The organism is Burkholderia sp. MSMB1589WGS (assembly GCF_001636105.1).
Classification (GTDB): domain Bacteria; phylum Pseudomonadota; class Gammaproteobacteria; order Burkholderiales; family Burkholderiaceae; genus Burkholderia; species Burkholderia humptydooensis.
The window spans coordinates 1,187,284-1,414,280 of the sequence record NZ_LNJT01000007.1 but is presented as its reverse complement, the minus strand read 5'-3'; the positions used below and the strand labels follow the sequence as shown (position 1 = coordinate 1,414,280).

General features: G+C 68.1%; 200 protein-coding genes, 1 tRNA gene, 1 other RNA gene, 6 pseudogenes and 1 riboswitch (2 of these 209 only partly in view). Of the genes and pseudogenes, 114 read left to right on the top strand and 94 right to left on the bottom strand.

What is annotated here, in order from left to right; genetic code table 11:
- On the bottom strand, positions 1 to 920 hold the 5' portion of the coding sequence (thiL, locus tag WT16_RS14455) for a thiamine-phosphate kinase (RefSeq protein WP_041861580.1). Its footprint begins 82 nt before the window's first position; 920 of the gene's 1,002 nt are visible here — the first part of the coding sequence; the start codon lies at positions 918 to 920; the stop codon falls past the left edge of the window.
- Positions 921 to 1,120: 200 nt separating this feature from the next.
- On the opposite strand from thiL, the gene WT16_RS14450 reads away from it, so the two are divergent.
- The 3 genes from WT16_RS14450 to WT16_RS14440 all read left to right on the top strand — a co-directional run bounded on the left by WT16_RS14450 (position 1,121) and on the right by WT16_RS14440 (position 4,762).
- The gene (locus WT16_RS14450; protein ID WP_015602136.1) at positions 1,121 to 3,424 is read left to right on the top strand and encodes an NADP-dependent malic enzyme; all 2,304 of its coding nucleotides are present in this window, start codon (positions 1,121 to 1,123) and stop codon (positions 3,422 to 3,424) included.
- 326 nt (positions 3,425 to 3,750) lie between these two features.
- Positions 3,751 to 4,182, top strand: coding sequence for a ribonuclease (locus WT16_RS14445; protein ID WP_063533579.1), 432 nt, complete (start codon positions 3,751 to 3,753; stop codon positions 4,180 to 4,182).
- Positions 4,183 to 4,198: 16 nt separating this feature from the next.
- The gene (locus WT16_RS14440) at positions 4,199 to 4,762 is read left to right on the top strand and encodes a barstar family protein (RefSeq protein WP_009889020.1); all 564 of its coding nucleotides are present in this window, start codon (positions 4,199 to 4,201) and stop codon (positions 4,760 to 4,762) included.
- A 220-nt stretch (positions 4,763 to 4,982) separates the two neighbouring features.
- Here the strand turns inward: WT16_RS14440 and WT16_RS14435 are convergent, their stop codons facing one another.
- Genes WT16_RS14435 through speE form a run of 3 tightly spaced genes read right to left on the bottom strand, consistent with a single transcriptional unit; the run spans position 4,983 to position 7,060 of the window.
- Entirely contained in the window at positions 4,983 to 5,750 is a 768-nt protein-coding gene (locus WT16_RS14435) for a 16S rRNA (uracil(1498)-N(3))-methyltransferase (RefSeq protein ID WP_063533578.1), read from the bottom strand.
- Positions 5,747 to 6,163 carry a VOC family protein gene (locus tag WT16_RS14430; protein ID WP_015600515.1) on the bottom strand — a complete coding sequence of 139 codons (417 nt, stop codon included), beginning with the start codon at positions 6,161 to 6,163 and terminating at the stop codon, positions 5,747 to 5,749. Before WT16_RS14430 ends, WT16_RS14435 begins: the two co-directional genes overlap by 4 nt.
- Before the next feature lie 39 nt (positions 6,164 to 6,202).
- Positions 6,203 to 7,060, bottom strand: coding sequence for a polyamine aminopropyltransferase (speE, locus tag WT16_RS14425; RefSeq protein ID WP_015601937.1), 858 nt, complete (start codon positions 7,058 to 7,060; stop codon positions 6,203 to 6,205).
- A 219-nt stretch (positions 7,061 to 7,279) separates the two neighbouring features.
- Here speE and tkt point away from each other — a divergent pair, with 219 nt between their 5' ends.
- Both tkt and gap read left to right on the top strand, forming a co-directional pair.
- Complete coding sequence (gene tkt, locus WT16_RS14420) at positions 7,280 to 9,352, top strand: transketolase (protein WP_041861581.1); 2,073 nt, start codon at positions 7,280 to 7,282, stop codon at positions 9,350 to 9,352.
- A 90-nt stretch (positions 9,353 to 9,442) separates the two neighbouring features.
- The gene (gene gap, locus WT16_RS14415; protein WP_063533577.1) at positions 9,443 to 10,453 is read left to right on the top strand and encodes a type I glyceraldehyde-3-phosphate dehydrogenase; all 1,011 of its coding nucleotides are present in this window, start codon (positions 9,443 to 9,445) and stop codon (positions 10,451 to 10,453) included.
- 106 nt (positions 10,454 to 10,559) lie between these two features.
- Here gap and WT16_RS14410 read toward each other — a convergent pair whose 3' ends face one another.
- The 3 genes from WT16_RS14410 to WT16_RS14400 form a co-directional block, all read right to left on the bottom strand.
- On the bottom strand, positions 10,560 to 11,762 hold the full coding sequence (locus WT16_RS14410) for an MFS transporter (RefSeq protein ID WP_063533576.1): 1,203 nt from the start codon (positions 11,760 to 11,762) through the stop codon (positions 10,560 to 10,562).
- 168 nt (positions 11,763 to 11,930) lie between these two features.
- Positions 11,931 to 12,401 carry a cyanase gene (cynS, locus tag WT16_RS14405; protein WP_015601287.1) on the bottom strand — a complete coding sequence of 157 codons (471 nt, stop codon included), beginning with the start codon at positions 12,399 to 12,401 and terminating at the stop codon, positions 11,931 to 11,933.
- 78 nt (positions 12,402 to 12,479) lie between these two features.
- A complete protein-coding gene (locus WT16_RS14400) occupies positions 12,480 to 13,115 on the bottom strand; it encodes a carbonic anhydrase (RefSeq protein ID WP_059931146.1) in 636 nt (211 codons plus the stop codon).
- 116 nt (positions 13,116 to 13,231) lie between these two features.
- On the opposite strand from WT16_RS14400, the gene cynR reads away from it, so the two are divergent.
- Positions 13,232 to 14,173, top strand: coding sequence for a transcriptional regulator CynR (cynR, locus tag WT16_RS14395; RefSeq protein ID WP_015601230.1), 942 nt, complete (start codon positions 13,232 to 13,234; stop codon positions 14,171 to 14,173).
- Positions 14,174 to 14,242: 69 nt separating this feature from the next.
- Here cynR and WT16_RS14390 read toward each other — a convergent pair whose 3' ends face one another.
- Entirely contained in the window at positions 14,243 to 14,935 is a 693-nt protein-coding gene (locus tag WT16_RS14390; RefSeq protein WP_015601801.1) for an FCD domain-containing protein, read from the bottom strand.
- 244 nt (positions 14,936 to 15,179) lie between these two features.
- Here WT16_RS14390 and WT16_RS14385 point away from each other — a divergent pair, with 244 nt between their 5' ends.
- From WT16_RS14385 to WT16_RS14375, 3 genes are all read left to right on the top strand, one after another.
- Positions 15,180 to 16,502 (top strand): C4-dicarboxylate transporter DctA, encoded by a 1,323-nt coding sequence (locus tag WT16_RS14385; RefSeq protein WP_009913601.1) that lies wholly within the window; start codon positions 15,180 to 15,182, stop codon positions 16,500 to 16,502.
- 111 nt (positions 16,503 to 16,613) lie between these two features.
- On the top strand, positions 16,614 to 17,624 hold the full coding sequence (gene alc, locus WT16_RS14380) for an allantoicase (RefSeq protein ID WP_006025245.1): 1,011 nt from the start codon (positions 16,614 to 16,616) through the stop codon (positions 17,622 to 17,624).
- 12 nt (positions 17,625 to 17,636) lie between these two features.
- Positions 17,637 to 18,161, top strand: coding sequence for an ureidoglycolate lyase (locus tag WT16_RS14375; protein ID WP_063533575.1), 525 nt, complete (start codon positions 17,637 to 17,639; stop codon positions 18,159 to 18,161).
- A gap of 119 nt (positions 18,162 to 18,280) precedes the next feature.
- On the opposite strand, the gene fur is transcribed toward WT16_RS14375, so the two are convergent.
- On the bottom strand, positions 18,281 to 18,709 hold the full coding sequence (fur, locus tag WT16_RS14370; RefSeq protein WP_006025247.1) for a ferric iron uptake transcriptional regulator: 429 nt from the start codon (positions 18,707 to 18,709) through the stop codon (positions 18,281 to 18,283).
- 153 nt (positions 18,710 to 18,862) lie between these two features.
- Between fur and bamE the strand changes: the two genes are divergently transcribed.
- The 9 genes from bamE (at position 18,863) to WT16_RS14325 (ending at position 28,156) form a co-directional block, all read left to right on the top strand.
- A complete protein-coding gene (gene bamE, locus WT16_RS14365) occupies positions 18,863 to 19,660 on the top strand; it encodes an outer membrane protein assembly factor BamE (protein WP_015601067.1) in 798 nt (265 codons plus the stop codon).
- A gap of 74 nt (positions 19,661 to 19,734) precedes the next feature.
- Positions 19,735 to 20,532: a 4-hydroxy-tetrahydrodipicolinate reductase gene (gene dapB / locus WT16_RS14360; protein WP_009913595.1), complete on the top strand. Its 798-nt coding sequence runs from the start codon at positions 19,735 to 19,737 to the stop codon at positions 20,530 to 20,532.
- Positions 20,533 to 20,551: 19 nt separating this feature from the next.
- A complete protein-coding gene (locus WT16_RS14355) occupies positions 20,552 to 21,247 on the top strand; it encodes a MotA/TolQ/ExbB proton channel family protein (protein ID WP_015601715.1) in 696 nt (231 codons plus the stop codon).
- 40 nt (positions 21,248 to 21,287) lie between these two features.
- On the top strand, positions 21,288 to 21,803 hold the full coding sequence (locus WT16_RS14350; protein WP_063533574.1) for a biopolymer transporter ExbD: 516 nt from the start codon (positions 21,288 to 21,290) through the stop codon (positions 21,801 to 21,803).
- Between the two features lie 171 nt (positions 21,804 to 21,974).
- Positions 21,975 to 24,569 (top strand): leucine--tRNA ligase, encoded by a 2,595-nt coding sequence (gene leuS, locus WT16_RS14345; RefSeq protein WP_063533573.1) that lies wholly within the window; start codon positions 21,975 to 21,977, stop codon positions 24,567 to 24,569.
- A gap of 44 nt (positions 24,570 to 24,613) precedes the next feature.
- The gene (lptE, locus tag WT16_RS14340; RefSeq protein WP_015601197.1) at positions 24,614 to 25,165 is read left to right on the top strand and encodes an LPS assembly lipoprotein LptE; all 552 of its coding nucleotides are present in this window, start codon (positions 24,614 to 24,616) and stop codon (positions 25,163 to 25,165) included.
- A 42-nt stretch (positions 25,166 to 25,207) separates the two neighbouring features.
- Positions 25,208 to 26,296 carry a DNA polymerase III subunit delta gene (gene holA, locus WT16_RS14335; protein ID WP_063533572.1) on the top strand — a complete coding sequence of 363 codons (1,089 nt, stop codon included), beginning with the start codon at positions 25,208 to 25,210 and terminating at the stop codon, positions 26,294 to 26,296.
- 149 nt (positions 26,297 to 26,445) lie between these two features.
- Positions 26,446 to 27,717 (top strand): glutamate-5-semialdehyde dehydrogenase, encoded by a 1,272-nt coding sequence (locus tag WT16_RS14330; RefSeq protein ID WP_063533571.1) that lies wholly within the window; start codon positions 26,446 to 26,448, stop codon positions 27,715 to 27,717.
- Between the two features lie 16 nt (positions 27,718 to 27,733).
- Positions 27,734 to 28,156, top strand: a complete 423-nt coding sequence (locus WT16_RS14325) for a CopD family protein (RefSeq protein WP_009913587.1) — start codon at positions 27,734 to 27,736, stop codon at positions 28,154 to 28,156.
- 17 nt (positions 28,157 to 28,173) lie between these two features.
- Here the strand turns inward: WT16_RS14325 and WT16_RS14320 are convergent, their stop codons facing one another.
- From WT16_RS14320 to WT16_RS34905, 3 genes are all read right to left on the bottom strand, one after another.
- On the bottom strand, positions 28,174 to 28,560 hold the full coding sequence (locus WT16_RS14320) for an MAPEG family protein (protein ID WP_006025257.1): 387 nt from the start codon (positions 28,558 to 28,560) through the stop codon (positions 28,174 to 28,176).
- 90 nt (positions 28,561 to 28,650) lie between these two features.
- Positions 28,651 to 29,517 carry a MurR/RpiR family transcriptional regulator gene (locus WT16_RS14315; protein ID WP_006025258.1) on the bottom strand — a complete coding sequence of 289 codons (867 nt, stop codon included), beginning with the start codon at positions 29,515 to 29,517 and terminating at the stop codon, positions 28,651 to 28,653.
- Between the two features lie 122 nt (positions 29,518 to 29,639).
- Positions 29,640 to 29,831: a hypothetical protein gene (locus WT16_RS34905; protein WP_075644950.1), complete on the bottom strand. Its 192-nt coding sequence runs from the start codon at positions 29,829 to 29,831 to the stop codon at positions 29,640 to 29,642.
- Between WT16_RS34905 and edd the strand changes: the two genes are divergently transcribed.
- From edd to WT16_RS14295, 4 genes are all read left to right on the top strand, one after another.
- On the top strand, positions 29,817 to 31,670 hold the full coding sequence (gene edd, locus WT16_RS14310) for a phosphogluconate dehydratase (RefSeq protein ID WP_015600784.1): 1,854 nt from the start codon (positions 29,817 to 29,819) through the stop codon (positions 31,668 to 31,670). The genes WT16_RS34905 and edd overlap by 15 nt on opposite strands.
- Before the next feature lie 19 nt (positions 31,671 to 31,689).
- The gene (gene eda / locus WT16_RS14305) at positions 31,690 to 32,316 is read left to right on the top strand and encodes a bifunctional 4-hydroxy-2-oxoglutarate aldolase/2-dehydro-3-deoxy-phosphogluconate aldolase (protein WP_006025261.1); all 627 of its coding nucleotides are present in this window, start codon (positions 31,690 to 31,692) and stop codon (positions 32,314 to 32,316) included.
- Positions 32,317 to 32,539: 223 nt separating this feature from the next.
- Positions 32,540 to 33,901: a GntP family permease gene (locus WT16_RS14300; protein WP_015600646.1), complete on the top strand. Its 1,362-nt coding sequence runs from the start codon at positions 32,540 to 32,542 to the stop codon at positions 33,899 to 33,901.
- 13 nt (positions 33,902 to 33,914) lie between these two features.
- Entirely contained in the window at positions 33,915 to 34,439 is a 525-nt protein-coding gene (locus WT16_RS14295) for a gluconokinase (RefSeq protein WP_006025263.1), read from the top strand.
- Positions 34,440 to 34,551: 112 nt separating this feature from the next.
- On the opposite strand, the gene purB is transcribed toward WT16_RS14295, so the two are convergent.
- Complete coding sequence (purB, locus tag WT16_RS14290) at positions 34,552 to 35,940, bottom strand: adenylosuccinate lyase (RefSeq protein ID WP_063533570.1); 1,389 nt, start codon at positions 35,938 to 35,940, stop codon at positions 34,552 to 34,554.
- A 107-nt stretch (positions 35,941 to 36,047) separates the two neighbouring features.
- Complete coding sequence (locus tag WT16_RS14285) at positions 36,048 to 37,454, bottom strand: MFS transporter (protein WP_063533569.1); 1,407 nt, start codon at positions 37,452 to 37,454, stop codon at positions 36,048 to 36,050.
- Between the two features lie 484 nt (positions 37,455 to 37,938).
- Here WT16_RS14285 and WT16_RS14280 point away from each other — a divergent pair, with 484 nt between their 5' ends.
- From WT16_RS14280 to WT16_RS14255, 6 genes are all read left to right on the top strand, one after another.
- Positions 37,939 to 38,889, top strand: a complete 951-nt coding sequence (locus tag WT16_RS14280; RefSeq protein WP_015601750.1) for a LysR substrate-binding domain-containing protein — start codon at positions 37,939 to 37,941, stop codon at positions 38,887 to 38,889.
- A 247-nt stretch (positions 38,890 to 39,136) separates the two neighbouring features.
- Positions 39,137 to 40,441, top strand: a complete 1,305-nt coding sequence (locus WT16_RS14275; protein WP_015601436.1) for a Glu/Leu/Phe/Val dehydrogenase — start codon at positions 39,137 to 39,139, stop codon at positions 40,439 to 40,441.
- 219 nt (positions 40,442 to 40,660) lie between these two features.
- Positions 40,661 to 41,554, top strand: a complete 894-nt coding sequence (locus WT16_RS14270; protein WP_063533568.1) for a glutamate/aspartate ABC transporter substrate-binding protein — start codon at positions 40,661 to 40,663, stop codon at positions 41,552 to 41,554.
- A gap of 96 nt (positions 41,555 to 41,650) precedes the next feature.
- Positions 41,651 to 42,391, top strand: a complete 741-nt coding sequence (locus WT16_RS14265) for an amino acid ABC transporter permease (RefSeq protein ID WP_006025270.1) — start codon at positions 41,651 to 41,653, stop codon at positions 42,389 to 42,391.
- Positions 42,391 to 43,068 (top strand): glutamate/aspartate ABC transporter permease GltK, encoded by a 678-nt coding sequence (gene gltK / locus WT16_RS14260; protein WP_015601474.1) that lies wholly within the window; start codon positions 42,391 to 42,393, stop codon positions 43,066 to 43,068. Before WT16_RS14265 ends, gltK begins: the two co-directional genes overlap by 1 nt.
- Positions 43,065 to 43,790: an amino acid ABC transporter ATP-binding protein gene (locus WT16_RS14255; RefSeq protein WP_006025272.1), complete on the top strand. Its 726-nt coding sequence runs from the start codon at positions 43,065 to 43,067 to the stop codon at positions 43,788 to 43,790. Before gltK ends, WT16_RS14255 begins: the two co-directional genes overlap by 4 nt.
- Before the next feature lie 222 nt (positions 43,791 to 44,012).
- Here WT16_RS14255 and WT16_RS14250 read toward each other — a convergent pair whose 3' ends face one another.
- Positions 44,013 to 44,927, bottom strand: coding sequence for a class II glutamine amidotransferase (locus WT16_RS14250; RefSeq protein WP_009913578.1), 915 nt, complete (start codon positions 44,925 to 44,927; stop codon positions 44,013 to 44,015).
- Positions 44,928 to 45,136: 209 nt separating this feature from the next.
- Here WT16_RS14250 and pyrC point away from each other — a divergent pair, with 209 nt between their 5' ends.
- From pyrC to rnpB, 3 genes are all read left to right on the top strand, one after another.
- Positions 45,137 to 46,195: a dihydroorotase gene (gene pyrC, locus WT16_RS14245; protein ID WP_063533567.1), complete on the top strand. Its 1,059-nt coding sequence runs from the start codon at positions 45,137 to 45,139 to the stop codon at positions 46,193 to 46,195.
- 64 nt (positions 46,196 to 46,259) lie between these two features.
- Entirely contained in the window at positions 46,260 to 47,348 is a 1,089-nt protein-coding gene (locus WT16_RS14240; RefSeq protein WP_231892061.1) for a DUF3025 domain-containing protein, read from the top strand.
- A 169-nt stretch (positions 47,349 to 47,517) separates the two neighbouring features.
- Positions 47,518 to 47,929: RNase P RNA component class A (gene rnpB, locus WT16_RS14235), an RNA gene on the top strand.
- Between the two features lie 81 nt (positions 47,930 to 48,010).
- On the opposite strand, the gene WT16_RS14230 is transcribed toward rnpB, so the two are convergent.
- Together WT16_RS14230 and WT16_RS35390 are read right to left on the bottom strand one after the other, a co-directional pair.
- Positions 48,011 to 48,433 (bottom strand): OsmC family protein, encoded by a 423-nt coding sequence (locus tag WT16_RS14230; RefSeq protein WP_009913569.1) that lies wholly within the window; start codon positions 48,431 to 48,433, stop codon positions 48,011 to 48,013.
- A 538-nt stretch (positions 48,434 to 48,971) separates the two neighbouring features.
- Positions 48,972 to 49,103 carry a hypothetical protein gene (locus WT16_RS35390; RefSeq protein WP_257721673.1) on the bottom strand — a complete coding sequence of 44 codons (132 nt, stop codon included), beginning with the start codon at positions 49,101 to 49,103 and terminating at the stop codon, positions 48,972 to 48,974.
- Here WT16_RS35390 and rplM point away from each other — a divergent pair.
- The 3 genes from rplM (at position 49,102) to erpA (ending at position 50,509) form a co-directional block, all read left to right on the top strand.
- The gene (gene rplM / locus WT16_RS14225) at positions 49,102 to 49,530 is read left to right on the top strand and encodes a 50S ribosomal protein L13 (RefSeq protein WP_006025277.1); all 429 of its coding nucleotides are present in this window, start codon (positions 49,102 to 49,104) and stop codon (positions 49,528 to 49,530) included. The genes WT16_RS35390 and rplM overlap by 2 nt on opposite strands.
- A gap of 11 nt (positions 49,531 to 49,541) precedes the next feature.
- Positions 49,542 to 49,934 carry a 30S ribosomal protein S9 gene (gene rpsI, locus WT16_RS14220; RefSeq protein WP_006025278.1) on the top strand — a complete coding sequence of 131 codons (393 nt, stop codon included), beginning with the start codon at positions 49,542 to 49,544 and terminating at the stop codon, positions 49,932 to 49,934.
- 206 nt (positions 49,935 to 50,140) lie between these two features.
- Positions 50,141 to 50,509 (top strand): iron-sulfur cluster insertion protein ErpA, encoded by a 369-nt coding sequence (erpA, locus tag WT16_RS14215; protein ID WP_015600516.1) that lies wholly within the window; start codon positions 50,141 to 50,143, stop codon positions 50,507 to 50,509.
- Positions 50,510 to 50,630: 121 nt separating this feature from the next.
- Here erpA and WT16_RS14210 read toward each other — a convergent pair whose 3' ends face one another.
- Entirely contained in the window at positions 50,631 to 51,497 is an 867-nt protein-coding gene (locus WT16_RS14210) for an AraC family transcriptional regulator (protein WP_015602158.1), read from the bottom strand.
- Between the two features lie 107 nt (positions 51,498 to 51,604).
- On the opposite strand from WT16_RS14210, the gene WT16_RS14205 reads away from it, so the two are divergent.
- Positions 51,605 to 52,309 carry a glutathione S-transferase N-terminal domain-containing protein gene (locus WT16_RS14205; protein WP_063533566.1) on the top strand — a complete coding sequence of 235 codons (705 nt, stop codon included), beginning with the start codon at positions 51,605 to 51,607 and terminating at the stop codon, positions 52,307 to 52,309.
- A 4-nt stretch (positions 52,310 to 52,313) separates the two neighbouring features.
- Complete coding sequence (locus tag WT16_RS14200) at positions 52,314 to 53,012, top strand: glutathione S-transferase N-terminal domain-containing protein (RefSeq protein ID WP_063533565.1); 699 nt, start codon at positions 52,314 to 52,316, stop codon at positions 53,010 to 53,012.
- An 88-nt stretch (positions 53,013 to 53,100) separates the two neighbouring features.
- Here WT16_RS14200 and WT16_RS14195 read toward each other — a convergent pair whose 3' ends face one another.
- Positions 53,101 to 54,255: an anhydro-N-acetylmuramic acid kinase gene (locus WT16_RS14195; protein ID WP_015601450.1), complete on the bottom strand. Its 1,155-nt coding sequence runs from the start codon at positions 54,253 to 54,255 to the stop codon at positions 53,101 to 53,103.
- Here WT16_RS14195 and WT16_RS35625 point away from each other — a divergent pair.
- From WT16_RS35625 to WT16_RS14180, 4 genes are read left to right on the top strand one after another with little or no spacing between them, the layout of a single operon-like run.
- The gene (locus WT16_RS35625) at positions 54,241 to 54,471 is read left to right on the top strand and encodes a hypothetical protein (RefSeq protein WP_006025284.1); all 231 of its coding nucleotides are present in this window, start codon (positions 54,241 to 54,243) and stop codon (positions 54,469 to 54,471) included. The two genes, WT16_RS14195 and WT16_RS35625, sit on opposite strands and share 15 nt — an antisense overlap.
- Positions 54,425 to 55,666, top strand: coding sequence for a tyrosine--tRNA ligase (tyrS, locus tag WT16_RS14190; RefSeq protein WP_006025285.1), 1,242 nt, complete (start codon positions 54,425 to 54,427; stop codon positions 55,664 to 55,666). Before WT16_RS35625 ends, tyrS begins: the two co-directional genes overlap by 47 nt.
- The gene (gene dtd, locus WT16_RS14185; RefSeq protein ID WP_059931038.1) at positions 55,663 to 56,121 is read left to right on the top strand and encodes a D-aminoacyl-tRNA deacylase; all 459 of its coding nucleotides are present in this window, start codon (positions 55,663 to 55,665) and stop codon (positions 56,119 to 56,121) included. The genes tyrS and dtd overlap by 4 nt, the downstream gene beginning before the upstream one ends.
- Positions 56,122 to 56,155: 34 nt before the next feature.
- Entirely contained in the window at positions 56,156 to 56,818 is a 663-nt protein-coding gene (locus WT16_RS14180; protein ID WP_063533564.1) for a histidine phosphatase family protein, read from the top strand.
- Between the two features lie 88 nt (positions 56,819 to 56,906).
- Here the strand turns inward: WT16_RS14180 and WT16_RS14175 are convergent, their stop codons facing one another.
- The 10 genes from WT16_RS14175 to WT16_RS14130 form a co-directional block, all read right to left on the bottom strand.
- Positions 56,907 to 58,049, bottom strand: coding sequence for a ParB/Srx family N-terminal domain-containing protein (locus WT16_RS14175; protein WP_063533563.1), 1,143 nt, complete (start codon positions 58,047 to 58,049; stop codon positions 56,907 to 56,909).
- 118 nt (positions 58,050 to 58,167) lie between these two features.
- Positions 58,168 to 59,124, bottom strand: a complete 957-nt coding sequence (locus WT16_RS14170) for an oxygenase MpaB family protein (protein ID WP_063533562.1) — start codon at positions 59,122 to 59,124, stop codon at positions 58,168 to 58,170.
- A gap of 28 nt (positions 59,125 to 59,152) precedes the next feature.
- Positions 59,153 to 60,223: a Holliday junction branch migration DNA helicase RuvB gene (ruvB, locus tag WT16_RS14165; RefSeq protein ID WP_006025290.1), complete on the bottom strand. Its 1,071-nt coding sequence runs from the start codon at positions 60,221 to 60,223 to the stop codon at positions 59,153 to 59,155.
- 99 nt (positions 60,224 to 60,322) lie between these two features.
- Complete coding sequence (gene ruvA / locus WT16_RS14160; RefSeq protein WP_006025291.1) at positions 60,323 to 60,904, bottom strand: Holliday junction branch migration protein RuvA; 582 nt, start codon at positions 60,902 to 60,904, stop codon at positions 60,323 to 60,325.
- Positions 60,905 to 60,971: 67 nt separating this feature from the next.
- Positions 60,972 to 61,514 carry a crossover junction endodeoxyribonuclease RuvC gene (gene ruvC / locus WT16_RS14155; RefSeq protein ID WP_009913561.1) on the bottom strand — a complete coding sequence of 181 codons (543 nt, stop codon included), beginning with the start codon at positions 61,512 to 61,514 and terminating at the stop codon, positions 60,972 to 60,974.
- A gap of 210 nt (positions 61,515 to 61,724) precedes the next feature.
- A complete protein-coding gene (gene purH / locus WT16_RS14150; protein WP_063533561.1) occupies positions 61,725 to 63,290 on the bottom strand; it encodes a bifunctional phosphoribosylaminoimidazolecarboxamide formyltransferase/IMP cyclohydrolase in 1,566 nt (521 codons plus the stop codon).
- A 44-nt stretch (positions 63,291 to 63,334) separates the two neighbouring features.
- Positions 63,335 to 63,568 (bottom strand): Fis family transcriptional regulator, encoded by a 234-nt coding sequence (locus tag WT16_RS14145; RefSeq protein WP_006025294.1) that lies wholly within the window; start codon positions 63,566 to 63,568, stop codon positions 63,335 to 63,337.
- Positions 63,565 to 64,629: a tRNA dihydrouridine synthase DusB gene (dusB, locus tag WT16_RS14140; protein WP_015600087.1), complete on the bottom strand. Its 1,065-nt coding sequence runs from the start codon at positions 64,627 to 64,629 to the stop codon at positions 63,565 to 63,567. The genes WT16_RS14145 and dusB overlap by 4 nt, the downstream gene beginning before the upstream one ends.
- A 208-nt stretch (positions 64,630 to 64,837) precedes the next feature.
- The gene (locus WT16_RS14135; protein WP_059931030.1) at positions 64,838 to 66,031 is read right to left on the bottom strand and encodes a UbiH/UbiF/VisC/COQ6 family ubiquinone biosynthesis hydroxylase; all 1,194 of its coding nucleotides are present in this window, start codon (positions 66,029 to 66,031) and stop codon (positions 64,838 to 64,840) included.
- Positions 66,032 to 66,110: 79 nt separating this feature from the next.
- Entirely contained in the window at positions 66,111 to 67,520 is a 1,410-nt protein-coding gene (locus WT16_RS14130; protein ID WP_063533862.1) for an aminopeptidase P N-terminal domain-containing protein, read from the bottom strand.
- Between the two features lie 344 nt (positions 67,521 to 67,864).
- Here WT16_RS14130 and WT16_RS14125 point away from each other — a divergent pair, with 344 nt between their 5' ends.
- Complete coding sequence (locus WT16_RS14125) at positions 67,865 to 68,476, top strand: glutathione S-transferase C-terminal domain-containing protein (RefSeq protein ID WP_006025299.1); 612 nt, start codon at positions 67,865 to 67,867, stop codon at positions 68,474 to 68,476.
- Between the two features lie 160 nt (positions 68,477 to 68,636).
- On the opposite strand, the gene WT16_RS14120 is transcribed toward WT16_RS14125, so the two are convergent.
- The 3 genes from WT16_RS14120 to WT16_RS14110 form a co-directional block, all read right to left on the bottom strand.
- Positions 68,637 to 70,277, bottom strand: a complete 1,641-nt coding sequence (locus WT16_RS14120) for an FMN-binding glutamate synthase family protein (RefSeq protein WP_063533560.1) — start codon at positions 70,275 to 70,277, stop codon at positions 68,637 to 68,639.
- 121 nt (positions 70,278 to 70,398) lie between these two features.
- Complete coding sequence (gene mnmA / locus WT16_RS14115; protein WP_043282285.1) at positions 70,399 to 71,559, bottom strand: tRNA 2-thiouridine(34) synthase MnmA; 1,161 nt, start codon at positions 71,557 to 71,559, stop codon at positions 70,399 to 70,401.
- Positions 71,556 to 72,065: an NUDIX hydrolase gene (locus WT16_RS14110; RefSeq protein WP_006025302.1), complete on the bottom strand. Its 510-nt coding sequence runs from the start codon at positions 72,063 to 72,065 to the stop codon at positions 71,556 to 71,558. Before WT16_RS14110 ends, mnmA begins: the two co-directional genes overlap by 4 nt.
- Positions 72,066 to 72,307: 242 nt before the next feature.
- Between WT16_RS14110 and WT16_RS14105 the strand changes: the two genes are divergently transcribed.
- The 3 genes from WT16_RS14105 to WT16_RS14095 are packed head-to-tail and all read left to right on the top strand — an operon-like array spanning position 72,308 to position 75,237.
- Positions 72,308 to 73,447 carry a Re/Si-specific NAD(P)(+) transhydrogenase subunit alpha gene (locus WT16_RS14105; protein WP_009913554.1) on the top strand — a complete coding sequence of 380 codons (1,140 nt, stop codon included), beginning with the start codon at positions 72,308 to 72,310 and terminating at the stop codon, positions 73,445 to 73,447.
- Positions 73,448 to 73,459: 12 nt separating this feature from the next.
- Positions 73,460 to 73,789 (top strand): NAD(P) transhydrogenase subunit alpha, encoded by a 330-nt coding sequence (locus WT16_RS14100; protein ID WP_006025304.1) that lies wholly within the window; start codon positions 73,460 to 73,462, stop codon positions 73,787 to 73,789.
- Positions 73,786 to 75,237 (top strand): NAD(P)(+) transhydrogenase (Re/Si-specific) subunit beta, encoded by a 1,452-nt coding sequence (locus WT16_RS14095; protein WP_009913553.1) that lies wholly within the window; start codon positions 73,786 to 73,788, stop codon positions 75,235 to 75,237. Before WT16_RS14100 ends, WT16_RS14095 begins: the two co-directional genes overlap by 4 nt.
- Positions 75,238 to 75,368: 131 nt before the next feature.
- Here the strand turns inward: WT16_RS14095 and WT16_RS14090 are convergent, their stop codons facing one another.
- Both WT16_RS14090 and WT16_RS14080 read right to left on the bottom strand, forming a co-directional pair.
- Positions 75,369 to 76,055 (bottom strand): WYL domain-containing protein, encoded by a 687-nt coding sequence (locus tag WT16_RS14090; RefSeq protein WP_015602256.1) that lies wholly within the window; start codon positions 76,053 to 76,055, stop codon positions 75,369 to 75,371.
- A gap of 241 nt (positions 76,056 to 76,296) precedes the next feature.
- Positions 76,297 to 76,689 carry a VOC family protein gene (locus WT16_RS14080; protein WP_082874807.1) on the bottom strand — a complete coding sequence of 131 codons (393 nt, stop codon included), beginning with the start codon at positions 76,687 to 76,689 and terminating at the stop codon, positions 76,297 to 76,299.
- 254 nt (positions 76,690 to 76,943) lie between these two features.
- Between WT16_RS14080 and WT16_RS14075 the strand changes: the two genes are divergently transcribed.
- Positions 76,944 to 77,417, top strand: coding sequence for an SRPBCC family protein (locus WT16_RS14075; RefSeq protein WP_015601061.1), 474 nt, complete (start codon positions 76,944 to 76,946; stop codon positions 77,415 to 77,417).
- A 98-nt stretch (positions 77,418 to 77,515) separates the two neighbouring features.
- On the opposite strand, the gene WT16_RS14070 is transcribed toward WT16_RS14075, so the two are convergent.
- From WT16_RS14070 to WT16_RS35620, 7 genes and pseudogenes are all read right to left on the bottom strand, one after another.
- Complete coding sequence (locus WT16_RS14070; protein WP_006025310.1) at positions 77,516 to 78,811, bottom strand: class I SAM-dependent RNA methyltransferase; 1,296 nt, start codon at positions 78,809 to 78,811, stop codon at positions 77,516 to 77,518.
- Positions 78,812 to 78,956: 145 nt separating this feature from the next.
- A complete protein-coding gene (locus tag WT16_RS14065) occupies positions 78,957 to 81,071 on the bottom strand; it encodes a site-specific recombinase (protein ID WP_059931016.1) in 2,115 nt (704 codons plus the stop codon).
- Between the two features lie 605 nt (positions 81,072 to 81,676).
- The gene (locus WT16_RS14060) at positions 81,677 to 82,453 is read right to left on the bottom strand and encodes a PqiC family protein (protein WP_043282289.1); all 777 of its coding nucleotides are present in this window, start codon (positions 82,451 to 82,453) and stop codon (positions 81,677 to 81,679) included.
- Complete coding sequence (locus WT16_RS14055) at positions 82,450 to 84,105, bottom strand: MlaD family protein (protein WP_015600520.1); 1,656 nt, start codon at positions 84,103 to 84,105, stop codon at positions 82,450 to 82,452. The genes WT16_RS14060 and WT16_RS14055 overlap by 4 nt, the downstream gene beginning before the upstream one ends.
- Positions 84,098 to 84,760, bottom strand: coding sequence for a paraquat-inducible protein A (locus WT16_RS14050; RefSeq protein WP_006025314.1), 663 nt, complete (start codon positions 84,758 to 84,760; stop codon positions 84,098 to 84,100). Before WT16_RS14050 ends, WT16_RS14055 begins: the two co-directional genes overlap by 8 nt.
- Complete coding sequence (locus WT16_RS14045; RefSeq protein ID WP_063533558.1) at positions 84,757 to 85,413, bottom strand: paraquat-inducible protein A; 657 nt, start codon at positions 85,411 to 85,413, stop codon at positions 84,757 to 84,759. The genes WT16_RS14050 and WT16_RS14045 overlap by 4 nt, the downstream gene beginning before the upstream one ends.
- A gap of 65 nt (positions 85,414 to 85,478) precedes the next feature.
- Positions 85,479 to 85,680, bottom strand: a pseudogene (locus WT16_RS35620) (hypothetical protein).
- Between WT16_RS35620 and WT16_RS14040 the strand changes: the two are divergent.
- The 4 genes from WT16_RS14040 to WT16_RS14025 all read left to right on the top strand — a co-directional run bounded on the left by WT16_RS14040 (position 85,679) and on the right by WT16_RS14025 (position 88,981).
- Complete coding sequence (locus WT16_RS14040; protein ID WP_063533557.1) at positions 85,679 to 86,242, top strand: cytochrome b; 564 nt, start codon at positions 85,679 to 85,681, stop codon at positions 86,240 to 86,242. The pseudogene WT16_RS35620 and the gene WT16_RS14040 overlap by 2 nt on opposite strands.
- A gap of 11 nt (positions 86,243 to 86,253) precedes the next feature.
- The gene (locus tag WT16_RS14035) at positions 86,254 to 86,814 is read left to right on the top strand and encodes a YceI family protein (RefSeq protein ID WP_015601796.1); all 561 of its coding nucleotides are present in this window, start codon (positions 86,254 to 86,256) and stop codon (positions 86,812 to 86,814) included.
- A 66-nt stretch (positions 86,815 to 86,880) separates the two neighbouring features.
- A complete protein-coding gene (locus WT16_RS14030) occupies positions 86,881 to 87,459 on the top strand; it encodes a YceI family protein (protein ID WP_006025318.1) in 579 nt (192 codons plus the stop codon).
- A gap of 238 nt (positions 87,460 to 87,697) precedes the next feature.
- Positions 87,698 to 88,981 (top strand): MFS transporter, encoded by a 1,284-nt coding sequence (locus WT16_RS14025; RefSeq protein WP_063533556.1) that lies wholly within the window; start codon positions 87,698 to 87,700, stop codon positions 88,979 to 88,981.
- A gap of 129 nt (positions 88,982 to 89,110) precedes the next feature.
- Here WT16_RS14025 and secF read toward each other — a convergent pair whose 3' ends face one another.
- The 5 genes from secF to queA form a co-directional block, all read right to left on the bottom strand.
- Complete coding sequence (secF, locus tag WT16_RS14020; RefSeq protein WP_006025320.1) at positions 89,111 to 90,061, bottom strand: protein translocase subunit SecF; 951 nt, start codon at positions 90,059 to 90,061, stop codon at positions 89,111 to 89,113.
- 15 nt (positions 90,062 to 90,076) lie between these two features.
- Complete coding sequence (secD, locus tag WT16_RS14015; protein WP_006025321.1) at positions 90,077 to 92,101, bottom strand: protein translocase subunit SecD; 2,025 nt, start codon at positions 92,099 to 92,101, stop codon at positions 90,077 to 90,079.
- A 106-nt stretch (positions 92,102 to 92,207) separates the two neighbouring features.
- Positions 92,208 to 92,534: a preprotein translocase subunit YajC gene (gene yajC, locus WT16_RS14010; RefSeq protein ID WP_009913541.1), complete on the bottom strand. Its 327-nt coding sequence runs from the start codon at positions 92,532 to 92,534 to the stop codon at positions 92,208 to 92,210.
- A 195-nt stretch (positions 92,535 to 92,729) separates the two neighbouring features.
- Entirely contained in the window at positions 92,730 to 93,923 is a 1,194-nt protein-coding gene (tgt, locus tag WT16_RS14005; RefSeq protein WP_006025323.1) for a tRNA guanosine(34) transglycosylase Tgt, read from the bottom strand.
- A gap of 236 nt (positions 93,924 to 94,159) precedes the next feature.
- On the bottom strand, positions 94,160 to 95,233 hold the full coding sequence (queA, locus tag WT16_RS14000; RefSeq protein ID WP_063533555.1) for a tRNA preQ1(34) S-adenosylmethionine ribosyltransferase-isomerase QueA: 1,074 nt from the start codon (positions 95,231 to 95,233) through the stop codon (positions 94,160 to 94,162).
- 148 nt (positions 95,234 to 95,381) lie between these two features.
- On the opposite strand from queA, the gene recG reads away from it, so the two are divergent.
- From recG to ubiA, 7 genes are all read left to right on the top strand, one after another.
- A complete protein-coding gene (gene recG, locus WT16_RS13995; protein ID WP_063533554.1) occupies positions 95,382 to 97,550 on the top strand; it encodes an ATP-dependent DNA helicase RecG in 2,169 nt (722 codons plus the stop codon).
- Positions 97,551 to 97,652: 102 nt separating this feature from the next.
- A complete protein-coding gene (locus WT16_RS13990; protein WP_006025326.1) occupies positions 97,653 to 98,612 on the top strand; it encodes a hydrogen peroxide-inducible genes activator in 960 nt (319 codons plus the stop codon).
- A gap of 476 nt (positions 98,613 to 99,088) precedes the next feature.
- A complete protein-coding gene (gene katG, locus WT16_RS13985; protein WP_063533553.1) occupies positions 99,089 to 101,275 on the top strand; it encodes a catalase/peroxidase HPI in 2,187 nt (728 codons plus the stop codon).
- 111 nt (positions 101,276 to 101,386) lie between these two features.
- Complete coding sequence (locus tag WT16_RS13980; protein WP_015600096.1) at positions 101,387 to 101,551, top strand: hypothetical protein; 165 nt, start codon at positions 101,387 to 101,389, stop codon at positions 101,549 to 101,551.
- Between the two features lie 164 nt (positions 101,552 to 101,715).
- On the top strand, positions 101,716 to 102,204 hold the full coding sequence (gene dpsA / locus WT16_RS13975) for a non-specific DNA-binding protein DpsA (protein WP_006025329.1): 489 nt from the start codon (positions 101,716 to 101,718) through the stop codon (positions 102,202 to 102,204).
- Between the two features lie 7 nt (positions 102,205 to 102,211).
- On the top strand, positions 102,212 to 102,304 hold the full coding sequence (locus WT16_RS13970; RefSeq protein WP_009913533.1) for a hypothetical protein: 93 nt from the start codon (positions 102,212 to 102,214) through the stop codon (positions 102,302 to 102,304).
- 177 nt (positions 102,305 to 102,481) lie between these two features.
- The gene (ubiA, locus tag WT16_RS13965) at positions 102,482 to 103,345 is read left to right on the top strand and encodes a 4-hydroxybenzoate octaprenyltransferase (RefSeq protein ID WP_015600831.1); all 864 of its coding nucleotides are present in this window, start codon (positions 102,482 to 102,484) and stop codon (positions 103,343 to 103,345) included.
- A 22-nt stretch (positions 103,346 to 103,367) separates the two neighbouring features.
- On the opposite strand, the gene phnN is transcribed toward ubiA, so the two are convergent.
- From phnN to phnF, 3 genes are read right to left on the bottom strand one after another with little or no spacing between them, the layout of a single operon-like run.
- On the bottom strand, positions 103,368 to 103,922 hold the full coding sequence (gene phnN, locus WT16_RS13960) for a phosphonate metabolism protein/1,5-bisphosphokinase (PRPP-forming) PhnN (protein WP_015600757.1): 555 nt from the start codon (positions 103,920 to 103,922) through the stop codon (positions 103,368 to 103,370).
- On the bottom strand, positions 103,919 to 104,710 hold the full coding sequence (locus WT16_RS13955) for a DUF1045 domain-containing protein (protein WP_063533552.1): 792 nt from the start codon (positions 104,708 to 104,710) through the stop codon (positions 103,919 to 103,921). Before WT16_RS13955 ends, phnN begins: the two co-directional genes overlap by 4 nt.
- On the bottom strand, positions 104,700 to 105,476 hold the full coding sequence (phnF, locus tag WT16_RS13950) for a phosphonate metabolism transcriptional regulator PhnF (protein WP_009913527.1): 777 nt from the start codon (positions 105,474 to 105,476) through the stop codon (positions 104,700 to 104,702). The genes WT16_RS13955 and phnF overlap by 11 nt, the downstream gene beginning before the upstream one ends.
- 173 nt (positions 105,477 to 105,649) lie before the next feature.
- On the opposite strand from phnF, the gene phnG reads away from it, so the two are divergent.
- From phnG to phnE, 10 genes and pseudogenes are all read left to right on the top strand, one after another.
- Positions 105,650 to 106,153 carry a phosphonate C-P lyase system protein PhnG gene (phnG, locus tag WT16_RS13945; RefSeq protein WP_063533551.1) on the top strand — a complete coding sequence of 168 codons (504 nt, stop codon included), beginning with the start codon at positions 105,650 to 105,652 and terminating at the stop codon, positions 106,151 to 106,153.
- Positions 106,150 to 106,779, top strand: a complete 630-nt coding sequence (gene phnH / locus WT16_RS13940; RefSeq protein ID WP_167359288.1) for a phosphonate C-P lyase system protein PhnH — start codon at positions 106,150 to 106,152, stop codon at positions 106,777 to 106,779. Before phnG ends, phnH begins: the two co-directional genes overlap by 4 nt.
- On the top strand, positions 106,773 to 107,966 hold the full coding sequence (locus WT16_RS13935) for a carbon-phosphorus lyase complex subunit PhnI (RefSeq protein WP_063533550.1): 1,194 nt from the start codon (positions 106,773 to 106,775) through the stop codon (positions 107,964 to 107,966). Before phnH ends, WT16_RS13935 begins: the two co-directional genes overlap by 7 nt.
- Positions 107,963 to 108,892, top strand: a complete 930-nt coding sequence (locus WT16_RS13930; protein ID WP_006025337.1) for an alpha-D-ribose 1-methylphosphonate 5-phosphate C-P-lyase PhnJ — start codon at positions 107,963 to 107,965, stop codon at positions 108,890 to 108,892. Before WT16_RS13935 ends, WT16_RS13930 begins: the two co-directional genes overlap by 4 nt.
- On the top strand, positions 108,889 to 109,659 hold the full coding sequence (phnK, locus tag WT16_RS13925) for a phosphonate C-P lyase system protein PhnK (RefSeq protein WP_006025338.1): 771 nt from the start codon (positions 108,889 to 108,891) through the stop codon (positions 109,657 to 109,659). Before WT16_RS13930 ends, phnK begins: the two co-directional genes overlap by 4 nt.
- Positions 109,660 to 109,667: 8 nt before the next feature.
- Positions 109,668 to 110,472, top strand: a pseudogene (gene phnL / locus WT16_RS13920) (phosphonate C-P lyase system protein PhnL).
- An 11-nt stretch (positions 110,473 to 110,483) separates the two neighbouring features.
- Positions 110,484 to 111,617, top strand: coding sequence for an alpha-D-ribose 1-methylphosphonate 5-triphosphate diphosphatase (locus WT16_RS13915; RefSeq protein ID WP_063533548.1), 1,134 nt, complete (start codon positions 110,484 to 110,486; stop codon positions 111,615 to 111,617).
- A gap of 187 nt (positions 111,618 to 111,804) precedes the next feature.
- Entirely contained in the window at positions 111,805 to 112,704 is a 900-nt protein-coding gene (gene phnC, locus WT16_RS13910) for a phosphonate ABC transporter ATP-binding protein (RefSeq protein ID WP_063533547.1), read from the top strand.
- 76 nt (positions 112,705 to 112,780) lie between these two features.
- Positions 112,781 to 113,776 (top strand): phosphonate ABC transporter substrate-binding protein, encoded by a 996-nt coding sequence (gene phnD, locus WT16_RS13905; protein WP_063533546.1) that lies wholly within the window; start codon positions 112,781 to 112,783, stop codon positions 113,774 to 113,776.
- Positions 113,773 to 114,588: a phosphonate ABC transporter, permease protein PhnE gene (gene phnE / locus WT16_RS13900; protein WP_063533545.1), complete on the top strand. Its 816-nt coding sequence runs from the start codon at positions 113,773 to 113,775 to the stop codon at positions 114,586 to 114,588. The genes phnD and phnE overlap by 4 nt, the downstream gene beginning before the upstream one ends.
- Before the next feature lie 59 nt (positions 114,589 to 114,647).
- Here the strand turns inward: phnE and proC are convergent, their stop codons facing one another.
- From proC to WT16_RS13870, 6 genes are all read right to left on the bottom strand, one after another.
- Complete coding sequence (proC, locus tag WT16_RS13895; protein ID WP_006025344.1) at positions 114,648 to 115,460, bottom strand: pyrroline-5-carboxylate reductase; 813 nt, start codon at positions 115,458 to 115,460, stop codon at positions 114,648 to 114,650.
- 34 nt (positions 115,461 to 115,494) lie between these two features.
- Positions 115,495 to 116,193: a YggS family pyridoxal phosphate-dependent enzyme gene (locus tag WT16_RS13890; RefSeq protein ID WP_063533544.1), complete on the bottom strand. Its 699-nt coding sequence runs from the start codon at positions 116,191 to 116,193 to the stop codon at positions 115,495 to 115,497.
- 154 nt (positions 116,194 to 116,347) lie between these two features.
- Positions 116,348 to 117,574, bottom strand: coding sequence for a glycolate oxidase subunit GlcF (gene glcF, locus WT16_RS13885; protein ID WP_063533543.1), 1,227 nt, complete (start codon positions 117,572 to 117,574; stop codon positions 116,348 to 116,350).
- Between the two features lie 6 nt (positions 117,575 to 117,580).
- Positions 117,581 to 118,669 carry a glycolate oxidase subunit GlcE gene (glcE, locus tag WT16_RS13880; protein WP_063533542.1) on the bottom strand — a complete coding sequence of 363 codons (1,089 nt, stop codon included), beginning with the start codon at positions 118,667 to 118,669 and terminating at the stop codon, positions 117,581 to 117,583.
- 100 nt (positions 118,670 to 118,769) lie between these two features.
- Positions 118,770 to 120,263, bottom strand: coding sequence for an FAD-linked oxidase C-terminal domain-containing protein (locus WT16_RS13875; protein WP_059931139.1), 1,494 nt, complete (start codon positions 120,261 to 120,263; stop codon positions 118,770 to 118,772).
- A gap of 64 nt (positions 120,264 to 120,327) precedes the next feature.
- Positions 120,328 to 121,734, bottom strand: a complete 1,407-nt coding sequence (locus WT16_RS13870; protein ID WP_006025349.1) for an FAD-linked oxidase C-terminal domain-containing protein — start codon at positions 121,732 to 121,734, stop codon at positions 120,328 to 120,330.
- Between the two features lie 155 nt (positions 121,735 to 121,889).
- On the opposite strand from WT16_RS13870, the gene WT16_RS13865 reads away from it, so the two are divergent.
- Complete coding sequence (locus tag WT16_RS13865; RefSeq protein WP_006025351.1) at positions 121,890 to 122,441, top strand: cob(I)yrinic acid a,c-diamide adenosyltransferase; 552 nt, start codon at positions 121,890 to 121,892, stop codon at positions 122,439 to 122,441.
- 120 nt (positions 122,442 to 122,561) lie between these two features.
- Positions 122,562 to 123,770, top strand: a complete 1,209-nt coding sequence (gene hmpA / locus WT16_RS13860) for an NO-inducible flavohemoprotein (RefSeq protein ID WP_063533541.1) — start codon at positions 122,562 to 122,564, stop codon at positions 123,768 to 123,770.
- Positions 123,771 to 123,933: 163 nt separating this feature from the next.
- Here the strand turns inward: hmpA and aroG are convergent, their stop codons facing one another.
- A complete protein-coding gene (aroG, locus tag WT16_RS13855; RefSeq protein ID WP_006025353.1) occupies positions 123,934 to 125,007 on the bottom strand; it encodes a 3-deoxy-7-phosphoheptulonate synthase AroG in 1,074 nt (357 codons plus the stop codon).
- On the opposite strand from aroG, the gene WT16_RS34435 reads away from it, so the two are divergent.
- Positions 125,006 to 125,245, top strand: a complete 240-nt coding sequence (locus WT16_RS34435) for a hypothetical protein (protein ID WP_197486487.1) — start codon at positions 125,006 to 125,008, stop codon at positions 125,243 to 125,245. The genes aroG and WT16_RS34435 overlap by 2 nt on opposite strands.
- Here the strand turns inward: WT16_RS34435 and WT16_RS34430 are convergent.
- The 4 genes and pseudogenes from WT16_RS34430 to WT16_RS13840 all read right to left on the bottom strand — a co-directional run bounded on the left by WT16_RS34430 (position 125,200) and on the right by WT16_RS13840 (position 132,075).
- Positions 125,200 to 125,423 (bottom strand): annotated as a pseudogene (locus WT16_RS34430) (hypothetical protein). The gene WT16_RS34435 and the pseudogene WT16_RS34430 sit on opposite strands and share 46 nt — an antisense overlap.
- Positions 125,423 to 126,892, bottom strand: a complete 1,470-nt coding sequence (gene tldD / locus WT16_RS13850) for a metalloprotease TldD (RefSeq protein ID WP_015601895.1) — start codon at positions 126,890 to 126,892, stop codon at positions 125,423 to 125,425. Before tldD ends, WT16_RS34430 begins: the two are co-directional and overlap by 1 nt.
- 116 nt (positions 126,893 to 127,008) lie before the next feature.
- Positions 127,009 to 127,836: a carbon-nitrogen hydrolase family protein gene (locus WT16_RS13845; protein WP_063533540.1), complete on the bottom strand. Its 828-nt coding sequence runs from the start codon at positions 127,834 to 127,836 to the stop codon at positions 127,009 to 127,011.
- A gap of 45 nt (positions 127,837 to 127,881) precedes the next feature.
- Entirely contained in the window at positions 127,882 to 132,075 is a 4,194-nt protein-coding gene (locus tag WT16_RS13840; RefSeq protein WP_063533539.1) for an AsmA-like C-terminal region-containing protein, read from the bottom strand.
- 175 nt (positions 132,076 to 132,250) lie between these two features.
- On the opposite strand from WT16_RS13840, the gene glnE reads away from it, so the two are divergent.
- Positions 132,251 to 135,028, top strand: coding sequence for a bifunctional [glutamate--ammonia ligase]-adenylyl-L-tyrosine phosphorylase/[glutamate--ammonia-ligase] adenylyltransferase (gene glnE / locus WT16_RS13835; RefSeq protein ID WP_063533538.1), 2,778 nt, complete (start codon positions 132,251 to 132,253; stop codon positions 135,026 to 135,028).
- A gap of 83 nt (positions 135,029 to 135,111) precedes the next feature.
- Here the strand turns inward: glnE and recN are convergent, their stop codons facing one another.
- Together recN and WT16_RS13825 are read right to left on the bottom strand one after the other, a co-directional pair.
- Entirely contained in the window at positions 135,112 to 136,761 is a 1,650-nt protein-coding gene (gene recN / locus WT16_RS13830) for a DNA repair protein RecN (RefSeq protein ID WP_063533537.1), read from the bottom strand.
- 29 nt (positions 136,762 to 136,790) lie between these two features.
- The gene (locus WT16_RS13825) at positions 136,791 to 137,693 is read right to left on the bottom strand and encodes an NAD kinase (RefSeq protein ID WP_063533536.1); all 903 of its coding nucleotides are present in this window, start codon (positions 137,691 to 137,693) and stop codon (positions 136,791 to 136,793) included.
- A 132-nt stretch (positions 137,694 to 137,825) separates the two neighbouring features.
- Here WT16_RS13825 and hrcA point away from each other — a divergent pair, with 132 nt between their 5' ends.
- The 3 genes from hrcA to WT16_RS13810 all read left to right on the top strand — a co-directional run bounded on the left by hrcA (position 137,826) and on the right by WT16_RS13810 (position 140,538).
- Positions 137,826 to 138,848, top strand: coding sequence for a heat-inducible transcriptional repressor HrcA (hrcA, locus tag WT16_RS13820; protein WP_009913496.1), 1,023 nt, complete (start codon positions 137,826 to 137,828; stop codon positions 138,846 to 138,848).
- A gap of 209 nt (positions 138,849 to 139,057) precedes the next feature.
- The gene (gene hemH / locus WT16_RS13815; RefSeq protein WP_006025362.1) at positions 139,058 to 140,125 is read left to right on the top strand and encodes a ferrochelatase; all 1,068 of its coding nucleotides are present in this window, start codon (positions 139,058 to 139,060) and stop codon (positions 140,123 to 140,125) included.
- Positions 140,126 to 140,130: 5 nt separating this feature from the next.
- The gene (locus WT16_RS13810; protein ID WP_063533535.1) at positions 140,131 to 140,538 is read left to right on the top strand and encodes an RNA-binding S4 domain-containing protein; all 408 of its coding nucleotides are present in this window, start codon (positions 140,131 to 140,133) and stop codon (positions 140,536 to 140,538) included.
- On the opposite strand, the gene WT16_RS34425 is transcribed toward WT16_RS13810, so the two are convergent.
- A complete protein-coding gene (locus WT16_RS34425; RefSeq protein ID WP_009913495.1) occupies positions 140,510 to 140,671 on the bottom strand; it encodes a hypothetical protein in 162 nt (53 codons plus the stop codon). The two genes, WT16_RS13810 and WT16_RS34425, sit on opposite strands and share 29 nt — an antisense overlap.
- Before the next feature lie 366 nt (positions 140,672 to 141,037).
- Here WT16_RS34425 and grpE point away from each other — a divergent pair, with 366 nt between their 5' ends.
- The 5 genes and pseudogenes from grpE to WT16_RS13790 all read left to right on the top strand — a co-directional run bounded on the left by grpE (position 141,038) and on the right by WT16_RS13790 (position 147,202).
- Positions 141,038 to 141,574, top strand: coding sequence for a nucleotide exchange factor GrpE (gene grpE, locus WT16_RS13805; RefSeq protein ID WP_006025364.1), 537 nt, complete (start codon positions 141,038 to 141,040; stop codon positions 141,572 to 141,574).
- Positions 141,575 to 141,586: 12 nt separating this feature from the next.
- Positions 141,587 to 141,679, top strand: a pseudogene (locus WT16_RS31205) (thioredoxin); the annotation flags it as partial.
- Positions 141,680 to 141,862: 183 nt separating this feature from the next.
- Positions 141,863 to 143,812: a molecular chaperone DnaK gene (gene dnaK, locus WT16_RS13800; protein WP_009913494.1), complete on the top strand. Its 1,950-nt coding sequence runs from the start codon at positions 141,863 to 141,865 to the stop codon at positions 143,810 to 143,812.
- A gap of 263 nt (positions 143,813 to 144,075) precedes the next feature.
- Positions 144,076 to 145,209, top strand: a complete 1,134-nt coding sequence (dnaJ, locus tag WT16_RS13795; protein WP_063533534.1) for a molecular chaperone DnaJ — start codon at positions 144,076 to 144,078, stop codon at positions 145,207 to 145,209.
- A 31-nt stretch (positions 145,210 to 145,240) separates the two neighbouring features.
- A complete protein-coding gene (locus WT16_RS13790; protein WP_063533533.1) occupies positions 145,241 to 147,202 on the top strand; it encodes a bifunctional anthranilate synthase component I family protein/class IV aminotransferase in 1,962 nt (653 codons plus the stop codon).
- Positions 147,203 to 147,367: 165 nt separating this feature from the next.
- Here the strand turns inward: WT16_RS13790 and panB are convergent, their stop codons facing one another.
- From panB to hda, 6 genes are all read right to left on the bottom strand, one after another.
- Positions 147,368 to 148,183 carry a 3-methyl-2-oxobutanoate hydroxymethyltransferase gene (gene panB / locus WT16_RS13785; protein ID WP_006025369.1) on the bottom strand — a complete coding sequence of 272 codons (816 nt, stop codon included), beginning with the start codon at positions 148,181 to 148,183 and terminating at the stop codon, positions 147,368 to 147,370.
- Between the two features lie 64 nt (positions 148,184 to 148,247).
- Positions 148,248 to 148,931, bottom strand: coding sequence for a deoxynucleoside kinase (locus WT16_RS13780; RefSeq protein ID WP_015602420.1), 684 nt, complete (start codon positions 148,929 to 148,931; stop codon positions 148,248 to 148,250).
- Complete coding sequence (gene folK, locus WT16_RS13775; RefSeq protein WP_006025371.1) at positions 148,928 to 149,455, bottom strand: 2-amino-4-hydroxy-6-hydroxymethyldihydropteridine diphosphokinase; 528 nt, start codon at positions 149,453 to 149,455, stop codon at positions 148,928 to 148,930. Before folK ends, WT16_RS13780 begins: the two co-directional genes overlap by 4 nt.
- A gap of 37 nt (positions 149,456 to 149,492) precedes the next feature.
- The gene (gene pcnB / locus WT16_RS13770; protein ID WP_015602021.1) at positions 149,493 to 151,046 is read right to left on the bottom strand and encodes a polynucleotide adenylyltransferase PcnB; all 1,554 of its coding nucleotides are present in this window, start codon (positions 151,044 to 151,046) and stop codon (positions 149,493 to 149,495) included.
- Positions 151,043 to 151,729 carry an HAD family hydrolase gene (locus WT16_RS13765; protein WP_006025373.1) on the bottom strand — a complete coding sequence of 229 codons (687 nt, stop codon included), beginning with the start codon at positions 151,727 to 151,729 and terminating at the stop codon, positions 151,043 to 151,045. The genes pcnB and WT16_RS13765 overlap by 4 nt, the downstream gene beginning before the upstream one ends.
- A 21-nt stretch (positions 151,730 to 151,750) precedes the next feature.
- Complete coding sequence (gene hda, locus WT16_RS13760) at positions 151,751 to 152,476, bottom strand: DnaA regulatory inactivator Hda (protein WP_006025374.1); 726 nt, start codon at positions 152,474 to 152,476, stop codon at positions 151,751 to 151,753.
- 319 nt (positions 152,477 to 152,795) lie between these two features.
- Here hda and purM point away from each other — a divergent pair, with 319 nt between their 5' ends.
- Positions 152,796 to 153,851 carry a phosphoribosylformylglycinamidine cyclo-ligase gene (gene purM, locus WT16_RS13750; RefSeq protein WP_006025376.1) on the top strand — a complete coding sequence of 352 codons (1,056 nt, stop codon included), beginning with the start codon at positions 152,796 to 152,798 and terminating at the stop codon, positions 153,849 to 153,851.
- A gap of 243 nt (positions 153,852 to 154,094) precedes the next feature.
- Positions 154,095 to 154,286 (top strand): annotated as a pseudogene (locus tag WT16_RS13745) (DUF4440 domain-containing protein); the annotation flags it as partial.
- Between the two features lie 30 nt (positions 154,287 to 154,316).
- Here WT16_RS13745 and miaA read toward each other — a convergent pair.
- Positions 154,317 to 155,291, bottom strand: coding sequence for a tRNA (adenosine(37)-N6)-dimethylallyltransferase MiaA (gene miaA, locus WT16_RS13740; protein ID WP_063533531.1), 975 nt, complete (start codon positions 155,289 to 155,291; stop codon positions 154,317 to 154,319).
- Positions 155,288 to 157,333 (bottom strand): DNA mismatch repair endonuclease MutL, encoded by a 2,046-nt coding sequence (gene mutL, locus WT16_RS13735; RefSeq protein WP_063533530.1) that lies wholly within the window; start codon positions 157,331 to 157,333, stop codon positions 155,288 to 155,290. The genes miaA and mutL overlap by 4 nt, the downstream gene beginning before the upstream one ends.
- A gap of 184 nt (positions 157,334 to 157,517) precedes the next feature.
- Between mutL and WT16_RS13730 the strand changes: the two genes are divergently transcribed.
- Positions 157,518 to 158,198, top strand: a complete 681-nt coding sequence (locus WT16_RS13730) for a DedA family protein (protein ID WP_009913482.1) — start codon at positions 157,518 to 157,520, stop codon at positions 158,196 to 158,198.
- Between the two features lie 58 nt (positions 158,199 to 158,256).
- Here WT16_RS13730 and WT16_RS13725 read toward each other — a convergent pair whose 3' ends face one another.
- From WT16_RS13725 to WT16_RS13710, 5 genes and pseudogenes are all read right to left on the bottom strand, one after another.
- On the bottom strand, positions 158,257 to 159,084 hold the full coding sequence (locus WT16_RS13725; protein ID WP_006025381.1) for a mechanosensitive ion channel family protein: 828 nt from the start codon (positions 159,082 to 159,084) through the stop codon (positions 158,257 to 158,259).
- Between the two features lie 107 nt (positions 159,085 to 159,191).
- Positions 159,192 to 159,615 (bottom strand): annotated as a pseudogene (locus WT16_RS31195) (class II glutamine amidotransferase); the annotation flags it as partial.
- Between the two features lie 44 nt (positions 159,616 to 159,659).
- On the bottom strand, positions 159,660 to 161,090 hold the full coding sequence (locus tag WT16_RS13720) for a mannose-1-phosphate guanylyltransferase/mannose-6-phosphate isomerase (RefSeq protein ID WP_015600992.1): 1,431 nt from the start codon (positions 161,088 to 161,090) through the stop codon (positions 159,660 to 159,662).
- A gap of 101 nt (positions 161,091 to 161,191) precedes the next feature.
- Positions 161,192 to 163,222: a capsular biosynthesis protein gene (locus WT16_RS13715; protein WP_063533529.1), complete on the bottom strand. Its 2,031-nt coding sequence runs from the start codon at positions 163,220 to 163,222 to the stop codon at positions 161,192 to 161,194.
- Complete coding sequence (locus WT16_RS13710; RefSeq protein WP_063533528.1) at positions 163,223 to 164,374, bottom strand: glycosyltransferase family 1 protein; 1,152 nt, start codon at positions 164,372 to 164,374, stop codon at positions 163,223 to 163,225.
- 195 nt (positions 164,375 to 164,569) lie between these two features.
- On the opposite strand from WT16_RS13710, the gene WT16_RS13705 reads away from it, so the two are divergent.
- From WT16_RS13705 to WT16_RS13675, 7 genes are all read left to right on the top strand, one after another.
- On the top strand, positions 164,570 to 165,763 hold the full coding sequence (locus WT16_RS13705) for a polysaccharide biosynthesis/export family protein (protein ID WP_015601843.1): 1,194 nt from the start codon (positions 164,570 to 164,572) through the stop codon (positions 165,761 to 165,763).
- A gap of 154 nt (positions 165,764 to 165,917) precedes the next feature.
- Entirely contained in the window at positions 165,918 to 168,221 is a 2,304-nt protein-coding gene (locus tag WT16_RS13700) for an FkbM family methyltransferase (protein WP_063533527.1), read from the top strand.
- Positions 168,218 to 169,459: a glycosyltransferase gene (locus WT16_RS13695; protein ID WP_063533526.1), complete on the top strand. Its 1,242-nt coding sequence runs from the start codon at positions 168,218 to 168,220 to the stop codon at positions 169,457 to 169,459. Before WT16_RS13700 ends, WT16_RS13695 begins: the two co-directional genes overlap by 4 nt.
- Before the next feature lie 80 nt (positions 169,460 to 169,539).
- Positions 169,540 to 171,219, top strand: a complete 1,680-nt coding sequence (locus WT16_RS13690; RefSeq protein ID WP_059930944.1) for a glycosyltransferase family 1 protein — start codon at positions 169,540 to 169,542, stop codon at positions 171,217 to 171,219.
- Positions 171,220 to 171,298: 79 nt separating this feature from the next.
- A complete protein-coding gene (gene gmd / locus WT16_RS13685) occupies positions 171,299 to 172,336 on the top strand; it encodes a GDP-mannose 4,6-dehydratase (protein ID WP_006025390.1) in 1,038 nt (345 codons plus the stop codon).
- Between the two features lie 3 nt (positions 172,337 to 172,339).
- The gene (locus WT16_RS13680; RefSeq protein ID WP_063533525.1) at positions 172,340 to 173,233 is read left to right on the top strand and encodes a GDP-mannose 4,6-dehydratase; all 894 of its coding nucleotides are present in this window, start codon (positions 172,340 to 172,342) and stop codon (positions 173,231 to 173,233) included.
- Complete coding sequence (locus WT16_RS13675; protein ID WP_015600070.1) at positions 173,230 to 174,348, top strand: glycosyltransferase family 1 protein; 1,119 nt, start codon at positions 173,230 to 173,232, stop codon at positions 174,346 to 174,348. The genes WT16_RS13680 and WT16_RS13675 overlap by 4 nt, the downstream gene beginning before the upstream one ends.
- A 1-nt stretch (position 174,349) precedes the next feature.
- On the opposite strand, the gene WT16_RS13670 is transcribed toward WT16_RS13675, so the two are convergent.
- From WT16_RS13670 to WT16_RS13655, 4 genes are read right to left on the bottom strand one after another with little or no spacing between them, the layout of a single operon-like run.
- Positions 174,350 to 175,582, bottom strand: coding sequence for a glycosyltransferase family 1 protein (locus tag WT16_RS13670; RefSeq protein WP_082874803.1), 1,233 nt, complete (start codon positions 175,580 to 175,582; stop codon positions 174,350 to 174,352).
- A gap of 25 nt (positions 175,583 to 175,607) precedes the next feature.
- Positions 175,608 to 176,261 (bottom strand): ABC transporter ATP-binding protein, encoded by a 654-nt coding sequence (locus WT16_RS13665; RefSeq protein ID WP_006025394.1) that lies wholly within the window; start codon positions 176,259 to 176,261, stop codon positions 175,608 to 175,610.
- Entirely contained in the window at positions 176,258 to 177,052 is a 795-nt protein-coding gene (locus WT16_RS13660; protein ID WP_006025395.1) for an ABC transporter permease, read from the bottom strand. Before WT16_RS13660 ends, WT16_RS13665 begins: the two co-directional genes overlap by 4 nt.
- Positions 177,053 to 177,064: 12 nt before the next feature.
- Complete coding sequence (locus WT16_RS13655; protein WP_006025396.1) at positions 177,065 to 178,183, bottom strand: WcbD; 1,119 nt, start codon at positions 178,181 to 178,183, stop codon at positions 177,065 to 177,067.
- Positions 178,184 to 178,703: 520 nt separating this feature from the next.
- Here WT16_RS13655 and WT16_RS13650 point away from each other — a divergent pair.
- From WT16_RS13650 to WT16_RS13620, 7 genes are read left to right on the top strand one after another with little or no spacing between them, the layout of a single operon-like run.
- Positions 178,704 to 179,909 (top strand): capsular biosynthesis protein, encoded by a 1,206-nt coding sequence (locus tag WT16_RS13650; RefSeq protein WP_063533523.1) that lies wholly within the window; start codon positions 178,704 to 178,706, stop codon positions 179,907 to 179,909.
- Complete coding sequence (locus WT16_RS13645; RefSeq protein WP_063533522.1) at positions 179,902 to 180,687, top strand: SDR family NAD(P)-dependent oxidoreductase; 786 nt, start codon at positions 179,902 to 179,904, stop codon at positions 180,685 to 180,687. Before WT16_RS13650 ends, WT16_RS13645 begins: the two co-directional genes overlap by 8 nt.
- A gap of 1 nt (position 180,688) precedes the next feature.
- Positions 180,689 to 182,230, top strand: a complete 1,542-nt coding sequence (locus tag WT16_RS13640) for an LTA synthase family protein (RefSeq protein ID WP_063533521.1) — start codon at positions 180,689 to 180,691, stop codon at positions 182,228 to 182,230.
- The gene (locus WT16_RS13635; RefSeq protein WP_063533520.1) at positions 182,227 to 189,903 is read left to right on the top strand and encodes a type I polyketide synthase; all 7,677 of its coding nucleotides are present in this window, start codon (positions 182,227 to 182,229) and stop codon (positions 189,901 to 189,903) included. Before WT16_RS13640 ends, WT16_RS13635 begins: the two co-directional genes overlap by 4 nt.
- Complete coding sequence (locus tag WT16_RS13630; RefSeq protein WP_059930933.1) at positions 189,900 to 190,814, top strand: UDP-3-O-acyl N-acetylglycosamine deacetylase; 915 nt, start codon at positions 189,900 to 189,902, stop codon at positions 190,812 to 190,814. The genes WT16_RS13635 and WT16_RS13630 overlap by 4 nt, the downstream gene beginning before the upstream one ends.
- 39 nt (positions 190,815 to 190,853) lie before the next feature.
- Positions 190,854 to 192,176: an aminotransferase class I/II-fold pyridoxal phosphate-dependent enzyme gene (locus WT16_RS13625; RefSeq protein ID WP_063533519.1), complete on the top strand. Its 1,323-nt coding sequence runs from the start codon at positions 190,854 to 190,856 to the stop codon at positions 192,174 to 192,176.
- Positions 192,177 to 192,184: 8 nt separating this feature from the next.
- Positions 192,185 to 192,919: a GNAT family N-acetyltransferase gene (locus WT16_RS13620; protein ID WP_063533518.1), complete on the top strand. Its 735-nt coding sequence runs from the start codon at positions 192,185 to 192,187 to the stop codon at positions 192,917 to 192,919.
- A gap of 54 nt (positions 192,920 to 192,973) precedes the next feature.
- Here WT16_RS13620 and WT16_RS34900 read toward each other — a convergent pair whose 3' ends face one another.
- Positions 192,974 to 193,801 (bottom strand): hypothetical protein, encoded by an 828-nt coding sequence (locus tag WT16_RS34900; RefSeq protein ID WP_231892060.1) that lies wholly within the window; start codon positions 193,799 to 193,801, stop codon positions 192,974 to 192,976.
- A 162-nt stretch (positions 193,802 to 193,963) separates the two neighbouring features.
- On the opposite strand from WT16_RS34900, the gene WT16_RS34895 reads away from it, so the two are divergent.
- Positions 193,964 to 194,491: a hypothetical protein gene (locus WT16_RS34895; RefSeq protein WP_231892059.1), complete on the top strand. Its 528-nt coding sequence runs from the start codon at positions 193,964 to 193,966 to the stop codon at positions 194,489 to 194,491.
- Positions 194,492 to 194,926: 435 nt separating this feature from the next.
- Positions 194,927 to 196,969 (top strand): hypothetical protein, encoded by a 2,043-nt coding sequence (locus WT16_RS13610; protein WP_063533517.1) that lies wholly within the window; start codon positions 194,927 to 194,929, stop codon positions 196,967 to 196,969.
- A 15-nt stretch (positions 196,970 to 196,984) separates the two neighbouring features.
- Here WT16_RS13610 and WT16_RS13605 read toward each other — a convergent pair whose 3' ends face one another.
- From WT16_RS13605 to WT16_RS13595, 3 genes are all read right to left on the bottom strand, one after another.
- Positions 196,985 to 198,166 (bottom strand): sialidase family protein, encoded by a 1,182-nt coding sequence (locus WT16_RS13605; protein WP_043282309.1) that lies wholly within the window; start codon positions 198,164 to 198,166, stop codon positions 196,985 to 196,987.
- 45 nt (positions 198,167 to 198,211) lie between these two features.
- Positions 198,212 to 199,423, bottom strand: a complete 1,212-nt coding sequence (locus WT16_RS13600; RefSeq protein WP_063533516.1) for a hypothetical protein — start codon at positions 199,421 to 199,423, stop codon at positions 198,212 to 198,214.
- Positions 199,424 to 199,601: 178 nt separating this feature from the next.
- The gene (locus tag WT16_RS13595) at positions 199,602 to 200,174 is read right to left on the bottom strand and encodes a phosphatase PAP2 family protein (protein ID WP_063533515.1); all 573 of its coding nucleotides are present in this window, start codon (positions 200,172 to 200,174) and stop codon (positions 199,602 to 199,604) included.
- Between the two features lie 905 nt (positions 200,175 to 201,079).
- Between WT16_RS13595 and WT16_RS13585 the strand changes: the two genes are divergently transcribed.
- From WT16_RS13585 to WT16_RS13525, 13 genes are all read left to right on the top strand, one after another.
- A complete protein-coding gene (locus WT16_RS13585) occupies positions 201,080 to 202,012 on the top strand; it encodes a helix-turn-helix domain-containing protein (RefSeq protein ID WP_059930921.1) in 933 nt (310 codons plus the stop codon).
- 234 nt (positions 202,013 to 202,246) lie between these two features.
- A complete protein-coding gene (locus WT16_RS13580) occupies positions 202,247 to 203,314 on the top strand; it encodes a sugar transferase (RefSeq protein ID WP_009913452.1) in 1,068 nt (355 codons plus the stop codon).
- 64 nt (positions 203,315 to 203,378) lie between these two features.
- Positions 203,379 to 204,581: a polysaccharide biosynthesis/export family protein gene (locus WT16_RS13575; protein WP_009913450.1), complete on the top strand. Its 1,203-nt coding sequence runs from the start codon at positions 203,379 to 203,381 to the stop codon at positions 204,579 to 204,581.
- Complete coding sequence (locus WT16_RS13570) at positions 204,578 to 205,012, top strand: low molecular weight protein-tyrosine-phosphatase (RefSeq protein WP_006025412.1); 435 nt, start codon at positions 204,578 to 204,580, stop codon at positions 205,010 to 205,012. Before WT16_RS13575 ends, WT16_RS13570 begins: the two co-directional genes overlap by 4 nt.
- A 42-nt stretch (positions 205,013 to 205,054) precedes the next feature.
- Complete coding sequence (locus WT16_RS13565) at positions 205,055 to 207,295, top strand: polysaccharide biosynthesis tyrosine autokinase (protein ID WP_063533514.1); 2,241 nt, start codon at positions 205,055 to 205,057, stop codon at positions 207,293 to 207,295.
- 90 nt (positions 207,296 to 207,385) lie between these two features.
- Positions 207,386 to 208,630 carry an oligosaccharide flippase family protein gene (locus WT16_RS13560; RefSeq protein ID WP_063533513.1) on the top strand — a complete coding sequence of 415 codons (1,245 nt, stop codon included), beginning with the start codon at positions 207,386 to 207,388 and terminating at the stop codon, positions 208,628 to 208,630.
- 32 nt (positions 208,631 to 208,662) lie between these two features.
- On the top strand, positions 208,663 to 209,859 hold the full coding sequence (locus WT16_RS13555) for a capsular biosynthesis protein (RefSeq protein ID WP_063533512.1): 1,197 nt from the start codon (positions 208,663 to 208,665) through the stop codon (positions 209,857 to 209,859).
- 1 nt (position 209,860) lies between these two features.
- Positions 209,861 to 210,391 carry a serine acetyltransferase gene (locus WT16_RS13550; RefSeq protein WP_063533511.1) on the top strand — a complete coding sequence of 177 codons (531 nt, stop codon included), beginning with the start codon at positions 209,861 to 209,863 and terminating at the stop codon, positions 210,389 to 210,391.
- A complete protein-coding gene (locus WT16_RS13545) occupies positions 210,388 to 211,332 on the top strand; it encodes a glycosyltransferase (RefSeq protein ID WP_063533510.1) in 945 nt (314 codons plus the stop codon). The genes WT16_RS13550 and WT16_RS13545 overlap by 4 nt, the downstream gene beginning before the upstream one ends.
- Complete coding sequence (locus tag WT16_RS13540; RefSeq protein WP_063533509.1) at positions 211,329 to 212,516, top strand: glycosyltransferase; 1,188 nt, start codon at positions 211,329 to 211,331, stop codon at positions 212,514 to 212,516. Before WT16_RS13545 ends, WT16_RS13540 begins: the two co-directional genes overlap by 4 nt.
- 82 nt (positions 212,517 to 212,598) lie before the next feature.
- On the top strand, positions 212,599 to 213,444 hold the full coding sequence (kdsA, locus tag WT16_RS13535; RefSeq protein WP_015600890.1) for a 3-deoxy-8-phosphooctulonate synthase: 846 nt from the start codon (positions 212,599 to 212,601) through the stop codon (positions 213,442 to 213,444).
- On the top strand, positions 213,441 to 213,992 hold the full coding sequence (locus WT16_RS13530; RefSeq protein WP_006025420.1) for an HAD family hydrolase: 552 nt from the start codon (positions 213,441 to 213,443) through the stop codon (positions 213,990 to 213,992). Before kdsA ends, WT16_RS13530 begins: the two co-directional genes overlap by 4 nt.
- Before the next feature lie 38 nt (positions 213,993 to 214,030).
- A complete protein-coding gene (locus tag WT16_RS13525; RefSeq protein WP_063533508.1) occupies positions 214,031 to 214,966 on the top strand; it encodes a KpsF/GutQ family sugar-phosphate isomerase in 936 nt (311 codons plus the stop codon).
- A gap of 182 nt (positions 214,967 to 215,148) precedes the next feature.
- Here WT16_RS13525 and galU read toward each other — a convergent pair whose 3' ends face one another.
- Positions 215,149 to 216,033, bottom strand: coding sequence for a UTP--glucose-1-phosphate uridylyltransferase GalU (gene galU, locus WT16_RS13520; RefSeq protein WP_015600755.1), 885 nt, complete (start codon positions 216,031 to 216,033; stop codon positions 215,149 to 215,151).
- Between the two features lie 712 nt (positions 216,034 to 216,745).
- Here galU and WT16_RS13510 point away from each other — a divergent pair.
- Entirely contained in the window at positions 216,746 to 216,979 is a 234-nt protein-coding gene (locus WT16_RS13510; RefSeq protein ID WP_006025425.1) for a flagellar transcriptional regulator FlhD, read from the top strand.
- A 909-nt stretch (positions 216,980 to 217,888) separates the two neighbouring features.
- Here WT16_RS13510 and WT16_RS13505 read toward each other — a convergent pair.
- From WT16_RS13505 to WT16_RS13465, 9 genes are all read right to left on the bottom strand, one after another.
- Positions 217,889 to 217,964 (bottom strand) — tRNA-Lys (locus WT16_RS13505).
- Positions 217,965 to 218,033: 69 nt separating this feature from the next.
- Positions 218,034 to 218,783, bottom strand: a complete 750-nt coding sequence (gene ybgF / locus WT16_RS13500; protein ID WP_063533507.1) for a tol-pal system protein YbgF — start codon at positions 218,781 to 218,783, stop codon at positions 218,034 to 218,036.
- A 19-nt stretch (positions 218,784 to 218,802) separates the two neighbouring features.
- Positions 218,803 to 219,315: a peptidoglycan-associated lipoprotein Pal gene (pal, locus tag WT16_RS13495; protein ID WP_006025427.1), complete on the bottom strand. Its 513-nt coding sequence runs from the start codon at positions 219,313 to 219,315 to the stop codon at positions 218,803 to 218,805.
- Between the two features lie 17 nt (positions 219,316 to 219,332).
- Complete coding sequence (tolB, locus tag WT16_RS13490; protein WP_063533506.1) at positions 219,333 to 220,634, bottom strand: Tol-Pal system beta propeller repeat protein TolB; 1,302 nt, start codon at positions 220,632 to 220,634, stop codon at positions 219,333 to 219,335.
- Between the two features lie 96 nt (positions 220,635 to 220,730).
- Positions 220,731 to 221,705 (bottom strand): cell envelope integrity protein TolA, encoded by a 975-nt coding sequence (tolA, locus tag WT16_RS13485; protein ID WP_063533505.1) that lies wholly within the window; start codon positions 221,703 to 221,705, stop codon positions 220,731 to 220,733.
- Positions 221,702 to 222,151 carry a protein TolR gene (gene tolR / locus WT16_RS13480; protein ID WP_009913442.1) on the bottom strand — a complete coding sequence of 150 codons (450 nt, stop codon included), beginning with the start codon at positions 222,149 to 222,151 and terminating at the stop codon, positions 221,702 to 221,704. The genes tolA and tolR overlap by 4 nt, the downstream gene beginning before the upstream one ends.
- Positions 222,152 to 222,161: 10 nt before the next feature.
- On the bottom strand, positions 222,162 to 222,839 hold the full coding sequence (gene tolQ, locus WT16_RS13475) for a protein TolQ (RefSeq protein WP_006025431.1): 678 nt from the start codon (positions 222,837 to 222,839) through the stop codon (positions 222,162 to 222,164).
- Positions 222,840 to 223,016: 177 nt separating this feature from the next.
- Complete coding sequence (gene ybgC / locus WT16_RS13470) at positions 223,017 to 223,499, bottom strand: tol-pal system-associated acyl-CoA thioesterase (RefSeq protein WP_041861591.1); 483 nt, start codon at positions 223,497 to 223,499, stop codon at positions 223,017 to 223,019.
- Positions 223,500 to 223,595: 96 nt separating this feature from the next.
- The gene (locus WT16_RS13465) at positions 223,596 to 224,342 is read right to left on the bottom strand and encodes an SDR family NAD(P)-dependent oxidoreductase (RefSeq protein ID WP_006025433.1); all 747 of its coding nucleotides are present in this window, start codon (positions 224,340 to 224,342) and stop codon (positions 223,596 to 223,598) included.
- A gap of 207 nt (positions 224,343 to 224,549) precedes the next feature.
- A riboswitch (ZMP/ZTP riboswitch) is annotated at positions 224,550 to 224,650 on the top strand.
- Between the two features lie 145 nt (positions 224,651 to 224,795).
- On the opposite strand from WT16_RS13465, the gene glyA reads away from it, so the two are divergent.
- From glyA to WT16_RS13450, 3 genes are all read left to right on the top strand, one after another.
- The gene (gene glyA / locus WT16_RS13460; RefSeq protein WP_063533504.1) at positions 224,796 to 226,043 is read left to right on the top strand and encodes a serine hydroxymethyltransferase; all 1,248 of its coding nucleotides are present in this window, start codon (positions 224,796 to 224,798) and stop codon (positions 226,041 to 226,043) included.
- A 6-nt stretch (positions 226,044 to 226,049) separates the two neighbouring features.
- Positions 226,050 to 226,529, top strand: a complete 480-nt coding sequence (gene nrdR, locus WT16_RS13455) for a transcriptional regulator NrdR (protein ID WP_006025436.1) — start codon at positions 226,050 to 226,052, stop codon at positions 226,527 to 226,529.
- 184 nt (positions 226,530 to 226,713) lie between these two features.
- On the top strand, positions 226,714 to 226,997 hold the 5' portion of the coding sequence (locus WT16_RS13450) for a GspH/FimT family protein (RefSeq protein WP_063533503.1). Its footprint extends 277 nt past the window's final position; only the first 284 of its 561 coding nucleotides appear in the window; its start codon is at positions 226,714 to 226,716; its stop codon lies off the right edge, out of view.

The window sequence follows — 226,997 nt, the reverse complement described above, 5'->3', positions numbered from 1 at the left end:
GCGTCCGTCGGCGCGGACAAGCCGCGTATTGTACCGATCCGCGTGACGGCCACGCCCGTGCGCGCGCCGGCCGCCTCGATCGCGGTGCGCGCGGACGGCGCTGCCGTGAAGCACAGCTCGTAGTCGTCGCCGCCTTCGAGCATGCAGCGGCGCTGCACGTCGGCGGGCAGCGCCGCGAGCGCGGCCGAGCGCGGCACCGCGTCGACGTTCACGTCGGCGCGCACGTTCGAGCGCTCGAGGATGTGCGGCAGATCACCCGCGAGGCCGTCGGACACGTCGAGCGCCGCGTGCGCGATGCCCGCGAGCGCGACGCCGAGCGCGACGCGCGGCTCCGGCCACTCGAGCGCGGCCCGGAACGCGGCTGTCTCGCGCCCGCCCGCCCGCCATTCGCCGCGGATCACGCCGAGGCCGGCGCGCGCGTCGCCGAGCACGCCGGATATCCAGACGTCGTCGCCGTCGCGTGCGGCGTCGCGGCGCAGCGCGGCGTCGGCTGCGACGTCGCCGAACACGGTGACGCACAGGTTGAGCGGCCCGCTCGTCGTGTCGCCGCCGATCAGCTCGCAGCCGTGGCGGTCCGCGAGCGCGAAGAGGCCGTCGGAGAACGCCTCGAGCCAGTCGGCGTCGGCGCGCGGCAGCGCGCACGCGAGCGTGAACGCGCGCGGCACGGCGCCCATCGCGGCCAGGTCGGACAAATTGACGGCGAGCGTCTTGTGGCCGAGCGCGCGCGGATCGACGTCGGCGAGGAAGTGTCGGCCTTCGACCAGCATGTCCGTCGAAATCGCCAGCATCTTGCCCGGTTGCGGCGCAAGCAGCGCGCAGTCGTCACCGATGCCGAGCGCGGCGCGCGCATGTGGCCCTTTCGCGTGGCGCGCGAAGAAGCGATCGATCAACGAGAATTCCGAGAGGGGAGGATGGGCCACGGGCGCGGATGTTCGAGCGTTGGGATGACGCTCATTGTAAGGCGCTTCGGGCTGCGGCCAGACGGCGCGGCGGCCCGCGCGCGGCCGATTCGTGACGTTTCGGTCGCGGCTGTCAAACCCTAATCGACAATTTTACGTGTGGGATTGGCGCTACAATGCGCCGAACAGGTATTCTAATCCGCAGCCCCCCGTAGAGACACATGTCCACCTCGTCCTCCTCCTCGAAAGAAAAACTCCGCGAAGCCGCTCTCGATTACCACGAATTCCCGACACCGGGCAAAATCGCGATCGCATCGACCAAGCAGATGATCAACCAGCGCGATCTCGCGCTCGCCTATTCGCCGGGCGTCGCGTTCGCGTGCGAGGAGATCGTCGAGAACCCGCTGAACGCCGCGCGCTTCACCGCGCGCAGCAACCTCGTCGGCGTCGTGACGAACGGCACCGCGGTGCTCGGCCTCGGCAACATCGGTCCGCTCGCGTCGAAGCCGGTGATGGAGGGCAAGGCGGTCCTCTTCAAGAAGTTCGCCGGGATCGACGTGTTCGACATCGAGCTCAACGAGTCCGATCCGCACAAGCTCGTCGACGTGATCGCCGCGCTCGAACCGACGTTCGGCGGGATCAACCTCGAGGACATCAAGGCGCCGGACTGCTTCATCGTCGAGCGCGAAGCGCGCAAGCGGATGAAGATCCCGGTGTTCCACGACGACCAGCACGGCACCGCGATCGTCGTCGCGGCGGCGGTCACGAACGGGCTGAAGGTCGTCGGCAAGAGCATCAAGGAAGTGAAGCTCGTCGCGTCGGGCGCGGGCGCCGCGGCGCTCGCGTGCCTCGATTTGCTCGTCGACCTCGGCCTGCCGCTCGAGAACATCACGGTGACGGACCTGGCGGGCGTCGTCTACAAGGGCCGCACCGAGCTGATGGACCCGGACAAGGAGCGTTTCGCGCGCGAAACCGGTGCGCGCACGCTGTCCGAAGTGATCGGCGGCGCGGACATCTTCCTCGGCCTGTCGGCGGCCGGCGTGCTGAAGGCCGACATGGTGAAGACGATGGCCGAGCGCCCGCTGATTCTCGCGCTTGCGAATCCGACCCCGGAAATCCTGCCGGAAGTCGCGCTCGAGGCGCGCCCGGACGCCGTGCTCGCCACGGGCCGCACCGACTACCCGAACCAGGTCAACAACGTCCTGTGCTTTCCGTTCATCTTCCGCGGCGCGCTCGACGTCGGCGCGACGACGATCACCCGCGAGATGGAGATCGCCGCCGTCAATGCGATCGCCAAGCTCGCGCAGCAGGAGCAGAGCGACATCGTCGCGACCGCATACGGGATTCAGGATCTGTCGTTCGGTCCCGAATATCTGATTCCGAAGCCGTTCGATCCGCGCCTCATCGTGAAGATCGCGCCCGCGGTCGCGCAGGCGGCGATGGACGGCGGCGTCGCGACCCGTCCGATCGAGGACATGGAGGCGTACAAGGTCCACCTGCAGCAGTTCGTCTACCACAGCGGCACGACGATGAAGCCGGTGTTCCAGATCGCGCGCGGCGCGCCCGCCGAGAAGAAGCGGGTCGTGTTCGCGGAGGGCGAGGAGGAGCGGGTGCTGCGCGCGGTGCAGATCGTCGTCGACGAGAAGCTCGCGAAGCCGATCCTGATCGGCCGCCCGGGCGTGATCGAGCACCGGATCCAGCGCTACGGCCTGCGTCTCACGCCGGGCGTCGATTTCACGATCGTCAACACCGAGCACGACGAGCGCTACCGCGATTTCTGGCAGACCTACTTCAAGATGATGGCCCGCAAGGGAATCAGCGAGCAGCTCGCGCGCGTGGAGATGCGCCGCCGCACGACGCTGATCGGCTCGATGCTCGTCAAGAAGGGCGAAGCGGACGGAATGATCTGCGGCACGATCAGCACGACGCACCGCCACCTGCATTTCATCGATCAGGTGATCGGCAAGCGCGCCGGCTGCAGCGTGTACGGCGCGATGAATGCGCTCGTGCTGCCCGGCCGCCAGATCTTCCTCGTCGATACGCACGTGAACGTCGATCCGACCCCGGAGCAACTTGCCGAGATCACGATCATGGCGGCGGAGGAAGTGCGCCGCTTCGGCATCGAGCCGAAGGTCGCGCTGCTGTCGCACTCGAACTTCGGCACGAGCAACGCGCCTTCCGCGCAGAAGATGCGCGATACGCTTGCGATCCTGCACGAACGCGCGCCGGAACTGCACGTCGACGGCGAGATGCACGGCGACGTCGCGCTCGACGCGGCGCTGCGCAAGGAGATCCTGCCCGAATCGACGCTCGAGGGCGAAGCCAACCTGCTCGTGCTGCCGAACATCGACGCGGCGAACATCGCGTACAACCTGCTGAAGACGGCGGCCGGCAACAACATCGCGATCGGGCCGATCCTGCTCGGCGCCGCGCAGCCCGTGCACGTGCTGACCGAATCGGCAACCGTGCGCCGGATCGTCAACATGACGGCGCTGCTGGTTGCCGACGTGAACGCGGTGCGTTGAGCGAAATTGCCCGACGATAAAAAAAGGCGCGCCCATCGCGGGCGCGCCGTCGAGCATGGCGGAGAAAGCGCCTTCCCGAAGCCGACGACGCCACCCTTGGGCCGCAAGAGGCGGCGAGGAGGCAGATACCCGCCGCAGTTGACGTCGTCACGGCAATCTTAACCCATGTAAGCCATTTTTAGCTTAAAAAAGATAAAAATAGCGTCGATGGGCGCTGTTTTATCCTTTCATTTACCTAACGAGCATTGATTCCCGCGTGCATTAGCGCTACGCTTACGCCTTTCTTGGTCGTCAACTTATTGATTTAACAGCGGGAACCCTTGTTTATGGCACGCAAGTGGCTCCGCAACGGCGCGCTCGCGTCCGTCTTCGCGATCGTCGCGATAGGCAACATCGGCGCTTCGCCGGGCAGTCTGGTTTCCGCCGCATACGCACGGGAAGCCGCCGCGGCAAACGGGGCGGCGGCGCAGGTCGACACGCTCCCCGCATCCCGATTGCCGCGCGAGGCAGCGAGCACGCTGAGCCTGATCGCCGCGGGCGGCCCCTATCCGTACGAGAAAGACGGCGCGGTATTCGGCAACTACGAACGGATCTTGCCGAAGATGCGGCGCGGCTATTACCACGAGTACACGGTGCCGACGCCGAGGGCCCGCAACCGCGGCGCGCGGCGCATCGTCTGTGGCGGTCCCTTGAGGCGCGTCGACAATTGTTATTACACCGACGACCACTACAACAGTTTCAAACGTATCGTTGATTGACTTCGGGATGAGCGGCATGAGCGACAACACCTACGCGCGCGATACATCGGCTGCGGCGGATCTGTTCGCGGCCGGCGACGGCAACCTGTTCCAGCGCGTCATGCAGATGCGCATGACGGCGCACGCCGGCGGAGCGCCCGACGGCGCGGCCAGCCCCGGGCTTTCATCCATCGAGGAGCCTATGAGCCTTTTTGCGACCGTGCGACCGAATCTCGTGCAGTCGATCCGTGCATTCCGCGTGCAGGATCTTGCCGACGAAGCGAATCAGCTCGGCCAGCATTTCCTGTATGCGTACTGCGGGAATGCCCAATCGAAGCAGGAAGTGCTGGAGACGATCGCGACGTCGTTCCTGTTTCCCAAGCACTTCGGCAAGAACTACGACGCGCTGTACGATTGCCTGACGGATCTCGTCCACAAGGCGGGCGCCCAGCCCGGCTTCGTGATCGTGCTCGAGGCGCTCCCGATCGCGCACAAGTTCGACAAGGAAGGGCGCGAGACGCTGCTCGACGTGTTCCGCGAAGCGGCGGAATTCTGGGCCGAGCGCAAGGTCGCGTTCCGCGTCTTCTACTCGTTCGCGTAATTCCGGGCCGCTCGGCCCGTCGAAAGCCCGCCTTCGCGCGGGTTTTTTGCGTCTGCGGCCCGCCGCGGCAAGCGGGTGGCCGAAGCGCGCGTTCACCCGGCAACAGTCTTTCATCACGCGTTATTTTTCGGGAAAATCGCGGTTTGGGTTTGGCCCCGTCATCGCGGCCGTCGCGCCGCCGCCCGCGGCCGGCTGACGCGCGCCTGACGGTCGCGGCGCGTCACCATCCGCCCCAGCGCGCGGCAAGCGCGGCGAGCACGGCCGCACCCGCCGTCTCGGTGCGCAGCACGCGCGGGCCGAGCGACAGCGCGGCGAAGCCCCGCGCGCGCGCGGCCCGCTCCTCGTCGGGCGACAGCCCGCCTTCCGGGCCGATCAGCAACGTGACGTCGCCGGCGGGCGGCGCGTCGGGCAGCAATGCGAACGGCACGCTCGCGCGCGGCGACAGCAGCAGGCGCAGCTCGCCTTCGGCCGGCGCGGCGGGCAGCGCGTCGAGCCACGCGTCGAAGCCGCGCACCGGCGCGACATCCGGCACGCGATTGCGGCCACACTGCTCGCACGACGCGCGCACGACGCCTCGCCAGTGCGACACGCGCTTGTCCGCGCGCTCGCCCGACAGCTTGACGACGCCGCGCGCGGTCGACAGCGGCGCAACCGCCGCGACGCCGAGCTCGACCGCCTTTTCGATCACCCAGTCCATCTTGTCGCCGCCGGCGATGCCCTGCGCGAGCGTCACGCGGTACGGTGGCTCCGCTTCCACGGGTTCGAACGCGTCGATCCGGGCGAGCGCGCCGCGCCTGTCGATCTCGACGATCCGCGCGCGGTACTGGCCGCCCGTGCCGTCGAACAGCGCGAGCAAGTCGCCAGGCTGCAGCCGCAGCACCTGCGCGTGACGCGCGACGTCGACCGGCAGCGGGAGCGTGGCGTCGGTTCGCAACGCCGCGTCGACGAAAAAGCGCGGCACCGCCGCGGTCGTGGCGGCGCCGCTCATGCGGCGATGCGCCGCGCGAGCGCCCAGCGGTAGCCGTCGAGATCCTCGATCTGCGCGAAACGATCGCCCCAGAACTGGTCCTGCGGCGCGGTCAGCGATTTCGCGCCCGCGTCGAGCGCGCGGCGGTAGGTCGCATCGACGTCGTCGACGTACAGATAGAACGACTGCGGCGCGACGGCGCCCGCGCGCCGCGGCGTGCGCGCCGTCGAGCCGAACGCGCCCTCGGGCGCGAACATCACGATCAACTGGCCGCGGTACGACATCTCGACGTGCATGATCGCGCCGTCTTCGTCGATCAAATCGCGCTTCTCGAAGCCGAACGCGTCGCTAAAGAACTGAATCGACGCCTGCGCGCTGCGCACCGTCAGATAAGGGGTCAACCAGGGCACGTCGGCCGGCCGTGGGTCGGTCATGCGGGTTCTCCTGCGGGAAAGGCGGATGCTTCGCCGAACTTAGCGATGCACGCCGAGAGTATCGCGCAGCGCGTGCGGCAGCGTGAAGAGTGCGGGATGCAGCTTCGCGTCGTAGAAGCGCAAGCCTTCGATGCGCCGCTCGGCGAGCCGCGCCTCGACGTCGTGCGCGAACAGCGATGCCGCGTCGAGCGCGTCGCTCGCGATCGCCATCAACCACGGCGAGCCATACAGCGGCACGTGCGCGCAAAGCGGCGCGACCACCGCGAAGCTCGCGCGCAGCCCGGCGAGCAGCGCGGCGATGCGCGCTTCGTGAAAGAGCGGCGAGCCGAGATGCAGCGACACCGCGCCCTGCGGCGTCAGGATGCGCTTCAGGCGCGCGTAGAACTCGGGCGTGTAGAGGCCCGCCGCGGGCGAGTCGGGCGGCGTCAGATCGAATACGACGAGGTCGAAGTGCTCGCACGCGTGGCCGACGTAGCGCGCGGCGTCGCCGATCACGAGCTCGACGCGCGGATCGTCGAGCGCGCCCTGGTGGACGTCGGCGAGATAGCGGCGCGCCATGTCGACGACGGCGGCATCGAGCTCCGCGACGACGATCCGCTCGATGCATGGATGCCTGAGGAGCTGGCGCGCGGCGCCGCCGTCACCGCCGCCCAGGACGAGCGCCTTCCTCGGCGCCGGATGCGCGAGCGCGGCCGGATGCGTCATGCATTCGTGATAGACGAACTCGTCGCCGACCGACGTCATCGGCCGGCCGTCGAGCGTGAAGAGCCGCCCGAGCAGCGCCGTGTCCCAGACCTCGATCTGCTGATGCTCGGATTCGATGCGCGCGAGCCGCCGGGCGTTTGGGAAGCCGTAGGCGACGTCGGGGGTCGGGTGGAAGAGGAGGGTGGTGCTCAAGGCGGCGGGCGCGGGTTGGGCGGGGCGGTTCCGATAGTCCGAATTATAGAGGGTGGGAAGATGGCCGAGAAACCGCATGGACGGGCGGATTCCGACAAGGCTCGCGCGAAGGGCATCTGCTAAAATGACCCGCTTTGCAACCTCGTCCGTCTGCTCGTCCGCTTTGCGTCCTGCCGGCGCCGCACCGCGCGCCGGGAACGGTTGGCCCGCGAGCTTCGGATGCCGCCCGTGCCCCGTTTTCTCGACTCGTTCTCCGGACTCGACATGACGACTTCGTCTCCCGCCTCCACCACCCTGATGGCCAACGCGATCCGCGCGCTCGCGATGGACGCCGTCCAGCAAGCGAACTCCGGCCACCCCGGCATGCCGATGGGCATGGCCGAGATCGGCGTCGCGCTGTGGTCGCGCCACCTGAAGCACAATCCGGCGAACCCGCATTGGGCCGACCGCGACCGCTTCGTGCTGTCGAACGGCCACGGCTCGATGCTGCTGTACTCGCTGCTGCACCTGACGGGCTACGATCTGCCGATCGAAGAGCTGAAGAATTTCCGCCAACTGCATTCGAAAACGCCGGGCCACCCGGAATACGGGATCACGCCGGGCGTCGAGACGACGACGGGCCCGCTCGGCCAGGGCCTAGCGAACGCGGTCGGCATGGCGCTCGGCGAAGCGCTGATGGCCGCCGAGTTCAACCGCGACGGCGCGAAGATCGTCGATCACCACACGTACGTGTTCCTCGGCGACGGCTGCCTGATGGAAGGCATCTCGCACGAGGCCTGTTCGCTCGCCGGCACGCTGAAGCTGAACAAACTGATCGCACTGTATGACGACAACGGCATCTCGATCGACGGCGACGTCGTCAACTGGTTCCACGACGACACGCCGAAGCGCTTCGAGGCGTACGGCTGGAACGTGATTCCGAACGTGCACGGCCATGACGTCGACGCGATCGACGCGGCGATCGCGAAGGCGAAGGGCTCGGACAAGCCGACCCTCATCTGTTGCAAGACGCGCATCGGCAACGGCGCGGCGACCAAGGCGGGCGGCCACGACGTGCACGGCGCGCCGCTCGGCGCAGACGAGATCGCGAAGACGCGCGACGCGCTCGGCTGGAAGTGGGCGCCGTTCGTGATCCCGCAGGAAGTCTACGCGGCGTGGGATGCGAAGGAGGCGGGCAAGCGCAGCGAAGGCGACTGGAACGCGGCGTTCGCGCAATACCGCGCGAAGTATCCGGCCGAGGCGGCCGAGTTCGAGCGCCGGATGGCGGGCAAGCTGCCGGCCGACTGGGCCGCGAAGGCCGCGGCGATCGTCGCGGGCGCGAACGAGCGCGGCGAGACGGTCGCGACCCGCAAGGCGTCGCAGCAGACGATCGAAGGGCTCGCGGCGGTGCTGCCCGAACTGCTCGGCGGCTCGGCCGACCTGACGGGCTCGAACCTCACGAACTGGAAGGCGTCGAAGGCGGTGCGCGCGAATGCGGACGGCCCGGGCGTCCAGTGGGGCAACCATATCAACTACGGCGTGCGCGAATTCGGCATGAGCGCCGCGATCAACGGCCTCGTGCTGCACGGCGGCTACAAGCCGTTCGGCGGCACGTTCCTCACGTTCTCCGACTACAGCCGCAACGCGCTGCGCGTCGCCGCGCTGATGAAGGTGCCGTCGATCTTCGTGTTCACGCACGATTCGATCGGCCTCGGCGAAGACGGCCCGACGCACCAGTCGGTCGAGCATGTCGCGAGCCTGCGCCTGATCCCGAACCTCGATGTCTGGCGTCCGGCGGACACGGTCGAGACGGCCGTCGCGTGGACCCACGCGGTCGCGCACCAGAATCCGTCGTGCCTGATCTTCAGCCGCCAGAACCTCGCGTTCAACGCGCGCACCGACGCGCAGCTCGCGAACGTCGAGAAGGGCGGCTACGTGCTGCGCGACTGGGACGAAGAGATCGTCGCGCGCAAGATCATCCTGATCGCGACGGGCTCGGAGGTCGAGCTCGCGATGAAGGCGGTCGAGCCGCTCGCGCGGCAGGGGATCGCCGCGCGCGTCGTGTCGATGCCGTCCACCGACGTGTTCGACCGCCAGAGCGCCGAGTACCGCGAGCGCGTGCTGCCGCACGGCGTGCGCCGCGTCGCGATCGAAGCGGGCGTCACTGGTTTCTGGCGCAAGTACGTGGGCCTCGAAGGCGGCGTGGTCGGCATCGACACGTTCGGCGAGTCGGCCCCGGCTGGCGTGCTGTTCAAGCATTTCGGCTTCACCGTCGAGCACGTGGTCGAAACGGCGAAGGCGGTGCTCGCGTAACCCAATCGACGCCCGGGCGGCCGTGCCCCGCGCCGGCCGGGCGCGCGTGAAGCTGCACGAAGTATTTTTTCAGCCATCAGGAGATACACCATGACGATTCGCGTTGCAATCAACGGTTACGGCCGCATCGGCCGCAACACGCTGCGCGCTTTCTACGAAAACGGCAAGAAGCACGATCTCGAGATCGTTGCGATCAACGATCTGGGCGACGCGAAGACCAACGCGCACCTGACGCAGTACGACACCGCGCACGGCAAGTTCCCGGGTGAAGTGTCGGTCGACGGCGACTACCTCGTCGTGAACGGCGACAAGATCCGCGTGCTCGCGAACCGCAACCCGGCCGAGCTGCCGTGGGGCGAGCTGGGCGTCGACGTCGTGTTGGAATGCACGGGCTTCTTCACGTCGAAGGAAAAGGCGAGCGCGCACCTCAAGGGCGGCGCGAAGAAGGTGATCATCTCGGCGCCGGGCGGCAAGGACGTCGACGCGACGGTCGTCTACGGCGTGAACCACGACGTGCTGAAGGCCGAGCACACCGTGATCTCGAACGCATCGTGCACGACGAACTGCCTCGCGCCGCTCGTCAAGCCGCTGAACGACAAGATCGGCCTCGAAACCGGCCTGATGACGACGATCCACGCGTACACGAACGACCAGGTGCTGACGGACGTCTACCACGAAGACCTGCGCCGCGCGCGCTCGGCGACGCACAGCCAGATCCCGACGAAGACGGGGGCGGCGGCGGCCGTCGGCCTCGTGCTGCCGGAGCTGAACGGCAAGCTCGACGGCTACGCGATCCGCGTGCCGACCATCAACGTGTCGATCGTCGACCTGTCGTTCATCGCGAAGCGCGACACGACGGTGGCCGAAGTCAACGCGATCATGAAGGAAGCGTCGGAAGGTGCGCTGAAGGGCATCCTCGGCTACAACGACGCGCCGCTCGTGTCGGTCGACTTCAACCACAACCCGGCTTCGTCGACGTTCGACGCGACGCTCACGAAGGTGTCGGGCCGCCTCGTCAAGGTGTCGAGCTGGTACGACAACGAGTGGGGCTTCTCGAACCGCATGCTGGATACGGCGATCGCGCTCGCGAACGCGAAGTGATCCCGCACGCGCGGGCCGCCTCGCGGCGGCCCGCGTCGCGACCGAGCCCGGTCCGGCTGCCTGCCGGCCGGGCTTTTTTGTCGCCGCCCGCTTTTGTCGCCGCCGCTTATGGCGCGGCCTGTCGCCGCGCGCCGACGCGCTGCGACGCGCCCCACAGCGCGACGAGCCCGCCCGACAGGATCGCACCTGCGATGCAGACGCCGCGCCAGCCGTCAAGGCCGAACGCGGCGCCCGCCGCGCCCGAGCCGAGCGCGCCGCCGATGAAATAGCTCGTCAGATAGATCGTCGTGACGCGGCTGCGCGCGTCGCCGGCGAGCGCGTAGATCACGCTCTGGTTCGAGATGTGCAGGCCCTGCACGCCGACGTCGAGCAACAGGATGCCGACGATCAGCGCGGCGAGCGACTGCCCGCCCGCCGCGATCGGCGCGAACGACGCGAGCACCGCCGCGGCGAACAGGCCGGTCGCCGCGTTGCCGTGCCCGCGGTCGACGAGCCTTCCCGCCGAAGCCGCGGCGAGCGCGCCCACCGCGCCGACGATGCCGAACAGGCCGATCCGGCCTTCCGTATAGCCATACGGCGGCTGGCTGAGCAAAAACGTGAGGCCCGTCCACAGCAGGCTGAAACAGGCGAATACGAGCGCGCCATATGCGCAGCGCAGCGCGATCAGCGGCTGCGTGCGCACGAGCGCGGCGAGCGACTTCATCAGCGCCGCGTAGTCGATGCGCGCGTCGCGGCGATCCTTCGGCAGCTTCGCGGCGAGCACGCCCGCCAGCAACAGCACCATCAGCGACGCGATCGCGTAGACGGCGCGCCAGCCGAGCCAGTCGGCGATCGCGCCAGATGCGACGCGCGCGAGCAGAATGCCGAGCAGGAGGCCGCTCATCACGGTGCCGACCGCGCGGCCGCGCGCCGCGTCGCCGGCGAGCGACGCGGCGAACGGCACGAGCAACTGCGTCGAGCACGTGACGAAGCCGACGCACATGTTCGCCGCGATGAAGAAGCCGTAGCTCGTACTCGACGCGACCGCGACGAGCGCGACGATGTTGGCGATCAGCAGCCGCACGATCAGCGTGTGGCGATTGACGACGTCGCCGAGCGGCACGACGATGAGGAGGCTCGCCGCGTAGCCGAGCTGCGTCAGCGTGACGAGATAGCCGAGCTCGGCGGGTTTGCGCCCGAAGCTCGCGGCGATCGCCGCGAGGAGCGGCTGCGAATAGTAGAGGTTGCCGATGACGATGCCGCAGGCGCATGCGAACAGCAGCGTCATCCCGCGCGTCAGCGCGGGCGGGGTGGCGGTGACGGAATTCATGAGGCGCGTGGCGAAGAAGGACGGGGGTGGAAAGAGCGAAGCGACTGAAGCGGCTCGAGCGAACGAAGCGAGCGGCCGCGGGCGATGCGCGCGGCGGGCCGCGCGAAGCCGCCCGCCGGGTCGAGCCGCGTGTCGGGCCGCGTGTCGGGCCGCGTGTCGGTGCGGCGTTCAGAAAGGCTTCGTCGGCAGATATTTGCTGTCGAGCGTGATGACGGCGCGCGAGCCGCCCTCCGGATCGTCGACCTTCCTGATGTCGAGCCTGAAATTGATCGCGCTGACGATGCCGTCGCCGAATTGCTCGTGAATCAGCGCCTTCAGCGTCGAGCCGTACACCTGCACGATTTCGTAGAAGCGGTAGATCGTCGGATCGGTCGGGATGCCGCCGGGGATGCTGCCGCGCACGGGGATCGTCTGCAGCAGGCGCACCGCGTCGTCGTCGAGGTCGAGCTTCGCGGCGACGGCGCGCGCGGCGTCGGCGGGCAGCGGATGCTGGCCGAGCAGCGCGGCCGTCGTGAACGCGACGCTCAGGCCGGTGCCCTCGTTGATCTGCTCGAACGTAAGGTTCTTGCGCGTCTTCGCGTCGACGATGCGCTCGGCGAGCGCCTCGCGTGCGGACTGGCTATGTTGCGATTGGGTCATGCGGACTCCTTGCGGTGAGGGATCGGGGAAGCGAAGGGAAATGGCGGGCGCGATGCGTGACGCGCGAGGCTTCGTGCATCACGCCGCGCGCACGTGCGGATGCTCGGCGAGCGCGACGAAGCGGCCCGTTGTGCTGTCGAGCGCGTCGATCGAGCCGGTTTCGATGTCGTACACCCAGCCGTGCAGCGCGAGGCGCCCTTGCTCGAGCGCGAGCCGCACCGACGGATGCGTATTGAGGTTCGCGAGTTGCGCGACGACGTTTTCTCGCACCATCGAATCGACGCGCGCCTGCTCGCTTGCGTGTTCGCGCGCTTCGTTCACGCATTTCGCGGCGTCCGCGTAGCGCAGCCAGCCGCGCACGGCGGGCAGATGGTCGAGGCACGCGCACGACGCGATCGCGTGCATCGCGCCGCAGTCGGAGTGGCCGCACACGACGATGTCGGCCACTTCGAGCACCGCGACCGCATATTCGACGGACGCCGATACGCCGCCGGGCTGCGGGCCGAACGACGGCACGATGTTGCCCGCGTTGCGAATCACGAACAGGTCGCCGGGCTCGCGCTGCGTGACGAGTTCGGGCACGAGGCGGCTGTCCGAGCACGAGATGAAGAGGGCGCGCGGCTGCTGGCTCGTGGCGAGGCGCTTGAACAACGCCGTGCGCGGCGCAAACGCGTCGCGCTGGAACTTCAGAAACCCTTCGATGATGTCCTGCATCGTGTGCTCCGTGATCGGTGGCAAAAGCCGAGGACCGAAGAATGAGGCAAACGATTCATAGCGTCCAAGACCGGTTTATTATTGTTCGCATAGGCAAAACCAATATCCGGGACGCGATGCTGCTCCGACATATCCGCTATTTTCTCGCCGTCGCCGAACAGGGCAACTTCACGCGCGCGGCCGAGGCGCTGCACGTGTCGCAGCCGACGCTGTCGCAGCAGATCAGGCAGCTTGAGGACGCGCTCGGCGTGCAGTTGTTCGACCGCGCGGCTCGCGCCGTGCGGTTGACCGAATTCGGCGCCGCGTATGCGCGGCACGCGCGGGCCGCGCTGCAGCAGCTCGAGGCCGGGCGTCGCGCGGTGCACGACGTCGAGAATCTGCAGAGCGGCTCGCTGCGGCTCGCGATGACGCCGACCTTCTCCGCGTATCTGATCGGCTGGCTGATCGACGGCTTCAATGCGCGCTATCCGAACCTGAAGCTGACGATCCGCGAGCTGCCGCAGGAACAGATCGAGCCGCTCCTGGCCGACGACGAGCTCGACGTCGGCATCGCGTTCGACGCGACGCAGTCGCCGGAAATCGAAGCGACGCCGCTCTGGGTCGAGACGCTCGCGCTTGTCGTCGGCCGCGACCATCGGCATGCGCGCCGCCGCAAGCCGCTTTCGCCCGGCGAGGCCGCCGACGAGCCGCTGATCCTGTTGAGCCGCGCGTTCGCGACGCGCAGCAAGGTCGACGAGTACTTCCATCGCAACGGGCTCACGCCGCGCGTCGCGATCGAGGTGAACTCGATCAGCGCGATGCTGGAGATGGTGCGCGGCGGACGGATTGCGACGGTGCTGCCGTCGGTGATCGCCGAGCGTCGTGACGATTTGTGCGCGATCCGGCTCGAGCCGTCGCTGCCGCAACGCACGGCGGCGCTGTTGATGCGCAAGGGCGGGTATCGAAGCGCGGCGACGCGGGCGTTCGTCGATCATGTGCTGGCGAGGCGGCACGAAATCGGAAGCCGCGGCGGGGCGGGCGCGACGGCGCGCCGTCGGGCGGCGAGTAGTGGCGAGTAGTGGCGAGGCGCGGGACGGTTCGTGCGGTGCGCGATTTCCGTGCGCTGACGCGATGCCGAGCCCGACGCGTCAGTGCTTCGGCGTCGGAAAGAACACGCCCGCGCGTTGCGCGGCGTTCGAGATGTGCGCTTCGATCGCCGCGCCCGCGGCGGCGGGGTCCTTCGCGATCAGCGCGTCGAGAATCGCGCGATGCTCGCGATACGTCGACAGCACGAGCTCGCGCCGGTAGAACGGCATCCGCTGGCTTTCCTTCATGATGTCCGCGCTGCCGCGCAGGATCGACTCGATCGCCGCGTTGCCGGCGAGACTGACGATCCGTATGTGGAAATCGAAGTCGAGCTGCGACGCGCTGTCGAGCTCGTCGTTCGCGAGCGCCTCCTGCAGCGCGGCGATGTTCTCTTCGAACCACGCGAGATCCTGCTCGCTGACGGCGAGCGCGGCCATTCGCGCGGCGAAGCCTTCGAGCGCATAGCGCATCTGGTAGGTGTCGGGCAGCGACGATTGCTCGGCGAAGCGCCATGCGTGCGCGGCGCTTGCCTGCGCGCTCTCGACATACACGCCCTTGCCGGGACGGATGCGCAGCATGCCGAGCGCCTCGAGCGTCGACAGCGCCTCGCGCAGCGACGCGCGGCTGATCTCCAGTTCTTCGGACAATTGACGTTGCGCGGGCAACAGGCTGCCGACGGGATAGAAGCCGCGCTCGATCCGGTCTCGGATCGTGGCGATGGCGGCGTCGGTGACGGTATGCGGAACGTTCTTCATGCAGTGGATCGATTGCGCGGTCTGACCGGCATTCTAAACCGGCGGCGCCGCCACGCGCCCCGGCTCCGGGAAAGCGATGATCCGGCGCGCGCCACGGCTGCGCAATCGCAGCGGAAAAGCCGGGGTAATCCCTATTTTTGGCGTCCTTGACTCGACTATATCGGCTTTCTACTATCGTCCATAACAATACTGGTCGGACCAGTATGAACAGACGAATCCGCAACCGTTGTGACGGGAGAACGCCGTGTCGAAGTTTCTCAATTCGCTGTTTGGTCGGGTGGTCATCGCGCTGTTGATCGGCGTGGCGCTCGGCGCTTTCTTCCCGCACTTCGCGCAGTCGCTGCGGCCATTGGGTGACGGGTTCCTGAAGCTGATCAAGATGGTGATCGGGCCGATCGTGTTCTGCGTCGTCGTGAGCGGCATGGCGAACGCGGGCGATCTGAAGAAGGTCGGCCGCGTCGGCCTGAAGGCCGTCGTCTATTTCGAGGCGATGACAACGCTCGCGCTCGGCATCGGCCTCGTGCTCGCGTACCTGACGAAGCCGGGTGTCGGGATGAACGTCGATCTGCATACGCTTGACGCCGCGTCGCTCGCCGATTACGCGAAGAACGCGCAGAGCCTGAAGGACACGGCGGGCTATCTGCTGAAGATCATCCCCGAGACCGCATTCGATGCGTTCGCGAAAGGCGACATCCTGCAGATCCTCGTGTTCTCGGTGCTGTTCGGTTCCGCGCTGTCGCTGCTCGGCGACAAGGCGAAGCGCGTGAACACGCTGATCGACGAATTCGCGCAGGTGTTTTTCCGCGTGATGGGCTTCATCATCAAGCTCGCGCCGCTCGGCGTGCTCGGCGCGATCGCGTTCACGACCGGCAAGTACGGCGTCGCGTCGCTCAAGCAGCTCGGCCTGCTCGTGATCGTGTTCTACGCGAGCTGCGTCGTGTTCGTCGCGATCGTGCTCGGCGCGGTGATGAGGCTTGCGGGCTTCTCGGTGTTCAAGCTGATCCGCTATCTGCGCGAGGAGCTGCTGATCGTGCTCGGCACCGCGTCGTCGGACGCCGTGCTGCCGCAGGTGATGCGCAAGCTCGAATGGATGGGCGTGAAGGACTCGACGGTCGGCCTCGTGATCCCGACCGGCTACTCGTTCAACCTCGACGGCTTCTCGATCTACCTGACGCTCGCCGTGCTCTTCATCGCGCAGGCGACCAACACGCCGCTGTCGATGCACGACCTGATCGTCGTGCTGCTCGTGTCGCTCGTCACGTCGAAGGGCGCGCACGGGATTCCGGGCTCGGCGATCGTGATTCTCGCCGCGACGCTGTCGGCGATCCCCGCGCTGCCCGTGCTCGGCCTCGTGCTGATCCTGCCCGTCGACTGGTTCGTCGGCATCGCGCGCGCGCTCACGAACCTGCTCGGCAACTGCGTTGCGACGATCGTCGTCGCGGTGTGGGAGCACGACATCGACCGCGCCCGCGCGAAGCGCGTGCTGAACGAAGAGCTGCGCTACGTGCCGGCGGGCGAGGAAAGCCCGAACGGCGCGATCGCGGACGGCGGCGCGCACGCGCTCTGACGCGGCGCCGCCCGGCGTCGCGCGCCGGCGCGGCGGTTCGCGCCGGCGCTTCGTTTTTCAGGTTTTCGGTTTTTCCGCTTTTCGGACCTACATCCAACAACAGGAGACGACATGGCCGCCCCGATCATCGATCCGAACGCGCCCGCGTTCACGCGCCGCTACATGAATCTCGCCGATCCGCGCCTCGGCGCGAAGGCGCTCTTCGCGAGCGACGAATTCTTCGCGCCGAAGGAGCGGATGCTCGATCCGGAGCCCGCCGTGTTCATCCCCGGCAAGTACGACGACCACGGCAAATGGATGGACGGCTGGGAGACGCGCCGCAAGCGCACGACGGGGCACGACTTCTGCGTCGTGCGGCTCGCGCGGCCGGGCGTCGTGTACGGCGTCGATCTCGACACGAGCCACTTCACCGGCAATTTCCCGCCCGCCGCGTCGATCGACGCGTGCGTGTCGGACGCGGACACGCCGGCGGACGACGCCGTCTGGGAGACGCTCGTGCCCGCGACGACGCTCGCGGGCAACCAGCATCACTACATCGACGTGAGCAATCCTCGCGCCTATACGCACCTGCGCGTGAACCTGTATCCGGACGGCGGGCTCGCGCGGCTGCGCGTGTACGGCCAGCCGCAGCGCGACTGGAGCCGCGCGGCGCGCGGCGAGCTCGTCGATCTCGCCGCGATCGAGAACGGCGCGTATCTCGTCGCCGCGAACAACGAGCACTTCGGCCCCGCGTCGCGGATGCTGATGCCCGGGCGCGGCGCGAACATGGGTGACGGCTGGGAGACGCGCCGCCGCCGCGAGCCCGGCAACGACTGGGCGATCGTCGCGCTCGCGCGGCCCGGCGTGATTCGCAGGGTCGAAGTCGATACCGCGCACTTCAAGGGCAATTTCCCGGACCGCTGCTCGCTGCAGGCGGCGCGCGTCGCGGGCGGCACCGACGCGTCGCTCGTCACGCAGGCGATGTTCTGGCCGGTGCTGCTCGGCGAGCAGCCGCTCAGGATGGACAGCGTGCACACGTTCGAGACGGAGCTCGCCGCGCTCGGCCCCGTCACGCACGTGCGCCTGAACATTCATCCGGACGGCGGCGTGTCGCGGCTGCGCCTCTGGGGCGAGCTCGCGTAACGGGGGGCGCGCATGCAGACGCTGCATACCTTGCGCCTCGAGCGCCTGACGCGGGAAGCGTTCGCGCCGTTCGGCGACGTGATCGAACTCGCGGGTGCCCGCCGCTTCCTGATCAACGGCGGGACGACGGAGCGCTTCCACGATCTCGCGTCGATCGACGTCACGGAGGCGGGCGGGCTGCCGCTCGTGAGCCTTTTTCGCGCGCAGCCGCGCGCGTGGCCGATCGAGGTCGACATGATGGAGCGGCATCCGCTCGGCAGCCAGGCGTTCGTCCCGCTCGCGGCGGTCGCGCGCTACGCGATCGTCGTGGCTCCCGCGGGCGAATTCGATCCGACCCGGATGCGCGCGTTTCTCGCGCAGGGCTGGCAAGGCGTCAATTATGCGAAGGGTGTCTGGCACCATCCGCTCCTCGCGCTCGATGCGGTGAGCGATTTCGTCGTGATCGATCGCGGCGGCGCGCAGCCGAACTGCGACGAGATCGCGCTCGACGCGCACCGGCGGCTCGTCGCGGACGACGCGCACGCAAGCGCCGCCTGACGCGCGCCGGATTGGCGCTCGACGCGCACGCGAGGCGCGACGCAAAAAGGCCCAGCCTGGCTTGCGCCGGCTGGGCCTTGCGCATGCGCGGCGCTCGGGCCGCGCGCCGAGTGCTGGCCTCAGTGCTTGCGATAGGGGCAGTTTTCCGTCGTGCAGGTGCCGTACATCGCGAGCGAATGCTCCTGCAGCTTGAAGCCGCGTTCCTTCGCGATCGCCTGCTGGCGGGTTTCGATCTCGGCGTCGAAGAACTCTTCGACGCGGCCGCAATCGATACACACGAGATGATCGTGGTGCGAGCCTTCGTTCAGCTCGAACACGGCCTTGCCGGATTCGAAGTTGCTGCGCGAGAGCAGGCCCGCCTGCTCGAACTGGGTGAGCACGCGGTAGACGGTTGCGAGGCCGATGTCGAGCTCCTCGTGCAGCAGGTTGCGATAGACGTCTTCAGCCGTCAGGTGGCGTACCGGGCTTTGCTGGAAAATTTCGAGGATCTTGAGGCGCGGTAGGGTGGCCTTGAGCCCGATGTTTTTGAGATCGGTCGGATTGGTCATGGCTAGGCGTCCCTAGAGTACAATGCAGGGCTTCAATAGTACCGGCTTTTCGCCTTTTCAGTCATCTGTGACATTCTCGCGCGGCCTCGGACAAGGGCCAGCACGGTGAGGGACATGATTCCAAGATCGCTTTTGCAACTTCAGAGGAGCCGCGTGCGGAGCACCGTTATCGCAGCCGTCGCCGTGGTCGGACTGGCCGCCTGTTCGTCGTACGACAGCGTGACCCAACGGATCGCGCAGAGCATTACGCCGTATCGGATCACCGTCGTCCAGGGCAACTTCGTGTCGCAGGAAAAGGCGTCGCAACTGCAGGTCGGCATGTCGCGCGAGCAGGTGCGCGCGCTGCTCGGCACGCCGCTTCTGACCGACATGTTCCATGCGGATCGCTGGGACTACATCTTCTACTTCAAGCGCGGCTCGACGTCGGTCGTCCAGCAGCGCGATCTCGTGGTGAATTTCGCGGGCGACCGCCTCGCGGGCTGGACAGGCGCCGACAATCTGCCGTCCGAGCTCGATCTGCTCGCCGACATCGACGGCGATCGTCGCGGCAAGAAGGCGCGCAAGGCGGCTGCGGCCGCGAGCGCCGCGTCCGCGCCGGAGGTTGCGGCGGCGGCGCCCGAAGCCGCGCAGGCGGCGGACCAGAGCGACGCGAACGCGCAGGCGGCGCGCGCGGCGAACCGCGCGACCGCGCAGGTGTCCGGCCAGAGCGGCGCGGCGGCCCGCTTCTCGCCGTCCGCGCAGGCGGCGCCGAACGCTCCGACCCCTGGCGGCTTGCCGCCCGGCGCCGCGCCCGCGATCCAGCCGCAGTTCCAGTTCCATCGTCCGCCTCCGCCGGCCGCCACGCAGGGCGGCGCGAGCCAGCCGGTCGGCCCCCAGGGCGCCGACAGCCTGCCGAACCAGCCGCTCACGGCGCCCGCGCCCGCATCCGGCGCGCAGGGAACGGGCGGCTGATCCGGCAGTCCGAACCAATCCGGGGCGGCGCGCGCCGCCCGTCTTTCATTCGTAGCAGGTAGCGCATGTCGTCCATGAAGATTGCGATTGCTGGTGCGTCCGGCCGGATGGGCCGGATGCTGATCGAAGCGGTGCTCGCCGCGCCCGACGCGACGCTCGCCGGCGCGCTCGACCGCACGGGCTCGCCGCAGCTCGGCCAGGACGCGGGCGCGTTCCTCGGCAAACAGACCGGGGTCGCGCTCACCGACGATATCGAGCGCGTGTGCGCCGAAGCCGACTGCCTGATCGACTTCACGCGCCCCGAGGGCACGCTCGCGCATCTGGATGCGGCGCTGCGCCACGACGTGAAGCTCGTGATCGGCACGACGGGCTTCAGCGAGCCGCAGAAGGCGCAACTGCGCGCGGCGGGCGAGAGGATCGCGCTCGTGTTCTCGGCGAACATGAGCGTCGGCGTGAACGTCACGATGAAGCTGCTCGAATTCGCGGCGAAGCAGTTCGCGCAAGGCTACGACATCGAGATCATCGAGGCGCATCACCGGCACAAGGTCGATGCGCCGTCCGGCACCGCGCTGATGATGGGCGAGACGATCGCCGCCGCGACAGGCCGCTCGCTCGACGAATGCGCGGTCTACGGCCGCCACGGCGTGACGGGCGAGCGCGATCCGTCGACGATCGGCTTCTCGGCGATCCGCGGCGGCGACATCGTCGGCGATCACACGGTGCTCTTCGCCGGCATCGGCGAGCGCATCGAGATCACGCACAAATCGGCGAGCCGCGTGTCGTACGCGCAAGGGGCGCTGCGCGCGGCGCGCTTCCTCGCCGGCCGCGAGACCGGCTTCTTCGACATGCAGGACGTGCTCGGCCTGCGCTGAGCGCCACTTCCGGGCATCGATGGCGACCCCGACCGGCATCCTCCATTACCTCGAGAGCGGCGACGCCGTCACGCACGCGGTTGCTTACGTGCTGCTCGCGATGTCGATCGCGAGCTGGTGCTTCCTGATCGTGAAGGCGTGGGTGCTGGTGCGCGCGAAGCGCCAGGGGCCCGGAGCGCTCGCCGCGTTCTGGCGCGCGGCGACGCTCGACGACGGCGTCGCGGCACTGCGCGCAGCCGACAAGGAGCGCGTGTTCGCGCCGCTCGCCGAGGCCGCGCGCGATGCCGACGCCGCGTCGCGCGTCGAGCCGCATGCGCTCTTTGCGCGCGTCGAGCGCGGAGAGCGGGTGCTGCGCGCGCTGCGCCACGCGCTGCGCGCGTCGCAGCGGCGGCTCGAATTCGGCCAGGTGCTGCTCGCGTCGATCGGCAGCACCGCGCCGTTCGTCGGCCTGCTCGGCACCGTCTGGGGGATCTATCACGCGCTCGGCAGCATCGCGGCGAGCGGGCAGGCGCAGATCGAGAACGTCGCCGGCCCGGTCGGCGAGGCGCTCATCATGACCGCGTTCGGCCTGGTCGTCGCGATTCCGGCCGTGCTCGCGTACAACATCCTCGGGCGGCTCGTGCGCCAGCTCGTCGAGGAGCTCGACGGCTTCGCACGCGATCTGCACGTGTTCGTCTGCGGCGAGCCGGCCGCAACCCCGGCCGCCGCGCCCTGACGGGCGGCGTCGATCCGATACACCCAGCGAGGAGGGCGGCATGGCGTTCGGCGGACTCGATCATCAGCACACGTCGCAGCCGATGGCGGACATCAACATGACGCCGCTCATCGACGTGATGCTCGTGCTGCTCGTCATCTTCATCATTACCGCGCCGCTCTTGACGCACGCGATCCGGCTCGATTTGCCGAAGGTCGCGGCGGCGCCCGCGCGCGAGACGCCCGAGACGATCACGGTGTCGATCGACACGGCGGGCAAGCTGTACTGGAACGACGCGCCCGTCGCGCCCGATGCGCTCGCCGCGCGGCTGCGCGACGCGGCGGCGGGCGGCAAGGACCCGGAGCTGCACCTGCGCGCGGCGCGCGACACCCGCTACGACACGATCGCGCAGGTGATGGGCGCCGCGCAGCAGGCGGGCGTCGCGCGGATCGGCTTCGTCACCGACGCGCCCGCGCCGCCGCCGGCCCGGCAGTCGCCGCCGCGCGCCGCGCCGCAGCAGCCGCGGCCGCAATCGCGGCCGCAATCGCAGCCGCAATCGCCTGCCGCGCCGCGCTGATCGCGGCCCGCGCCCGCTCGGACGGCGTTGCTGGCCGGCGCGGACGGTATAATCGACGTTTTCCCTGCGCCGCGCCCCGGCCGCCGGGGAAGCGCGACTTTCGATCCACTCGAGCGCGCGTGCCCGGCGCTTCGCGCCGCGCGCCGCTCAACGCCCAGCCCGAACCACACCATGCACGAAAGATACGTACCCGCCGACGTCGAAGCCGCCGCCCAGAGCGACTGGCGCGCAGCCGATGCCTACCGCTCGACGGAAGACGCGAACCGCAAGAAGTTCTACTGCGTGTCGATGCTGCCTTACCCGTCCGGCAAGCTGCACATGGGCCACGTGCGCAACTACACGATCAACGACGTGATGTACCGCTATCTGCGGATGAACGGCTACAACACGCTGATGCCGATGGGCTGGGACGCGTTCGGGATGCCGGCCGAGAACGCCGCGATGGCCAACGGCGTGCCGCCCGCGCAGTGGACGTACGAGAACATCGCGTACATGAAGAAGCAGATGCAGTCGATGGGCCTCGCGATCGACTGGTCGCGCGAGGTCACGACCTGCAAGCCCGACTACTACAAGTGGAACCAGTGGCTGTTCCTGAAGATGCTCGAGAAGGGCATCGCGTACAAGAAGACGGGCATCGTGAACTGGGACCCGGTCGACCAGACCGTGCTCGCGAACGAGCAGGTGATCGACGGGCGCGGCTGGCGCTCGGGCGCGCTCGTCGAAAAGCGCGAGATCCCGATGTACTACATGCGGATCACGCAGTACGCGGACGAGCTGCTGAACGATCTCGACGGCCTCGGCTGGCCCGAGCGCGTGAAGATCATGCAGCAGAACTGGATCGGCAAGAGCTTCGGCGTGAACTTCGGCTTCCCGTACGCGCTCGACGGCGAGCAGAAGCTGCTGCGCGTGTTCACCACGCGCGCGGACACGATCATGGGCATCACGTTCTGCGCGATCGCGGCCGAGCATCCGCTCGCCGCGCGGCTTGCGCAGGACAAGCCCGAGCTGCAGGCGTTCATCGACGAATGCAGGCACGGCGGCGTCGCCGAGGCCGACATCGCGACGATGGAGAAGAAGGGCGTCGCGACGGGTTTTTCGGTGTCGCATCCGCTCACGGGCGCGCCCGTCGAGGTGTGGATCGGCAACTACGTGCTGATGAGCTACGGCGAGGGCGCGGTGATGGGCGTGCCCGCGCACGACGAGCGCGACTTCGCGTTCGCGAAGAAGTACGGCCTGCCGATCCAGCAGGTGATTTCCGCGGAAGGCGAGACGTACTCGACCGACGCGTGGCAGGAGTGGTACGCCGACAAGACGCGCGCCGTGTGCGTGAACAGCGGCAAGTACGACGGCCTCGCGTACGACGCGGCCGTCGACGCGATCGCGGCCGACCTGAAGGCGGGCGGCTTCGGCGACAGGCAGATCACGTACCGGCTGCGCGACTGGGGCATTTCGCGTCAGCGCTACTGGGGCACGCCGATTCCGATCATCCATTGCCCGTCCTGCGGCGACGTGCCGGTGCCGGAGCAGGACCTGCCCGTCGTGCTGCCGGAAGACCTCGTGCCGGACGGCACGGGCAACCCGCTCGCCAAATCCGACGCGTTCCTGAACTGCGCGTGCCCGAAGTGCGGCGCGGCCGCGAAGCGCGAAACGGACACGATGGACACGTTCGTCGATTCCGCGTGGTACTTCTCGCGCTACGCGGCGCCCGACGCCGAGACGATGGTCGATGCGCGCACCGACTACTGGATGCCGATGGATCAATACATCGGCGGCATCGAGCACGCGATCCTGCACCTGCTGTACTCGCGCTTCTGGGCGAAGGTGATGCGCGACCTCGGCCTCGTCGCGTTCGGCGAGCCGGCGAAGAACCTGCTCACGCAGGGGATGGTGCTCAACGAGACGTTCTTCCGCGAGGACGCGGCGGGCAAGAAGACCTGGTACAACCCGGCCGACGTCACCGTGTCGTTCGACGACAAGGGGCGCCCCGTCGGCGCGGTGCTGAAGGCGGACGGGCAGCCGGTCGAGCTGGGCGGCATCGAGAAGATGTCGAAGTCGAAGAACAACGGCGTCGATCCGCAGATGCTGATCGACCATTACGGCGCCGACACCGCGCGCCTTTTCACGATGTTCGCCGCGCCGCCCGAGCAGCAGCTCGAGTGGTCGGGCGCGGGCGTCGACGGCGCGAGCCGCTTCCTGCGCCGCGTGTGGGCGTTCGGCTTCGCGAACCGCGAGGCGCTCGCCGTGCGCGCGTCGTTCGACGCCGCGCAGCTCGCCGAAGCGGACAGGACGTTGCGCCGCGAGATCCACGGCGTGCTGAAGCAGGCCGATTTCGACTACCAGCGGCTGCAGTACAACACGGTCGTGTCGGCCGCGATGAAGATGCTGAACGCGATCGAAGGCGCGAAGGGCGCGACGCCCGCCGTGCAGCGCGAGACCTACGGCGTGCTGCTGCGCGTGCTGTATCCGGTCGTGCCGCACGTCACGTTCGAGCTGTGGAAGGCGCTCGGCTACGCGGACGAGTACGCGCCGCTCCTCGACGCGCCGTGGCCGAAGGTCGACGAGGCCGCGCTCGAGCAGGCCGAGATCGAGCTCGTGCTGCAGATCAACGGCAAGGTGCGCGGCGCGCTGAAGGTCGCGACGGATGCGAGCCGCGAGGCGATCGAGGCGGCGGCCGTCGCCGACGAGATGTTCGCGAAATTCGCCGAAGGCAAGCCGGCGAAGAAGATCATTGTCGTGCCGGGCCGTCTCGTGAACGTCGTCGTCTGACGGCGCGCGCGGGCGGGGCAGGCATGCATCAGCAAGGAGCGAAGGTGATCCGCAGATCGTTTTTGATGCTCGTGGGCAGCGCGATGCTGTTGTCCGCGTGCGGTTTCAAGCTGCGCGGGCAGCAGGACTACGCGTTCAAGCGCTTGTTCATCGCCGGCGCGCCGCCCGCCGCGGCGGCGCGGCTCACGCGCCTCGTCGAGGCCGGCAGCGACACGAAGATCGTCAAGACGCCCGACGAGGCGGACGCGGTGCTGAACCTCGCGGAATCGCGCGGCCAGGGCACGCTGACGCTCGACCGGTTCGGCACGGTGCAGGAATACCAGCTTAACTACTCGCTGAACTACACGCTTCTGGCCAAGGATGGCACCGCGCTGATTCCGCCTTCGCTGATCGCGCTCAACCGCGCGATGACGTACAGCGCGCAGTACACGAACGCGAAGGCGCAGGAAGCCGAGATCCTGTTCGCGGACATGCAGAACGACGCGATCGATCAACTGATGCGCCGCCTCGCGATCGTTCGCACGCTGCATCCGGAGCCGGGCAAGGGCGTGCCGGCCGTCGCGCCGCGCGCGCCGCTGCCGCCGCCGCCGCTGTGATCGCCGCGTTCCTTTCTTCCTCAACGATCGACGCTCGAACCGATGCAACTGCGACTTGACGCGCTGGAGCCGCATCTCTCGAAGGGGCTCGCCGGACTGTACGTCGTCTATGGCGACGAGCCGCTGCTCGCGCAGGAGGCGTGCGACAAGATCCGCGCCGCCGCGCGCGCGGCGGGCTTCACCGAGCGCTCGGTGCACACCGTCGAGCGCGGCTTCGACTGGAGCACGCTGATTGGCGCGAGCCAGGCGATGTCGCTGTTCGGCGAGCGGCAGCTCGTCGAGCTGCGGATTCCGTCCGGCAAGCCGGGCAAGGACGGCGCCGACGCGCTGAAGACGCTCGCCGGCGCGGACAACCCGGACGTGCTGATGCTCGTCACGCTGCCGCGGCTCGATTCGGCGACGCAGAAATCCGCGTGGTTCACGGCGCTCGCGAACGGCGGCGTCGCGCTGAAGATCGACCCCGTCGAGCGCGCGCAATTGCCGAACTGGATCGGCCAGCGGCTCGCGCTGCAGGGGCAGCGGGTCGCGCCGGGCGACGACGGGCGGCGCGCGCTCGCGTTCGTCGCCGAGCGGGTCGAAGGCAATCTGCTCGCCGCGCATCAGGAAATCCAGAAGCTCGGCCTGCTGTATCCGGCCGGTGCGCTGACGTTCGAGCAGATCCAAGACGCGGTGCTGAACGTCGCGCGCTACGACGTGTTCAAGCTCAACGAGGCGATGCTCGCGGGCGACGCCGCGCGGCTTGCGCGGATGATCGACGGCCTGAAGGGCGAGGGCGAGGCGCTCGTGCTCGTGCTGTGGGCGGTCGTCGAGGAATTGCGCACGCTGCTGCGGATCAAGCGCGGCGTCGCGGCCGGCAAGCCGCTTGCCGTGCTCGTGCGCGAGAACCGCGTGTGGGGGCCGCGCGAGCGGCTCGTCGGACCCGCGCTGTCGCGCGTATCGGAGGCGGCGCTCGAGCACGCGCTCGCGTTCGCCGCGCGGCTCGATCGGCAGGTCAAGGGGCTTTCCGCCGTGTCGCGCGGTGCGGCGCGCGGCGAGCCGCCGCCCGATCCGTGGGACGGCCTGTTCCAGCTCGCGATGACCGTCGCGCGCGCGTCCGGGCCAGGCGGCGACGCGCCGCGCCGGCCCGCCTGAGCGCGCTTTCGCGCCGGCGCTTACAATCAGGCGGCGTGAACCGGTCGGCGTGAACCGGCCGCGCGAGCGCCGACGCGGCGCCCGACGCCCCCCGTTTTCCGACAATCGTTTTTTCGCCGCTCGACGCGGCTTGCATTGCGAGTCTCACGATGGATATCGATCAGTACATGACGGACGTCGGCCGCCGCGCGCGGCGCGCCTCGCGCGAGATCGCGCGCGCGTCCACCGCGGCGAAGAACGCCGCGCTCGAAGCTGTCGCGCAGGCAATCGAGCGCGACGCCGACGCACTGAAGGCGGCCAACGCGCGCGACGTCGCGCGCGCGAAGGACAAGGGCCTCGACGCGGCGTTCGTCGATCGCCTGACGCTGTCGGACAAGGCGCTGAAGACGATGGTCGAGGGGTTGCGCCAGGTCGCGACGCTGCCGGACCCGATCGGCGAGATGAGCAACCTCAAGTACCGCCCGAGCGGAATCCAGGTCGGCCAGATGCGCGTGCCGCTCGGCGTGATCGGCATCATCTACGAATCGCGGCCGAACGTGACGGTCGACGCGGCCGCGCTGTGCCTGAAATCCGGCAACGCGACGATCCTGCGCGGCGGCTCGGAGGCGCTCGAGTCGAACACCGCGCTCGCGAGGCTGATCGGCGAAGGGCTCGCCGCGGCGGGGCTGCCGCAGGACGCGGTGCAGGTGGTCGAGACGGCCGATCGCGCGGCGGTCGGCAAGCTGATCACGATGACCGACTACGTCGACGTGATCGTGCCGCGCGGCGGCAAGAGCCTGATCGAGCGGCTGATCAACGAGGCGCGCGTGCCGATGATCAAGCATCTCGACGGCATCTGCCACGTGTACGTCGACGATCGCGCGAGCGTGACGAAGGCGCTCACCGTCTGCGACAACGCGAAGACGCACCGCTACGGCACCTGCAACACGATGGAGACGCTGCTCGTCGCGCGCGGGATCGCGCCCGCGGTGCTGTCGCCGCTCGGCCGGCTGTATCGCGAGAAGGGCGTCGAACTGCGCGTCGACGCCGATGCGCGCGCGGCGCTCGAGGCGGCGGGCGTCGGCCCGCTCGTCGACGCGACCGAGGAAGACTGGCGCACCGAATATCTCGCGCCGGTGCTCGCGATCAAGATCGTCGACGGCATCGACGCCGCGATCGAGCACATCAACGAGTACGGCTCGCATCACACCGACGCGATCGTCACCGAGGATCACGACCGCGCGATGCGCTTCCTGCGCGAAGTCGATTCGGCGAGCGTGATGGTGAACGCGTCGACACGCTTTGCCGACGGCTTCGAGTTCGGCCTCGGCGCGGAGATCGGCATCTCGAACGACAAGCTGCACGCACGCGGCCCGGTCGGGCTCGAAGGGCTCACGTCGCTGAAGTACGTGGTGCTCGGGCACGGCGAAGGGCGTCAGTGACGAAGGAGAACGATCGATGACGATGCTCTGGGTCAAGACCTTTCATATCGTGCTGATCGCGTCGTGGTTCGCGGGGCTCTTTTATTTGCCGCGCATCTACGTGAACCTCGCGATGGAAACCGATCCCGCCGCGGTCCGGCGGCTGCTCGCGATGGCGCGCAAGCTGTTGCGCTTCATGACGATCATCGCGGTGCCCGCGCTCGCGTGCGGGCTGTGGCTGTGGCTCGTGATCGGCATCGGGCAGGGGCAGGGCTGGGTGCACGCGAAGCTCGCGGTCGTGCTGTTGCTCGTCGTCTATCACGCGTACTGCGGGCATCTGCTGAAGGTGTTCGAGCGCGGAGAGAACCGCCGGTCGGACAAGTGGTATCGCGTGTTCAACGAGCTGCCGGTGCTCGGGATGCTCGCCGCCGTCGCGCTCGCGGTGATCAAGCCGTTCTGACGCGGGCGCGCGTCATTTCAACGCAACAGCGTCGCGCATAGCGCCAGTCCGGCCAGGTAGGTTCCGAGCGCGCCGACGAACCGGGCCGGATTGGGCTTCGCCATCGTCGGCCATGCGATCAGCCCGACGACGAGGAGGCAGCGGCACACGGTGGCCGCGACGATCAGCGACACGGTCGCCGCCGAAGGCGATCGCGCGCCGAGATAGAGAAACAGCGCCGCGAGGAATGGCGCATATTCGGCCGTATTGGCATGCGCACGGACGAGCTTGTGCAGCCGGTTCGCCGGGTCCGGCTGATGGCCCGAGCCGGTGCGCTCGCGAAAACGCATCATCGACACGGACAAGCCGAGGCCGAACAGCAGGCATCCCAGAACGGCGACGCATACGAGTGCAACGTTGTTCATCTTGATGTGCCTCTCTGACAGGAAATCGACGAACGCCGGTTGGGCGCACGCGCGCGCACGTCGGTCTTCCGGTGCGCGCCGCGCTTCGTTTTACACCTTTGCTTTTTCCTTTGCCACGCCCGCGTCGCCGATCCGCCGCCGCGTGATCGCCTCCTTCGCGCGGCCGAGCCGGTCGACGAGCTCGGGCCCGCGCCGCAGCGCGACGCCGACCGCGAGAATGTCGCCGATCGCGAGATGCGACATGCGCGACGTCATTGGCGAGAACACGTCGGTTTCCTCGGCGACGTTCGACGCGAGGCTCACCGTCGACAACTGCGCGAGCGGCGAATGGCTGTGCGTGATCGAGATCACCTTCGCGCCGCACGCGAGCGCCGCGCGCGCGGCGTCGACGATGTCGCGCGTGCGCCCCGTGTTCGAGATCGCGACGACGACGTCGTTCGCGCCGAGGAGCGCCGCCGACATCGAGAACGTGTGCGGGTCCGAATACGCGACGCTCGGCACGCCGAGCCGGAAGAACTTGTGCTGGATGTCCTGCGCGGCGATGCCCGAGCCGCCGGCGCCGTAGAACTCGATGCGCGACGCGCGCGTGAGCAGCTCGATCGCGTCGGCGACGCTCGTCGCCGACAGGCTGTTGCGCACCTCGATCAGCGCGCCGATCGTGCGGTCGAACACCTTGCCGATGATGCCGGGCGCGCGCTCGTCGGGCTCGACGTCGCGATACACCGACGCGACGCCCGGCGCGACGCTCTGCGCGAGCCGGATCTTGAACTCGCGAAAGCCGCTGCAGCCGAGCGCCTGGCAAAAGCGCGCGATCGTCGGCTGGCTCGCGCCCGCGCGCGCAGCGAGCTCGGTCATCGACAGATCGAGCACCTCGCGCGGCGCGGCGAGCACGAAATCGGCGAGCTTGCGCTCGGACGGGCGGAGCTGGGCGCGGATCGCCTCGATACGGGGGAGCATGGTGCGAAAAGGCGCGTGAAATGACAGGACAGACGCTAGTATCACGATTGTCTTGTAGAAAATCTACAAGAATTTTCTAGCGATTGCCACTATGTGTCGATCATCAGGTATCAGGGTTAACACTAGGTTAATGTGCCGTATCTAAAGGCTATGGCGATGCGTTGCCGATTGTTTTGCTGCGCTGCGAGATTGCGGGTGTGTAGTTTTTCTACTAAACTCGCGCCGTTCGTCCGACGACACGGACGTCCCCACGATTCCAGCTTGCCGGCCCCGCCCGGCTCATGTGAGGAGCGCCCAGCATGGCCACGCTGCACCCCACTCTTGCGTCCGTCACCGAGCGCGTGATCGCGCGCAGCCGCCCGACCCGCCAAGCCTATCTCGCCCGCATCGACGCCGCGCAAGGCCGCTTCCCGGCGCGCGGCGCGCTGTCGTGCGCGAACCTCGCACACGGCTTCGCGGGCCTGGAAGGCAGCGACAAGTTCGCGATCAAGGCGATCCGCGAGCCGAACATCGGCATCGTGTCGGCGTACAACGAGATGCTGTCCGCGCATGCGCCGTACAAGAGCTTTCCCGACATCATCAAGGCGGCCGCGCGCGAGCGCGGCGGCGTCGCGCAGTTCGCGGGCGGCGTGCCGGCGATGTGCGACGGCGTCACGCAAGGCAACGCGGGAATGGAGCTGTCGCTGTTCTCGCGCGAAGTGATCGCGATGAGCACGGCTGTCGCGCTCACGCACAACATGTTCGATGCGGCCCTTTGTCTCGGCATCTGCGACAAGATCGTGCCGGGCCTCTTGATCGGCGCGCTGCAGTTCGGCCATCTGCCGACGATCTTCGTGCCGGCCGGCCCGATGACGAGCGGCCTGTCGAACGACGACAAGGCGAAGATCCGCCAGCAGTTCGCGACGGGCCAGGTGGGCCGCGACGCGCTGCTCGAAGCGGAATCGGCCGCGTATCACGGCCACGGCACCTGCACGTTCTACGGCACCGCGAACAGCAACCAGATGCTGATGGAAGTGATGGGGCTGCATCTGCCGGGCTCGGCGTTCGTCCATCCGCACACGCCGCTGCGCGACGCGCTGACGGCCGAGGCCGCGCGCCGCGTGCTCGAGCTCACGGCCGAGCGCGGCCAGTACACGCCGATCGGCCACGTGATCGACGAGCGCGCGATCGTCAACGGGATCGTCGCGCTGCTCGCCACGGGCGGCTCGACGAACCATACGCTGCACCTCGTAGCGATCGCGCGCGCGGCCGGCATCCTGATCGACTGGAACGATTTCGACGAACTGTCGGCCGCGGTGCCGCTCCTCGCGAAGATCTACCCGAATGGCAAGGCCGACGTGAACCATTTCCACGCGGCGGGCGGCATTGCGTTCCTCGTGCGCAACCTGCTCGAAGGCGGCCTGCTGCACGAAGACGTGACGACGGTCGCGGGCAAGGGGCTCGCGCACTACACGAAGGAGCCGCGCTTGCTCGACGGCGAGCTGACGTGGGTCGACGGCGTCGGCGCGAGCGCCGACGACAAGGTGCTGCGGCCGATCGCCGCGCCGTTCCAGCCGGATGGCGGGCTGCGCCTGATGCAGGGCAGGCTCGGGCGCGGCGTGATCAAGATTTCGGCGGTCGCGCCGGAGCACCGCAAGGTGACGGCGCCCGCGATCGTGTTCGATTCGCAGGAAGCCGTGCAGGCCGCGTTCGACGCGGGCGAATTGAAGCGCGATTTCGTCGCGGTCGTGCGCTTCCAGGGCGCGCGCGCGAACGGGATGCCGGAGCTGCACCGGCTGACGCCGCTCCTCGGCGTGCTGCAGGACCAGGGCTTTCGCGTCGCGCTCGTGACGGACGGCCGGATGTCGGGCGCGTCGGGCAAGGTGCCGGCCGTGATCCACGTGTCGCCCGAGGCGCTCTTGAGCGGCCCGCTCGGCAAGGTGCAGACGGGCGATACGATCGTGATCGACGCGCAAGCCGGCGTGCTCGACGTCGAGATCGACGATCGAGCATGGGCGGCGCGCGCGATCGCGCAGCCCGCGCATCAGGCGGAAAACGAAGTCGGCTTCGGCCGCGAACTGTTCGGCGTGTTCCGCGCGGCGGCCGCGCCGGCGGAGCAGGGCGCGTCGGTGTTCGGCGCGTTGGTGGGCGAAGCGGCGCACGTCACCGCATAAGCGAAAAGGAGTCGCATTGATGAAGACGATTGGCGAGATCGTGAAGCTGGGCCCGGTGATTCCGGTGCTCGCGTTCGATTCGGTCGAACAGGGCGAACAGGTGTCGCGCGCGTTGCACGCGGGCGGCGTGAAGGTGCTCGAAATCACGCTGCGCACCGCGGCCGGGCTCGAAGCGATCAAGCGCGCGAGCGAGCTCGCCGACGACATCGTCGTCGGCGTCGGCACGATCACGAAGCCCGGGCAGTGCGCGCTCGCGAAGCAGGCGGGCGCGAAGTTCGGCGTGTCGCCGGGCCTCACGAAGGAGATGCACGAGGCGGCCGTCGACGCCGGCCTGCCGCTTCTGCCCGGCGTGATGACGCCGACCGACATCATCGTCGCGCTCGAGCTCGGCTACGAGATCGTGAAGTTCTTCCCCGCGCAGCAGGCGGGCGGCGTGCCGATGCTGCAGGCGTTCCACGGCCCGTTCCCGGCGCTCAAGTTCTGCCCGACGGGCGGCATCACCGCCGAGACCGCGCCGAGCTTCCTGAAGCTGCCGAACGTCGTGTGCGTCGGCGGCTCGTGGCTCACGCCGAAGGCGGCGCTCGCCGCGCAGGACTGGGCCGAGGTCACGCGCCTCGCGCAGGCGGCGAGCGGTCTCGCACGCTGAGCGCGATCGCTTGGCCGCACCCGGAAAACCCTCGGACGAAACAATCGATCTGGTTGTTTTTCCGAGGGTTTTTGCTTATGGAACCGGTTCTATCGCGACCTGATAAACAAAAGTAAAATTCAGCGTCCCGACGGGCGGCGAGCCGCCTCGTTTCGGAGAACTCTGCATAGCCGGGCGGCGGCAAGCCGCGTCCGGCCCGATATATCCCAAGGAGGAGTGCTACATGGGGGCTGTCCAAGGCAGCATGCTGCTGATTTACACCGTGATCGCGATCGCGGTGCTGATCCTGATGATCGCGCGCTACAAGGTCTATCCGTTCCTCGTGCTGATCATCGTGTCGCTCGGTCTCGGCCTCGTGGTCGGCATGCCGATGGACAAGATCGTGAAATCGTTCGAGGGGGGCACGGGCGGCACGCTCGGCCACATCGCGATCGTCGTCGGCCTCGGCACGATGCTCGGCAAGATGATGGCCGAATCGGGCGGTGCCGAGCGGATCGCGACCACGCTGATCGACTGGTTCGGCGAGAAGAACATCCACTGGGCGATGATGTTCGTCGCGATCATCGTCGGCCTGCCCGTGTTCTTCGAAGTCGGCTTCGTGCTCCTGATCCCGATCGCGTTCAACGTCGCGAAGCGCACCGGCAAATCGCTCCTCGTCGTCGGGCTGCCGATGGTCGCGGGCCTGTCGGTCGTGCACGGGCTGATTCCGCCGCACCCGGCGGCGCTCCTCGCCGTTCAGCAATACGGCGCCGACATCGGCAAGACGATCGCGTATGGCCTCATCGTCGGCGTGCCGACCGCGATCGTCGCGGGGCCGCTGTTCGCGCTCACGATCTCGAAGTTCGTGAAGCTGCCGGAGCACAACCCGCTCGCGTCGCAATTCGTCGAGACGCGCGCGCCGGGCGAGCAGCGCGAACTGCCGGGCTTCGGCATCACGCTGTTCACGATCCTGCTGCCCGTCGTGTTGATGCTCGTCGGCAGTTGGGCCGATCTCGTGTTCGCGCCGAAGTCGCTGCCGAACAGCCTGCTGCGCTTTGCCGGCAATTCGGACGTCGCGCTCCTGATCGCCGTGCTCGTGAGCTTCTTCACGTTCGGCAAGCTGCAGGGCTTCAATCGCGAGCAGATCCAGAAGTTCTGCGGCGATTGCCTCGCGCCGATCGCGGGCATCACGCTGATCGTCGGCGCGGGCGGCGGTTTCGGCGGTATCCTGCGCGACAGCGGCATCTCGCAGCAGATCGTCGCGACCGCGACGCACGCGCATCTGTCGCCGCTTCTGCTCGGCTGGTTCGTCGCGGCGCTGATCCGTCTCGCGACGGGCTCGGCGACCGTCGCGATGACGACCGCGTGCGGGATCGTCGCGCCGATCGCGGCGGCCTCGGGCGTCACGGTGAGGCCGGAGCTGCTCGTGCTCGCGACGGGCTCGGGCTCGCTGATCTTCTCGCACGTGAACGACGGCGGCTTCTGGCTGATCAAGGAATATTTCGGGATGACCGTGGGCCAGACGTTCAAGACGTGGACGCTGCTCGAAACGATCATCTCGGTGCTCGGTCTCGCCTTCACGCTGGTGCTGAGCGCGGTTCTGTAACAAGGGGTAGTCAATGATTCTGATCGCAATGGGCGTGTCGGGCGCGGGCAAGTCGCGGATCGGCGAAATGCTCGCGGAACGCCTGTCATGCAGCTATACCGATGGCGACGCGTTTCACAGCGCCGCCAACAAGGAAAAGATGCACCACGGGATTGCTCTCACCGACGAGGACCGCTGGCCGTGGCTGCGCTCGATCCGCGAGGCCATCGAGGCGAAGCGGCGCGCGGGCGAGACGGCGGTGTTCACGTGCTCGTCGCTCAAGCGCGCGTACCGCGACATCCTGCGCGGCAACGATCGCGACGTGCGCTTCGTCTATCTGAAGGGTTCGTTCGACGTGCTGCGCGAGCGGCTGAAGACGCGCACCGGGCACTTCTTCGATCCGTCGCTGCTGCAAAGCCAGCTCGACACGCTCGAGGAGCCGGGCCCGGACGAGGCGATCGAAGTCAGCATCGAGTTGACGCCCGACGAGATCGTCGAGCGCGTGATGAGCCAGCTCGGCAGCGAGCGGCAGCAGCAACAGCAGCAACAGCAACAGTGACGGCGCGCGGCCGCGGCGCGGCCGCCGTCGCCGATCGCCGCGCTGCGGCGGCAAAAAGAAAGGCGCCCTGCGAATTGCAGGGCGCCTTTCTTCATCGTGTCGACGACGCGCGTTACGCGATGCGCTTCGCGAGCTCGACCGCCTTGCCGATGTACGACGCGGGCGTCATCGCGAGAAGACGCGCCTTCGCGTCCTCGGGAATCGCGAGCGTGCCGATGAACTGCCGCAGCGCGTCGCGCGTGATGCCCTTGCCGCGCGTGAGTTCCTTCAACTGCTCGTACGGGTTCTCGATGCCGTAGCGGCGCATCACCGTCTGCACCGGCTCGGCGAGCACTTCCCAGCAGTTGCCGAGGTCTTCGTTCAGGCGCTGCGGGTTCACTTCGAGCTTGTCGAGGCCGCGGATCAGCGCGTCGTACGCGAGCAGCGAATAGCCGAGCGCGACGCCCATGTTGCGCAACACCGTCGAATCGGTCAGGTCGCGCTGCCAGCGCGAGACGGGCAGCTTGTCGGCGAGGTGGCGCAGCGTCGCGTTCGCGAGGCCGAGGTTGCCTTCCGAGTTCTCGAAGTCGATCGGGTTGACCTTGTGCGGCATCGTCGACGAGCCGATCTCGCCCGCCTTCGTCTTCTGCTTGAAGTAGCCGACCGAGATGTAGCCCCACACGTCGCGATCGAGGTCGAGCAGGATCGTGTTCGCGCGCGAAACGGCGTCGAACAGCTCGGCCATGTAGTCGTGCGGCTCGATCTGGATCGTGTACGGGTTGAACGTGAGCTTCAGGCGGTTCTCGATCACGTCGCGCGAGAACGCTTCCCAGTCGAACTCCGGATATGCGGACAGGTGCGCGTTGAAGTTGCCGACCGCGCCGTTCATCTTGCCGAGGATTTCGACCCGCTCGATGCGCTCGATCGCGCGCGCGAGGCGCGCGGCGACGTTCGCGATTTCCTTGCCGAGCGTCGTCGGGCTGGCCGGCTGGCCATGCGTGCGCGAGAGCATCGGCTGCTCGGCGTGCGCGTGCGCGAGCGCGACGAGGCGGCCGTGCACCGTGCGCAGCGCGGGCAGGATCACGTGCTGGCGCGCGCCGGCGAGCATCATGCCGTGCGACGTGTTGTTGATGTCTTCCGACGTGCACGCGAAATGGATGAATTCGCTCGCGCGCTCGAGCTCGGCCTGGCCCTTGACGGATTCCTTCAGCCAGTACTCGACGGCTTTCACGTCATGGTTCGTCACGCGCTCGATTTCCTTGATGCGCGCGGCGTCGTGCGCGGTGAAGCGCTCGACGAGCTGCAGCAGGAACTGCTCGGCGGCTTCCGGGAAGCGCGGCACCTCGGCGAAGCCGGCGCGCGACAGCGCGATCAGCCAGTGCACCTCGACGGTGACGCGGTGGCGCATGAAGGCGGCTTCGGAGAGCCAGTCGCGCAGCGCTTCGGTCTTGCTGGCGTAGCGGCCGTCGATCGGCGAGAGCGCGGTGAGGGCGAAAAGGATATCGGGACGGGTGTCGGACATGATCGGGCTGGAGGCGCGCGGCCGCGGTTCAAACGTGAAGGGGAGAACCGCGGATTTTACCATCGGCGCGCGGCCGCCCGGCCGCCGCGCGCCGCCGCCGGAAAATCTCAGTCGCCGGCGCGCGCCGCGCCGCCGATCGGCATCCCGGCGCCCGCCGCCGGCTCGGCCGCGGCGAGCTCGGGCGCGGCCCAGCGCAGCCACTGCGCGCGCAGCATCACGAGCGCGGCGAGCGCGCAGGTCGAGAGCGCGCCGAACGTCGCGAAACCGAGCTGGTAGCTGCCCGTGCTTTCCTTCGCGATGCCCATCACGACGGGCAGATAGAAGCCGCCGATGCCGCCCGCCGCGCCGACGATGCCGGACAGCAGGCCGGTCTTGCCCTTCCAGCGGTGCGGGACGAGCTGGAACGTCGAGCCGTTGCCGAGGCCGAACGCGACGTACAGGCACACGAGGAGCGCGATCCCGCCCGCGAGCGGCGGCATCACGGCCGCGAACGCGAAGTCGGCGGCGGCGATCGCGGCGAGGATCACCATCAGCGCGCGCACGCCGGTGATGCGGTCGGCGAGGTGGCCGCCGAACGGGCGCACGATCGCGCCGAGGAACGCGAGCAGCGACATGAAGAGGCCCGCTTCGATCTTCGGCATCTGATAGAGCGTCGTGAGAAGCAGCGTCACGTACGACGACATCCCGACGAAGCCGCCGAACGTGATGCTGTAGATCAGCATGATGACCCACGTGTCGCGCTCGGCGAGCACCGCGCGATAGCGGCCGGGCAGCACGGCGATCGCGAGGAGCGCGCCCATCACGGGCAGCAGCAGCACGCCCGTCTTGCCCGCGCCGAACGCGCCCGCATGCACGGCGAGCACGAGCGCGACGAGGCCGACGAGCGTGAGCACGAACGCGCCGAACGCGCGTTTCGCGTTGCCCGACTTCTCGCCGCGGTCGTCGGCCCACGCGAAGAGCGCGAAGCCCGCGATCGCGAGGAGCGGCAGCGCGGCGGCCGTCGAGAATTTCCAGCCGAGCGCGGCCGCGATGTGCGGGAACATGAAGCCGTCGAGCACCGCGCCGATGTTGCCCGCGGCGGCGAGACCGAGCACGAGGCCCTGCACCTTCGGCGGATAGCTGCTGCCTGCCATCGGCAGCGCGACCGCGAAGCTCGCGCCGCCGATCCCGAGGAACACGCCGAGCACGAGGAGCAGCGTGTACGACGGCGTGCCGGGCACGAACGGCAGCACGACGGCGGGCAGCGCGGACAGCAGCACGCCCATCAGCGAGATGCGCCGGCCGTCGGCGGACTGGTAGAGGTTGCCGAGCGTGACGCGCAGGATGGCCGCCGCGAGCACCGGCACCGCGACGAGGAAGCCCTGTTGCGCGGCCGTCATCGTGATGTCCTTGCCGATGAACGGCGCGAGCGGGCCGTACAGCACCCAGACGGTGAAGCCCGTGTCGAAGTAGAGGAAGCACGCGAGAAGCGAGCGCCAGTTGCCGCTTCGGAGGGAGGTGCGCAGAGTATCCATCGGTGAAGCCTCGCGTATGCCGGTCGACGGCGGATGGTGGAAATGGGGCGACGAGCCGGTGCGCTGTTCCGCAAGCTTCATGCCAATGGGGTGCATGTTTTTGTTTCAAACGGCGCGAGCGCACGCCGGGCAAGGCAGGCGGGAAAGGCGGCGAAAGCAATGAAAGCGGCTGGCGAGTGGCGCTCGCGCGACGGCGCGGCGCTCGCGCGCACCGGCGGCAGGCGCGCGCGAGCGCCGCGCGGCACTGCGCCTGTGCGTGCGCGCGGCATTGGTGCGGGGTGGTGCCGCGCCAAAATGTGTGAAGAATCAAGCGTATGGCGATGCGTCCGGGGGGCGCGGGCCGTTTGCCGGCGCGCACGCCGCGGCGGGCTTCGCCGCCTCGCGGGTCGTGCGCCGTGCGCCGACGCACCGGGGCGATCGGCGCGCCCGACCGTTAAAATGCGTGCTTCTTCCCTCGCACTCGCTTTGCGCAGCAAAGGCACGCATGGAACTCAAATGGCTCGAAGACTTCGTGTCGCTCGCGGAAACGCGCAGTTTCAGCCGCTCGGCCGAGCTGCGGCACGTGTCGCAACCTGCGTTTTCGCGCCGGATCCAGGCGCTCGAAGCGTGGCTCGCGACCGAACTGATCGATCGTTCGGTCTATCCGACCCGCCTCACGCAGGCGGGCCAGGTGTTCTACGAGCAGGCGCTCGCGATGCTGTCGCAGGCGCACGAGGCGCGCACGCTGCTGCGCGGCCACGTCGGCGCGCCCGTGCCGACGATCGAGTTCGCGGTGCCGCACACGCTGTCGCTCACGTACTTCCCGCGCTGGCTGCAGCGGATCGAGGCGAAGATGGGGCAGGTCCACACGCGGCTGCGCGCGCTGAATGTGCATGATGCGGTGCTGTCGCTCGTCGAGGGCGGCTGCGATCTCGTGATGGGCTATCACCACCCGAGCCATCCCGTCGCGCTCGATCCGGCCCGCTACGACATGCTGACGCTCGGCACGGAGCCGATCAGCCCGTTCTCGGCGCCCGGCCGCGGCGGCCGCGCGCGCTACGCGCTGCCCGGCACGGCCGACGCGCCCGTGCCGTATCTGTCGTACACGCCCAATGCGTACCTCGGCCGGATGACCGAAGTGATCATCGCGAACGCGCGCGCGCCGCTCCATCTCGACAAGGTCTACGAGACCGACATGGCCGAAGCGCTGAAGGCGATGGCGCTCGCCGGGCACGGCGTCGCGTTTCTGCCGCACAGCGCGGTCGAGGACGCGCTCGCGAGCGGCCGCCTCGTGAAGCTCGGCCGCGCGGCGAAGGGCGCAGCGGAGCCGTTCACGCTGACGATGGAGATCCGCCTGTACCGGGACAAGCTCGCGGTGCAGGGCGACGAGCCGCGGCAAAAGCTCGTGCGCGCGCTGTGGGACGTCGTGCGCGAGGAGCTCGGCGCGGCCGCCTGACAATCGCCGCGGTTCCTGTGCCGGCGCCTCGGCGCCCGGCGCGGCCCGCACCGCTGCGCGCCACCCCGCGCACGAAAGTTGCTCCGCGCAATCGCATCGGGATTGCAGCCGTTCGCACGGCGAACGCACAGTTTTTCGCGCAAAAGACCGATCATGCACGAAACGCATAATCGAATAAGCAAACGGCATTGGATTTCGAAATTCGCTTTTTCGACAATGTGCGCATTCTTCGACCGTTGGAGATTCCATGTCTTCGCAATCGCAGTCCCCGTCCGTCGCGCAGTCCATCCCGTCGTACCTGCACGCGGACGATCTCGGCCCCTGGGGCAACTATCTGCAGCAAGTCGATCGCGTCGCGCCGTACCTCGGCTCGCTGTCGCGCTGGATCGAGACGCTGAAGCGCCCGAAGCGCATCCTGATCGTCGACGTGCCGATCGAGCTGGACAACGGCACCGTCGCGCACTTCGAGGGCTATCGCGTGCAGCACAACGTATCGCGCGGCCCGGGCAAGGGCGGCGTGCGCTACCACCAGGACGTGACGCTGTCCGAGGTGATGGCGCTGTCCGCCTGGATGTCGGTGAAGAACGCGGCCGTGAACGTGCCGTACGGCGGCGCGAAGGGCGGCATCCGCGTCGATCCGCGCAAGCTCTCGCGCGGCGAGCTCGAGCGCGTGACGCGCCGCTACACCAGCGAAATCGGCATCATCATCGGCCCGAACACCGACATCCCCGCGCCTGACGTCAACACGAACGAGCAGATCATGGCGTGGATGATGGACACGTACTCGATGAACCAGGGCCAGACGGCCACGGGCGTCGTGACCGGCAAGCCGATCTCGCTCGGCGGCTCGCTCGGCCGCCGGGAAGCGACGGGCCGCGGCGTGTTCGTCGTCGGCTGCGAGGCCGCGAAGAAGAAGGGTGTCGAGATCGAAGGCGCGCGCATCGCGGTCCAGGGCTTCGGCAACGTCGGCGGGATCGCCGCGAAGCTGTTCCAGGAGGCGGGCGCGAAGGTGATCGCGGTGCAGGATCACACGGGCACGATCTACCAGCCGGCGGGCGTCGACACCGTCAAGCTGATCGACCACGTCGGCGTGACGGGCGGCGTCGCGGGCTTCGAAGGCGCGGAGCCGATGCCGAACGACGAGTTCTGGACCGTCGAGACCGACATCCTGATTCCGGCCGCGCTGGAAAACCAGATCACCGAGAAGAACGCGTCGAAGATCCGCACGAAGATCATCGTCGAAGGCGCGAACGGCCCGACGACGACGGCCGCGGACGACATCCTGAGCGCGAACGGCGTGCTCGTGATTCCCGACGTGATCGCGAACGCGGGAGGCGTGACCGTGTCGTACTTCGAGTGGGTGCAGGATTTCTCGAGCTTCTTCTGGACGGAAGACGAGATCAACCATCGTCTCGAGCGCGTGATGCGCGAGGCGTTCGCCGGTGTGTGGGCGGTGGCCCAGGAGCACGGCGTGTCGGTGCGCACGGCGGCGTTCATCGTCGCGTGCAAGCGCATCCTGATGGCGCGCGAAATGCGCGGCCTGTACCCCTGATCGACGGGATTGGCTCGATTGGCGACGCGCAAGCTGGAGGCCGCGTCGTGATTCACTCGCGGGCGGCGCCGGATCCGGTGCCGCCCGCGTGCGTATCCGGGCGCCGAACGCGTGTTGGAATGCGCATGCCGCCCGGTCAGAAGTGTGGTTAACAACCATTACTTTCATAAAAATTACTTTGATAAACTGGCGCGGGTTTTCGCCAAGGAGATGACAACGATGAAATTCCCGAAAGCAATACTGGTGGTCGCGGCGCTGAGCACATTCGCCGGCGGCGCCATCGCCCAGGAAACGGGCACGCTGAAAAAAATCAAGGATACGGGCGTGATTGCGCTGGGGCACCGCGAATCGTCGATTCCGTTCTCGTACTATGACCAGAGCCAGCAGGTCGTCGGCTATTCGCGCGACTTCCAGATGAAGGTCGTCGACGCGGTCAAGAAGAAGCTGAATCTGCCCAGCCTGCAGGTGAGGAACATTCCGGTGACGTCGCAGAACCGGATTCCGCTCGTGCAGAACGGCACGGTCGACATCGAGTGCGGCTCGACGACGAACAATCTCGACCGCCAGAAGCAAGCGGCGTTCTCGGACACGATCTTCGTGATCGGCACGCGCCTCATGACGAAGAAGGACTCGGGCATCAAGGATTTCGCCGACCTGAAGGGCAAGACCGTCGTCACGACGGCGGGCACGACGTCCGAGCGTCTGCTGCGCGAGATGAACAACAAGAACCAGATGGGGATGAACATCATCAGCGCGAAGGACCACGGCGAGTCGTTCCAGACGCTCGAGACGGGCCGCGCGGTCGCGTTCATGATGGACGACGCGCTGCTCGCGGGCGAGCGCGCGAAGGCGAAGCAGCCGGGCGAATGGGTGATCGTCGGCAAGCCGCAGTCTCAGGAGGCGTACGGCTGCATGATGCGCAAGGACGATCCGGCGTTCAAGAAGGTGGTCGACGACGCGATCGCGCAGGTCGAGAAGTCGGGCGAAGCCGCGAAGATCTACTCGAAGTGGTTCGAGAATCCGATCCCGCCGAAGGGCCTGAATCTGAACTTCCCGCTCTCCGACGAGATGAAGAAGCTCTACGCGAATCCGAACGACAAGGCGCTCGATTGAGCGGGACGGCCGTTCGAGCCAACCGTTCGAGCTAACAAGCGCTGACGAAACGGAAGAGGCACGGCTTCTTCCGTTTCTTTTTGTTGGAGTCTGGCTATGTCTTACCACTGGAACTGGGGCATCTTCCTGAGCCCCGTTTCGACGGGCGAACCGACCACCTATCTCGGCTGGCTGATGTCGGGATTCTGGGTGACGATCAAGGTGTCGCTCGCCGCGTGGGTGATCGCGCTCGTCGTCGGGTCGCTGTTCGGCGTGCTGCGCACCATGCCGAGCAAATGGCTGTCGGCGATCGGCACGGTCTACGTATCGATCTTCCGCAACATCCCGCTCATCGTGCAGTTCTTCATCTGGTACCTCGTCGTGCCCGAATTGCTGCCCGTGTCGATCGGCACCTGGATCAAGCAGTTGCCGCCCGGCACGCAATTCTTCACCGCGTCGATCGTCTGTCTTGGCCTCTTCACGGGCGCGCGCGTCTGCGAGCAGGTGCGCTCCGGCATCAACGCGCTGCCGAAGGGTCAGCGCGCGGCCGGCCTCGCGATGGGCTTCACGCAATGGCAGACGTACCGCTACGTGCTCCTGCCCGTCGCATACCGGATCATCGTGCCGCCGCTCACGTCCGAATTCCTGAACATCTTCAAGAATTCGGCCGTCGCGTCGACGATCGGCCTGCTCGACCTGTCCGCGCAGGCGCGGCAGCTCGTCGACTACACCGCGCAGACCTACGAGTCGTTCATCGCGGTCACGCTCGCGTACGTGGTCATCAATCTGATCGTGATGGCGTTCATGCGCTGGGTCGAGAGCAAGTCCCGGCTGCCCGGCTACATCGGAGGCAAGTGATGCATCAGTTCGACTGGAGTAGTATTCCCGGCGCGCTGCCGACGCTCTGGACGGGCGCGATCGTCACGTTCAAGATCACGCTGCTCGCGATCGTGATCGGGATCGTCTGGGGCACGCTGCTTGCGCTGATGCGCCTGTCGGGCGTCAAGCCGCTCGCGTGGTTCGCGCAGGGCTACGTCACCGTGTTCCGCTCGATTCCGCTCGTGATGGTGCTGCTGTGGTTCTTCCTGATCGTGCCGCAGGTGCTGCAGGGCGTGCTCGGGCTGTCGCCGACGATCGACATCCGGCTCGCGTCGGCGATGGTCGCGTTTTCGCTTTTCGAAGCCGCGTATTATTCGGAGATCATCCGGGCGGGCATCCAGGCGGTGCCGCGCGGGCAGGTGAACGCCGCGTTCGCGCTCGGCATGAACTACGCGCAGGCGATGCGCCTCGTGATCCTGCCGCAGGCGTTCCGCGCGATGGTGCCGCTCCTGCTCACGCAGGCGATCGTGCTGTTCCAGGACACGTCGCTCGTCTACGTGATCAGCCTCGCGGATTTCTTCCGCACGGCCGCGAACATCGGCGATCGCGACGGCACGAGCGTCGAGATGATCCTGTTCGCGGGCGCATGCTATTTCGTCGTGTGCTCGGCCGCATCCGCATTGGTCAAAGGTCTCCAGAAAAAGGTCACAAGATGATTTCCATTAAGAACGTGTCGAAGTGGTACGGCCAGTTTCAGGTGCTGACGGATTGCACGACGGAAGTGAAGAAGGGCGAAGTGGTGGTCGTGTGCGGGCCGTCGGGCTCGGGCAAGTCGACGCTCATCAAGACCGTGAACGGCCTCGAGCCGTTCCAGCAGGGCGAGATTCTCGTCAACGGGCAATCGGTCGGCGACAAGAAGACGAACCTGTCGAAGCTGCGCTCGAAGGTCGGGATGGTGTTCCAGCACTTCGAGCTGTTTCCGCATCTGTCGATCACGGAGAACCTGACGCTCGCGCAGATCAAGGTGCTCGGCCGCGACAAGGACGAAGCGGCCGAGAAGGGGATGAAGCTGCTCGATCGCGTGGGCCTGAAGGCGCATGCGCACAAGTACCCGGGGCAATTGTCGGGCGGCCAGCAGCAGCGCGTCGCGATCGCGCGCGCGCTGTCGATGGACCCGATCGCGATGCTGTTCGACGAGCCGACCTCCGCGCTCGATCCGGAGATGATCAACGAGGTGCTCGACGTGATGGTCGAGCTCGCGCAGGAAGGGATGACGATGATGGTCGTCACGCACGAGATGGGCTTCGCGAAGAAGGTCGCCCATCGCGTGATCTTCATGGACAAGGGCTTGATCGTCGAGGACGACCGCAAGGAAGAGTTCTTCGCGAATCCGAAGTCGGATCGCGCGAAGGATTTTCTCGCGAAGATCCTGCATTGATCGCGGGGAGGGCGTCGTGCGCTTGCGCACGGCGTCGCTCGCGAGGCGAAGAGAAGGCCGCCCGGCGAGAGCCGGGCGTTTTTTTGTCGGCGCGCTCGCATTGCGGCAAGCGGTCCTGGTCAGCTTCGGATGGGGGCGCGCCGGCCTCGGACGGACGGCGGCGCGAGGCGGCGAACGCGTTCCCGTTCAAGCGTCGTGCGGACGGCAGGCAATGATGGTCGCTCAGAAATCGACCGGATCGTCGCCGAGATCGCCGGCCTCGCCGCTCGCCGCGAGCGCGGCCGCCCGGCGCGGCGCCGACGCGGATGCGTCGAGCGCCGGGTTGCGCAGCTTCTCGAGCACGGCTTCCGGCACCGGGATGCGCATCGTCGCCGCGACGTCGCCGCACTGGAACATCACGAGCTCGCCCGGCTCGAGCGCGGTCCACACTTCGTCGTCGGTGAGCGGCTGCGTCGCGATCACCGCGACGCGGTCTTCCGGCGTCGTGTATTTCGCGAAGTCGATCGAGATGTCTTCGTCGATCAGGTGCGCGGTCGAGAACGGCCAGCGCCGCACGAGGTAGTGCAGGCGCGTCGAGCAGTGCGCGAACAGCGCCTGCCCGTTCGACATCAGGAAATTGAACACGCCGTGCCGCGTGATGTCGCGCGTGAGCTCGCCGACCTGCTCGAACAGCTCGGGCAGCGGCGGCTGCGCGCTCGGAAACGCTTCGCGCAGGCCCTGCATCAGCTTGCAGAACGCCTTCTCGCTGTCGGTCGTGCCGACCGGCTGATAGACGCTGCCGTCGAGATCGGGCGTGTAGTCGTGCAGATCGCCGTTGTGCGCGAAGATCCAGTGGCGGCCCCACAGCTCGCGCATGAACGGATGGCAGTTCTCCAGCAGGATGTGCCCCTGCGTCGCCTTGCGGATGTGCGCGATCGTGTTCTTCGACTTGATCGGGTAGCGCTTGACCATCTCGGCGATGGGCGACGTCGCGGACGACTGCTGGTCGATGAAGAGGCGGCAGGCCTTGTCCTCGAAGAACGCGATGCCCCAGCCGTCGGCATGATGATCGGTGAGCCCGCCGCGGGCCGCGAAGCCGGTAAACGAGAACGTCACGTCCGTTGGTTCGGCGCAGTTCATTCCGAAGAGTTGGCACATATCGCGGGTGCGGCTGAGGCTGGCGGGGGAGTACGCCGGAGGGAACCGGTACAATGTCGGCTTCAAGCATATCACCGAGCCCCAAGCGGCAAAAGGCGAAAACCGCGCGCGAGCGGTTCCGTGTTGCGGTTTGCCGTCAGTGCAGTCGGCGCCGCGCGCGGCCGGCGCGCCGCGCATCGCTCCTCGCCGCGCGCCATTCCCACGACACCATGAATGCTTCCGCTCCCGCCTCGCTCACCCTCGCACGCCCCGACGACTGGCACCTGCACCTGCGCGACGGCGCGATGCTCGCGACCGTCCTGCCGCACACTGCCCGCCAGTTCGGCCGCGCGATCGTCATGCCGAACCTGAAGCCGCCCGTCACGACGACCGCTCAAGCGCAGGCGTACCGCGAGCGCATCCTCGCCGCGCTGCCGGCGGGCATGACGTTCGAGCCGCTGATGACGCTGTACCTGACCGACAACACGCCCGCCGACGAGATCCGCCGCGCGCGCGAAAGCGGCTTCGTGCACGGCGTGAAGCTGTATCCGGCGGGCGCGACGACGAACTCGGACGCCGGCGTGACCGATCTGCTCGGCAAATGTGCGAAGACGCTCGAGACGATGCAGGAAGTCGGGATGCCGCTTCTCGTGCACGGCGAGGTGACGGATCCGTCGATCGACCTGTTCGACCGCGAGAAGGTGTTCATCGACCGCGTGATGACCCCGCTGCGCCGCGCGCTGCCGGGGCTCGACGTGGTGTTCGAGCACATCACGACGAAGGACGCGGCCGATTACGTGCGCGACGCCGATGCGGCGTCCGGCCGGATCGGCGCGACGATCACCGCGCACCACCTGCTGTACAACCGCAACGCGATCTTCCTGGGCGGCATCCGCCCGCATTACTACTGCCTGCCGGTGCTCAAGCGCGAGACGCATCGGGTCGCGCTCGTCGAGGCGGCGAGCTCGGGCAATCCGCGCTTCTTCCTCGGCACCGACAGCGCGCCGCACGCGAAGGGCGCGAAAGAGGCAGCGTGCGGCTGCGCGGGCTGCTACACCGCGCTGCACGCGCTCGAGCTGTACGCGGAGGCGTTCGATCAGGCGGGCGCGCTCGACAAGCTCGAAGGCTTCGCGAGCTTCTTCGGCGCGGACTTCTACGGTTTGCCGCGCAGCGCCGAGACGGTGACGTTGCGCCGCGAGACATGGGAGCTGCCGCGCGAGATCGACGCGGGCGCCGGCCCCGTCGTGCCGCTGCGCGGCGGCGAGGCGATCGGCTGGCGGCTCGTCTGACGCTCGCGGCGCGGCGCGGCGGCCGGCCGGGTTGCCGCACGCGGACGGATTCGGTGCCAACGAGATGAGCGAGCAGGACGACACGAGCGCTCGGGGCGCTTGGGACGCCATGAGCGGCGCGCCGCGGCCGACAGGCGTGCACGGCGCGGCCGATCCTCGGCGTCCGGACGCGGCGGGTCTTGCCGATCGGGGGGACGCGCCGTTCGGCCCGGGTGATCCGCACGGCGGACGCGGGCCGGCGCACCCGGACTGCTCGGCGGCCGATCGCGATCCGGGCGAATCCCGCGAATCCCGTGTGTCTCGTGCTTCGAACCGTTGGCGCGAGTCGCATCCCGACGGTGACGGAACCTGTTTCGACCGAATCGATTGGTCCGCGCCGTGGCTCGCGCCGTTGGCCGATCGCGGCGGACGATGGGCGCACGCGGCACGGCAGGGCAAAGCGGCATGGCTGCGCATGCTGAACGACGACGCCCGAGCCGGGCGGCTCGTGGCGGGCCGCGGCCTGCCGCTTCGTTTCGTCGAACAGGCGGCGCTGCCGGCGGGCGTCGCGTACGAGACGCACATCGCCGAAACGGGCGCCGTCCCGACCCGCCACAACCTGCACGATTTCTTCAACGCGCTCGTCTGGTTCGCGTATCCGGGCATCAAGGCGGCGCTCAACGCGCGCCAGGCCGCGGCGATCGACGCGACGGGCGTCGGCTCCGTGCGCGGCGGCGTTCGCGACGCCCTCACGCTGCTCGACGAGAACGGCGCGCTCTTCGCGACGTCGGACCCGGCGCTTGCCGCCGCGCTGCGCGGCTTCGACTGGCCGACGCTGATGCGCGCGTCGCGCGACGCGTGGGGTTCGCGCTGCGACGCGCGGATCGTCGGCCATGCGTTGTTCGAAAAGCTCGTCGATCCGTACAAGGGCTGCACCGCGCATGCGTGGATCGTCGACGTGCCGGCCGCGTATTTCGACTGGTGCGACGAGTCGCGCCGCGCCTCGCTCGACGAACGCGTCGCGGCGGCGCTCGCCGCGACCGAGCCCGCGAGCCGCGGCTTCGCGCCGCTGCCGGTGCTCGGCGTGCCCGGCTGGTGGCCGGCGAACGAATCGCCGTCTTTCTACGACGATCCGCAGGTGTTTCGCAGCGGCCGCCGTTCGCGCGCGGGGTGACGCGCGCCGACATGCCCCGCATCGGCCGACCAATGGACGGCGAGCATCGTCGTGCCGGACCGGCAACCACACATGCACTGGCGCACGATCCGCGCGGACCGTCGTTGCAACAAGACCAGGACCATCGCCCCGAGCGAGCGCCGCTTTACGGTGCTAGAATCCCGCTCGCAAAGCAGGCCAGGCAGTCGCGGCCTTCGCGGTTCGCCGCGAAGGGCGAGGAAAGTCCGGACTCCGACAGGGCAGGGTGATGGCTAACGGCCATCCGTGGCGACACGCGGAACAGGGCAACAGAAAGCAAACCGCCGATGGCCCGGCGCAAGCCGGGATCAGGCAAGGGTGAAACGGTGCGGTAAGAGCGCACCGCGGCTGCGGCGACGCAGACCGGCACGGTAACCTCCACCCGGAGCAATTCCAAGTAGGCGGACGCGCATCTTCGGATGCAGGACGGTGCCCCCGTCTCGTTCGCGGGTAGGAAGCTTGAGCGCGTCAGCAATGGCGCGCCTAGAGGAATGGCTGCCACGGGCCGCGCGCCTTCGGGCGCGCGGTTCGCACAGAATCCGGCTTATCGGCCCGCTTTGCCGCCCGATGACAAAGGAAAGGCCGGCGCCCGATGCGGCGCCGGCCTTTTTCCTTTTCTCGACCCGCGCGGCGGGCGACGCGCGTTACGCGGCGACGATCTCGAACGAGTGCGACAGCTCGGCCGTCTTCGCGATCATGATCGACGCCGAACAGTACTTGTCGTGCGACAGGTTGATCGCGCGCTCAACGGTCGCGGGATTCAGGTTGCGGCCCGTCACCGTGAAGTGGAAGTGGACCTTCGTGAACACCTTCGGGTCCTCGCTCGCGCGCTCGGCCTGCAGCGTCACCGAGCAGCCGGTGACTTCCTGGCGGCTCTTCTTGAGGATCAGCACGACGTCATAGGCCGTGCAGCCGCCCGTGCCGGCGAGCACCATCTCCATCGGACGCGGCGCGAGATTGTGCCCGCCGCCTTCGGGCGCGCCATCCATCGTGACGAGGTGGCCGCTGCCCGTCTGGGCGGCGAATGCCATGCCGTCCTGGCCCATCCAGCTTACTTTGCATTCCATGCGCGAGCTCCAGCGTTGCTTGATTCGATTGTGATCCGGCATTGTAGCCCCGCCCGCAACAGTCGGCTGATGCGCTGCAAGACGGGCAAAAACAGCGTCCGATCGCGTATCGCGTCCGGTCCGGGCGGCGCCGATCGCCCTCCGATCTTTGGGGGTTTTACTCTAGGCGGAAAGTCCATTCGTTCAGGGGTGATTCGTTATCTTTTTGATTTAAAAGGAAAAATCCGATCGCTTGGAGATTGGGTAATTTTCCGTATTATGAGAGTGCATTTCTCCATGCGGTTTTTCTTGTGCTGTCGACTCCCGGTTCGTATAATGCGAGTCATTGGTTGTCGCGTTGCGGCAACCTCCGCATGTCTCCTCCACCCTCCTCCTTTGGTGGATTAAGCCCGAACCAGCGGTTCGGGCTTTTTTTCGTCCAGTGCAAGCTTGGACGGCCGGCGGTGGCCGCTTCGCGCCCGCAATGCACGCTTCACCGCGGTCGCGAAACGACGGACGTCGGATTTCTTTGACCACGCAGCTCGAATTCCTTTATAATTCAGGGCTTTTCCGCATCCATGCCCACGGAAAAAGAACAGGGAGAGCCTGCATCGCGCCACGAAGCGCCTGCCAAGAGCAGACAAGCAGGAAAGAACGTTTGGGCATAAGCAATCAATTTTGGATCGATCATGAAGACGTTTTCCGCAAAAGCCCATGAGGTGGCGCGCGAATGGTACGTGATTGACGCGACGGATAAGGTTCTCGGCCGTGTCGCCAGCGAAGTGGCACGCCGTCTGCGCGGCAAGCACAAGCCCGAGTTCACCCCGCACGTCGACACCGGTGATTTCATCATCGTCATCAACGCGAGCAAGCTGAAAGTCACGGGCAACAAGACGCTGGACAAGAAGTATTACCGTCACTCGGGCTACCCGGGCGGCATCTATGAAACGACGTTCGGCAAGATGCAGGAACGCTTCCCGGGCCGCGCGCTCGAGAAGGCGGTCAAGGGCATGCTGCCGAAGGGCCCGCTCGGCTACGCGATGATCAAGAAGCTGAAGGTCTACGCTGAAGCCACGCATCCGCACTCGGCTCAACAGCCGAAGGCGCTCGAGATCTAAGGGGAGCCCACATGATCGGTAACTGGAACTACGGTACGGGCCGCCGCAAGAGCGCAGTCGCTCGTGTCTTCATCAAGGCTGGCAAGGGCGACATCGTCGTCAACGGCAAGCCCATCTCCGACTACTTCTCGCGCGAAACGTCGCTGATGATCGTGCGTCAGCCGCTGGAACTCACGAACCACGCGCAGACGTTCGACATCAAGGTGAACGTGTCGGGCGGCGGCGAAACGGGTCAGGCGGGCGCAGTGCGCCACGGCATCACCCGCGCGCTGATCGACTACGACGCGACGCTGAAGCCGGCTCTGTCGAGCGCAGGCTTCGTCACGCGCGACGCCCGTGAAGTCGAGCGCAAGAAGGTCGGTCTGCACAAGGCGCGCCGCGCCAAGCAGTTCTCGAAGCGTTAATCGCTCGTGCTGCACGCCGCCCTCGGGCGGCATCGCTGCAAGAAAAACCGCCAGTTTTCACGCTGGCGGTTTTTTTATGTGCGTGCGGCTTGCGTTGGCGCAACGAATGCGCGAAAAACGGCGGTGCGCACCTTGATTTCGCCTGCGTCAGCACGATCTACGGATCGGTCCTACAATAGCAAGCAATGGTTTTTTGGAGAGTTCGCATGAACGCTGTTACCGAATCCGCGGCAACCACCGAGATGCCGGCTCCGTTCGTCTTCACCGACGCGGCGGCCGACAAGGTCAAGCAACTGATCGACGAAGAGGGCAACCCCGACCTCAAGCTGCGCGTATTCGTGCAAGGCGGCGGCTGCTCCGGCTTCCAGTATGGCTTCACGTTCGATGAGGAAGTCAACGAGGACGATACCGTGCTCAACAAGAACGGCGTCGTGCTGCTCGTCGATGCCATGAGCTATCAGTATCTCGTCGGCGCCGAGATCGACTACAAGGACGATCTGAACGGCGCGCAATTCGTCATCAAGAACCCGAACGCCACCTCGACCTGCGGTTGCGGCTCGTCGTTCTCGGTCTGAGCGCACGCGCACTCGACAAAAACGGGGCTCGTACCCCGTTTTTTTGTGTCCGGACGAAGCCGGCGCGTCGCGCTTCGGATTGAGGGCCTTCGTTCTTTCGTCCGTTCGCCGTTTCGTTCGCTCATGCCGCACGCACGCCGATCTCCTGCATCGTGCCGGCCGCGTCGCTCGCACGCGCGAGCCAATCGGTTGGCGCTTGTCCCGTGCATTGCGCGAACGCGCGCGTCAGCGCGCTCGCGCTGCCGTAGCCGACTTCCGGCGCGATTTCCTTGACCGCATAGCCGCGCCTGAGCAGCGTCTTCGCGAGCCCGACGCGCCACTGCAGCAGGTATTCGCCCGGCGGCAGGCCGACTGTGTCCGTGAAATGCGCGGCGAACCGCGAGCGCGACATGCCGGCGGTCGCGGCCATCCGCTCGAGCGGCCATGACAGGGCCGGGTCCGCGTGCATCGCATTCAGCGCCTTCGCGAGCCGCGCGTCGGACAGCCCGGCGAGCGATCCGCTCGCCACCAGCCGGTTGCGCATCACGAAGCGCAGCAATTGCACGACGAGCACTTCGGTCAGGCGGTTGATCACCGTGTCGTGCCCGCATGCGGGCGCGCTCGCCTCGGCGAACAGCGCCTGCTGGACGCCGTCGAGTGGTGACATCGACGCGAGCGGAATCGCGAGCAGATCGGGCAGGCCGCGCAACAGCGGGTTCTCGTCGCCGAGCCCGAACTCGATCGTCGCGGACAAGACCTCGGCGGGCGTGTCGCCGCGCGCCTCGATCCGGTACTTGCCGGGCCGCCCGATGAAGACCGCGCTCGGCTCGGGCACCGCGTGAAGGCCAAGCGCGCCGCCCGTCACGCAGACGGCGCCCGTGCGCACCAGGTGCATGTGGAAACCGTCCTCGCAGATGTCGAACGTCGACGCGCCGGGCAGCGTGCCGAAGTGGAACACGCGGGCGTGCAGCTCGAAACGGGCGAGAAGGCCCTTCAGTCGATCGCTCATGAGACGATTGGTCAAGTAATTGGGATTTATCGACGCATATTGTCTCAGTGCGTGCGCTACATTGGCAACTCCGCTCACCGTCCCGCATGACAAGGAGGACCCAGTCGATGATCCGATTCTTCTATCACCCGTCGCCGAATCCGGCCAAGGTCGCGCTGTTCCTCGAGGAGGCTGGCGTGCCGTACGAGCTCGTGCCTGTCGATACCCGCAAGGGCGAGCAGCACAGCGACGCGTACAAGGCGATCAATCCGAACGCGAAGACGCCCGCGATCGCCGACGGCGACGCGACCGTGTTCGACAGCAACGCGATCCTGCTGTATCTCGCCGAGAAAACCGGCCGGTTCCTGTCGGACGATACACCCGCCGCGCGCGGCGAGCTGCTGTCGTGGCTGATGTTCGTCGCGACGGGGATCGGCCCGTACTGCGGGCAGGCGGTCCATTTCAAGTATTTCGCGCCGGAGCCGAAGGCGTACGCGGCGAACCGCTACGACTTCGAGGCGTGGCGCCACTGGCGCATCGTCGACGAGCGCCTCGCCGGCCGCCGCTACATGGTCGGCGACCGCTACACGATCGCCGACATGGCGGTGTGGGGCTGGGCGCAGGCGATCCCGCGCGTGCTGGGCGACGATGCGTGGGCGCAGTTGCCGAACGTGAAGCGTCTCGTCGACGAGATCAATGCGCGTCCGGCCGCGCAGCACGCCGATGCGCTGAAGACGCGCCACGCGTTCAAGCTGGAGTTCGACGACGAGGCGCGCCGCGTGCTGTTCCCGCAGAACGCACGGCTCGCCGCCACGTCCGGGGCGGGGGCCTGACGCGATGATCGACCTCTACTACTGGACGACGCCGAACGGCCACAAGATCACGATGTTCCTGGAGGAGGCCGGCTTGCCGTACCGGATCATGCCGGTGAACATCGGCCGCGGCGAGCAATTCGAGCCGGATTTCCTGCGCATCGCGCCGAACAACCGGATTCCGGCGCTCGTCGACTCTGCGCCCGCCGACGGCGGCGAGCCGCTGTCGATCTTCGAATCCGGCGCGATCCTGCTGTATCTCGCGGACAAGATCGGGCGCTTCATTCCGGCCGACCTGCGCGGCCGCAACGAGGCGCTGCAGTGGCTCTTCTGGCAGATGGGCGGGCTCGGCCCGATGGCGGGGCAGAACCATCACTTCGTGCAGTACGCGCCCGAGCCGCTGCCGTACGCGATCGAGCGGTACGTGAAGGAAACGTCGCGGCTGTACGGCGTGCTGAACAAGCATCTGTCGGACGGGCGCGACTACATCGCCGGCGAGTATTCGATCGCCGACATGGCGAGCTATCCGTGGATCGTGCCGCACGAGCGGCAGCGGCAGCGCCTCGAGGATTTTCCGTTCCTGGCCGCCTGGTTCGCGCGGATCGCCGAACGGCCGGCCACCGTGCGCGCCTACGCGCGGGCGAAGGAGATCAACACGGCGCCGACGGTCGATCAGCAATCGCGCAGCGTGTTGTTCGGGCAGGACGCGAGCACGGTCCGCTGACGCGGCCGGTGCCGGTGGGCTGCGGCTTCGCCGCCGTGCGCGCCGGGCTGTGCGGTGCGCGCGGGCGGGCTTCGGCCGGGCCGCCGCTTCAGCGCGGGTAGAGCGCGCCCAGCACGCGCTCGCCCGCCGCGCCCGTGACGGCCGACACGTTGCCCGGCGCGCGCGCGTTGAAGCGGTACGCGAGCCAGGCGAACGCGAGCGATTCGACCTGCTGCGGCGGCACGCCGAGCGCGGCCGTCGTGGCGACGGGCGCGTCGAGCCCGCGCGCCGCGAGCGCCGTCGCGAGCGCGTCGAGCAGCACCGGGTTGCGCGCGCCGCCGCCGCACACGTAGACGGCCCGGCAGTCGCCCGCATGCCGCGCGATCTCGTCTGCGACGCTCGCCGCAGTCAGCGCGGTGAGCGTCGCCTGCACGTCCTCCGGCGCGAGGCCCGGAAAACCGGCGAGCTTCACGTCGAGCCAGTCGGTGTTGAAGAGATCGCGCCCGGTGCTTTTCGGCGCGCTCTGCCGGAAGTACGGCTCGTCGAGAAGCGCGGCGAGGAGCGCTTCGTCGACCGTGCCGCGCGCCGCGAAGCGCCCGCCGTCGTCGAACGGCTGCTTCAGGTGGCGGCCCGCCCACGCGTCGATCAGCGCGTTCGCCGGGCCGCAATCGTGGCCGCGCACCGCGTCGCCCCGTTCGTCCCGCCCGCCGCGCGCGGCGGGCAGGATCGTGATGTTGCTGATGCCGCCCAGGTTGCAGACGACGCGTGTCTCGTCGGGCGAGCCGAACACCGTCGCGTGGAATGCCGGCACGAGCGGCGCGCCCTGGCCGCCCGCGGCGACGTCGCGGCTGCGGAAATCGGCGATCACGTCGATGCGGGTCAGCTCGGCGAGCAGCGCCGCGTTGTTGATCTGCCGCGTGTAGCCGCGCTCGGGCCGGTGGCGCACCGTCTGGCCGTGCACGCCGAGCGCGCGCACGTCGTCGGGCGAAAGGCCCGCCGCGCGCAGCAGCTCGTGGCAGCACACCGCGTAGCGCGCGGCGAGCGCGTTCGCGGCGAGCGCCTCGCGCTCGATCTCGTCGTCGCCCGGCTGTTGCAGCGCGAAGAGGGCGTCGCGCAGCGTGTCGGCGAAGCCGACGAACGCCTCGGACAGCACGGCGGGCGGCTTGCCCGCCTCGAAGCGCACGGCGACGCCGTCGACGCCGTCCATGCTCGTGCCCGACATCAGGCCGAAATACACGCCATCCGCGGGATGGCCGGGTTGCATGCGATTGGACGCCACGTTGATTGCTCCGGAATCGAGATGGGGCGCGCGCGGAAGGCCCGCCGCGCGCCGTCGTCGCCGATTATCCGCGCATGCGGGCGCGCCGTTAAGCGGTCCGCGCGCAACTTATGGGAAAATTGCTCTTTTTGCGATATTCCTTCCTCTTGCACCGATGAGCACCGATCCCACTTCCAAGCCCGCCTTCCCGATCACCGATGAAGTCCGCCACGCGCTCGCCGTCACGAAGCGCGGCGTCGACGAGCTGCTGATCGAGGAAGAGTTCGCGCAGAAGCTCGCGAGAAGCGCGGCGACGGGCAAGCCGCTGCGCATCAAGCTGGGCCTCGATCCGACGGCGCCCGACATCCACCTCGGCCATACGGTCGTGCTGAACAAGATGCGCCAGTTGCAGGATCTCGGCCATACGGTGATTTTCCTGATCGGCGATTTCACGTCGCTGATCGGCGATCCGTCGGGCCGCAACGCGACGCGCCCGCCGCTCACGCGCGAGCAGATCGAATCGAACGCGAAGACCTATTTCGAGCAGGCCGCGCTCGTGCTCGACCGCGAGAAGACCGAGATCCGCTACAACAGCGAATGGTCGATGCCGCTCGGCGCGGACGGGATGATCAAGCTCGCGTCGCGCTACACGGTCGCGCGGATGCTCGAGCGCGAGGATTTCACGAAGCGCTTCCAGGGCGGCATCCCGATCTCGATCCATGAATTCCTGTATCCGCTGATGCAAGGCTACGACTCGGTCGCGCTGAACGCCGATCTCGAGCTCGGCGGCACCGACCAGAAATTCAACCTGCTCGTCGGCCGCGAACTGCAGAAGCAGTATGGCCAGGAGCAGCAGTGCATCCTGACGATGCCGCTGCTCGAAGGGCTCGACGGCGTCGAGAAGATGTCGAAATCGAAGGGCAACTACGTCGGCATCAGCGAGAAGCCGAACGACATGTTCGGCAAGCTGATGAGCATCTCGGACGTGCTGATGTGGCGCTACTTCGAGCTCCTGTCCTTCCGCAGCCTCGACGAGATCGCGCAGTTCCGCGGCGCAATCGAAGGCGGGCGCAATCCGCGCGACTTCAAGGTGATGCTCGCGCAGGAGATCGTCGCGCGCTTCCATTCGCAGACCGACGCCGAACGCGCGCTCGAGGACTTCAATCACCGCGCGAAGGGCGGCGTGCCCGACGACATCCCGAGCGTGACGCTCGCCGGCGCGCCGCTCGCGATCGGCCAGTTGCTGAAGCAGGCGGGGCTCGTGCCGTCGACGAGCGAGGCGCTGCGCAACATCGAGCAGGGCGGCGTGAAGATTGACGGCGCGACGGTGTCCGACAAGGCGCTGAAGGTCGATGCGGGCGAGTTCGTCGTGCAGGTCGGCAAGCGCCGCTTCGCGCGCGTGACGCTCACCGCATGATCGCGCTGATACAGCGCGTGAAGCGCGCTGACGTGCGCGTCGGTGAGCGTGTGACGGGCGAGATCGGCCCGGGCCTGCTCGCGCTCGTCTGCGCGGAGCGTGGCGACACCGAGGCGGCCGCCGACAAGCTGCTCGCGAAGGTGCTCGGCTACCGCGTGTTCAGCGACGCGGCGGGCAAGATGAACCTGCCTGTGTCGAACCTCGACGGCGCGGGACGCGCGGGCGGCCTGCTGCTCGTGTCGCAGTTCACGCTCGCCGCCGACACGAACAGCGGCCTGCGCCCGAGCTTCACGCCGGCCGCGCCGCCCGACGAGGGCGCGCGCCTGTTCGACTATTTCGTGCGCCAGGCTCGCGAGCGTCACCCGATCGTCGCGACAGGCGAGTTCGGCGCCGACATGCAGGTGTCGCTCGTCAACGACGGCCCCGTGACGTTCTGGTTGCAGACACGCCCCTGATGCGCCCTTGACGCTTCGATTCGAGACCGCACCGATGCCCACGACGCAGATCCTCTTCATCCGCCACGGCGAGACGGCCTGGAACCGCATCAAGCGGATTCAAGGCCACATCGACATTCCGCTTGCCGACACGGGGCTCGCGCAGGCGCGGCGACTGGCCGGGCGGCTCGCGCGGGAGGCGCTCGCCGGCGCGCGGATCGATGCGATTTATACGAGCGATTTGTCGCGCGCGCGGCAGACCGCGCAGCCGGCAGCCGACGCGCTCGGCCTGCCGCTCATGCTGCGGGAGGGGCTTCGCGAGCGTGCGTACGGTGTGTTCCAGGGGCACGACAGCACCGAGATCGAGGCGCGCTTTCCCGACGCGTTCGCGCAGTGGCAGACGCGCGACCCGGGCTTCGAGCCGGAAGGCGGCGAGTCACACCGCGCGTTCTATCATCGCGTGCTGCATGAGGTCGAGCGGATCGTCGCCGCGCATCCGGGCGGGCGCATCGCTTGCGTCGCGCACGGCGGCGTGCTCGACTGCGTGTACCGGTTCGCGAGCGATTTGCCGCTCGACGCGCCGCGCAAGCATGCGCTGCTGAATACGAGCGTCAATATCGTCGATTACGACGATGGCCGCGCGCGCGTCGTGCGCTGGGCCGACGTCGATCACCTGAGCGAAGCGAGCGACGACGACGGTTATCGGCAGGTGCTGTGACGATCGGCGCGTCGCAGCGCGGCTGGCGGCGCGTGCGCGCGTGAGCGCGGCCGATGGGCGGGCGCGGCCACGTGGCCATCGCGCCGCGTCAGTGCAGCCCGTGGCGTGACCGGTAATCGAGCGCATACGCGATCTTGCCCGGCTTGTCGGCCGTGATCGGCTGGCGCAGCTTGTCGAATTCCCCCTTGCTGTATTTCTTGCTCCCGTTGATCTGGTCGGCGCGGCCGAGGTCCGCGCCCGTCTTGCCGTCGATTACAGGATCGGTCGAGGCGACCATCCGCGCCGACGCGTTCCATACCGCATTCAGATAGCCCGTATCGGCCTTCGCCGGATCGGGATCGGTCGCGCCCGCGCGCGCGAGGTCGTAGCCGGCGAGCGAGAACGTTTCCGGCTGCTGCCGCAGCCAGTCGGCCCAGTAGAACTCGAGATAGTCGGTTGCTTGCGCGGGCTTCGCGTAGCCGATGTCGCGCGTGAAATAGACGAGCGACCGGTAGCGGTCGTCCTGCATGCCGAGCTTCAGGCCGAGGCCGGCGGGCAACTGGTCCGGCGCGATCGGCCGGCCGTTCCCGTCCTTCAGGCGCGTGTAGCCGCGGCTTTGCATCTGCTGCCAGAACGCCGGGCCCGAGTAGTCGCCGAGGTTGTCCTTGACGACGACGTGCACGCGCAGCGCCGCGCCGCCGTCGGGCGTCTCGTAATAGGTCGACAGTCCGTGGTGGCCGTCCGTCACGTACAGCGTGTCGCCGTTCGGCCCGATCACGACGGGATTGAGCACGGTGCGATCGCGCGCGCCGGCGCTCGTCGCGCACGCGTAGCTCGCCGCGTCGCGCAGCGTCGATTGCGCGGTGTAGCCGTCCGGCGCGATGCCGCCGAGCCCTTCGTCCGCGCAGAAATCGTCGAACTTCCTGTCGGGCTGCCGCTCGTAGCGGCCGAGCTTGTAATGGATCTGGTCGTAGCCGAGCGCGCCTTGCGTCGGATGCAGTTCGCCGAGCGCGACGTCTAGCATGTCGCCAGTGCGCGCGTTCCTCCATTTGCCCGGCGCGGGAGCGGGCGTCGGCGGCGGGGTGTCGGCGTTCGATCCGGCATTCGTCGTATTGCCCGGCGCGGGGCCGGCGGCGCCGGCGTCGACGGCGGCAGGCGGGGAAACGGGCGCGGTGCCGTCGCCGCCGCAGGCGGCGAGCGCGGCGACGAACGGGAACGCGGCAGCGGCGAGGCGGAAGATCGGACGCGGCATGGGCGATGGGAATCGAAGAGGGTTCGAGGGTGGCGGCGCGCGATCGACGCGCGAGCGCGGACCCGTCAGCATCGCGAATCGATGTGACAGGTATTTGAAATGAATTGGACAGGTTTGGCTATGTGCCGCTGCGGTCCGGCTGCTCGGGCCGGGCGGCGACGCGCCGGCGCGCGCGCTTCGATACGCCGTTGACGAGCGCCCAGCGGATCACGGGCGCGACGATACGCACGCCCGGCCGAACGAGTGCGCGGCGCACCGGCGCGAGCGACGACAGGCCGAGCATGTGCTGCGCCCATGCGGGCAGCAGATCGACGCCGGCGTTGAACAGCAGCGCGGCGGCGGGGCGCATCGCCGGTTTCGGGACGGGCACGTTCATCAGTATCCGCACCACCTCGCGCGTGCGCTCGCTCGCCTCGAGCTCGGCGCGCATCGCGGCGAAGTACGCGGCGACGTCCGCGCGCGTCTTCGGGACGTGCGTCGCGCCGAGCATCTCGGCGACGCGCGCGGTTTCCGCGTAGTAGCGGTCCTGATCGGCGCCCGGCAGCCGCGGGTTCACGTAGCGCAGGTGCGCGGCGAGAAAGCTCGACACCTCGGCGACGTGCACCCATGTGAGCAGAGCGGGGTCGGCCGCGCGATACGGACGGCCGTCGAGCCCCATGCCGGTGACGGTCTCGTGGATCGCCTTCACGCGCTCGATCAGCTTCAGCGCGTCGGCGCGGCTGCCGTACGTCGTGCCGGCGATGAACGTCGCGGTGCGGCGCAGGCGGCCGAGGATGTCGGTGCGGAACGTCGAATGGTCCCATACGCCCGCGAGCGCGAGCGGATGCAGCGCCTGCAGTAGCAGCGCGGAGATGCCGCCCGTCATCATCGACGTGAAATCGGCGTGCACTTTCCAGCACACCGCGTCGGGGCCGAAGAGGCCGGGGTCGCCCGGCGGCGACGAGTAGTCAAGCGACGGGCCGCCGCTACCCGTCGTCAGATGCGTGACGCCGCCCGCGACGCGCGCTCGCACGCGTTCGACGAGCGGACGTCCGAGCGGCGTGCGTGCGGGGCGGTCGTGTAACGGGGCGGACATCGGTCGGCTCGTCGGGGCAGGGGAGGCGTCAGCGCCCGGCCTCGGGCGTATCCCAGAGATTGTGCACGGGGCTCGCGGCATCGGGCGCGGCGAGCCCGAAATGCCGGTACGTGAGGAGCGTCGCGACGCGGCCGCGCGGCGTGCGCTGCAGAAAGCCCTGCTGGATGAGGTACGGCTCGAGCACGTCCTCGATCGTGTCGCGTTCCTCGCCGATCGCGGCGGCGAGGTTGTCGACGCCGACCGGCCCGCCGTCGAACTTGTGCAGGATCGCCTCGAGCAGCTTGCGGTCCATCAGGTCGAAGCCGACCGGATCGACGTCGAGCATCGCGAGCGCGGCGTCCGCGACGGCCGCGGTGATGTTGCCGTCCGCCTTCACTTCCGCGTAGTCGCGCACGCGGCGCAGCAGGCGGTTTGCGATCCGCGGCGTGCCGCGCGAGCGTTTCGCGATTTCGAGCGCGCCGGCCGGATCGATCTGTGCGTTCAGCAGCGCAGCCGAGCGGCGCACGATGCGCGACAACTGCTCGGCGTCGTAGAACTCGAGCCGCGCGACGATGCCGAAGCGGTCGCGCAGCGGATTGGTCAGCATGCCCGCGCGCGTCGTTGCGCCGACGAGCGTGAACGGCTGCAGGTCGAGCTTCACGCTGCGCGCGGCCGGCCCCTCGCCGATCATGATGTCGATCTGGTAATCCTCGAGCGCCGGATACAGGATTTCCTCGACGACGGGCGACAGGCGGTGGATCTCGTCGATGAAGAGGACGTCGTTCGCTTCGAGGTTCGTGAGGAGCGCGGCGAGATCGCCCGCGCGCTCGAGCACGGGGCCGGACGTCTGGCGCAGGTTCACGCCCATTTCGCGCGCGATGATGTGCGCGAGCGTCGTCTTGCCGAGGCCCGGCGGGCCGAACAGCAGCACGTGGTCGAGCGCTTCGGCGCGGCGCTTCGCGGCTTCGATGAAGATTTCGAGCTGATCGCGCACCTTCTCCTGGCCGACGTATTCGTCGAGCTGGCGCGGGCGCAGCGCGCGTTCGAAAGCCTCTTCGTGCGAAGACGCGGGCGTGGCGGCAATGATCCGCTCGGCGGCGAGTTTGTCGGTTTCGATCATGCGGCCATTGTACCGCGCGGCGTGCTCCGGCCAACCTGGCCGAACGGCCGAGTCGCGGCGCGGCGCCCGGCATGCGAAGCTGTCTTCGACGACGCGCCGTTACGCCTTCGACAGCGCCTTGAGCGACAGCTTGATGCCTTCGGACACGCCGGTGCCGGCCGGCACGTTCTTGATCGCGGCAAGCGCTTCCTTTTCCGAGTAGCCGAGCGCGAGGAGCGCGTTGAGGATGTCGGCCGCGTGATCGGACGGCGAGGCCGCGCCGGCGAGCGGGCCGAGATCGGCACCGAGCTTGCCCTTCAGTTCGAGGAGCAGGCGCTCGGCTGTCTTCTTGCCGATGCCCGGCACGCGGGTCAAGCGCGCGGCGTCCTGCAGCGTGACCGCTTGCGACAGCTCCGCGACGCTCATGCCGGACAGCACGGCGAGCGCCATCCGCGCGCCGACGCCCGTGATCTTGAGCAGCTCGCGGAACGTCGAGCGCTCCTGCGGCGTAAGAAAGCCGTACAGCAGGTGCGCGTCCTCGCGGACGATCAGTTGCGTCAGCAGCATGACCTTCTCGCCCGTGTGCGGCAGGTTGTAGAACGTGCTCATCGGCACGTCGACTTCGTAGCCGACGCCGTTGCAGTCGACGAGGAGGTGCGGAGGATTCTTTTCGAGGAGGGTGCCGGCGATGCGACCGATCATGGCGAGTGCGGGACGGAACGGAAAGCGCGAGTGTAGCGCACGGCGGCGCGCGCCACGCAAACGCGTGTCACCCGACGAGCCGTCCGCGCCGCACGCGCAGCCCCTTCTTCGCGAGCGCGGGTGCGATGCCGCCGAGCGTGTTCAGCGTGTCGCCGCCGTGCGCGTGGCAGATCGCCATTCCGAGCGCGTCGGCCGCGTCGGTGCCGGGCAGGCCGGACAGGCTCAGCAGGCGTGCGACCATCTCCTGCATCTGCTCTTTCGTCGCGCGGCCGTAGCCGACCACCGCCTGCTTGAGCTGCAGCGCCGTGTACTCGGCCACGGGCAGGCGGCCCGACACGAGCCCACAGATCGCGGCGCCGCGCGCCTGGCCGAGGAGCAGCGTCGATTGCGGGTTGACGTTGACGAACACTTTTTCGATCGCAGCCTGATCGGGCGCGTGCTCGCGGATCAGCGTCGAGATGCCGTCGTAGATCGTGCCGAGCCGCGTGGGCAGGTCGGCGGTGGGCGTCTTGATCACGCCGCTTGCGACGTACGCGAGTCGATGGCCGCTGACGTCGATCACGCCGAAGCCCGTGACACGCAAGCCGGGGTCGATGCCGAGGATTCGCATGGAGAAACGGAAAGACTGACTGCGACCGATACTACACGAATGACGCCGAAACCCGGCGAAAGCGGGGGCGGGATTGCGGCGCGCCGCTCACGGCGATCGGGGCTCGGCCCGACCAACGATCGCCGCATCACGCACCGCCGCCACGCGGCCGATAAAAAACCCGGCGGTGAGCGACCGCCGGGTTTCGCCGAAAACGATGCGTCGTACGAATCAGTGACGGAAGTGGCGCACGCCCGTCACCACCATCGCGATGTTGTGCTCGTCGGCGGCGGCGATCACTTCATCGTCGCGCACCGAGCCGCCCGGCTGGATCACGCAGGTCGCGCCCGCCGCGACGACGACGTCGAGGCCGTCGCGGAACGGGAAGAACGCGTCCGACGCGACGGCCGAGCCCGCGAGCGTGAGGCCCGCGTTCTGCGCCTTGATGCTCGCGATGCGCGCCGAATCGACGCGGCTCATCTGGCCCGCGCCGACGCCGAGCGTCATCCCGTTGCCGCAGAACACGATCGCGTTCGACTTCACGTACTTCGCGACGCGCCACGCGAAGAGGAGGTCGTCCATTTCCTTCGGCGTCGGGTGGCGCTTCGTGACGACGCGCAGCTCGCGCGGCTGCACGTTCTTCGAATCGAGCGACTGCACGAGCAGGCCGCCGCCGACGCGCTTCAGGTCGAACGCGTTATGGCCTTCGCCCAGAGCGATTTCGAGCAGACGCACGTTCTGCTTCGCCGCGAACACCTGCTTCGCCGCATCCGAGAACGACGGCGCGATCAGCACTTCGACGAACTGCTTCGCGACCGCTTGAGCCGTGGCTTCGTCGACTTCGCGGTTGAACGCGATGATGCCGCCGAACGCGGAGGTCGGATCGGTCTGGAACGCCTTCGCGTACGCTTCGCCCGCGTTCGTGCCCACCGCGACGCCGCACGGATTCGCGTGCTTGATGATCACGCATGCGGGCGCGTCGAACGTCTTCACGCATTCCCATGCGGCGTCCGAATCGGCGATGTTGTTGTACGACAGTTCCTTGCCCTGCAACTGGCGGTAGTTCGCGAGCGCGCCGGCGGGCGTCGCGATGTCGCGATAGAACGCGGCGCTCTGGTGCGGATTTTCGCCGTAGCGCAGGTCCTGCACCTTGTCGAACGCGAGGTTCAGCGTCGCCGGGTACGCGTTGCGCGAGCCGTGCTGCAGATCGTCGCCGAGGCTCGTCAGGTAGTTCGTGATCGCGCCGTCGTACTGCGCGGTGTGCGCGAACACCTTGGTCGCGAGGCGGAAATTCGTCTTGTAGCCCACCGTGTTGCCGTTCGCCTTCATTTCGTCGAGCACGACCGCGTAGTCGGCCGGATCGACGACGACCGTCACGTCGCGATGGTTCTTTGCCGCCGAGCGCAGCATCGTCGGGCCGCCGATGTCGATGTTCTCGATCGCGTCGGCGAGCGTGCAGTCGTCCTTCGCAATCGTCTGCACGAACGGATACAGGTTCACGACGAGCAGGTCGATCGTCGGAATCCCGTGCGCTTCGAGCGCCTGCATGTGCTCGGGCAGGTCGCGGCGGGCGAGGATGCCGCCGTGCACCTTCGGGTGCAGCGTCTTCACTCGCCCATCGAGCATTTCCGGGAAGCCGGTGTAGTCGGCCACTTCGGTGACGGGCAGGCCCGCGTCGGCGAGCAGTTTCGCGGTGCCGCCCGTCGACAGCAGCTTGACGCCGAGCCCGGACAGCGCTTTCGCGAAGTCGACGATGCCGGTCTTGTCGGAAACGGAAATGAGCGCTTGCTTGATCATGATGGAACCACCAATAGCCAGGAAAACGGGGACGGGGCGGCCGCCTACAGCAGGCCGTGCTGCTGCAGCTTCTTGCGCAGCGTGTTGCGATTGATGCCGAGGTACTCCGCGGCGAGCGACTGGTTGCCGCCCGCCTGTACGAGAACGACTTCGAGCATAGGCTTTTCGACGCACGACATCACCATTTCATAGACGTCATGCGGATTGGAGCCGTCGAGATCCCGGAAGTAGCCGTCCAGGCTGGCGCGGACACATTGTTCGATGTTGTGCTTGCTCATGCTGCTAACTGGTTAGAATCGTCCGGCTCGCCGCGGCCGCCGTCTTCGTCGTCCACATAGACGAGGCGGTCGGACAGCGCCTGTTGCGCGTCGAAGAATGCGTTGACGGCGGCAAGCTGCTCGCGGGTGGTTTCGAGCGTGTTCATCCGGTGCCGGAACCCGTTGGCGCCGGAAAGGCCGCGAGTGTACCAGCCGATGTGCTTGCGCGCAGTACGGACTCCCGTGTATTCGCCGTAGAACGCGTAGTGATCCTCGAGGTGCTCGTGCATCACCTGGCGGATCTCGTCGATGCGCGGCGGCGGCAGGAGCTCGCCGCTTTGCAGGAAATGACCGATTTCGCGGAAAAGCCACGGCCTTCCTTGCGCGGCGCGGCCGATCATCAGTGCGTCGGCGCCCGTCGCATCGAGCACGGCCTTCGCTTTTTGCGGCGACGTAATGTCGCCGTTCGCGACGACCGGAATGCGCACGGCGGCCTTCACGGCCGTGATCGTGTCGTATTCGGCGTCGCCGCGGTACAGGTCGGCGCGGGTGCGGCCGTGCACGGTCAGCATCGAGATGCCGGCCGCCTCGGCGAGCTTCGCGATCTCGACGGCGTTCCGGTGCTCGCGGTCCCAGCCGGTGCGGATCTTCAGCGTGACGGGCACGGCCCCAGGGCCCGTGCCCACCGCGTCGACGACCGCCTCGACGATCCGCTGCACGAGCGGCTCGTTCTGCAGCAGCGCCGAGCCGGCGGCGACGTTGCAGACTTTCTTCGCCGGGCAGCCCATGTTGATGTCGATGATCTGCGCGCCGTTTGCAACGTTGTGACGCGCGGCCTCGGCCATCATCGCCGGATCGGCGCCCGCGATCTGCACCGCGATCGGCTCGACCTCGCCCGCGTGGTTCGCGCGGCGCATCGTCTTCTCGCTCTTCCACAACTGCGCGTTCGACGCGACCATCTCCGACACGGCGTAGCCCGCGCCGAGCCGCTTGCAGAGCTGGCGGAACGGCCGGTCCGTGACGCCCGCCATCGGGGCGACGAACAGGTTGTTGCGCAGGACGTGAGAGCCTAGGACGGGCATCGCAATGGGAGCGCCCGCGCGGGGCGCGGGCGGGGAGTAGGCGAAAGGGAAAACGCGTATTTTACCGTAACCGCCGGTGCCGCCGAATTGGGTAATTGTCGGCAATCGTCAAATCGTCGATGAATCTTGCGTGCAGGCGGGATGACGCATTGTGCGTGCCCGCGAAGCGCGGTAGCCGCGATGCGTCAGGTGCGCGTGCCCGGCGCGCTTATCGCCGCTGCCCGAACATCATCTGTCGCGCAAGGGCCGTCTTCAGCGGCGGCACGAATTCGAGCGCGGTGAGCGCCGCGCCGCGCAGCATCGCGAGCGGCCGCGAATCGATCGCGAACAGGCGCGCGAGCGTGTCGGTCGCGCCGATCGTCATGCGCCTGTCGAGCGCGCGGCGCGCGTTGAACGTCGCGAGCGCGAGCGGCGTCGCGCCGTGCTCGGACAGCGTCTCGGCGAGCGTATGCGCATCGCGCAGCCCGAGGTTCAGCCCCTGGCCCGCGACCGGATGCAATGTTTGCGCGGCGTTGCCGACGATCGCGATCCGCCCTTCGACGAGCGTTTGCGCGGCGGCGAGTCCGAGCGGGAAGGCCGCGCGCCCCGCGATCCGCGTGAAGCGCCCCAGCCGCGAGCCGAACGTCGCGCCGAGCTCGTGCAGGAATGCGTCGTCGGACAGTTCGCCGCGACGCCGCGCGACGTCCGGCGCGCAGCACCAGACGAGCGCGTAGTCCGCCTGCTGCGGGCCGCCGAGCGGCAGCAGCGCGAGCGGGCCTTCGGCGGTGAAGCGCTCCCACGCGACGCGCGGCCGCGGCGACGACACCGTGACGGTGCCGACGAGCGCCGTCTGCCCATAGTCGCGGCTCTGCGCGCTGTCGGCCAGCTTGCGCTTGCGATCGTTGAAGAGGCCGCCCTCCGCGTTGACGAGCACGCGCGTGCGCAACGTGCGCGCGCCTTGCGGCGTATCGAGCGCGATCGTCACGCCGTCTGCGTCCTGCGTCGGCGAATGCGCGGACGTCGACGTGAGCCAGTGCGCGGGCGTGCCACGCACCGCGCGGGCGAGCGCCTGCACGATCGCGCCGTAGCGCACGACGTAGCCGAGCGCGGCGAGGTCGTGCTCGTCGCGATCGATCAGCGTGCGGCCGAAGTGGCCGCGCTGCGATACATGGATGTGCTCGATCGGCGTCGCGTCGGCCGGCCAGCCGAGCGTATCGAGCAGCATCCGGCTGCCTTGCGACACCGCGATCGCGCGCGGATCGTTCGCGCTCGCGTCGGGGTCGCGCGCGTCGATGAGGGCGACCGACAGCGCGCGGGTCGCGCTGCGGCGCGCGAGCCAGCCGGCGAGCGCGAGCCCGACCGGCCCGGCGCCGACGATCGCGATGTCGAAGTCGAAAGCGGGCGTGGAGGCGGCAGTCGTCATCGTTCGTGAATCGTGGGTCTCGATAGGAAGCTGCGCAGGAATCCGCGTAGGAATTCGCGCGGGAAGCGGCGGGTGCGGATCACGGCTGCGGGCGCGGGCTCGGCGCCCGCGCGTCGCGCATCAGCGCCTCGATCTCGTCGGCGGCCACCGGCACGCCGCGCGTGATCAGCTCGCATCCCGTCGACGTGACGAACGCGTCGTCCTCGATCCGGATGCCGATGTTCCAGAACGCCTGCGGCACGTCGTCGGCCGGGCGCACGTACAGGCCCGGCTCGATCGTGAGCGCCATGCCCGCATGCAGCACGCGCGACGGCAACGCGCCGTCGTCGTCGCGCGGCGCGCCGCGCTCGCGGTAGTCGCCGCAATCGTGCACGTCCATTCCGAGCCAGTGGCCGGTGCGGTGCATGTAAAAGCGTGCGTACGCGCGCTCGGCAATCACGTCGTCGACGCTCGCAAAGCGCGTCTTCGGCACGAGCCCCGTGTCGAGCATGCCCTGCGCGAGCACGCGCACCGCCGCGTCGTGCGGCGCGTCGAACGGCGTGCCCGCGCGCGTCGCCGCGATCGCGGTTTCCTGCGCGGCGAGCACGATGTCGTAGAGCGCGCGCTGCGGGCCCGAGAAGCGGCCGTTCGCCGGGAAGGTGCGGGTGATGTCGGACGCATAGCCGTCGAGCTCGCACGCGGCGTCGATCAGGACGAGGTCGCCGTCGTCGACGATTGCGTTGCCGGCCGGATAGTGGAGCACGCACGCGTTCGCGCCCGTCGCGACGATCGAGCCGTACGCGGGCGACTGCGCGCCGTGGCGGCGGAACGTGTAGAGCAGCTCGGCCTCGAGCTCGTATTCGCGGATGCCGGGACGGCACGCGGCCATCGCGCGGCGGTGCGCGAGCGCGGAGATGTCGGCCGCGCGGCGCATGATCGCCTGCTCGTGCGCATCCTTGACGAGCCGCATGTCGTCGAGGAGCGGCCCGAGATCGAACGCGGCGCCCGGCGCGGCGACGCCTGCGCGCGCACGCGCGCGCACCGTGTCGAGCCAGCCGTTCAGGCGGCCGTCGAAGGCGGCCGACGCGCCGAAGCGGGTGTGCAGCGCGGGCGCGTCGGCGATGATGCGCGGCATCTCGGCGTCGAGCGCGTCGTACGGGAGCGCGGCGTCGAAGCCGAACGCGTCGCGCGCGGCTTCGGGGCCGAAATGGAACCCTTCCCAGATCTCGCGCTCGGGATTCTTCGCGCGGCAGAACAGGATCGAGCGCGGCGCGTCGCCCGCCGCCGATGCGTCGAGGACGAGGAGCGCGTCGGGCTCGGTGAAGCCCGTCAGGTAGTAGAAGTAGCTGTCGTGCCGGTACGGATAATCGCTGTCGCGATTGCGCGGGACTTCCGGCGCGGTGGGCACGATCGCGACGCCGCCGCCTTGCGCGCGCAGCGAGGCCAGCACGCGGTCGCGGCGCTGGCGGTAGACGTCGAGGGCAATGGCGGGTTCGGTCGGCTGATTCATCACGCGATTGTAGCGCCGTCGCGCGGGGCGCGCGCGGCGGGTGGGGCGGCGATCGTGCGGATGCATCGCGGCGGCGCGGCGGGCGTCGCGTGCGCGCGATCGCCGCCGCAAGATGGCCGCGCGAATTTGCGCCCCAATCACGCGCGACCCCGGCGGACTCGATCGAAACGAAACCGCGCGGCAGCCACCGCGGCTTCATCTCCGTCGCCCGGCTCGCGCGGCGGCGCGATTTGATTGTTGCAAACCATCCACAGGCCGGACGGCCGATTATCAACGAACGCGCAACGGCCGGTTATGATCGGCGACAACGTATACTCTCGGGCGCCATTCCCGACAGAAGACAGATGATGAAATTAATCGGTTCGCTCAGCAGCCCGTTCGTCCGCAAGGCGCGGATCGTGCTTGCTGAAAAGAAGATCGACTACAAGCTGGAGCTCGAAAACGTCTGGGCGCCGGATACGAACATCCATGCGTCGAATCCGATCGGCAAGGTGCCGTGCCTCGTGATGGAAGACGGTGCGGCCGTGTTCGACTCGCGCGTGATCTGCGAATACGTCGACACGCTTTCCCCCGTCGGCAAGCTGATCCCGCCGTCGGGACGCGAGCGCGTCGAGGTGCGGTGCTGGGAGGCGCTCGGCGACGGCGTGCTCGACGCGGCGGTCGCGATTCGCATCGAGCACACGCAGCGCGAGCCGCAGCATCGCAGCGAAGCGTGGGTCGCGCGCCAGCAGCGCAAGATCGACGACGGCCTCGTCGCGATGTCGCAGGGCCTTGCAGGCAAGGCGTGGTGCGTCGGCAATCACTACACGCTCGCCGACATCGCGCTTGGCTGCACGCTCGGCTACCTCGAGTTCCGGATGCCCGAGATCAACTGGCGCGAGCGCCATCCGAACCTCGACAAGCATTTCGCGAAGCTGGCGCAGCGCCAGCCGTTCATCGACACGGTGCCGCAATGACGCGTCGCCGCGCGCGCCGGCGATAAAAAAACGCCCCGTCCGGGGCGTTTTTTTGAGCGCACGCGGCGCGTTCGCAGCGATCCAAGTTCGCGGCGATCCGGGCCGGGGCGCGTGCGTGCGAGCCGAACGCGCCGTGCCGCAGCGGGTCATCCGATCCGGCCTACGCGCTCGCGCTCGCGCCTTTGCCGACGCGCGCATACACGCTTTCGCCGGGCGAGAACGAATCGCTGCGCGCGAGCGGCCACCACGTTTCGTACAGCGAGAAGCCGCAATGGCCGCCGTTGAGCAGCGCGCCCGGCTCCAGATACTTGAGCAGTTGCGACATCAGCCGGACCTCGTGCGGCGCGACGCGCTGCACGATGTGATGCGCGCGCAGCTCCGACGGATGCGACAGCCCCGCCGCCTGCACGAGCTCCTGCAGCGCGTGCAGCGTGTTGCGATGGAAGTTGTGGACGCGGTCGGCCTTGTCCGGCACGACGAGCGCGCGCTGGCGCACCGGGTCCTGCGTCGCCACGCCGGTCGGGCAGCGACCGGTGTGGCAGGTCTGCGCCTGGATGCAGCCGATCGCGAACATGAAGCCGCGCGCCGAGTTCACCCAGTCCGCGCCGATCGCGAGCGTGCGCGCCACGTCGAACGCGGTGATGATCTTGCCGCTCGCGCCGAGCTTCACGCGATCGCGCACGCCGATCCCGACGAGCGTGTTGTGCACCAGCAGCAGTCCTTCCTGCAGCGGCACGCCGACATGGTCGGTGAATTCGAGCGGCGCGGCGCCCGTGCCGCCTTCCGCGCCGTCGACGACAATGAAGTCCGGCACGATGCCCGTCTCGATCATCGCCTTCGCGATCCCGAAGAATTCCCACGGGTGGCCGATGCACAGCTTGAAGCCGGTCGGCTTGCCGCCCGACAGCGTGCGCAGCCGTTCGACGAATTCGAGCAGCCCGCGCGGCGTCGAGAATTCGGAATGCGTCGCGGGCGAGATGCAGTCCTTGCCCATCGGCACGCCGCGCGTCTCGGCGATCTCGGGCGTGATCTTCGCGGCCGGCAGCACGCCGCCGTGGCCGGGCTTCGCGCCCTGCGACAGCTTGATCTCGATCATCTTGACCTGCGGATCGGCGGCCTGCTTCGCGAACCTGTCGGGGTTGAAGGTGCCGTCGTCGTTGCGGCAGCCGAAGTAGCCGGACGCGATTTCCCAGATGATGTCGCCGCCGTTCTCGCGGTGGTACTTCGACAGCGAGCCTTCGCCCGTGTCGTGCGCGAAGCCGCCTTTCTTCGCGCCGAGGTTCAGCGCCCGGATCGCGTTCGCCGACAGCGAGCCGAAGCTCATCGCCGACACGTTGAAGATCGAGATGTCGTACGGTTGCGCGCGGTTCGCGCCGACACGGATGCGGAAATCGTGGTTCGGCAACCGGGTGGGCGCGAGCGAGTGGCTGATCCACTCGTGCGCGACCGCCTTCACGTCGAGCTCGGTGCCGTACGGCCGGTTGTCGGCCACGTTCTTCGCGCGCTGGTAGACGACGCTGCGCTGCGCGCGCGAGAACGGCTTCTCGTCGGTGTCGTCCTCGACGAAGTACTGGCGGATTTCCGGGCGGATGAATTCGAACAGGAACCGCAGATGGCCCCAGAGCGGGTAGTTGCGCAGGATCGCGTGGCGGTCCTGGTTCAGGTCGTACAGGCCGAGCGCGACGAGCGCGGCGACGGGCGCGATCCACAGCCACGAGATCGTGTGCCGCGCCGCGAGCGCGGCGACGGCCGCGAAGAGGGCGAGCGCGCACCACATCGCGAGATAGCGTCGAGAAAGCATGGGGACTCCATATCGTTTTTCGGATGCCGCCATGCGCGGACGAACGGCAAGGCGGCGCGCGCGCACGGCGCCTCGCCGGCGCGGCGTGCTCCGCGTGCCGCAAGTCTAAACCGATCGGGGCTCAGCGCGCTTCGACGAGCGCCGGCGCGCGGCCCGCGGGCGCGGCGTCGGCTCGCCCCGTCGCCGCGGATTCGATGATCCCGCCGCCCAGGCACACGTCGCCGTCGTACAGCACCGCCGACTGGCCGGGCGTGACCGCCCATTGCGGCTCGTCGAACACGAGCGAGAAGCGCTCGCCGCCCGCCGCCTCGCCGGGCGCGGCGCGGCCGAACGCGCACGGCGCATCCGCCTGCCGGTAGCGGGTTTTCGCGCCGCACCGCGCGCCGTCGGCGGGCGGCTCGCCCGCGACCCAGCTCACGTTGCCTGCAACGAGCTCGCGCGAGCGCAGCCACGGATGATCGTGGCCCTGCACGACGTAGAGCGTGTTCGACGCGATGTCCTTCGCCGCGACGAACCACGGCTCACCGCTGCCGTCCTTGCTGCCGCCGAGGCCGATGCCCTTCCTCTGGCCGAACGTGTAGAACGCGAGGCCGATGTGCTCGCCGACCGTCTTGCCGTCCGGCGTCTTCATCGGGCCGGGTTTCGTCGGCAGATAGCGGTTCAGGAAATCGCGGAACGGGCGCTCGCCGATGAAGCAGATGCCCGTCGAATCCTTTTTCTTCGCGTTTGGCAGGCCGATCTGCGCGGCGATCTCGCGCACCTTCGTCTTCGGGATCTCGCCGAGCGGGAACATCGTCTTCGACAACTGCGCCTGATTGAGGCGATGCAGGAAGTACGACTGGTCTTTCGTATGATCGAACGCCTTCAGCAGTTCGAAGCGCCCGTCGCGCTCGCGCACGCGCGCGTAGTGGCCGGTCGCGATCGTCTGCGCGCCGAGCGACATCGCGTGATCGAGGAACGCCTTGAACTTGATCTCCGCGTTGCACAGCACGTCCGGGTTCGGCGTGCGGCCCGCCGAGTATTCGCGCAGGAACTCGGCGAACACGCGGTCCTTGTATTCGGCCGCGAAGTTTACGGCCTCGACGTCGATGCCGATCAGGTCCGCGACCGACACGACGTCGATCCAGTCCTGCCGCGTCGAGCAGTATTCGCCGTCGTCGTCGTCCTCCCAGTTCTTCATGAACAGGCCGACGACGTCGTAGCCCTGTTCCTTCAAGAGCCACGCGGTCACCGACGAATCGACGCCGCCCGACATGCCCACCACGACCCGACGCTTCGTCATTTGCCCACCGCCTGATGATCCGGGGCCGCGCGATACGGCGCGACCGAATGCGTATGCACGAAATCGAGCGGCACGCGGCGGCCGGCGAGGTAGTCGTCGACGCAGCGCATCACCGCGGGCGACCGGTGGCGATCCTCGCATGCGCGCAGCTCGTCGGCCGTCATCCACAGCGCGCGGACGATGCCGTCGTCGAGCGCGCGGTGGGCGAGCGCGTCGCCTGCGCGGCCGCAGAACGCGAAGCGCAGGTAGGTCGCGCCGACGCTCGCCGGGCGCGCGTAGTGCGCGACGTACACGCCGACGAGCGCGTGGGGCTCGAACGGGTGCGCGGTTTCCTCGAGCGCCTCGCGCGCGACGGCTTCGACGAGCGTCTCGCCGGCTTCGAGGTGGCCGGCTGGCTGGTTGATGCGCAGGCCGGACGACGTGTGTTCTTCGATCACGAGAAAGCGCCCGTCGCGTTCGGCGATCGCGGCGACCGTCACGTGCGGGGTCCAGATTTCGGGTTTCATAGCCGCGCATTTTACCGGTTGCGCCGCGCCGCTGCCGAGCGCGCGTATAGCTCGGTTCCGACCCCGGCGCAACTCCGGGCGTTGCCGATGCGCACCGGCGTGTCGACCGGGAAAGGGGCGCATTGCTGAATCGTCGCCGCTTTCGGTTAAAGTGGCGCCTGAAACAGCCGTTGCCTTCGAGCCGGTATGTCAGTCGCCCGGCTCGCCGTCGCAGTAGAACGAAGAAAGAGGAGGGATCGACGATGCATATCGGAGTGCCTGCCGAAACGCGGGCGAACGAGGCGCGCGTGGCCGCGACGCCGGAGACGGTCAGGAAATACGCGGCGGCCGGCCACCGCGTGACGGTCGAGCGCGGCGCGGGCGTGGCCGCCAGCTTTCCGGACGACGCGTATGCGGCGGCCGGCGCGGAACTGGCCGACGCAGCCGCCGCGTTCGGGGCGGACATCGTGCTGAAGGTTCAGGCGCCGACCGACGCGGAAAGCGGGCAACTGAAGCGAGGCTCGGTTCTGATCGGCATGCTCGAGCCGTTCAACGCCGAGCAGGCGGCGCGCCTGGCGGCCGCGGGCGTCACGGGCTTCGCGCTCGAGGCCGCGCCGCGCACCACGCGCGCGCAGAGCCTCGATGTGCTGTCGTCGCAGGCGAACATTGCCGGCTACAAGGCGGTGCTCGTCGCCGCGGCGCTGTATCCGCGCTTCTTTCCGATGCTGATGACGGCCGCGGGCACCGTGAAGGCCGCGCGCGTGCTCGTGCTCGGCGCGGGCGTCGCGGGCCTGCAGGCGATCGCGACCGCGAAGCGCCTGGGCGCGGTGATCGAGGCGTCCGACGTGCGCCCGGCGGTCAAGGAGCAGATCGAATCGCTCGGCGCGAAATTTCTCGACGTTCCTTATGAAACGCAAGAAGAGCGCGATGCGGCGCAAGGCGTCGGCGGCTACGCGCGACCGATGCCGGCATCGTGGCTCGGGCGGCAGGCGGCGCTCGTGCACGAGCGCGCGAAGCAGGCCGACATCGTGATCACGACCGCGCTGATTCCGGGCCGCCCCGCGCCGACGCTGATCTCGGTCGAGACCGTGCAGTCGATGAAGCCGGGCTCGGTGCTCGTCGATCTCGCGGCGGGGCGCGGCCCCGAATTCGACGGCAGGAAGAGCGGCAACTGCCCGCTCACCGTCGCCGATCGGGTGATCGTTCACCAGGGCGTGACGATCGCGGGCTACACGAACCTGGCCGCGATGGTGCCCGCCGACGCGTCGTCGCTCTACGCGCGCAACCTGTTCGACTTCCTGAAGCTGATCGTCACGAAGGAAGGCGCGCTCGACATCGATCTTTCGGACGACATCGTCGCCGCGACGCTCTTGTGCCGCGACGGCGAAGTCGCGCGCAAATAACGGGAGGAGGTCATGGAGATCATCAATCACACGGTCATCAACGTGATCATTTTCGTGCTGGCGGTGTACGTCGGCTACCACGTCGTATGGAACGTGACGCCCGCGCTGCACACGCCGCTGATGGCGGTGACCAACGCAATCTCGGCGATCGTGATCGTCGGCGCGATGCTCGCGTCGGCGCTCACGCTCGGCGGCGTCGGCAAGGCGTTCGGCACGTTCGCCGTCGCGCTCGCGGCCGTCAACGTGTTCGGCGGCTTCCTCGTGACGCGGCGCATGCTCGAGATGTTCAAGAAGAAGGAGCCGAAGCAGAAGGCCGGCGAGGCGAAGGAGGGCGCGCGATGAGCATGAACGTCGTCACGCTGCTGTACCTCGTTGCTTCGGTGTGCTTCATCCAGGCGCTGAAGGGGCTGTCGAACCCGAAGAGCGCTAGACGAGGCAATCTATTCGGCATGGTCGGCATGGCGATCGCGATCCTCACGACCGTTGCGCTGATCGCGAAGCAGGCCACGTGGCTCGGCGCGAACCTGCCGCTCGGCCTCGCGCTCGTGTTCGGCGCGCTCGTGATCGGCGGCGCGGTGGGCGCGGTGATCGCCGCGCGCGTCGAGATGACGAAGATGCCGGAGCTCGTCGCGGCGATGCACTCGCTGATCGGCCTCGCGGCCGTGTGCATCGCGATCGCGGTGGTCGCGGAGCCGGAGGCGTTCGGGCTCGTGCCGCAGGACGCGACGCTGCCGAACTTCATTCCGTACGGCAACCGGATCGAGCTCTTCATCGGCACGTTCGTCGGCGCGATCACGTTCTCGGGCTCGGTGATCGCGTTCGGCAAGCTGTCGGGCAAGTACAAGTTCCGGCTGTTCCAGGGCGCGCCCGTCGTCTATCCGGGCCAGCATCTGATCAATCTGATGCTCGCGCTCGCGATGCTCGGCTTCGGCGCGCTGTTCTTCCTCACGCAATCGTGGCTGCCGTTCGGGATCATGACGGCGATCGCGTTCGCGCTCGGCGTGCTGATCATCATCCCGATCGGCGGCGCGGACATGCCGGTCGTCGTGTCGATGCTGAACTCGTACTCGGGGTGGGCGGCGGCTGGCATCGGCTTCTCGCTGAACAACGCGATGCTGATCATCGCCGGCTCGCTCGTCGGCTCGTCGGGCGCGATCCTGTCGTACATCATGTGCCACGCGATGAACCGCTCGTTCTTCAACGTGCTGCTCGGCGGCTTCGGCGCGGAACCGGGCGCGGCGGCGGGCGGCGCGAAGGAGCAGCGGCCGGTGAAGTCGGGCTCGGCGGAGGATGCGTCGTTCATGCTCGGCAACGCGGAATCGGTCGTGATCGTGCCGGGCTACGGGCTTGCGGTGGCGCGCGCGCAGCATGCGCTCAAGGAGCTGACCGACAAGCTCGTCGAGAAGGGCGTCGACGTGCGCTATGCGATCCACCCGGTCGCCGGGCGGATGCCCGGGCACATGAACGTGCTGCTCGCGGAAGCGGAAGTGCCGTACGACATCGTGTTCGAGATGGAGGACATCAACGGCGAGATGGGCCAGGCCGATGTGGTGCTCGTGCTCGGGGCGAACGACGTGGTGAATCCGGCCGCGAAGAACGATCCGAAATCGCCGATCGCGGGGATGCCGATCATCGAGGCGTACAAGGCGCGCACGGTGATCGTCAACAAGCGGTCGATGGCGGCGGGCTATGCGGGCCTCGACAACGAGCTCTTCTACATGGACAAGACGATGATGGTCTTCGGCGATGCGAAGAAGGTCATCGAGGACATGGTGAAGTCGGTCGAATGACGCCGCGGGCGGGCGCCCGGCCGGCGCTCGGCCGGGCGTTCGGGGCATCTCGTATCGTGAATCGCGTGTCGTGAATCGCGCCGGTCGGCGTGCGGCCCTTGGGGAAGCGCGTCGATGCGGCCCCGCCGCGCTCAACGCACGGGCGCGTTCGCCTTGCGCAGATAGTCGGCGAGCCGTTTGCCTTCCTGATCGGGAAACGGGTCGTGCACCGCGACTTCGTTCATGCGCGCGATGTCGAAGGTGCGGAAGTCCTCGCGCAGCTCGCACCACGCGCCGATCGTCCAGCGTCCGCCCCAGTACACGAGACCGAGCGGCCACACGCGGCGCGTCGTCCGCGCGCCGAGCCGGTCGCAGTAAGCGAAGCTGACGATGCGGCGGCCGTCGACCGCTTCGTGCAGCGCATCCACTTTTTCCGGGAACGCGCGGTCGATGTGAAACGACGGCGCGAACACCGCGAGCCGGTCGAGCGTCGCGCGCTTGTCGGCGGGCATCGCCGACGCGATCTTCGCGAGCGCCGAACGCGCGCCGCCCGCAAAGCGCGCGCCGCCCCACGTTTCGAGCATCCGCGCGCCCGCCGCGAGCGCGGCAAGCTCTTCGGCCGTGAACGTGAGGGGCGGCAGGCTCGCCGCGCGGTTCAGGCGATAGCCGATTCCGGCTTCGCCCTCGATCGGCACGCCCGACAGTTGCAGGTCCCGCACGTCGCGATAGACGGTGCGCGGCGACACCGACAGCCAGTCGGCGAGCTGCTGCGCGGTCGTCAGGCGGCGGCCGCGCAGCAATTCGGCGATCTGGAACAGGCGGTCGGCGCGGCGCGTCATCGCGGGGCTACGGGCTGGGAAACAGGGTGGAGAATGCCGCGATGATAGCGCCGCGCGCGGCGGCTGGCGCGCGCGGTTTTCGTAGTCGGCGCAATGCGCGCGATTGTTGCGGCGAATGGTTGCGCAAGCGTTGCCGCCCACGTTTCCGCCGCCTCGCGCGGCGCGGCCCCGCGCGTTGCGGCGACGCGCGCGGCGCCCGTCTTGCCCGCGTGCGCGAGCCCGCGCCCGCCCGGCGACGCGCTCAACTGCATTTGAGCGAATGCAGGCCGATGCGATTGCCCTCGGTGTCGACGAGGTAGCCGATGTAGCCGTAGTTGTTCGGCAGCTCGATCACCGCGCCCTGCACGATGCCGCCCGCGCGCTTCGCGCGCTCGAGCGCGGCCGTCACCGGACCGTTCGCGTTCAGGTAGACGACGGCGCCGTCCGCGCCCGGCTTCAGCCGCTGCGGATCGCAGACGACCGCGCCGCCCGTGGCCGCTTCCGGATGCACGAAGACCGCGGTCGGCACGCCGCCGATCACCTCGCGCTGCAACGCCGTCTGCAGCACGGTTTCATAGAAGCGGATCGCGCGGTCGAAATCGACTGACGGAAGGTCGAACCAGGCGATCACGCTTTCGCTTTTTGCGGTAGTCATTGCAAGCTCCATGTACGTTGATGGGCGGGGGAATCCGTTCCGCCAAACCCGCGTCGCAGTGTGCGCGGGGCCTGCTGACAACGTATTGTCAGCAGCGTAACGGCGCTTGACGCGCCGGCTTCAGGTCGCACAATGAAGCGATGCCGGCCGGCTCCGGCGGGCATCGCGCTCGCCGCGCGCGTGCCGAAGCGCCGACGGACGGCTCGCCGGCCCGGCACGCGGATTCGAAACGGCCTGCATCGATGGAGACGACGATGGCTGACCTCGCTTATGTGTACGTGACGTATATCGCATCGACGCCCGAGCGCGTGTTCGATGCGCTGACCAACGCGGAGCTGACGAAGGAATACTGGTGCCGGCACCGCAATGCATCGCCGGACTGGCGGCCCGGCTCGCGCTGGGAGCATCAGGATTACGACGATCCGCGCACGGTCGACCTCGTCGGTGACGTGATCGAGAACGATCCGCCGAACCGGCTCGTGATCTCGTGGCGGTTCCCGACGGGCAGCGAGGACACGCGCGTGACGTTCGCCGTCGAGCCGTTCATGGACGATGCGGTGCGCCTGACCGTCAGGCACGAGAACCTCGTGCCGGATTCGGACATGGACCGCGGGATCAGAATGGGGTGGCCCGTCGTGCTGTCGAGCCTGAAGACGCTGCTCGAGACGGGACGGCCGCTCGCGATGACGGCGCGCCGCTGGCATGGCGGGAGCGCGGACGGGCGGTGACGGGCGTGCGCCGCGCCGGCGCGCGCGGCGGGCGGCGCAGACGTTTGCGCCGCCGTCGTAAAGCCCGCGCGCACGCCGCGCGGCAAACGCGCCGCGCGTTATTCGCCGTCGTCGGCCGCCGCCGGGCGCTGCCGGACGCTGCCCGCGATCAGATCGAAGCGGAACAGCCGGCACTCGAGCGCGCCGTTGAAGAGCGGCGTCTTCGCCGATTCGCGCAGCCGCAACTGGCCCGGCAGCGTGCGGTCCGAGCTCAGCATGAACGCCTGCCAGCCGGTGAAGCGCTGCTTGAGCGCGTCGCCGAGCGCGCGGAAGAATTCGCCGTCGGGCGAATCGGCGTGCGTGCGGCGGAACGCGTCGTCGCCGCCGCGGTTCTTGCCCGTCTCGCGCACGTCGCCGCGCGGGCCGCGGCCGCGCACCTCGATCCGCTCGCCGTACGGCGGGTTCGTGACGATCATGCCGGGCGCGGCGACGGGCGGCGTCATGTTGCGCGCGTCGATCTGCTTGAGCCACAGCGGCGGCACCCCCGCGCGCTCGAGGTTCGCGCGCGTCTTATCGAGCATGTCGCCGGAGATGTCGCTGCCGAAGATCAGCAGATCGTCGCGCTTGCCGCGCGCCGCGCGCTTCGCGTCCATCGCGGCGACCTTCAGCGCCTGCCACGCGGTGATGTCGTATTGCTTGAGCTTCTCGAAGCCGAAGCGGCGCTCGACGCCCGGCGCCACGCCGAGCGCGATCTGCGCGGCTTCCGCGACGAACGTGCCGCTGCCGCACATCGGATCGTAGAACGGCGTGCCGGGCGTCCAGCCGGCCAGGCGCAGGATGCCCGCCGCGAGGTTCTCGCGCAGCGGCGCCGCGCCCTTGTCGAGGCGCCAGCCGCGCTTGAAGAGCGGCTCGCCGGACGTATCGAGATACAGCGTGCAGTCGCCCGCCGTCAGGAATGCGAACACGCGCACGTCGGGCTGCGCGGTGTCGATGCTCGGGCGCGCGCCCGTCTTCTCGCGCAGGCGGTCGCAGATCGCGTCCTTCACGCGCAGCGTCGCGAATTCGAGGCTCTTCAGCGGCGACTTGATCGCGGTGATGTCGACGCGCAGCGTCTGCGTCGGCGCGAACCAGCGCTCCCACGGCTGTTCGAGCGCGAGCGCGTAGACATCCTGCTCGTTGCGGTACGGGCGGTGCGCGATCTTCAGCAGCACGCGGCTCGCGATCCGCGAATGCAGGTTGGCCGCCATGCCGGCCGCCCAGCCGCCGCGGAAATGGACGCCGCCCGGCACCTGCGCGCCCGCGTCGTACGGGGCGATCGCGTGGCGCGCGGCGATCTCCGCGAGCTCGGCGGCGAGCGCGGCCTCGAGCCCGCGCGGGCAGGGAGCGAAGAAGTCGAATAGGGTCGGCGAGGACATAAGGCGGGCTGTTGCGTGCAAAAGTACGCCATTGTACGCGGGGTGCGTGCTAGGACCGTCACGTCGCTACGCCGTCATGCCGTTACGTCGTCACCGCCGCCGCGCGGCGGCGTCCGCGTCGCGACGGCCGGCCCGGAGCTCAGTGTCAGTGCGCGCGGGATTCGCCCGCCGCGCCGCCGCCGCGCGGCGGCCACACGAGGCTCGCCGGCCGCGCGAGCACCGCGCGGCCGATCGCGGCGACGAGCGCGCGCACCTTCGTCGGCCGCAGGCTGCGCGAGCGCACCGCCATCGTGAACGCGAGCGCGAAGCTCACCGCGACGTTCAGGATCGCCATGCCGAAGACGCCCGCGACCGCCCACCACAGCTCGGCCGTGTGCAGCGTCTGCCTGCCGAGCACGCCGATCGCGACGCCGATCGAGCCGGCGGAGAGCGTCACGTGCCGCACTTCGAACGAGAACGCGAATGCGCTGACGATCGCCGGCACGAGCCCGAGCATCAGCCCGAGCCCGACGTTGCCGACGACGCCCGCGACGTTCGAGCGGCAGAAGTGCGCGAGCTTCGCCGCGCCCGCGACGCCGAGCGTGATGCGCAGGCGGCGGTTGTACGCGAGCGCGTCGCCGACGCGATGCAGCACGAACCAGTTGTCGGCCCAGCCGGCGAGGAGGCTCGACGCCCACAGCAGCACGCCTGTAAGCGCCGCGTAGATCGGCGTCGGGCCGATGAGCGAGAACGATTTCAGCGTCGCGTGCGCCTTTTCGGGCGAGATCAGGTTCGCGTGCAGAACGCCGCTCGCGAACATCTGCACGGCGAAGCACACGGGCAGCACGACGAGCACGTTGCCGCTGATCGCGGCCGCCTGCGTGCGGATCAGCGCGATCACCGACGACACGAACTGCTTCACGCCGTCTTCGTGGCCGGTGCCGTCGAGTTCGCGCGCGATCGTCGGCGCGGTCATCGCCGGCTGTTTCGTCGCGAGCGTGAAGTGCAGGAAGTGCATCAGCATGAAGCTCGCCGCGTAGTTGATGCCGGCGAGCAGCCCCTCGAGCATCGATTGCAGGTGCGCGCCCGTGATCCCGAACTTGATGCAAACGGTGGCGACCGTCACGAGGCCGCCGCCCGCCGCCATGCGCAGCATCTTCAGATATTCGGCGCGGCCGCGCGAGATGTAGTGCTCGCCCGTGTCGGCGTTCGTCTCGACGAGCTTGCGCGCGAAGAGGGCGAAGTTGCTGCGCACGAGGTGCGCCACGCTCTGGCTGTTCTGGTTCGCGTCGACGAGCTCGGCTGTCAGGTGCGCGAGGCCGCGCAGGTCGTCGCGCGCCATCCACGCGTTCAGGAGCGCCTCCGCGCGCAGGATGCGCATGCGCATCCGTTCGACCTGGAACACGATGTCGACCGACACGCCGTTGCGGTACAGATGCGAGAACACGTCGTCGATCGACACGCGGCACTCGTCGAGCAGCACGCGCAGATAGTTGACCTCGTGCAGCAGCTTGCTCGGATCGCCGCCGTCGTCGAGCGCGGCCTGCGCGGTCTCGACGGCGAGCATCGCGCGCGTGAGCCGGTAGAACGGCTGCGCCTCGAGCGGCGTGCGCGCGTCCTCGTCGGACAGGCGGCTGCGCACGGTCTGCGACAGCCCCGTCGAGCTGATCTGGCACGTAAGGTTGTGCAGCGCGGCGAGCAGATCGCGCGAGAACGAGCCGGGCTGGTGGCGCTCCTTGTCGGTCACGTCGAACGCGAACAGGTCGGCCAGACGCGCGAGCAGGTCGTCGGGCAGCGCGTCGATCCACTGCGCGTCGGCGGGCGACGGAAACATCAGCGTGAAGAGCGCGGCGAGCTCGCGGCGGTTCGGCGCGGGCGGGATCAGCGACGAATCGATCCGCTCGACGAGCGCGCCGAAGAAGCCCGAATGCACGGGCATCCCGGCGTCGCACAAGAGCGAGATGCCGTCGCTTTCGCGCAGCACGCCGCGCAGCAGGCGCGCGACGTTCGTCTTCCATTCGGGATTGCGCTCGAGCACGTGGAGCACGTAGCGCAGCCGCGCGTGCGCCGCGAACGTGCGCTCGCCGGATTCGGCCTGCGCGGGCGCGGCGGCGGCCATCGCGCCGTCGCGATGCAGCCAGTGCGCGAGCTCGATCAGCCACTCGGCGCGTTCCGCGTATGGCGCGCCGGCGTCGGCTGTCGCGAGGAGCGCGTCGAGCTGATGACTCGCGCTGCGCGACGCGCGCCACTTCTTGATCAGGGTCGTCAGGGAATCGAACATAAGCGGAATATCGGGCGCCCCTACGGGCAGGGTTCTGTCGGGATGCTGTGCAAACCGGCGGCGCGGCGCAAGGGCGGCTCGCGCGCGGCGGTTCGGCCGGCCGTGCAGGCGTTGCGGCGTTCTCCGAATGCGCGGCGCCGCGGCGCGCGGCGCAATGGCGGACCGGCACGGTCCGGAGCGGCGGCGGGGCGGCGCAGCCAGCGCACATGATGGCCCCGGCTTGCCGGGAGGTGCGTAGGATCGTCAATCGACGCGAAAAACGCAAGGCGACTGTCGGCGGCGGCGTCGGTTCCTCGGTCGAATCGATAAACAATGTCAAACGGGGCGGCGGGGCTTGCGGGCCTCGGATTGTCCGGCCTTCGGAATCTCGGGCGGCCTGGAGCGGTTCGGGGCGGACGCTCGGCCGAACGGGCAGACGGACGGGCCAACGGGCGCGGTTTCCAGCCGGGTTCGGCACGACAAAAGGGGCGCCTGGCGGGACGCGCCCGGCGTGGCGGCTCCGGCCGGCTCGGCGCTGGCCGGGCCGGGCGATCTGCGGCTATCGGCCGCGACCGCCGGCTCCGGATTCCGGGTCGGTGCGGTGCGTTTGCGCACGGCGGCCGGTGTCACGGCGCGTCGCCGACGCGTTGCGAGTCCGCCTCGGCCGGGCCCGCCGGACAGCGCACGACGGGCGTCGCGAGTGCCGCGTCGCCCGCCGCATTCTTCGCCATCGCCGCCGCTTTCCTCGCCGCCGCGCCATCCGCCGCGCCGTTCGCGCGCGCGGCCGCCATCGCGCGCACGCCGGCCGCGATCTGGTCGGCGAGCGCGCCGATCGCCTGCCGGTGGCCCGCGACGAGCGCGTCGTAGCCCGCCTGCACCGGCTCGACGACGTCGGTGCGGCAGGTCATCACCGCCTGGCTCGGCAGCGCGCGCACGCTCCAGACGGCCGCGAGCGCCGCGTGCCTGCCCGGCCACGACTCGAAGCGCTGGACGTTCACGCTGACCCGGTAGACGGGCACGCCCGCCGGATACGCGGCGTTCGCGACATCGATCGTGTCGAGCCGTCGCGTGAGCGCCGACGACAGCGCGCGGCGGATCTCGTCGGCGGGCGGCGACGCCCAGCGCTCTTCCTCGAGCACGTCGACCCGCGCGGCGTTCCTCTGCACGACGAGCTGATTCTTCGCGACCTGCTCCGGCACGTCGACGGACGGTACCTGGATCAGGAACGCGGGATTCGCGCTGACGGTCCGGGCGGCGCCGGCCGCCGCCGCGGCGTCGAGCGTGTAGAAGCGTGCGGGCGGCGACGACGAGCAGGCCGCGAGCATGGCCGCCGCCGCAACGGCAGCCGCGGCAGCCGCGGCGGCGCGCGAAACACGCGCCGGTCGGAGCGAGCGTGCGGTCATTTCTGATCTCCTGGTTTGCCTTTCAGCAGCGATTCGGGATGCCGCTCGAGGTAGTCGGCGAGCGCGTTCAGCGATTGCAGGGTGCGCGTGAGCTCCTTCAGCGCGCCGCGCACGTCCGATTGCAGCGGCGAATCCTGCTGCAGCGTCGCCTCCGCGGTGGTGAAGGTCTGCTTCGCCGCGGACAGCGTGTCGCGCGCCTCGGGCGCAACTTCCGTGTCGAGCCGCTTGAACAGCTTGTCCGCGTTCGCGAGCGCGCTGTTCAGGTTCGCGCCGATCTGGTCGAACGGCACCTTGTCGAGCTTCTTCGCGATGTCGGCGACCTGCAACTGCAGCTCGTCGAGCGTGTTCGGCACGGTCGGCAGCTCGACCGGCTCGTGGTCGAGATCGACCTTCGCGGGCGGCGCCTTCGGGAAGAAGTCGAGCGCGACGTACAACTGGCTCGTCAGCAGGTTGCCCGTGCGCAACTGGCCGCGCAGCCCGTGCTGGACGAGCCGCGACAGCATCTCGCGCCGCGCCGCGTAGCCCTTGTCCTGCGACGCCTCGCGGAACTTCCGGCCGAGCCGGTCGGGGTAGACGTTCATCGTCACCGGCATCGTGAAGGTCTTCGTCTTCGGATCGAAGTCGATGCCGATGTTCGTCACCTGGCCGAGCACGATGCCGCGGAAGTCGACGGTCGCGCCGACCGACAGCCCGCGCAGCGACTGGTTGAAGTTCATCACGACCTGCACCGGCTCGCCGTCCGGCTCGCGCATCGCGTCGCCTTCGTCGGCGCCCAGGCGGAACGTCATGTTGTTCGGCGCGGGCGGGCCGGCCGCCTGGTTCGGCGGCGACTGGAACGCGATGCCGCCGAGGATCACCGTCGCGAGCGACTGCGTGTTCAGCTTGAAGCCGCTCGAATCGAGCCGCAGGTCCACGCCGCTTGCCTGCCACCAGCGCGAGTTCAGGCCGACGTACTGATCGTAAGGCGCGTTGACGAACACGCGGAACGTAACGCCCGTGCCGTCCTTGTCGAGCGAGAAGCCGACGACCTGGCCGACCTGCACGCGCCGGTAGTAGATCGGCGAGCCGATGTCGATCGAGCCGAGCGAATCGCCGCGCAGCACGTACTGCGTGCCCTTCTGATCGCCCGTGACGGCGGGCGGCGTCTCGAGCCCGGTGAACGACTTCTCGGCCTCGTCCGAGCGGCCCGCGTCGACGCCGATGTACGCGCCCGACAGCAGCGTGCCGAGCCCCGACACGCCCGTCGCGCCGACGCGCGGCCGCACGACCCAGAAGCGCGTGCCCTTCACCGCGAAGTCCTCGGCTTCCTTCTTCAACTGCACGTCGACGAGCACGTGCGACAGATCCTTCGACAGCTTGATCGTCTTGACCATCCCGATCTCGACATCCTTGTACTTGACCTGCGTCTTGCCGGGCTCGAGGCCCTCGGCGCTCTTGAAGCTGATCGTGATCTCCGGCCCGCGCTCGAGCACCGATTTGACGACGAGCCCGATGCCGATCAGCGCGGCGACGAGCGGCACGAGCCACACGAGCGACGGCAGCCAGCCGGAGCGCCGCGTGATCACGGGCTCGGGGAGCACCGGCGGCTCGCCGCCGGGCGGAGTGGGGGGGGCCGCGTTCGGGTCGTGCTTCGGGCCTTGCGGTCTATTCATGAGGATTCCCTGAGTTTTCTACGTTGTCCCAGATGAGGCGCGGGTCGAACTGCATCGACGCGAGCATCGTCAGGATCACGACGGAGCCGAACGCGAGCGCGCCGGGCCCCGCCGTGATCACCGCGAGCGAGCGGAAATGGACGAGCGCGACCGTCAGCGTGACGACGAAGATGTCGAGCATCGACCAGCGGCCGATCCGCTCGACGATCCGGTAGAGCCGGGTGCGCTGCATCGGCCGCCACGCGGAGCGGCGCTGCGCGGTGAAGACGAGGATCGTGAGCACGCCGAGCTTCAGCATCGGCACGAGGATGCTCGCGACGAACACGACGACGGCGAGCGGCCATTCGCCCGACGTCCAGAAAAAGACGACGCCGCTCATGATCGTGTCTTCCTGCGAGCCGACGATCGACGCGGTGCGCATGATCGGCAGCAGGTTCGCCGGAATGTAGAGGATCGCGGCGGCGATGAGGAGCGCGAGCGTGCGCGCGATGCTGTCCGGCGTGCGCAGGTGCAGCGCGGCGCCGCAGCGCGCGCAGTGCTCGGGCTTCTCGTGCGAGCCGAGCGAATCCGGCGACGGCCGCGCGAGCTTCTGCACATGGCCGCACGCATGGCAGCTCGCCAGGCCCGCGCGCGCGGCGGTCACGATCCCGGTCATCGCGCGCCCGCCTCGTCGCTTGCGCCGCGCGCCGTGCCGGCCGCGCGCTCGCGCAGCGAATCGGCGATATCCCACAGCGTGCGCGGATCGAACATCACGACGACGGCGAGCATCAGCGTGAGCGCCGCGAACGCGAAGAGGGCGGCCTCGGGGATCACGCGCGCGAGGCTCACCATCTTGACGATCGTGACGAGGATGCCGAGCATGAACACTTCGATCATTCCCCACGGGCGCACGAGCTGGATCGCGCGCAGCACGCGGTTGAAGCCGGGCGGAATCGCGCCCGAGCGCAGCGCAAAGAGCACGTAGAGGAGCGCGGACATCTCGACGAGCGGAAACAGCAGCGTCGAGCAGAACACCATCGCGGCGACGAGCGGCATCCCCTGATTCCACATCGCCTCGAGCGCGCCGAAGAGCGTCGTCTGCACGCGCATCCCGTTCACGTCCATTTCGAGGATCGGGAAGGCCTGCGCGATCAGGAACGTGATGAGCGCGCCCGTCGTGAGCGCGCAGATGCGGTCGACCTGCGCCGAGCCGCTCCGGTAGAGCAGCGCGTCGCAGCGCGGGCAGCGGGCGGTGTCCTTGCCGCTAAGGCGCGGTTTGTGCAACAGTGCGTCGCATTCGTGACAGGCAATCAGGGTGTTTCTATCCATATGGAAAGGCGGTTGCGCGGCGTCGCAGCGACGCGTTCACAGGGCCGGAACCCGCGCCAATCTTATCAAAAGGCGATTTTTGAAGTGTCAAGCCTCGATGGCGGGCAGATGGCGCCGGGCGCTGCGCCGCCCGGCCCGCCCGGCTGCGGCGGCCGTTTCGGGATTCTGCCATTCGCCGGCGGTTGCGGTAGCATGGCGGCCGTGACATGTGTCGGGCGGGAAATGCGGTAGCGCCGGCGCGGCTTTTCGCTCAACTGAGGAATTCATGGCATCGTTTTCATCTTCGGCTTCGCCCGCAGCAGCTTACACGCGCACCGCGATCGCGCTCCACTGGCTGATCGCGCTCCTGATCGTGTGCGGCTTCGCGCTCGGCTGGGTGATGACGGGCATTTCGGGCTTCACGCCAGCGAAGCTCAAATATTATTCGTGGCACAAGTGGATCGGCGTGACGGTGTTCGCGATCGCGATCGTGCGCGTGCTCTGGCGCGCAACCCACGTGCCGCCGCCGATGCCGGCCGGCATGCCCGCGTGGCAGCGGGCGGGCGCGCATGCGGTGCACGGGCTGCTCTACGTGCTGACGTTCGTGATTCCGGTGACGGGCTACCTGTACAGCTCGGCCGCGAACATTCCGGTCGTCTATCTCGGGCTCGTGCCGCTGCCGCGCCTGATCGACCCCGATCCCGTGCTGAAGGAAACGCTGAAGACGGCGCACGTGCTGCTCAACTACGGCCTGCTCGCGCTCGTCGCCGCGCACGTCGCGGCGGCCGTCAAGCACCAGTGGTTCGACCGCGACGGCGTGCTGTCGCGGATGCTTCCCTTCCTCAAATAACAAGGACCGTTATGAAAGTCTCGTTCTACCGCTACATGCTCGCCGCGTTCGCCGCCGCTTCGGTCGCCGTGTCGGGCGGGGCGCTCGCGCAGGTCGACGTCGCGAAGAGCAAGGTATCGGCCGTCTCGAAGCAGATGAACGTGCCGACGGAAGGCGTGTTCAAGAAGTTTTCCGCGCAGATCAGGTTCGATCCGGCGAAGGCCGCGCAGGGCAGCGCACAGATGACGATCGACGTTGCGAGCTATGATCTCGGCGACCAGATGTACAACGACCAGGTCGCGGGCAAGGACTGGTTCGACGCGAAGACGTACCCGCAGGCGACGTTCGTGTCGACCGCGATCGCGCCCGCGGGCGGCAGCAAGTACAACGTGTCCGGCAAGCTGACGATCAAGGGCAAGACGGTGCCCGTGACCGTGCCCGTGACGGTCACGCAGAACGGCGCGGCGCAGGTGTTCGACGGCGTGCTGCCGATCAAGCGCTCGACGTTCAACGTCGGCACGGGCGAATGGAAGGACACGTCGGTCGTGGCCGACGAAGTGCAGATCAAGTTTCACATCGTCGCCGCGAAGTAACGCGGGCGGCGGTTCGCACCACCCTCGCGCCGCTTCGGAGCGCGGCGCCGTCATAAGGAGATTGATTTGAACAAGCAACTGATGATCGCGGCGGGCGCGCTCGCCGCCGCCCTGTCGTTCTCGGCGCATGCGGCGCCCGCAACGTACCAGTTCGACCCGAGCCATACGTATCCGAGCTTCGAGGCGGATCACTTCGGCGGCCTGTCGGTGTGGCGCGGCAAGTTCGACCAGTCGAGCGGCACCGTGACGCTCGACCGCGCGGCGAAGACGGGCACCGTCGACGTGACGACGAAGGTCGCGTCGATCGCGACCGGCAGCCAGAAGCTCGACGAGCACCTGCAGACGGCCGACTTCTTCGATGCGGCGAAGTATCCGGAAGCGAGCTACAAGGGCACGATCAAGTTCGAAGGCGACAAGCCGGCCGAGGTCGTCGGCAATCTGACGCTGCACGGCGTCACGAAGCCGCTGACGCTGAAGATCGATTCGTTCAAGTGCATGCCGCATCCGATGCTGAAGAAGGAAGTGTGCGGCGTCGACGCGGTCGGCGAATTCAACCGCGACGATTTCGGCCTCGACTACGGCAAGCAGTACGGCTTCAAGATGAAGACGAAGCTCCTCATCACGGCCGAAGCGGTCAAGCAGTAAGCGCTCGCGAAGCCGCCGCGCGCCGCGCGCGATGCGCGGGGGCCGCGTCGCGCCGACGAACCGCCGCGCTCCGTATCGGGCGCGGCGGTTTTCTTTTTTTGGCGCGTGGGGCGCGTGCCTATAATCGTCCGCATTCGTCATCTCGTTCGTCGTTCGCGTTCGTCGTTCGCGTTCGCCGCCCGGGTGCGCGGCGCCGCCGCGACGGACATCGACGACCCGACAACGATCAGGAGACACCATGCACGCAGCCGACGCTGCTTCGCCCGCGACCGATACCGTCTCCCCGCGCGTGTGGCGAGCCGTTGTCGCCGCGTCGGTCGGCAACGCGCTCGAATGGTTCGATCTCGTCGTCTACGGCTTCTTCGCGGTCACGATTTCGCGGCTGTTCTTTCCCGCCGGCAACGACGCCGTGTCGCTGCTGCTGACGCTCGGCACGTTCGGCGTGTCGTTCTTCATGCGTCCGCTCGGCGCGATCGTGCTCGGCGCCTACGCGGACCGCCGCGGCCGCAAGGCCGCGCTCACGCTGTCGATCCTGCTGATGATGGCGGGCACGCTCGTCATCGCGGTGCTGCCGACCTACGGGACGATCGGGATCGCGGCGCCGCTCGTGCTCGTCGGCGCGCGGCTGATGCAGGGCTTCTCCGCGGGCGGCGAGTTCGGCAGCGCGACCGCGTTCCTCGCCGAGCACGTGCCGGGGCGGCGCGGCTTCTTCGCGAGCTGGCAGGTCGCGAGCCAGGGGCTCACGACGCTCCTCGCGGCGCTCTTCGGCACGTCGCTCAATGCGTGGCTCACGCCCGCGCAGATGGCGTCGTGGGGCTGGCGCGTGCCGTTCTGCTTCGGGCTGCTGCTCGGGCCCATCGCGTACTACATCCGCTCGAAGGTCGACGAAACGCCCGAATTCCTCACATCGGGGCCCGCCGCGAACCCGCTGCGCGACACGTTCGCCGCGCACAAGGGGCGGCTCGCCGCCGCGATCGGCGCGGTCGTGCTCGGCACCGTCGCGACCTATCTCGTGCTGTTCATGCCGACCTACGGCGTCAAGGAACTGAAGCTCGCGCCGTCTTCGGCGTTCGCCGCGATCCTCGTCGTCGGCGTGATCCAGATGAGCTTCGCGCCGATGGTCGGGCACTGGTCCGATCGCCACGGCCGCGTGCGCACGATGCTCGCGCCCGCGCTCGCGATCCTCGTGCTGATCTACCCGGCGTTCGCGTGGCTCGCCGCGCATCCGACATTCGGCGCGCTGATCGCCGTGCAGATCGTGTTCGCATGCCTGATGACCGGCTATTTCGCCGCGCTGCCGGGCCTGCTGTCCGAGATCTTTCCGGTTCAGACGCGCACGACCGGCATGTCGCTCGCGTACAACGTCGCGGTGACGGTCTTCGGCGGATTCGGGCCGTTCATCATCGCGTGGCTGATCCGCGCGACGGGCTCGAAGGCCGCGCCGAGCTTCTATCTGATCTTCGCCGCGCTCGTGAGCATCGCGGCGCTCGTCGCGCTGCGGCGGCGCTTCGGGTTCCGGTGACGCGCGGCGTCGGGCGCCGCGCGCCCGGCGAACGCAAACCCGGCAGACGAAAAAAAGCCGGTTCGCGAGGAACCGGCCTTGCCGTGCGGAACGGGGTTTGCGCCGGCGGGCTTCACGCCCGCGGGGCGCTTACACCTGCGCGCCCGCGTTCGGATCGTTCGGATCGTGCGCGGACTTCTTCTCCTTGACGAGGTCCTCGCGCTTGATGCCGAGCCACATCGCGAGCGAGCCGGCGACGAACACCGACGAATAGATGCCGAACATGATGCCGACCGTCAGCGCGAGCGCGAAGTAGTGCAGCGTCGGGCCGCCGAAGAAGAACATCGACAGCACCATCATTTCCGTCGACGTGTGCGTGATGATCGTGCGCGACATCGTGCTCGTGATCGCGTGGTTGATCACTTCCTGCACGGTCATCTTGCGTTCGCGGCGGAACGTCTCGCGGATCCGGTCGAAGATGACGACCGATTCGTTGACCGAGTAGCCGAGCACCGCGAGCACCGCGGCCAGCACCGACAGCGAGAACTCCCACTGGAAGAACGCGAAGAAGCCGAGAATGATCACGACGTCGTGCAGGTTCGCGATGATGCCGGCGACCGCGTACTTCCATTCGAAGCGGAACGACAGATAGATGACGATGCCGATCACGACGCACGCGAGCGCGAGCAGGCCGTCGGTCGCGAGCTCGCGGCCGACCTGCGGGCCGACGAACTCGACGCGCTGCAGCGCGACGTCGGCGTTCTGCGCCTTCAGCGCGGCCATCACCTGGTCGCTCTGCTGCGCGGACGTCAAGCCCTGCTTGAGCGGCAGGCGGATCAGCACGTTGCGCGACGTGCCGAAGTTCTGCACCTGCGCGTCGGCGTAGCCGAGCGTGCCGAGCGCCGAACGCACGGGCTCGAGCTGCGCGGCCTGCTGGTACTGCACCTCGATCACCGTGCCGCCCGTGAACTCGACGGACAGATGCAGCCCGCGATGGAACAGGAAGAACACGGCGGCGAGGAAGGTCACGAGCGAGATCACGTTGAAGACCAACGCGTGCCGCATGAACGGAATGTCTTTACGGATGCGGAAAAATTCCATGTGCGTCTCCGGCGCTTAGTTGGACGAGCCCTGCTTGGGCGGCACGCCCGGGCCCGAGCGGCGGCGCGCGACCGGCTTGCCGGTGCGCGGCGCGCCAGCCGGCTGCTTCGGCGCGGCGACGCGCGCGCCCTGCGGCGCGTTCGCGCGCGCGTCCTGGCCGAGTTGCGGCGCGGCGCCGGCTTCGGCGGCGGCGGGGCGCCACACCTGCCCGATCGCGAGCGACTGCAGCTTCTTGCGCCCGCCGTACCAGAGGTTCACGAGGCCGCGCGAGAAGAACACCGCGGAGAACATCGACGTCAGGATGCCGAGACAGTGCACGATCGCGAACGCGCGCACCGGGCCCGAGCCGAACGCGAGCAGCGCGAGGCCCGCGATCAGCGTCGTCACGTTCGAATCGAGAATCGTCGCCCACGCATGCGCATAGCCTTCCTGGATCGCGATCTGCGGCGATGCGCCGCGGCGCAGCTCTTCGCGGATGCGCTCGTTGATCAGCACGTTCGAGTCGATCGCCATGCCGAGCGCGAGCGCGATGGCCGCGATGCCGGGCAGCGTGAGCGTCGCCTGCATCAGCGACAGCACCGCGATGAGCAGCAGCAGGTTCACCGACAGGCCGAGCACCGACACGACGCCGAACAGCATGTAGTACGCGATCATGAACACGGTGATCGCGACGAAGCCCCAGATCACCGAATGGAAGCCCATCCGGATGTTGTCCGCGCCGAGGCTCGGGCCGATCGTGCGTTCCTCGATGATGTCCATCGGCGCGGCGAGCGAGCCCGCGCGCAGCAGCAGCGCGAGATCGGCGGCCGCCTGCGGGGTCGGCTGGCCCGTGATCTGGAAGCGGTCGCCGAGCTCGGACTGGATCGTCGCGACGGTCAGCACCTCGCCCTTGCCCTTCTCGAACAGCACCATCGCCATCGGCTTGCCGATGTTCTCGCGCGACACCGCGCGCACCGCGCGGCCGCCCGCCGAATCGAGGCGGATGTTCACCGACGGGCGCTGATGCTCGTCGAAGCCCGCGGACGCGTCGATGATGCGGTCGCCCGTGAAGATCACCTGCTTCTTGAGCAGCACCGGCGCCTGGTTGCCCTGCGTGAACAGCTCCTCGCCCGGCGGCACCGGATCGTTCGGATTCGGGTGCGTGTTCAGCGGATCGGCGAGACGCGCCTCGAGCGTCGCCGTGCGGCCGATGATGTCCTTCGCCTTCGCGGTGTCCTGCACGCCCGGCAGCTCGACGACGATCCGGTCGTTGCCCTGCTGCTGGAGGATCGGCTCGGACACGCCTAGCTCGTTGACGCGGTTGTGCAGCGTCGTCAGGTTCTGCTTGAGCGCCGCATCCTCGACGGCCTTCTGGACGGCCGGCGTGAACGTGCCGACCACCTGGTAGCCGCCGCCGCCCGGCTGCGTCGCCCACTGGAGTTCGGAGACGGACGAGGCGAGCAGCGTGCGCGCCTGCTCGGCGGTGTCCTGGTCGGCGAAGTTCGCGACGACCGTCTGATCGACGCGGGCGACGCCGCCGTCGCGGATGCCCTTGTCGCGCAGTTGCGTGCGGGCGTCGGACGCGTCGGAATCGAGCTTCTTCGTGAGCGCGCCCGTCATGTCGACTTGCAGCAGGAAGTGGACGCCGCCGCGCAAGTCGAGGCCGAGATACATCGGCAGCGCGCGCAGCGCGGTCAGCCAGCGCGGCGACGCGCTCTGCAGGTTCAGCGCGACGACGTACTGCGGATCGTTCGGATCGGCGTTCAGCGTCTTCTGCAGCATGTCCTTCACGCGCAGTTGCGTGTCGGTGTCCTTCAGGCGCACGCGGATCGTCGCGTTGGCGCTGGAGTTGTCGAACGTGACGTCGTCGGCCGCGACCTGGTTGGCCTTGAGCGCTGCTTCGACCTGCGCGAGCGTGTCGGCGCCGAGCTTGACCGTAGCCTTGCCGCTCGATACCTGCACCGCCGGCGCTTCGCCGAAGAAGTTGGGCAATGTGTAGAGAAAGCCGATGGCGAGCGCCACGACCATCACCACATATTTCCAGATTGGATAACGATTCATGAGGGGGCCGAACGGGATGGTTGGCTGGGATGGCGGCGCGTCCGGCGCCGCTCTCGGCCGCGCGCTTCGCGGCGCGGGCGTCGGGCGGCCGGACGCGGGGCGGGGCTTACAGCGATTTGATCGTGCCCTTCGGCAGGATGGTCGTGACGGCCGCCTTCTGCACGGTGATCTCGGTGCCTTCGGCGATCTCGACGCCGATGTACGCTTCCGAGACCTTCGTCACCTTGCCGACGAGCCCGCCGCTCGTCACCACTTCGTCGCCCTTCGCCATCGCGGCGAGCATGTTGCGATGCTCCTTCTGCCGCTTCATCTGCGGACGGATCATGATGAAGTAGAGCACCGCGAACATCAGGATGAGCGGCAGGAAGCTCATCAGGCTCGATTCGGCACCGCCCGCTGCGCCTTGCGCATAGGCATTGGAAATGAACGACACGTTGGTCTCTCCGTTAGGGAAGATCGAAAAATAAGCCGGTTATTCTACCACCGGCCCTATCCGCGACAGCGGCGCAAATGCGCTTTGGTTTCAAGCTGTTAACCTCGATCCCGCAGCGTTCGCGCGCGTGGCGAAAGATGATTGTAAGGTTTGCGGGGCGACCGCGCGATGCGCCCCGCCGGTCGCCGCGCTCCGTCAGTCGACGCCGCGCGCGCGGTCCTCGGCGAAACGTTTCCGGAATGCTTCGAACGTGTGCGTCTCGATCGCCTCGCGAATCTCGCGCATCAGCTCGAGGTAGTAGTGCAGGTTGTGGATCGTGTTCAACTGCGCGCCGAGGATCTCGCCGACGCGGTGCAGATGGTGCAGGTAGCCGCGCGAGAAATTCCGGCACGTATAGCAGCCGCAGGTCTCGTCGAGCGGCTTCAGCACGTTCTTGTGCGCCGCGTTGCGGATCTTCACGTCGCCGAAGCGCGTGAAGAGCCAGCCGTTGCGCGCGTTGCGGGTCGGCATCACGCAGTCGAACATGTCGACGCCCGCCGCGACGCCCGCGACGAGATCCTCCGGCGTGCCGACGCCCATCAGGTAGTGCGGCTTGTCGGCGGGCAGGCGCGGCGCGACGTGCTCGAGCACGCGCATCATGTCCTCCTTCGGCTCGCCGACCGACAGCCCGCCGATCGCGAGGCCATGAAAGCCGAGTTCGGCGAGGCCGGCGAGCGATTCGTCGCGCAGGTCCTCGTACATGCCGCCCTGCACGATGCCGAAGAGGGCGTTCGGGTTGCCGAGGCGATCGAACTCGGCGAGCGAGCGCTTCGCCCAGCGCAGCGACATCCGCATCGATTCGGCCGCTTCCTGGTGCGTCGTCGGCACGCCGTTTGTCGCGTACGGCGTGCATTCGTCGAACTGCATCACGATGTCGGAGTTCAGCGTCTTCTGGATCTGCATCGACACTTCCGGCGACAGGAACAGCCGGTCGCCGTTGATCGGCGACGCGAACGTGACGCCTTCCTCGGTGATCTTGCGCAGATCGCCGAGCGAGAACACCTGGAAGCCGCCCGAATCGGTGAGGATCGGCTTGTTCCAGCCCATGAAGCGGTGCAGCCCGCCGTGCGCGCCGATCGTCTCGAGGCCGGGGCGCAGCCACAGGTGGAACGTGTTGCCGAGGATGATCTGCGCGCGCATCTCGTCGAGCTCGCGCGGCTGCACGGCCTTCACGGTGCCGTACGTGCCGACCGGCATGAAGATCGGCGTCTCGACGACGCCGTGATTGAGCGTCACGCGGCCGCGGCGCGCGCGGCCGTCGGTCGTCAGCAGCTCGAATTTCAGGCCGTTGTGCGGGCGAATGCCCGCGGGCGTATCGTGCGTATCGTGCGATGGACCTTCGGTCGTCATCTGGTTGGACTCCTCGCCACCGGAAAAGCTTTGCATGGGACCGGAGTATGCGCTGAAGCGCTGACTCCGGATCGACAAGTCCGGCGCATGTTGAAGGCGCGGCGAGCCGGGGGCTTGCCGCGATGGAAAAAAGGGTGACGCGCGGCGCGCGGCGGTTCGGCTCGCGGTCGGCGTTACCTTGCCGCTGAGCCGCTGAGCCGCTGAGCTGCCAAATCGCCAAAGCCGAACAGCCGCGCTTACGCGCCGCCGCGCGTTTCCTCGGTCGCGTCGCGCCGCGTGAGCAGCATCGCGTCGCCGTAGCTGAAGAACCGGTAGCGCGCGTCGATCGCATGCCGGTACGCGGCGCGGATCGTCTCGACGCCGGCGAACGCGGACACGAGCATCAGCAGCGTCGATTTCGGCAAGTGGAAATTCGTCACGAGCCGGTCGACGACGCGAAATCGGTAGCCCGGCGTGATGAAGATGCTGGTGTCCGCACGCGTCGCGGCGAGCGGCCGGCCGGCGGCGTCCGCGTCGCGCGCGGCCGCCTCGAGCGCGCGCATCGACGTCGTGCCGACCGCGATCACGCGGCCGCCGCGCGCGCGAGCCGCGGCGATCTTCTCGACGAGCGCGCCGGTCAGCTCGTACGACTCGCTGTGCATCCGGTGCTCGGCGATGTTCTCGACGCGCACCGGCTGGAACGTGCCCGCGCCGACGTGCAGCGTGAGCGTCGCGCGCTCGACGCCGCGCGCATCGAGCGCGGCGAGCACCGCGTCGTCGAAGTGCAGGCCGGCCGTCGGCGCGGCGACGGCGCCCGGATTCGCGGCGAACACCGTCTGATAGCGGGTCTCGTCGGTCGCGTCGGGCGTGTGCTCGATGTACGGCGGCAGCGGCAGCCGGCCGTGGCGCTCGATCAGCGCGAGGCAGTCGTCGGGGAAGTGCAGCGTGAAGAACGGCTCGGCGCGCTCGCCGACCGTCACGTCGAATGCGTCGGCGAGCGTGAGCGTCGTGCCGGGCGCGGGGCTCTTGCTCGCGCGGATCTGCGCGAGCGCGGTGCGCGGGCCGGTGACGCGCTCGATCAGCACCTCGATCTTGCCGCCGCTCGCCTTGTGGCCGAAGAAGCGCGCCTTCAGCACCTTGGTGTCGTTGAAGACGAGCAGGTCGCCCGGCGCGACGCACGCGGGCAGCTCGGCGAAGCGCCGGTCGACGAGGCGCGGGGGCGCGCTCGTGTTGTCCACCTCGAGCAGGCGGCTCGCGCTGCGTTCGGGCAGCGCGGTTTGCGCGATCAGCTCGGGCGGCAGATCGAAATCGAAATCGGAAAGCGTGAGCATGCGAAACGGGGTCGGGGTGGCCGGCCTGACGGACAAAGCGCGTCGCGGCGCGCACGAGCCGCTATGATGGCGGGGTTGCGCGGCTTGGCCGGCGTCGCTCGTTCGTGCGACGTGAAAGCCGCTATTGTACTTGCAAGCCTTCTGACCGATGCCAGAGCCCGTTCGCCGTTCCGTAGCCGATCCCGCCGAAGCCGACGCATTCGCCGACGCCGCCGCGTCGGGCGCCGCCAGCGCCAAGGCAGCGCCGAAGTCCGTGAAGACCGCCGACAAGCTCGCGAAGCTCGGCTTGACGCGCGACATCGACCTCGTCCTGCATCTGCCGATGCGCTATGAGGACGAGACGACGCTCACGCCGATGCGCGAGCTGTTGCCGGGCGAGATCGCGCAGACGGAAGGCGTCGTGTTCGACAACGAGATCGCGTACCGGCCGCGCCGCCAGTTGCTCGTGAAGCTGCGCGACGACGACGACGGCGCCGAGCTCGTGCTGCGCTTCCTGAACTTCTACGGCTCGCAGGTCAGGCAGATGGCGGTCGGCCAGCGGCTGCGCGTGCGCGGCGACGTGCGCGGCGGCTTCTTCGGGCTCGAGATCGTGCATCCGACGGTGAAGGTCGTCGACGAGGACGCGCCGCTGCCGCAGGCGCTGACGCCCGTCTATCCGAGCACGGCGGGCGTGTCGCAGGCGTATCTGCGCAAGGCGATCGACAACGCGCTCGCGCGCACGCCGCTGCCCGAGCTGCTACCGCCCGAGGTCGCGCGCGCGTACCTGCAGCCGCTCGACGTGCCGCCCCTCGCCGACGCGGTGCGCCTCCTCCATCACCCGGGCGCCGGCGCGGACGAGGCGGCGCTCATCGACGGCACGCATCCCGCGTGGACGCGCATCAAGTTCGACGAGCTGCTCGCGCAGCAACTGTCGCTCAAGCGCGCGCACGAGGAGCGCCGCACGCGCGCCGCGCCCGCGATGCCGCGCCGCGCGCGCGGCGACGGCGCGGCGCTGTCCGCGCGCCTGTACGCGGCGCTGCCGTTCACGCTGACGGCCGCGCAGGAGCGGGTCGTCGCGGAGATCGCGCACGATCTCACGCAGCCGCACCCGATGCAGCGCCTGCTGCAGGGCGACGTCGGCAGCGGCAAGACGGTCGTCGCGGCGCTCGCCGCCGCGCAGGCGATCGACGCGGGCTACCAGGCCGCGCTGATGGCGCCGACCGAAATCCTCGCCGAGCAGCATGCGCGCAAGCTGCGCGGCTGGCTGGAGCCGCTCGGCGTGTCGGTCGCGTGGCTCGCCGGCAGCCTGAAGACGAAGGACAAGCGCGCGGCGCTCGAGGCGGCCGCGCTCGGCACCGCGCAGCTCGTGATCGGCACGCACGCGATGATTCAGGACACCGTCGAATTCGCGCGGCTCGGGCTCGTGATCGTCGACGAGCAGCATCGCTTCGGCGTCGAGCAGCGGCTCGCGCTGCGCGCGAAGGCGGCGAACGCGGCCGACGGCGCGGCGGGCTTCCAGCCGCACCAACTGATGATGTCGGCCACGCCGATCCCGCGCACGCTCGCGATGACGTACTACGCGGACCTCGACGTGTCGACGATCGACGAGCTGCCGCCCGGCCGCACGCCGATCCTCACGCGGCTCGTGTCGGACGCGCGGCGCGACGAGGTGATCGGCCGCGTGCGCGAGGCGGCGCTCGCGGGCCGTCAGGTGTACTGGGTATGCCCGCTCATCGAGGAAAGCGAGACGCTGCAACTGCAAACGGCCGTCGAGACCTACGAGACGCTCGCCGCCGCGCTGCCGGAGCTGAAGGTGGGGCTCGTGCACGGCCGGCTCGCGCCCGCGGAGAAAGCGGCCGTGATGGACGCGTTCTCGCGCAACGACGTGCAGTTGCTCGTCGCGACGACGGTGATCGAAGTCGGCGTCGACGTGCCGAACGCGTCGCTGATGGTGATCGAGCACGCGGAGCGCTTCGGCCTCGCGCAACTGCACCAGTTGCGCGGGCGGGTCGGTCGCGGCACCGCCGCGTCGGTGTGCGTGCTGATGTACAGCGGGCCGCTGTCGATCGCGGGCCGCGCGCGGCTGAAGACGATGCGCGAGACGACCGACGGCTTCGAGATCGCGCGCCGCGATCTGGAGATCCGCGGCCCCGGCGAATTCCTCGGCGCGCGCCAGTCGGGCGCGGCGATGCTGCGCTTCGCGGATCTGGAAAACGACGGCTGGCTGATCGAGCCCGCGCGCGACGCGGCCGCGCGCCTCATCGCCCGCCATCCGGACATCGTCGCGCAGCATCTCGCCCGCTGGCTCGGCGCGCGCGAGCAATACCTGAAGGCTTGAGCGCGCGGCGCGGCGCCGGATCTTTTCGGCAAAGGTTGGCGAATCGGCCCAAACCAGTGTATAAATTTAATCTATCGTCATTAAATGATTGATTAACTTGCAATGACGCTTACTGAACTGAAGTACATCGTCGCGGTCGCGCGCGAACGCCATTTCGGCCGGGCGGCCGAAGCCTGCTTCGTCAGCCAGCCGACGCTGTCGGTCGCGATCAAGAAGCTGGAAGACGAACTGAACGTGCAGATCTTCGAGCGCGGCGCGAGCGAAGTGAGCGTGACGCCGATCGGCGACCAGATCGTCACGCAGGCGCAGCGCGTGCTCGAGCAGACGTTCGCGATCAAGGAGATCGCGAAGCAGGGCAAGGACCCGCTCATCGGGCCGTTTCGGCTCGGCGTGATCTACACGATCGGGCCCTACCTGCTGCCGACGCTCGTCAAGCAGATGATCCGCCGTGTGCCGCAGATGCCGTTGATGCTGCAGGAGAACTACACGCTGAAGCTGCTCGAGCTGCTCAAGCAAGGCGAGATCGACGCGGCGATCATGGCGCTGCCGTTCCCCGAGACCGGCCTGATGGTGCGGCCGCTGTACGACGAGCCGTTCGTCGTCGCGCTGCCCGCCGGGCATCCGTGGGAGAAGCGCCGCAAGATCGACGCGACCGACCTGAAGCAGGAGACGATGCTGCTGCTCGGCAACGGCCACTGCTTCCGCGATCACGTGCTCGGCGTGTGCCCGGAACTGATGCATTTTTCGCAGACGGCGGACGGCATCCAGAAGACGTTCGAAGGCTCGTCGCTCGAGACGATCCGCCATATGGTCGCGAGCGGCGTCGGGATCACGGTGCTGCCGCGGATGTCGGTCGCCGAAGTGGGGCCGCATGCGAACGGGCCGGACGCGGACCTGCTGTCGTACGTGCCGTTCGAGGACCCGGTGCCGGATCGGCGCGTCGTGCTCGTGTGGCGCAAGAGTTTCACGCGGATGCCGGCGATCGATGCGATCAGCGAGGCGATCGCCGCGTGCGACCTGCCCGGCGTGGTGAAGCTCGACATCCCGGCGACGGTGAATTGAGCATCGCGCGTGCGACCGATGGTCGCCGCGCGCGAACGGGGCCTGGCAGCCCCGTTTATTTTTGCCTATCGAATAAATAAAATTTATCAAATTACAAACATCAATAGCAATATGTAAAATGCTTCGCATGGATCGGCGCAGCGCGGCCGGACGGTAACTGCAGGTGTCAAGGGAGGATGTCATGATGCAACGGGCATTGCCGCGCGCGCGGCGGAACATTGCGCCGCGCACGACGGTCATTGATCGTGCCAGGGCTGCCATCCGGAGCCTGCGCCCGATTGCGTTCGCCTATCTCGCGGACCGCGCATATGGCGGCTGAGCGCCGCCGCGTGCCGGCCCGCTTTTTCGCGCCGCGCGCCGCGTCGCACGCAGGAGGGATCAACCTGTTTCTTTCCCCGCAAAGTCGCTCCGCGAACGAGGCCCGGCTTCGATGCCGGGCCGCGTAGGCGGGCGTACCCGAACAAAGGAGAAATCGCATGTCGAATGAAGCGAAGTGCCCGTTCCACCACGCCGCAGGCAACGGCACGTCGAACCGGGACTGGTGGCCCGATCAGTTGGACCTGAGCATCCTGCATCAGCACTCGGCGCTGTCCGATCCGATGGACAAGGATTTCAACTACGCGCAAGCGTTCGAGAAGCTCGATCTTGCGGCGGTGAAGCGGGATCTCCACGCGCTGATGACCACGTCGCAGGACTGGTGGCCGGCCGATTTCGGCCACTACGGCGGCCTGTTCATCCGCATGGCATGGCACAGCGCGGGCACGTACCGCACGGCCGACGGCCGCGGCGGCGCGGGCGAGGGCCAGCAGCGCTTCGCGCCGCTCAACAGTTGGCCCGACAACGCGAACCTCGACAAGGCGCGCCGGCTGCTGTGGCCGATCAAGCAGAAGTACGGCCGCAGCATCTCGTGGGCCGACCTGCTGATCCTCACCGGCAACGTCGCGCTCGAATCGATGGGCTTCAAGACCTTCGGCTTCGCGGGCGGCCGCGCGGACACGTGGGAGCCCGAGGACGTCTACTGGGGCTCGGAAAAGATCTGGCTGGAGCTGAGCGGCGGCCCGAACAGCCGCTATTCGGGCGACCGTCACCTCGAGAACCCGCTCGCCGCCGTGCAGATGGGCCTCATCTACGTGAATCCGGAAGGCCCGGACGGCAAGCCCGATCCGGTCGCCGCGGCGCGCGACATTCGCGACACCTTCGCGCGGATGGCGATGAACGACGAAGAGACGGTCGCGCTGATCGCGGGCGGCCACACGTTCGGCAAGACCCACGGCGCGGGTCCCGCGTCGAACGTCGGCCCCGAGCCGGAGGCCGCGGGCATCGAAGCGCAGGGCCTCGGCTGGAAGAGCGCGTACGGTACGGGCAAGGGCGCGGACGCGATCACGAGCGGCCTCGAAGTCACGTGGACGACCACGCCGACGCAGTGGAGCCACAACTTCTTCGAGAACCTGTTCGGCTACGAATGGGAGCTGACGAAGAGCCCGGCGGGCGCGCACCAGTGGGTCGCGAAGGACGCCGACGCGGTGATTCCGGATGCGTTCGATCCGTCGAAGAAGCATCGGCCGACGATGCTGACGACCGACCTTTCGCTGCGCTTCGATCCGGCATACGAAAAGATCTCGCGCCGCTTCCACGAGCACCCCGACCAGTTCGCCGATGCGTTCGCGCGCGCCTGGTTCAAGCTCACGCACCGCGACATGGGTCCGCGTGCGCGCTATCTCGGCCCGGAGGTGCCGGCCGAGGAACTGTTGTGGCAGGACCCGATTCCGGCCGTCGACCATCCGCTGATCGACGCCGCCGATGTCGCCGGGCTGAAGGCGAAGGTGCTCGCGTCGGGGCTGTCCGTGTCGCAGCTCGTGTCGACCGCGTGGGCCGCGGCGTCCACCTTCCGCGGCTCGGACAAGCGCGGCGGCGCGAACGGCGCGCGCATCCGCCTCGCGCCGCAGAAGGACTGGGAAGCGAACCAGCCCGAGCGGCTCGCGAAGGTGCTCGAGACGCTCGAGGGCATCCAGAAGGCGTTCAACGCCGCGCAGTCCGGCGGCAAGCGGGTGTCGCTCGCCGACCTGATCGTGCTGGCCGGCTGCGCGGGCGTCGAGCAGGCCGCGAAGAACGCGGGCCACGCGGTGACGGTGCCGTTCGCGCCGGGCCGCGCGGACGCATCGCAGGAGCAGACCGACGTCGAATCGGTAGCCGTGCTCGAGCCGGTCGCGGACGGCTTCCGCAACTACCTGAAGGGCAAGTACCGGGTGCCTGCCGAAGTGCTGCTCGTCGACAAGGCGCAACTGCTGACGCTGAGCGCGCCGGAGATGACGGTGTTGCTGGGCGGCCTGCGCGTGCTGGGCGCGAACGTCGGGCAGAGCCGGCACGGCGTGTTCACCGCGCGCGAGCAGGCATTGACCAACGACTTCTTCGTGAACCTGCTCGACATGGGCACCGAGTGGAAGCCGACGGCGGCCGACGCGGACGTGTTCGAAGGGCGCGACCGCGCGACGGGCGAGCTCAAGTGGACGGGCACGCGCGTCGATCTCGTGTTCGGCTCGCACGCGCAGTTGCGCGCGCTCGCCGAGGTCTACGGCAGCGCGGACGCGCAGGAGAAGTTCGTGCGCGACTTCGTCGCGGTCTGGAACAAGGTGATGAACCTCGACCGCTTCGACCTCGCGTGATTGCGGCGTCGCGCCGCCGATGCGGCAACGGAGCGGGAAACGGCCGGTCATCCGGCTGGCCGTTTCCCGTTTCGCTCCGGGCCGCCGACCTCGTTTCAAGGAGTGACGATCATGACGCAAATGATTCTCGACATGCGCGTGGCGCTCTCGGCGCCCGCCAGGCGCGCGGGCGCCGCCACGCTGCGGCGGCTGGTCGGTTTCGCGATCGCGGGCGGCGGCGCGGCCGTGCTGGCCGCCCAGGCCGCGCGGCACGTCGCGGCCGCCGCGGGTGGTTGAGCGCGCATCCGTTGCGCGCAATTTGCACGATCGCGATCTACGCTAAACTGGTGCGGCGCTGAACGTGCGGGCCGCAAGCGCGCGCGCCGCGCATGTCGCATCGGGCACGCGGTTTTTTCGATGCATTTTCGCCGGTTCGAACCATCGGACAAGGAGTCTCGAGGATGGCCAAGAAAAGCAACGCAACCCAGATCAACATCGGCATCAGCGACAAGGATCGCAAGAAGATCGCGGCAGGGCTGTCCCGTCTGCTCGCCGATACGTACACGCTGTACCTGAAGACGCACAATTTCCACTGGAACGTGACGGGCCCGATGTTCAACACGCTGCACCTGATGTTCGAGGAGCAGTACAACGAACTGTGGCTCGCCGTCGATCTCGTCGCGGAGCGCATCCGCACGCTCGGCGTCGTCGCGCCGGGCACGTATCGCGAATTCGCGAAGCTGTCGTCGATCCCCGAGGCGGACGGCGTGCCTGCCGCCGAGGACATGATCCGCCAGCTCGTCGAAGGGCACGAGGCCGTCGTGCGCACCGCGCGCGCGATCTTCCCGGACGCCGACGCGGCGAGCGACGAGCCGACCGCCGATCTGCTGACGCAGCGTCTGCAGACGCACGAGAAGACCGCGTGGATGCTGCGCTCGCTGCTGGCGTGAGCGATGGATGACGAGCGGCGGGGGGCCGCGCACGCAGGGCGGGCGCGTGTTGCGGCCCGAGGATGCGGTCGTCGACAAGCTCGGCGCGGACGGCGAGTGAGCGCGCGCGCCGGCGGGCTCCTCGTTTCGGGCGAAGCCGTCGGGCGGGGCGAAAGCCCGAACGCAAGCGGAAACGACAAAAAAGGGCAATAGCGCTGCCGCCGCGCTTTTGCCGCAAATCCCGAGCGGTTCTACAATGCCCGGGTTACGTTTCCGGGCTCGCCGCCCGTTCTCGCCGATGCTCGCCCGTTTTCCTCTCTATTTGCGGCTGATCCGGATGGACAAGCCGATCGGCAGCCTGCTGCTGCTCTGGCCGACGCTCAACGCGCTGTGGATTGCGTCCGACGGTCATCCGTCGCCGTCGCTCGTCGTCATCTTCGCGCTCGGCACGTTGCTGATGCGCTCGGCCGGCTGCGCGATCAACGATTACGCCGATCGCGATTTCGACCGCCACGTGAAGCGCACCGCCGAGCGGCCGCTCACGTCGGGGAAGATTCGCGCATGGGAGGCGGTCGCGATCGCGGTCGGGCTCGCGCTCGTGTCGTTCCTGCTGATCCTGCCGCTCAATGCGCTGACGAAGGAGCTGTCCGTCGTCGCGGTGTTCGTCGCGGCGACTTATCCGTTCATGAAGCGCTTCTTCGCGATTCCGCAGGCGTATCTCGGCATCGCGTTCGGCTTCGGGATTCCGATGGCGTTCGCGGCCGTGCAGGACACGGTGCCGGTGATCGCGTGGACGATGCTGGCGGCCAATGTGTGCTGGTCGGTCGCGTATGACACCGCGTATGCGATGGTCGATCGCGACGACGACCTGAAGATCGGCATGCGCACGTCGGCGATCACGTTCGGCCGCCACGACGTGCTCGCGATCATGCTCTGCTACGCGGCGATGCTCGGCATCTACGCGTGGCTCGGCGCGACGCTGCATTTCGGCTGGCCGTACTGGGCGGGCTGGGCGGCGGCGGCCGGCTGCTCGATCTACCATTACACGCTGATCAGGGATCGCGAGCGGATGGCGTGCTTCGCCGCGTTCAGGCACAACAACTGGTTGGGCGGCGCGCTGTTCGCGGGGATCGCCGCGCATTACGCGCTGGCCGCGTTGTAAGCGGCGCGTCGCCCGCCTCGCGTCAGCTTCGCGCAAGCCCTTCGAGCAGCGCGACCAGCACGCGCCCCGCATCGTCGAGCGTGCCGGAATTGTCGATTGCCGTGAGCGCGACGCCGTCCGGCACGACCCAGCGCACGCTGCGCGCGAGACGCGCGCCGATCTCATCGGCGGTTTCGCGGCCGCGCGCGGCGAGGCGCTCGGCGAGCACGTGCGGCGCGGCGTCGACGTGCACGACGCGCATTCGCGGATAGCGGACGAGCGCGGCCGGCAGATGCGCGCGCGAGCCGTTGACGACGACGACGCTGCCCGCCGCGAGCCACGCGTCGATCTCGACGCCGACGCCGTAGCGAAACCCGTGGCTCGTCCATTCGAGCGCGAAGAAGCCGAGCTGCGAGCGCGCGGCGAATTCGTCGCGCGCGAGCTCGACGTGGTTCTCGTGGCCGTCGCTCTTGCGCGTGATGTAGCGATGCGCGAACGCGACGCGCTGCTCGCACACGTGCTTGCGCGCATACGCGAGCAGCGAATCCTTGCCTGCGCCCGACGGGCCCATCACATAGACGAGTCGCTCGGCGCTCATTGCCGCCCCTCGCCGGAATCGACCGGATCGACGGAATCGACCGAAGCGGCGCATTCGGTGCTTTCGGCGCCGCGTTCGCCGAACGGCAGCCGCTTCCACAGCATGAACGGCGCACCCGGCTCGGCTTCGACGAAAATCGCCGCATGATCGACGGGCAGCGGCCCGAGCGGAGCGGCCGCCGCTTTCCACCAGTCGATCAGCGTGGCGCGTTCGGCCGGATCGTCGAGCGAATCGGACAGCGTCATGTGGAACCGGTATTCGTCGAGCACGTACGGATAGCCCCATTCGGCGAGCAGCGCGCGCTGGCGCTCGGTCAGCGGCGCGGCGGCGCGCTGCGCGCGCTCGGCTTCGCCCGGCGGCCGGCGCAGCGGCGCGAGCGCGTGCAGCGCGCGGGCGGCGAGCGCGCGCAGCGCGTTGTCGCCGTGCGCGTGCGCCGGCCGCAGCGCGACGAACGCGCCGAGCGCCGCGACGTCGACGTCGATCGCGAGCGGCGCGCTCGTGCGCGCCCAATCCGCGGCGGCCGCGACGAGATCGCCCGCCGCGACGCCCGGCCGCAGCGCGAACGGCGCGACGAGCGTCGCGTGCCAGCCGTAGCGGCGCGGCGCGACCGTCAGCGCGTCCACTGGCCGGCGCAGCGCGCACGGCTGCGGCGGCGCGAGCGTCGCGCCGTCTTCCGGATCGCGGCCGAGCCACGCGCAGCCGGCGCGCCACCAGGCGGATGCGCGCGGCGGCGCGTAATAGAGGGCGAAGCGCGCGGTGCCGGACCGTGCGGCGAGATCAGCGCGCATGGCCGGGCACGTTGTCGTTTTCGATCAGCAACTGCACGCGGTCGGCCGCGAAGTAGGTCGTGCCGTATTTGATCGGCGTGCCGTCGACATCGACGTCGACGTTCTCGACCCACAGCACCGGCTGCTGCTTGTTGATGCCGAGCCGGCGCGCGATCGTGGCCTCCGGCAGCACGCTGCCGATGCGGCTCCATTTGCGCAGGTAGTCGGCCACGCCGTATTCGGCGAGCGCGTCGGTGACGCGGTCGGTGCGCTCGAGCGCGGCGGGCAAATCGGCGAAGCGCGCGGCCGGATATGCGCTGCGCGCGTAAGTGAGCGGCACGCCGTCCGCCTCGTGGATCGATTCGATCCGGTACACGTAAGCGCCCGCGCGCAGGCCGAGCGCCTTCGCGGTGGCCGGGTCGGCCTTCACGCGCGCGGCGGACAGCATCTTGCCGACGGCTGCGTGATTGTGGCGATTCAGGTTTTCGGTGAAGCGCGTGCGGCGGCCGATCGTATAGTCGATCGCGCCCGACTGCACGAACGTGCCGCGGCCTTGCTCGACGCTCACGAGGCCCGATGCGGCGAGCCCGAGCATCGCGCGGCGCACCGTGTGGCGATTGACGTCGAAGCGTTTCGCGAGCTCGCCTTCGCTCGGCAGCCGGCCGTCTTCGCCGAAGCCGTTCGCGGCGATCTCGGCGGCGAGAATCTGCTCGATCTGCCGCCACACCGAGACGCCGCTGCCGCGCTCGAGCGGCGAGTCCTGCAAGAGGTGGTCGACAGTTGTCATGGCGTTGTCATTGCGTTGCGTTTCAATGGGCATGCAGCGCATTGTAGTGCGCGGCCAGTGGCGGTTTTGTGAAAATTTCCGTTTGCGCCGACAAGTCGTATTTTACATATAGACGTCTAGACGTTTAGACAATCGGATGGTTAAATGCAGGCTCCGATTCCGATGGAGTTCAGATGAGCGCTTCAGCCGTTTCCTCCTCGCACGCCGCGCGACGCGACTGGCTCGCGGTGCTGGCGAAAATTCCCCGCGCCGAACTCGAAGGGGCGCTCGATCGCGCGCTCGACGGCGCGCCCGCGCCCACGTTCGACTGGCTGCGCGCGCCGGAGACCGGGCTCGCGATGGTGCGCGGGCGTATCGGCGGCACGGGCGATTCGTTCAATCTCGGCGAGGCGACCGTCACGCGCGCCGCGCTGCGCTTGCGCGGCGCGTCGGGCGATCGCGCGAACGGCGCGAATGGCGTGACGGTCGGCATCGCATACGTGCTCGGCCGCGACAAGCGGCGCGCGGAGCTCGTCGCGCTTGCCGACGCGCTGTTGCAGACGCCGGAGCGCCAGGCGCGGCTGCGCGCCGCGCTGATCGAGCCGTTTCGCGCACGCCTTGCCGAAGCGCGCGCCGCGCGCTCGCGCGAAGTCGCGACGACGCGCGTCGAATTCTTCACGATGGTGCGAGGCGATTGACGATGATCGATACGCGTTTCTCGCTCGCCGACGTCGCCCCCGGCTTCGCGGACCCGGTGCAAGCCACGCAGCGCGTGTTCCGCACGCTGCTCGACGCGATGGCGCGCCCGGGCACGCCCGGGCGCATCGAGCCGGTCGGCGCGGGCGGCTCGGACGCCGCGCCCACGATGCGCGTCGCGCCCTCGGCGTTCGCTTCGCTTCTCACGCTGTGCGACGGCTCGACGCCGGTGTTTCTCGGCACGCCGGACGCGGCGCTCGCGTCGGCGCTGCGTTTCCATACGGGCGCGCCGATCGCGGACGATCCGCGCGCCGCCTGCTTCGCCTACATCGACGACGCGAGCGCGCTGCCGTCGCTGCGGCGCTTCGCGAGCGGCGAGCCGCAAGCGCCCGAGCATGCGGTGACGCTGTTCCTGCGCGTCGCGTCGCTGACGGACGGCGAGCCGCGCACGCTGCGCGGGCCAGGCATTCGCGATGCGCGCACGATCGCGCCGGCGGGCGTGCCCCACGCGTTCTGGCGCGAGCGCGCGCACTTCGTCCCGCGCTTTCCGCGTGGAATCGATTGCTATCTGGTGTGCGGCGATACGCTGATCGGCCTGCCGCGCACGACGATCGTGGAGGGATGCTGATGTATGTTGCGGTCAAGGGCGGCGAGCGCGCGATCGAGGCGTCGTGGCGTTTGCTCGAGGAAGCGCGGCGCGGCGCAACCGCCGTGCCCGAACTGAGCGTCGCGCAGATTCGCGGGCAGCAGCGCCTCGCGGTCGCGCGCGTGATGACGGAAGGCTCGCTGTACGACGAGGAGCTCGCGGCGCTCGCGATCAAGCAGGCGGCGGGCGATCTCGTCGAGGCGATCTTCCTGCTGCGCGCGTACCGGACGACGCTGCCGCGCTTCGGCTACACGGCGCCGATCGATACCGGCGCGATGCGGCTCGAGCGAAGGATCTCGGCGACGTTCAAGGACATTCCGGGCGGCCAGTTGCTCGGCCCGACCTACGATTACACGCAGCGGCTGCTCGATTTCGCGCTGCTCGCCGAAGGCGGCGCGCGGCGCGAGCCCGACGAAGCCGAACCGGCGCGAGCGACGGCCGATGCGGCAGCCGATGCGGCAGCGTCTGCGCCGCCGGCTCCGCGCGTGATCGCGCTGCTGAACGACGAGGGCCTGATCGAAGAGGAGCGGCCGACGGCGCACGCAGGCGCGCCGGGCGATCTGTCGCGCGAGCCGCTCGCGTTTCCGGCCGATCGCGCGACGCGCCTGCAGAACCTCGCGCGCGGCGACGAAGGCTTTCTGCTCGCGATGGGCTACGCGACGCAGCGCGGCTACGGCAACTCGCATCCGTTCGCGGGCGAGCTGCGCTTCGGCACCGTCGCCGTCGAGATGGCGCTCGACGAACTGGGCGGCGAGGCGATCGAGATCGGCGAGATCGACGTGACCGAGTGCCAGATGATCAATCATTTTTCGGGCGGCGACGGCGAGCCGCCGCGCTTCACGCAGGGCTACGGCCTCGCGTTCGGCCATTCGGAGCGCAAGGCGATTGCGATGGCGCTCGTCGATCGCGCGCTGCGCGCGTCCGAGCTCGGCGAAACCGCGAATTCGCCGCCGCAGGATCAGGAGTTCGTGCTGTCGCACAGCGACAACGTCGAGGCGTCCGGCTTCGTTCAGCATCTGAAGCTGCCGCACTACGTCGATTTCCAGTCCGAGCTCGAGCTCGTGAGACGCCTGCGTGCCGAACACGCGGCGCAGGCGAACGCGAACATGAACACGAATGCGCGCGCCGATGCCGAACGGGCCGACGCGCAAACCGAGGAGTCCCGATGAACGCGCCCGACCATCTCGCCGCGGCCGCGCCCGACGCGAGCGCCGCCGAAGGCTACAACTTCGCGTACCTCGACGAGCAGACGAAGCGGATGATCCGCCGCGCGCTGCTCAAGGCGGTCGCGGTGCCGGGCTATCAGGTGCCGTTCGCGTCGCGCGAGATGCCGCTGCCGTTCGGCTGGGGAACGGGCGGCATCCAGGTGACGGCGGCGCTGATCGGCCGCGACGACACGCTGAAGGTGATCGATCAGGGCTCCGACGAAACGACGAACGCGGTCAACATTCGCCGCTTCTTCGCGCGCACCGCGGGCGTCGCGACGACGAAGAAAACGGCCGACGCGACGATCATCCAGACGCGCCACCGCATTCCGGAGACGCCGCTCACCGAGCGCCAGATCCTCGTCTATCAGGTGCCGATGCCGGAGCCGCTCTTTCGCCTCGAGCCGCGAGCGACCGAATGCGCGAAGCTGCACGCGCATGCCGATTACGGGCTGATTCGCGTGAAGCTGTACGAGGACATCGTGCATCACGGCAGCATCGCGACGACGTACGATTACCCGGTGATCGTCAACGGCCGCTATCTGAGCTCGCCGTCGCCGATTCCGAAATTCGACAATCCGAAGCTGCACATGAACCCGGCGCTGCAACTGTTCGGCGCGGGGCGCGAGCGCCGCATCTACGCGATTGCGCCTTACACGCCGGTCGCGAGCCTCGATTTCGACGATCATCCGTTCGAAGTCCAGCGCTGGGATGCCGCGTGCGCGCTGTGCGGCTCGCGCGAGAGCTTTCTCGACGAGATGATCGTCGACGATCGCGGCACGCGCCGTTTCGTGTGCTCGGACAGCGACTATTGCAGCGAACGTCGCGGCGGCGGCGCGCGGCCGTCGCCGCAGCCCGACGCCGAACAACCGGTAGGAGAGACGACATGACGCCGCTTCTGAGCGCGCGCGGGCTGACGAAGCGCTTCGGCGGCCGCAACGGTTTCGCGAACGCGAGCTTCGATCTGTATCCGGGCGAAGTGCTGTGCATCGTCGGCGAATCGGGCTCCGGCAAGACGACGCTGCTGAACGTGCTGTCGCTGCAAACCGGGGCGGACGCGGGCGCGCTGCGCTATACGGGCCGCGACGGCGAGCGCATGGATCTGCTCGCGCTCGACGAGCCGCAGCGGCGCGCGCTGATGCGCACCGAATGGGGCTTCGTCACGCAGAACCCGCGCGACGGGCTGCGCGGCGGCGTGTCGGCGGGCGCGAACATCGGCGAGCCGTTGATGGCGGTCGGCGCGCGCCACTACGGGCGGCTGCGCGAGACGGCCGTCGACTGGATGACGCGCGTCGAGCTCGACCCCGCGCGGATCGACGATCTGCCGTCGACGTTCTCGGGCGGCATGCAGCAGCGCCTGCAGATCGCGCGCAATCTCGTGATCGGGCCGCGTCTCGTGTTCATGGACGAGCCGACCGCGGGGCTCGACGTGTCGGTGCAGGCGCGCCTGCTCGACCTGTTGCGCGCGCTCACGTCGACGCTCGCGCTGTCGATGCTGATCGTCACGCACGACATCGGCGTCGCGCGGCTGCTCGCGCACCGGCTGATGGTGATGCAGCGCGGCGAGATCGTCGAATCGGGGCTGACCGATCAGGTGCTCGACGATCCGCAACATCCGTACACGCAGATGCTCGTGTCATCCGTTCTACCGGTATGAGGTTCGGGATGCAAACCATCGAATCGTTCGCTCCCGCTCGCGCATGCGATAACGCATTTGCCGACACATTTGCAAACAACGCGGCGCTGATGCTGCACGCGGTCGGCGTCGGCAAGACGTTCACGTTGCACGCGCACGGCGGCATGATGATCGACGCGCTCGATGACGTATCGCTCGATGTCGACGCGGGCGAGTGCGTCGCGCTCACCGGGCCGTCGGGCGCGGGCAAGAGCACGCTGCTGCGGTGCCTGTACGGCAACTATCTCGCGAGCCGCGGCGCGATCGCGGTGCGCGCCGGCGCACGCGCGGCGGACCACGTCGTGCTGACGGCGTCCGAGCCGCACGAGGTGATCGCGCTGCGGCGCGACGTGATCGGCTATGTGAGCCAGTTTCTGCGCGCGATCCCGCGGGTGCCTGCGCTCGCGCTCGTCGCCGCGCCGCTCGTCGCGCGCGGCGTGCCCGACGGCGACGCGGCCGAGCGCGCGGCGCGCCTGCTCGAACGCCTGAACGTGCCGCGCCGGCTGTGGTCGCTCGCGCCCGCGACGTTCTCGGGCGGCGAGCAACAGCGCGTGAACATCGCGCGCGGCCTGATCGCCGAGCATCCGGTGCTGCTGCTCGACGAGCCCACGGCGTCGCTCGACGCGGAGAATCGCGACGTCGTCGCCGAGCTGATCGACGACGTGCGCCGGCGCGGCGCGGCGATCGTCGGCATCTTCCACGACGAGGCGACGCGCGAGCGCGTTGCGACGCGCTGTTTCCCGCTGCGCCCGCCGTTGCGGCGCGCGGCTGCCCTTCGATGAAGTGAACGCTTAGCGGAGCGAACGATGTTGATCAGCAATGCGCGCGTCGTCACGCGCGACGACGTTTTCATCGGCACCGTGCAGATCGACGGCGAATCGATCCGCGCGGTGTCGCGCGGGACGACCGCCGCGCGCGACGCCGACGATTGGGGAGGCGATTATCTGCTGCCCGGGCTCGTCGAGCTGCATACCGACAACCTGGAGAAGCATCTCGCGCCGCGGCCGGGCGTGTACTGGAACGTCGACGCGGCGTTCGTCACGCACGACGCGCAGGTCGCGGCGGCGGGCATCACGACGGTGTTCGACGCGCTCGCGATCGGCACGCGCCTGAACGTCGGCGTGCGCGGCCGCGACGTGCAGACGAAGTGCGCGGACGCGCTCGCGCGCTTCGCGTCGCACGGGCTGCTGCGCGCCGAGCACTTCCTGCATCTGCGCTGCGAGATCGCGACGGAGGACGTCATCGACGTATTCGATTCGCTCGTGGCGCATCCGTGCCTGCGGCTCGCGTCGGTGATGGACCACACGCCGGGGCAGCGGCAGTGGAAGGATCCGCAGCAATGGCGCAACTATCAGGAGCGGCATCGCAAGTGGACCGACGAGGAAGCGGCGACGACGATCGCCGAGCTGGCCGACGAGCAGCAGCGCTACGCGGATGCGCATCGGCATGCAATCGTCGCGCGCTGCCGCGCGCTTGGCGTGCCCGTCGCGAGCCACGACGACACGGTGATCGAGCACGTCGAGCAGGCGGCGCAAGAGGGCGTCGCGCTCGCCGAGTTCCCGACGACGCACGCGGCGGCCGAAGCGGCGCACGCGCACGGCATCGCGACGGTGATGGGTGCGCCGAACCTCGTGCGCGGCGGCTCGCATTCGGGCAATGTGTCGGCGCTCGCGCTCGCGCAGGCGGGGCTCCTCGACATCCTGTCGTCCGACTACGTGCCGTCGAGCCTGCTGTGCGCGGCGTTCGACCTCGTGCACAAGGCGGACTGGAGCCTGCCGCGCGCGATCGACACGGTGTCGTCTTCGCCCGCGCGTCATACAGGGCTTCACGATCGCGGCGAAATCGCGCCGGGGCTGCGCGCGGATTTCGTGCGCGTCGCGCTGCACGGCACGCTGCCCGTGCCGCGTGCGACGTATGTTCGCGGGCGTCGCGTCGTGTAGGGAGCCGAATCGATTCGCGACCGATTGAACGGGCCGGACCCTTCGGGACGGCCCGTTTTGCTTTCGACGCGACGCGCGGCAAGACATCTAGACGTATATACGGATTCACCGGATTGTCATTGCGCGTGCGTACAGTGGCGTGCATCCGCTCTCCGGCCGCATCGGCCGGTCTCTCGACGGGAGTGTCATGGACGCCATCCGCATCGAACGTCTGTCGAAGACGTTCCCGAACGGCCGCAAAGGACTCGCCGACATCGATCTCGCGATCGCGCCGGGCGAAATGGTCGCGCTGATCGGCGCGTCGGGCTCGGGCAAGTCGACGCTGCTGCGGCAGATCGCGAGCTTTTCGTCGAGCGACGCGCAGCCGTCGCGCATCGACATTTTCGGCCGATCGATTCAGCGCAACGGACGCATCGCGCGCGATGTGCGCCGCATGCGCCGCGACATCGGCTTCGTGTTTCAGCAGTTCAATCTCGTCAACCGGCTGTCCGTCGAGACGAACGTGCTGATCGGCGCGCTCGCGCGCGTGCCGATGTGGCGGCGGCTCGTCGGACGCTTTTCGCGCGCGGACCGCGCGCTCGCCGCGCAGGCGCTCGGCGAGGTCGGCATTGCCGAGCATGCGCGCGAGCGCGCGGCGAACCTGTCGGGCGGCCAGCAGCAGCGCGCGGCACTCGCGCGCTCGCTCGTGCAGCGCGCTCGGATCATCCTCGCCGACGAGCCGATCGCGTCGCTCGATCCGGCTTCGTCGCAGCGCGTGATGGAGATGCTGCGCGCGCTCAACGCGAATCATCGGCTGACCGTGCTCGTGTCGCTGCATCAGATCGACGTCGCGCTGCGGTTTTGTCCGCGCGCCGTCGCGTTGCGCGCGGGGCGCATCGTCTTCGACGGGCCGAGCGCCGCGCTCACGCGCGAGCGGCTCCACGCGCTGTACGGCGACGACGCGCATCTGCCGTTCGCCGTCGGCGACGAAGTGCGGGCCGTCGCATGCGGCGTGGTCGGCACGCACGATGCGCGCGATATGCGCGATGAGCGCGATGAGCACGACGCCTCGCCGCGCCGGATGTTCGCCGCCTCGTCCGTGCGATGACGCCGCTTGCACCGTGCGCCGCAATCGCGCGCGCCGGACGCTCCATTCACCCGACCACCTTGACGGAACCGAATCCATGAAACTGATCCGCTCCCTCGTCGCCTGCGCGGCCGCGTTTGCGTGCATTGCCGCCGCCCATGCGCAGACGCTGAATTTCGGCATCATCTCGACCGATTCGTCGGCGGTGCTCAAGCGCCGCTGGCAGCCGCTCATCGACGACATGAACCGCAAGACGGGCCTCGACGTGAAGGCGTTCTTCGCGACCGATTACGCGGGCATCATCGAGGGCATGCGCTTCAACAAGGTGCAGCTCGGCTACTTCGGCAACGCGTCGGCGCTCGAGGCGGTCGAGCGCTCGAACGGCGAGGTGTTCGCGAAGATCGTGCACGCGAACGGCGAAGCCGGCTACTACTCGGTGCTGATCACGAACGCGAACAGCCGCTTCAAGACGCTCGATGACGTGTTCAGGAACCCGAAGGACGTGACGCTCGGCTTCGGCGATCCGAACTCGACATCCGGCGCGCTCGTGCCCGCGTACTATCTGTTCGCGCAGCGCGGCATAGCGGTGCGCACCGCGTTCAAGACGGTGCTGCCGTCGAGCCACGAAGGCAATCTGCTCGCGGTGGTCAACGACAAGATCGACATCGCGACGAACAACACCGACGTGCTCGGCATGCTGAAGAAGCAGCATCCGGATCAATACGCGCGGGTGCGCGTGCTGTGGACGTCGCCGCAGATCGCGTCCGATCCGCTCGTGTGGCGCAAGGATTTGCCCGAGGCGACGAAGCAGACGCTGCGCGATTTCTTCTACCGCTACGCGAAGACCGATCCGCACGAGAAAGAGGTGATGGCGGGCATTCGCAACCTGGTCGGTTTCGCGCCGTCGTCGGACGCGCAACTGATTCCGGTGCGCAAGATCGTGCTCTTCCAGCAGAAGCAGAAGATCGAGGCGGACGCGACGCTGTCGGGCGATGCGCGCCGCGCGCAGCTCGCGGCGCTCGATGCGAAGCTCGCCGCGCTCGACGCATCCGGCGCGGCGGATGCCGCCCGCGCGCAGGCGGACAAGCCATGAACGCGCGCGAGCCGGCGGGCGCGGCGCCCGGCGAACCGATCGCGCCGATGGGCGACGCGCGCCGCGGCTGGCGCACATGGCTCGCATGGGCGCTCGCGTTCGCGATTCTCGGCGGTACGTGGCGCAGCGCCGACATGCGGCCGCTCGATCTGCTCGCCGAGTCCGCGAACATGGGCGAGTTCGCGCGCGGCTTCTTTCCGCCCGACTTCTCCGAATGGCGGCACTACGCGAGCGAGATGGGCGTGACGCTGTCGATCGCGCTATGGGGCACGGCGCTCGCGATCGTGAGCGCCGTGCCGTTCGGGCTGATGTCGGCGCGCAACATCGCGCCCGCGTGGCTGCTGCATCCGGTGCGGCGCGCGATGGACTGTTGCCGCGCGATCAACGAGATGGTGTTCGCGATGCTGTTCATCGTCGCCGTCGGCCTGGGCCCGTTCTCCGGCGTGCTCGCGCTGTGGGTCCACACGACGGGCGTGCTCGCGAAGCTTTTCGCGGAGGCGGTCGAGGCGATCGATCCGCGTCCGGCCGAGGGCGTGCGCGCGACGGGCGCGACGCCGCTCGACGAGATCGTCTATGCGGTGCTGCCGCAGGTGCTGCCGTTGTGGATCTCGTACGCGCTGTACCGGTTCGAATCGAACGTGCGCTCGGCGATGGTGGTCGGGATGGTCGGCGCAGGCGGCGTCGGCGTCGTGCTGTACGAAGCGATTCGCTCGTTCGACTATGCGCAGACGGCGGCGCTCCTCGTCATCGTCATTGCGGTCGTCACGCTGATCGACATGACGTCCGCGTGGCTGCGGGCGAGGGCGATTTGATGCGCAACGCGATGCGCGGATCGCGAGTGCCGCGCGGACGTGCAGCGCGCCGCCGGTCATCAAGCTCCGCCGAGCTCGTCGCCCATTTCCTTCGCGCGCGCCTGCGCGGCGAGCACGCCGCGCACGATCGCATCCTTCACGTGCTGCGCGTCGAACGACGCGAGCGCGGCCGCCGTCGTGCCGCCCTTCGACGTCACGCGCTCGCGCAGCACGCTCGCGGGCTCGCCCGACTGCACCGCGAGCTGCGCGGCGCCCGCGAACGTCGCGACCGCGAGCGCGCGGCCCTGCTCGTCGCTCATGCCGAGCTGGCGCGCCGCTTCCTGCAGCGCCTCGATGAAATAGAACACGTAGGCGGGGCCGCTGCCCGAGATCGCGGTGACGGCGTCGAGCTGCGATTCATCGTCGAACCAGACCGTCTCGCCGACCGCGCCGAGCACCTTCGATGCGAGATCGCGGCCCGCCGCGTCGACGCCCGGCAGCGCGGACAGGCCGGTCACGCCGAGGCCGACGAGCGCCGGCGTGTTCGGCATGGTGCGCACGACGCGCGCGTAATCGCCGAGCCAGCGCGACAGGTCCGTGCCGCGAATGCCGGCCGCGATGCTGACGACGAGCTGCGTCGACAGATGCGGCGCGAGCGCGGTCGCGACGTCCTTGAGCGCCTGCGGCTTCACGGCGAGCACGATCGCGTCGTAGCCGGCGAGCGCGGCGTCGATGGCGGCCGCCGTGCGCACGCCGAATTGCGCTTGCGCGCGCTGGCGCGCGTCTTCGTTGACGTCGACGGCGAGCAGCTCGCTTGCCGCGACGCCGCGCTTGACGAGTCCGCCGATCAACGCGGCGGCCATGTTGCCGCCGCCGATGAATGCGATTTTCATGATGAATGAGACCGTTGAGAGAGAAGTGACGGGTTCAGTGGGCGTAGTCGCGCGCGCCGAAGATCGCGGTGCCGATTCGCACGATCGTCGCGCCTTCGGCGACCGCGGCCTCGAGGTCGTCCGACATGCCCATCGACAGCGTGTCGAGCGCGAGCCCGCCCGCGCGCAGTTGCTCGAGGAGCGCATGCAGCGCGCGGTGCGGCGCGCGCTTCGCTTCGGGATCGGTCGCGGGCTCGGGGATCGCCATCAGGCCGCGCAGCCGCAGCGCGGGCAGCGCGGCGATCGCGCGCGCGAGCTCGGCCGCGTCCGCGGGCGCGATGCCGCTCTTCGACGTCTCGCCGCTGATGTTCACCTGCACGCAGACGTTCAACGGCGGCAGGTGCGCGGGCCGCTGCCCGGACAGGCGCTGCGCGATCTTCAGCCGGTCGACCGTATGCACCCAGTCGAAGCGCTCGGCGACGGGCCGCGTCTTGTTCGACTGCAGCGGACCGATGAAATGCCATTCGAGCTCGGCGCGCAGATCGGCGAGCGTGTCGATCTTGTCGATCGATTCCTGCACGTAGTTCTCGCCGAACGCGCGTTGGCCGGCCGCGTGCGCGGCGCGCACCGCGTCGGCCGGAAACGTCTTCGACACCGCGAGCAGCGTGACCGCGCGCGGATCGCGGCCGGCCGCGCAGGCGGCGTCGTCGATGCGGCGATGAACGGAGGCGAAGCGGGCGGCGAGATCGGACATGGCAGGACGAACGAAACGTGAGACGCGCGCCGGCACGGCGTGCCGCGGCGCGCGACGAATGCGGGAATTATACGGATAACCGGCGCAAACGACCGGCGCAAACGACCGGCGCAAACGACCGGCGCGTGCGAAGCGCGGCATGCGCCGCGCGGCGTCAGCCGTACAGCAGGTTCTCGACGAGCTGCACCCAGTGCACGACGGGCACCGGCGTGCCGCTTTGCAGATGCGCGATGCAGCCGATGTTCGCCGATACGATCATCTGCGGCTCGGTCGCCTGCAGCTTCGCGAGCTTCTGCTTGCGCAGCTTGTACGCGAGCGACGGCTGCGTGAGCGAGTAGGTGCCTGCCGAGCCGCAGCACAGATGGCTGTCGGCGGGCAGCCGCACTTCGATGCCGAGCGCCTCCAGCAGCCGCTCGACCTTGCCGCGCAACTGCTGGCCGTGCTGCAGCGTGCACGGCGGATGGTAGGCGACCGTGTGGATCGCGCGCCGGCGCGTGAGCGCGATCAGCTCGGCTTCGAAGCCGCCGAGCAGCTCCGACAGGTCCTTCGTCAGCTCGACGATGCGGCGCGCCTTGTCCGCGTACGCCGGATCGCCGCGCAGCAGGTGCGCGTACTCGCGCACCGTCGCGCCGCAGCCGGACGCGTTCATCACGATCGCCTCGACGCCGCGCTCGACGTGCGGCCACCACGCGTCGATGTTGCGGCGCGCGTCGTCGAGCGCCTCGTCGTGATAGCCGAGGTGCAGCCGGATCGCGCCGCAGCAGCCGGCTTCCGGCGCGACCACGGTCTCGATGCCGAGCGCGTCGAGCACGCGCGCGGTCGCGATGTTGATGTTCGGCATCATCGACGGCTGCACGCAGCCCGCGAGCATCAGCACGCGGCGCTCGCGCGGCGTGCTCGGCCACGCGAGCAGGCGCGCGCGCGGCGGCACCTTGTCGCGCAGCCGCTTCGGCAGCAACGGCCGCACGTGCTGGCCGAGCCGCATCACGGGCGCGAACACGGCGGCGTTCGGCACGAAGCTTGCGAGCAGGCGCCGCACGATCCGCTGCGACAGCGGCCGCGACACCTTCGTCTCGATGACCTTGCGCCCGATGTCGACGAGCCGGCCGTATTCGACGCCCGACGGGCAGGTCGTCTCGCAACTGCGGCACGTGAGGCAGCGGTCGAGATGCTGCTGCGTGCTGCGCGTCACATCCGCGCCCTCGAGCATCTGCTTGATCAGGTAGATGCGTCCGCGCGGGCCGTCGAGCTCGTCGCCGAGCAACTGGTAGGTCGGGCAGGTCGCGGTGCAGAAGCCGCAGTGCACGCACCTGCGCAGGATCGCGTCGGCGTCGTCGCCGTCGGGCGTATGGCGGATGAAATCGGCGAGGTTCGTCTGCATCGCGCTTTAGAGATCGGGGTAGAGCCGGCCGCGGTTGAAGATGCGCGCCGGATCGAACGCCGTCTTCAGGCCGCGATGGATTTTCATCAGCGGCGCGGGCAGCGGCGTGAACACGCCCGCGCTCCTGTCGTAGCTTTTGCTCGCGCGAAAGAGCGTCGCGTGGCCGCCCGCCTGCTTCGCGCTCATGCGCACCGTCTGCGCGTCGGCGTCGGTGATCCACCAGCGCTGCGCGCCGCCCCATTCCATCATCTGCGTGCCGGGCAGTTGCATCGGCTCGGTGATCGACGGCAGCGACAGCCGCCAGAGCGCGTGGCCCGGCGCGAGCGACGAGAAGAACGGGTCGTTCTGCTCGCGCACGCCTTCCCAGAAGCGCTCGGCCTCGACCGCGTCGACGGCTTCGCCGCCGAGCGCGTTCTTCGCGCTCTTCACGGCCGCTTCCGCGCCCGACAGGCGCAGCACGAGCGTGCCGTAGCGCCACGCGCTCGCGGACAGCGGAAACGGGCGGCCCGCCCATTCGTTGAGCTTGCGCACCGCGTCGGTCGCGCTCATGTCGAACTTCAGCGTGACCTCGGCGGCGGGGACGGGCAGCACCTTGATCGACAGCTCGAGCATCAGCCCGAGCGTGCCGAGCGAGCCCGCCATCAGCCGCGACACGTCGTAGCCCGCGACGTTCTTCACGACCTGCCCGCCGAAGCGCAGCATGTCGCCGCGGCCGTTCAGGATCGTCACGCCGAGCACGAAGTCGCGCGGCGCGCCCGTCGTCGCGCGGCGCGGGCCGGCCAAGCCCGCCGCGACCGCGCCGCCGGCCGTCGCGCCGCGGCCGAAGTGCGGCGGCTCGAACGGCAGCATCTGGCCGCGCTCGGCGAGCGTCGCCTCGAGTTCGGCGAGCGACGTGCCCGCGCGCGCGGTGACGACGAGCTCGGCCGGGTCGTACGACACGATGCCGTGATGCGCGCGCGTATCGAGAATTTCCCCGTCGAGCGTTTGGCCGTACCAGTCCTTCGTGCCGCCGCCGCGTATGCGCAGCGCGCGGCCGCTCGCCGCGGCGTCGCGGATGCGCGCGGCCCAGCCTGCGACGATGTCGTCCTCTTCCATGACGTTGTGTTTCGTTGTTCGTTCCGGTCGATTTTACCGGGGTGGCGCGATCGCACAGTCGGGCCGAACCCCTAAGCTCCCCTCGGGCCGCACGGCGGCGTCAGAAGCGCGGCAGGTCCGGACGCGGCAGCAGCCCGCCGCGCACGTGCATCCGGCCGTATTCGGCGCAGCGCGCGCGGGTTGGAATCCCCTTGTCCGGATTCAGCAGCTCGGGCGGATCGAACGCGCGCTTGACCGCGAAGAACGCATCGCACTCTTCGCGCGAGAACTGCACGCACATCGAGTTCAGCTTCTCGACGCCGACGCCGTGCTCGCCCGTCACCGTGCCGCCGAATTCGACGCAGCTCTCGAGGATCTCCGCGCCGAACGCCTCCGCGCGGTGCAGCTCGTCGGCGTCGTTCGCGTTGAACAGGATGAGCGGGTGCATGTTGCCGTCGCCCGCGTGGAACACGTTGATGCAGCGCAGCCCGTACTTCACCTCCATCTGCTCGATGCGCGCGAGGAGCGGCCCGATCGCGCGGCGCGGCACCGTGCCGTCCATGCAGTAATAGTCGGGAGAAATGCGGCCCGCGGCCGGGAACGCGTTCTTGCGGCCCGACCAGAAGCGCAGCCGCTCGGCCTCGCTGCGCGACACCTGGATGCGCGTCGCGCCGTGCTCGCGCAGCACCGCGGTCATCCGCACGATTTCCTCGGCGACTTCCTCCTGCGTGCCGTCCGATTCGCACAACAGGATCGCGGCCGCGTCGAGGTCGTAGCCCGCGTGCGTGAACGCCTCGACCGCCTGCGTCGCCGGCTTGTCCATCATTTCGAGGCCGGCCGGAATGATGCCCGACGCGATGATCGCGGCGACCGCTTCGCCGCCCTTCACGACGTCGTCGAAGCTCGCCATCACGAGCTGCGCGCACTGCGGCTTCGGGATCAGGCGAACCGTGACCTCGGTGACGACGATGAACATGCCTTCGCTGCCGATCGTGACGGCGAGCAGGTCGAGGCCGGGCGTGTCGGGCGCGAGCGAGCCGAACTCGACGATCTCGCCGTCGATCGTCACGCCGCGCACGCGCAGCACGTTGTGGCACGTGAGCCCGTACTTCAGGCAATGGACGCCGCCCGAGTTCTCGGACACGTTGCCGCCGATCGTGCACGCGATCTGCGACGAAGGATCGGGCGCGTAGTAGAGGCCATACGGCGCGGCGGCCTCGGAGATCGCGAGATTGCGCACGCCGGGCTGAACGGTCGCCGTGCGCGCATAGGAATCGACTTCGACGATCCGCGTGAAGCGCGCGAGCGACAGCACGACGCCGTGCCCGATCGGCAGCGCGCCGCCCGACAGGCTCGTGCCCGCGCCGCGCGGCACGATGGGCACGTCCATGCGCCGGCAGATCTGCACGATCCGCTGCACCTGCGATTCGGTCTCCGGCAGCGCGACCGCGAGCGGCAGCCGGCGGTACGCGGAGAGCGCGTCGCACTCGTAAGCAGCCGTGTCCTCGTCGCGATGCAGCAGGCAATGGGTCGGCAGCACGGCCATCAGCGCCTGCACGACTTCGCGCTGGCGCTGCGCGCGCAGATCGGCCGACAGTTCGGCGGGGGCGTTCATGTCTGCTCCTGTTGCGCGGCGCGCGGCGCGTGGTCGTTCGATCTCGTCGCCGGCGTCGTCGTTTTCATGCGTCGATCGTGAAGATCTTGCCGGGGTTCATCAGGTTGTGCGGATCGAGCGCGCGCTTGATCGCGCGCATCGCGTCGACCGCGTTCTCGCCGTGCTCGGCCGCGAGAAAGCGCATCTTGTGCAGCCCGACGCCGTGCTCGCCCGTGCAGGTGCCGCCCATGCGCAGCGCGCGCTCGACGATCCGGTCGTTGAGCGCCTCGGCTTCGGCGAGCTCCTCGGGCTTCGCCGGATCGACGAGGATCGCGACGTGGAAGTTGCCATCGCCGACGTGACCGACGATCGGGCACGGCAGCGACGACGCGTTCAGGTCGGCTTCGGTTTCCCCGACGCACGCGGCGAGCTGCGAGATCGGCACGCAGACGTCGGTCGTCACCGCGCGGCAGCCGGGCTTCAGTTGCAGCATCGAGAAATACGCGTGGTGGCGCGCGGACCAGAGGCGCGTGCGATCCTCGGGGCGCGTCGCCCATTCGAAGCCCAGGCCGCCGTTCTGCCCGGCGAGCGCCTCGACTTGCTGAGCCTGCTCGCGCACGCCCGATTCGGTGCCGTGGAATTCGAAGAAGAGCGTCGGCGCCTCGGCGAGCCCGAGCTGCGCGTTGCGATTGATCGCGCGCACGGCGAGCGCGTCGACGAACTCGACGCGCGCGATCGGCACGCCGATCTGGATCGTCTCGATCACGGTGCGCGCGGCGGCGCTCATCGACGGAAAAGCGCACACGGCGGCCGACACGGCCTCGGGCAGCGGATGCAGGCGCAGCGTGATTTCGGTGATCACGCCGAGCGTGCCTTCGGAGCCGACGAAAAGACGCGTGAGATCGTAGCCCGCCGCCGACTTGCGCGCGCGCGTGCCCGTCTTCACGACGCGGCCGTCCGCGAGCACGGCGGTGAGGCCGAGCACGTTCTCGCGCATCGTGCCGTAGCGCACCGCGTTCGTGCCCGACGCGCGGGTCGCGGTCATCCCGCCGATGCTCGCGTCCGCGCCGGGGTCGATCGGGAAGAAGAGGCCGGTGTCGCGCAGCGCGTCGTTCAGCGCGCGGCGCGTGAGTCCGGGCTCGACGGTCGCGGTCAGATCGTCGGCTTCGATCGACAGCACGCGGTTCATCTCCGACAGATCGAGCGACACGCCGCCGCGCACCGCGAGCAGATGGCCTTCGAGTGACGAGCCGACGCCATACGGGATCAGCGGCACGTCGTGCCGCGCGCAGAGGAGGACGGCGTCGCGCACGTCGTCGGCCGTGTGCGCGAACACGACGGCGTCGGGCAGTTGCGGGTCGAACGGCGATTCGTCGCGGCCGTGATGGGCGCGCACCGCCTGCGCGACCGACAGGCGCGCGCCGAACCGGGCGGCGAGCGCGTCGACGAAGGCGGCGGGAAGCGGGCGATGCGGCGGGGCGGGGTGGTTCACGCGGGTCTCCTTGGAGGCGATCTTTATGGCATGCGCCGCGGCGAGGCGGACCGGATCATTCTACGCCCGAATGGATGCGCGCCGCCCCGGACGCGGCTGCGATAATAGGGATTTCACCGACGCGGCGCGCGCCGCCGCCAACGACGGGAGGCACAATGGGCAAGCGCTTGAGCAAGATCGCGACCCGCACGGGCGACGACGGCACGACGGGCCTCGGCGACGGCAGCCGCGTGCGCAAGGACGACGCGCGGATCGCGGCGATCGGCGATGTCGACGAACTGAATTCGCAACTCGGCGTGCTGCTCGCCGAGCCGCTGCCGGACGACGTCCGCGCGGCGCTTTCGACGATCCAGCACGATCTGTTCGATCTGGGCGGCGAGCTCTGCATTCCGGGGCGCGCGGCGATCACCGACGCGCATCTCGCGCGTCTGGACGACTGGCTCGCGCACTACAACGGGCAACTGCCGCCGCTCGATGAATTCATCCTGCCGGGCGGCGCGCGCGGCGCGGCGCTTGCGCACGTGTGCCGGACCGTCTGCCGGCGCGCGGAGCGCTCGATCGTCGCGCTCGGCGCGCACGAGCCGCTCAACGCGCCGCCGCGCCGCTACGTGAACCGGCTGTCGGATCTGCTGTTCGTGCTCGCGCGGGTGCTGAACCGCGCGGCGGGCGGAGCCGACGTGCTGTGGGACCGCGCGCGCGCGCAATGAACGCGTTGATGCGCATCATTGCAATCGCAGGCCCGTTGTGGCGAGGTGCGACAATTTGACCGCCGGGCGCGCGTCCATAAAGATGTATCGTCTTAGAATGTTTAACGGAGGAATACTTTCATGGCGCAGATGACTGCCGAGCAAATGGCCCGAGTGAAAGCGACCGCCCCGGTTCTCGCGGAGCACGGCACGACGATCACGAAGCATTTTTATCAGCGGATGTTCGGGCGTCACCCCGAGCTGAAGAACGTCTTCAACCAGACGCACCAGAAGACGGGCAGCCAGCCGGAGACGCTCGCGAAGGCGGTCTACGCGTACGCGGCGAACATCGACAACCTCGGCGCGCTCGGCGGTGCCGTGTCGCGGATCGCGCACAAGCACGCGAGCCTGAACATCCGGCCGGAGCACTATCCGATCGTGGGCGAGAACCTGCTCGCGTCGATCGTCGAGGTGCTCGGCGACGCGGTGGACGCGGACACGCTCGAAGCGTGGCGCATCGCGTACGGCCAGCTCGCGACGATCCTGATCGGCGCGGAGGCGAACCTGTACGAGAGCGCCGCGTGGAGCGGCTTCCGTCCGTTCAAGGTCGCGCAGAAGGTGCGCGAGAGCGACGAGATCACGTCTTTTTACCTGACGCCCGCCGACGGCGGCGTGGCGCCCGGGTTCGAGCCGGGCCAGTACGTGTCGGTGAAGCGCTTCGTCGGCGACATGGGCGTCGATCAGCCGCGCCAGTACAGTCTGTCCGACGCGCCGCACGGCAAATGGCTGCGCATCTCGGTCAAGCGCGAAGCGGGGCGCAGCGAGCAAGTGCCGGCGGGCAAGGTGTCGACGCTGATGCACGATGGCGTCGACGCCGATTCGATCGTCGAAGTCACCGCGCCGATGGGCGACTTCACGCTGAACCGCAACGCGTCGACGCCTGTCGTGCTGATTTCGGGCGGCGTCGGGATCACGCCGATGATGTCGATGGCGTCGACGCTCGTCGCGTCGGGCAGCGAGCGCGAAGTGCGGTTCCTGCACGCATGCCGGTCGGCGAGCGTGCACGCGTTCCGCGACTGGCTGAACGACACGACGGACGCGCATCCGAACGTGAAGCGCGCGGTGTTCTACGAGGAAGTCGGCCCGAACGACCGCGCTGGCGTCGATCACGACTACGAAGGCCGGATCACGCCGGCCGCGCTCGAGCGCCACGCGCTCGTGCCGGACGCCGACTACTACGTCTGCGGGCCGATCGCGTTCATGAAGCAGCAACGCGATGCGCTCGTCGCGCTCGGCGTCGCGCCGGAGCGCGTGCAGACGGAAATCTTCGGTTCGGGCGCGCTCGAATGACGAAACATCGGCGAACGACGCACGTTCGCTGAAGCGCAACGAAAAAGCCCGGCGCGATGCGTCGGGTTTTTTTGCTGGGCAGTGCTCGCCCGGAACCGAGCCGGAGTCAGGCCGGCTCTGGACGGCCTGCTCGTGGCGCACGGGGCTGCGCTTCGCCGCGCGCTCAGTTGCCGCTGCCGCGCGCGACGCGCCGCGCCTTCACCGCGTCGGCGAGCCCTTCGAGCACCTTTACGCTGTCGTCCCAGTTGATGCACGCGTCGGTGATGCTCTGGCCGTACGTGAGCGGGCAGCCGTCCTTCAGGTCCTGGCGGCCTTCGACGAGGTGCGACTCGACCATCACGCCGACGATGCGCTCGTCGCCCGCCGCGAGCTGGCGGCCGATGTCCGCGCACACGGGAATCTGGTTCTCGTGCTTCTTCGAGCTGTTCGCGTGGCTTGCGTCGATCATCAGGCGCGCGGCGAGGCCCGACTTGCCGATGTCCGCGCACGCGATGTTCACGCTGTTGGCGTCGTAGTTCGGCGTCTTGCCGCCGCGCAGGATCACGTGGCAGTCCTCGTTGCCGGCCGTCGACACGATCGCCGAGTGGCCGCCCTTCGTCACCGACAGGAAATGGTGCGGCTGCGACGCGGCCTTGATCGCATCGACCGCGATCTTCACGTTGCCGTCGGTGCCGTTCTTGAAGCCGACCGGGCACGACAGCCCCGATGCGAGCTCGCGGTGCACCTGCGACTCGGTCGTGCGCGCGCCGATCGCGCCCCACGAGATCAGATCGGCGATGTACTGCGGGCTGATCATGTCGAGGTACTCGGTGCCGGCGGGCAGCCCCATTTCGTTGATCTGCAGCAGCAGCTCGCGCGCGGTGCGCAGGCCGTCGTTGATCTTGAAGCTGTTGTCGAGGTGCGGATCGTTGATGAGCCCCTTCCAGCCGACCGTCGTGCGCGGCTTCTCGAAGTACACGCGCATCACGATCTCGAGCTCGTCCGCAAAGCGCTCGCGCTCCTTGACGAGCCGGCCCGCGTATTCGAGCGCCGCCTTCGTGTCGTGGATCGAGCACGGCCCGATGACGACGATCAGGCGATCGTCCATCCCGTGCAGGATCCGGTGCATCGCCTGGCGCGCGTTGTAGATGAGCTCCGACACCGCCTCGCTGAGCGCGAATTCGCGGATCAGGTGAGCGGGCGGAGTCAGCTCCTTCAGTTCTCGGATGCGGACGTCGTCGGTATTGTGCGGGGGCATGCTTGAGTTCTCCGGTTCGGTGCGCCGCCCGGCTGCGTGCGCGGGGCGGCTGGCTGTTCAATTCGACAAATCGGCGATTCGGGAAAGCCGGTGGTTCGGCCCGTCAGCCGCGCGTGCGAACCGGCAGGACGAAAAAAAAACCGCCGGGTTCGCCGGCGGTTTTTCGGGAATTCGGTTGCGCTTCGCGCGCCATCACCCCTCTCGATCCGCCAGCGGCCTGAGATACCAAAAAAAGTAAAAGTAAAACTTTGCGGACATGGCGAAAATGCGGTGCGTCAATGTGAAGCGATGCAAGAAAGAGATTTATACCCGGTCGGCCGCTGGCTTGCAATCCTGCGACGCTGAAAATGCGGACAATCCGCGCGATGCAAGCGATTCGCGCGAATTGTCTGCGTCGTAATGCGGCAATGCCGCATTACGACGCGGTGCCGCCGACCGTCATGTTGTCGAGCCGCAGCGTCGGCTGGCCGACCCCGACGGGCACGCTCTGGCCCTCCTTGCCGCAGACGCCGACGCCCGTATCGAGCCGCATGTCGTTGCCGATCATGCTCACGTACTTGAGCGATTCCGGGCCGCTGCCGATCAGCGTCGCGCCCTTGACCGGATACGTGACCTTGCCGTTCTCGATCATGTACGCCTCGGACGCCGAGAACACGAACTTGCCGTTCGTGATGTCGACCTGGCCGCCGCCGAAGTTCACCGCGTAGAGGCCGTGCTCGACCGATTCGATGATCTCCCGCGGGTCCTTGTCGCCGTTGAGCATGTACGTGTTCGTCATGCGCGGCATCGGCAGCGCCGCGTACGATTCGCGCCGCGCGTTGCCGGTGACGGGCATCTTCATCAGCCGCGCGTTCAGCGTGTCCTGGATGTAGCCCTTCAGGACCCCGTCCTCGATGAGCGTCGTGCACTGCGTCGGGTTGCCTTCGTCGTCGATGTTGAGCGACCCGCGGCGGTTCGGCAGCGTGCCGTCGTCGACGACGGTCACGCCCTTGGCCGCGACCTGCTCGCCGATGCGGCCCGCGAACGCCGACGAGCCCTTGCGGTTGAAGTCGCCCTCGAGCCCGTGGCCGATCGCCTCGTGCAGCAGCACGCCCGGCCAGCCCGGCCCGAGCACGACCGTCATCGCGCCCGCGGGCGCGGGGCGCGCGTCGAGATTGACGAGCGCCGCGTGCACCGCGTCGTCGACGTAGCGCGCGAGCACGTCGTCGGTGAAGTAGCCGTAGTCGAAGCGGCCGCCGCCGCCGCCCGAGCCGATCTCGCGGCGGCCGTTCTGCTCGGCGATCACCGTCACCGACACGCGCACGAGCGGGCGGATGTCCGCCGCGAGCGCGCCGTCGCTGCGCGCGACGAGCACGACGTCGTATTCGCCGGCGAGCCCCGCCATCACCTGCGTGATCCGCGGGTCGCGGCCGCGCGCCATCTGCTCGACGCGCTCGAGGAGCTTCACCTTCGCGGTTGCGTCGAGCGACGCGAGCGGATCGGCGGGCAGGTACAGGTCGCGGCCCGAGATGCCTTTCAATGAGGAAGCCGCGCGGATCTTCTGCTTGCCGCCGCCCGCGGCGGCGATCGCCTTCGTCGCGGCGGCCGCCTGGCGGATCGCGTCGGGCGACAGGTCGTCCGAATACGCGAACGCCGTGCGCTCGCCCGCGACCGCGCGCACGCCGACGCCCTGGTCGATGCTGAAGCTGCCCGACTTGACGATGCCTTCCTCGAGGCTCCACGCTTCGCTGCGGGTTGCCTGGAAGTACAGGTCCGCGTAGTCGACGCGATGCGTGAAGATGTCGGCGAGCGTGCGCGTGAGAAGGCTTTCGTCGAGGCCATACGGCGTGAGCAGGATGTCCTTCGCGAGCGCGAGATTGTGGACGCCGGGTTCGATGATGTTCATGCGGATTCGGGAATTCTCAATTTCTGAAACGGTTGTCGGACGCGCTTTCTTTTTTCCGGTCGGATGGCCGGATGGATCGCGGCGGCCGTTTTTCAAGGGCGAAGGCGGCCGGGCGCTCATTCGAGCACGCGGTGCCGCCACGCGGGCAGGCTCCGCCGCACGTCGGCGATCCGCGCGGGATCGATCTCGCCCGCGACGACGCCCGCGCCTTCGTCGCGCACCGCGACGATCTCGCCCCACGGGTCGACGAGCATGCTGTGGCCCCACGTGCGGCGGCCGTTCTCGTGCTTGCCGCCTTGCGCGGCGGCGAGCACGTAGCACTGGTTCTCGACCGCGCGGGCGCGCAACAGCGTCTCCCAGTGCGCGCGGCCCGTCGTGTACGTGAACGCCGACGGCACGACGATCATCGCGCAGTCCCCCATTCGCCGATACAGCTCCGGAAAGCGCAGATCGTAGCAGACCGACAGCCCGACCCGGCCGAACGGCGCGTCGAACGTGCGCACCGCGTCGCCCGGACTGATCGTGCGCGCCTCGTCGAACGACTCGTCGTCCTTCTCGAAGTTGAACAGGTGGATCTTGTCGTAGCGGGCGGCCTCGCGGCCCTGCGGATCGAACACGAGCGTCGTGTTCAGCACGCGCGAAGGCTCGGGCGCCGAGAGCGGCAGCGTGCCGCCGATCACCCAGACGCCGTGCGCCTTCGCGCGCCCGGCGAGAAAGCGCTGGATCGGGCCGTCCTGGTAGGCTTCCGCGAGCGCGAGCTTGTCGGTGTCCTGGTGGCCCATGAAGCAGAAGTATTCGGGCAGCAGCACGAGCCGCGCGCCCGCGCCCGCCGCGTCGGCGATCAGCCGGCCGGCTTCGGCGAGATTGCGCTCGCGATCGGGCGTGCTGACCATCTGCAGCGCGGCGACCCGGAACGGCGAGGCTGAGGCATGGCGATCGGTCATGACGGGTTGGGTAGCCGAAAAAAGGGTGCGGGCCCGGCGGCCGCGTCAGTGCTCGACGGCCGCGGGCGCGAAGCCCATCTTACCCCGATCGCCGCCGACCCGCTCGATGTGCGGATGCGCCCACGACCCGGTGATCGCGTAGTCCACCGCGAACGCGTGCGCGAGCGTTTGCGACAGCGCGAGATTCGCGGCGAGCACGCCGAGGCCGAGGAACGGATTGATGATCGCCGCGCCGATCGCGGCCGCGCTCGCGCTCACCTTCGGCGCGATGTGCGCGTTCAGCTCCTGCGTCTCGCGCGCGAGATCGACCGAGCCCGTCACCGTCACCTTCGCGGGCGAGGTCTTCATCTCGAAATCCTGCGTGCGCGCGATGCCGTTGTCGATTCGGCCCGTGCCCGTGATCGTCTCGAACGGCAGCCCCTTGCCGATCACGTCGCGGAAATCGAGCGTCAGGAAGCGCGCGAGGCCTTGCAGGCTCAGCACGCCGAGCAGCTTCGCCGCGCCCGGGTCGACCTTCAGGATCTGGCCGTGCGCGAGGTCGAGCGACAGGCGGCCGTTCAGCGTCGGATAGTCGATCGCGGTCGGGCCGCCGCGCCACGCGACCTTGCCCGACAGCGTGCCGCGCCCGCTCTCGACCGTGCGCGGCAGGCCGACGCGATCGAGCAGGGCGCCCGCGTCGCCGATCGCGAGCGTGAAGTCGAATACCGTGCGGCGCGGCGCGTCGTCCTCCTCGGCGCCGCGCGCGAGCGCGCGCCGCGACGTGCGCCAGTTCGCGGTCGCGGTGAGCTTCGCGGCCGGGTTCGCGAGCTCGAGCTTGTCGAGCTGCCAGACGGGGATGCCGTTCTCGTCGATGTTGCGCGCGTCGACCTCGAGCCGGCCGATGTCGTGGCCGCGCGCGACCACCTGGTCGACGACGAGATCGATCGCCGGCATCGCATGGTGGGTGGGCGTCGGCAGATCGATCGCGCGGCCGACGAGATCGTGCTCGGCGCTCTCGGGAATCACGAGCCTCGCGAGCCGCGCGCTCAGCACGCCCGCGCCCGTCGGGCCGCCGCCCGGCGCCCACGACAGGTAGCCCGACACCTGGTTCGACGCGATGTTCGCCTGCCAGAGGTCGTCGATGTGCGATGCGCCGACGATCACGTTCTCCCAGTTGCGCTTGAGCAGCTTCAGCGTGCCGAAGTGCAGCGCGAAGCGCTTCGGCGCGAAGCTCGCGAGATCGACGGGCGACGCGGCCGGCTTCTCGCGCGCGGTGGGCGACTTGCCGAAGCCCTGCGCGAACGTCTGCCACGCATCGGCGTCGAGTTCGTGCACGTCGATCGCCGCGCTCACGCCTTCCTGCGGCATGTCGGGCATCCGGTTCATGCCGATCGCGCCGCGCACCGCGCGCACCGGCTGCCCGCGCTCGACGTCGAGCAGGTAGGTCGCGGCGAGCGGGCCGAGCGTCAGGTCCGCGCGCTCGAGCGGCTTGCCGCTCGCCTGCGGCTCGGGCGCGAGCACGAAGCTGAACGGCATCGGCGTGCCGGCCGGCTTCGCGAACGGCGCGGGGAAGTCGAGCGCGACGCCCGTGAGGTCCGAGCTCGCGGTGATGTCGGGCAGGCCGCCCTTCGCGCCGCGCACGGCGAGCCGGTACGGCGCGTCGCCGACGACGCGCTCGAGCGCGGCGGCCGCCGCGCCGCGCAGGTTCAGCCCGCGCGCGGCGTCGAGCGACAGCCGGCCGTCGATGTCGAACGCGTAGCGGCCGTTCTCCGACAGCGCGCCGCGCGCGCGCACGTCGCCGCCGAGAAAGCGCGCGGTGAGCCGATCGACGCTCGCCGTGTGCTGCGTGAACCGCACGTTGCCGCGCAGCCGCGTGACGGGCGGCACGCCGTCGGCCTCGAGCGTGTTGCCGGCGAAGCCGAGCGCGCCGTCGACGCCGACGTGCGGATGCGGGACGTGCTGCGGGATGGTGAGCTTGAGCGCGAGCGTCGCCGGCCCCTGCGCGCGCACGAGGTTGCCGATGTGGCCCGTCATCCCGGCGACCGCGCTGTGGTTCGCGTAGTCGAGCAGGTCGGCGAGCGGGCCGTGCGCGCGGCCCTCGATCACGAGCGGCGAATGCGTCGGGTTGCCGAGATCGTCGATGCGCCCCGCCACCTTCGTGAGCGCGACGCCCTTGTAGCGCGCGCGGTCGATGTCGAAGCGCAGCCGGTTCTGCTCGAGCTCGAACACGCCGTCGATGCCGTCGAGCGCGGGCCACACGTTCGGCGTGCCGTTCGCGAGCGTGCGCGGCGGCTGCGGCGTCGGCTCGAACGTGCCGCCCGCGAAGGGCGCGACGATGTGGAACACGCCCGCCTTCGGATCGTGCTCGTAGGGGAACGTCTCGAGCGGGCCCTTCGCGACGATCGTCGCGCCTTTCTTCACCTGGCCCGCCTGCAGCGCGTGGCCGAGATAGAGGCGCAGGTGATCGGACAGGCTCGTCGGCAGGTAGCGGGGGATTCGCGCGACGGCCGCGCGCGCGAAGTCGGCCTTCAGGTCGAGCGAGCCGCGGCCGTGGCCGGGGTTCGCGTAGCTGCCCGCAACCGCGATCGCCGCGTCGGCGTTCTCGACGTAGAACTCGGGCACCGCGACGTCGACGCGCGCGTGCCGCTCGCCGGGCGCGAGCGTGACGGTCCAGTTCGCGCGGCCGCGCAGCTTGTCGAACGCGAGGCGAGGCTCGTCGAACACGCCGGGCACGGTGACGGCCGCGTCGACCGTGTCGAAGCGCGTCGCGCCGCCTTTTTCGTCCGCATCGACGTGGCCCCACAGATTCTCGACGCCCGGAATCCCCGCGCGCGGGTGGCCGTGCGGCGAGAGCCCGGGCGGCGGCTCCTGCGCCTCGAAGCTGATCCCCTGCAGGTCGCCCTGGAAGCGGTAGCGGATGATGGGCGCGGTGCCGCTTTCGCGCTCTTCGTCGACGAACTCGGGGCTCGCCGGCTTCGCGCGCTCGACCTCGATCGCGTAGTTCGCGACGAGCCCGCGCGGATCGAAGCGCACGAGCTCGTTGCGCAGCCGCGCCGGCAGCGGCAGCCCGCGGATGAATTCGGCGAGGATGCCGAGATCGACGCGGTCGCCGGATACGCTCAGCAACTGGCCTTCGTCGACGTTCGGCACGCGGTAGCGCGCGGTGAGCGTGTGCAGCGCGAGCGCGCGAGAGAGCGGCGTGCCGTCCGCGAGCGGCGGCTGACCGAGCTCCGCGTGCAGCCGCGACAGATGCAGCGTGTAGTCGCGCTTCGGATCGATCGCGAGGTCCCAGCCGAAGCGCGCGACCGGGATGTCGAGCCGCGGCTGCGTCGGGCGCACGCGCAGCGCGACGTCGTAGCCGCGCAGCTCGCCGCCCGCGCGGTACAGATGGCCGTCGCCGAAATGCGCCCAGATCGCGTTGTCGATCCGGCCCGCGTAAGCGGTGAGGCGGATGTTCGCGTAGTGCGCGAGCGTCGGCAGGTCGACGGGCCCCGTCGACAGATACGCGTCGCCCGTCCAGTTGGACGGCTTGCCGATCGGCGCGAGCGCCTTGTGGACGAAGCGCGCGCGGAAGTCGAGCGGGCCGTGGAACAGCGTGCCGTTCGCGGGCGCCTGCAGCGCGATCCGGTGCACGATCCCGTCGTTGAGCACCGCGATCCGGATGCCTTTCAACGCGAGCTCGGGCGCGTCGTGCTGCGCGTCGCGCCAGCGCAGCGTGCCGCCGCGCAGCACGATCGCCTCCTGCTTGAGCAGCCATGCGCTGAACGTGTCGTCGGCGCCCGTTTTCGTCGTCGGCACCGCGACGCCCGCGACGAACAGCGCCCCGTCCGCATGGCGCTCGGTCAGCAGATCGGGATCGTCGACGACGAGACTCGACAGCGTCGGCGCGAGGCGCGCGAGCGAGCGCCACGACAGCGCGGCCGTCGCATGGGGAACCGACAGCGCGACGCGGCCGTCGCGGCCGCGGATCGTCAGGTCGCTGATGTCGACGCCCGGCTGCATGCCCGACCAGTGCGGCGCGAGCCGGCCGATCCGCAGTTCGGCGTGGAGCTTTTGCGACACGAACGCCTCGATGCGCGGGCGGTACTCGTCGATGCGGGGCAGCAGCAGGTAGCGCAGCCCGAGGAAGGCGGCGGCCGCGACAAAGTACGCGGCGATCGCGATCGCCAGCACGCCCTTGAACACGCGACGCAGGACCGGGTGATGGTGCTGCGGAGGTCCGGCTTCGGTCGTTGCGGCGGAATCCTGACGGTCGGACATGCGGCGAAGGGGCGGCGATATGGTAGTTTTGCGGACTGACGTTCAAATGTATCACACGGGTCCCCCCCGACGGCTTTCGCGACGCCGTCCGTGCGGGCCGTCCGGCCGCGCGCCGGCTCCGCGCGCTGCCTGCGCGGCGGCCCGCGGCCTTTCACCGCGCAACGCGCGCTCGACGATGACCGACGCCTCCGATCTGCTGTCCCTGTCCTATTCGCACTATCTCGCGCGCGCGGCCGCGGCGCGGCCGGCGCTCGCCGAGCGCATCGCCGCGTGGGCGGCCGCGCCTGTCACGCGCGCGGCGCTCGATGCGCGCCTCGACGAACTGCTCGCCGAAGGCGGCCGTCCGCCGTCCGAGGGCGCGCTGAAAAAGGCGCTGCGGCAACTGCGCGGCGAGGCGTTCGGCGCGGTCGCCGAGCGCGACCTGGCGGGGCGCGCGGACGTCGCCGAAGTCACCGGCACGATGACCGACCTCGCCGAGGCGGCGATCCAGCGCGCGCTCGCGCTGCTCGCGGCGGACCTCGAGGCGCAGTACGGCGAGCCGCGCGGCCCGTCGGGCGAGCGGCTCGCGCTCGGCGTGGTCGGCATGGGCAAGCTCGGCGGCCGCGAGCTGAACGTGTCGTCGGACATCGATCTGATCTTCGTCTACGAGGACGACGGCGAGACGGCGGGCGGCGCCCGCGCGCCGATTTCCGTGCACGAGTTCTTCACGCGGCTCGGCCGGCGCCTGATCGGCGTGCTGTCCGAGGTGACGGCCGACGGCTACGTGTTCCGCGTCGACATGCGGCTGCGCCCGAACGGCGATGCCGGCCCGCTCGTCTGCAGCCTCGGGATGCTCGAGGAGTATTTCTACGTGCAGGGGCGCGAATGGGAGCGCTACGCATGGATCAAGGGCCGGCTCGTGACCGAGCGGGCGAGCGCCGCCGCGCACCGCCTCGCGCAGCAGCTCGACACGATCGTCAAGCCGTTCGTCTACCGGCGCTATCTCGATTTCGGCGTGATCGGCGCGATCCGCTCGCTGCACGAGCAGATTCGCCAGGAGGCGCGGCGGCGCGCGACGATGCGGCCCGACAAGGCCGACGACATCAAGCTCGGCCGCGGCGGAATCCGCGAGATCGAGTTCAGCGCGCAGGTGTTCCAGTTGATTCGCGGCGGGCAGGACGCGGGCTTCAGGGTGCGGCCGACGCTCGCGGTGCTGAGCCACGCGAGCGCGAGCGGGCTGATCGCCGACGAGGTGCGCGCGGGGCTGACGGACGCGTATCTGTTCCTGCGCACGCTCGAGCACCGGCTGCAATACCGCAACGACGCGCAGACGCACGCGATGCCGGTCGATCCGGCCGAGCGCGCGGCGCTCGCCGCGTCGCTCGGTTTCGCCGATTACGCGGCGCTGATCGCGGCGCTCGACCGGCACCGCGCGTTCGTCGAGGCGCAGTTCGACCAGGTGTTCGCCGACAAGGCGGGGAGCGGCGAGCGCCGCGCGGACGACCACGCGCCGGGCTGCGTCTGGAGCGGCGCGCTCGCCGACGACGGCGCCGACGACGCGCTCGTCGCGCGCCTGGCGGCGCTCGGCTTCGCCGATCCGGCGGTCGTGCTCGCGCGGCTGCAGGCGGTGCGGCGCTCGTCGCGCTACGCCGGGCTGCCGGAATCGAGCCGCGTGCGGTTCGACCGGGTCGCGCAGCGCGCGCTCGAGGCGGCGCCCGGCATCGACGCCGCGCATCGCGACGAGACCGTCGTGCGCTGCTTCGACCTGCTCGAGACGGTCGGCCGGCGCGGCGCGTATCTCGCGCTCCTGACCGAGTACCCGGCCGCGCTGCGGCGCGTGCTGTCGGTGCTCGGCGCGACGCGCTGGGGCGGCGGCTACCTGATTCGCCACCCGCAACTGCTCGACGAACTGCTCGACGACGAGGCGATCGACAGCCCGTTCGACTGGCCGGCGTTCAAGGACGCGCTGCGCAGGCGGCTCGCGGCCGCCGACGGCGCCGAGCATCAGATGGACCTGCTGCGCCACGCGCATCAGGCCGAGGTGTTCCGGATCCTGCTGCTCGATCTGGCCGGCAGGCTGTCGGTCGAGCACGTGAGCGACCGCCTGTCGGAGCTCGCCGACGCGATGCTCGACGTGACGATCGAAGTCGTCTGGTCGCAGCTCGCGAAGCGCCATCGCGACACGCCGTGCTTCGCGGCGATCGCGTACGGCAAGCTGGGCGGCAAGGAGCTCGGCTACGCGTCCGATCTCGATCTGATCTTCCTGTACGACGATCCGGACGAGCGCGCGGCCGACGTCTACACGACGTTCGCGCGCCGTCTGATCACGTGGCTCACGACCGCGACGGGCGCGGGCACGCTGTTCGACATCGACCTGCGGCTGCGGCCGAACGGCGAGGCGGGCCTGCTCGTCACCGATCTCGACGCGTTCCGCCGCTATCAGTTGCGCGAGGGCGACGCGGCGAACACCGCGTGGGTATGGGAGCACCAGGCGCTCACGCGCGCGCGCTACAGCGCGGGCGACGCGCGGATCGGCGCGGCGTTCGAGGCGATCCGCGTGCAGGTGCTGACGATGCCGCGCGATGCGGCGGTGCTCGCGAAGGAGATTGTCGAGATGCGCGGCAAGGTGCTCGCCGGGCATCCGAACACGGCCGGGCTGTTCGACCTGAAGCACGACCGCGGCGGGATGGTCGACATCGAGTTCGTCGTCCAGTACTGGGTGCTGCTGCACGCGGCGCAGCATCCGGAGATGATCCGCAACACCGGCAACATCGCGCTGCTGCGCGAGGTGTCGCGCTTCGGGCTGATGAGCGGGGAGGAGGCGGAGACGGTCGGCGCCGCGTACCGGACCTACCGGAAGCTCCAGCACCGGCTGCGCCTCGACGGGATGGAAAAGGCGCGCGTCGAGCCCGGGCGGGTCGCGGCCGAGCGGCAGGCCGTGGCCGCGCTGTGGGCGCGCGTGTTCGGCGCGTAGCGGGAAGCGGCGGGAGCCGAAGCAGGGACCGCAGCGGGAACCGCGCGGAGTCGATCCGTTGCGCCCGGCGAGCGCGCGCCGCGTCACGCGGTCAGCATTTCCTTCGCGTGCTTGCGCGTCGTCGCGGTGATCTCGAGGCCGCCCAGCATCCGCGCGACTTCCTCGATCCGGCTCGCGCGATCGAGCGGCACGACCGTCGACACGGTGCCGCCTTCGCCGTCCTCGCCCTTCGCGACCTGGAAGTGATGATCGCCGCGCGCGGCGACCTGCGGCAGATGCGTGACGCACAGCACCTGCCGCATCTGCCCGAGCTGATGCAGCAGCCGCCCCACCACCTCGGCCACGCCGCCGCCGATGCCCGTGTCGACTTCGTCGAAGATGAGCGTCGGCGTCGGGCTCGCCGCGCTCGCGATCACCGCGAGCGCCAGGCTGATCCGCGCGAGCTCGCCGCCCGACGCGACCTTCGCGAGCGGCCGCAGCGGCACGCCCGCATGGCCCGCGACGCGGAACTCGATCTGCTCGAGCCCGTGCGCGCCGCCGTCGGCGAGCGGCACGAGCGCGACTTCGAAGCTGCCGCCCGCCATCGACAATTCCTGCATGCCTGTCGTCACCGCCGCGCCGAGCGCCTTCGCGGCCTGCGCGCGCGCCTTCGACAGCTTCCGCGCGTCGGCGAGATACGCTTGCCTCGCATGGTCGGCGATCGCCTGCAGCGCGCTCAGGTCGGCGGCGGCGTCGAGCTCGGCGAGCTGCGCGCGGCGCGCCTCGTGCTCGTCGTGCAGCGTTTCGGGCGGCAGCCGGAACTTGCGCGCGGTCGAATGCAGCGCGTCGAGCCGCGTCTCGACCTGCGCGAGCCGGTCCGGATCGAGGTCGAGCCGCTGCGCGTAGTGCGACAGCGAGTACGACGCCTCCTGCAACTGGATCTCGGCCGGCTCGAGCGACGCGAGCGCGTCATTGAGCGCGGGGTCGTATTCGGCGAGGCTCCTCAACTTCGACACGATCGCGCCCAACTGCGTGAGCATCGCGTCGTCGGATTCGGAGATCGCGCCGAGTGCGCCCTGCACGCCGTCGATCAGGTTCGCCGAATGCGTGAGCCGCTTGTGCTCGGCGCCGATCTCGTCCCATTCGCCCGGCTGCGGCGCGAGCTTGTCGAGCTCGGCGAGCTGCCACGCGAGCTTTTCGCGTTCGAGCTGGCGCTCGCGCTCGTGCGCCTGCGCGGCCTCGATCGCGTGCGTCGCGTCGCGCCATGCGCGATGGCCGCGCGCGACGGCGGCCGCGTCGGCCGCGAGCCCCGCGTGCGTGTCGAACAGCTCGCGCTGCGCGTCCGCGCGCATCAGCAGTTGGTGCGCGTGCTGGCCGTGGATGTCGACGAGCATCTCGCCCACTTCGCGCAGTTGCGCGAGCGTCGCGCTCGTGCCGTTGATGAAGGCGCGCGAGCGGCCGCTCGCATCGATGACGCGCCGCAGCATCACCGTGTCGTCGGCGTCGAACGCGTGCTCGTCGAGCCAGCGCGCGACGCGGTCGTGCGGCGTGAATTCGGCGCTGATGTCGGCCCGGCTGCTGCCGGTGCGCACGACGCTCGCGTCGGCGCGCTCGCCGAGCGCGAGCGCGAGCGCATCGATCAGGATCGATTTGCCGGCGCCCGTTTCGCCTGAGAAAACGGTGAAACCGCTGTCGAATTCGAGATCGAGCGCGGCGACGATGACGAAATCGCGGATCGAGAGGTGGCGGAGCATGGGTGTCGGTCGGAAGGGGGCGTCAGGGCTTATGCGTCGTCGTCTTCTTCGCTCGACGGGTGTTCGTTCCAGTGCAGCTTCTTGCGCAGCGTCGCGTAATAGCTGTAGCCGACCGGGTGCAGGAACGGCACCGTGTGCTTCGAGCGGCGCACCTCGATCGTGTCGTTCAGCTCGAGCGCGGTGAACGACTGCATGTCGAAGTTCACGTTGACGTCGCGCCCGCCGATGATCTGGATCGCGATCTTCGAATCGTCCGGCAGCACGATCGGCCGGTTCGACAGCGCGTGCGGCGCGATCGGCACGAGCACGATGCCTTGCAACTGCGGGTGCAGGATCGGCCCCTGCGAGGACAGCGCGTACGCGGTCGAGCCCGTCGGCGTCGCGACGATGAGGCCGTCCGAGCGCTGGTTGTACATGAAGCGGCCGTCGACCGACACGCGCAGCTCGGCCATCCCGGAGAAGCCGCTGCGGTTCACGACGACGTCGTTGAACGCGAGCGCGTGGTAGATCGGCTCGCCGTTGCGCACGATCCGCGCCTCCAGCAGCGTGCGCTCCTCGCGCTCGTAGCTGCCCGCGAGCATCATCGGCACGACTTCCCGCATGTCGGATGCCGGGATGTCGGTGATGAAGCCGAGCCGGCCGTGGTTGATGCCGATGAGCGGCGTCCTGTACGGCGCAAGCTGGCGGCCGATGCCGAGCATCGTGCCGTCGCCGCCCAGCACGACCGCGACGTCGGTGCGCGCGCCGATCTCCGCGGGCGTGAGCGCGGGATAGCCGGCGCTGCCGATCGCCTGCGCGGTATCCGCCTCGAACACGACTTCGAAGCCGCGCTTCGCGATGCACGCGGCGAGCGATGCGAGCGGCTCGGCGATGCCGGGCGTGTTGCTGCGCCCGACGAGCGCGACGGTATGGAATTGGTGGCCGATTTTCATGCCGGCATTACACCATAGCTCGATGACGAAAAGAACCGCCCGCCGGCGGCCGGCCGGCAAAACAGGCGCGGGGCGGCGCGGCGCGCAAGCGGCGCTCGCGGGGGCCGCCCGGTTGCGCTAAAATTTTCCATCATGTTAGATCCACGCGCACGAACCCTCCTCAAGACGCTGATCGAGCGGTATATCGCCGACGGTCAGCCGGTCGGATCGCGCACGTTGTCCCGTTATTCCGGGCTCGAGCTGAGCCCGGCGACGATCCGCAACGTGATGTCCGACCTGGAGGAGCTCGGCCTCGTGTCGAGCCCCCACACGTCGGCGGGGCGGGTGCCGACGCCACGCGGCTATCGCCTGTTCGTCGACACGATGCTGACCGTCGAGTCGCCGATCGATTCCGACGCCGTCACGCGGCTCGTGCAGACCACGCTGCAGGCGGGCGAGCCGCAGCAGAAGGTCGTCGCGGCCGCGGCGAGCGTGCTGTCGAACCTGTCGCAGTTCGCGGGCGTCGTGCTGACGCCGCGCCGCAGCCACGTGTTCAAGCAGATCGAGTTCCTGCGCCTGTCCGACAAGCGAATCCTCCTCATCATCGTGACGCCCGAAGGCGACGTGCAGAACCGCATGATCGCGACGCAGCGCGACTACTCGCCCGCGCAGCTCACCGAGGCGTCGAACTACATCAACGCGCACTTCGCCGGCCTGTCGTTCGACGAGGTGCGCCGCCGGCTGCGCGAGGAAATCGACCAACTGCGCGGCGACATGACGGCGCTGATGCACGCGGCCGTCACGGCGAGCACCGAGGAGCCCGACGACGAGGAGACCGTGCTGATCTCCGGCGAGCGCAACCTGCTCGAAGTGGCGGATCTGTCGTCCGACATGGCGCGCCTGCGCAAGCTGTTCGACGTGTTCGACCAGAAGACGAGCCTGCTGCAACTGCTCGACGTGTCGAGCCACGCGCAAGGCGTGCAGATCTTCATCGGCGGCGAATCGACGCTCGTGCCGATCGACGAGATGAGCGTCGTGACCGCGCCGTACGAGGTCAACGGCCAGATCGTCGGCACGCTCGGCGTGATCGGCCCGACGCGGATGGCGTACAACCGCGTGATTCCGATCGTCGACATCACCGCGCGCCTCCTGTCGTTGACGCTCAGTCAGCAGTAACCGGTTCCGTCCGCCTTTCATCGCCGTTTCTTCATACTTTTCTTCACGCTTTTGCGGCGTCGGACGCCGTTTTTTCCCGCTCGAATCCGTCATCGGCATCGTGCCGCTCCACCGGGCGCCGCGCAATCGGCCGGACGGCCGACTGGTGGCGCCGGGCCGCCCCGCTATAATGAGTGACGTTCGATTCGGTGCCCCGGCACGCTCTTTCCATGCGTTTTGACCTCGAACCGCCGTCGCACGCGTCGGCCGCCCACCGCGTCGCCGTGCTGCTCGTCAATCTCGGCACGCCCGACGAGCCGACGCCGCGCGCGGTGCGCCGCTATCTTGCGCAGTTCCTGTCCGACCCGCGCGTCGTCGAGATCCCGCAGTTCGTCTGGCAGTTGATCCTGCGCACGCTGATCCTGCCGCTGCGCAGCCGCGCGTCCGCGAAGAAGTACGCGGCCGTCTGGCTGCCCGAGGGCTCGCCGCTGCGCGTCCATACGGAGCGCCAGGTCGAGAGCGTGAAGCCGCTGTTCGCGGCGAACGGCTACCGGGTGATCGTCGACTACGCGATGCGCTACGGCACGCCGAGCATCGCCGACATGCTCGCGCAACTGAAGCGCGCGGGCGCCGAGCGCGTGCTGCTGCTGCCGATGTACCCGCAATATTCGTCGTCGACCACGGCCACCGCGTTCGATGCGGCGTTCGCCGCGCTCGGCCGGATGCGCAACCAGCCGGAGGTGCGCACGGTGCGCCACTACGCGGATCACCCGGCCTATGTCCACGCGCTCGCCGAGCAGGTCCGCCAGTATTGGGCGGCGCACGGCCGGCCGGCATTCGAGTCGGGCGACAAGCTCGTGCTGAGCTTTCACGGCGTGCCGAAGCGCACGCTCGATCTCGGCGATCCTTACCACGATCAATGCCAGCAGACGGCCGCGCTCTTGATGTCCGCGCTCGGCCTGACGACGTTCGAGTGCCGGGTCACGTTCCAGTCGCGCTTCGGCAAGGCCGAGTGGCTGCAGCCTTATACGGCGCCGACCCTCAAGGAGCTCGGCACGGCGGGCGTGCGGCGCGCGGACGTGTTCTGCCCCGGCTTCACCGCCGACTGCCTCGAGACGATCGAGGAGATCGGAATCGAGGGGCGCGACGAGTTCCTGCACGGCGGCGGCAAGGAGTTCCACCGGATTCCGTGCCTGAACGCGTCGCCCGCGTGGATCGCGGCGCTCGGCGAGATCGCCGCCGAAAACCTGCAAGGCTGGCCGGTGCGCGTCGCGACGGCGCCGGAAGCCGTGACCTGATTGCCATGAATTTCAAGATTTCGACTGCACCCGGCGCGCGGCTGCGCATCGACAAGTGGCTCTGGGCCGCGCGCTTTTTCAAGACCCGCTCGCTCGCGGCCGACGCCGTCGAGAAAGAGCGGGTGAAGATCGGCGGCGCGGCCGTCAAGCCGGCGAAGGAAGTGCGCGTCGGCGACCGGGTCGACGTGACGATCGAGCATGTCGTCTGGGAAGTCGACGTGCTCGGCGTGTGCGACGTGCGCGGGCCGGCGAGCGTCGCGCAGACGCTCTACGCGGAGACGGAAGCGGGGCGGGCGAAGCGCGTTGCCGAGCTCGAGCGGCGCCGGCATTTCCGGGAGCCGTCGGCCGAACTGCACGGGCGGCCGACGAAGCGGGACCGCCGGATCATCGACAGATTTTCGAATGGGGGCTGAACAGTTGATCGAACGTCGCGCGAGCGCCGCCGTATTCCGTCGTGCGTTCGGTGACGGCGCCAGATAGGCAGATGGTTGTCGTGCCGGCGATGAGTACCAGCGCGACTGCCGAAATAGCGAAGGTCAGTTTCACGGTACTCCCCCTCGAGAAGACGGGTGAAAGGGCCTTGGGTCCGGTGTCGGGCGCTGTCGGGGCAGGGTATACGCGGTTCCCGACGCGCTTGTCGCAAGTGTAGTTCAGTGGACTGTTGCGATCCAGCGAACGGTCGGTAAGGGTTGTTACAGGCCGTTTCGGCCCGAATCCGGGCTTGTCGCCCGCCGTGCACCGCATCGCGGCGCGACGCCGCCGGCAGGGGCGCGGCGGCGCCGGAATCCCCTCTTGAAATCACTGCCCGAGGCCCCATTTGCACCGATATTGTGCGGCGCCGGCCGTTTGCGCGAACAGGCGCGAAACCGGCTGCCGTTTTGGCTTTAACCTCTAAATCGACTTTCTAGCGATATGGAAAACACGCAAGAGAACCCGACTGACCAAACGACTGAGGAAACCGGTCGCGAGGCGCAGGCCGCGGAAAACGCGGCGCCGGCTGCCGAAGCCGCGCTCGCCGAGGCTCAAGCCAAGATCGCCGAGCTGCAGGAGAGCTTCCTGCGCGCGAAGGCGGAAACCGAGAACGTGCGCCGTCGCGCGCAGGAAGACGTCGCGAAGGCGCACAAGTTCGCGATCGAGAATTTCGCCGAACACCTGCTGCCCGTGCTCGACAGCCTCGAGGCGGCGGTGGGCGACACGTCCGGCGATCTCGCGAAGGTCCGCGAGGGCGTCGAGCTGACGCTGCGCCAATTGACGAGCGCGCTCGAGAAGGGCCGCGTCGCGGCGCTCAATCCGGTCGGCGAGAAGTTCGATCCGCACCTGCACCAGGCGATCTCGATGGTGCCGGCCGACCAGGAGCCGAACACGGTCGTCGCCGTATTGCAGAAGGGCTACACGATCGCCGACCGCGTGCTGCGCCCGGCGCTTGTGACGGTCTCGCAGCCGAAGTAAGGGGCGGCGGCGATAGCGGGCACGGGCGTCGACGCGGCCGCGTTCGCGGCGTTCGACATGCAGGAGCTGGACGCCGCGAACCTCGACGCCGGGCTCGCGCTCGCGCGCGGCTGTGGACGAAGCGGGCCGCCCGGCCGATTGAAAAAATTTAATGGCCGCATCGCTTTCAGGGTCTTGAAAACGATGCGGCCGCACTCATTTCGAGTGCAGAGTCGAATCTGGCGCGGCCAGGCGGGCAGCCACCCGCCGATGCCGCAGCGAACAAGGATTTCTGGAGATTAGGAAAAAATGGGAAAGATCATCGGTATTGACCTCGGCACCACGAACTCGTGCGTTGCGATCATGGAAGGCAACCAGGTCAAGGTCATCGAGAACTCGGAAGGCGCACGCACGACGCCGTCGATCATCGCGTACATGGACGACAACGAAGTGCTCGTCGGCGCGCCTGCCAAGCGTCAATCGGTGACGAACCCGAAGAACACGCTCTTCGCGGTCAAGCGCCTGATCGGCCGCCGCTTCGAAGAGAAGGAAGTGCAGAAGGACATCGGCCTGATGCCGTACTCGATCATCAAGGCGGATAACGGCGACGCATGGGTCCAAGCCCACGGCGAGAAGCTCGCGCCGCCGCAAGTGTCGGCCGAAGTGCTGCGCAAGATGAAGAAAACCGCTGAGGATTACCTCGGCGAGCCGGTCACGGAAGCCGTGATCACGGTGCCGGCGTACTTCAACGACAGCCAGCGCCAGGCGACGAAGGACGCGGGCCGCATCGCCGGCCTCGAAGTCAAGCGGATCATCAACGAGCCGACGGCCGCCGCGCTCGCGTTCGGCCTCGACAAGGCCGAGAAGGGCGACCGCAAGATCGCCGTGTATGACCTCGGCGGCGGCACGTTCGACGTGTCGATCATCGAGATCGCGGATGTCGACGGCGAGATGCAGTTCGAAGTGCTGTCGACGAACGGCGACACGTTCCTCGGCGGCGAGGACTTCGACCAGCGCATCATCGATTACATCATCGGCGAGTTCAAGAAGGAGCAGGGCGTCGACCTCTCGAAGGACGTGCTCGCGCTGCAGCGCCTGAAGGAAGCCGCCGAAAAGGCGAAGATCGAGCTTTCGTCGAGCCAGCAGACCGAAATCAACCTGCCGTACATCACGGCCGACGCGTCGGGCCCGAAGCACCTGAACCTGAAGGTCACGCGCGCGAAGCTCGAGGCGCTCGTCGAGGAGCTCGTCGAGCGCACGATCGAGCCGTGCCGCATCGCGATCAAGGACGCGGGCGTCAAGGTGTCGGACATCGACGACGTGATTCTCGTCGGCGGCCAGACGCGCATGCCGAAGGTCCAGGAGAAGGTGAAGGAGTTCTTCGGCAAGGAGCCGCGCCGCGACGTGAACCCGGACGAAGCCGTCGCCGTCGGCGCGGCGATCCAGGGCCAGGTGCTCTCGGGCGACCGCAAGGACGTGCTGCTGCTCGACGTGACCCCGCTGTCGCTCGGCATCGAGACGCTGGGCGGCGTGATGACGAAGATGATCAACAAGAACACGACGATCCCGACGAAGCACTCGCAGGTGTATTCGACGGCGGACGACAACCAGGGCGCCGTGACGATCAAGGTGTTCCAGGGCGAACGCGAGATGGCGGCGGGCAACAAGCTGCTCGGCGAGTTCAACCTCGAAGGCATCCCGCCCGCGCCGCGCGGCGTGCCGCAGATCGAAGTGACCTTCGACATCGACGCGAACGGCATCCTGCACGTCGGCGCGAAGGACAAGGCGACCGGCAAGGAAAACAAGATCACGATCAAGGCGAACTCGGGCCTGTCCGAAGCCGAGATCGAGAAGATGGTGAAGGACGCGGAAGCGAACGCGGCGGAAGACCACAAGCTGCGCGAGCTCGCCGAATCCCGCAACCAGGGCGACGCGCTCGTGCACAGCACGAAGAAGGCGCTCACCGAGTACGGCGACAAGCTGGAGGCGGGCGAGAAGGAGAAGATCGAAGCGGCGCTCAAGGAACTCGAGGACGTGCTGAAGAACGCGTCGAGCGACAAGGCGGCGATCGACGCGAAGATCGAAGCGGTCGCGACGTCGTCGCAGAAGCTCGGCGAGAAGATGTACGCCGACATGCAGGCGCAGCAGGCAGGCGCCGCGGGCGCGGCCGGTGCGGCGGCAGACGGTGCGGCGCAGGGCGGCGCGCAGACGGTGGACGACGTCGTCGACGCCGACTTCAAGGAAGTGAAGAAGGACTGAAGCCGGGTCGCGGTCGACCGCGCCGGGCGCCCCCGATCGGGGTGCGCGGCGCGGTTTTTCCGGGTCCGTTTCTTCACTGCCGAATTGGCGGATCATACTTGCGCCTGGCGGGCCTCGCGGCTCTCCGGGCACATTTGTTTTATGGCGAGCGCCGCGCCGGCCGGCTTCTGCGGGCCGGCGGGCGCGGCGCTCAACCAGTCGCAAGACTTAATGGAAGCGAGAGGAGCCGTTGCGCGCGCTTCGCGCGGCGGCATTGAAACGATATGGCGAAACGGGATTACTACGAGGTTCTGGGCGTCGCGAAGATCGCGAGCGACGACGAAATCAAGAAGGCATATCGCAAGCTCGCGATGAAGTACCACCCCGACCGCAATCCGGACAGCAAGAATGCGGAAGAGCATTTCAAGGAAGCGAAGGAAGCCTATGAAATGCTGTCGGATAGCCAGAAGCGTGCGGCTTACGACCAGTACGGCCACGCGGGCGTCGATCCGAACATGGGGGCGGCCGGCGCGCAAGGCTTCGGCGGCTTCGCCGATGCGTTCGGCGACATCTTCGGCGACATTTTCGGCCAGGCGGCGGCGGGCGGCGGCCGCGGGCGCGGCGGCCCGCAGGTGTATCGCGGCGCGGACCTGCGCTACAGCATGGAGATCACGCTCGAGCAGGCGGCGCACGGCTACGACACGCAGATCCGCGTGCCGAGCTGGGCGTCGTGCGGCGTCTGTCACGGCTCGGGCGCGAAGCCGGGCACGAAGCCGGAAACCTGCCCGACCTGTCACGGCCAGGGCACGGTGCGGATGTCCCAGGGCTTCTTCAGCATCCAGCAGACCTGCCCGAAGTGCCACGGCACCGGCACCTACATCCCGGAGCCGTGCGCGCACTGCCACGGCTCGGGCAAGGTGAAGGAAACCAAGACGCTCGAAGTGAAGATTCCGGCGGGCATCGACGACGGCATGCGAATCCGCTCGGCCGGCAACGGCGAGCCGGGCATCAACGGCGGGCCGTCCGGCGACCTGTACGTCGAGATCCACATCAAGCCGCACCCGGTGTTCGAGCGCGACGGCGACGATCTGCACTGCCAGATGCCGATTCCGTTCACGACGGCCGCGCTGGGCGGCGAGATCGAAGTGCCGACGCTCGCCGGCCGCGCATCGTTCACGGTGGCGGAAGGCACGCAGTCGGGCAAGACGTTCCGTTTGCGCGGCAAGGGCGTCAAGGGGCTGCGCTCGAGCATCGCAGGCGATCTGTACGTGCACGTGCAGGTCGAGACGCCCGTGAAGCTCACCGAGCAGCAGCGCGATTTGCTCAAGCAGTTCGAGAAATCGCTCGCGGAAGGCGGCCCGCGTCACAGCCCGCAGAGCAAGAGCTGGTTCGATCGGGTGAAGAGCTTCTTCGAGTGACGCAACGGCGGCAGCGCGCAGGTGATGCAGGATGACTGACGAAACGGGCGCGATTTTCGCGCTCTTCGACGATTGCGACTCGACCGCGGCGGCGCGGTCGAGTCGTTTGTATTTGGGCTTCTCGCACGAGCGCGTCTGCGCCGGGCCGGCCGGGCTCGACGCGGTGTGCGCGGCCGTCGCGGACGATGCGCGGCGCGGGCTGCATGCGGTCGTGCTCGGCGATTACGAATTCGGGCGCGACTTGCAGCTCGGCACGCACGGCGGCGGCGGCGCGCTGCGTTTTCTGCTGTTCTCCGAATGCGCGAAGCTGTCGCGCGACGAAGTCGACGCGTGGCTCGCTGCGCGCGACGGCGGCCTGGCCGAGCCGTCGCCGGCGGGCGTCGCGCACGTGACGAAGAGCATCGCGCGCGATGCGTTCGACGCGGCGATCGCCGCCGTGCACGACGCGCTGCGCGCGGGCGATTCGTATCAGATCAACTACACGTACCGGCTGCACTTCGACGCGTTCGGCGCGCCGCTCGCGCTGTACCGTCGCCTGCGCGCGCGCCAGCCGGTGCGCTACGGCGCGCTGATCGCGCTGCCGGGCGACGCGTGGGTCGTGTCGTGTTCGCCCGAGCTGTTCGTCGAGAAGTCGGGCGCGCTGCTGCGCGCCCGGCCGATGAAGGGCACCGCGCCTCGCTCGGACGATCCGCGCGAAGACGCGGCCGCCGCCCGGTTTCTCGCGAACGATGCGAAGAACCGCGCCGAGAACGTGATGATCGTCGATCTGCTGCGCAACGACCTCGCGCGCATCGCGCGCACCGGCTCGGTGACGGTGCCGGCGCTGTTCTCGGTCGAGCCGTATGCGTCGGTGTGGCAGATGACGTCGACAGTCGAGGCGGGCATCGTCGAAGGCGCGACGTTCGCCGACGTGCTGCGCGCGCTCTTCCCGTGCGGCTCGATCACGGGCGCGCCGAAGCACAAGACGATGCAATTGATCGACGCGATCGAGACGACGCCGCGCGGGCTCTACACGGGCGCGATCGGCTGGCTCGATGCGCGTTCGGACGGCGGCGCGGACGACGCCCGCGCGGGCGAAGCCGCATCGGAACATGCGCCGGAGCACGCATCGAAGCGCGTCCGCACGGTGAGCGCGGGCCCGGCCAACGCGTGCGGCGACTTTCGCCTGTCGGTCGCGATCCGCACGCTGACGCTCGGCGCGCCTTCGGCCGACGGCGACAGGCGGGGCACGATGGGCGTCGGCGCGGGGATCGTGCTCGACAGCGTCGCCGCCGACGAATACGCGGAGTGCGAATTGAAGGCACGTTTCCTGACCGATGCCGATCCCGGCTTCCAGTTGTTCGAGACGATGCACGCGACGCGCACCGCCGGCGTGCGTCATCTCGATCGCCATTTTGCGCGGTTGCGTTCGAGCGCCGACGCGCTCGGCTTCGCGTTCGACGAGCCGGCTGCGAAGCTGCGCATCGACGCGCGCTGCGCGCAGCTCGCCGACGGCGAGCATCGCCTTCGCGTCGCGCTTGCGAAGGACGGCGCGCTCGAAATCGCGGCCGCGCCGCTCGCGCCGCTCGCGAGCGATGCGCTTGCCGTGCTGCTCGCGCCCGAGCACGGTTTCGCGCCGATGCGCTCGGGCGATTTCCTGCTCGCGCACAAGACGACGCGCCGCGCCGATTACGATCGCGCGTGGAAGGACGCGCAGGCGCGCGGCGCGTTCGACATGCTGTTCTTCAACGAGCGCGGCGAATTGACGGAAGGCGGGCGCACGAACGTGTTCGTGAAGCTGGACGGGCGCTGGTTCACGCCGCCGCTGTCGTCGGGCGTGCTGCCGGGCGTGATGCGCGGCGCGCTGCTCGACGATCCGGCATGGCAGGCGTCCGAGCGCGTGATGACGCTCGGCGACGTGCTGCGCGCCGACGCGCTGATGCTGACGAACGCGCTGCGCGGCGCAGTGCCCGCCCGGCTCGTGCGGGCGGGCGAAGCGGCGGCGGGGCGATAGGCGCGCCCGTCACGAACGGACACGCGCGCCTCTCGCGTCACGACGTCGAGACCTGAAAAAAAGCGGCATCCGCATACGCCGGATGCCGCTTTTTTCGAACTTCGCGACGGGCAGCGGACTTCGCATGCGACCGAAGCCGCCGCCCGGAATCGGCTGGCCGCGCGCTCAGAACGAATGCTCGGGCCCGGGGAAGCTGCCGTCCTTCACCGCGCGCACGTAAGCCTCGACGGCCGCGAAGATGCTCGGCTGCCCCTGCATGAAATCCTTGACGAAGCGCGGCCGTTTGCCGGGGAACACGCCGAGCATGTCGTGCAGCACGAGCACCTGGCCCGAGCATTCGATGCCCGCGCCGATGCCGATCGTCGGGATCGACAGCTCGCGCGTGACCTCGGCCGCGACGAGCGTCGGTACCGCCTCGAGCACGATGAGTTGCGCGCCGGCGTCATCGGCCGCGCGCGCATCGCGCAGCAATTGCGCGGCGCTCGCTTCCGTCTTGCCCTGCACCTTGAAGCCGCCGAACGCGTGCACCGACTGCGGCGTGAGGCCGACGTGCGCGCACACGGGCACCGCTCGTTCGACAAGGAAGCGCACCGTTTCGGCGAGCCATTCGCCGCCTTCGAGCTTGACCATCTGCGCGCCCGCGCGCATCAGCTTCACCGCGCTTGCGAACGCATCGGCGGGCGTGCCGTAGGTGCCGAACGGCAGGTCCGCGACGACGAGCGCGCGCGGCTGCGCACGCGCGACGCATGCGGTGTGGTACGCGATTTCATCGAGCGTGACGGGCAGCGTCGTCGTCTGGCCCTGCAGCACGTTGCCGAGCGAATCGCCGATCAGCAGCACGTCGACGTCCGCGCGATCGAGGAGGGCGGCGAAGCTCGCGTCGTAGCAGGTGAGCATCGCGATCTTCTCGCCGGCTTCACGCATCGCCTGCAGCTTGGGTACCGTCACGGCCGGTCGGCTGGATTCCTGAAGGTAGGTCATGGGAGGTCCGATTCGATGGTGAGGAAAAGGGCGGCGTCGCGATCGGCGACGCCGCGCGCGTTCGTCAGCGCGCGCTGCCGCCCTTGACGAAGAATTCCTTGCGCCCGCGCATCGAGGCGATGCGCTCGACGAGCAGCGCAAGATCGTCGGGGGAGTCGAGCGGGTTCAGGTGCTCGGCTGCGACCGTCAGCACGGGCGTGCGGTCGTAGTGATAGAAGAATTCGTTGTAGGCGTCGCAGAGCGAGCGCAGGTACGCGTCGCCGATCTGCAGCTCCATCGCCTCGCCGCGCTTCTGGATCCGCGAAAACAGCACTTCGGGGCTTGCCTGCAGATAGACGACGAGGTCGGGCGCGGGCGTCGGCGCGTCGAGATGCGCGGCGAGCGAGCGGTACAACTGCCATTCGTCGTCGGGCAGCGTGAGCCGCGCGAAGATTTCGTTCTTCTGCGGCATGAAATCCGCAACGATCGGGGTGTTCGCTTCGCAAGCCGCGGCAATCTCGCGCACCTGGCGTTCGCGCTGCAGCGCGAATGCGAGCTGCGTCGGCAGCGCGTAGCGCGCGGTGTCGCGATAGAAGCGCTCGAGAAACGGGTTGTCCTGCGGGCGCTCGAGGAGCGCCCGCATCGACCAGCGTTCGGCGAGCAGCGTCGCGAGCGTCGTCTTGCCGACGCCGATCGGCCCTTCGATGGCGAGGTAGCGGCACGGCGGCCGCCAGTCGGGGGCGGTGACGGTAAGCGGTGTCGAGTTCATCGGCAGCGGTTCTTTTCGGCGGCGGCCCGCATCGCGAGGCACTGGCAGGCCTGGACCCTCTCGATGCGCTGGTGCGCGACGTCGGCGAGGAATCCGTCGGCGCGGCCGCGCGCGGGGATGGCGAGCGCCGGCTCGATCTCGACGAGCGGCACGAGCGCGAACGCGCGTTCGGTCAGGCGCGGATGCGGGACGACGAGGTCGGGTTCGTCGATCGTCTGTTCACCGTAGAGCAGGATGTCGATGTCGAGCGTGCGCGGCGCGTTCCGGTACGGCCGCTCGCGGCCGAAGTGGTGCTCGATCTTCTGGCAGAGCGCGAGCAGCGCGCGCGCGGCGAGCGTCGTGTCGATCTTCACGGCGCAGTTGTAGTAGTCGCCGCCGCCCGCGTCGACGGGCGCCGTGCGATACAGGCTCGACTTGCCGAGCACCGTAATGGCGTGCTGCTGGGCGAGGCAGACCACGGCGTCCTTCAAGGCCTGGCGCGCGTCGCCGAGATTGGCCCCCAGCCCGAGATAAGCAACCGTCATGGCTTTCCTTCCTGCGTCGTTCGACGGCGCGAGCGCGTCAGTCGTTCGCGTCGGACTCGCCGTGCGCGGCGCCTTCCGTGCTCTCGGCGCTGTCGGCCGTCCGGCGGCTGCGTCCGCCGCGGCGGCGCCGCTTGCGGGGCGACTTGTCCCGACTGCCGCCCTGCGTGAGGAGGGCCTCGCGCGCCGCGGCGTCGCCGTCGATGAAATCCGTCCACCATTGTCCGGCGGCCGGATCGAGCTCGCCGGATTCGCAGCGTAACAGGAGGAAATCATACCCCGCTCTGAATCTTTGGTGTTCCAGCAGGCGCAGCGCGCTGCGGCCGGAGCGTTTCTCGAGGCGCAACTGCAATCCCCAGATCTCGCGCATGTCGGCCGAATAGCGCTTGTGGATCGCGAGCTTCTCGGTCTGCATGTCGATCACGTCGTCCATCGCGCGATTGATCGCGGGGACCGGGTACTCGCCGTTCGCGACGTACTGCTCGAAGCGCTGGCGCATGTCGTGCCAGAGGAGCGTCGCGAACAGGAAGCCGGGCGACACCGGCTTGCCCGCGCGCACGCGCGCGTCGGTGTTGTTCAGCGCGAGCGTGACGAACTTCTCGCCCTGCGGCTGTTCGAGCACGACGTCGAGGAGCGGCAGCAGCCCGTGGTGCAGCCCCTGCTTGCGTAGCTGCTTCAGGCACGCGAGCGCGTGGCCCGACAGCAGGAGCTTGAGCATCTCGTCGAACAGGCGCGCGGCCGGCACGTTGTTGATCAGATCGGCGAGCTCCTTGATCGGCTCGCGCGTCTTCTCCTCGATGTCGAAGCCGAGCTTCGCCGCGAAGCGCACGACGCGCAGCATCCGCACCGGGTCCTCGCGGTAGCGCGTCGCCGGATCGCCGATCATCCGCAACAGGCGCGCGCGCATGTCGGCCATCCCGTCGTGGTAATCGAGCACGGTCTGCGACGCCGGGTCGTAGTACATCGCGTTGATCGTGAAGTCGCGGCGCGCCGCGTCCTCGTGCTGCTCGCCCCATACGTTGTCGCGCAGCACGCGCCCGCTCGCGTCCACCGCATGCGTGCGGCGGTCGAGCTCGTCGCGCTTCAGGCGCTTCGCGGGCGCGGCGTCGGCGGGCGGCTCCTGCGGCGCGTCGACGAGCGCGCGGAACGTCGACACCTCGATCAGCTCCTGGCCGAACTGCACGTGGACGATCTGGAAGCGCCGGCCGATCAGCCGCGCGCGGCGGAACAGGCGCTGGACCTCGGTCGGCGTCGCGTCGGTCGCGACGTCGAAGTCCTTCGGCGCGATGCCGAGCAACAGGTCGCGCACCGCGCCGCCGACGATGAACGCGCGAAAGCCGGCTTGCTGCAGCGTATCGGTGACGCGGATCGCGTTTTTCGAGATGAGTGCGGGATCGATCCCGTGCACGTTGGCGTGCACGATGGCCGGCTCGCCGTTGCGGGCCTTCTTCGCGGCGCCGCGCGCGGATTTCGCGCGGCTCGGCGCGGGGGGCGCGGCGGGCTCGGCCTCGAGCGGGGCGGCCGGGTCTTGCGGCGCGTCTTGCGTCGTACGGGCGTCCTGCCCGAGCAGCTTGCGGATGAGTTTTTTAATCACGACGGTTGGAAGAGGTCGAGGATGCGCCAGCCGTGGTCGCGTGCGTATGCGCGCAGCGTGTCGTCGGGATTGGTCGCGATCGGGTCGGTGACTTTTTCGAGGAGCGGAATGTCGTTGTGCGAATCGCTGTAGAAGTAGCTGCGGTCGAAATCGTCCCAGCGCTTGCCGAGTGACGCGAGCCACGCCTGCGTGCGCGTGATCTTGCCTTCGCGGTAGCTCGGCGTGCCCGTCGGGCGGCCGGTGAACGCGGAGTCCGGATGGCCGTCGACGGTTTCCACTTCGCATGCGATCAGCGTGTCGACGCCGAACGCGGTCGCGATCGGACGCGTGATGAATTCGTTCGTCGCGGTGACGATGCAGCAGAGGTCGCCCGCGTCCTGATGCCGGCGCACGAGCTCGATCGCGGCGGGCAGCATCGCCGGCCGGATCACCTCGTGCATGTACTGGTCGTGCCACTGCGCGAGCTGCGCGCGCGAATACTTCGCGAGCGGCGTGAGCATCGCGCTCAGGTACGCGTGGATGTCGAGCTTGCCGGCCTTGTAGTCGGCGTAGAAGCGGTCGTTCTGACGCGAGAAGCTGTCCGCGTCGACGATGCCGAGCCGGACCATGAAGCGGCCCCACTCGTGGTCGCTGTCGGTCGGGATCAGCGTGTGGTCCAGGTCGAAAAGTGCCAAATTAGTCATGGATGCGCATTTTACTTGAAGCTACTTGAACCGGCCCGGCGCGGGCTCGTCGCGCTCCGGCGCGGCCAGCATCGCGCGCAGCAGCGGCAGCGTCACCGCGCGCTTCTGCTCGAGCGAGAAGCGGTCGAGCGCGTCGAGGAGCGCCATCAGGCTCGGCATGTCGCGGCGGAAATGGGTGAGGAGGTACGACGGCACGTCGTCGGCGAGCGCGATGCCGCGCTCCTTCGCCGCGTGCTTGAGCACGGCCACCTTGCCTTCGTCGGTGAGCGGCGTGAGATGGAACACGAGCCCCCAGCCGAGGCGGGTGCGCAGGTCCTCGCGAACGTCGAGCGCGAGCGGCGCGGCGGGGCCCGCCGCGACGAGCGCCGTCATCGGATGTGCGCGCACTTCGTTGAACAGGTTGAAGAGCGCGATCTGCTGCGCGTCGTTGAGCGCGTCGCAATCGTCGACCGCGTACAGCGACACGCGCGGATCGAACGCGAGCGCGTCGAGCCCGCCTTGCGGGCTCACGTAGCGCGCGTGGCCGTACGTCGTGTCGTGCACGAGCGCCTGCAGCAGGTGACTGCGGCCGCTGCCCGCTTCGCCCCACACGTAGAACGTGCGGTCGGCCACGGGGCCCGCCGCGAGCGCGAGATCGAGCTCGCGCAGGCGCGTGACGAGTTCGGCGTTCGTGCCCGAGTAGAAGTTGTCGAACGTCGCGGGCGGCGGGGTGCCGAGGTCGAGCGTCAGTTGACGGGATACAGTCACGGTGCGAATCAGGTCCGGTGTTGCGTGCCCGAAGGGCGGCGGCGCGGCGGTGTCGTCGGCATGCGGCCGGCTTCGTGGCCGGGCGCGCCGCCTGCGGCGGCCGCGGCGGACCGGCGCACGCCAGCGCGCAACGGGCGCGCGGCGCGCGGGCGGCCGGCGCGGAGCCGGCGGCTGCGCGGCTGCTCGAACAGCGAAAACGGTGACGATTGCGGCATGACGCGAGGCAAGATGCTTTCCCTGAGGAATCGGTGCGGGGAATTCCGGCCGGCCGGCCGGCTTCGGGTAAAATTGCATTTTACCGACCTTCTCGCATTCCCCCATGAATCCTCCGAAATCCGCTCCCGACGCCCAGGGCCTGTCCTACCGTGACGCGGGCGTCGACATCGACGCGGGCGACGCGCTCGTCGACAAGATCAAGCCCTTTGCGAAGAAAACGCTGCGCGACGGCGTGCTCGGCGGCATCGGCGGGTTCGGCGCGCTGTTCGAAGTGCCGAAGAAGTATCGCGAGCCCGTGCTCGTGTCGGGCACGGACGGGGTCGGCACGAAGCTCAGGCTCGCATTTCATCTGAACAAACACGACACGGTCGGCCAGGATCTCGTCGCGATGAGCGTGAACGACATCCTCGTGCAGGGCGCCGAGCCGCTGTTCTTCCTCGACTACTTCGCGTGCGGCAAGCTCGACGTCGAGACGGCCGCGACCGTCGTCAAGGGCATCGCGCAGGGCTGCGAGCTGGCGGGCTGCGCGCTGATCGGCGGCGAGACGGCCGAGATGCCGGGCATGTACCCGGACGGCGAATACGATCTGGCCGGCTTCGCGGTCGGCGCGGTCGAGAAGAGCAAGATCATCGACGGCGGCACGATCGCCGAGGGCGACGTCGTGCTGGGCCTCGCGTCGAGCGGCATCCATTCGAACGGCTTCTCGCTCGTGCGCAAGATCATCGAGCGCGCGAATCCGGATCTGTCGGCCGATTTCCACGGCCGCCCGCTCGCCGACGCGCTGATGGCGCCGACGCGCATCTACGTGAAGCCGCTCCTCGCGCTGATGGAGAAGATCGCGGTGAAGGGGATGGCGCACATCACGGGCGGCGGCCTCGTCGAGAACATTCCGCGCGTGCTGCGCGACGGCCTCACGGCCGAACTCGACAAGCACGCATGGCCGCTGCCGCCGCTCTTCCAGTGGCTGCAGCAGCACGGCGGCGTGGCGGATGCGGAGATGCACCGCGTGTTCAACTGCGGGATCGGGATGGCCGTGATCGTGTCGGCCGCCGATGCTGACGAAGCGCTTCGCCAGTTGACCGATGCGGGCGAGCAGGTGTGGAAGATCGGCGCCGTGCGCGCGAGCCGCGAAGGCGAGGCGCAGACGGTCGTGGTCTGACGCGCCGCGCCGTCGAGATGATCTCGAAAGCCGCCCGGAATCGATCCGGGCGGCTTTTTTTCGGTTCATCGTGGAATTCCGGGGATGGCGGCGGGGCTTGGGGGCGGGGGCGAAGCGCTCACTCTGGTCGACAGCTTTGCATGGGACCCGAGTAAGCGCTAAAGCGCTAACTCTGGTCGACAGCTTTGCATGGGACCAGAGTAAGCGCTAAAGCGCTAACTCTGGTCGACAGGATGAACGACGATGTCCGAAGACGAACACGCGATCCGCCAACTGATCGAGACCTGGTTTGTCGCGAGCCGTCGCGGCGACCTGACGACGGCACTGTACCTGATCGCCGACGACGCGATCTTCATGGTTCCCGGCCGGCCGCCCTTCGACAAGGCAGCGTTCGCCGCAGCGTCGCGCGACGCGAACCTGCTCGCGTCGCCGGCCTGACCAGCGAGCAGCGCCGCGAGGCGCGCGTCAGGCCGGCGCGCGGCCGTCGAGCACCCGCTCGAGCGCGTCGACCGCGCGCTCGGCCGCATCCTGCGCGCAGCAATCGACGACGATCCGCTCCGGCATCGCGCGCAGCCACGTGAGTTGCCGCTTGCAGAGCTGACGGGTCGCGAAGACGCCCTTGTCGCGCATCGTCCGGTAGTCGGTGACGCCGTCGAGATACTCCCACGCCTGCCGGTAGCCGACGCAGCGCATCGACGGCAGCCCGAGATGCAGATCGTCGCGCCGGCGCAGGCGCTCGACTTCGTCGATGAAACCCGCTGCCAGCATCGCGTCGAAGCGGGCGGCGATGCGCGCGTGCAGCACGGCGCGATCCGACGGCTCGAGCGCGACCGGCACGAACCGCAGGCCCGCCGCCGTATCGTCGTCGCGCGGCGGCGCGGCGAGGAGCGCCGACATCGGCTGCCCCGTCAACAGATACACCTCGAGCGCGCGCTGGACCCGCTGCGAATCGTTCGGCGCGAGCCGTGCGGCCGTGGCCGGATCGACGCTCGCGAGGCGCACGTGCAGCGCGGGCCAGCCGTCGCGCGCGGCGTCGGCGTCGAGCGCCGCGCGCAGGTCCGGATCGGCCGCGGGCAAATCGTTCAGCCCCTGCGTCAGCGCCTTGTAGTAGAGCATCGTGCCGCCCGCGAGGAGCGGCGTGCGGCCGCGCGCGGCGATCTCGGCGACGGCGCGCAGCGCATCGGCGCGGAATTCGGCGGCCGAGTACGCGTCGGCCGGATCGACGATGTCGATCAGATGATGCGGCACCGCCGCGCGCTCGTCGCGCGTCGGCTTCGCGGTGCCGATGTCCATCCCGCGGTAGACGAGCGCCGAATCCACGCTGACGATCTCGATCGGCCGGCGCGCCGCGAGCGCGAGCGCGGCGGCCGTCTTGCCGGACGCGGTCGGGCCGAGCAGGCACGCGACCGTGCGCACGGAGGCGGCGTTGCGTTCGCTCATTGGCCGCGCATGAAGAGCTTGTCGAGGTCGCCGAGCGTCAGTTGATACCAGGTCGGCCGGCCGTGATTGCATTGATCCGCGCGCTCGGTCGCCTCCATCTGCCGCAGCAGCGCGTTCATCTCGTCGAGCGTGAGGCGCCGGTTCGCGCGCACCGCGTGATGGCACGCGAGCGTGCCGAGCAGCTCGTGCTGGCGCTCGGTCAGCACCCGCGAGCCGCCGAACGCGTGCAGATCCGCGAGCACCGCGCGCGCGAGCGCCTGCAGATCGGCGTCCTTCAGGAGCGCGGGCACGGCGCGGATCGCGAGCGTCGTCGGCGACAGCACCGCGAGATCGAAGCCGAGCGCGTCGAGCGTCTCGCGCTCTTCTTCCGCCGTGCCGACTTCGACGGGCGTCGCCGTCATCGACACTGGAATCAGCAGCGTCTGCACGGCAACCGTGCGATCGGCGAGCGCGCGCTTGAACTGCTCGTACAGGATACGCTCGTGCGCGGCGTGCATGTCGACGATCACAAGGCCGCGCGCGTTCTGCGCGAGCACGTAGATGCCGTGGATCTGGCCGACCGCGAAGCCGAGCGGCTGCTCGTCGTGCATCGCGGGGGCGGCTGCGCCCGCCGCGGAGAACGCGGGCGCTGCGGCGCCGCCCGGCACGGTCGCGAAGAGCGGGGCGCCCGGCGCATCCGGCGCGTCCGCCGCGTCGTGCGCTTCGAGCGCGCCCGTCGTGCCGTGCGGCGTGCCTGCGCCCGTGTCCTTGCGGCCGAACAGCGCGTCGTACAGCGCGAGCGGTTGCGCGACGGGCAGCGTGCCCTGCGTCATCCGCGACTGCCGCAGCCACGTATTGCCGGGCGCGGGCTGGCCGGCGCCCGCGCCTGCCGCGGGGGCAGGGCGAACGAACGACGCGCCCGGCGCGCCCGTCGAGTCGGCCGACGCCGGCGCGACGGGCGCAAGATGCGCGGCGTGGCCGCCCACCGTCGTCTCGGGCGACGCGCCCGCATGCCGCGCGAGCGCGCGCTGCACCGCGTGAAACACGAACTGGTGGATCGAGCGCGAGTCGCGGAAACGCACCTCGATCTTCGACGGATGGACGTTCACGTCGACGGCTTCCGGCGGCAGGTCGAGGAACAGCACGTACGACGGATAGCGGTCGCCGTGCAGCACGTCCTCGTACGCGGCGCGCACCGCGTGCGTGAGCAGCTTGTCGCGCACGAAGCGGCCGTTGACGAAGAAGTATTGCTGGTCCGCGCGGCCGCGGCTCGCGGTCGGCAGCCCCGCGCAGCCGTAGACGGCGAGCGGCCCGGCGCGCTCGTCGAGCGGCAGGTGGGCGGTCGCGAAGCCGTCGCCCAGGATCTTCGCGACGCGCGCCGCGGGCTCGCTCGCGTTCCAGTGCTCGACCGCGCGCCCGTTGTGCAGCACCGAGATCGCGATGTCCGGCCGCGCGAGCGCCGCGCGGCGAATCATTTCGAGGCAATGGCCGAACTCGGTCTGCTCGCTCTTCAGGAACTTGCGGCGCGCGGGCGTGCTGAAGTACAGCTCGCGCACTTCGATCGTCGTGCCGCGCGTGCCGGCCGCGGGCGCGACGACGCCCGTCTGCGCGTCGATGCGCGTCGCGTGCGCGGCATCCTCGGTGCGGCTCGTGATGAACATCTCGGCGACCGACGCGATCGACGCGAGCGCCTCGCCGCGGAACCCGAGCGTCGCGACCGCCTCGAGCTCGGCGAGCGAGCGGATCTTGCTCGTCGCGTGGCGCGTCAGCGCGAGCGGCAGCTCGTCGGCGGGAATCCCGCAGCCGTCGTCGGTGATCGAGATGCGCTTGACGCCGCCTTCGTCGAGCAGGATGCGCAGCGTGCCGGCGCCGGCGTCGAGCGCGTTCTCGACGAGCTCCTTGACGACGGACGCGGGGCGCTCGACCACTTCGCCCGCCGCGATCTGGCTGATCAACTGGTCGGGCAGCGGCTGGATCGCGCGCAGCCGGCGCAGGGCGGACGAGGACGCGTCGGCGGGCGAAGCGGTCGAGCGGCCCGCGGCGGAATCGGTGAATTCGGACATGGCGGAATTATAGCGAGGCCGCGCGGCGCGCCGCTTGCCGCGTTCGGTGCGCGACGCCGCTCGTCGGCCAAATTTCACGGTCGCTTAAGGCACTTTCGGTATCATGACAGCGTTGCTTTTTTTGCTTCCGGCCCCTTTGAGGCCGGCGCGCGCTCACTTCGTCACCGACACCAAGGAAACGCATTTGGAAACGCTGCTTCATTTCGTCAGCCTCGTCGTGCACATCGATGCATTTCTCGGCGATTTCATCCGGCAGTATGGCGCCTGGGTCTATCTGGTGCTGTTCCTGATCGTTTTCTGCGAAACGGGGCTCGTGATCTTCCCGTTCCTGCCGGGCGATTCGCTGCTCTTCATCGCGGGCGCGTTCGCGGCGACGGGCGAAATGACGCTCGCGGGCCTCATCGTGCTGCTGCTCGTCGCGGCGGTGGGCGGCAATACGGTCAACTATCTGATCGGCCGCGCGATCGGGCCGAAGGTCTTCAATACGCACATTCCGGGGCTGGAACGCTTCCTCGATCGCGCCGCGCTGCAGAAGACCCACAATTTCTACGAGCGGCACGGCGGCAAGACGCTCGTGCTCGCGCGCTTCATCCCGGTCGTGCGCACGTTCGCGCCGTTCGTCGCGGGCGCGTCGGCGATGAGCTTCGCGCGCTTTCAGCTATTCAACGTGATCGGCGCGCTGCTCTGGGTGCTGCTCCTCGTCTTCCTCGGCTACTTCTTCGGCAACATCCCGTTCATTCGCCATTACCTGAACGTGATCGTGCTCGTCGGGATCGGCGCGGCGGTGATTCCCGTCGCGCTCGGCGCGCTGTGGAAGCTGCTGCGCCGCAAGCCGGGCGCGCAGAAGTCGCAGGCGAACCGCTGACGGGCGCGCGGCGAGCGCCGCCGCGCGCGGGCGGCAGCGACGCGTCGCGGCGTCAGCGTCAGGACTTCGCGATGTCGGCGGTGGTCCGATGCGAGATCGGCGTTTCCGGCGTCGGATAGCCGGCTTCGCGGAACGTGTCGAGAATCGCGCGATTGGTGTCGCAATACACTTGCCAGTAGTTCTCGGGCTGCGTCGACGGCCGCACGAACAGCAGCGGGCCCTCCGGCGTGAACGACAGCACGCCGACGTCGGGCGCCGGATGCTTGACGACGTTCGGAATCAGCTCGAGCGCGGCCTTCAGCCGCTTGATCGCATCGGCCGCGTCGACGCCGTTCGCGATCTTCGCCGTCAGATCGACGCGGCGCGTCGGCGTCGCGCTGTAGTTCGCGATGTTGTCGGAGAAGATCTTGTTGTTGCCGACGAGCGTGACGACGTTGTCGGCCGTGACGATCGTCGTGCCGAAGAGGCCCAGCTCCTTGACGGTGCCCGTCACGCCGCCCGCCGAGATCACGTCGCCGACCTTGAACGGCCGCAGCACCTGCATGAACACGCCGGCCGCGAAGTGCGCGAGCAGGCCGCCCCACGCGGTGCCGACGGCGAGGCCGAGGCCCGCGAGCAGCGCGGCGAACGAAGTCGTCTGCACGCCGAATACCTGCAGGATCGCGAGGATCAGCAGCACCGTGAGCAAGACGCTCACGACGGATTCCAGATAGTGCGACAGCGTCGAGTCGACTTTTCCGCTCCTGCGGATGAGCTTGCCCATCAGGTTCGTGACGATCCGGATCGCCCAGCGTCCGATGATCCAGAGCGCGATCGACGCGATGACCTGCAGGCCGAAGTCGATGCCGCGAGTGACGATGAAGGTTTGCACGGAAGCGAGATCCACGATGAGGTCTCCAAATGAATTGAACGGAGGCGGCCGTGAAGCCACGCGAAAGGGTTTTTTTATAACCGACTCGCGGCGATGGAGCAACCTTCGCCGCGCGCGGCGGGCTAGGTGATCGCGGTGCTTTCAGGGATGATTTCCCACGCGTCATGCAGGTCGACGAGCGGCTCGGACAGCACGAGGAACGCGTCGTCGCCGATCGCGCGGATGCGCGGGTCGTGAGGATGGCGCTCGTGCAGATGGCGAAACGACGTGCTGTGAAAGAGCGAGCGCGAGATGGAACATCACTTCGGAGTCCGTCGATCCTTCGATCGACGCGAAGAGCGCGGGATCGATGCGCATCATCAGGTCGCGCCGCAGCGTGTGATAGCGGCGGATCAGTCCGTTGCGAGCGAATAGCCAGCGGCCGCGGCGAAACGGATGGCAGTTGGTTCCCTGCACGGGCGTGCCGGTTGCCGAGCGAACGTGCGCGACGAACAGCGGCGAGCGGATCGCGCGCGCCGCGCGCAACGTGGAACGATCCGCAGGCGCGTGCGGATCGTCGTCGTGCGGCCTTTCCGTTGCGGCTCGTCGCGTCAGGTCGCGGACGTGCGTCCGTACGTGTCCTCGAAGCGGACGATGTCGTCTTCGCCGAGATACGAGCCGGACTGGACCTCGATCAGCTCGAGCGCAATCTTGCCGGGATTCTTCAGCCGGTGCGTTGCGCCGAGCGGAATGTAGGTCGACTGATTTTCGGTCAGGATGATTTCCTTGCCGTCGTTCGTGACGAGCGCGGTGCCCTTCACGACGATCCAGTGCTCGGCGCGATGATGGTGCATCTGCAGGCTCAGTTGCGCGCCCGGATTGACGACGATGCGCTTCACCTGGAAGCGCTCGCCTTGATCGATGCCTTCGTACGCGCCCCACGGCCGGATCACGCGGCGGTGCGTGACGGATTCGCGGCGGCCCGACGCGTTCAGCCATTCGACGACCTTCTTCACGTCCTGCGCGCGGTCGCGATGCGCGACGAGCACGGCGTCCGCGGTCTCGACGATCACGATGTTGTCGATGCCGATCGCGGCGACCATCCGGTGCTCGGCGCGGATATACGAGTTCTCGACCGTGTCGGTGTACACGTCGCCGATCAGCGCGTTGCGCTGCGCGTCGGTGGCCGCGATGTCGGCGAGCGCGCTCCACGAGCCGATGTCGTTCCAGCCGAGATTCACGGCGGCAACGACGGCCGCGCGCTCCGTCTTCTCCATCACCGCGTAGTCGATCGACACGTTCGGGCTCGCGCCGAACGCTTCGGGGTCGAGCCGCAGGAAATCGCAGTCGCGCTTCGCCGCGTCGAGCGCGAGCCCGGCCTGGCGCGCGATGTCGGGCGCGTGGCGGCGCAGCTCGTCGAGATAGGTCGACGCCTTCAGCATGAACATCCCGCTGTTCCAGTAATAGCCGCCGTCCGCGACGAAGCGCCCGGCCGTCGGCGCGTCCGGCTTCTCGACGAACGCGTCGACGCGATAGACGTGCGCGCCGCCCGCGAGCGCCTCGCCGCGGCGAATGTAGCCGTAGCCCGTGTGCGCTTGCGTCGGCGTGACGCCGAACGTGACGAGATGCGCGTCGGACGCGACGCTTGCCGCCGTCTTCACGACATCGACGAACGCGGCTTCGTTGTCGATCACGTGATCGGACGGCAGCACGAGCAGCAGCGCATCGGGCGATTCGCGCAGCGCGAGGAGGGCGGCGATCGCGATCGCGGGCGCGGTGTTGCGGCCCATCGGCTCGAGCACGATCGACGACGGCGTGATGCCGACCTGGCGCAACTGCTCGGCGACGAGGAAGCGCTGCTCGTTGTTCGTGACGACGATCGGCGCGCTGACGCCTTCGACATCGCGCACGCGCAACGCGGTCTGCTGGACGAGCGTGTTGTCGCTCGTGAGCTTCAGATACTGTTTCGGATAGCCTCCGCGCGACATCGGCCAGAGGCGCGTGCCACTGCCGCCGCACAGGATCACTGGATAAATGTTCATGAATGACCTCGATTTGCAAAGCTGGGCTGGCTCGTTGCGCAAAAACCAGCGGGTTTCGATTCCGTCGATGCGCCGATTCGCTGCTGCGTGCCGGCCGATTTTCAACCGTCCGGGCGATCCTGTCGAACCGCGATCCGCTGCGTGATTCGCCATCCGGCATGCGATAGTACATTACGCGTCCAACGAACAGCCTTCAGAAAAGGCCGCGCGCGATTGCCGCGCACGCGCCCGAGCGGCCGCGCGGCCGGCGCCGCGAGCCGCTCGACGACGGCCTCCGGCGTCGTGAACATGCGCAGACGCCAATCCCAGTACAGCGGGTAGCGCAGCAGCGCGCCCGCCGTCAGCATGTCGAGCGTCAGCGCGCGCTCGCGCCACGGCAGCGGCGCGAGCGCGTCGCGCGTCAGGCCCCATCCCGCATAGAACGGCAATCCGTACGTGTAGACGGTCTTGCCGCGCAACAACGCGTCGAAGCCCGCCAGCGACGAAAGTGTATGAACTTCGTCGGCCGCCTCGATCAGCGACAGCAGATCGGACTCGGCGTCGACGACGTCGGCGAGCCGCAGCGCGTCGACGAGACCGTCGCGATTGCCCGACAGCACGTCCGGATGCGGCTTGTAGACGATGAACGCATCGGGGCGGCGCGCGCGGACTTCGCGCAGCAGCGCGTCGGCCGTGCCGAGCGCGCGGGTGCCGAGGCGGATCGACGCGTCGTCGGCGACCTGCCCGGGCACGAGCGCGACCGGCCGTCCCGCGGGCCGCGTCCACGCCGGCGCGCGGCGGCCGAGGTTGTACTTCGTGATACCGGCGCGCACGATGCGCTCGCGCAGCGCGGCCGCGCGCGCGAGCTCGGCGCCGGTGAAATCGGCTTCGTTGAAAAGCACCGTCAGATCGCTCGGCCGGCTCGCGTCGAAATAGAGCCCGCGCCGGTCGATCGCCTGGCTATACGGCGCGTTCATGTCGGAGCCGAGTCCGAGCGAATGGATGAAGCCGTCCTCGATGCGCACGTGCGCGACGCCGGGAGCGAGACCCTCCGCGCTGCGCGCGCCCCAGAACGCCGCGCATTCGTTCGCGCGCACGGCCGCGGGCGCATGCGCCCAGCGCAGCCGGCCCCCGCTTGCCGCGAGGAACGGCGTCGCGAACGGCCGTTTCCAGCGCTGGAAACGCACGCCGGCGACCCGCTCGAGATCCTTGAACCGCTCCGCGACCGCATGCTGCAGCTCGATGCCGTCGAGCGCGGCGGACAGGCTGCCCGGCGCGTGCGTCGCGGGATCGAGGTAGTGCGCGATGCGCACGAACACGGCGTCGAACAGCGCGGCGAGCGTCGGGCGCGCGTCGCGGCCGGGCAGCGTGTGGCGATCGTCTGTGAGGCCCCAGCCCGCATAGTACGGTGTCCCGAATACGTGCGTGCGCACGCCGGCGAGGAGCGCGCTCATGCCTTCGGACGCGTCGACGACATACACGTGATCGACGTGCCGCAGCAGGTCGGCGAGCGAATACGGCGGCGCGAGGCGATGCACGCCGTCCGGCAGCGCGTTCGAATCCGCGGACAGCCAGCGCCCCGTCGCGGCGTCGCCGCTTCGGATCATCCAGAACGCCGCATCCGGATACGCGGCGCGCGCCGCTTGCATCATCGCTTCGAAATCGTTCGAACGGTCGCGCGCGCGCGCGTGAACGTTCGCCGAGGTTGCACGCCGCTCGTCGATCAGCAGCACGCGCGTGCGGCGCGCGGAAATATCGACCGCGATGGGCGCGCGTGCGGCGCGTCCGCACAGATGCAGCGCGTCGGCGAGCAGTACGCGCCGCATCAGCGCGGCGGTTTCGGGGCCGCTGCCGGCGCACGGATGGGCGGCGAGCGCATCGGCGATCGCGTCGGCGAACGCCTGGGGGCTGCTCGCATCGGCCGGCACGCAGAACCACGAGCGCAGCGGCGCGCCGCGCGCATCGGGCGCAGCGATCGGTCCGGGCCATGCGGCGCGCGCGCGGATGCCGGCGATGCGCGCGATGCGCAGCGCGGCGCGCCCGCTCCAATGATCGATCCACAGACGATCCGAGCGGCGCGCGATCCAGCTCGCGAGCCGCGCGCCGCGCGTGATGCCGCGCAAGTCGAACCGGGGGGCGGTGGGCGCGGCCATCTAACCGAGCGATGCAATGAAGCGGTCGACGATATCGAAATGCGCCGCCCAGGTCGGCGCGCGAAAGCCGGCGATGCGATCGAGTTGCGCGCGTCGCTCGGGGCTGTCCGCGCGCGCATACGCTTCGATGCGGGCGAGCCATCCGGGGCCGTCGAGCGGATCGAGATAATCGGGAATGCCGGCCGCGATTTCGCGGAACACGTCGAGCTCGCTCGCGAGCACGGGCACGTTCGACGCGAGCGCTTCGACGAGCGGCATGCCGTAGCCTTCGACGAACGACGGAAAGAGCAGCGCGCGCGCGTGCTGCAGCCACGCATGTAGTTGGTCATCCGAACAATCGGATTGCTCGATCACCGCGCCGCGCAGGCTCGCGCAGCGCTCGAGCATGTCGATGACGTTTTCGCATTCCCAGCCGCGCCGGCCGATCACGACGAGTTTCGGTGCGGCGTCGCCGAGGCGTTCGACGAGCCTGCGCCACACGTGCAGCATGAACCAGTGATTCTTGCGCGGCTCGATCGTGCCGAGCATCACGAAGTACGGCGACGCGAGCGGCGCGGCCTGCGCGGGCTGCGGCCCGGTGCCGCCCGCGAGCGGCGCGACGATGGCGGGCGGCAGCGCGAGCGCCGCGCGCTTCGCTTCCTGCGCGAGCGAGTCGAGCGTCGCCTGCGAATTCGCGATGAGGCCGTCGGCGTGACGAAGGGCAGTGTGGATGCGCTTGCGGTGGACGTCGTCGACGCCCGGGCGGCTGTATTCCGCGTGCGTCAACGGAATCAGGTCGTGCACCATGCATACCGTGCGGCCGCTTCTTCGCCGCATCGACTGGTAATAGCGCGGATATTCCATTCCGGTGTGGCTCGTGTGCAGCAGCGTCGAGCCGGCGGGCGCCGGCCGCAGCCGGTTGACGGTCCACGTGCGGGCGAGCAGGTTCGCGATGTAGCGCCGGTCCGGGCGCTGCGCGAGCAGCATCGCAAACGTTCGCTGCGAGTCGGTTTCGCTCAGAACGGCGGAGAAGCCGTACTCGCTCAGCATGCCGCGCGCGCGGGCGCCGTACCGCTCGACGTACGCGAGGCCGACGCGATCGACCCCCGTCGGAAGCAGCCCCTTGTAGCACCGGCTTATCAGGCGTGTGACGTCCAGGTAAATATGTGTCACGGGGATGCAATCTTTCGATGAGAATACGAATCGCTTGAATGACCTTTACGCGCGCGATCGGACGGCTGTTCGCGCACGGCGGGTCTCTTTCCGGAATGCGTTTGCAATAGGCGACAATTGATGCTGAAATATTCTATTGCATCTCCGAAAGTGCGACAATTTTCGCCTCCGTCTACGTCTGGGGCCCAACGATACATGTCACGTTTGTCTTGCGGTGCTTCTTATATCGCGCTTGCAGTCAGCGCAGCCTTGCTCGCAGGCTGTTCGAGCATCGCCAGCTCGGGCCCCAGCCGCTCTCAGATCGATCGGGCGCCGAGCCACTCGCAGGACGAAGCCCAGGTCCGGGCGAATCTTCCCGCCATCCAGGTGGTCGACGTGACCGACGGCGTCGCGCGCCAGCTCTACGTCGAGCGCCGTCACGGCGATTTTTCCGAGCTGCTCGGCAACGATGCGCGCTTCCAGCAGCAGCTCGGCGTCGGCGACACGATCGAGGTGTCGATCTGGGAAGCGCCGCCCGCGACGCTGTTCGGCGTCGCGCAGACGAGCGACACGAAGGCGGGCGCGACCAACGCGAAGGTCACTGTGCTGCCCGACCAGGTGATCGACGGCGACGGGACGATCAACGTTCCGTTCGCCGGCCAGATCAAGGCCGTGGGCCATACGCCGGCCGAACTGCAGCGCATCATCGCGGCGCGCCTGAAGAACATCGCGCACGACCCGCAGGTGCTCGTGAAGTTGTCGCGCAATGCAACTTCTTACGTGACGATCGTCGGCGACGTCGCGAGGAGCGACCGGATGCCGCTGTCCGCGCGCGGCGAGCGGCTGCTCGACGCGCTCGCGACGGCAGGCGGCGTGCGCCAGCCGGTCGACAAGATGACGATTCAGGTGACGCGCGGCAACGTCGTCGCGTCGCTGCCGCTCGAATCGGTGATTCGCGATCCGCGGCAGAACGTGCCGCTGCGCGCCGGGGACGTCGTGACGGCGCTGTTCCAGCCGTACAGCTTCACGGCGCTCGGCGCGACCGGGAAGAACGAGGAAATCAATTTCGAGGCGCAGGGCATCACGCTCGCGCAGGCGCTCGCACGGGCGGGCGGGCTGCAGGATTCGCGCTCCGACGCGATGGGGGTCTTCATCTTCCGGCTCGAGGACGCGAACGCGCTCCAGTGGCCGAATAAGCCGGTGCGCACGACGGCCGACGGCAAGGTGCCCGTCGTCTACCGGGTGAACCTGCGCGACCCGAGTTCTTTTTTTGTCGCCCAGAGTTTCATGATGGACAACAAGGACTTGCTTTACGTGTCGAACGCACCGATCGCCGAGTTGCAGAAGTTCCTGAATCTCGTGTTCTCGGTCGCGTATCCTGTCGTGACGGGCGTCCAGACCTTCAAGTAAGTGCGTGACGCACGCGCCGCGGCGGTTCGAATGCGCGCAGCCACGGCGCGTCCGTCGCGATGACCGGCGCTCGGTCCGGGCGGCGAGCCAGCCCGGCCGTCATGATCAGCATCTATCCAGGGCAGAGAGCAGCATGCTTCGAGTTCATGGTCCGATGATTACTTCTTACGCACAAAATTTCGAGGACGTGATGTTGTGGCGCGCGCTCGCGCATGTCGAGCACGGCTTCTACATCGATATCGGCGCGCAGGATCCGCGCATCGATTCCGTCAGCCTCCTTTTCTACGAGCACGGCTGGCGCGGCATTCACGTCGAGCCCGCGCCGCGCTATGCCGATGCGCTGCGGCAGCGTCGGCCGGACGAGACCGTGATCCAGGCGGCCGTCGCGAACCAGAACGACGTTTTACGGTTTTATGAAATACCGGGAACCGGCATTTCGACCGCAGACCCGAACATCGCCGCCCAGCATCGCGAGCGCGGCTTCGAGCCGCGCGAAATCGTCGTGCCGTGCACGACGCTCGCATCGATCTTCGAACTGGGCGCGGGCCGCGACATCCATTGGCTGAAGATCGACGTCGAAGGATTCGAGCGGCAGGTGCTCGAGAGCTGGAACGGCGCGAGCGCCCGCCCGTGGATCGTCGTCGTCGAAAGCACGTGGCCGATGACGCAGATCGAGCGTCATCGCGAATGGGAATCGGCGCTCGTCGGGCTTGGGTATTGCGCGGTCTATTTTGACGGCCTAAATAGATACTATGTTTCGGAGCAGCACGGCGAGCTCAAGCAGGCGTTTCATGCGCCGCCGAACGTGTTCGACGATTTCGCGCTGAGCGGCGAATCGAATGCGCCATTTCACCGCCAAATCGTCGAGCGCGATCAGGCGGCGCTCGATGCGGCCAAGGCCGAATTGCAGCAGATCGACGAGGACAGCCGGGCGCGCATTCGCGCGCTGAACGACGAACTCGAGTCGGCCGCCGCGCGCAGCGCCGAACAGGCGCGCGCTGCGCTGGAACAGAGGGTGGCGGACGAACAGGCATTCCGTCAGCAGGAGCAGCAATGGGCGGCTCGCGACCGGGAGCGATCGTACGAGCATGCCTTACTCCGGACAAAATTGGAGGATACGCTCAAGAGTTCGGTGCTGCGCGAGCAGGATGCGCGGCGGCAATTGCTCGATGCATCCGCGAAGGCCGACGCGGCACTTGCGGCGCAGGCGAGCGGGCATGCGGAGCGTGAGCGCGAATGGCAGGCGGCGCGCGTCGAGCACGAGCGCCGTTTCGCGGATGCGATGCAGACTGCGCAGAGCGAGATTCGCGCACATTCGGAAGCGCTGCGGCAACGCGACGCGCAAACCGAGGACAAGCTTGCGCAGCAAGCGCTTTCGCTGCGTAAGGAAGCGGAGGCGGAGCGGGCGCGGCTCGCGGCGGTTCACGGCGTGGAACTTGCGGAGTTGCGCCGCGCGCAGCGCGAGGAGCGCGACGGACATCGCGAACGCGAGCGGCTGCTGTTGCAGCAGATCGAGGCGGCTGCTCTCGACGCGCAGGCGCGCGGCGAGAAACTCGCGACGCTCGTGACGCAGCACGCAGTCTTCGTGCGCGATCTGGAGCGCGAAAAAACAACATTGGTTCAACACTACGAGAATTTGCTGCGAGAATCCGACGGGCAGCGGATTCGTCGCGAGCAGCAGGCGGCAAGCGATTTATCTTTCTTGCAGTCGCGGCTCGAGCGGCGCAATGGCGAATACGACGAGCTGAGCTCGAAGTACGAGGCCGAAGCCGAAGCCCATGCGCGTCACGCTCATGCGCTCGCCGAGCGGAACGCGGAGTACCTGTGGGAAGGATATCGCCTCGGGCGCGCGGAGAAGGCGCGGGGCTGGTTTGCGAGAGCGTTTTCGTTCGCGGGCCACGGCCCGAAGCTCGACGTGCGCTATTTCGCGCCGTCGACCGAAGCGAAGCGCGACGCGGCTTCAGCGAAACATCGTGTGGATCGCATGAAAATGTTGAAAATCAATTTCCAGCCGGAATTCGTCGTTCGGGAAGACGGAAAGTACAACCTCGACGATTTTCTTTCGCTGCACGACAGGAATTTCGTGCGCGCCGCGTATCTCGCGCTATTGAACCGCGAGCCGGACGAATACGGCGAGCGGCATTATCTGAGCCGCGTCCGGGCGGGCGTGAGCAAGATCCAGATCCTGTCGGACATCCAGAAATCGAAAGAGGCCCGCAAGCGCGGCGCGAAGATCGCTCACCTGAAGGGCGCGATGTTCGTGAACAAGCTGTTCGGCATTCCCGTGATCGGCGGCCTGGTTCAGGGCACCTGTTTCTTTTTCAGCGTGAATCGTCACCTGAAGGATCTCCGGGCGCTCGAAAATCATTTGATCCGGATGGGAGAGGAGATGCAGCAGCACTATCAGGGCTACGTGGAGTCGTCGATCAAATCGCAAGGCACGGGGAGCGGCAAATGAAGATCCTGACGCTCAGCACGTATCCCGTCGGAACGCCCGCGCACGGCGGCCAGCACCGGGTGGCGAACATCGTGCGTGTCCTTCGCGCTGCCGGACATCAGGTGCAATCTGCAGGCGTACTTGGAAGTGAGCAGTACGCGTCGGAGCCGACTTTTTGTGATTTCCCCGGATACGAGAAGTTGCAGAAATACGTTCAGGACCCGGGATTGCTGGAGGATTTTGCGATCGGGCGTCTCTATGTGCAAGATGACGATGCATATCAGTCGCTCGCAAACAAGATCGACTCGAATCCGGACGTGATTCTGATCGAGAACCCCTGGCTATTTGATTTCGCAAAGCGCTTCGTGAGCCAAAGGAAACTGCGCGAGACTCGATTGATATATAGCTCGGAGAACATCGAGCACGAGCTACGTTATGAAATTATCGTCCAATACCTGATGTCGGTTGAGCGCGCAACGACAGCGCGTGATCTGATTCTCGAAACCGAACTGAAGGTTCTTCGTGAGGCGCATGGTGTCTGTGCAGTATCGCAGGAGGATCTCGAATGGATGCAGCGGCATACGCAGGCGAAGTGCATTCTCGCGCAGAACGGCGTCGCGCGCCGCACGACGACGGACGAGGGGCTCGAGCAGGCGAACCGGATCACACAGCACCGCAAGATTGTGCTGTTCTGTGCATCGGCCCATCCGCCGAATATGACCGGTTTCTTCGAGATGTTTGGTGAGGGTGTTGGCTGTATCGCGCCGGATGAGTTACTTGTGCTCGTCGGGAGTGCCGGACCGGCGATCATGTCGGATCCGCGTTTTCACAGGATTGCTGGCCTTGGGCGTGCAACTGTATCAGTTGGCGTTGTGTCGGAAGAGTGCCTGCAGGGTCTCCTCACACTTGCGCACACGATCATCCTGCCGATCACGCACGGCGGCGGCACCAATCTGAAGACGGCCGAGGCGTTGTGGGCGGGCAAGAACATCGTGGCGACGCCGGTCGCGATGCGCGGCTTCGATGCGTTCACGAACGCGCGCGGCGTGTCGATCGCCGACGACAGCCGCGGCTTCGTCGCCGCGCTGCGCGAATCGATGGCGGCGCCGCCGCTGCGGCTCACGCACGACGAGCAGGCCGCGCGCGCATCGGTGCTGTGGGACGAGACGCTGCGCGCGCTCGTCGACTACGTCGCGAGCCTCGCGCCGCGCGCGTCGTCCGCGCCGAAGCCGCAGCGCGAATTGCAAAGCCAGACCTGAAGCACGCAGCCCGTACCGATACGCCATGACGTCGCCTGTTCGCGGGCGGCGGCATCCGGTAGTGAACCCAAGGATCACGCATGTCGCAACAGAATGCCCCACTGATTTGGATGAACGTCACGACCAGTGCGAACTGGAACCGCCCGCCCGTCGGCATCGTCCGCGTCGAGCAGGCGCTGTGCAAGGAGCTCGAGGCGATGTACGGCAAGCGTCGCTTCAGGAAGTGCGTGTGGCGCGAGGGGCAATTCATCGAGTGGACGGAGCCCGCCGCCGGGCGTTCGGCCGAGATCGACGACGTCGTCGACATGATGCTGCCGCGCACCGAATCGTTCGATCTGTCGCGCCGCTTCCTGTATCGCGCGCTCGACCTGTTCGGCAAGCAGTCGCACGCACGCGGCGGCGCGCAGAGCGTCCGGCTCGATGTGCCGGTGGGCGACCAGCAGTATCGCCTCACGCCCGCCGCTGGCGACATTCTCGTGTCGATCGGTCTCGATTGGGACCAACCTTATCCATCAGAGTTCTACAACTTGCGCAAGAAGAAGGGCATCCACGTGATCACGTGCTGCTATGACCTGATTCCGGTGCTGTTTCCGCAATACTGCGTCGGCGACGTGTCGAGCCGCTTCAAGGAGTACTTCAATTTTCTCGCGTGGGGCTCGGCCGCGGTGCTGTGCATCTCCGAGCAGACGAAGAAGGACTACCTCGAGCTCTGCAACCGGATCGGCTCGCCGATCCGGCCGTCGCACGTGATTCCGCTCGGCGACAACGTGCCGACGGGCGACGGCGACGTCGGGCCGCAGGTGCAGGACGTGCTGAGAAAGCCGTTCATCCTGTTCGTGTCGACGATCGAGCGCCGCAAGAATCACGAGATCCTCTACCGCGCGTATCACCGGCTGTGCTGGGAAGGCCACGGCCACAAGCTGCCGAAGCTCGTGTTCGTCGGGATGCCGGGCTGGGGCGTCGGCGATTTGCTGAAGGACATCGAGCTCGATCCGCTGACGCGCGATCTGATCGTGCAGCTCAATCACGTGACCGATCACGAACTGATGCAGTTGTACAAGCACGCGCTCTTCTGCGCCTATCCGTCGCTGTACGAGGGCTGGGGGCTGCCTGTCGGCGAGGCGCTCGCGATGGGCAAGGCGGTGCTGAGCTCCGATCAGGGATCGCTGCCCGAGGTGGGCGGCGATCTCGTTCGCTATCTGCCCGCATGGGACGTGCAGGCGTGGGCCGACGCGATGCTCGAATGGTGCTCGACGCCCGCGAAGATCCACGAGGTCGAGCAGCGCGTGAAGAAGGCGTATCGCGTGCGCACGTGGACGGGCACGGCCGAGGTCGTGAAGCAGGTGATCGACGGCATCGCGGCGGCGGGCGCGGACGCGCGCACCGTCATCTATCCGGGCTACGACTGCAGCACGCAGATCGGCGTGCACGCCGGCCCGGGCCTGAAGGGCACGGGCAACGACGGATTCCTGATGTTCGGCCCGCACCGCGCGATGACGGCCGGCAACTATACGGTGAAGGTGTTCGGCACGCCGGACGAGCAGCAGGACGCGAATCTGTCGTTCGACTTCGTCGCGAACGAAGGCAGGCAGTGCCTCTGGCGCGGCGACGCGCGCGTGCCGCGCGCGCCGGGGGATGCCGAGTCGCTCGTCGTCGAGTTCGACATCGACGTGAAACAGCACCTGGACGACTTCGAGGTGCGCTGCATCGATCACGGCACGCAGATGCAACTGACGAGAATGGAAATAACGAAGCGGTAGCGGTATCGAGCGCGTCGGCCCGGAGCGTGCTTCGTCCGGCCGCGCCGGGCATGATGGACACCAATCTAGTGAGTCAACAATGAGCGTCACTGCAATTATCACCGGCATTACCGGCCAGGACGGGGCTTATCTCGCTCAACTCCTGCTCGACAAGGGCTACGTGGTCTACGGCACCTATCGCCGCACGAGCTCGGTCAACTTCTGGCGCATCGAAGAGCTCGGCATCGGCGCTCATCCGAATCTCCATCTCGTCGAATACGATCTGACCGATCTGAGCGCGAGCATCCGCCTGTTGCAGACCACGGGCGCGACGGAAGTTTACAATCTTGCCGCGCAAAGCTTCGTCGGCGTGTCGTTCGACCAGCCCGTCACCACCGCGGAGATCACCGGCATCGGCCCGCTGAACCTGCTCGAGGCGATCCGGACCGTGAATCCGGCGATCCGCTTCTATCAGGCGAGCACGTCGGAGATGTTCGGCAAGGTGCAGGCGATCCCGCAGACGGAGACAACGCCGTTCCATCCGCGCAGCCCGTATGGCGTCGCGAAGCTCTATGCGCACTGGATCACGATCAACTACCGCGAGAGCTATGACATCTTCGGCTGCAGCGGGATTCTGTTCAATCACGAATCGCCGCTGCGCGGCCGCGAATTCGTCACGCGCAAGATCACCGACAGCATCGCGAAGATTCGCCTCGGCAAGCTCGACGTGCTCGAGCTCGGCAATCTCGACGCGAAGCGCGACTGGGGCTTCGCGAAGGAATACGTGGAAGGGATGTGGCGGATGCTGCAGGCCGACAAGCCCGACACGTACGTGCTCGCGACGAACCGGACCGAGAAGGTGCGGGATTTCGTCGACATGGCGGCGCGCGCGGCGGGCTTCAGGCTTGCATGGGAAGGCCGCGAAGAAAACGAAGTCGGGATCGACCAGGTCTCGGGCAAGACGATCGTGAAGATCAATCCGAAGTTCTATCGCCCCGCCGAAGTGGATCTGCTGATCGGCGATCCGCAGAAGGCGCGCGAAGCGCTCGGCTGGGCGCCCGCCACGACGCTGGAGCAGTTGTGCCAGATGATGGTCGAGGCCGACATCCGGCGCAATGAAGCAGGTTTTTCTTTCTGATTTATGGCAAAAGTTCTGATTACCGGGATCGGCGGTTTCACCGGGCGGTATCTCGCCCGGCGGCTGACGCAGAGCGGGCATGACGTGTGCGGCCTCGTCCATCGGGCGGGTGTCGGGCTCGAATGGCGAACGCACGTCGCGGATCTGCTCGATCGCGGCCAGCTCGCGGACGTCTTCGAGCGCGAACGGCCCGATGCGGTCGTGCATCTGGCCGCGATCGCATTCGTCGCGCACGATGACGTGAGCGCGATCTACCAGACCAACGTCGTCGGTACGCGGAACCTGCTCGATGCGCTGGCGTCGTCGTCTCATACGCCGCGCTCGGTGCTGCTCGCGAGCAGCGCCAACGTCTACGGCAACACCGATCGCGAATGGATCGACGAATCGGTGCCGCCCGCGCCCGCGAACGATTACGCGGTCAGCAAGCTGTCGATGGAGTTCGTCGCGAGGCTCTGGCGCGAACGGTTGCCGATCGTCGTCGTGCGGCCGTTCAATTACACGGGCGTCGGTCAGGCGGCGAACTTCCTGCTGCCGAAGATCGTGTCGCACTTTCGCTCGCGTGCGTCCGTGCTCGAACTCGGCAATCTCGACGTGATCCGCGATTTTTCGGACGTGCGCGCCGTCGCCGCCGCCTATGAGAAGCTCATCGGCGGCGCGTTCGCCGGCGAGACGTTCAACGTATGCTCGGGCGTCGGCTATTCGCTGCACGACGTGCTCGCGATGGCCGAGGAGCTGACGGGTTATCGGCCTGAAATCCGTGTCAATCCGAACTTCGTGCGCGCGAACGAAGTTCGCAAGCTGATCGGCAACAGCACGAAGCTGCGCGACGCGATCGGCGAGCCGCTGGCGGTCGGGTTGCGCGATACGCTCGCATGGATGCTGGAGCGCGCCGCTTGAAGCTGATCCTCGCGGTGGACGCGATCGTGCCGCCGCTGACCGGAATCGGGCGCTATGCGTGGGAGCTCGCGAAGCATTATTCGACGCCGGACAGCGGGCTTGAGTCGATTCGCTATTTCTTCGCGGGCCAGTGGATCGGCGATCCGCGGGTCTTGCTCGACGGTCCGCCACGCGGGCGCGCCGCGCGCCGCAAAGGCTGGTGGCCGCGCGTGTCGGCCGGCTTGCGGCAGTGGCGCGAGCAGCGCGCGGTCCGCGGGCACGTGTTTCATTCTCCCAATTATTTTTTGCCGGACTGGGTCGAAGGCGGCATCGTCACCGTGCACGATCTGTCGGTCTTCAAGTATCCGGAGACGCATCCGGTCGAGCGCATCCGCCACTTCGAGCGCGGCTTCGCGTCGACGCTCGCGCGCGCCGCGCACATCATCACGGATTCCGAAGCGATCCGGCACGAGGTGGCCGACAGCTTCGGCTGGCCGCTCGAGAAGATCACGTCGGTGCGTCTCGGCGTGCCGCCGGAGTTCGGGCGCCGCGAGCGCGCGACGCTTGCCGAGCCGCTCGCGCAATACGGGCTCGCGCCCGGCGCCTATACGCTGTGCGTGTCGACGCTCGAGCCGCGCAAGCGGATCGACGCGTTGCTCGCCGCCTATGCGGCGTTGCCGGCGGCGCTGCGCGCGCGCTACCCGCTCGTGCTCGTCGGCAGCGAGGGCTGGTTAAGCGATGCATTGCGGCAGGACATCGCGCGCGGCGAACGGCAAGGGTGGCTGCGCTATCTCGGCTTCGTGCCGGAGGCGGCGCTGCCGCTGCTGTACGCGGGCGCGCACGCGTTCTTCTTTCCGTCGCTCTACGAAGGATTCGGCCTGCCCGTGCTCGAGGCGCTCGCGAGCGGCGTGCCGACGCTGACGTCGCGCTGCTCGTCGCTGCCGGAAGTCGCGGGCGGCGCGGCATGGCTCGTCGAGCCGGGCGATCATGAAGCGTTGCGAGCCGGCATCGAGCACGTGATGTGCGACGAACCTTGGCGGGCGGCCGCGATCGACCGGGGGCTCGAGATCGCGAGCGAAACGACGTGGGCGCAGTGCGCGCGCCGAACGCTCGACGTGTGCCGCCGCGTCGCGTGAATCAGGCGGCTTCGGCGAGCGCCGCAACGAGCGCTTTCAGTTGATCGGCGCTCGCCGACCACGTGATCGGCTCGATCCCGCCGCTCGTCGGCGCGGCGCCGGCCGCTAGCTGCGCGAGCCACGCCGACAGTTCGCGCGCGAGCGCGCCGCCGTCCGCCGCGCGGAAGTACGTCGCATGGTTTCCCGCCACTTCCCTGAACACGTCGAGGTCGCGCAGGAACAGCGGCTTGCCGTGCCGCGCCGCCTCGACGATCGGCAGCCCGAAGCCTTCGGCCTCGGACGCCATCACGAGGCCGTCCGCCTGTGCGTATAGTGCCTCGAGGCGCGCATCGTCCGCGTCGTGCAGCCAGATGAGCCGCCGGCCGTTTTGCGCGTGCCGCTGCAGGCGCTGCACGACGGGTTCGACATGCCAGCCGGGCGCGCCGACGACGACGAGCGTGACCTCGGCGCCGTCGCGCCACAGCGCATCGAACGCATCGAGCACCTGTGCGTGCCCCTTGCGCGGCTCGATCGTGCCGACCATCAGCAGCAGCGGGTGCGCCGCGTCACGGCACGGGTCCGCCTGCGCCGGCATCGACGCCGGCGCGGCGTGTGCGTGGCCGAGCGTTTCCGCGCCGAGATCGAACGAGCGGATCGCGATGTCCGCGTTCGTCAAGCCGAAGCGGCGCCGCATCAGCCAGTCGGTCTCGCGCGCGACGGTGCGGGAAATGCACCAGAGCTCGTCCGCGTGCACGGCGAGCGTCGACAGCCAATGCCGGAACGAGCGCCGCGCGCGCGGCGTGAACCAGCGCGGATGCTGGAACGGCAGCAAGTCGTAGACGACGAACGCGCAGCGCACGCCTTGCCGCTTCCACGCGAGCAGGTCGCGCTGCCGCCGCGGGACGATGCGGCTCGTCAGGTCGAGGCCGATGAATACGTCGCCGGCGCGAACGCGCACGGCTTCGCCCGGCGGGGCCGATGCGGCGTGCTGTGGCTCGCCCGCATCGGGCGGGAGAAAGTGGTCCGCATAACGATAGGGCGTCTTGCGCGTCGCGCGGATCGGGCGCACGTCGAAGCCATCGGGCGGCGAGGCCAGCAATTGCGCGAGGAGCGAGCGGACGACGCGCTGAATGCCCGTGCCGGCGTCGTGCGCGGCGATGATCGACACGTCGACGAGCAGTTGTCGCCGCTGGGCGCCGGGCGCGCCCCAGATCGCGGCGGACTGCAGGACGGCGGCTTTCAGCGTCCGGCTCAAGCTTCGGACGCCGGCACGGCGCGCGTCATGCGGTGCTCTCTTGATAGAACGCGTACGCATCATCGACCGAGTCGAACGAATGCAGCTTGCCTTCGATCAGCACGGATGCGCGGTCGCAATGCTGCTGGATGTAGCTCGCGTCGTGGCTCACGATGATGAGCGAGCGATCCTTGCGCCGCTCGAACAGCTCGTGGTGGCATTTCGCGTGAAAGCGGCTGTCGCCGACGGCGACGATCTCGTCGATCAGGAAGCAGTCGAATTCGATCGCCATCGAGATCGCGAACGCGAGACGCGCGCGCATCCCGGCCGAGTAGCTCTTGACCGGCTCGCGCAAGTAGTAGCCGAGCTCCGAGAATTCCTGCACGAACGGCTCGGCCGCCTTCGGGTCGGCGCCGTAGACGCGGCAGATGAAGCGCAGGTTGTCCATGCCGGTCAGGCTGCCCTGGAATGCGCCGCCGAACGCGAGCGGCCAGGATACCTGCATGCCGCGGCGGATGCGGCCCGACGTCGGCAGCTCGGCGCCGCTGATCATCCGGATCAGCGTCGACTTGCCGGCGCCGTTGCGCCCGAGGATGCCGACCTTCTCGCCTTGCTTCACGTTCAGGTCGATCTGGTTCAGCACGCGGCGCATGCCTTGCCGCGTGTGATAGTCCTTGCAGACGCGCTCGAGCTCGATCATTCCGGCTCCACCTTGCGGCCTGCGTCGCGCACGAAATACAGGCCGATCAGCAGCAGGATCAAATCGCTGAACACCATGTAGCGGATGCTGTAGTGCGGCGTGACGAGCGAGCCGAAGTAGCCGCCGCGCAGCATTTCGGTGCCGTGCACCATCGGCAGCAGCAGGACCGCGTTCTGGAATTTTTCGGGCAGCCATGCCACCATGAAGAGCGAGCCCGACAGCGGGAACAGAAGATACGCAACCGTGTGCCAGATCCGCTCGACCGATTCGCTGCGCTCGGACAGCGCGCCGATAACGAGCGCGAGGCCGGATCCGAATGCGGCGAGATGCAGCCATGCGCCGAGGACCATCATCATGTTTTCGGGCGGATGCATCATGCCGGCGACAATGAAGAAGATCGTCAGGAACGTAAACGACATCGTCGCGCCGGAAATTTCGAGCAACAGGCGCGCAAAGAAGAAGTCGACCACGCGCACATTGCGGTGATAAAGGAGCGCTTGGTTGGGCTGAATTGCGAGCGCGCAGCGGTTCGCGCAATTGCGCCACAGCAACACGGGAGAGTAGCCGGTCACCGCAAACTCCGTTATCGGCAAGTTGGAGCCGTGTGTTGCTTTCGTTATCGTCCACAGCGCGAGCACGCCGAGCGTGAACATCATCGGTTCGAAGAAAATCCACAGAAAGCCGATGTTGTGGCGGCCGAAGCGCGTCAGGATCTCGCGCATCAGCAGCGCGCCGACGACGCGCGCCTGGATCGCGAGCGAGCGGGCGAGCGGGGTGTCGTGATGTGCCATCGCCGGCCGGTCTCAGTCGTGGTGCTCGCGCACGCCGGCGAGCAGGAGGCTCAGGATGCCCCATGCGATCATGCCGAGCGCAAATACCTCGAAGATCGATTTGAGCCGCTTCGGCTCGATCGCGACGTCCGGCTTGTTCGGCTGGACGAGGCGCTCCAGATAGAGCTGCTGGCGCTGCGCCTCGGCGCGCGCGGTTTCCATTGCCGCGAGGGCGGACGCGAGCTGCTTGTCGGCGAACTGCGAATCCAGTTGCAGCCGCGCGTAGCTTGCCGCCTTGTTCGACAGCGAGTTCTTTCCGCCCGCGACGCCGCCCGTCGCTTCCTTGATCTGCTTCTCGAGCTCCGAGATGCTGTTCTTCAGGACCGAAATTTGCGGGTTCTGCGGCGAGATCACCTGCAGTTGCCGGAGTTGCGTCTGCGCGGAGAAGAGTTGCGACTGCAGGCTCGTCACCTGCTGCAATTGCAGCGCGGACTGCTTTTCCGGATCGAACACGGCGTTCGAATTCCGGTACGCGGCGAGCACCGCCGCCGCTTCCTTCGCCTTCGAGGCGGCTTCGTCGACCTGCCGCTGCGCGAAGCTTACAGTGTCCTTCGCGGCGCGTTCGTTCATCCGGTTGACGAGCTGCTCGCCCAGGCCGAGCAGCTCGATGTTGATCTTCAGCGCGTCGTCCGCCGTGTAGCCGCGCACCTGCAGCGTCGCGATCCCCGACGACGACTCGAGATTCACGTTCACGATCCGCTTGCCGTAGTACTTCCACAACGATTCGAAGCTGCCGTCGAGCGTCGCGTTGAAGTGGCTGATGACGTCGCCGCGCTTCGAGTACGCGTCGAGCACGTAGTTGTCGCGGTTCAGCGCGGCGAGCGCGTCGCGCGACTGGATGTAGTCGATGACGGGATACGTATCGTCCTGTCCGCGGCCGAACCCCGTGCCCTGCAGCAGCGCGCCGACGACGCTCGGCTGCGCCGCGCGCTGCGCGCTGCGCACGACGAAGCGCGATTCGGACACGTAGATGTCGGAGGCGATGAGGCCGTAGTAGAGGGTCGCGATGAGGGTGGGGGCGGCCACCGTCAGGACGAAGAGCTTGTTGAGTCCCTTGAGTCGCCCGATGAGGTTCGTCCGCTTTCCGGTCATCGGAGCTGAGGCGCTGCCAGATACGTTTTCCAACTTCCTTCCATCCAAGCTGATTGGCTCTCGGCGTTCTGTCAAAAGACTTACGTCATTCGCCTTTCGACGCAAGAGCGATTTCGATCAAGTGACGCGGTTGCGCAACGTCCGCGTGCGCGCGAGGGCATGTTTCGCCCATTCGAGTGCACGTTGCAGCATTGAACCGCGTACGGATGACTTCCGGCAAGCTCGTTTTCGCTGCCGCCCGGGCTTGCGGGAAGCGGGTGGCCAAGGGGGCGGCTGATTATAGCCAGCGAGGGTGAAATGCGCCATCTCCGCGCGCTCTACGTCAGATTTGCGCAATAGCGCGCCGCCGGCTTGGCGCCTTCTGTTTTGCTTTTTTTGGCGGGATGCTATATTCACCGCTCCCAAGAAGAGAGCGGCCGAACCGCCTGCCGCAATATTTCAATATTCATAAAGGGTTCGTTCGAGGGGGCGAAAATGTTCACCCTTGGGCGCCTCAATTTCGCCGGTTGACATTTTTTCGATGCCTCGCTCATTTCTTGTGCTGCAAGGCACGGCTTCATCGTTTTTCAGCCGATTGTCCGAAGCATTGTCGACGCGGGGTCACGCGGTGCGCCGGGTCAATTTCTGCGGCGGCGATCGCCTGTATGGCGGGGCGACCGCGGCCTGGGACTATCGGGGCGCGCTCGACGCGCTGCCCGAGTGGTACTTGCAAGCAGTCCGAACGGAGGGAGTGACGGATGTAGTCATGTTCGGCGACTGTCGTGAAATCCATCGGCACATGCATCCGGTCGCGCATGCCTGCGGGCTGCGCACGCACGTGTTCGAGGAGGGCTACGTCCGCCCGCACTGGCTGACGCTCGAGAGGCACGGCGTCAACGGGCGGTCGCTGCTGTCGCGCGATCCGGCCTGGTATCTCGAGCAGCGCGGCGTCACGCCGCCGAGCCAGCCGGGACGGCCGACCGGTTACAACCTTTACGAGCGCGCGTTCCACGATATCCGGTATCGTAGTGCGAATGCGCTTTACGCAAGCCGCTTTCCGCATTACAGCAGCCATCGTCCGCGGAACGGCTTCGTCGAATATGCGGGACTCGCCGTGCGCGCGCTCCAGCAGAGCCGCCATCACGGCGAGGCGGAGAAGGTGGTGCGGGCGTTGCTCGAATCGAAATGCGCCTATTATTTTTTTCCGCTGCAACTGGGTTCGGACGCGCAGATCGTCGTCCATTCGCCGTTCGACGGCATCCGGGACGCGATCGAGCGGGTGATGCGCTCGTTTGCGCGGCATGCGCGTTCCGATGCCGTGCTCGTCATCAAGAACCATCCGCTCGACACGGGATTGATCGATTATCGGCGCTTCGCTTACAAGTTGGCGGCCGAGCTCGACCTCGCGAAGCGCCTGCGCTTCATCGACGCGGGCCATTTGCCGACGCTGCTCGAGCATGCGGCGGGCGTCGTCGTCGTCAACAGCACGGTGGGGCTGTCGGCGCTGCATCATGGCCGCCCGCTGATCGCGCTCGGCAGCGCGGTATACGTGATGCCGGGGCTGACGTGGCAAGGCAGCCTCGATGATTTCTGGACGCAGGCCGGACCGCCCGACATGACTCTGTACCAAGCGTTTCTCGACTACGTGATGCATCACACCCAGATCAACGGCGATTTCTACACGCGCACCGGCATCGAGATGGCGACGGCGGGCGCGCTCGAACGGCTCGAGGCGGCGCGTGACTAGCGCCGCGCCGCATCACGTCGTCATCACGGGCGCGAGCGCGGGGCTCGGCCGCGCGCTCGCGCTCGCGTATGCGGCGCCGGGCGTCGTGCTCGGGCTCGTCGGGCGCGATGCGGCGCGGCTCGACGCGTGCGCGCAGGCGTGCCGCGCGCGCGGGGCCGAGGTCGTCGTCGGGCAGTTCGACGTGCGCGACGCCGAGCGCGCGCAGGCGTGGCTCTGGGCGTTCGACGATGCGCATCCGATCGATTTGCTGATCGCGAACGCGGGCGTCGCGAGCACGCTCTCGTCCGCATCCGACTGGGAAGGGCTCGAGCGCACGGCGAGAGTCGTCGACACCAATTTCTACGGCGCGCTGCAGGCGGCGCTGCCCGTGATCGAGCGGATGCGGCCGCGCGGCCGCGGGCGCATCGCGATGGTGAGCTCGCTCGCCGCGCTGCGCGGCATGGCGATCTCGCCCGCCTATTGCGCGAGCAAGGCGGCGATCAAGGCCTATGCCGATTCGGTTCGCCCGTTGCTGGCGCGCGACGGCGTCGGGATGTCGGTGATCCTGCCGGGCTTCGTGAAGACCGCGATGAGCGACGTGTTTCCAGGCGACAAGCCGTTCCTGTGGTCTGCCGACAGGGCGGCCGCCCACATCCGCGCGAAGCTCGCGGCCGGGCGCGCGGAGATCGCGTTTCCGGCGCTGCTCGCGTTCGGCATGCGCCTGCTGACGCTCCTGCCCGCCGCGCTCGCGGACGCGATTCTCGGCAGGCTGTCGTATCTGCCGCGCGAGGAGCGCTAGCGTGAGCGGCGGGCTCGCGCTCATCTTCGCGATCGCGGCCGCGCTGTCGTTCGCCCTCGATGCGCTCGCGGCGCCGCGCGCGCCGTGGCGCCGGCCGATGGCGGCCGCCGCGCTGCACGCGCTCGCGTTCGCGTTCGTCGCGAGCTGCGTGCTGCTCGTGACGGCGCGCGTGCTGTTCTCGACGTTCGTCGCCGTCGCGCTCGTCGGCCTGATGGCCGTCGTCAGCAACGCGAAGCACGAATCGCTGCGCGAGCCGTTCGTGTTCACGGATCTGAGCCTCTTCAGCCAGTTGTTCTCGCATCCGCGTCTGTATCTGCCGTTCCTGAGCGCGGGCAAGGTCGCCGCGATCGCGGCCGGCGTCGCGCTGCTCGCGGCCGGCTACGCGGCCGAGACGCCGCTCGCGCCGCGGCCGTTCGCCGTGACGGCCGCGGCGATCGTCGCGTGCTTCGCCTGCGGCTGCGCGCTCGCGAGGCGCCTCTCGCGCACGCTCACGCTCGACGCGAGCGTCGACCAGCGGCGCCACGGGTTCTTCGCGACGTTCGTCGCCTATCTGCTGAACGGGCTGCGGCCCGCGACGCTGCGCGCGTTCGAGCGCGCGGCGGCGGCGAGCCCGTTCGCAACCGGCCGGGCCGCCGCGTTTCCCGACGTGATCGTGATCCAGAGCGAATCGTTCTTCGATGCGCGGCGCGCGGTGACGGGCATCGAGCCGTCGCTCTTCGCGCATTTCGATCGCGCGCGACGCGAGTCGACGTTTTACGGCGAGCTTGCGGTGCCCGCGTGGGGTGCCAACACGATGCGCACGGAATTCGCGATGCTGACGGGGCTGGCGTCCGAGCGGCTCGGCTATGCGCGCTTCTACCCTTACGCGTTCCTGCGCCGCGCGTGCGATTCGCTCGCCGGCTGGTTCCGGCGCGGCGGCTACCGGACGGTCGCGATCCATCCTTACCACGCGGATTTCTTCGGCCGCGACCGCGTGTTCCCGCTGATGCATTTCGAGCGTTTCCTCGACATCCGCCATTTCGCCGACGCGCCGCGCGCGGGCCCGTACGTCGCCGATGCGGCGGTCGCGGAGGCGCTGATCGCCGAGCTCGACGCGCCGCGCGCGAAGCCGCTCTTCGCGTTCACGATGACGATGGAGAACCACGGCCCGCTGCATCTGGAGGCGGTCGAGCCGGGCGAGTCGCGCGTGCGCCACGCGTTCGGCGACGGCGGCGAATGGCGCGATTTGACGGTTTACTTGCGCCATGTCGCAAATGCGGATGCAATGATCGGGCGACTGCTCGAGCATCTGCGCGCTCGGCGGCGCGACACGGTCGTGTGTTTCTACGGCGACCACGTCCCGGCGCTGCCGCACGTTTTCGGCAGGCTGGGCGTCGCGCCCGAGCGCAGCGACTACTTTATCTGGCGGAATTTCGGCGCGCCGGACGGCCATCGGCGAGATGCGCGCGTCGAAGAGCTCGGTTTGATCCTGCTTCGCGCGATCGAAGCGGAGGAGGCGGGCAGCCCCGCGGCGAATGCATCGGAAAAAACGACACAACGATGAATGTAAAGATTGCAATTGTTGGGATGGCGTGTCGCTTTCCCGGTGGCGTAGAGAATCCGGACGCGTTCTGGAGGCTGCTGTGCGACGAGCGCGACGCGGTCACCGAGGTGCCCGTCGAGCGCTTCGGCACGGACTTCCATCAGCATCCGTCGAAGCGCGAGCCGGGTAAAAGCTACACGTTCGCCGCGGGCGTGCTGGACAATGTTGCCGGCTTCGACGCGGCGTTCTTCGGCATTTCGCCGCGCGAGGCGACGCAGATGGACCCGCAGCAGCGCCTGCTGCTCGAGCTCGCATGGGAAGCGTTCGAGGATGCGGGCGTGCGGCCCGCCGACATGCGCGGGCGCAACTGCGGCGTGTACGTGGGCGTCGCGAGCCCGGACTACGGCAATCGCAGCATGGACGACCTGAACTCGGTCGATCCGTATTCGGCGACGGGCAACACGCTCAGCATCGCATCGAATCGCGTGTCCTATCTGTTCGACCTGCGCGGGCCGAGCATGTCGGTCGACACCGCGTGCTCGTCGTCGCTCGTCGCGCTGCATCAGGCGATCCGGGCGCTGCAGGCGGGAGAAGCGGAGCTTGCGCTCGCGGGCGGCGTGAACCTGCTCGCGCATCCGTTCGGCTTCGTCAGCTTCTCGAAGGCGTCGATGCTGTCGCCGCGCGGCCGCTGCCGCGCGTTCGACGCGACGGGCGACGGCTACGTGCGCGCCGAAGGCGGTGCGTTCGTGCTGCTCAAGCCGCTCGAGCGCGCACTCGCCGACGGCGACACGATCCATGCGGTGATCGCCGGCTCCGGCGTGAACTCGGACGGCTATTCGCCGGGCGGCATCAGCGTGCCCGGCGCCGCGACGCAGGCCGCGCTGCTGCGCGACGTGTACGCGCGCGCGGGTGTCGATCCGCTGTCGCTCGCGTATCTCGAAGCGCACGGCACGGGCACCGCGGTCGGCGATCCGATCGAGGCGCGCGCGCTGATCGAAGTCGCGGGCGCGCGGCGCCCCGAGCACGATCCGCTGCTGATCGGCTCGGTGAAGACCAACATCGGCCATCTCGAAACCGCATCCGGGATGGCGGGCCTCGTCAAGGCCGTGTGCTGCCTGAAGCACCGCGCGGTGCCGCGCTCGCTGCATTTCGAGACGCCGAACCCCAACATCGATTTCGCGGGCGGGCGGCTGCGCGTCGTCGATCGCCTGACGCCGCTCGACGCACGCGGCGCGCCGCTTGCGATCGGCGTCAATTCATTCGGCTTCGGCGGGACGAACGCGCACGTCGTGTTGATCGAGGCGCCCGCGGCGGCCGGTGGCGACGATGCAGCCGCGCGGAGCGCGCGCGGGGCGGCGGCCGACATCGACGCCGAAGACGCGCCGCCGCCGCTCGTGCTCACCGCGCGCGCGCCGCAGGCGCTCGCGGCGCTGGCCGCGCGCTACCTGCAGCGCGTCGACGACGGCTGCGCATGGCATGCGCTCGCCGCCAACGCGGTGCGGCGCAGGCAAGGGTTCGAGGAGCGCGCGGTGGTCGCGCCAGCGAACGTCGCCGAAGGTCGTGCGGCGCTCGCCGCGCTCGCGCAGGGCGGCGCGGCGGCGCCCGCGTGCGTCGCGCGCGCGCATGCGGCCGAGCCCGATGCGCGCGTCGCGCTTCTTTTTTCCGGCAACGGCTCGCAATGGGCGGGAATGGGGCGGCAACTGTACGCGGAAGATGCGGTGTTTCGCGCCGCGCTCGGCGAAATCGACGCATTGTGGTGCGCGGACGGCAGCGCGTCGCTCGTCGACGTGATGTGCGCGGGGGCGAGCGCGGAATGGCTCGCCGCGACCGAGCACGCGCAGCCGATGCTGTTCGCGATCCAGGTGGGGATCGTGCGTGTGCTCGACGCGCGCGGCGTGTACTTCGACCGGGTCGCGGGCCACAGCGTCGGCGAGATCGCCGCCGCGTGGGCGGCGGATGCGCTGTCGCTCGCGGACGCGGTGCGCGTGATCAAGATTCGCAGCCGCGCGCAGGCGCTGACCCGCGGCAGTGGGCGCATGGCCGCGGCGGGCGTCGGCGCCGCCGCCGCGCGCGCGCTGATCGCGCAGCTCGCGCTCGACGCGAGCGTCGAGATCGCCGGCGTGAACAGTCCGCAATCGGTGACGCTCGCGGGCCCGCTCGATGCGCTGCAGGCGATCGAGGCGGCGTTGCGCGCGAACGGCCAGTTCTTCCAGTTGCTCGATCTCGATTACGCGTTCCACAGCAAGCAGATGGAGCGGATCGAGCCCGTCGTGCTCGAGCAGCTCGCGGACCTCGCGCCGCGTGCGGGCACGGGCGCGTTCGTCTCGACGGTCACGGGCGAGCGCTTTCCGGGCGACGCACTCGGCGCGCATTACTGGTGGCGCAATATCCGTGAGCCGGTGCGCTTCGGCGACGCCATTGCGTCCATCGCGGCCGAAGGCATTCGTCTGTTCATCGAAATATCGCCGCACTCGATCCTGCGCACGTACGTGAAGCAGACGCTGAGCGCGATGAAGCTGTCCGGCACGACGCTGCCGACGCTCAAGCGCCAGCAGGACGGCGCGCAGATGCTGCGCCAGACGATCGCCGCGGCGCTCGCGCACGGCGCGCGGATCGATCCCGACCGCTTCGCGCCCGATACGCCGCGCGTCGCGCTGCCGACCTATCCGTGGCAGCGCGAGCGCTACTGGCTCGATCCGAGCCCCGAAGGCTACGGCCTCGTCAATCGCCGCCGCGCGCATCCGCTGCTCGGCTACCGGCTGCACGAGCACGCGTTCGCGTGGGAGAACCAGCTCGATCCAGTGCGCGTGCCGATGCTCGCCGATCACGTCGTCGACGGCGGCGTCACGTTTCCCGGCGCGGGCTACGTCGAGATGGCGCTCGCCGCCGCGTGCGCGTTCTTCGGCACGTCGGATTGCGCGGTCGAGAATCTCGAGATTCGCACGCCCGTCGTGTTTCAGTCGCAGCAGGCAAAGCTGTTCCGCTTCATGATCGAGCCGCGCACCGCGTCGTTCAGGATCGAGACGCGCGAGCGGATGTCCGATGCGCCGTGGGTCGAGAATGTCGTCGGCCGGCTGCTCGAGAGCGGCAATACGCTTGCCGCGTCGAGCGCCGCGTCGCCCGAGACGCTCGCGCGCCTCGATGCGCAGCCCGCGTCGAGCGCCGACGCGCTGTACGACGGCGCAGCCGCGCTCGGCCTCGCATACGGCCCCGCGTTCCGCTGGGTGCGCGCGCTGCGGATCGCGGGCGACGCGGCGCTCGCCGACGTCGCCGCGCCGCCCGCGTGCGGCGACGCCGCCGAGCTCGCCGCGTACCTGCTGCATCCGGCGCTGATGGACAGCGGCTTCCATCCGCTTTTCGCGCTGCTCGCGCAAAGCGGCGGCCGCGACGCGCGTGCGCGGCGCGCGGCGTACGTGCCGGTGCGGATCGGCCGCATCGATTTCCTGCGCGGCGACGTCGTCGCGCGCGTGCTTGCGCGCATCGAGCGGCGCAATCCGCATTCGATCGTCGCGTCGTTCGATTTTCTCGACGCGAGCGGCGCGATCGTCGCGCGTCTCGCCGCATGCCGGTTTCGTCGCGTCGATCTCGTCGGCCGCCGGCTGAATCCGCCTGCGCGCTTCGTCTACGCGCTCGACGCGAAGCCGCTGCCCTCGGCGTTCGACGCAAGCGCGCTGCCCGCGCCGGCGCGGCTCGTCGAGAGTGCGGCCGCGACGCTTGCGTCGCGCGAGGATCTCGGGCGACGCACGAGCCATCTGACCGAGATGCTGCCGCTCTTCGACGTGCTCGCGAGCGCCTATGCGCTGCGCGCGCTCGATGCGATCGACGCGTTCCGGCAGCCCGTGCCGCCCGCCGACGAGCGCGCGGGGCTCGTCGCGCGTCTGGCGTCGATGCTCGTCGAGGACGGGCTCGCGCAATGGGCGGGCACGCGTCTTGCGCGCAACGACGCCGCGTGCGCGTCGCTGCCCGCGCTCGACGAGCTGTGGCGCGGCTTGCTTGCCGAATCGCCCGCGCACGTCGCGGAGCTGACGCTGCTCGCGCACTGCGGCGCGTCGCTGCCCGCCGTGTTGCGCGGCGAGATGGCCGCCGCGCAGGTGCTGTCGCCGACGGGCGGCAGTCTCGTCGATCACTTCCATGACGCGTCGCCGACGTGGAGCCACGCGCATGCGTTGATCGCGGCGTGCGTCGGGCAGGCGCTCGCCGCCTGGCGCGAGCCGCGCCGGCTGCGCGTGCTCGAGATCGGCGCGCCGGATCGCGACGTGCTGAGTCCTGTCGGCGGCGCGCCGTGCGCCGCGCGCTGCGACCATACGATCGCCGGCACGCCGCAGCAGCTCGCGGGCTTCGACGCGGCCGCGCATCCGTCGGTGCGGACGATCGCGCTGCAAACGGGCGAAAGCGTCGCGCTCGCGGCCGAAGACCGCACCCCTTACGACGTCGTGCTGATCGATCGCGCGCTCGCCGCGCAGCAGGACCCGCTCGCATTCCTGAGCGTCGTGTTCGAGCGGCTCGCGCCGGGTGGTCTCGTCGTGCTCGTGGAGGCGCGCGGCAGCCGCTTCTCGGACATCGTGTTTTCGCTCGCGGCGGGCGGCGGCGCGGGCGGCGCGCCAGCCGCGCCGCTCGCGCCCGCGGAAATCCAGTCGCTGCTCGCGCACGCGGGCTTTCGCGACGTCGCGCGCCATCTCGAGCAATCGCTCGATCTCGAGGGCGCGCCGACGTTCATGCTCGCGCGCAAGCCCGCGGCGAAGGCGGGCGACGCGCGCGAGGCGCTCGACGGCGGCGTGTGGGACAGCCTCGACACCGCCGCGTATGCGCAGCGCTGGCTCGTCGCGACGGGCGACGGCGGCGATGCGAGCGCGGCGCTCGCCGGCGCGCTCGCGAGCACCGGCTGCTATGCGGAGGCCGTGTCGCTGCAGCGAATGGCCGAGATCGTCGCGCTCGCGTCGCCCGCGCAGCCGCATCATCTGGTGTTCGTCGCGCCCGACGCGCCGCCCGCCGGCGATGCGGACATCGACGGCGCGGCGATGATGCGCGCGCAGCATGCGGGCGTCGTCGCGCTCGCGCGGCTCGTGCGCGAGCTCGGCGTGGTCGATGCGACGGCGCGCGTGCGGCTGTCGATCGTCACGCGCGGCGGCGCGCCGTTCGCGCTCGAGGCGCCGCTCGATCCGACGCACGCGGGCCTCTGGGGGCTAGGCCGCGTGCTCGCGAACGAGCATCCCGAATTGTCGTGCCGGCTGATCGACGTGCATCCCGACTGCGACGCGCCGCTCGACGCGCTCGTGCGCGAGCTGCTCGCCGACGACGCGGAGGAAGAGGTGCTGCTCGCGCCGCGCGGGCGCCTCGTGCCGCGCATGCTGGGCGCCGCGCAGATCGATGCGCGCGCGGCCGACGCGATCGGCGAGCGGCCGCCGGCGGCGCTCGCGTTCGACGTGCCGGGGTCGCTGCGCAATCTCGAATGGTTCGCGCAGCCCGCGCGCGAGCTCGAGCCCGACGAAGTCGAGATCGAGCCAGTCGCGACCGGCCTGAACTTCCGCGACGTGATGTATGCGATGGGACTGCTGTCCGACGAGGCGGTCGAAACGGGCTTCGCCGGCGCGACGATCGGCATGGAGCTCGCGGGGCGCGTCGTGCGCGTGGGCCGCGACGTCGACGGCTTCGCGGCCGGCGACGCGGTGCTCGGCTTCGCGAGCGCGTCGTTCGCGACGCGCGTCGTGACGCGCGCGGCCGCTATCGCGCACAAGCCGTCGCGGCTGTCGTTCGAGGAAGCGGCGACGATTCCGACCACGTTCTTCACCGCTTACTACGCGCTCGCGGAGCTCGCGCGGCTGCGCCGCGGCGAGCGCGTGCTCGTGCACGGCGCGGCGGGCGGCGTCGGCATCGCGGCCGTCCAGCTCGCGCGCCACTTCGGCGCCGAAGTGTTCGCGACCGCGGGCAGCGGCGAGAAGCGCGAGTTCGTGCGGCTCATCGGCGCCGACCATGTGCTCGATTCGCGCAGCCTGTCGTTCGCCGACGAGATCCTCGCGCTGACGGGCGGCGAAGGCGTCGACATCGTGCTCAACTCGCTCGCGGGCGAGGCGATGGTGCGCGGCATCGACACGCTGCGCCCGTTCGGCCGCTTCCTCGAGCTCGGCAAGCGCGACTTCTACGAGAACAGCTACATCGGCCTGCGGCCGTTTCGCAACAACATCAGCTACTTCGGCATCGACGCCGACCAGTTGATGGGCGCGCGCGCCGATCTGACCGCGCGCCTGTTCGGCGACGTGATCGCGCTCTTCACCGAAGGCACATTGCATCCGCTGCCGTATCGCGCGTTTCCTGCCGCGCGCGTCGAGGACGCGTTCCGCTACATGCAGCAGGCGCGGCAGATCGGCAAGGTGCTCGTCACGTATCCGGCGGGCACGCCCGCGCCGACGCGCGGCGTCGCGCCCGCGCAGGCGCCGTCGCTGCGGCTCGATCCGCATGCCGCGTATCTCGTCGTCGGCGGCACGGGCGGGCTCGGCTTCGCGAGCGCGCGCTGGATGGTGTCGCGCGGCGCGCGGCATCTGACGCTCGCGAGCCGCGGCGGGGCGCTCGCCGAACCGCTGCGCGACGAAGCCGAGCGGTGGCGCAGCGAGCTCGGCGTCGCGACGCACGTCGTCGCGTGCGATGCGACCGATGCGGCGGCGCTCGCGCGCACGATCGGCGAGATCGACGCGCGCGGCACGCCGCTGAAGGGCGTGCTGCATTCGGCGATGCACATCGACGACGGCCTCGTGCGCAATCTCGACGACGAACGTTTCGCCGCGGTGCTCGCGCCGAAGGTCGCGGGCGCGTGGAACCTGCATCGCGCGACGCGCGAGCGCGCGCTCGACTTCTTCGTCGTCTATTCGTCGGCGACGACCTATCTCGGCAATCCGGGGCAGGCGAGCTACGTCGCCGCGAACAGCTTCGTCGAGGCGCTCGTCGAAGAGCGCCGCGAGGCGGGCCTGCCGGGCACGTTCATGGCGTGGGGGCCGCTCGAGGACGTCGGCTTTCTCGCGCGCAACGCCGATACGCGCGAGGCGCTGCAGACGCGGATCGGCGGCGTGTCGATCACCTCGGACGAGGCGCTCGCCGCGCTCGAGCGCGTGCTGATCGCGGGCGACGCGGGCGAGGCCGTCGTGCGGCTCGACTGGCACGCGGTGTCGCGCGGGATGCCCGCGGCCGACGCGCGCCGCTACGCGCTCCTGCGCGCGCGCGGCGCGAACGAGCCCGCGCGCGACGGCGGCACGCGGTTGCGCGCGCAAGTGGCGGCGCTCGCGCGCGACGAGGCGGTCGGCGTCGTCGAAGAGAATCTGCGCGCGCAGATCGCGCACATCCTGCATTTGTCGCCCGAGCGGATCGAGCTCGACAAGTCGGTGCTCGAGATGGGCATGGATTCGCTGATGGGCATGGAGCTCGGGATGGCGGTCGAGGAGACGTTCGAGGTCAAGCTGTCGGTGATGGCGATCGCGGACGGCGCAACCGTGCGTTCGCTCGCCGGGCGGATCGTCGACATGATCTCGGGCGCGGCGGCCGGGCAGCCGGGCGCGGGCGAAGGCGACGACGCGCGGCGCGCGACGGTCGCCGCGATCGCCGCGCAGCATGCGTTCGACGGCGACGCGCGCCGGGCGCTGAACGTCGGCGACGACAAGCCTGCCGACGCCGCGCCGGCCGCGCCGAAGACGCTGGTGACCGCATGAGCGCGCCGGCCGGCTGGCACGCGCGCGAAGGCACGCTCGCGCGCGAGCTCGCGCTGTCGGGGCACGGGCTGCACACCGGGCGGCGCGTGCGCGTGCGGATCGTGCCCGCCGACGGCGGCGCGCGCACGCGCGGCGTCGTGTTCCGGCGCATGCGGGACGGCCGCGTGCTCGCGACGCTCGCGGCCGGCCCGGCGCTGCGCCGCGCGCAGCCGCTATGCACGATGCTGCGCAACGCGGACGGCATCGGCGTGCGCACGGTCGAGCATCTGCTCGCGTCGCTGCTCGCGTGCGAGATCGATCACGCGACGGTCGAGCTCGACGCGGAGGAAGTGCCGATCCTCGACGGCAGCGCGCGGCCGTGGGTCGACGCGCTGCGCGCGTGCGGCCGCGCGGCGCTGCCGGCGCCGAAGCGCTTCATCCGCGTGCTGAAGCCTGTCGTCGTGACGGATGGCGGCGGCGACGCGCGCCGCGAGATGCGCGTCGAGCCCGCCGCGCGCTACGAGCTCAGCGTGCGCAACGATCTGAAAGGCTTCGGCGACATGCACTGGAGCGGCGTGCTGACGCCCGACGTGTTCGCCGCCGAGATCGCGCCGTCGCGCTCGTATGGGCGCGTCAAATGGGCGATTCCCGCGATCGTGGCCGGCTACCTGCGCGGCGTGCCGATCCTGCGCGGCGCGCGGCCGTCGTGCACCGCGTCGATCGTTGGCTCGCGCGTCGTCGGCGGCCTGCGGCAGCCGGACGAGTTCGTCCGCCATCGCGTGCTCGACCTGATCGGCGATCTCGCGCTCGCGGGCGCGCCGCTGCTCGGCCGCGTGTCGGCGTTCCGGCCGAGCCACGAGATGAACTTCCGGCTCGTCGAGGCGCTGCTGTCGACGGCCGGCGCCTGGGAATGGGCCGAGTTCGTCGCGTAATATGTGAGCTTCATTGACGAAAACGGGCGAATTGTTCAGATGGGATTGGGTGATCACCTGCGCCAGCAACTCGCGGCGAAAGCACTGAAACGGCAACTGGACCGCGTGTCCGACGACGGCGCCGCGCGCCGCGCGCCGCCTTCCGCCTCCCTCCACGCGACGGGCGATCCGCGCAGTTGGTTCGAGGCGATGCCGCAATACCAGCAGGTCAAGATCATCCGCGAGATGGGCGAGAAGCTGCGCGTCGAATCGCCGTTCTTCCGCGTGCACGAGGGCGTCGCCGGCGCGACGACGCACATCGGCGGCCGCGAATACCTGAACTACGCGAACTACAACTACCTGGGACTCGCGGGCGACCCCGTCGTGTCGGCGTGCGCGAAGGACGCGATCGACCGCTACGGCACGTCCGCGTCGGCGAGCCGGATGGTCGCGGGCGAGCGGCCCGTGCAGCGCGAGCTCGAACGCGGCCTCGCGTCGTTCTACGAGACCGACGACTGCGTCGTGTTCGTGAGCGGCCATGCGACGAACGTGACCGTGATCGGCTCGCTGTTCGGCCCGGGCGACCTCGTCGTGCACGACGCGCTCGCGCACAACAGCATCGTGCAGGGCGCGCAGTTGAGCGGCGCGAAGCGGCTGAGCTTCGCGCACAACGACTGGCGCGCGCTCGACGCGCTGCTCGCGCGCGTGCGGCGCGAATACCGGCACGTGCTCGTCGCGATCGAGGGGCTCTACAGCATGGACGGCGATTTGCCGGACCTCGCGCGCTTCGTCGAGATCAAGCGGCGCTACGGCGCGTTCCTGATGGTCGACGAGGCGCATTCGCTCGGCGTGCTCGGCGCGCACGGCAAGGGCATCCGCGAGCACTGCGGCGTGCCGTCGGCCGACGTCGATCTGTGGATGGGCACGCTGAGCAAGGTGCTCGCCGGGTGCGGCGGCTTCATCGCCGGCTGCCAGCCGCTCATCGACATCCTGCGCCATCTCGCGCCGGGCTTCCTGTACAGCGTCGGGCTGTCGCCCGTGCTCGCGGCCGCGTCGCTCGCCGCGCTCGAGCGCCTGCAGGCCGAGCCGCAGCGGATCGCGACGTTGCGCGAGCGCGGGCTGCAGTTCCTCACGCAGGCGCGCGACGCCGGCCTCAACACGGGCACGAGCGAAGGCTACGCGGTCGTGCCCGTCATCACCGGCAGCTCGCTGAAGGCCGCGCAATGGGCGAATGCGCTCTTCGACGAAGGCATCAACGTGCAGCCGATCTTCTATCCGGCCGTCGAAGAGAAAGCCGCGCGACTGCGCTTTTTCATCTGCTCGACGCACGAGCCCGAGCAGATCGAGCGCACGATCGCGGCGCTCGTGCGGCTCGCGCGCTGAGCGCGGCGATGGCGATTCCGCCTGCCGACGGCGAGCGCCGCGCTTCGAGCGAAGCCGCGCCGCGCTCGTCGCCGTGGCGTTTCCGTGCGGCCGCGGCGAGCGACGCGCACGCGTGCGCGCCGCTCGTGTTCGAATCGGGCGTGCGCGAATTCGGCTACTTCCTCGGCGAGCCGCCCGCGCGATGCATCGCGTTTCTCGCATTCGCGTTCGCGTCCAAGCACGGGCGCTTTTCGTGGCGGCGCCATCGTGTCGCGGTCGGCGACGGCGGTGCGGTGAGCGCGGTGCTCGCCGCGCACGACGGGCGCGCGAGCGCGTTCGACGATCTGCACGTCGCATGGATGCTGCTGCGATTCTTCGGCCCGGCGCGCACGATCCGGATGCTCTTGCGCGGGCTCGTGCTCGAAAGCGAGCTGCCCGCGCCGAAGCGCTCGCAAACGCTGATCGCGCATTGCGCGACCGATGCGCGCGTGCGCGGCTGCGGCGCGTTCAGCGCGCTGTTTGAAGATGCGGTGCGCGGCGGTCTCTTTCGCGCGGAACCGGGCAGGGAAGTCGTGCTCGACGTGCTGACGAGCAACGTGCGCGCCCGCACGCTCTACGAGCGTCTCGGCTTCGTCGAGATGCCGCGCTCGCGGCCGAGGTCCGCGCGCCTGCCGGGCGAGCTCGCGTCGGTGCGGATGCGCTTCGGCGGTGCGGCGCGGCGAAGCGTCGCCTCAGGCGCGTGGCGTGCGCTGAAGCCTGAATGAAGAAGCCAGTAACCGGCGGCAAGCGGCGGGCATGCGGCGCGCGGACTTCGCCGATCACTTCAGATTCCAGCAGCTCCCGTTGAAATACGCATCGACAGGCACGTTCTGCGCGGCCGTCGCCGCGTTGCAGAGATTGCCGCCCGTCGTGAAGCTCGCCGTGCCCTTCGTCGGAATCAGCTTCAGCGTGCGGCCGTTCCATGTCGGCCTGATCGCGCTGATCTTCACGTTGCCGGTCAGCATCACGACGGGCGCCGTGTGCACGTCGATCGTCGCGGCGCTCGCGACCGTCGCGGGCGCGGTATCGATGCCGAGGTTCGACGACACTACGCTGTCGCCCGTCGGCGCGCCGGAGATCGGCGTTCCCGAGCCGCTGAAGTCGTTGCCGCTGACGAGCCCGCCCGCGTTGTTGCCGGCAAGCACGATGCCGTGCTGCGGCGCCGCCTTGAAGAGCCCGCCGCAACTGCCGCCGAGTTCGGAATTGCGCACCGCGTACGCGCTCACGTTCGGGCCGTAGACGATGTTCGCCGCCGCGCCGCCGCCGCGGCCGTTGCCGCAGAAGCGGCTCGCGTCGAACGTGACGAACGTGCCCGCCTTGACGTTCGCGCCGTTCGACGCGCCGTTGTAGTTGCGCAGCCCGTTGAAATGGATCTCCGACACGAGCCCGCCGCCCGTGTTCCTGATCAGGATGTTGTCCGACTGCGCGGATGCGGTCCAGCACGCGCTGCATTCGAGCCCTTCGACGCGCGCGCTCGGCGCGCGCGTATCGATCTCCAGCGCGTTGACCGCGTTCGTGTCGCCGACGTACGTGTTGTTCAGGCTCGCCCATGCGACCCACTGATTCGCGCCGGGGGCGATCTGCGTGCCGATCTTCGTCATTTGCATGTCGGATTCGGTGACGAGTAGGCCGCCCGCATCGAGCACCTGCATCGCGGCGTCGCCGGGATGTGAAGGGTCGCCGATGACGGTCGTATTCGAGATGCGCGCGTCGACTGTTCCGCCGTACGTCGTGAGTGCACCGATCCGAATTCCTATGCTGCCCGCACTATGGATGCTGCTGATGATTGTCTGATCGACGAGGGCTTGATTGCCGTTCAGGTCGATGCCGATGAATGGTCCCTGGATATTGACATCTGCGATCACGGGGGCGTTCACGTTTCTAACCGCGATCGTCGCACCTCGCGTATTTTGACCGGATGCAGATGCGTTGATATAGAGATCACGGATCGCTGCGCCATTGCCGGCAAGCAAGATCATCGGGTCCAGGTTCACGACGCCCGCCGACAAGTTCGCGGTTTGCCCATGCGTGCCGGCGAGCGTAACGTTATCCAGCACGCTGACAGTACCTGTAATTACGCAATGTGTGTTCGACAACGGCAGATTCACGACGGCAGGGGCGACGCTCGCTGCATATGCGAGCGCATGGTTGAGCGCTGCTGTGTCATCGTTCGATCCGTTGCACAACATGCCAAAGTCGGCGCCGTTTACGATATCCGCCAGTTTTGCCGAAAATGCCCGGGGTATGCTGCCCGTGCCTTTCTGCTGAAAGTACATCTCGCCCGCCGCGTGGGGTGACGGCTGGTCGACCACGGCGTGCGCTCCGTAGGATGCCGGATTGTTCGGGAGCACCGGAGCCAAGGGGGCGGACTGTGCTTCCGCGAACATGGGAGACATGCTGATCGACATCAGAATGATGAGAACAATTTTCATCATCATCTGCTCCTGAGACATGGATACAATCGCGGTGCCGAGAGATTGCGGCCGATAGCGGCATTTTATGATGATAAGGCGGCCATATTTCGTCAGGTTGTCCGTGCGTGCTCCGGATCGGAGCCTGGACACATGGCAGTCGCTTTCGCATGAGCAGTACAACATACGGTCCATCGCTAAGTGGACGCAATGCGCTCGAAGGACGGAGCGCATTGGACAAATGACGCGCTTTTCTTTTGTGTCAGAATCCCGCTCTATTCAGTCAAGCACGCGCGGCAATAATTATGAGGATTTCCTGCGATGAAGGGGAAGAGTAAGGTATTTGCCGGCCGTGTCATTTTCGATCATGTGCAGAAGACGGCTGGGCAAGCAGTCAACGCATGGTTGAGCAAGATGCTTGGACCGGGATGTGTGACGCCGAACCTGATCGGAAGCCATCGGGACTTGATTCGGCGCTACGGTGGCGAGTACTCCGTCATTTCGGCGCATATCGATTTCCAGGGAACAGGGCTCGACCCGCGGTATCAATATTTGACATGCTTGCGGGAGCCAATCGATCGTGCGATTTCCTGGCTCTTCTTTTTGCTGAACAACCACGATGCAAACATGCTACCGGGCCTTTGGGAGCAGGCGGAGCGTTTCGTCGCGGGGCTGGGTGAGCCGTGCGACGATTTCTGCGCCGAGATCGAGCGCTCGTTTGATCCAAGCTTCATCAAAGATATCAGGAATCCGTACGTCGAACACTTCTCTGCCATAGCCGGCACGATGTCGCGTACCGACGATGAGAAAATTGCTGCGGCGCTTTCGAGCGTCGAGCAATATGACGTGTATGGGTTTTATGAGGACTTGCCAGCTTTTTTGTCGGATGTTTCCACATTGATCGGTTTGCCCGCACCACGTCATATCGAAAAAGTCAACGCGACACGCGCGCGGCCGGGAATCGGGCAAATCACGCCGATGCAGCGCAAGCAACTCGAAATGTTGAATGCACTCGATATCGAGTTCTACAGCCTGTTGCGCTCACGTTGGCAGCGGGAGCGCGCGAACCGTACCATTGTTGCCGCCCCCGACGTCGCACGTTGGCTGCCATATGAGCCGGCGACGAACCGCGCGTTTTCGACACCTGAATTCTCGCTGCTGTCGGCGACGCTCGAAGGCGGCGATACATACTTGCATGGACAGATCATGCGTTTTAATGTCGTGTTCTCAATCAACATCGATGTCGCCGAACTGGGAGTCGGAATTGAGATCACGGACGGAGACGGGCGAATCGCTTTCGGTTGCAGCAATTCATTTTTGAAACGGCCACTTGTGGATTTGAAACGCGGAACATACTGTGCGCGTTATTACCTCGGTGCAGATCTTCCAGAAGGACAGTACGTAGCCGGCCTCGCATTCTGCGACAATCGCGATAGGCGTAACAATGAACTGGCATATCATAAGAAGCTTATTTCATTCAATGTCGTGATGCCACGCGTGATGCCGAGCGTCGGTTACATGAGCTTGCCGGCGGATTTCGATTGTCATCGGACAGGTGACGCGGTGTCGGCAGAGATCCACGATGCCGCGGGCTGCTTATATTCTGATGCAGTGGCAGATCAGTTGGCAGCCGGCGAAACATTTGAACTGCCCGTGCAGTTGACGAACGCGTCGACGCAAACCTGGGTCAGCTCGATGCTCAATCCGATTTATCTTTCGTATCGCTGGTTCGACTATGCCGGTTGCGTTGTTGCGTCCGATCCAAAGCGGATGCCGCTGCCCGTGAGTTTTGTCGCGCCGGGCGAGACATTGACCCTACCGATGAGTGTTGCCGTACCGGACGTTCGGGGCCGCTATCGGCTCGTCGCGACACTGATGTTCGATGATAAAGGCTGGTTCGACGAATATGGATTTACTCCACTGTCCCTCGAACTCACAGTGACGGACGCAAATGCCCCAAGGATTTATCGAGGCGCGGATGTTCGTTTGCACACACAGGTCGGTCATCGTCAAATGGGTGCAATGACGAGCAGCGGACAGGAGGGGTTTCTTCTGTTTGGCCCTTACGTGTCGCTCCCGGCGGGCTATTACGTCGTGAGTATCGAGGGTTGCTGCGAATTCCCGGCCGGCAGTTGGATGGATATCGTGTGTGATCGTGGTACGCACGTGCTGATGCGCCATGACGTGATGCCTGGCGAGAAGGGCGGTTCAATTGCTCACTTTGACTTCGAGCTTGCGTCCTCGGCGAATGACTTGGAAATTCGCGTTTGGGTATCCGCAAGCGCGAAAGTGCGCATCGATATGCTAAGGATCGAGCGGCTTATGGGGCAGCATGAGGCGGATCTCATGACAGCAGTCGGTTGACATTTCCCCAATCCGCTAGTGCTCGTGCTGCGAGCGAGCCGAGTTCCTCGCGCTTTGACGCGCGTGCCTGAAATCGCGCACCCGCACGAACGTCACGTAGTTCGAATCGTGCTGGCTGTGCGCGCCGCCTTCGCCGTCGTCGAACGCCATGCGCACGACCGCGATGATGTCGTCGCCGTCGAATTGCCAATCCGCGTACTGGAAGCCGTGCCGTTGCGAATCCGCGCTTTGCAGCAGCGTGCGTTCGACGCTCCAGTGGCGCAGGTCGGGCGACGACGTCAGCGCGAGCGTGTTTCTCACGCGCTCCAGATTCGCGCTGCCGTCGGCGTTCGGCACCGCGTTCGCGAGCGACCAGTAGCGGCCCGAGCGGGCGTCGAAGCGGATCGTGAACTTCTTGCCGCCGCCGGGAAAGTCGATGAAATCGTGCGCCGGATCGAACGACAGCGACCGGCCGTCCGCCAGCATGTGAACGAGCGCGACCTTTTCCGGCCCGTGCTTCGTGTTCACGCGCAGCACGACGGCCGGCTCGCGAGCGTCCGTCGCCACGACGCTGCCTTCTTCCCACGTCAGGAAATTGTTGTCGAGCCACGCATGGTCGGACGGCAGCGGCTTCGTCGCGCGCCAGTTGCGCGTGTCGAGCAGATCGCCGTCGACGGGCGCGGACATCACGAGCGAGCGCAGGTCGCCGCCTTCGATCACTTCGAACGCGCGCCACACGCGGCCGCGCTCGACGAGCACCGGCACGGGCGCCGTGATGTAGCGGCCGCTCACGTCGAAGCGGCCGGTCAGCGCGTCGTTGGGCGTCGTCCACGTCGCGCCGCCGTCGGTCGAGCGGCGGATCACCGGCGTGCCCATCGAGCGATCGGTGCCCATCAGGTAGAGCGCGCCGTCGACGACGAAGAGCGACGACCAGTATTGGCCGGTCACGACGCTCAGCTTTTCCCAGGTCTGCCCCTTGTCGTGCGACGCGAACACGCGCACTTCGTCGGGCAGCGCGGCCGGGCCGAACATGTCGTGCGACGCGACGTAGGTGCCGTCAGGCAGGATCGCGAGCGACGGCGAGCCGAGGAACACGCGCGTCGCCGCCGCGCTGTGCGCGACGATATTGCCGGGCGGCGCGGCGGGCGGCACTTGCGCGGCCGACGATGCAACGACGCACGCGCAGAACAGGCAGGCCAGCCTCCAGCGGGTTGTCATCATCGATATTCTCCTTTGCGTAGCGGCGCGTGTGCGCGGCAAAGGCTAAGGTCCCGATGCGCCGGCCGCGCTCAGCCACCCGGTACCGGTACCAGGCCGTTCACGGCGCTCGGGCAAGCGCTCGGCGTGCCCGGCGACGACGACGAACATCAGCAGCGTGAGCCATAGCATGCCGTATAGCGCGTGAAACTTGAAGAGGAGGAGCGGCAGCAGATACAGCAGCAGGCGCCGGCGGCTGCGCCGCCGGAACAGCATGAACAACGTGCCGAAGAACGCGGCAACGCCGGCGATGCCGGTCGCGAACAGCAGATACACGTAGAACGAACTGTCGCGCACCTGGTAGCCGCGCAAGTGCGTCTTGCCGACGTTGTTCCGTTCGTCCCAGAAGAGGCCGCTGCCGAACACGCCTGTGAGCGCGTCCCGCTCGCGCAGCTCGCGCAGCACGAGCGTGCGGCTGCCCACTGCGTCGTAGTCGGCGGATTGATTCACGCGCTTGTCGTACACGCCGTACATCGCCGGCGCGATCGCGAGCGCGACCGCGGCGATCACGAGCTTGATCCGGATCGACGTGCGTCCCGCGAGGAAGTGCACGCCGCCGAGCAGCGCGCAGATGACGATCGCTGCGATCGAGAACGACAGCAGCGCGGTTGCGAACGCGACGATCGCAGCCGCCGTCGCGCGCCGCTTCGCGAGCAGCAGGACGGCGCCCGCGGGCACGACTGTCATTGCGTAGAACGACGGTTCCGAATACAGGCCGAGCGCACGGATCGAGATGAGACTGTCGCTCAGCGCCTTCGTCGCATAGAGCGCTTCCGAATCGCTCTCGCGGATGTAGCTGTCGAAATCGATGAAATGGCCGAAGGCGAGGTAGAAGCCGAGCTGCACGACGAAGAACGCCGCGTGCACGTAGATCAGCGTTTCGCACGTCCGCTCGAGCGAGCGCATCGACAGCACGCCGCTTGCGAACATCCAGAATGCGAGCGCGACGTAGGTTTCGATCAGCACGAACTTGACGAAGAAGTTCGCGTAGAAATCGCCGAACGCCGACACGATGAATGCGATGCTCACGCAAAGCGTCCAGTATGCGGCGATCGCGGGCAGACGTTGCTGGCGCGCGAACAGCGTCGGCGCGCGCAACAGCGCGAGGAGGGCGAGCAGCGCGTAGGCCGCGAAGGTCGCGCGCACGCTGAACGCGTTCAGCGAGAAGAAGCAGGCGCTGGCGGCGAAGAGCAGGGTGGGAACGCTCGCGCGTCGCATGAAGACTCCGTGGTTCGTCGGTCGTGCGCGGTGGCGTTTCAACGCGACGCCGCCGCATGTGCCTATCCGCCCGGCGTGGTGCCTGGAAGTATAGCGACGCGTGTGTCGTCGCATGGGGGCGTGTCCGATTCGGGCGGGATTTTGGCGGTTGGCGACTTGCTGTGGCGGCAACCGACGCTCACCACGGGAATGAGCGGCACAGGAACGGCGAATACAGTTCGATTGCAGCCTGAATCGGCGCGTGCCGGCCATAGGCGATCGCCAGCACCGCGAGCAGCGACGCGCAAGCGTAAGGCCACAGGCGTCGCGACATCACGGGCGGGGCTTTCCAGCGCACGAACGACAGCGTGACGAGTGTGCCGAGCGCCCAGCCGGCGATGACCTCGGACACCGTATGCGCTTCATCGAACACGCGCGCGGTGCCGATCAGCGCGGCGAGCGCGAGGCCCGCCGCCAACGCCGCGTTCGAGCGCAGCCATGGCAGGCCGAGCAGCAGCGCCATCGGCCACACCGCCGATGCGAGCATCGTGTGCCCGCTGACGACGCGAAAGTCGATCGCGCGAATCTGCACGCCGCAACCCGCGTAGAGAATCTTCGTCAACCCGACGACGAGCATGCCGGCCGCGAGCAGCGCGAGCCACGCCACCGCATAGCGCCGCTCGGGCGACGAGTGGACGAGCCATGCGCAGCAGGCGGCGCAAAGAGGAAGGGTCAAGGCGGCATCGCCGAGATCGCTGATGGCAGGCCACATCGCTTGTATTCACCTGAGAAAAACGCCGTATTGTAAGGCGGCAGTGCGGATGATCGCAGTTTCGCGGCGCGCGAGTGCGCCATTGCGTCATTTGTCCGATCGGGGCGAATCGCGCTAATTCGCGCATATCCCGTATCGCCACGTGAAAATGGGAAATTTCCGAAGCGCGGCGATCGCGCATTGTGCATGGTGCGATATAGACGTCGGTCAACAATTATCGAAAGACGTTAGATCGATATCGGAAAAATATGCAATATCCGAATCGCGCTTCGGTAATATAAGTTCAATTCCAAATGTAAAAAGACATGCGGGTCGGCGGCGAATTCGATAAAGTCGTCGCGGCAGCGACGCGCGCTTCGACGGTCCCGGCGCGCGACGCCTTCCTATTCCTCTGAAGAGACACGGCTGCGCAGCGCGCCGGCGCAAGGTCGCGCGATGCCGATGCGGCGGATTCCGCCATTCCGATTCGCATGCCGAATGCGCTCGCGGGCAGGTGCAATGCGGCAACCGACGCATCTGTCCTTATCCGCCGTCCTTATCGGACGCGCCACCCGCCAGCGGTGATTCGGTAGCCGAAAGGTCGTCCGAATTCGACAAGCCCATGCGTGCTTTTGGGTGCAACGCGTGCACCAATTCGAATTGGTGCGTCGGATAAATGATGGAATCGATGTCCTGCTTCAATCCGACAACATGGCGTCGTAATCGGACAGAAAGATTGTTGCAGCGATTTGAAGGAATATGATGCGCCGCAGAATAGACATTGCTGAATGAGTGAAAGGGCCGGCGGCATGGAATGCGCGTTCAACATTGGTCGGATGGGAGCACACGTGAGTCGTGGTGCAGCTTTCGGAGGCGTGTGCTACCGAAAAGGGATCGCTGTCGTCTTGTTTGAAGGCTTTTCGTTGATGCAGGCCGGACGCATGGCGGAGATCTTCAATCTTGCCAATCGCTTCCGGCACGCTGGCGAGGATTCCGGCGGCGGCTACGAGATGCTCCTGTTGTCGGCGAAGGGCGGCGCGGTGTATTCGTCGTCCGGCATTCCCGTCTGGACCCAGCCGCTGCACGAGCGCGTGGTCGAGAGCGTGCATGCGATCTTTGCGATAGGCGAGCTGGGCGCGTCCGATCGTGACGACGAGAAGGTGTCCGAATGGTTGCGCTGCGCACGCGCCCATGTTCGCGCCTCGGGCGGCACGAGGCGCCTGATGGGGCTCGCGGCGCTCGACGGCGGCGATGCGGCGGCGGACGACCTGTCGATCGACGCGATGCTCTCGGGCGCCGCATCCGCCGAGAAGGTTCGCCCGACGGCGGCGGAGCGTGCGGCGTTCTCGGCCGCGCTGGCGATCATCCGGCACGATTGCGGCGACAGCGCCGCACACGAGGTTGCCGAACGTTTGTGCCCGGCGCTGAGCGCACTGCCCGCCGAATCGACATTCGCCGCGCGCGAGGCGCGGGCGAGCAAGCTGATTCGCGCTTCGGTCCAGCAACTGCGCGAGAACAGCGCCAACCGGATTTCGATCGCCGATACCGCGCATGCGGCGGCGATGAGCGAGCGCAATTTCCTGCGCCGCTTCAAGCAGGAAATCGGCGTGACGCCGTCCGAATTCGTACAGAAAGTCCGGCTCGAGCATGCGTGCCACATGCTCGTGCATACCGATCTGCCGGTCGACAAGATTGCGCGGCGCACAGGTCTCGGCAGCGGTGATCGCCTCGCGAAGCTGTTTCGCCAGCATCTGTCGATGTCGCCGACCGAGTACCGCGCGGTCGAGCGCAGCCGAGGCTCGGACGCGGATCTCGCGTGCGGCGGCTTCGTTTCGCGGCTGAGCGGATCGATTTCATGACAAGCGGCGCGCCGCGTCCGTCGTTTCACCCTTAACTGCCGTTTAGCCACGCCCGCGTGCGAAGCCGTGGGTGCCGTTCGATCGTCGTTGAGCGACGACGGTCGAACATCAGCCGATTCGGACTCCGATGCATAGATGAGGTGGCAAGAGAAGAAGCCGAACGCGTGAAGTGTGTCCGGCATGAATGTAGAAGTGCGAAGCAAATTATTGACGAATCGCAATCGAGGTTCACTTATGCCAGCGATATTTCCCAGAGTCGTCGACATTGCGGTGATCGTGTTCGGCGCGTTCCTTCCGATTCTGATCGAGGCATCGGGCGGCCCGCATGCCGAGATCTTCGACGGCACGCTGGTGGCGTTCGCCGCCGCGCTGTCGTTGTCGGTCTTCCCCGCGTGCGGAATCTACGAGACGTCCAGGCGGCGCTCGCCCGTGCACCTGATCAGCCGCACCGCGCTTGCGTGGCTCGTCGTGCAGGGCGGCACCGTCGTGCTGCTGTACGTGCTGCATCGCGCGCAGATCCTGTCGAGCGCGTGGTTCGTCTACTGGACCGTGACGACCGGCATCGGGCTCTTGATCTTCCGTGCTGTCACGCTCGCGATCTTCGGCCTCGTCGAGCGCGCGAGCCGGCAAGTGAAGGCCGCGACGCTCGATCAGGTGGGCCATGTCGCGCAACGCATGCGCACGTCGGGCATCGCGAAGCGGATCGTCAAGCGCGCGTTCGACGTTGCCGCCGCGTCGTGCCTGATCGCCGTGCTGTCGCCCGCGCTCGCCGTCATCGCGTTCCTCGTGAGGCGCGACGGCGGGCCGGCCGTGTTCGGACACGTGCGAATCGGCCGCGACGGCCGCCCGTTCAAGTGCCTGAAGTTCCGCTCGATGGTGATGAACGCCGATGCCGTGCTGAAGGCGCTGCTCGAGCGCGATCCGCAGGCGCGCGCGGAATGGGAGCGCGAATTCAAGTTGAAGAACGACGTGCGGATCACGCCGATCGGCCGCTTCCTGCGTCGAAGCAGTCTCGACGAGCTGCCGCAGTTGATGAACGTCGTGAGGGGCGAGATGAGCCTCGTCGGGCCCCGGCCGATCGTCGAGGCGGAACTCGCGCGCTACGGCGACGACGTTCGCTACTACCTCGCCGCGAAGCCCGGCATGACCGGCCTGTGGCAAGTGAGCGGCCGCAACGACACCAGTTACGCGACACGGGTTTCGCTCGACGTGTCGTACGTGAAGGATTGGTCGCTTCGTCGCGATCTGACCATCCTGTTGAAGACGGTCAACGTCGTCCTGCGCGGATCGGGCGCGTATTGAGCGCCCCCCGCACGTCGGTCGGCGGCCGGAACAGGCCAGAATTAGAAAATGGATAGAGGTGTAGATGGGTAGTCTGGGGGAAGCAGGCGGCGTCGTGCCGCCGAAACGCACGTGCGGCGCGCGCGTGCGTTGGTTGACGATGTGGGTGCCGATGTGCGCGGCATTCGCGACATTGAGCGCGTGCGGCGTCGCGCCCGGCATGCGGATGAAGCAGCCGGCGAACGTGCCGGTGTCGAGCGCGGTAGCGGGCGCGGCGGCCGAAGCCGGCCGCGAGTCGCGCGGCGAGCAGTTGCCGGTTCCGATCACGGACATCGACCTGAATCTGATCCGGACGCAGCGCGACGCGCAGCGGATGCCGCGCCGTGCGTCCGATTCCGGATTGCCGGCGTCCGCCTATACGGTCGGGCGCGGCGACGTGCTGCAGATCACGGTCTGGGATCATCCCGAGCTCGCGGCGGCGCTCGGCACGCAGCAGCAGACGGCGGCGCGCGCGGCCGATGCGCCGGCGGGCTTCGTCGTCGATCAGGACGGCACGCTCCAGTATCCGTATGTCGGGCGCATCGCGGTCGCGGGCCTGAAGCCCGAGCAGGTTCAGGCGCGGCTCGCGCGCAAGCTCGCGGAGACGTTCCGCGATCCGCAGGTGACGGTGCGCATCGCGTCGTTCCGTGCGAAGCAGGTCTATATCGAGGGCGAAGTGCATACGCCCGGCTCGCAGGCGCTCAACGACATTCCGATGACGCTGTACGACGCGGTGAGTCGCGCGGGCGGCTTCTCGGCGAGCGCGGACCAGAGCCGCGTGACGCTCGTGCGCGACGGCGCCGAGCAGCGGATCGATCTGTCGGGTGCGGCACAAGGGATCAGTCCGTCGCGGATCGTGCTCAAGGACGGCGACCTGCTGCGCATCCCGCCGCGCGACGAAAGCGGCGTGTTCGTGATGGGCGAGGTCAACAAGCCCGTCACCGCGCTGCCGATGCGCAACGGCCGCCTGACGCTGAGCGATGCGCTGTCGCAGGCGGGCAGCCTGAACGCGGCGACGGCCGACGCCGCGCAACTGTACGTGATCCGCGGCTCGCTCGACGCGAAGCCGCACGTCTATCGGCTCGACGCGAGCTCGCCCGTCGCGATGGTGCTCGCGAACCAGTTCGAGCTGGAGCCGAAGGACATCGTCTATGTCGACGGCAACGGGCTCGTGCGGTTCAGCCGCGTGCTCAGCCTGTTGCTGCCGGCCGTCAATGCCGGCCTGACCGCGGCGGTCGTGACCAAATGATCGACTCGATTCTCGTCGTCTGCGAGGGCAATCTCTGCCGCAGCCCGATGGCGGCCGCGCTTTTCGAGGCGGCGCTGCCGGGACGCGCGGTGGCGTCGGCGGGCTTCAACGCGCTCGTCGGGCTGCCGGCCGCGCCGTTCGCGCAGGGCGTGATGCGCGAGCGCGGCATCGATCTGTCCGCGCATCGCGCGCAGCAGCTCGGGCGCGCGCAGTGCGCGTCGGCGGACCTGATTCTCGTGATGGACCGCGCTCAGCGGCGGCTCGTCGAGGAACGGTATCCGCTCGCGCGCGGCAAGGTGTTCCGCATCGGCGAGCACGAGAATTTCGACGTCCACGATCCCTATCGTCAACCGCGCTTCGTATTCGAGCGGTCCGCGCGGCTCCTCGAGCTCGGCGTGAACGGCTGGCTGTCGCGGCTGCGGCTCGTGTGAGCGCGCGCGACACGTAGAACCGAATCTCCAAGACCCCCAACCATGAATCCCAATCCAACCGGCGCGTCGACGCCTGCCGACAGCGAAGGCGACACCGATTTCATCGCCGTTCTCGACATCCTGATCGAAGGCCGCTGGCTGATCGCCTCGATCGCGCTCGGCTGTTTCATCGTCGGCGTCGCGTATGCGGTGCTCAGCAAGCCCGTCTATCAGGCCGACATCCTGATCCAGGTCGAGGACAGCCCCGATACGTCCGCCGCGAAGAGCCTGCTCGGCGACGTGTCATCGCTCTTCGACGTGAAGTCGTCCGCGGCCGCCGAAACGCAGATTCTCGCGTCGCGGCTCGTCGTGTCGCGCGCCGTCGACAATCTGAAACTCTTCATCGACGCGAAGCCGAAGCGCTTCCCGGTGATCGGCAATTGGCTCGCGCGCCGCAGCGACGGGCTCTCGAATCCGGGCTTCGCGGGCTTCGGCGGCTACGCGTGGGGCCAGGAGCGCATCGACGTCGCGACATTCGACGTGCCGCGCCCGATGGAAGGCGACACGTTCGAGCTGACGATGCTCGATGCGCGTCGCTACCGGCTCGACGGCGGCGATCTCGATCGCAGTGCGGAGGGCGTCGTCGGCAGGCTCGAACGCATTCCGGCGAAGGGCGGGGCGATCGCGTTGCGCGTCGACGCGATCGCCGCGCGGCCTGGCGCGACGTTTGTGCTCGTGCGCAATTCCCGTTTGCGAACGATCGAGGATCTGCAGGACAACCTCGACGTGCAGGAGCGCGTCAAGCAGTCCGACGTCGTCGTCGCGAGCCTGCGCGACACCGATCCCGACCTCGTCAGCAGCGCGCTCAATGAAATCGGGCGGCAATACGTCGCGCAGAACATCCAGCGCAAATCGGCGGAAGCCGCGCAATCGCTCGAGTTCCTGAATGGACAGTTGCCGGCGCTCAAGCAGCAGTTGACCGATTCCGAATCGAGACTCACGAAACTGCGCGACGAGCACGGCACCGTCGATCTGACCGAAGAGGCGAAGCTCGTGCTCGCGCAATCGGCCGATGCGAAGACGCGCTTGCTCGAACTGCAGCAAAAACGGCAGGAGCTGCTGTCGCGCTTCACGCCGAAGCATCCGGGCGTGATCGCGATTGATCAGCAGATCGCCGCGCTCGACGGCTATCGCGGCACGGCCGAGCAGCAGATCAAGCGGCTGCCGGATCTGCAGCAGCAGCTCGTGCGGCTGATGCTCGACGTGAAGGTCAATACCGATCTCTACACGGCGCTGCTGAACAACACGCAGCAACTGCAGCTCGTGCGCGCGGGCAAAGTCGGCAACGTGCGGCTCGTCGATACGGCGGCGGTGCCGGAAGTGCCCGTCAGGCCGAAGAAGGCACTCGTCGCGCTCGCGTCGCTGCTGCTCGGCGTGCTTGCAGGCTGCGGCACGGCGGTCGGCCGCTCGATGCTGTTCCACGGCATCTCCGATCCGAACGAGATCGAGCGGCGTCTCGGCTTGAACGTCTATGCGACCGTGCCGCGCAGCGACGAGCAGCGGGCGCTGACCGAGCGCGCGAAGCGCAAGGAGCGCGCGCTGTCGCTGCTGTCCGTCGCGCATCCGGACGAACCGGCCGTCGAGAGCCTGCGCAGCCTGCGCACCGCGCTGCAGTTCGCGATGCTCGACGCGAAGAACAACGTCGTCGTGATCGCGGGGCCCGCGCCGGGGGTCGGCAAATCGTTCGTGTCGGCGAATCTCGCCGCGGTGCTGACGATGGCGGGCAAGCGCGTGCTGCTGATCGACGGCGACATTCGCAAAGGACATCTGAACGACTATCTCGGCTTCGCGCGCGGCAGGGGCTTCTCCGAGCTGATCGCTGGCTCGGCGCACCCGGACGACGTGCTGCATCGCGACGTGATCGACGGACTCGATTTCATCTCGACGGGCACGATGCCGAAAAACCCCGCGGAACTGCTGCTCAACGCGCGCGTGCCGGAGTTGATCGACGCGTTCTCGAAGCGCTACGACGTCGTCGTGATCGATTCGCCGCCGGTGCTCGCGGTGGCCGACACGGGCATCCTCGCCGCGACGGCGGGCACCGCGTTCCTCGTCGCGCTCGCGGGCTCGACGAAGCTCGGCGAGATTTCCGAATCCGCGAAGCGGCTCGCGCAGAACGGCGTGCGTCTGAGCGGCGTCGTGTTCAACGGGATCAATCCACGGCTCGGGCAGTACGGTTACGGCTCGAAGTACGGCGGCTATCGCTACGTCGCATACGAATACGGAGCGAAGCGCGATGCATGACGAGGACACGCGGGATGGCGGACGCGGCGCCGGCCGCCCGCTTGCGCCGGCAGGCGAGCGGCGCGCGGGCGCGAACGCGGGAGCGCGACGATGATTCGCGTCCGCGATTCGATCGTGTCGCTGTGCGGCGTCGTCGCCGGGCAGATCGCGCTCTTCGGCTGCATTTCGCTGATCGGGCGCTTCCAGGGCCCGGAGGCGCTCGGCCACTTCAACTATCTGCTCGCGTTGGCGACGTTCGCCGGCACGCTGCTCGCGTGCCGCTACGAGCTGGCGTGCGTGAGCGACAGTCCGGCCGATTCGTTCCACGCGTTCGTCAATGTGACGGCGCTCGGCACGGCCGTGGTCGCGGCGGGCTGTGCGGCGATCTCCGTCGCGGGTCGCACGGACCTGTACGTCGTCGCCGCATACGGGTTCGCGGTGTTCGTCCAGCTCGCGGCGGGCGGCTATCTGAACAGTCTGAGGCGCTACGGCTGGATTGCCGCGAGCCGGATCGCCGTCAACGGATCGTTTCTCGTCTGCCTGCTCGCCGAGGCATTCGCGCCGAAGTTCGGCGCGCAGTTCGGACCGGTCGATACGTTCGACGCCTACACGACAGTCACGGTGTCGGTCGCGCTGCTGATGCTGATCGCGGTCGCGCTGCACGGCGGGCGGCGCGGCTATTCGTTCGCGGTGACGCGCGCGTTCTTCGTCGAGCACAGCCGGTTCGCGAAATACATCCTGCCGTCTACGCTGTGCGGCTCGGTGCTGACCTATGCGCTGGCGATCGTGATTCCGCATTGGTTCGATGCGCAGAGCGCCGGCTATTTCGCGGCCGCGTATCGGCTCGGCTTCTTTCCCGTGTCGCTGATCGCACAGAGTCTGGGCGGCGTATTCCGGCGCGACGCGATGGCCGCGATGGCGAGAGACGATGCGCACGCGATGGTGCCGAAGGTGTTCGGCACGTATGCGCGCTCGCTCGCGCTGCTCGCGGCGGGCTATGCGGCGGGCGGCGCGCTGCTGTTCGGCCCGCTCGTCTCGCTTTTCTTCGGCGCGCGCTGGAGCGGCGCGATCGCGTTCTTCCAGTGCATGATCCCGCTCTTCGCATTCCAGATGATTTACGTGCCGCTGTCGCAGATCTTTCTCGCGGCGCGCGCGCAGCGCATCGATTTCCTGTTTCAGCTCGGCGCCGGCGCCGTGCTCGCCGGCGCGTTGTGCGCGGCGAAGCTCGCGGGGCTGTCGGTGCTCGCGAGCGTGCGCCTGTTTTCGTTCTCGGGCGCCGTGCTGATGATCGCCGGCATCGCGCTGACATTCAGCGTGATGAACGGCAGCGTGTCGCGTCGGCGCGCCGATGCATGACGTTTCTTCCATTTCTTCGTTGAGCGCAGATCATGATTGTCGTCGTCGTCGATTCGATGGAGCGTTACTACTTTGCCGCGCGGCTCGTGAAGGCAGTCAGGAATGAGTTCGGCTTTCTGTTCGCGACGAGCGAGCCGATCGCACACCTGATGGCGCTGAGCGCGGGTTTTCGATCGGTCTATCTGCGGCGCGGCGTGAGCGCATCCGCCGCGCATGATGCGGCGGATGCGATTCGCTCCGATGCGTCGATCGAGGTGCTGAACGGGCAGATGACAGGCGAGCTTGCACGCGCCGATGCGGCCGCGATCTTCGCCGCGATGTGCGGCGTGTTCCGCCGTCATCTCGTCTCGCAGTGCCTGATGTGGAACGGCCAGCAGCTCGTTTGCCGGGCGGTCGCGCACGCGTGCGCGGCGCACGGGGTCCCGACGAAATTCGTCGAGATCTCGAACCTGCCGGACAAGCTGTTCGTCGACCGGCTCGGCGTCAACGCGCTGTCGTCGATCAGCCGCAATCCGGCCGTCATCGACGGCTTGCCGATGCCGACCGAGGACGAGCATCGCCGCTGGCTCGCGCGCTACGAGCAGTACAAGGCGAGGCCGCTGCCGCAGTCGCGCACGTCGTGGATGCGCAAGGCGGTGTCGGCCGTCAACTATGCGCTGAAGCTCGCTACGCTGGGCGTGGCGAGCAAACGTTTGAACACGGTGCGCGCGACGAACGGCGCGAGTGCGCCGACGCAGGCGAAAGCGCTGACGGTGAAGGAGCTGACGGCGCTGCGCTACGTGTTCCTGCCGCTGCAGGTGTCGGGCGATACGCAGATCAAGCTGCATTCGGACGTCGACAACCTGAAGGCGATCCATCTCGCGTTTGAGCACGCGGCGAACGAGAACGCGGACCTGATCGTCAAGCTGCATCCGGCCGAGTGCGACACGGCCGTGATCGACGAGGTGGTGCGGATGCAGCGGGTCTATCACTTCGACCTCGTCACGTCGCCGACCACCGATCTGATCAAGCACGCGCATTCGGTCGTCACGATCAATTCGACGGTCGGCCTGGAGGCGCTGCTGTACGGCAAGCCGGTCATGTCGCTCGGCCGCTGCTTCTACAAGGAGTTCGATCGCGCGAGGCTGCTCAAGTACATTCATGCGTTTCTGATCGACGGCATCGATTACTTCGGCAAGGAGGACATCGCGCCGCGCGCCGCGAGAAACGTATTTTCGATGAAGCATTGACATGCGCACGACGCTGAAACGGACAATCGACGCGATCGCCGAGGATTACAGGCGCAACGCGTTCTTCAAGACGCGCTGCGTCGTCATGTTCTTCCGGATCGCGAACTATCTCGCGTGCCGCAGCAAGCTGACGCTCGCGCTCGGCGCGCCGGTGATCGCGCTCTACATCGTCGTCTGCGACTGGATCATGGGCATCGAGATTCCGGTCAAGACGAGAATCGGCAAGGGCCTCACGCTGTATCACGGCACGGGGCTCGTCATCAACGGCTATTGCGAGATCGGCGAGCGCTGCGTGGTGCGGCACGGCGTGACGATCGGCAACACGCTGCGGCCGGACGGCACCTATAGCGGCGTGCCGTCCGTCGGCGACGACGTCGAGTTCGGCGCGCACAGCGTCGCGCTCGGCGAGATTCGGATCGGCCATCGCGCGCGCATCGGCGCGGGCGCCGTGCTGCTGCGGGACGTGCCGGACGGCGGCGTCGCGGTGGGCGTGCCGGCGCGCGTGCTGGACAAGGAGAAAAGCGCTGCATGAAAGTATTCATCCTCCATCCGGGGAAGGCGAATTACCCGGAAATCGCCGCATACCGCGATTTTCTCGGCCAGCGCGGCTTCGACGTCCATGATGGCGACGCGAGCGCGTATGCGAAGCTCGACGGCCGAAGCGACTGCATCCTGTGGTGCATCATGGGTTTTTATCGATCGCTGCCGCCTGCGCGGTTCGTGATTCACGACTACCGGTCGCTGTCGGTCGGCAGGCTCGCGGCGATCAAGGACACGATCAAGCGCGCGCTGAACGCGAAGCCGGATCTGCGGATCTTCCAGAACGAGCGGATGCGCGACGCGATGGCGTTCCGTGACGGGACACCGTCGCTGCTGCTGCCGATGGGCGTGCCGGACTGGATCTTCGAGATCGCGAACGAACCGGCGGGCGAAGGTCCGGCCGGCCGGTTCTGCTATATCGGCGAGATGAGCCGCGAGCGAGGCTTCCACAAGGTGCTGGCCGCGTATCGCGCCGCGCCGCGCACGATGCGCGACACGCTCGTGCTCGTCGGGCAGCCGGAGCCGGAAATTCACGACGCGTTCCGGCATGTCGACGGCATCACATTCGTCGGGCGCGTGCCGCAGCGCGACGCGCTCAGGATCGTGCTGCGCTCCGACTATGCGGTCTGCTATTTCCCGTACCACCGCCCGCACTGCTTTCAGACGCCGACGAAGCTGCTCGAATACGCGGCGCTCGGCAAGAAGATCGTCTGCAACGACGCGCCGTCGAATGTCGACGCTGTGAAGGCGCTTGGCATCCGCTCGCACGTCACGGGCGCGTCGATATTCGACGAGCTGCTGCCGCTCGCGCAACTGCGCGCGGAAAGTAACGATCCCGCGCGGCTGAGGCGTCTCGGATGGACGGCCGTGATCGCGCAATCGGGCGTGCTCGCCCGTCTCGAGGCGGTTTCGTCGATGCGAGGTGCGCGATGACGATCGATGGCGTCGGCATGCGGGGGCGCGATGCACGGCCGAAGGGCGATTCGCAGGTCTACGCAAAGACCAACGCAAAGGCCGACGGCCATGCGCGAATGAAGATCGTGCAGATCCTCGAATCGAGCGCGACGGGCACGTTATCGATGGCATGCCTGATCGCGAACCGTCTTGCGCGCGACGGACACGACGTGCACGTCATTCATTCGCTTCGGCCCGACACACCCGCGGACTTTCACGTGCTGTTCGATGCGACGGTCAAGCTGCGCCACATCCAGATGAAGGGCGTGCCGCTGCTGCCGATGTTGCTCGAACTGCGACGCACGTTGATCGGCATCGGGCCGGACATCGTGCATCTGCATTCGTCGTTTGCGGGATTCCTCGGAAGAATCGCGTCGCTGTTCGCGTTGCGCGATGCGGCGTTCTTCTACAGCCCGCACTGCATCTCGTTCATGCGCCGCGACATTTCGGCGCTCAAGCGTTCGGCGTTCGTCGCGCTCGAACGGATCGCGTGCGTGAAGCGGTGTCTCTACGTCGCATGCTCGGATAGCGAGCGCGACGCGGTGCGCTCGCATTTGCGGCAGCCGGTGGTCGTGGTCGAGAACGCGGTCGGCGCGATGCCCGCGCCCGCCGCCGACGAGCAGGAAGACGCGCGCGAGCCGATGTTTCGGATCGTGACGGTCGGCGGCATTCGCGTGCAGAAGAATCCGCAGCTCTTTGCCGAGATCGCGCGCCGCCTGCGCGGCTCGCGCATGCGCTTCACGTGGATTGGCGACGGCGATGCCGCGCTCAAGGCGCAATTGCGCGAAGCCGGCGTCGAGGTCGCCGGCTGGCTTGGCCGCACCGAAGTCGTCGCGAGATTGCGGCGCATGGACGTATATTTGTCGACGTCGTCGTGGGAGGGCATGCCCGTGTCGGTCATCGAGGCGATGCTGCTCGGCTTGCCCGTCGTCGCGTCGGCGTGCGCGGGAAACGTCGACGTCATCCGGCACCTGCAAACTGGCGCGATATTTCGCGGCGCGGACGACGCGGTCGAGCTGCTCGCGTCGATCGACCGCGATGCCGCGCTGCGCGCGCGGCTCGCGAGCGCGGCGAGAAGGGAAGCCCGCGAGCGCTTCGGCGAAGAACGTTTTTTCCGGCAACTGGCGCGGGTCTATGCGTCGCGGCTCGCGCGCCCATCATGAGGATTCGCCGTCCCGAGCGCGAGCCCGCCGCATGGAATCGGTGCGCGGCGCGCACGGGACGGTCCATTTGGAGATTTGACCTATGAACGTAGCAATCAGCCCCGGCGTCACGGCCGGCAACGGCCTGCCTTTCGTGCTGTTCGGCGGAGTCAACGTGCTCGAGAGTCTCGACTTCACGCTCGACGTGTGCAGCGAATACGTCGCGGTGACGCGCAAGCTCGGCATTCCGTTCGTGTTCAAGGCGTCGTTCGACAAGGCGAACCGCTCGTCGATTCATTCGTACCGCGGCGTCGGGCTCGACGAAGGCCTGAAGATCTTCGCCGAGGTGAAGGCGCGCTTCGGCGTGCCGGTGATCACCGACGTGCACGAGATCGAACAGGCGGCGCCCGTCGCCGAAGTCGCCGATGTGCTGCAGGTGCCCGCGTTCCTCGCGCGCCAGACCGATCTCGTCGTCGCGATCGCGAAGACGGGCAAGCCGGTGAACGTGAAGAAGCCGCAGTTCATGAGCCCGACGCAATTGAAGCACGTGGTGTCGAAATGCCGCGAGGTCGGCAACGATCGCGTGATTCTGTGCGAGCGCGGCAGCTCGTTCGGTTACGACAATCTCGTCGTCGACATGCTCGGCTTCCGGCAGATGGCCGAGACGACGGGCGGCTGCCCGGTGATCTTCGACGTCACGCACAGCCTGCAATGCCGCGATCCGCTCGGCGATGCGTCGGGTGGCCGGCGCCGGCAAGTGCTCGATCTCGCGCGAGCGGGTGTCGCGGTCGGCATCGCCGGACTCTTTCTCGAAGCGCATCCCGATCCCGACCGCGCGCGCTGCGACGGGCCGAGCGCGCTGCCGTTGCATCTGCTCGAAGGCTTCCTGTCGCAGATGAAGGCGATCGACGATCTCGTCAAGCGCATGCCGGCGCTCGATATCCGATGAGCGCGTCCGCCTATCGCGGCGCGATTCGGCTCGTGCTGTTCGACGTCGACGGCGTGCTGACCGACGGCCGGCTGCATGTGACGGGCGACGGCGAGTTCATCAAGAGCTTCCATGCGAAGGACGGCATTGCGGTTGCGCTGCTGCGCGCGCACGGCATTCGCAGCGGCATTCTGTCGGGGCGCCACAGCGAGGCGCTCGCCTGGCGCGCGCGGCAGCTCGGCTTCGACGTGTTCGTGTCGGGCTGCGACGACAAGCGCGCCGGCTACGCGCGCATCAAGTCGGAAGAGACGCTCGCCGACGATGCGATCGCGTACGTCGGCGACGACGTGAATGATCTGCCCGTGATCGATTCGGTCGGCGTCTCGTATGCGCCCGTCGACGCGCACGCGCTCGTCAAGCGGCGCGTCGATTATGTCGTGTCGCGCGGGGGCGGCGAGGGCGTGGCGCGCGAAGTCGCCGAGCACGTGCTGTTGCGCTCGGGGCTGTCGCTCGGCGACGCGTATCGGCCGCTGCTCGATCAATGGGCTCGCCATGCCGCTGCCCAATGACATCCCAACACATCTTCATCGCCGTGGACGGCTCCCAGATGAACCATCACAACTATCTCGATTCCGCACGGCAAGTCTTCGACATCGAATCGCGCGCGCTCGCGGGTCTCTCCGCGCGCGTCGACGAATCGTTCGGCGACGCGGTCGACGCGATCCTGCGCTCGAGCGGCCGTGTGGTCGTCTGCGGCATGGGCAAATCCGGGATCATCGGACGAAAGATTGCGGCGACGCTTGCGAGCACCGGAACGCCGAGCTTTTTCATGCATCCGGGCGAGGCATATCACGGCGATCTCGGCATGGTGACGTCGGCCGACACGTTTCTCGCGATCTCATACTCGGGCGAGACCGACGAAGTGATCAAGCTGATTCCGTTTCTGAAGAGCAACCGGAATTATCTCGTCGCGTTGACGGGCAATGCGCGATCGACGCTCGCGCAGGCGGCGCACAGTCATCTCGACGCCGGCGTCGAGCAGGAAGCGTGTCCGCTTCAGCTCGCACCGACGTCGTCGACTACCGCAGCGCTCGCGATGGGCGATGCGCTCGCCGTCACGCTGATGAAGGCACGCGGCTTTCGCCCGGAGAACTTCGCGCGCTTCCATCCGGGCGGCTCGCTCGGCCGGCGTCTGTTGTCGAAGGTCGACGACGAAATGGCCGCCGACGATCTGCCGTTCGTCGACGAACGCGCGCCGGCGATCGACGTGCTGCAGGCGATGACGCGGGGCCGGCTCGGGCTCGCGATCGTGCGGCGCGAAGCGGGCTTCGGGATCGTTACCGACGGCGACGTCCGCCGCGCGGTCGAGGCGCATGGGGACACGCTGTTCCGGCGCACCGCGTCGGACCTGATGTCGACGGATCCGGCGATGGTGCCGCTCGGCACGCGCGTAGAAGATGCGTTGCTGATGATGGAGACGCGGCGCATCAACGCGCTGCTCGTATTCGACGGCGGGGACGTCGTCGGGGTGTTCAAGAAGTAGGGGGATGCGGGACGACGGACGAATCGGTGCGAAGCCGGTTCCTCCATCTCGTCGCGGTTTGTTCGTTGAATGCCGGCGGCGCACGAACCGCGCGCGCGTCGCTTGCGCGGGCAGCCGCGAGCGACGCATGCCGCGTATCGCCACGCATGCATGCGCCGTTCGCGTATGGCGCGCGCGACGTGCTACGCCGCGACGAGTTCCGGGAAGCGCTCGCTCAGATACTGCTCGAATTCCGTTGCGACTTCCGGGTGGCGCAGCGCGAACTCGACGGTCGCCTTCAGATAGCCGATCTTGCTGCCGCAATCGAAGCGCCTGCCGTCGTAACGATGCGCGAGCACTTGCTCGTCCTTCAGCAGCGATTGCAGCGCGTCGGTCAATTGCAGTTCTCCGCCGGCGCCGGGCTTGAGCGCGCGCAGATGATCGAAGATGCGCGGTGTGAGCACATAGCGGCCGACGACACCGAAATTCGACGGCGCGGCGGCGGGCTCTGGCTTCTCGACGATGCCCGACAGCTTGAAGAGATCATCCTCCCAGCGCTTGCCGTCGATCACGCCATACGACTTCGAATCTTGCGGCGCGATCTCTTCGACGCCGATGACCGACGTGTGATAGTGATTGAACACGTCGATCATCTGCCGCAGCACGGGCGGGCGGCCGTCGAGCAGGTCGTCCGCGAGGATGACGGCGAACGGGCTGTCGCCGACGAGTTTCTCCGCGCATAGCACCGCATGGCCGAGCCCGAGCGCTTCGGCCTGGCGCACGTAGAAGCAGTCGACGTGACGCGGCTTGATGCCGCGCACGAGCGACAGCAGCTTTTCCTTGCCGCGCGCTTCGAGCTCCGCCTCGATCTCATACGATTTGTCGAAATGATCCTCGATCGCGCGCTTGCTGCGGCCCGTGACGAAGATCATCTCGGTGATGCCCGCGGCGATCGCTTCCTCGACCGCATATTGAATCAAGGGCTTGTCGACGACCGGCAACATTTCCTTCGGGCTCGCTTTCGTCGCGGGCAGAAAGCGGGTGCCGAGGCCGGCAACGGGGAATACGGCTTTTGTGACTTTCAGCATCGGGCGTCGAACCTTCCATCGAAGACGTTAAACGTTTGCGTGCGAGCCGGCGGCGCGTAACTGAATATGAGCGATGCCGGCGATGCACACGCGGTAAAGCGATGGTAGGGCTGTTTGAATTGTTTGGTTACGCTAAATATAGGTTCAATCGGACAGGCTACTCACGATGCCGATTCGATCAACCGTCGATGGACGCACGTGCGAAGAGAAAGCTGCGGACAACGATGATGTTTGCGATGAGCGCGCCCGGCGCTCGGTGTAAGCGCGTCGCGTCCAACTTGGAGCGAAAAAAAGGCCCGCCCGCAACGGCGCGTGCAGGCAGGCCAATTCCGAGTGATCGGAAGGTTCGCCGCTCGGGGGGAGCGGCTGGCCGGGAGCGAGTATGAGGGCGGACGCGCGAGCGCGCCTATCGTTCTGTCCGATTCGGCGTAGCAATTGACCGATGGCTACTGCAGGTCGATCGCGGATCGAGAGCCGATGCGAGACAGACGAGGCGCCCGTGGCGTCCCGGTCGATGCCGGTGAGGCTCGCGCGCGTGATGGCGCGGCGTGCGCGCGTTTGCGGATCGTCATTTGGCGGAATGCGGCGGGATTATGTCGGATGGGCGCGGCATGCATGCGTTAGTCTGCGCGGGCGAATGTGCATCGGGCAGGCGAGCGCGTTTGCGAGAACGTTTGCGGACATACGCGTTCGTCATCGAAACGGGGCAGACATGGAAGAAGAAACAGACGTGCTCGAGGAGATTGCGGAATTCAATCGGCGGTATCTCCGGCTCGCCCGACGTTTGCTGTGCGAGGACAACGAACGTGCCCGGACGATGCTTGGCATCTCGAACGAGTTGGCGATTTGGCTCGATACGTTGACGCCGGCTCAACTCGAACGGCTCATGGACGGCGGCGAACTCGTTTGCCAGTTTCGTGCCGACGCGATGCCTGGGCGGGCGTGAGCCGATTCGATCGGCGAAAGGAGAACCGGGGTTGCGCTGGGACTTCGTCGGGTGTCACCAATGCGCACGTGCATGCGCGCTCGCAACCCAGCCAGCCCCGATCGTTCGCGATTTCGCCGCTTCGTATGGCGTAGGTCATGATGCGAGCGATTGCTCGCGCCGAGACTTGCCCGATCGATGGGCGACCATACGCGAAAAATGGCTCTCAGCCAGTCCCCACGCTTCGGCCGTGAAGTCGCTCGTGCGCATATCCGTTGCGAACGTCGATGGCCGTGCCGTCGCTCGCACTTCGATTGCAGTTCCGGCTACGAATAGTCACCGTATCGACGCAATTGCATCGAAGTGTCGAGATCGGCGTTGATCCGCTGAAATCGAATCGCGTCGCGCCAGTGGGTGCGCTCGCCGCACAAGAGTCCGCGCAACAATCGGACGGCAGTCATGCCATGCGGGGGACGCGTGAACATGAATCGATTCGTGCCGGCAGGTATCGCGTTGATCGAAGGCGGGCTGATTGCGCTTGCGCTGGCCGTGGCCGCTTATGTCATACGCCGGGCGACGTTTGCGATCGAGGCGATGTGAACCGGAAAGGGCGGGGCGGTTGAGCGCGAAGCAGAGAGCCGTTCGAGCGCGCCGTGTCGACGTGTCGAGTTGCGCCTCGCTCATGGGGCGGGCATCTCGTTGCGGCGCGCCGGCGTTTGCGGCGATGTGGATCGGGGCGACAGTGCGCGCGCCCGTTGACGCTGCCTGATGATGCGAGGCGTACGTGAAGCGGCGCAGTTTGCCTTGCGTTGCTTGTCGTCGATGTCGCGGGGGCGATGTGCATCATCGGGCGTTGCTGACGCCTCGACTCGGCACAGACGACGCAGACACGAAAAGGGCCCGGCGCGAACGCCAGGCCCTCGATGTCTTTGGTAGGCCGTACTGGATTCGAACCAGTGACCAACGGATTAAAAGTCCGCTGCTCTACCAGCTGAGCTAACGACCCAAAAGAGGCAAAATTATAGCGGCCGCCCGGTGGGGATGTCAACCCATCGATCGGCCGCGTCGCACGCCGTCACTTGATCGCGTCCAGCTTGCTCTGTGCCGTTTCAGCCGCATTCGAGCCGGGGAACTGCGACACGACCTGCGCGAAAGTCTTCTTCGCGGCTGCCTTCTGGCCTTGTTCGAGCTGATTGGTGCCGATCGCGATCAGCGCATCCGCCGCGCGGGGATGCTGCGGATAGTTCTTCACGATGCCTTGCCACGTCGCCGTCGACCCCTTGTAGTCGCGCAGCGCGTACTGCGCGTTGCCGAGCCAGTATTGCGCGGTCGGCTGATAGGGGCTTTGCGGGTACTTGGCGATGAACGTGCGGAACGAAGCCGCGGCGTCCTTGAAGTTACCGTTGCGGAACTGCTGCGACGCCGCGTTGAACGCGTCCGTTTCACCCGGCTGCACCGTGCCTTCGACGCCATCCACCGTCGTCTTCTGCGGCTCGAATTTTTTGAGCCGCGCATCGAGATCGGTGTAGTACTCCTTCTGTTGACGCTCGAGCGTCGTCAGACGGTTCGTCAGATCCTCGTTCTCGCCGCGCAGCGTCGCGACCTGCTGGTTCAACTGGTCGAGGCGGTTGGTCTGATCGAGGATCGTGCGTTGCGCGGCGCCGAGCTGGTTCGCGAGGCTGTCGGATTTGCTGCGCAAATCGAGCACCGCACGGCGTGCCTCGTCGTCATCGAAGAGGCCCGCGTGCGCCGGCGCGGCCGCGAGGGCCGCACCTGCCACGCACAGCGCGGCGGCCGTGCGCAGCCAGGAAAAACGGTGCGTCATACAGCGATTCTTCCGTTACTTACTGTTGATAGACGAGGTCTGCGCGGCGGTTCTGCGCCCACGACGCTTCGTCGTGGCCAAGCGCGACCGGCTTCTCCTTGCCGAGGCTCACGGCTTCCATCTGCGCATCTCCGACGCCGAGCAGCGACAGCGCGCGACGTACCGCTTCCGCACGCTTCTGGCCGAGCGCGAGGTTGTACTCGCTCGTGCCGCGCTCGTCGGTGTTGCCCTGGATCAGGATGTGGCGCTGCGGATGGCTCTTCAGGTATTGCGCGTGTTGCTGCAGCAGTGACTGATACTGGTCCTGCACCGAGTAGCTGTCGAAATCGAAGTACACGCTGCGCTTCGCGAGCGGGCTGTTCGGATCGTTCAGCGGATCGACGGTCACTTGCGCGACGTTTTCGGGATTCGGTTGCGTGCTGACCGCGCCGCCCTGGTTCGCGTGCTCGTCGAGCTTCACGCCCGACTTACATGCGGCGAGCGCACCGATCATCAGCATCGCGAACGCCAGACGAAGTTTCTTCGACATCATGGTTACTCTCCTTGTGGTCATTGCATGAAGGGCCCCCAGGACGGCTCGCGGATCGCGCCGCCCTGAACGGACAAGATCTGCGGCGGCGCGCTGCCGTCGGACGGAACGGCAGCCAGCACGCTGCGGCCCCCCGATTGCGTAGCGTACAGAATGTACTGACCATTCGCCGCGAAGCTCGGCGATTCGTCGCGCGTCGTGTTGGTGACGGCGTTCGCCGCACCCGTTTGCAGATCCTGAACGTACAGCTTGAAGCCCCCGCCCGTGCGCGAGATGTACGCAAGCAGCTTGCCGTCCGGGCTGATGCGCGGACTCGTATTGTAGCTGCCGGTAAATGTCACGCGCTGAGCGGCGCCGGCGCTCTCGCCTTCGGCGGGCATCCGGTAGATTTGCGGCGCACCGCCGCGATCGCTCGTGAAATAGATCCACTTGTCGTCAGGAGAGTAGAACGGCTCGGTGTCGATCGAACTGCTGCGCGTCAAGCGGCGCAGCCCGGTGCCCGTCGAGCTGACGGAATAAATCTGCGTATTGCCCGTGAGCGACAGCGCGACGGCAAGCGTCTGGCCGTCCGGCGACCACGCGGGCGCGCTGTTGTTGCCTTTCTGATTCGAGATCACGTAGCGGCGGCCCGTCGGCAGATCGTGTATGTACACGACGGGCTTCCTCAGCTCGAACGACACGTACGCCACCTTCGTGCCGCTCGGCGACCATGCGGGCGAGATGATCGGCTCCTTGCTCGTCAGCGCGGGGATCGCGTTCTGGCCGTCCGAATCGGAGATCAGCAGCTTGTAGACGTTGCCCGTGCGCTGCACGTACGACAGGCGCGTATTGAAGACACCGCGCACGCCGAGCAGTTTCTGGTAGATGTAGTCGGCGATCTTGTGGCCGGTCTTGCGCATCCCCTCGTTGTCGTTCGACGTCGTGAGCGACAGCCCTCCGAGGCTTTGCTGCTTGATGGTGTCGTAGAGGATGAAGTTGACCTTGTACTGGCCGTTTGGCTCGCGGTTCACGCTGCCCGCGACGAATGCGTTCGCGCCTTTCGCCTTCCACGCGCCGAAATCGACCGACGCCGTTTCCGGCACGGGCGTGCTGCCTGCATCGACGTTGGAGAATTTGCCGCTTCTCGCGAGGTCGGCGCGCACGACCGACGTGACCTGCTGCGGCAGGCTCGCTTCATTGACGAAATTCGCGGTGGCGATCGGAAACTGGGTGGAGCCGACGCCCGTGATCAGGACGTTCACCTGCGCGTGGGCGGCGCCCCCCGCGGCAATCAGACACGAGGCCACGAGTGCCCTGAAACCTAGCTTCGTCATCAAACTCATGCTTCTTGTTCCCGTATGTACGCTGCGCAACCGCAGAGACTCAAAAATACCCGATTCGTTCCCGGTGCGACGGCGGGAGTGTAAGCGCAAACGTGCTCATTCCGCCGCCTTGAAGGTAATCGTAATCTCGGATGGGGTGCGACCGTTGGTATCGGGCGGCAGCGGCACCGACGCCTGGATCGCGTTGATGACCGCCTGATCCCACCCCGAATTTCCGCTCGACCGGCGGATCGACGTGCTGAGCACATCGCCCGACGGCGTACAGCGGATCGCGACGACGGTCACGAGGCTGTCGCGCTCGCCCGCCCACACGATGTTCGGCTTCACGCGCCGGCGGACCTTGTCCGCATACCCCGGCGACGCCGCGTTGCCGCCCGAGCCCGTGCCGGTGCCGCTCTTCGCGAGGCCTTCGCCGCCGCCCGCGATGCCTTGCAACTGCGCGAGGCGCGCCTGGCGCTCCTTGTCGAGCTTCGCCTTCGCGGCGGCGTTCGCCTTGGCGGCCGCCGCGGCCTTCGCCGCTTTCTCGGCTTTCTCGGCGTCCGCCTTCTTCTGCGCGGCGAGTTGCTCCTGTTTCTTTTGCTGTTCGAGCTTTTGTTGCTCGAGCTTCTGCTGTTCGATTTTGCGCTGCTGCTCCGCCAACTGTTGCTGCCTGAGCTTCTCCGCCTGCTTCTGCTTCTCGCGCTCGGCGGTCTTTTGCGCAGCGAGTTGCTGCGCCTTCAACTGCTGCCGGCGCTGCTCCTCGAGCTGCGCCTCGCGGGCGGCCGCGGCCTGCTGCTCGCGCCGTTTCTGCTGCAGCGCGATGTCCGCTTCCTCGTTCTTTACGGGCGGCGGGGGAGGGGCGACTTTCACGGGCGGCGTCGGCACCGGCTGCGGCGTCGACGTGTCCGGCACCGACGTCCACAGCTCGGCTTCCGCACCGGCCGGCGTGCTGTTCTGCCAATGCACGCCGTGGTACAGGAAAAGCGCGAGCAGCACGTGCATCAGGGCGGCAAGCAGGAACGCGCGGCCTGTGCCGCGCTCGCGCGGCGGCCGGGGCGGATAGGCGGCGGTGCGCGACTGGCGAGGCTTCATTGCGATTTGACGAGCAGACCGACGCGCTTCACGCCGCGCGCCTTCAGATCGGACATCACGGTCATCACCGCGTCATATTGAACCGTCTTGTCGGCCGCGATCACGACGGGCTGATCCGGGTGGTCGGCCTGGCGCGCGGCAATGAAGCTGTTGAGCTCGGCCTTCGTCATCGTGTCTTCCTGCGACGCGCCCGAATCGCCCTTGTAGCGGACGCTGATCCTGCCGTCGGCCCGGATGTTGACGACGACGGGCGGCGTCTGTTCTTGCGGCGCGGCGTTGCCGACGGTCGGCAGATTGACGATCGACGGCGCGACGAGGGGCGCCGTCACCATGAAAATGACGAGCAGCACGAGCATCACGTCGATGTAGGGCACGACGTTGATGTCGGCCATCGAGCGGCGCGAGCGGCCGCCGCGCATGCTTGAACGAATGGGGGTGCCGGCCATCGCGTGCTCCTTATTGCGCCTGGCGCTGCAGGATGTTCGAGAACTCTTCGATGAACGTTTCGAAGCGGATCGCGAGACGGTCGATGTCGTGCGCGTAGCGGTTGTACGCGACCACGGCCGGAATCGCGGCGAACAGGCCGATCGCGGTCGCGACGAGCGCCTCGGCGATGCCCGGCGCGACGTTCGCGAGGGTCGCCTGCTGAACGTTCGCGAGGCCGCGGAACGAGTTCATGATCCCCCAGACCGTGCCGAACAGGCCGATGTACGGGCTCACCGAGCCGACGGACGCGAGGAACGACAGATTCGACTCGAGGACGTCCATCTCACGCTGGAATGATGCGCGCATTGCGCGGCGCGCGCCATCGAGGAGCAGCGCCGGATCGTTCAGACGTTTTTCCTTCGCCTTCAGGAATTCGCGCATCCCCGATTCGAAGATCCGCTCGAGCGCGCCGATCGTGTGGCGGTTGTTCGCGGCGCTCTGGTACAGCGCCTGCAGGTCGCCGCCCGACCAGAAGTCGCGCTCGAAGCGCTCGGTTTGCGCGCGGGCGCGGCGGATCGCGAACCATTTGCGGAAGATGAACGTCCACGACATCAGCGACAGGACGAGGAGAAGCCCCATCACCGCCTGGGCGAGCACGCTCGCGTTGAGGACGAGGGAAATGATCGACAGGTCTTGAGAAGTGTTCATAGAGGTTTGTGTAACGTCCCTTCGGGGAGGCCTGGCCAGGATGTATCCGGCCGGCGCGCTCCGGTGGCGTCCGGGTAGAGCGGTCGGCTGCGCGCCGCGCAGCCGGAAAACTTTCCGCCGAACCCTGCTTAGTGGCGGATCATGGGGTCGAGTTCATCAGCTCTGTCTAAACGGCACTCACGCATACGCCGTTGACACGGCTGGCCGGCCGCTTGCGGCCGGTCCGCGCTCGAGCGCGGCGAAGACGGGGGGCGGAATCGCAGCCGGCTTGAATGCCGAGCGGTCGACGCAGCCGATCCGGATGCCGGCCGCGACGAGCAGCGTGTCACCCCGCCACGCCTGCTGTTCGAATTCGACGCTCGCGCGGCCGATGCGCGCGATTCTGCAGACGATTTGCAGCGTGTCGTCGAGCCGCGCCGGTGCGCGGTAGTCGAGGTTTGCGTGGCGGACGATGAAGATCGCGCCTGTTTCGTCGGCGACCCGGCTCTGGTCGATCCCGCATGCGCGCAGCCATTCGGTGCGTGCGCGTTCGAAGAATCTCAGGTAATTCGCGTAATAGACGACGCCGCCGGCGTCGGTGTCTTCGTAATACACGCGGACCGGCCACGCGAAGTCGGGCGCCGCGTCGGGCTGTCGGCTGGGTTCGATCATGGCGCGCATTCTACCGGAACGGGCGACCCCGATTCCCCTGATTCGTAACGGAATGTTGCCTTCGCCGGACGGCCGCCGGACCGCGCGCGCGGCCCGGCGCCGCGCTTAGCCGCGGTGGACGGTGAGACCAGCGGGCGCCTGCGCGACGGGCATCATTTCGATCGTGTTGATGTTCACGTGCGCGGGGCGAGTGGCGATCCAGTAGATCGTGTCGGCGATGTCTTCGGCGGTGAGCGGCTGGACGTTCGCGTAGACGTTCGCCGCTTTCTCGTCGTCGCCGCGGTAGCGCACGTTCGAGAATTCGGTGCCGCCGCAGAGGCCCGGCTCGATGTCGGTGACGCGCAGCGGCGTGCCGATCAGGTCGGCGCGCAGGTTCAGGCTGAACTGGCGCACGAACGCCTTGGTCGCTCCATAGACATTGCCGCCCGGGTACGGATAGCTGCCCGCGACCGAGCCGAGGTTGAAGATATGGCCGCGGCCGCGCTCGACCATGCCGGGCAGCAGCGTGCGCGTGACCGTGACGAGGCCCGAGCAGTTGGTGTCGATCATCGTCTGCCACTCGTCGAGGCTCGCCTTGTGCGCGGGCTCGACGCCGAGCGCGAGCCCCGCGTTGTTGACGAGGACGTCGACCGCGGCGAATTCCGCAGGCAGCCCGGTCGGCACGGCCTCGACGGCCGCGCGGTCGCGCACGTCGAGCTCGATCGGCAACAGGGCGCCGCCGAGCTCGGCGGCGAGCGCGTCGAGGCGCTCCTTGCGGCGTGCGGAGGCGACGACGCGGTGGCCGCCCTTGACGAAGGCGCGGGCGATGGCGGCGCCGAAACCTGCCGACGCACCGGTGACGAACACGATCATTGCTGCTGCTCCTAAAACGACGCTTGCTGGGGGGAACCCGTTAGCCTACTGGCATCGCGGCGGTGCGGCAAGGCGCGGTGGCGCTCGCTTGCGACACCCGCTGCAAACCCCCGCCCGGCGCGCCTCGTGGATTTGTCCCCCAATATGATTCGGGACAGCCGACGCGGTTGCCTATTCATGGCGCATCCAATAAACTAACGCGCTCAATACCCCCTGCGTGACTGGCGATACGGCCTTTCGGGGTCAAGGTGGAGCATCCCACCGTGAAGCGCAGGGCGTCGCTTTTGCCGTTCGCCTGGGCAGCCGTTGTGCGCGCCGCGTTGCGTGCTTTGCCGGTGGCTGTCCCGCCTCGCGTTCCTCGGAATCCTTCCGCCACGTCGAGCCGGTTGCGCCGCCGGCTGCGCGACGTCCTCGGCCACTTCGGTCAACCTGTACACACTTAACGGAAACCGTATGTTTGACAGAGCCCAAAGCACCATTGCGAACGTCGATCCCGAGATCTGGCAAGCGATCCAGCAGGAAAACGTCCGTCAGGAAGAGCACATCGAGCTGATCGCGTCGGAGAACTACACGAGCCCGGCCGTGATGGCGGCGCAAGGCTCGCAGCTCACGAACAAGTACGCGGAAGGCTATCCGGGCAAGCGCTATTACGGCGGCTGCGAATACGTCGACATCGTCGAGCAGCTCGCGATCGACCGCGTGAAGGCGCTGTTCGGCGCCGAAGCCGCGAACGTGCAGCCGAACTCGGGCTCGCAGGCGAACCAGGGGGTGTTCTTCGCGATGCTCAAGCCGGGCGACACGATCATGGGCATGAGCCTCGCGCACGGCGGCCACCTGACGCACGGCTCGCCCGTCAACATGTCGGGCAAGTGGTTCAACGTCGTGAGCTACGGCCTGAACGAGAACGAAGACATCGACTACGAAGCCGCCGAGAAGCTCGCGCACGAGCACAAGCCGAAGCTGATCGTTGCCGGCGCGTCGGCGTTCGCGCTGAAGATCGATTTCGAGCGTCTCGCGAAGATCGCGAAGGCGGTCGGCGCGTACCTGATGGTCGACATGGCGCACTACGCTGGCCTGATCGCGGCGGGCGTGTATCCGAACCCGGTGCCGCACGCCGATTTCGTCACGACGACGACGCACAAGAGCCTGCGCGGCCCGCGCGGCGGCGTGATCCTGATGAAGGCCGAGTACGAGAAGCAGATCAACTCGGCGATCTTCCCGGGCATCCAGGGCGGTCCGCTGATGCACGTGATCGCCGCGAAGGCCGTCGCGTTCAAGGAAGCGCTGTCGCCGGAATTCAAGGCATACCAGCAGAAGGTGGTCGAGAACGCGCGCGTGCTGGCGGAAACACTGGTGAAGCGCGGCCTGCGCATCGTGTCGGGCCGCACCGAAAGCCACGTGATGCTTGTCGATCTGCGCGCGAAGAACATCACCGGCAAGGCGGCGGAAGCGGCGCTCGGCAATGCGCACATCACGGTCAACAAGAACGCGATCCCGAACGATCCGGAGAAGCCGTTCGTGACGAGCGGCGTGCGTCTGGGCTCGCCGGCGATGACGACGCGCGGCTTCGGCCGGCAGGAAGCCGAACTCGTCGGCAACCTGATCGCCGACGTGCTCGAGAGTCCGGAAGACGCGGCGACGATCGAGCGCGTGCGCGCGCAGGTCGCCGACCTGACGAAGCGTTTCCCGGTCTATCGCTGATCGGCCATGCGCTGCCCGTTCTGCCGGCACGACGATACGCAAGTGGTGGATTCGCGCGTGTCGGAAGACGGCGCCGCGATCCGCCGGCGTCGGCGCTGCTCGGCTTGCGACAAGCGTTTCACGACCTACGAGCGCGTCGAGCTGGCGTTGCCGGCCGTCGTGAAGAAAGACGGCAGCCGCACTGAATTCGACCGCCGCAAGATCGTCGCGAGCATGCAACTGGCGCTGCGCAAGCGCCCGGTTGCAGCCGATGCGATCGACGCGGCGGTCGCCCGCATCGAATATCAGTTGCTCGCGTCCGGCGAGCGCGAAGTCCGCAGCGAGAAGCTCGGCGAGCTTGTGATGAACGAGCTGCGCCAGCTCGATACGATCGCCTACGTGCGTTTCGCGTCTGTTTACCGGCGGTTCGAAGACGTCTCCGAATTCGCGGACGTGATCGAGGAATTCCGCCGCACGGCGCCCGCGAAACCGCCGCGCAAGCGTTGAGCTTGCGCATTCCGTTTCCCGATTCGTTTCCCATTCCATTCGTTTCTCCCGCGTAGCACGCGGTTGTGTGCTCGCCTGGGCGATTGTCGTGCGTCCGGCTGCGGCGCGCGACTCGGCCGTTCGGCAGATGGTCGGCGTTTGCCGGCGCGGGTACAGTCGGCGCATCGGATTCAAGGAGAGGTCGATGCGATCGGAGCATGGCAGGCGAGCAATGGCGGGCTTCGTGCTCGTCGAGTTGATGGTCGCGCTCGTGCTGGTTGCGCTTGTCGCGACGCTGACCGTGCCGACGCTCGCCGGCGCTCGGATGCGTGATCGGGTCGACGCGCGTGCGCGCGTGTTCGGCGCATTGCTCGCCTATGCGCGCGGCGAGGCGGTGAGGCTCGGTATGCGCGTAGTGGTGTGCCGCAGCGATGCGACTGCGAAATGTATTGCGGCGGGGCGGCCGTGCGACAACGGGGCGGCCGACTG

Excerpts from the sequence above, each read along its gene's own strand:
- WT16_RS14450 (WP_015602136.1), top strand. The coding sequence starts at position 1,121 with ATGTCCACCTCGTCCTCCTCCTCGAAAGAAAAACTCCGCGAAGCCGCT.
- WT16_RS14445 (WP_063533579.1), top strand. The coding sequence starts at position 3,751 with ATGGCACGCAAGTGGCTCCGCAACGGCGCGCTCGCGTCCGTCTTCGCG.
- WT16_RS14440 (WP_009889020.1), top strand. The coding sequence starts at position 4,199 with ATGAGCGACAACACCTACGCGCGCGATACATCGGCTGCGGCGGATCTG.
- WT16_RS14435 (WP_063533578.1), bottom strand. The coding sequence starts at position 5,750 with ATGAGCGGCGCCGCCACGACCGCGGCGGTGCCGCGCTTTTTCGTCGAC.
- WT16_RS14430 (WP_015600515.1), bottom strand. The coding sequence starts at position 6,163 with ATGACCGACCCACGGCCGGCCGACGTGCCCTGGTTGACCCCTTATCTG.
- tkt (WP_041861581.1), top strand. The coding sequence starts at position 7,280 with ATGCCGCCCGTGCCCCGTTTTCTCGACTCGTTCTCCGGACTCGACATG.
- gap (WP_063533577.1), top strand. The coding sequence starts at position 9,443 with ATGACGATTCGCGTTGCAATCAACGGTTACGGCCGCATCGGCCGCAAC.
- WT16_RS14410 (WP_063533576.1), bottom strand. The coding sequence starts at position 11,762 with ATGAATTCCGTCACCGCCACCCCGCCCGCGCTGACGCGCGGGATGACG.
- cynS (WP_015601287.1), bottom strand. The coding sequence starts at position 12,401 with ATGACCCAATCGCAACATAGCCAGTCCGCACGCGAGGCGCTCGCCGAG.
- WT16_RS14400 (WP_059931146.1), bottom strand. The coding sequence starts at position 13,115 with ATGCAGGACATCATCGAAGGGTTTCTGAAGTTCCAGCGCGACGCGTTT.
- cynR (WP_015601230.1), top strand. The coding sequence starts at position 13,232 with ATGCTGCTCCGACATATCCGCTATTTTCTCGCCGTCGCCGAACAGGGC.
- WT16_RS14390 (WP_015601801.1), bottom strand. The coding sequence starts at position 14,935 with ATGAAGAACGTTCCGCATACCGTCACCGACGCCGCCATCGCCACGATC.
- alc (WP_006025245.1), top strand. The coding sequence starts at position 16,614 with ATGGCCGCCCCGATCATCGATCCGAACGCGCCCGCGTTCACGCGCCGC.
- WT16_RS14375 (WP_063533575.1), top strand. The coding sequence starts at position 17,637 with ATGCAGACGCTGCATACCTTGCGCCTCGAGCGCCTGACGCGGGAAGCG.
- fur (WP_006025247.1), bottom strand. The coding sequence starts at position 18,709 with ATGACCAATCCGACCGATCTCAAAAACATCGGGCTCAAGGCCACCCTA.
- dapB (WP_009913595.1), top strand. The coding sequence starts at position 19,735 with ATGAAGATTGCGATTGCTGGTGCGTCCGGCCGGATGGGCCGGATGCTG.
- WT16_RS14355 (WP_015601715.1), top strand. The coding sequence starts at position 20,552 with ATGGCGACCCCGACCGGCATCCTCCATTACCTCGAGAGCGGCGACGCC.
- WT16_RS14350 (WP_063533574.1), top strand. The coding sequence starts at position 21,288 with ATGGCGTTCGGCGGACTCGATCATCAGCACACGTCGCAGCCGATGGCG.
- leuS (WP_063533573.1), top strand. The coding sequence starts at position 21,975 with ATGCACGAAAGATACGTACCCGCCGACGTCGAAGCCGCCGCCCAGAGC.
- holA (WP_063533572.1), top strand. The coding sequence starts at position 25,208 with ATGCAACTGCGACTTGACGCGCTGGAGCCGCATCTCTCGAAGGGGCTC.
- WT16_RS14330 (WP_063533571.1), top strand. The coding sequence starts at position 26,446 with ATGGATATCGATCAGTACATGACGGACGTCGGCCGCCGCGCGCGGCGC.
- WT16_RS14325 (WP_009913587.1), top strand. The coding sequence starts at position 27,734 with ATGACGATGCTCTGGGTCAAGACCTTTCATATCGTGCTGATCGCGTCG.
- WT16_RS14320 (WP_006025257.1), bottom strand. The coding sequence starts at position 28,560 with ATGAACAACGTTGCACTCGTATGCGTCGCCGTTCTGGGATGCCTGCTG.
- WT16_RS14315 (WP_006025258.1), bottom strand. The coding sequence starts at position 29,517 with ATGCTCCCCCGTATCGAGGCGATCCGCGCCCAGCTCCGCCCGTCCGAG.
- edd (WP_015600784.1), top strand. The coding sequence starts at position 29,817 with ATGGCCACGCTGCACCCCACTCTTGCGTCCGTCACCGAGCGCGTGATC.
- eda (WP_006025261.1), top strand. The coding sequence starts at position 31,690 with ATGAAGACGATTGGCGAGATCGTGAAGCTGGGCCCGGTGATTCCGGTG.
- WT16_RS14300 (WP_015600646.1), top strand. The coding sequence starts at position 32,540 with ATGGGGGCTGTCCAAGGCAGCATGCTGCTGATTTACACCGTGATCGCG.
- WT16_RS14295 (WP_006025263.1), top strand. The coding sequence starts at position 33,915 with ATGATTCTGATCGCAATGGGCGTGTCGGGCGCGGGCAAGTCGCGGATC.
- purB (WP_063533570.1), bottom strand. The coding sequence starts at position 35,940 with ATGTCCGACACCCGTCCCGATATCCTTTTCGCCCTCACCGCGCTCTCG.
- WT16_RS14285 (WP_063533569.1), bottom strand. The coding sequence starts at position 37,454 with ATGGATACTCTGCGCACCTCCCTCCGAAGCGGCAACTGGCGCTCGCTT.
- WT16_RS14280 (WP_015601750.1), top strand. The coding sequence starts at position 37,939 with ATGGAACTCAAATGGCTCGAAGACTTCGTGTCGCTCGCGGAAACGCGC.
- WT16_RS14275 (WP_015601436.1), top strand. The coding sequence starts at position 39,137 with ATGTCTTCGCAATCGCAGTCCCCGTCCGTCGCGCAGTCCATCCCGTCG.
- WT16_RS14270 (WP_063533568.1), top strand. The coding sequence starts at position 40,661 with ATGAAATTCCCGAAAGCAATACTGGTGGTCGCGGCGCTGAGCACATTC.
- WT16_RS14265 (WP_006025270.1), top strand. The coding sequence starts at position 41,651 with ATGTCTTACCACTGGAACTGGGGCATCTTCCTGAGCCCCGTTTCGACG.
- gltK (WP_015601474.1), top strand. The coding sequence starts at position 42,391 with ATGCATCAGTTCGACTGGAGTAGTATTCCCGGCGCGCTGCCGACGCTC.
- WT16_RS14255 (WP_006025272.1), top strand. The coding sequence starts at position 43,065 with ATGATTTCCATTAAGAACGTGTCGAAGTGGTACGGCCAGTTTCAGGTG.
- WT16_RS14250 (WP_009913578.1), bottom strand. The coding sequence starts at position 44,927 with ATGTGCCAACTCTTCGGAATGAACTGCGCCGAACCAACGGACGTGACG.
- pyrC (WP_063533567.1), top strand. The coding sequence starts at position 45,137 with ATGAATGCTTCCGCTCCCGCCTCGCTCACCCTCGCACGCCCCGACGAC.
- WT16_RS14240 (WP_231892061.1), top strand. The coding sequence starts at position 46,260 with ATGAGCGAGCAGGACGACACGAGCGCTCGGGGCGCTTGGGACGCCATG.
- WT16_RS14230 (WP_009913569.1), bottom strand. The coding sequence starts at position 48,433 with ATGGAATGCAAAGTAAGCTGGATGGGCCAGGACGGCATGGCATTCGCC.
- rplM (WP_006025277.1), top strand. The coding sequence starts at position 49,102 with ATGAAGACGTTTTCCGCAAAAGCCCATGAGGTGGCGCGCGAATGGTAC.
- WT16_RS35390 (WP_257721673.1), bottom strand. The coding sequence starts at position 49,103 with ATGATCGATCCAAAATTGATTGCTTATGCCCAAACGTTCTTTCCTGCT.
- rpsI (WP_006025278.1), top strand. The coding sequence starts at position 49,542 with ATGATCGGTAACTGGAACTACGGTACGGGCCGCCGCAAGAGCGCAGTC.
- erpA (WP_015600516.1), top strand. The coding sequence starts at position 50,141 with ATGAACGCTGTTACCGAATCCGCGGCAACCACCGAGATGCCGGCTCCG.
- WT16_RS14210 (WP_015602158.1), bottom strand. The coding sequence starts at position 51,497 with ATGAGCGATCGACTGAAGGGCCTTCTCGCCCGTTTCGAGCTGCACGCC.
- WT16_RS14205 (WP_063533566.1), top strand. The coding sequence starts at position 51,605 with ATGATCCGATTCTTCTATCACCCGTCGCCGAATCCGGCCAAGGTCGCG.
- WT16_RS14200 (WP_063533565.1), top strand. The coding sequence starts at position 52,314 with ATGATCGACCTCTACTACTGGACGACGCCGAACGGCCACAAGATCACG.
- WT16_RS35625 (WP_006025284.1), top strand. The coding sequence starts at position 54,241 with ATGGCCGGGTTGCATGCGATTGGACGCCACGTTGATTGCTCCGGAATC.
- WT16_RS14195 (WP_015601450.1), bottom strand. The coding sequence starts at position 54,255 with ATGCAACCCGGCCATCCCGCGGATGGCGTGTATTTCGGCCTGATGTCG.
- tyrS (WP_006025285.1), top strand. The coding sequence starts at position 54,425 with ATGAGCACCGATCCCACTTCCAAGCCCGCCTTCCCGATCACCGATGAA.
- dtd (WP_059931038.1), top strand. The coding sequence starts at position 55,663 with ATGATCGCGCTGATACAGCGCGTGAAGCGCGCTGACGTGCGCGTCGGT.
- WT16_RS14180 (WP_063533564.1), top strand. The coding sequence starts at position 56,156 with ATGCCCACGACGCAGATCCTCTTCATCCGCCACGGCGAGACGGCCTGG.
- WT16_RS14175 (WP_063533563.1), bottom strand. The coding sequence starts at position 58,049 with ATGCCGCGTCCGATCTTCCGCCTCGCCGCTGCCGCGTTCCCGTTCGTC.
- WT16_RS14170 (WP_063533562.1), bottom strand. The coding sequence starts at position 59,124 with ATGTCCGCCCCGTTACACGACCGCCCCGCACGCACGCCGCTCGGACGT.
- ruvB (WP_006025290.1), bottom strand. The coding sequence starts at position 60,223 with ATGATCGAAACCGACAAACTCGCCGCCGAGCGGATCATTGCCGCCACG.
- ruvA (WP_006025291.1), bottom strand. The coding sequence starts at position 60,904 with ATGATCGGTCGCATCGCCGGCACCCTCCTCGAAAAGAATCCTCCGCAC.
- ruvC (WP_009913561.1), bottom strand. The coding sequence starts at position 61,514 with ATGCGAATCCTCGGCATCGACCCCGGCTTGCGTGTCACGGGCTTCGGC.
- purH (WP_063533561.1), bottom strand. The coding sequence starts at position 63,290 with ATGATCAAGCAAGCGCTCATTTCCGTTTCCGACAAGACCGGCATCGTC.
- WT16_RS14145 (WP_006025294.1), bottom strand. The coding sequence starts at position 63,568 with ATGAGCAAGCACAACATCGAACAATGTGTCCGCGCCAGCCTGGACGGC.
- dusB (WP_015600087.1), bottom strand. The coding sequence starts at position 64,629 with ATGCCCGTCCTAGGCTCTCACGTCCTGCGCAACAACCTGTTCGTCGCC.
- WT16_RS14135 (WP_059931030.1), bottom strand. The coding sequence starts at position 66,031 with ATGACGACTGCCGCCTCCACGCCCGCTTTCGACTTCGACATCGCGATC.
- WT16_RS14130 (WP_063533862.1), bottom strand. The coding sequence starts at position 67,520 with ATGAATCAGCCGACCGAACCCGCCATTGCCCTCGACGTCTACCGCCAG.
- WT16_RS14125 (WP_006025299.1), top strand. The coding sequence starts at position 67,865 with ATGATGAAATTAATCGGTTCGCTCAGCAGCCCGTTCGTCCGCAAGGCG.
- WT16_RS14120 (WP_063533560.1), bottom strand. The coding sequence starts at position 70,277 with ATGCTTTCTCGACGCTATCTCGCGATGTGGTGCGCGCTCGCCCTCTTC.
- mnmA (WP_043282285.1), bottom strand. The coding sequence starts at position 71,559 with ATGACGAAGCGTCGGGTCGTGGTGGGCATGTCGGGCGGCGTCGATTCG.
- WT16_RS14110 (WP_006025302.1), bottom strand. The coding sequence starts at position 72,065 with ATGAAACCCGAAATCTGGACCCCGCACGTGACGGTCGCCGCGATCGCC.
- WT16_RS14105 (WP_009913554.1), top strand. The coding sequence starts at position 72,308 with ATGCATATCGGAGTGCCTGCCGAAACGCGGGCGAACGAGGCGCGCGTG.
- WT16_RS14100 (WP_006025304.1), top strand. The coding sequence starts at position 73,460 with ATGGAGATCATCAATCACACGGTCATCAACGTGATCATTTTCGTGCTG.
- WT16_RS14095 (WP_009913553.1), top strand. The coding sequence starts at position 73,786 with ATGAGCATGAACGTCGTCACGCTGCTGTACCTCGTTGCTTCGGTGTGC.
- WT16_RS14090 (WP_015602256.1), bottom strand. The coding sequence starts at position 76,055 with ATGACGCGCCGCGCCGACCGCCTGTTCCAGATCGCCGAATTGCTGCGC.
- WT16_RS14080 (WP_082874807.1), bottom strand. The coding sequence starts at position 76,689 with ATGACTACCGCAAAAAGCGAAAGCGTGATCGCCTGGTTCGACCTTCCG.
- WT16_RS14075 (WP_015601061.1), top strand. The coding sequence starts at position 76,944 with ATGGCTGACCTCGCTTATGTGTACGTGACGTATATCGCATCGACGCCC.
- WT16_RS14070 (WP_006025310.1), bottom strand. The coding sequence starts at position 78,811 with ATGTCCTCGCCGACCCTATTCGACTTCTTCGCTCCCTGCCCGCGCGGG.
- WT16_RS14065 (WP_059931016.1), bottom strand. The coding sequence starts at position 81,071 with ATGTTCGATTCCCTGACGACCCTGATCAAGAAGTGGCGCGCGTCGCGC.
- WT16_RS14060 (WP_043282289.1), bottom strand. The coding sequence starts at position 82,453 with ATGACCGCACGCTCGCTCCGACCGGCGCGTGTTTCGCGCGCCGCCGCG.
- WT16_RS14055 (WP_015600520.1), bottom strand. The coding sequence starts at position 84,105 with ATGAATAGACCGCAAGGCCCGAAGCACGACCCGAACGCGGCCCCCCCC.
- WT16_RS14050 (WP_006025314.1), bottom strand. The coding sequence starts at position 84,760 with ATGACCGGGATCGTGACCGCCGCGCGCGCGGGCCTGGCGAGCTGCCAT.
- WT16_RS14045 (WP_063533558.1), bottom strand. The coding sequence starts at position 85,413 with ATGGATAGAAACACCCTGATTGCCTGTCACGAATGCGACGCACTGTTG.
- WT16_RS14040 (WP_063533557.1), top strand. The coding sequence starts at position 85,679 with ATGGCATCGTTTTCATCTTCGGCTTCGCCCGCAGCAGCTTACACGCGC.
- WT16_RS14035 (WP_015601796.1), top strand. The coding sequence starts at position 86,254 with ATGAAAGTCTCGTTCTACCGCTACATGCTCGCCGCGTTCGCCGCCGCT.
- WT16_RS14025 (WP_063533556.1), top strand. The coding sequence starts at position 87,698 with ATGCACGCAGCCGACGCTGCTTCGCCCGCGACCGATACCGTCTCCCCG.
- secF (WP_006025320.1), bottom strand. The coding sequence starts at position 90,061 with ATGGAATTTTTCCGCATCCGTAAAGACATTCCGTTCATGCGGCACGCG.
- secD (WP_006025321.1), bottom strand. The coding sequence starts at position 92,101 with ATGAATCGTTATCCAATCTGGAAATATGTGGTGATGGTCGTGGCGCTC.
- tgt (WP_006025323.1), bottom strand. The coding sequence starts at position 93,923 with ATGACGACCGAAGGTCCATCGCACGATACGCACGATACGCCCGCGGGC.
- queA (WP_063533555.1), bottom strand. The coding sequence starts at position 95,233 with ATGCTCACGCTTTCCGATTTCGATTTCGATCTGCCGCCCGAGCTGATC.
- recG (WP_063533554.1), top strand. The coding sequence starts at position 95,382 with ATGCCAGAGCCCGTTCGCCGTTCCGTAGCCGATCCCGCCGAAGCCGAC.
- WT16_RS13990 (WP_006025326.1), top strand. The coding sequence starts at position 97,653 with ATGACGCTTACTGAACTGAAGTACATCGTCGCGGTCGCGCGCGAACGC.
- katG (WP_063533553.1), top strand. The coding sequence starts at position 99,089 with ATGTCGAATGAAGCGAAGTGCCCGTTCCACCACGCCGCAGGCAACGGC.
- WT16_RS13980 (WP_015600096.1), top strand. The coding sequence starts at position 101,387 with ATGACGCAAATGATTCTCGACATGCGCGTGGCGCTCTCGGCGCCCGCC.
- dpsA (WP_006025329.1), top strand. The coding sequence starts at position 101,716 with ATGGCCAAGAAAAGCAACGCAACCCAGATCAACATCGGCATCAGCGAC.
- WT16_RS13970 (WP_009913533.1), top strand. The coding sequence starts at position 102,212 with ATGACGAGCGGCGGGGGGCCGCGCACGCAGGGCGGGCGCGTGTTGCGG.
- ubiA (WP_015600831.1), top strand. The coding sequence starts at position 102,482 with ATGCTCGCCCGTTTTCCTCTCTATTTGCGGCTGATCCGGATGGACAAG.
- phnN (WP_015600757.1), bottom strand. The coding sequence starts at position 103,922 with ATGAGCGCCGAGCGACTCGTCTATGTGATGGGCCCGTCGGGCGCAGGC.
- WT16_RS13955 (WP_063533552.1), bottom strand. The coding sequence starts at position 104,710 with ATGCGCGCTGATCTCGCCGCACGGTCCGGCACCGCGCGCTTCGCCCTC.
- phnF (WP_009913527.1), bottom strand. The coding sequence starts at position 105,476 with ATGACAACTGTCGACCACCTCTTGCAGGACTCGCCGCTCGAGCGCGGC.
- phnG (WP_063533551.1), top strand. The coding sequence starts at position 105,650 with ATGAGCGCTTCAGCCGTTTCCTCCTCGCACGCCGCGCGACGCGACTGG.
- WT16_RS13935 (WP_063533550.1), top strand. The coding sequence starts at position 106,773 with ATGCTGATGTATGTTGCGGTCAAGGGCGGCGAGCGCGCGATCGAGGCG.
- WT16_RS13930 (WP_006025337.1), top strand. The coding sequence starts at position 107,963 with ATGAACGCGCCCGACCATCTCGCCGCGGCCGCGCCCGACGCGAGCGCC.
- phnK (WP_006025338.1), top strand. The coding sequence starts at position 108,889 with ATGACGCCGCTTCTGAGCGCGCGCGGGCTGACGAAGCGCTTCGGCGGC.
- WT16_RS13915 (WP_063533548.1), top strand. The coding sequence starts at position 110,484 with ATGTTGATCAGCAATGCGCGCGTCGTCACGCGCGACGACGTTTTCATC.
- phnC (WP_063533547.1), top strand. The coding sequence starts at position 111,805 with ATGGACGCCATCCGCATCGAACGTCTGTCGAAGACGTTCCCGAACGGC.
- phnD (WP_063533546.1), top strand. The coding sequence starts at position 112,781 with ATGAAACTGATCCGCTCCCTCGTCGCCTGCGCGGCCGCGTTTGCGTGC.
- phnE (WP_063533545.1), top strand. The coding sequence starts at position 113,773 with ATGAACGCGCGCGAGCCGGCGGGCGCGGCGCCCGGCGAACCGATCGCG.
- proC (WP_006025344.1), bottom strand. The coding sequence starts at position 115,460 with ATGAAAATCGCATTCATCGGCGGCGGCAACATGGCCGCCGCGTTGATC.
- WT16_RS13890 (WP_063533544.1), bottom strand. The coding sequence starts at position 116,193 with ATGTCCGATCTCGCCGCCCGCTTCGCCTCCGTTCATCGCCGCATCGAC.
- glcF (WP_063533543.1), bottom strand. The coding sequence starts at position 117,574 with ATGCAGACGAACCTCGCCGATTTCATCCGCCATACGCCCGACGGCGAC.
- glcE (WP_063533542.1), bottom strand. The coding sequence starts at position 118,669 with ATGGAAGAGGACGACATCGTCGCAGGCTGGGCCGCGCGCATCCGCGAC.
- WT16_RS13875 (WP_059931139.1), bottom strand. The coding sequence starts at position 120,263 with ATGAACGCCCCCGCCGAACTGTCGGCCGATCTGCGCGCGCAGCGCCAG.
- WT16_RS13865 (WP_006025351.1), top strand. The coding sequence starts at position 121,890 with ATGGGCAAGCGCTTGAGCAAGATCGCGACCCGCACGGGCGACGACGGC.
- hmpA (WP_063533541.1), top strand. The coding sequence starts at position 122,562 with ATGGCGCAGATGACTGCCGAGCAAATGGCCCGAGTGAAAGCGACCGCC.
- WT16_RS34435 (WP_197486487.1), top strand. The coding sequence starts at position 125,006 with ATGCTTGAGTTCTCCGGTTCGGTGCGCCGCCCGGCTGCGTGCGCGGGG.
- aroG (WP_006025353.1), bottom strand. The coding sequence starts at position 125,007 with ATGCCCCCGCACAATACCGACGACGTCCGCATCCGAGAACTGAAGGAG.
- tldD (WP_015601895.1), bottom strand. The coding sequence starts at position 126,892 with ATGAACATCATCGAACCCGGCGTCCACAATCTCGCGCTCGCGAAGGAC.
- WT16_RS13845 (WP_063533540.1), bottom strand. The coding sequence starts at position 127,836 with ATGACCGATCGCCATGCCTCAGCCTCGCCGTTCCGGGTCGCCGCGCTG.
- WT16_RS13840 (WP_063533539.1), bottom strand. The coding sequence starts at position 132,075 with ATGTCCGACCGTCAGGATTCCGCCGCAACGACCGAAGCCGGACCTCCG.
- glnE (WP_063533538.1), top strand. The coding sequence starts at position 132,251 with ATGACCGACGCCTCCGATCTGCTGTCCCTGTCCTATTCGCACTATCTC.
- recN (WP_063533537.1), bottom strand. The coding sequence starts at position 136,761 with ATGCTCCGCCACCTCTCGATCCGCGATTTCGTCATCGTCGCCGCGCTC.
- WT16_RS13825 (WP_063533536.1), bottom strand. The coding sequence starts at position 137,693 with ATGAAAATCGGCCACCAATTCCATACCGTCGCGCTCGTCGGGCGCAGC.
- hrcA (WP_009913496.1), top strand. The coding sequence starts at position 137,826 with ATGTTAGATCCACGCGCACGAACCCTCCTCAAGACGCTGATCGAGCGG.
- hemH (WP_006025362.1), top strand. The coding sequence starts at position 139,058 with ATGCGTTTTGACCTCGAACCGCCGTCGCACGCGTCGGCCGCCCACCGC.
- WT16_RS13810 (WP_063533535.1), top strand. The coding sequence starts at position 140,131 with ATGAATTTCAAGATTTCGACTGCACCCGGCGCGCGGCTGCGCATCGAC.
- grpE (WP_006025364.1), top strand. The coding sequence starts at position 141,038 with ATGGAAAACACGCAAGAGAACCCGACTGACCAAACGACTGAGGAAACC.
- dnaK (WP_009913494.1), top strand. The coding sequence starts at position 141,863 with ATGGGAAAGATCATCGGTATTGACCTCGGCACCACGAACTCGTGCGTT.
- dnaJ (WP_063533534.1), top strand. The coding sequence starts at position 144,076 with ATGGCGAAACGGGATTACTACGAGGTTCTGGGCGTCGCGAAGATCGCG.
- WT16_RS13790 (WP_063533533.1), top strand. The coding sequence starts at position 145,241 with ATGACTGACGAAACGGGCGCGATTTTCGCGCTCTTCGACGATTGCGAC.
- panB (WP_006025369.1), bottom strand. The coding sequence starts at position 148,183 with ATGACCTACCTTCAGGAATCCAGCCGACCGGCCGTGACGGTACCCAAG.
- WT16_RS13780 (WP_015602420.1), bottom strand. The coding sequence starts at position 148,931 with ATGAACTCGACACCGCTTACCGTCACCGCCCCCGACTGGCGGCCGCCG.
- folK (WP_006025371.1), bottom strand. The coding sequence starts at position 149,455 with ATGACGGTTGCTTATCTCGGGCTGGGGGCCAATCTCGGCGACGCGCGC.
- WT16_RS13765 (WP_006025373.1), bottom strand. The coding sequence starts at position 151,729 with ATGACTAATTTGGCACTTTTCGACCTGGACCACACGCTGATCCCGACC.
- purM (WP_006025376.1), top strand. The coding sequence starts at position 152,796 with ATGAATCCTCCGAAATCCGCTCCCGACGCCCAGGGCCTGTCCTACCGT.
- miaA (WP_063533531.1), bottom strand. The coding sequence starts at position 155,291 with ATGAGCGAACGCAACGCCGCCTCCGTGCGCACGGTCGCGTGCCTGCTC.
- mutL (WP_063533530.1), bottom strand. The coding sequence starts at position 157,333 with ATGTCCGAATTCACCGATTCCGCCGCGGGCCGCTCGACCGCTTCGCCC.
- WT16_RS13720 (WP_015600992.1), bottom strand. The coding sequence starts at position 161,090 with ATGAACATTTATCCAGTGATCCTGTGCGGCGGCAGTGGCACGCGCCTC.
- WT16_RS13715 (WP_063533529.1), bottom strand. The coding sequence starts at position 163,222 with ATGGCCGCGCCCACCGCCCCCCGGTTCGACTTGCGCGGCATCACGCGC.
- WT16_RS13705 (WP_015601843.1), top strand. The coding sequence starts at position 164,570 with ATGTCACGTTTGTCTTGCGGTGCTTCTTATATCGCGCTTGCAGTCAGC.
- WT16_RS13700 (WP_063533527.1), top strand. The coding sequence starts at position 165,918 with ATGATTACTTCTTACGCACAAAATTTCGAGGACGTGATGTTGTGGCGC.
- WT16_RS13695 (WP_063533526.1), top strand. The coding sequence starts at position 168,218 with ATGAAGATCCTGACGCTCAGCACGTATCCCGTCGGAACGCCCGCGCAC.
- WT16_RS13690 (WP_059930944.1), top strand. The coding sequence starts at position 169,540 with ATGTCGCAACAGAATGCCCCACTGATTTGGATGAACGTCACGACCAGT.
- gmd (WP_006025390.1), top strand. The coding sequence starts at position 171,299 with ATGAGCGTCACTGCAATTATCACCGGCATTACCGGCCAGGACGGGGCT.
- WT16_RS13680 (WP_063533525.1), top strand. The coding sequence starts at position 172,340 with ATGGCAAAAGTTCTGATTACCGGGATCGGCGGTTTCACCGGGCGGTAT.
- WT16_RS13665 (WP_006025394.1), bottom strand. The coding sequence starts at position 176,261 with ATGATCGAGCTCGAGCGCGTCTGCAAGGACTATCACACGCGGCAAGGC.
- WT16_RS13660 (WP_006025395.1), bottom strand. The coding sequence starts at position 177,052 with ATGGCACATCACGACACCCCGCTCGCCCGCTCGCTCGCGATCCAGGCG.
- WT16_RS13655 (WP_006025396.1), bottom strand. The coding sequence starts at position 178,183 with ATGACCGGAAAGCGGACGAACCTCATCGGGCGACTCAAGGGACTCAAC.
- WT16_RS13650 (WP_063533523.1), top strand. The coding sequence starts at position 178,704 with ATGCCTCGCTCATTTCTTGTGCTGCAAGGCACGGCTTCATCGTTTTTC.
- WT16_RS13635 (WP_063533520.1), top strand. The coding sequence starts at position 182,227 with ATGAATGTAAAGATTGCAATTGTTGGGATGGCGTGTCGCTTTCCCGGT.
- WT16_RS13630 (WP_059930933.1), top strand. The coding sequence starts at position 189,900 with ATGAGCGCGCCGGCCGGCTGGCACGCGCGCGAAGGCACGCTCGCGCGC.
- WT16_RS13625 (WP_063533519.1), top strand. The coding sequence starts at position 190,854 with ATGGGATTGGGTGATCACCTGCGCCAGCAACTCGCGGCGAAAGCACTG.
- WT16_RS13620 (WP_063533518.1), top strand. The coding sequence starts at position 192,185 with ATGGCGATTCCGCCTGCCGACGGCGAGCGCCGCGCTTCGAGCGAAGCC.
- WT16_RS34900 (WP_231892060.1), bottom strand. The coding sequence starts at position 193,801 with ATGCAAATGACGAAGATCGGCACGCAGATCGCCCCCGGCGCGAATCAG.
- WT16_RS34895 (WP_231892059.1), top strand. The coding sequence starts at position 193,964 with ATGGATGCTGCTGATGATTGTCTGATCGACGAGGGCTTGATTGCCGTT.
- WT16_RS13610 (WP_063533517.1), top strand. The coding sequence starts at position 194,927 with ATGAAGGGGAAGAGTAAGGTATTTGCCGGCCGTGTCATTTTCGATCAT.
- WT16_RS13605 (WP_043282309.1), bottom strand. The coding sequence starts at position 198,166 with ATGACAACCCGCTGGAGGCTGGCCTGCCTGTTCTGCGCGTGCGTCGTT.
- WT16_RS13600 (WP_063533516.1), bottom strand. The coding sequence starts at position 199,423 with ATGCGACGCGCGAGCGTTCCCACCCTGCTCTTCGCCGCCAGCGCCTGC.
- WT16_RS13595 (WP_063533515.1), bottom strand. The coding sequence starts at position 200,174 with ATGTGGCCTGCCATCAGCGATCTCGGCGATGCCGCCTTGACCCTTCCT.
- WT16_RS13585 (WP_059930921.1), top strand. The coding sequence starts at position 201,080 with ATGCAGGCCGGACGCATGGCGGAGATCTTCAATCTTGCCAATCGCTTC.
- WT16_RS13580 (WP_009913452.1), top strand. The coding sequence starts at position 202,247 with ATGCCAGCGATATTTCCCAGAGTCGTCGACATTGCGGTGATCGTGTTC.
- WT16_RS13575 (WP_009913450.1), top strand. The coding sequence starts at position 203,379 with ATGGGTAGTCTGGGGGAAGCAGGCGGCGTCGTGCCGCCGAAACGCACG.
- WT16_RS13570 (WP_006025412.1), top strand. The coding sequence starts at position 204,578 with ATGATCGACTCGATTCTCGTCGTCTGCGAGGGCAATCTCTGCCGCAGC.
- WT16_RS13565 (WP_063533514.1), top strand. The coding sequence starts at position 205,055 with ATGAATCCCAATCCAACCGGCGCGTCGACGCCTGCCGACAGCGAAGGC.
- WT16_RS13560 (WP_063533513.1), top strand. The coding sequence starts at position 207,386 with ATGATTCGCGTCCGCGATTCGATCGTGTCGCTGTGCGGCGTCGTCGCC.
- WT16_RS13555 (WP_063533512.1), top strand. The coding sequence starts at position 208,663 with ATGATTGTCGTCGTCGTCGATTCGATGGAGCGTTACTACTTTGCCGCG.
- WT16_RS13550 (WP_063533511.1), top strand. The coding sequence starts at position 209,861 with ATGCGCACGACGCTGAAACGGACAATCGACGCGATCGCCGAGGATTAC.
- WT16_RS13545 (WP_063533510.1), top strand. The coding sequence starts at position 210,388 with ATGAAAGTATTCATCCTCCATCCGGGGAAGGCGAATTACCCGGAAATC.
- WT16_RS13540 (WP_063533509.1), top strand. The coding sequence starts at position 211,329 with ATGACGATCGATGGCGTCGGCATGCGGGGGCGCGATGCACGGCCGAAG.
- kdsA (WP_015600890.1), top strand. The coding sequence starts at position 212,599 with ATGAACGTAGCAATCAGCCCCGGCGTCACGGCCGGCAACGGCCTGCCT.
- WT16_RS13530 (WP_006025420.1), top strand. The coding sequence starts at position 213,441 with ATGAGCGCGTCCGCCTATCGCGGCGCGATTCGGCTCGTGCTGTTCGAC.
- WT16_RS13525 (WP_063533508.1), top strand. The coding sequence starts at position 214,031 with ATGAACCATCACAACTATCTCGATTCCGCACGGCAAGTCTTCGACATC.
- galU (WP_015600755.1), bottom strand. The coding sequence starts at position 216,033 with ATGCTGAAAGTCACAAAAGCCGTATTCCCCGTTGCCGGCCTCGGCACC.
- WT16_RS13510 (WP_006025425.1), top strand. The coding sequence starts at position 216,746 with ATGGAAGAAGAAACAGACGTGCTCGAGGAGATTGCGGAATTCAATCGG.
- ybgF (WP_063533507.1), bottom strand. The coding sequence starts at position 218,783 with ATGACGCACCGTTTTTCCTGGCTGCGCACGGCCGCCGCGCTGTGCGTG.
- pal (WP_006025427.1), bottom strand. The coding sequence starts at position 219,315 with ATGATGTCGAAGAAACTTCGTCTGGCGTTCGCGATGCTGATGATCGGT.
- tolB (WP_063533506.1), bottom strand. The coding sequence starts at position 220,634 with ATGAGTTTGATGACGAAGCTAGGTTTCAGGGCACTCGTGGCCTCGTGT.
- tolA (WP_063533505.1), bottom strand. The coding sequence starts at position 221,705 with ATGAAGCCTCGCCAGTCGCGCACCGCCGCCTATCCGCCCCGGCCGCCG.
- tolR (WP_009913442.1), bottom strand. The coding sequence starts at position 222,151 with ATGGCCGGCACCCCCATTCGTTCAAGCATGCGCGGCGGCCGCTCGCGC.
- tolQ (WP_006025431.1), bottom strand. The coding sequence starts at position 222,839 with ATGAACACTTCTCAAGACCTGTCGATCATTTCCCTCGTCCTCAACGCG.
- ybgC (WP_041861591.1), bottom strand. The coding sequence starts at position 223,499 with ATGCGCGCCATGATCGAACCCAGCCGACAGCCCGACGCGGCGCCCGAC.
- WT16_RS13465 (WP_006025433.1), bottom strand. The coding sequence starts at position 224,342 with ATGATCGTGTTCGTCACCGGTGCGTCGGCAGGTTTCGGCGCCGCCATC.
- glyA (WP_063533504.1), top strand. The coding sequence starts at position 224,796 with ATGTTTGACAGAGCCCAAAGCACCATTGCGAACGTCGATCCCGAGATC.
- nrdR (WP_006025436.1), top strand. The coding sequence starts at position 226,050 with ATGCGCTGCCCGTTCTGCCGGCACGACGATACGCAAGTGGTGGATTCG.